The sequence below is a fragment of the Synechocystis sp. PCC 6714 genome (assembly GCF_000478825.2).
In the GTDB taxonomy this organism is placed as follows: Bacteria; Cyanobacteriota; Cyanobacteriia; order Cyanobacteriales; family Microcystaceae; genus Synechocystis.
Genome location: NZ_CP007542.1, coordinates 2,301,476 through 2,532,161 on the forward strand (window position 1 = coordinate 2,301,476; position 230,686 = coordinate 2,532,161).

Sequence of the window (230,686 nt, forward strand, 5' to 3'; positions counted from 1 at the left end):
GGCACATAACCCAAAGCAGGGGCCATGGTTTGACCTTCATTCAGACCAAATTCCACCATTGCTTCCATGCCCTTGGCCTTGTCCGCATCAGCATACTGGGGATAGAGCAACATCCAGGTATAGGTAACAATGGGATAGGATTCCGCCCCAGCCGGGTTAGTGATGAATTCCCGTAGGTTTTCTGGCAGTTCCACTGCGGCCAATGTGGCCGAAGCATTTTCATCGGTGGGCACCACAAACTGTCCATCCTTATTCTGCAAGCTAGCCATAGTCAGGTTATTGTTGGTGGCATAGCCATATTCAACATAGCCAATGGCCCCTTCGTTTTGTTGAATGCCAGCGGTTACCCCTTCGTTGCCTTTACCACCAATGAATTTACCTTTACTGGTAGGCCACTCTACGGTTTTACCTTCGCCGATGGTCTCTTTGAATTCGGGGCTCATGGCGGCCAAGTTCATGGTAAAAACGGCCGTGGTACCACTACCATCGGAACGGTGGACCACAGTGATAGGTTGATTGGGCAGAGTTAAATCGGGATTATCCGCCACTAATTTGGGGTCATTCCAGTTGGTAATATTGCCCAACATGATGCCCGCTAAGGTTTCCTGGGATAACTTCAATCCTTCGACTCCAGGCAGATTGTAGGCCATGACAATGCTACCGGCGGTCATGGGGAGCATGATGACTTCACCATTAATCTTGGCGATTTCTTCGTCATCCATAGCCACGTCACTGGCACCAAAATCAACGGTTTTAGTCATGAATTGCTCTACCCCGGCCCCACTACCCACGGATTGATAGTTGACTTCCAGATTAGGTACAGCTTGGTTCAGGGCCACAAACCATCCTTGATAGAGGGGAGCGGGAAAACTAGCACCGGCACCGGTCAAAGAAACTTTACTGGCAAAAGCATCTGCGGCGGTAGAATCACCACTACCGGTTTGGGCTGTGTCACCACCGCCACCACCACAGGCCGCCAAACTAACGGCTAGGGCTAGGGCAGAAGCCTTGGGCAACAGGCCCTTGGACAACTTTTTAATCTGCTTGAAAGTAGTCATGGATGTGTTCTCGACGCGGATTTTTGTAATCTGGCTAAACAGTTGCTCATGATACATTTATTAAGCCAGACCATGGTAAAGACAAGGTTAAGGTCTATGGAATTCGGATTTCCTTGTTTTGAATCCCTAATACTCTGACCTTAGCGAGGGTTATGGATCTTAATTTTTTGCCCTACTCGAATGAAGCCTGTTTCTTTAGCAATTCCCCAATAGTCAGGTCCATAACGCTTTTCCCTTCGAATACCGTTCCCACTTCTCCTTTGTTGAAGCTGATTTTACCCAAATCGTAGGCTTCCTGGGGGAGGGGAATATAACCAACACTGGTGGCGGTGGTGGAAGCATTGGCGAGATAAAAATCAATAAATTCCCGCAGAGCTGGATTTTCCTGGGCCTTGGTGGCGTTGACGTAAATAAATAAAGGACGGGATAGGGGTTGATACTCAGATTTTTCCACCGTTTCCCGGGAGGGTAGTACTGGGCCTTTACCTTGATCCACAGCAATGGCTTTCAACTCATCGGTGTGAGCTTCGTAGTAGGCAAAGCCAAAATATCCCAGGGAATAAACATCTTGAACTACCCCTTGCACTAAAATGTCATCATCTTCACTTTTTAGGCTATCAAGACGACTGGCCCCAGCTTGCCCAACGATCGCCTCGGTGAAATAGTCAAAGGTGCCAGAATCTTCGCCGGGGGAATAGAGATTAATGGGTTGATCGGGAAATTCAGGACGAACTTGGTTCCAGCGGGTCAAGGTTTTTTCGGCGGCCGGCTCCCAAATGCGTTTCAGTTCTTCGACGGTCAAACTATTGAGCCAGTCATTGTTGGGATTGCTGACTACGGTGATGGCATCAAAGGCAATGGGCAATTCCACGTACCTAACTTGGTTGTTATTGCACAATTTCATCTCCTCCTTATTTATGGGACGGGATGCATTGGTAATATCGGTTTTTCCTTCGCAAAATGCCCTAAAGCCCCCGCCGGTGCCCGAAAAGGCCACATCGATCGCCACTTCTTCTTTGCCCATGGAATAATCTTTCACAATTGCTTCAGTGATGGGATAAACCGTACTAGAACCATCGATGGCGATCGGCTGACTGGTCTGAGATGGTGTGCAAGCGGAAATTCCCAGCAAGAGCAAAGCTACAGGGGCAATGCGCCGGCTCAATTGACGTAAACCAAACATTCTTCCTTCTCCGCCCCTAGGGTGGTCAATTTTGATTAGCCGTTAACGGTAGCTTGGGGCATCCATCAACATTTTCGTATATTAAGGCGGGCCCGCATGGTTGAAGGTTAAGCCCTAGTAAAGGTTTGGTTAAAGGGCTACAGGGGTTGTTTTTGCCTACGTTTCGGCGCTTAAATTTGTTTGAAGAGAAACCAACTAACCAATTTGCAATCTGGTCTTTTAGGCAAAAGTGGTCGCACTCCATGGGCAATGGGTGACTTTCAGCCACAGCATCGGCCCAGGGGACTTTTTGCTCCGATTAACCTAGACTTGAGAAAAAAGCTGATTTCTGTAACTATGGCGACTTTTTCCTCCCTCGAAATTTTCAATCCCCATGTTCCAGCTATGGCCTTGGAGGCAGATTTCCATTGGCAGACCCAGGGAGAGAAAGGCCATCTAGCATTGACTTTAACGCCCCAAGCTGACGGCCAATGGTTGTCACTGTTGGGAGGAAAACTGCGCTTTTGGCTACGGGGCATAGATTTAACGGTCCAAGGGGAGGGAGCCACCATCAACAATGGTCAAAACTTTTTTAATGCGGGGGAGATAATTTTTAAGCCGGAAACCCTTTCGCCTCAAATCGTTAATGTTGATATTACTCTGGCTGAACAGTGGGCCCGTCTACAAGTGGAAGTTAAAGCTGAAGCTCGACAGGTGGCGATCGCCGAAACCCAAAGCCTGTGGCCAGCGGATTTGAGTCCAAACCAATTGGCCATTGCCGATCGCCTCTTAGCAAAATTTTTGGCGGAAGCTTACTTAACGCCGGCCCTTTGTTGGGGTCAATGGCTCCTAAGTAAATCAGCGGACTCTGACCCTCAAATTCCCTGGCAACCTCTGTACGATATCGAAAATCATCAAGCCGTAACCGAAGCAAACACCATTAGCCTTGGCGATCGTCTGCGTTTGGCGATCAATTCCCCTCATTTGGATTGCCTTGCCCTGGGTAAATTAGTTGGTTTAGACCCGCAACGGGATTTGGCCGGCGGCAAATTTGTTGGTGCAGACCTCAATGGCATTGATCTGGGTAACAGCCAACTTATGGACAGCAACTTCCGGGGAGCCATCCTCACGGACAGTGACCTGAGCCACGCCGATCTCCGTTGTGGTAACTTTCGGGGCGCAGACCTGAGTGGCGCCTATCTAGAAGGGGCTAATCTCCACCAGGCTGATTTCCGTAAAAGTAGTTTAGCCCTAGCAACTCTAATCGGTACAGATCTACGGGGAGCAGATTTGCGGGGAGCCACCCTCCAAAACGTTAACTTCAGCGGCGCCAAGGTGGAAAATTTGCAGTTTGGCGACAATCCAGGGCTGACCCCCACTCAAGAAGCCTGGTTGTTGGAAAATGGTGCACAGTTGACTTCCGAATCGGTGCAAGAAATGTTACGCTGATAGCTGGTGAAAATTCTGTTCCCAGAGAGAAAAACAACCAAAAATTGGACACGTAGCTCAGTGGATAGAGCATCAGGTTCCGGTCCTGAGGGTCGGGGGTTCGAATCCCTCCGTGTTCGTCTGATCGGTGATTTCAGTCCTTTAGCCCCTGTCCCCTAAACGGTGTGATAGAATCAGGATTGCTCAATTTTAGACTAAAGAAATAAAGTTAAACCCCGATGGCAAAAAAATCCATGATCGAGCGGGATAGGCGTCGTAGCCGCTTGGTAGCAAAATATGCTGCTAAACGGGAAGCGCTCAAAGAAGAATTCCGTCAAGCTGAAACCCTAGAAGACAAATTAGCTGTCCACCAAAAATTGCAGGATTTACCCCGCAATAGCGCTCCTAACCGTCGCCGCAACCGCTGTCAGGTTACAGGTCGCCCCCGTTCATACTACCGGGACTTTGGCCTTTGCCGTAATGTTTTGCGGGAATGGGCCCACCAAGGTCTTCTGCCCGGTGTAACAAAATCTAGCTGGTAGCATCCACCACTTGGCTGTGGCCAGTGGCAACGTTTTGACCGTCTCTAGTCGCTACCAGTTGCTAAATGTAGAAATAGTCGGAGCATGAGTTGCTCATTAGTGACCGTTATTACAAATTAATTATCTGATTCTACAGAGGGCTGCACAGAAGAAAACTTGCGCCCTCTATTTTTTTCTGAATTTCCTCTATCGGCAGTGACCCCGCTCCAAAGACGACTCCCTGTAATCCCTAAGTCCACATTGACATCCATCCCGTGGCTAAAACCATAGGATTGCTACGAAGCAAACAGATTTAACTGAATAGCTTTTCGGTGGGTTGACACTTCAAAGGATGGCGCTACCGAAGTGTTCCTATGCTTTCCTCCATGTCCGTTTAAAGTCTCCGAATGCTCTCCGGTAACCAGCACATTTTTTGCGGCATTTATATCTTTATCCTGGTTCGCACCACAGAAAAAGCAAGTCCATTCCCTGACAGAGAGTTATTTTTTGCGACCCATTGCACCACAACGGGAACAGCGTTGAGAAGTCGGTTCCCAACGGGAGATTACCCGGAAGTCCCTACCATACGTTTCTGCTTTGGCAGAAAACATTGTTCTAAAACAACGCCAACCCAGGTCAGAGATGGCACGGGAGAGACGACGATTTTTCAACATCCCGGCGGTGTTCAAATCCTCCAGAATCACTGTTTGGTTCTCACGAATTAATCGGGTGGGTGGTTTATGTAAAAAGTCAGCACGGGTATCTTTCACTTTGGCGTGAATTTTGGCAATCCTTAATCGTGTCTTTTCCCGTCGTTTACTCCCATTCTGTTTATGGGCAAGATTACGTTAGCATTTCTTAGGTCGCTTCAACTTTGCCTTTCCTCCATCTGTTCGCATTGAGTCAATCTACCCGCAAGTTCATTGTAGGAAGGAAGTTTATCCAATTCCTTACAAAAAGCTAAGGCGTCATTGAAAACTACCTGCACACAATCGAACAATTGAGCTAAACTTCGTTGCTTTTGGTCTGTGGGATGGAATCAGCACCTATACCTTAACTCTACGTTGTTATTCTACGAGGAAATTAAAGCCGTCCCGAAGGACAGGGTTTAAAACCCTTTTTTTGATAAAAAATTTTTTCAACCTTGCTTCCCCTAGCCCAAGAAAAATCGGGTCACCATTGAACCTTGAGCAAACCCATTGGGTCTAAACCCCCGTAACCGCCAAAGAGGTAGGTTTTGTTGGTTAAGCCCTTAGTCAATCCAGCAATGGGGGAAAACGAGACCAGTATTATCCGGCAAAGTCAGCAGGGTGATGCGGAGGCTTTTCGTCAACTCTATCGCCGGTACCAAGCTAAAGTCCGTTCCACCCTCTATCAACTCTGTGGACAGCATCAATTAGATGATCTAGTTCAGGAGGTGTTTTTGAGGGTTTGGAAGGGATTGCCCAAACTCCGCAATCACAATTTTTTTGCCACCTGGATTTATCGCATTACTTGGAATGTGGCCCAGGATGCCCGCAAACAATTGGGGCGATCGCGCCAACGGATTCACCAACCGAGTATTGCCCCGACCGACAACGAAGGAGAAATTTCCTTACAATTGTCTCGGCCAGAGGACAGCCCCGATTTGTTGCAACTCCATTACCAAGATTTGGTGCAACAGGGTTTAGCTGAGCTCAGTTTTGAGCATCGGACTGTGTTGGTGCTCCATGATCTCGAAGATCTGCCCCAAAAAACCATTGCGGAAATACTTAATTTGCCGGGGGGGACGATCAAATCTCGTTTATTCTATGCCCGGCGAGCCATGCGTGAATTCTTGCAACAACAGGGAGTTCAAGATGTCTTTTAACACCGATCAGGAGACAAAGCTGAAGCATTTTTTGCAAGCCCATTGCCCTGGAGTTCCCGCTGCGTCACCAGCACTAGAAGACCAAATTTTGCAACGGATCAAACAATGTCCCCGCCGCTCCTTGGCCTCTAGTTTATCCTGGCAATGGCTGGGGGGAGGAATGTTACTCCTAGGCCTAGTGGGGGTTGGAATCTTTAGTTGGCGATCGCCGATGCAAACGGCCGAGGAACCGAATATGGCCGAACTGGAAGCCTTTCTCCAGGAAACTTGGTCTGGCTCCATCTACCCCGACAGCGTCAATGGTGTGGAATCTGCCGATGGTGCTAACCAGGATTGGTGGTTACTAAGCGATCCCCCACGGGAATAAGACAGTTTGTACTTTTAAATCACTTTTCAGTTAATTTTCCGAGGAACTTGTTCACAATGAAAAACATTATTATCGCCAGTCTGCTCAGCGGCTTAGTTTGTACTGTCAGCACTATGCCCGCCATGGCCCAAAATCAAAATCTGGATTTACATTGGCAAAGTGGCGATGCCAGCGAGCAGTTGCTAGCCCAATGGGGCTGGGGTAACAAAAAAGGTGGCCAGGGCCAGTGGATGGAATCCCTTGATTTAACCGATAGTCAAAAACAACAACTGGAAGCCATTCGCCAAAAATATCAAGGTCAAATGCAATCCCTGTCGGAGCAAATGCGTACTAGCCAGAATGAGTTACGTACTCTAATGTCTGGCAATGGCAGTGACAGCGAAATTCGAGCTAAACACAATCAGGTGGCCAATTTACGACAACAACTGGGGGAACTGCGCTTCAATAGTATGTTGGAAAGCCGTCAAGTGTTGACCCCGGAACAACGGCAAAAATTTTCCGAGTTAATGCAGGAACGTCGCAATAGTCGTCAAGGCCGCCGGGGCATGGGCAACCAACAATAAGTCAGCCAATAAATCAGCGATTATTTGACCAATTGATAACGGCGTTTAAATTCCCGTTGTTGCTGATTGTGATCCACTACTGGATCTGGATAATTGACCGATCGCCGTGACCCGGGGGTGAGTTTACCGGTTAACAAATCTCCTGTGTCAAACCGGGCCAACTGGGGCAACCAAGTGCGGATATATTCCCCCTCCGGGTCAAACTTCTGGGCTTGGGTATGGGGGTTAAAAATCCGTAGGGGTTTGGGGTCCATACCGCTGGAAGCACTCCACTGCCAGCCCCCATTATTAGCCGCTAAGTCACCGTCGTATAGGGTCTGCATAAAATACAGCTCTCCCCATTGCCAATTGAGAATTAAATCCTTGGTTAAAAAACTAGCCACAATCATGCGGCAACGATTGTGCATCCAGCCAGTCTGGTTTAACTGAGTCATGGCCGCATCGATAATTGGGTAACCGGTTCTGCCTTCACACCAGGCTTGGAAATGGTCTTGGTTTTCTTCCCAGGGAAATTCCTTGAACGGCGATCGATAGGGGCCTTGGGCTAATTCAGGAAAGCTGTAGAGGCAGTGTTGGTAAAATTCCCTCCAGGCCAATTCTTGTTGCCAGGTTTCAATGTTGGCTCGGGCTTCCTCGCTGCGACTTTGCTCCCAAGCTTCTAGGGTGGCTTGCCACAGGGTTCGGGGAGAAATCACTCCAAATTTGAGGGCAGCGCTCAGTTGGGATGTGCCATCCAGGGCTGGAAAATTACGATTTTGCTGATATTCTTCCAACCCGTGGGTCGTAAACCAAGCCAATCTTTGCTGGGCTGCGTCTTCCCCAGGTTCCAAAAGTAGAGGTTTTTCCCACACAAAACCCAGCTCCCTTAATTGGGGCAGATTCTGGAGTCCTAGAGATTTGAGTTTTTCCTTTTCTGTTGGACTCAAACCCTGCAAATCCTTGGGAGTAGGCACAGGGCTAGGTTTGGGTAACTGGCGCCAATTTTTCCAAAAGGGAGTATAAACCGTATAGGCATTGCCCGTTTGGGTTAACACTTGTCCTGGATGATGAAGCAGTTGATCCCATTCCGTGGCGATCGCCAAACCCTGTGCCCTGAGAGCCTGGGCCACTGCCAAATCCCGTTGCTGGGCGTAGGGTTCCGTATCCAAAGTCCAAGTAACGGTATGGACTCCAAGGGTGGTGGCTAATCTAGGTAACAACTGCACCGGATCTGCTTGGAAGATCAATAATTGACTGCCCAGGTGCTGGTAATGATTCTGCAAAGATTCTAGGCAACCGAGCAGGTAAGCTACCCGAGCTGGGGCCATATCCTCCGCTTGAAGAATTTTGTTATCTAAGCAAAAGACCCCGACAATTTTGGCGGTTTTCCGTCGGGCGTTGGCCAAAGCTAAATGATCATGGAGGCGTAAATCCCGACGATGCCACAGCAAAATCAAAGGATGGTCAGACTGGTCAGACATGGGCAACAAAATCGACAGCCTTCCCATTGTGCCCCCTTACCCTCTCCTCCAACTAGGGTTATGTCAGCGGGACGGGCAAAATTAATCGATTTTTCCAGAGAATCAGCGCATCTTCTCCGTCGGGATAGTAACGTTTTCTGCACCCAGCCCGTTGAAACCCAAATTGACGGTAAAGCCCAATGGCAATCTCGTTAGAGGCCCGCACTTCTAGGGTGGCTCGCTCCAATTGCCGGCGACTTGCCTCTGCCAAGAGGGACTGGAGCATCATTTTCCCCAATCCTTTACCCCGATGTTCCTGGGCCACAGCCAGCAGAGTGATATGAGCTTCTTCTAAAATTTGCCAAAAGCACCCCATGGCCACCAGGTATCCCCCGGTCATTGAGCGAATTCCTAGCAAAACACCATTTTCACTGTCCCATTCCCGCTCATAGCCCGCCAGGGTCCACATTTCTCCCAAGCACTGACTATCCAACTGGGCAAACTGGGGCAAATCTTCCCTATGGGGATAAAAAAGGTCATACCCGGAGCAAGGCGCTGTAACCATCAGGTTGCCACCTGTTCTTGCAGTTTTAGTTCCAACTCCTTCAACTGTTGCCGTTGGGTTTCCAATTCGATTTGTCGTTTGGTCAATTCCAAATTTTTAGCAGCCATTTCCTGTCGCCAGGCTTCCACCCTTCTTTTTTCTTGCTTCACCAGAGAAGAGAGAGTTTGGTCGGGGGCTAAGCCATTGGTATTGGGGACAATTTCCAAAATTTCCATTAGCCAATCTAGGCCATCCCGAATCTGCTCCACCCGCTGGTCAGGATCAGTTTGTACCAACACCAATGCCCCTGCTTGCCAACGGCCTATATCCTCCAAAGGCAGAGTAAAACTATCCCTTTGCCAACATTGATGGCTCTGGTAACTGGCCAAAACCAAAAGCTGATGGCAATTTTTCTGCTCGTCAATGGTAATTTGGGCGAGATGTAGCATTATTTTCCCAGGCTGAGGCCCATGGCCCTGTTTTCCACAGTTTAACTAAATTGGCTGGGCAAGCCATGGTCCAGTTTACCGAATTTTTTCCCCTGACCCTGTAACGTTTCACGGGCGCACTAATTCCTTGTTCTTGCCCACAGTGGACAGTGGTTGGTGATGAACAGTATCGGTAATTAAGCGTGCTCCTCGGCCTCTGGTAAAATAATTCCAGCCCCACTGCAACATGACAATTAACTTATTGTCGAATTCAATCAGATAGTAAACGTGGGCCCATACCCAAATCATCCAAGCCACTAGGCCTGTAAATTGGGCAAAACCTAGGTCCACCACAGCTTTGTTCTGGCCAATCACCGCCAAACTACCGTAATCGGTGTAGTAAAAGGGAAGAATTTCCCGTTGTTTTAAACGGGCGGGAATCAGTTCAGCAAGGTAGGCCGCCTGCTGCATGGCAACGGGGGCCACTCCTGGCAAGGGTCGATCGCCTTGGTGGGAATAATTGGCCAAATCCCCTAACACGAAGATATTGTCAAAACTAGCCACGCTCAAATCAGGGTTTACCATCACCCGACCGGCCCGGTCTAGCTCAGCGCCGGTACGATCACCAATGACTTTACCAAGGCTCGAAGCCCTTACCCCAGCAGCCCAGAGTACCGTTTTGCCCACAATGGTTTCCGATTGATCACCGTTATACACTGTCACTTGCTCCGGGGTAATGTCGGTGACCATTCTTTCGGTCAATACTGTCACCCCCAGGTCTTCCAAGTCCCGTTGGGCCCGGGCGGAAAGTTGGGGTTTATAGGGGGGCAAAACCCGGTCCACCCCTTCAATTAACAAAATTTTTGCCTGCCGGGTGTCGATGCGGTGGAAGTTATCCTTGAGGGAACTATGGGCAATTTCGGCGATCGCCCCGGCCAATTCCACCCCCGTGGGGCCAGCTCCGACAATAACGAAGGTTAGCCAAGCCTGTTGTCGCTCTGGATCACTTTCCTTTTCCGCCGCTTCAAAAGCAGCAAAAATCCTTTGGCGCATAGTCAAAGCATCTTCAATGGTTTTTAACCCCGGTGCCAGGGCGGCCCAGTGGTCATTGCCAAAGTAATGATGACTCACCCCGGTGGCCACCACTAACCAGTCGTAGGCGATGGGGGGATGATCCTTGAGCACCACTTTTTGCTTATCGGGGTCAATGTCAACCACTTCATCCATTAACACCTGGACATTTTTTTGCCCCTTTAGTACTCCCCGCAATGGGGAGGCAATGTCCGCTGGGGAAAGGCTCCCTGTGGCTACTTGGTACAATAGAGGTTGGAAAAGATGGAAGTTACGTTTGTCGATTAGGGTGACTTCCACCGGCGATCGGCGTAAATGTTTCGCAGTGTAAAGACCGGCAAAGCCGCCCCCCACAATAACCACATGGGGACGACGGGGGGAGCTGGGGGCATTCATTGGGAATGGCAAAGTTATTACAATTTGTTAATGATAATCAGTTCTCCAAAGATTGCCAGTAATGGTTGCTACCAAAATTTCCCTAGCGCCGTATTTTGCTATATATTTTTAATATTTTCACAAGTTAAAAGTGATAGAGGTGCCAATACTAATATCTGGCGACTAATGCGGTCAATATTGACAATAAATCGAGACTAAAATAGTCGAACCATTATCAAAGGAGAGGCACTCAACGGAACTCCAATCAAGTTGAAAAATAGCAAATATTGACAGAAGAATTTCCCTACTCAGATCAATACTAGGTCAGCCTTGCTCTTAGCCAAGCCAACTTCTTCCCCATGGGCAAATCCTATCAAGTTAACTTTTATCCCTACAATTTTTCTTTACCCAGCCCGGTGGTGACCGCCCACGGTACTTGGCGACAGCGCCAAGGATTGATTGTTCAGTTAGCCGATCGCCAGGGCAGAGTTGGCCGGGGGGAAATTGCTCCCTTACCCTGGTTTGGCACAGAAGATCTGGCCAGTGCCACTAACTTTTGCCGCAATCTCCATGGTCAGATCAGCCCCGAGCAAATTGGAAAAATTGGCGATCGCCTGCCCTGTTGTGGGTTTGCTTTTGGTTCAGGGGAGTGGGAGGTGAATGGAAAAGGTTTGGTCGAACTGCCCTTAAATCCCCTCAGCTATTGTCAACTATTGCCGACGGGAAAAAAGACCTTAGATTACCTAACCTCAGGGCAAAAGCTAACCGCCAGTACTGTTAAATGGAAAATTGCTGTGAATGATTTCCCGACGGAACGGGATTTATATCTACAACTCTTGGACCAATTAGAGCAATGCCCCGGGGAGATAAATTTGCGACTGGATGCCAACGGTGGTTTGGACTTAGCCATTGCCCAACAATGGTTACAACTGCTCGATCGCCAAAGGGAAAATACTTCAGTGAAAGTGCAATACCTGGAGCAACCCCTACCTGCTGGGGAAATTGACGATATTTTTCGACTACAGCGAAATTTTGTCACCCCCATTGCCCTGGATGAAGCGGTGTGTAGCCTGTCCCAGCTCCAAGCACTTTACGATCGCCATTGGCCAGGAATTTACATTCTCAAAGCGGCCATCATGGGTGATCCGAGAACCCTAGCAGATTGGTTGAATAAACATCCCATTCCCGCCATTTTCTCCTCCGTCTTCGAAACGGCGATCGCCAGGCATCAGGTTTTAACCCTAGCCCAACGGTGGAACTTACCAGACCATGCCGTTGGCTTTGCTCCCCCCAGGGAACCGATTATAGAGGCCACCCCAGACTAGGTATGATGGGGATCAGCTCTGTTTAACGCTCTCTATTAAATTGATTGTGAGTGATTCTCCCAAGCCCCAACTCCCCCCAGGCCCCCAAGGTGACCATAGCCTAGTGCCCCGACCGGAACTGCAAGCTGTGACCGAAAAGTGGTTTGAGATTATGGTCCGGGTACAACCCCACCACACTGATTACGGCGGCGTTGTTTGGCACGGCACCTACCTGACCTGGTTAGAAACCGCCCGGGTGGAATGTTTACGATCCGTTGGCGTAGATTTTGCTGACTTGGTCAAGCTAGGTTGCGATTTGCCTGTGGTTCATTTGGGTCTGCGCTACCACCGTCCCATCCGCCTGGGACAAACGGCCGTAGTTAAGGTGCAAATGCAAGAAATTGAGAAAGTGCGGCTGGAATGGCAAAATCAGGTTGTTTGCTTAGAAACAGGAGAACTATGCGTCAGCGGCAAAATTACCCTTGTGGCGATCGACCCGGATAAGGGCAAAATCATGCGTCGTTTACCCCCGGCAGTACAGGAACATTTCTTAAAACTGAGGCAATATTTACAAGGTTTCTAACCATGGCATGGAATGGTTTTGAAATTTCATGACTAAAATACTGTGTTTCCATGGCAAGAAACTGTAGTTTTTCTTTTTCCCAATTCCGACCTGAACATAAGTTTCCCCCTGTTCAGTTTGCCCCAGGGAATGCTTCCCGTTGTCTTTGATAATGATTAATTACTCCGTACTCTTCACCCTAGCTTTACCTCCCATTGCCGGGGGAATTATTGGCTATTTCACCAACGATCTAGCCATCAAAATGCTATTTCGTCCCTACAAACCCCTATTCATCGGGCCATACCAACTGCCCTTTACCCCCGGGTTAATTCCCCGCAACCAAGAACGTTTGGCCAAACGGGTTTCCGACACCATTATGGGGTCTTTGTTAACCCCAGAGGAACTCCAGCGGCTGGCCCGTAAGCTACTGCAACGGGAACGGGTGGAAGGGGCTTTGGGATGGTTATTGCAACTAGCGCTGAAACAAATTCGGGAGGATAAACAACAAAAAACCGGCCAAATTCTGGCTAATATTTTGCGGGATTTATTTAGTGAGTCTTTACCCCGCTTACTCAAAGCCCTAGCCCGGCAGGATAATTTTTTATCGGACCAGATTAACCGTATTTTTGACCAAATTCTGCTGGAATTTAGACTGTCGGAATTGCAATCCCGCCAATTTGCTGATTGGTTATTAGGCACAGTTTTACCGCCGGATACAATTCGCTTAGCGTTGGTGGACTTTTTGAGCGATCGCAATATTCAGGTGATTGACGAAGGTTTTCGGGAAAAAACCAGTGGTACCTATTGGGTGGTGGCCAATTTATTTGGGGTGCGTAATTCCCTCACCCGTCTGCGGGCTTTTTGCTTAGAAGAAAAAGAAACGGCCAATTTGCGATTGAAGGAACTATTGCTCTCCTTGGAAATTCGTAACCGTCTGAAAGACTGGTTGCAACAATTGTCTTTGGAAAATTTGCCAGTTTCCACTGTGCGGCAATTGCGGCGGACTACGGGGGAAGTGGTGCGGACCTACATTCGGGAACGGGGGGAACCTTTCCTCAAGGATTTTGGCGAATCGGTGGATTGGGATAATGTGGCGGTGATTATTGTCAATCGCCTCCAGTCCTCCACTGCGGTCACCGGTTCCTTGGGTTTGGTCAGCGAGGAGTTGGCCTCAATTTTGGAGCGGTATTTAGAGGACGATTTGGAAAAACTGGTCAAGCAAATTATTCCCATTTTGGCCATTGACCAGGTAATTATTAACCGGATCAAGGAAACTTCCGCCGCCGATTTGGAAACCGCTGTCCAGGCCATTGTCCGTAGTGAACTCCAGGCCATTGTCAACTTGGGGGGAGTGCTGGGGTTGATCATTGGCGGTCTACAGACTGGCTTTTTCCTAGTCAGCCGTGGTTTTTGATGGGAGTCTGACCCGATGCGATACCATGGTTGGCAGTGTCAGAGTTTAGATCGTTGTTTAGGTCATTCCCTCTGATCCTTTGGTCGCCCTTTTCACTGTTATTTTCCTTTGCCCAACTCAGCCTGTGTTAACTTCGCCCATGTCTGATGCCGCTGTTGTTGTTGAAGAACAGGCCTCTGTGCTAAAAACTTTGCCGGATTTTCCCCTGTCCAATCAGCGGTGCGCCAGCCAATTGCAACAGCGCCTTGATTTACTGTTACTGGCGATCGAGGCGTTGGATGTGGGGGCAGCCTCCAAAATGCTGGCCAGTGCGGAAAGTTTAGGTTTGCAGTCTATTGTTCCCCATGCCCTGGCCCTGTGGCGATTGCGCTGTACTAACCCCTGGCGACGTTCCTACAATCGCACCCTCCTCACCCTGGATCAAGCCAAGGCCCTAACGGCGATCGCCCATTACCAGGCCAAGCCGTTGAATGTGACCATGCGTCAATTGCTCATTGCGGAACGGCAAATGCGGGTTAAACAACTGCCGGTGGGCACTAATTTTTTATTGTCGGATTACCTAGACCAATTCCGTTCCCATTTTGGTAGTCGGATGAATCACCGCCGGGCTAAAGTATCGGTGCTGTTGGCCTCAGAACCGGCCATGGATGATTTTGCGCTGGGTTTGCTGAACCAATTGTTGTTTTGCACTGGCACCATCGGTTTGGAACGTTTATGGATTAGCTTGTTTGACGGAGAAGTGACTTGAATATTCAACGACCCTATCGCTTGCCCAACTGCACCCTTATTCTGGAGGGTATGGCCACTGGCGCCGACCCCAGTTCCGGTAATCAGGATTTACAAATTATCCTCAATGCCCGTTGTCAATTTCTGGGCACCAATCAGAGTTTGGAAGGGGGGCGGGCTTTCCTGGAAGCATTGGCCAAGGCAGTTAATGACTATGCCCAGGGCTGCTTAAGTGGCATTCCCCACCCAGCGGAAACCAAGGGAGAAAATGGGGAATGGGCCGAGTTGACCCCATTACCGGAGCAGGCCTTACACCGTTTAGTCTGGCATCCCCCGGCCGACGAGTCTTCCGAGGCGATCGCCGTTGACCTGAGCACAGTGGAACTATTTGATCTGGTGGAAGCAGTGGACCAATTCATTGGCGATCAGCACACGTTACCGGATTTTTCCCTCACCCTAGAGCCCCTTTCCCGGCGCCACCGTCAACCGGACGAACCCTTTACCCAACGGGCTATTCCGGCCAGCTTGGGAGCTTTGGGCCTGGCATTCTTTGCCCTAGTTATCTATTGGTTGCCCATCCCTGAGATTCGGGAACCGGAAGTAGATTCCGGCAATACTCCCAATTTAGTCCAGCCAGACAATGGCAATCCAACGGATGGCCCTACTCCCTAGCCATTCATGGCACTCAAGTCTCACTAAACACTCAAGCAAACCACCCACAGTCCACAATCATTGTCGTTTTTGTCCGGGTAAAGACGGATACGGCTGGCGGAACGACAGAGCATAGCGTCCATTTTCCATTATCCTCCCTGCAACACCCGTGGGGAAGAATCTGGCCCCGTTACCCAAGCACTGCCATCCCCCGTTGCCCCCTGGTAGTTTTCGAGCCAGGTATCTCTTCACACCATTGCCACACATTACCGCTCATTGATAAGGAACACAGCCCCAAATCCCCCTGCCCCCAACAGTTTTTCCAAATGGTATTGACCAATCCTTTGGCCTGCCATCGCGGCGCAAATGAAGGGATTTGGGTTCACCATGGGCTAAGGGACTGGGGCTAGTAGGCGATTTCTAGGGTTACCGTGGCCTGCACCGTTTGGTCGCCCCCGATGATGGGGGTCGGAGCTGATTCGGCCATGGCGGATGTGGCCACTCCACTGCGAAAAACAGGTACGGGTTGCCCCGGACTGGGGTTGATAACGATGCGGACAATATTTTTAGGAGTCAAATTGAGACTGGACAGCACCACCCGGGCCTGGGCTTGGGCATCGGCAGCGGCGGCCACTAGTGCTTTTTGTTCCGCAACTTTGAGGATTTCAGGGGTGGCAATGAACCGAATGCCATCTATGCGGCTGGCCCCCATCCGCACCGCCTCATCAAGGATTTTTCCCACCTGGTCGCTGGGGTACTGGAAACTGACGGTGTTGGTGCCAATGTACCCCTCCAACCTTCTTTCATTATTGCTGTAAACATAATTGGGTTGCAGTTGAAGCCCCTGGGTTTGCAATTTATCCACCCGTTGACTGCGTAGATATTCCACCAGGCGATTACTCCGGTCGGCGATCGCCGTTTGGACTTGGCCAGCGGTATCAGCTTGAACTTCCACGGTTAATTGGGCTTCGGTAAGGCTAGTGGGAACAGATTCCGAAGCTTGGCCAGTGACAGTGAGCAGTTGTTGCATATCGTTAGCCCCCAGGGGAGAGAGGGGCATAGCGGTCAAAATGGTGCCGGACAGTAACAGCACAGATGCAGAAAATTTAAGTATGCCCATGGTTGACCTCGTTAGAGAATATTTGGAGTGGCAATGCAGAAGGAGCTTAATTGGCAATATCCGTCAGATTAAACATAAAGGGAACCCCAGAACCTTTGCCTTCCCCTCCCATTACTAAAACCTTGGGCATGGGAGCCCCACCTTCCCGCCAGGCTTCGATCGCTTCTTTTTGCAAAACTAACTCACCCCCTTGGGCTTTTAGAGTTTCCGCCAACAAACGTTGGGCTTCCGCTTTCCCCTTAGCTCGATTAATATCCGCCTGGGCCTGTTGTTCTGCTTCCTGAGCGACATACACGGCCCGCTGGGCTCGCTGTTCAGCAATTTGCTTTTCCTCCACTGCCTTGGCAAACTCAGGGGAAAAAGCCAAATCCACCACGCTCGTATCCAGGACAATGATGCCGTATTTTTCTAACCGGGAATTGAGGGCATTGTCAAAATCCTCCTTCAATTCACTTCGTTTAGTGATCGCTTCTTCCACTGTGCGGCGAGCGGCAGCAATTTTAAAAGATTCCTGGGTTTGGGGGGCAATGATTTTAGCCACAATATTTTGCAAAGTGCCCTGGGTCCGGCGAATGGTAACTACCTCCGTGGGATCAAGGCGGAAGTTAATGGCAAAGCTAGCGGACAGATCCTGTAGATCCTTGGTGGAACTTTGGGCCGGCACTTCGAATTTTTGCACCGTCACATCATAAATATCCACCGACGACACTAGGGGTGGTTTGAAATGAATGCCTTCTAGCAAAGCTCCATCCTGGGCCCGCCCCAGCACACTCAGGACCCCGGCTTGCCCTGGGTTAATGACCACAAAGGAGTTGAAACTCAACAGGACTAACAGGGCGGCGATGAGACCACCGACAATGGATTGCCAGCCTTCAAAGGATGGTTGTTTGTTCATAGTACTTGCCCGCCGTCGGTAAACTGGGAAAAAATCCCTGCCCAAAGTATGGCAGAAAACCCTGCCCTTCCCAATGCCCCCGTTCCAGTTTGCTTTGAGGTAACCCGATCTGAGCTAAAGTGGAGTTCCGAAGCTAATTGTTGTCAACGTTGGTTCAGTCCCTCGGTTTTTGGCTAACCCCTCAGTTTCCCCATCGGTAAAAATTAAGTTTCAGTAAGTTTCAAGCTCAAGTTTTCCCATGGCCTCTCAATTGCGTGTTTATGTGCCAGAGCATCCCTTGATCAAGCATTGGTTGGGAGTAGCTAGGGATGAAAGCACGCCGCCGGTTTTGTTTAAAACTGCCATGGCGGAACTAGGGCGCTGGTTGACCTACGAAGCGGGGCGCTATTGGCTACCCACGGTGGATACAGAGGTGCAAACTCCCCTGGCGATCGCCAAAGCCAGTCTGATAGACCCCCAAACGCCCTTTGTGATTGTGCCCGTTTTAAGGGCGGGATTGGCCCTGTTGGAAGGAGCCCAGGGTTTATTGCCCCTGGCCAAAATTTACCATCTGGGGCTAGTGCGGAATGAGACCACTTTGGAGCCCAGTCTTTACCTCAACAAACTACCAGACCAGTTTGCCCCCGGCACCCGCCTTCTCCTGTTGGATCCCATGTTAGCTACAGGGAATACCATCATGGCCGCCCTAGATTTACTCATGGCCCGGGACATTGATGCTAGCTTAATCCGCTTAGTTTCCGTGGTGGCCGCCCCCAGCGCCCTCCAAAAATTGAGTAATGCCCATCCGAGTTTAACCATCTACACCGCTATGATCGATGAACAACTAAACGACAGAGGTTACATTGTCCCTGGTTTGGGGGATGCAGGCGATCGTTGCTTTGGTACCTAATGGGGCAGTTAAACTGGTGGGACTAGATAATAGTCAAAGAAACAATCAACAACTGCACCCCAAAGATTAAAAACAGGAGTAAGATCATGGCCCAAAAGGATAACTTTGCCGGAGGATTTTTGTTAGGCACAGTCATTGGCGGTGTGGTGGGGGGAATTTTAGGTTCTGTCCTAGCCAATCGAGCGGCCGCCCAAAGTCCAAATTTGCAAACATCAGACATGGAAGGCATTGGCAACCTGGACAGTGAAGAAAATATTGAGTTAGCCCGCCGTCGCCTGGAGGACAAAATTGCCCAACTCAACTTAGTGATTGACGATGTTCGGCACCAGTTAGGCCATGTCAACGAGCTGAACAACACCAAGGAAATGCAAGAAGAACACCACTGAACATTCCAGTAAAAGATTTTTGCGTACAATTCCTCTGGTCTAGTTGAAATTACCGCCGTCGTTACTAGGGAGCCAAAGGAACTGACAGTCCAATGACATTCAAAATCAAATTTTGGGGAGTACGGGGTAGCATTCCCTGTCCTGGGCCGGCAACGGTACGCTATGGGGGCAATACCACCTGTGTGGAAATGATAATTGGGCAAGAGCGGCTCATTTTTGATGCGGGTACGGGCATTAAGATGTTGGGAGACAGTTTGGAGGGTCAAGACCGGGTTTCGGCCCATATTTTCTTCACCCATAGCCATTGGGACCACATCCAAGGATTTCCCTTTTTTGCTCCGGCTTTCCGAGCAGGAAATTTTTTTAGGGTTTACGGGGTGCCCACCCCCAATGGCATGACCATTGAACAGCGATTGCATGAGCAAATGTTACACCCCAATTTTCCTGTGCCTTTGCAAACTATGCAGGGCATTGTCGCTTTTTACGATTTGGAAGTGGGGGAAGACATCACCATTGGAGAAATTAGCCTACAAACCAGGCCACTAAACCACCCAGGGGAAGCCATGGGCTATCGCATTAATTGGCGGGGCATAACGGTGGCCTTTGTCACTGATACAGAACATTTCCCCGATCGCCTAGATGATAATGTGCTGATCTTGGCCAAAAATGCAGACGTATTGATTGTTGATGCCACCTACACCGATGAAGAGTACTATGATCGCCAGGTGAGTAAGGTGGGTTGGGGCCATTCTACTTGGCAGGAAGCGGTGAAAGTGGCCCAGGCCGCTGGAGTAGGGCAACTGGTGCTATTCCACCATGATCCCAGCCATGATGATTCGGTGCTAGACACCATACTGGACCACGCTAAACAGCAATTTTTCGCCACGGCGATCGCCAAGGAAGGCATGGAAATTAGCCTAGCCCCCGGAACAATGGACGACCCATTGCCAACCATTACCATAATGGGGTGAGTCCAGTCTTTCCCGAAGAAAAAGGTAGTTTTCCCTGCTGACAGTTAATGGAACTATCCCGCCGCCAAATTAGCCAAAGGTTTTCAATCCCATCTAATTTTGAATCTTTTAACGTTGCTGGCATCAGCCAATAAATTCCGATTTTCTCAATTCAGTCAATATCGGCTCCATTGGATTGTGGCCTTCATCGCCATTGCCCCCTTAGTTTTTGTTGGTTGCACCACCCGCAGACCCACCACTGTTACCCTTTCCAGTGGCAGTAATATCAGTGCTTATGCTCGCATTGGGGAACAAATTCAAGCATCGGCGGCCACCATAGATCTAGTGGTGGAAGATGAAAAGGACTCCCAGGGCTCCCAACAGAATTTACAACGGCTTTTGGAAGAAAAAGTTGATTTTGCTCTGGTACAATTGGACGTGGCCAGCGAAGCCATGAAGGCTGGGGATGTAGCGGCGGTGGCTATTTTGACTGAAGAGTATGCCCATATTGTTGGCCGTAAAAGTGACAACATCAAAACCCTAGCGGATTTAGAAGGCAAAAAAATTAACATTGGTCCCCCCGCCAGTGGCATTAACTTCACCGCCACCCGTCTATTTGATTCCACCAACTTACAAATTCGGCCATTTACAGATTCAGGGCTAGGCCATAGTCTCCAGGCTTTTACAAACCCCAACAGCGGGCTGGATGGCTTAGTCTATGTTGGCCCCCTCAAAGCCAGCGATGAAGTGCGGGAAAAACTAGCTCTGGTGGGGGACGTCACCTTTGTGCCCCTAAGTGAAAGCTTTATTAACTATCTGACTTTGCAATTTCCCGAATCCTACCGCAAAGCCTATATTCCCCAGGGAACTTATCGGGCTTTTCCCCCTTTTCCTTCTGAGGACATACTCACCATTTCCACTGGAGGAGCTTTGTTAACCAGGCCCAACGTGAGTCGAGAAAAGGTGGCCCTGATGACCTGGGCAATTTTTGCTAATTCACGGCAATTTGCCTCTTTTTACCCGAAGTTAGCGGCGGACAACGGCTCGGTAAATCTTTATGAAGGTTTGCTGTATATCCATCCCGCGGCGATGCGGACCTATCGAGATGGGGACCCCCGCATTGCTTGGCTGCGTTATATCCAGGAAAATAAGCCCCTCCAGGCCGCTTCAATTATGCTCATCAGCACCACCACCATTGGTTTTTTGCTCCAGGGCTGGCGTAAACGGAAAACGGAAAAGTTCTTGGTGGGGCACCGTCAGGCGATCGCCGATCTGCGGCAAGCAGCCGAAGAAAATCCCCAGGAGGCGCTGAAGGAAATTGAAAGCTTGAAACAGAGCTATCGTTTGATGCTGATTGAAGGTAATCTAGCACCGGATTTATATCAGCAAATTGAGGGTATGAACGAAGTTTTTATCGAGCAATGTCGTATGGAAATTAACCGCCAACAGGACAGGGATTTAAACAAAATTATTGGCGGTTTAACCGAAGTACAACAATGGCAGGGTCATAATACACCTTGGATGATGGAACATCTACGGCAATGCCAGGAAATTTACCGGGAAATGCTCCTCAAGGGCCATTTGGATTTTCCCACCTACCTTAACCTCTACCAAATGCAACTATTGTTGGATATTCTCACCAGTCGCCCCCAGCCTGCCACAGAAAGAGCTTGATTTGCCCGATTGGACTTGGGGAGGAGCTAATATTTTGACCCGATTCAGCCCTCAATCAATCTGGATCCATTGGCACTAGCCAAACTCCAGGCTAAGTTGCACAAAGGGTTGATTCGGCTCTGTTTTTCTGGGGAAACCCTGCAATTTTTGCCAGTAATCAGCCATCCATTGTTCTGAACTACCGGGACATTGGCGATCGCCTTGGAGCCAAGCTTGGAAGACCTTTTCTCGGCCATCCTGGGGACAGGTGATTTGATAAATCCGCACCCGTTTTTTCTCTATAGTTTTCGTGCGGGTCAATTGGATGCCAAAGCCCAGCTTTTCTAGGAAGCGACGGACAATGGTGATGGGGCTAGCATTTTTCGCTAAACCAATGCCCACCACTGTTTTAATATCATCCCGGTTAGCCAAGGCCAATTGGCCCAAGGCGATTAAATCTTCATCTAGGGCGCATAACTCCCGTTGGGGATGGCCCAGCAGGATGGGAATGCCGATAATGTCATAGGTGCCGATAATGGCCCCTAACTGGGAACCGTTAAAGTCTGGGAGAAAGAGACTGCCTTGCCCTTGATCCAATAGTAAACGGGCAATTTTGGCATCCCGATCGCCAAGGAATGGTCGGCCTAGAGTGAGAAAATAATGCCAGCGCAGTTTTTGGTACCAATTTTGGTCATCTTTTTGTACCAGATCCGCCGTCACGGGGATACCATAGCGTTGGGCCAGTTCATAGCGTCGCAAACTGTGTCTTTCTTGGCCATTTTTCACCAATCTTTTCTTTAACTGTTGATATTCCGGCTCTGTTAAAGGTTTAGCAGTGGCGATCGCCTGGCAGTCGGCCAGGTAGTTTTGGGCCCGCACTGCTTCAATGGCCTGTTGCAAAGGCTGAGGGGCCACCGTACTAAGGGGGTGGTCTGGATCGCTAGGGAGAACATGCAAGGACGGTAAAGCCGGGGGCGGCCCCAATAACCGATGCCCTTCCTGGTGCAGAAGTCCAAGAATGGATTCTCGGTAATTGACCATGGCCAAGTTAATCCGCACCGCCATTTTGGCCCAGCAGAGCAAAGATTCCGCCTGGAAACCGGTGTCTAAATCGTCCAAATTATCCAGGTCCGATTGTTGCAACAACCGGATGTTGACCTCCGTTAAGCGATGGCCGGCGGTGAGGAATTTGCTGATGGTGGTGGCTCCGTTGCCCACTTGGTTAAAGCCATAGCTAGCGGCCCAGAGGTAACGGGGAATGTTCTGGCGAATGCGGCCAAGGGATTGGCAAACGGAAGTGGCGGTTTGGATGCCCTGGGCAATGCCCCACACGGAGGTGAAATGATTTTGTAGATCAATGCTGATCCCTGTTTCCACTGCGGGACTGCTGAGCACAATGTCATAGTTGGCCAACACCGAGTTGAGATTAGTCAAGCTGCCATGGGCTGGATGATTGGGATCTGACAGCGATTCCGCATCAATACGTAAAATGCGGCGATCGGGAAACTGCTTTTTCAGATAAGCTTCCAGGTTGCGGGTGCCCCAGGCACTGGTGAGTTTTTGGGCGGATAAGCAAACAAAAGGTTTACCCCCTTCCCGGATATGGTGCAATAGTTGTTTGACCAATTGCTTGGGATCATTTTCCCCAAAGTGATAAATGGGCCAAGCTTCCCGTTCCCCCGGTTGCCAATGGTTACGGATCACGTAGGGTTGGATCGGAATGCCGCTCAGGCTAATGAGGTAATCCAGGGAAACATCGGTTAAATCCGCATCGGCCACATAAATTTGCCCTTCTCCCCCTAGGCTATGTTGCAATAGTTGCTTAAGGTTACGGAGAATGGCCACCCGCTGACGACGGCAGGTGTCGGAATTAAGCCCATGCCAGAGCACCTGCTCCACTTCATCAATGATAATTAGGCAATCCTGCCACTGTTCCGGGTCAAACTGGGCTTGGGAATGGCCATGGAGGGAGTCAATACAGAGACCAAAACCCCTTTGGCGAGCTAGGGGAGAAAGGGGGAAATCCCCTAGGTAGGGCAACTGAAAACGGTGACAGAGTTCCTGCACTAAACGGATGCGGTGGCCAATTACCAGTACCGGTCTGTGTTCTGCCTGGGCCTGGCGGACAATGCGGGCCAGAAATTCAGTTTTGCCCGTGCCCTTTGGTGATCGTAGGGCAATTAATTTTTCTTCGGCGGGAATAGTTAAAGTAGGCAAATAGCGGGCATTGACTTCTGTGCCCCGGTTATGGGTCAGCCGATTGAGCCGGTGGGCTTTCCAGATTTCCAGCGGCAGGGCTTTACTAACCAACTGTTGCAAGTAATCACTACCTTGGTGGGCAATTACGTCGTCAATTCCTTTGCCCAGGCGGTGATCCCATTGCAGGACTTTGACTTCACACCCCTGGCGGCTAAACAAATAGCCCAACCGTTGAATGGCCAGATTCACCTGCTGAATGGTTTTAGCCTTGCTGTCTTGGTCAAAGGCAATCAAAATCTGTCTCTGGGGAGTGGCTAATTTGCCCAGGGCCGGAATTAATTGACATTTACCGATGCGTTGCCCTTGATCATCCCTGGGGGTGCGGTAACCATTGTGGATTCCTGGTAAGGCGATCGCCCCGTAACCGGCCGTGAGTAGAGCCCCAGCTTTTTTTGCCCCTTCTGTAATTACCAGGGGAATTTCCGGATGGCCCATCAACCATTGCCAAAAACCTAAATCCGGTTGGTCTGGATCTTGATCCTCCTCTGTAAGCACTACCCCAGCTTTGGCAGCAATCCTTTCCCAGAGATGTAGGGGCACCCGCAGGGCAAAAATTCCCGTAGGGGTTTTCGGAGGATGCTCATATTTAATGGTCTTACTGCTTTCCCCATCCTGCCTCGGGCGATCGGGTTTAAAACAACCCCATAAATCTTTTTCTCCGGACAGTAAATCAATGCCGGAACACCACCAGCCCCCCGCAGCTATGTGGGCATAACGTTTCAGCAAGCCATCACTAACCCGGCCATCATTACGACGCTGGATCGCATCGGCATAAAGCAAATGTTGGGCGGGGGCATCCCCCAGCAGGGGAGTGACATTAAGACGGGTCAGTTGGTCATCTACACAACTTTGCCGCCATTCTTGCAAGTGATTCATTCTGCCATCGGTCTTGCCGGGGCAAGACTCCATATCTAGTGTGCGGGGAGTCTTATTGTAGGGGCAAAACGCTAAATGTGGTAGTAGCTAAAATGTTTAAATTCCGGTAATTTCCGCCTCGACCGGTTCTTGGGCTTCGTTTACCACGGCGGAACTTAATCTTAGTCCAGTTTGCGCTCCGGCGATCGCCGAATTGACTTTGGGCCGAAAAGGAAAACCGTGTACAGTTAAGCAAAAGCTTTGGTACCAGACTATGGCAAACTTTACCGTTGCAAATCTCAATGACTCCGGTGCCGGTTCCCTACGACAGGCAATTTTAGATGCCAACCTCAACCCTGGCGCTGACGTAATTAGTTTCAATGTTACCGGCTCCATTAATCTTCTTTCAGCTCTGCCAGACATCATCGGTGAGTTGGCCATTGACGGCACCACAGCCCCGGGCTTCAACGGTATTCCTTTGGTAGCAATCAATTTCAACAACAATCCTGGTCTTAAATTTACTAGTCTGAACGGCAATGGGTCGGCGGGCTCCCAGCTCCTCGGTCTAAGTATTGTCAACAGTAGTACGAATGGCGTTACCGTTGAAGTTGATAACATTACCATTCAGGGTAACTACATTGGCGTAGATTTAGATGGCCAAACTGTCCGGGGAAATCGGGGAGATGGAATTTTTCTCGGTAGTCAAACGGGCCAGCATCTAATCGGTACTACCAGCAGTGCTAGCGGTCAGTTTCAGCTTTCCAATGTAATTTCCGGCAACCTAGGTAATGGTATCCACTTAGCAGGTTCATCTAACAACCGGATCTCGATGAACTACATCGGGACTGATGTAACAGGACAGATCAAGCTAGGCAATGGCCTGAATGGAATTCTAGTTACCCAAGGTTCCAGTAATAACCTCATTGGTGGTTTTGAAACCGGCGGCAATAACCCTGTGAATGCAGGGCCCTTTGGGGATGGCAGCCCCGTTGTATTTGTCGTCCCCCCCCAGGGAAATTTAATTTCCGGCAACACGGGCAATGGCGTTTTAATTGACCAACAATCGGAATCTAACACCCTAGCGGGTAATTTCATTGGCACTGTTGCAAACGGTAATTCTGCTTTGGGTAATGGGGGAGATGGGGTTGCCATCAACGAGGCCGATAACAATTCACTATTAGGAACAACTTTTGTTCAAAATCCCTTCGTTTTTTATAACGTAATCAGCGGCAATGGCGGTAATGGTCTGCGGGTGACCAATGCCGATAATATTACTATTCATGCCAATTTTTTGGGGGTTGGTGCTAATAATGCCACCATTGTTAGTAATGGCTTAAATGGCTTGGTGGTGGAGGGAAATTCTACCAATACCACCTTGGGGGGAGTGATTCCCTTGGGCAATGTCATTGCAGGTAATACCCTCAACGGGGTGGAAGTTAAAGATGAGGTTACTGGCTTTATTTCCTTCAATACTTTTGGCGGTTTATTTGCTTTCAGCACTGCGGCACCAAACGGTCAAGATGGAATTTTAGTTACTTCCACCGGTGGGAACAACACCATCCGCACTAATGTATTTTCCGGTAATATTGGCAACGGCATTCATCTCACAGGAAACGCCACCGGGGTAACCATCGATCCCAATGTTGTGGGGGCTAGCACTTTCGGTAATAGTCCATTACCCAATGGGGGCCATGGGGTTGTAATCAGTGGTAATGCTAACAATAATTTTATTGGTGGTTTTGAGAATCAAACTCCTTCAGTTATCCCGCGTAATTTATTTTCCGCCAATGGCGGTTACGGTTTAGTTATCGCCGACCAGGCCCATAACAATACGGTGATCAATTCCCAATTGGGAGGAGGATTTGAGACTGACCTTCCCCTCGGTAATGGCTTGGGGGGATTGTTAATTACCGGCCAAGCTTTTAACAATATCATCGGTGGTTTTCCTACCTCCGGAGTCTCTGATGACCCCCAGGCGATCGCCAAAAATAACAATGGCTCTGGTTTCATCCTTAACACCACGGGCACAGGGAATCAATTGATTAGTAATCTGGCGCAAAATAACAGCGGCGCCGGGTTTGCGGCGATCGGCAGTAATGGCAATACATTGGTCGGCAACGAATCCCTAACGAATGACGGCTACGGCTACAGCTTTCTCAATAGTCCTTTGGTAGATAACACATTTAACGACAACCAGGGAATAAATAATAATCTAGGAGAAACCCAAGTTGCCAATGGCTGGATTAATGGTTTAGCTAGTCAAGCGGTGGGAGTCAATAGCTTTTCCTTAACCGAAACCACCGATCTAACCGTGGCCCGCACCGACAGTACCGGAGGCACTTTTACGTTTGGTTTGACCAATGGCATCATTAGCCTTACCTTACTCAACGATGCCCAGGCTAGTAGTACCAATGCTTTGACCGTTGAGAAAGTTTATTCTGATGACACCAGCAACAATTGGATTACTTCCGAAGGGCAAGCTTTTGGCGCTACGGCAGTGCAATCTGTCGACACCGGCACCTGGACGCCCTTTGCCCAGGATAGTGATGGTAATCAATTGGCATTGACCAGTTTGTTAGTGGAGGGAAACAATGCCACAGCCACCTTTGTCGGGGGGGTAACTGCTAGTTTTAGCTTACCTAATACAGGGACTAATACTAACTTTGTCGGGCAATCGGCGCCTCTCACCGTCCGTCGCCTGGCGGGCAACGAAAATGGACTGGCTTTCTACCGCACTGATGATTTAACGGGGGCAGTCAATGGACTTTTACCGGGACAGAGTGGTTATTTAGCGGCTGCTTTTGCCCAGGCGCAAAATGAGAGTTTAGTGTTCTCGGCGGCCCAATTGCCAGCTTTTCAGGGTACTCAGGGCTTTGCCTTAGGATTGGATGCCACCGCCAACTACGGTATTCTACTTTTGCCCCAGGACAATATTAATACTGCTTTTAGTTCCTACTCTGCTGCCAACCCAGGGAGAGTGGCCCAGTTTCAGACCTTTGGCAGTATTGGTGGACGGCTAACCATTGGCATTGAAGATATTGCTGTTAATTCTGGGCTATCAGACCGGGATTATAACGACCTGATTTTAACTTTGGCCGCTGGTAACATCGGAGGAATTTAGTAGCAAGGTCAAAGTTTATCGCTGATCTTTGGGGATCAAAGTTCATGGATCAATGGGATCTGGGACTAACGGCCATCAATTCGGCAATGGTTTGGCAGTGAGCTGGTAGGCCTAGTTGGGCTGGAGCAACGGGGTCGGGATAGGTGAAATGGCGATAATCGAGGCAAAACCTATCCCATTCCGCCATTTGAATGCGAAACAGCTTGATAAAAACATTAGCCAGGGTGAGGGACAGTGGAATTTGAAAATAAATTTTCTGGTGGTGATATTGGCAAACTTGGCGGATGCCCTCCGTGGCGGTGAGGGGAGCATTACCTAACACCACATCAATTCTGGCCCCAGGGGGATGGTCAACGTAATAGGCCACTACCCGAGCTATATCTCTACCGTGGATAAAGTGGAAACTACCATCGGCCCGGAACCAACGAATCAAAGGTAACCAGCGCAGAATTTCCCCCAATCCCCCAGAAAGGTGGGAATAGGGTTTACCGGGTTCGCCGCCAAAAACCAGGGTGGGGTAAACCACGGTGATTTTATTGGCCATGGCCTCAGTGATAGGTGATACCTCCGGCAAGGAACTATGGTGGGATTCCAATGCCTGATGACAGAGATACTTAGTACGGATATAGTCGGTGCCCAAACTACCCGCTTCCGGTAATGGTTGCCCCTGGCGATCAAGGATGCTGGCGGTGGAAAAGTAAATTACCTGTTCGCACCGTTCCGGGTTGAGCAAATTGATCAAAGTTAGGGTTTTGACCACGTTGATGTTGTAGGTCTCCTGGCGATCGCCCCAACTGGTGGCAATGAGAATGGCGCAGTCTATGGTTTGCAGCAGATCTTTGTGGGCTTCAATATTGCCCATATCGCCGGGGATTAAATGGATATTGCTCCGCAACTGGGGGTCAAATTGCAACTTGTCTGGATTTCTCACCAGCAGGAACAGTTCGTGGTCTGTGCCTTGGATTAATTCATCGGCTAAGTAGTGGCCAATGCAACCACTGATCCCGGTGATAAAAATTCGTTTTAAATTAACCATCTCAAGACACTCCCCAGAAATAAATAAATTTTGCTCAGCTTAAAAGCCTGTTGATGTTGACAGAGTTTGTGTTCGCCTGACAAACTGACCCACTAAAACTCTGGCCATACTGGAGAATTTTGATTACATTTCCCCAAATTTGGGATAGGAGTACGTTTTAAATACACTCCTAGGACAACACCCGGATGACACTGGGAATTTCCTTCACCGCCTGTAGTTGGCTAATTTCCCCCAGGGCGGCCCGATAGTTCCCCTCCCGCACATCGTGGGTGACCACCACAATTTCCGCACAGCCGTCGGTAAAGCCAATTTGCACTAGGGATTCCAAGCTAACCCCATGGTTGCCAAATCCCATACCGAGATGGCCAATCACCCCCGGTACATCGGCACAGAGGAAGCGACAATAAAAACGGGTGACGAGGTCTTCAATGGGGGACACCTGGCAGTAATGTTGGTGGGTGCAACTGAGCAGGGGATCAAGGGCAGGATTTTCGTCACTGCTGGTAATGATGCCGACAATGTTAATCACATCGGACACGACGGCACTGGCGGTGGGGCCGGCTCCCGCTCCCCGGCCGTAGAACATCACTTGCCCCAACGGATCTCCGGTTACCAATACGCCGTTGTAGACCCCATTGACGCTGGCTAGGGGATGATCCTTGGCAATCAAAGTGGGATGGACCCGCAGTTGCAACGCTTCCGAGTTTTCGCCGGCATTACCGTTAGCAATGGCCAAAAGTTTAATCACAAAGCCCAATTTATCGGCGTAGGCAATGTCCACTGCACTGACGGATCTAATGCCTTCACAGGCCACATCTTCCCGCTTAACCCTGCCGCCAAAACCAAGGGAAGCAAGGATAGCAATTTTGTCCGCCGCATCTAACCCATCTACGTCGGCACTGGGGTCCGCTTCGGCATAGCCCAACTTTTGAGCGGCTGCTAACACTTCGTCGAAATCCGCCCCCTCGCTGGTCATGCGGGAAAGAATGTAGTTGGTGGTGCCATTGAGAATGCCCACAATGCTTTGAATGCGGTTACCCCCCAGGGATTGCTTTAGGGGTTTAATGATGGGAATGCCCCCCCCCACCGCCGCTTCTAGGAGAACGTAGACACCATGCTGATTGGCCGCTTCATAAATTTCCGCCCCATAGCGGGCAATGACGGCTTTGTTGGCGGTGACAATGTGTTTTTTGTGGGCGATCGCCTGGAGGATCAATGATCGAGCGGGTTCCAGTCCCCCCATCAATTCCACCACAATGGCAATGTCGGGATCGGTGACAATGGCTTCTAGGTCTGTGGTCAATACCTCCGGCGGTAAATTAACCTGGCGGGGTTTATCTAAGGAACGCACCCCCACTGCTTTAACTTCAATGGCTTGGAGCAGGGGACTACGGCCCTGGGGCTCCTGCAAAATTTCCACTGTGCCGGTGCCGACGGTACCTAGACCGAGTAAACCAATTTTAACTGTCACAATTTTCCTCCCGTTGCCTTTCCTTTCTTTAGGTTACTGGCGATCGGCTCCCCATTCTATCTGGACTTGGGCAGGTGGCAGAATAGCGAAACTCTTTTATTGTTCAAAACACTGTTTAAACTGATCTGTGTTCCCCCAGCCCCAAATTTGGTTTTGTCCCACCGATCGCCTCTTGCTTTCCGGTTATCAAATTCTATTAAGCCCGGAAGAAATAGCCCGCAGTGAACGCTACCGACAACCCCAAGATAAACAGCGGTTTTTAACCATGCGGCTGGCGTTAAGGATTATTTTGGCTAGTCAGCTTGAATGTCTGCCCCAGCAATTACAGTTCACCTATGGCCCCCAAGGTAAGCCGGAGTTAGTGAACAGAGAACGGCGATCGCCATGGTTTAACCTCGCCCACAGTGGTAATTATGGCTTGATTGGTTTAAGTACAGAGGGGGAAATTGGGGTTGATTTGCAAATCATGGTCCCTAAAGCCCATGGCTTAAAATTAGCTAGACGATTTTTTTCCCTGCAGGAAACCCAGCAATTGGAAAATTTGCCACCGGGGGAAAGAACTAAACTTTTTTACCAGCTTTGGACGGCCAAGGAGGCATTTTTAAAAGCCACGGGGCAGGGCATCAGCGGCGGTCTGCACCAAGTTATACCGAGCAAAAATTTAGATCAATATCAATGCTTACCAAGTAACTACGAAACGAAGCAGTGGCAATTATCCAGTCAGCGTTTATTTGGGAATCAGGCAGATCAGACTGTGAACGATAATTATTGGACGGCGATCGCCTGGCGCACTAATCCGGTCAACAGGCCCCCATCTTCCCCGTGGCCGACCATTGAACCATTCTCCTGGCCCCGTAACCTTGATTCATTTCTCTAGTTTCGTTAACTTAGGCTGGCGGCCTTAATCGTCTGAAACCATGGAAAATCCTTTGCAAAAAGTAGAAGCGGCCATTAACCATCAAGTTAGTGAAACGGTACGCCAAACCAGCGATAAATTCTATGGCCAGCTAGAAAAAATCGTCCATAAAGAGTTGACCAGCGATCATTTGGAAAGAATCATTGCTGACGCAGTGGCCCAAACGTTACGGAAGTTAGCTTGGCAGTACTGGTATTTGTTACTAGCCGCCGTCTGTGGCCTGTTGGTGATCCAGGCCCTACTACTCAGAATGGTGCTCAAAGATACTAATTCTTGTGTGGAATTTGGGCCGGGATCAACCCCCCCATCCCTAAATACTCCCCAGCGTTAAGAGTTGAGCAGATTTAAAACTGGCGCAGAAAGCGTAAATCACTGTTATAGAGCCGACGAATATCGTCAATTTGGTGTAACACCATGGCAAATCTTTCTACCCCAAAGCCCGCCGCAAAGCCGGTGTAAATTTCTGGATCATAGCCCACTGCTTCCATTACGTTGGGGTCCACCATGCCACAGCCCATCACCTCCAACCATTTCCCTTGCCATTGCACGTCCACTTCCGCCGACGGTTCGGTAAAAGGAAAATAGCTAGCCCGGAAACGGATCGGTAAAGCTTCTCCGAACATTTGTTTGATAAACGCCTGGATGGTTCCTTTCAAATGGGTGAAAGATAAACCTTTATCGATCGCCAGCAGTTCCACTTGATGGAATACCGCAGAGTGGGTCGCATCCACCGTATCCCGACGATAAACTCGACCGGGGGCGACAATGCGGATGGGGGGATCGTGCTTCTCCATATAGCGAATTTGCACCGGAGAAGTGTGGGTGCGGAGCAGGCGGCCATCTTTTAAAAAGAAGGTGTCCTGCATATCCCGGGCGGGGTGGTCAGCGGGGATATTTAATGCTTCAAAGTTGTAATAATCCGTTTCCACCTGGGGCCCCGTGGCGACGGTGTAGCCCAAGCCCACAAAAATATCCAATACCCGGTCAACGGTGCTATTGAGGGGATGGCGACGGCCCTGGGGACGGTAACTGCCCGCCATGGTCACATCTAAGGTTTCCGCCGCGAGTTGGGCCTCGATCGCCGCATTTTGTAGGTTAGTTTTGCGGGATTCCAAATCATGCTGGAGCGCTTCTTTCACTTCATTGGCGATCGCCCCAAATTTAGGTCTTTCCTCCGCCGAAAGTTTGCCCATGCCCTTGAGAATCAGGGACAGTTCCCCTTTTTTGCCCAGATATTGCACCCGTAATTTATCCAACTCATCCAGGTCATCACAACGATTGATCGCCTCCTGGGCAGATTGTTGCAGGGATTTTAAATCAGCTTCCAAAGAAATAGTCATGGAAAAATATGGGTCTCGTAAATTCTGCCCTAGCAAAGGCCTTGGTGATGGGAATGGATCAAATACTGATTAGCGCTGGTCAGGTTGATCAACAGGGGACAATCGGTCTTCCCTTGGCCATGGTCGAGACCAACATCGGCCCCACCTAGGAAAAATTGCCCGTTACCGATTCTACCCCAGCAGAGAGCGGAAATCCTTTGGCATTAAGAGCTAATCCTTGGCACCAGGGGAATTTGCCGTAATTTAACGCCGGGAATGGTGAACTGTTGTTTGATCTGATTCGGATCTAGGGGAATCGTCTCAGTAAACTTGGACTGGCTTGTGGATAACACCCCCAACACACTCAGGGGCACCTGCAAAAATAGGTTAACCATCAGATAGGCGATCGCCCCCAGCAATAAACCTGCCAAACGAATCTGGGGTAAATCCGTCACCCAAGGATAGGCGATCGGGGCAAAATAATACACCAGCCAGAGCAAACCTAAGCTAATCATTCCCCCCAACAAAGTAATCCACCGTTGCTGTCCTCGTTTGAATAAACTAAGAATTCGCAGTTGGTCTTCCCCCAAACTATCCGGGCGTAGAGCAATGATCAACAAACCAAAAATTTCAAAGGGCTTAAACCATTGCATCACCATCACCGGCAACCAGCCCAATACAATTAACAAAATCAGTTCCACACCATAGGCCGAAAAAGGCGTTCCCACGCCTAAGCCCAGCATCATCACCAATAGGGCCAGGGGCACCACTGCGATGCCTGCTAAATGGATCCAGAGAAATGGTTCTGCTCGAAAAGATGCGCCCATGGTTTCAATGCCTAATTGCTGGTCTGACGGTGGTGTTGCACTGTGACCAATAATACCAAATTGCCCTGGTTCCGAACTTTTTTTGTCAAGTCTTATTTTTTCAAAAAATCTCCAAATAATATTAAAAATTTTTAATTTCAATCGGTTGAGTCATTTTCTAGCCCTTCCCCAAATTGAGATAGTAGTATTGTTTGACCTGTCATTGCTCCATGCCACCCCTGGCGAAAGTCTGATATTGTTTCTTGCTTAGTAAAATCTTATGTTGGCCCTGGGATTAGTACGATAATTTCTACTCGACTATTTTTTATTATTCAGTAGCGGACTGTCTAGAGTGATTTGTCCTTGATCATTAATAGTTGCCATTGTTTTAAGTGCTTTCATGTTTTTCTTCCTCATTTTAAAAATTTACTTGATTTTAATGGCTGTGTATTTTTCGGGAGTTTATCCAAGATAAATACTTTATTTAATGCCTGCTTAGGATGTAGTTTATTCTCCAACGTCAGACTCCTTGAAGTTACATATAAAATCTTGTAGTTTGAACATAGTTATCTTATTCAATCTATCTATCATCTGGTTATCCTAGTTTTTAGAACAAGGATCTGAATGATTAGTTAACTATGGGTCTTCGGCTGTCCAACGGACTATTCCCTCAAAGCTCCGTGCGATAATGGGTAACTGACCCATGCCAAAGTAAAAACCATGTCAGTGCCCGTCGAAACCTTGATTAATGCCGAGATCCATAAACCTGCCCGGTATCTAGGCAACGAATTGGGGGCTGTGCATAAGAACTGGGACAGGGCCACAGTGCGTTGGGTGTTGACCTATCCCGAAGTTTACGAACTGGGGGCTTCTAACCTGGGGCATATTTTGCTCTACAACATCATCAACGCTCAACCCCGGCAATTGTGTGATCGTACCTATCTCCCCGCCGCTGATTTAGCCGCCAAGCTAAAGGAAACTAATACTCCTTTATTTGCCCTAGAATCCCGTCGTTACCTGCCAGAATTTGACATTTTAGGCTTTAGTTTGAGCTATGAACTAGGGGCCACTAATATTTTGGAAATGTTGCAATTGGCCCAGATTCCTCTCACTTGGCAAGCAAGAAAAAATGGGGATTATCCGCTAATTTTTGCCGGGGGACAAACTGCGACTTCCAACCCGGAACCCTACGCCGACTTTTTTGATTTTATTGCCCTAGGAGACGGGGAAGAATTATTGCCAGAAATTGGCTTGGTGCTAGAAGAAGGCAAACTAAAAGGATTAACCAAAGAAGATTTATTACTGGATTTGGCACAAGTGCCAGGGGTTTATGTGCCCCGCTTTTACGATATGGCCGATGATGGTTCCGTCCATCCAAATCGAGATGATGTACCAAGTAAAATTCTGCGGCGGGTAGCCACTCCCATTCCGGCCTACTCCATTGGTTTAGTACCCTTAATTGAAACTGTCCACGATCGCCTCACGGTGGAAATTCGTCGGGGTTGCACCAGGGGCTGTCGTTTTTGCCAACCGGGGATGTTAACTCGGCCCGCCAGGGATGTGGAACCGGAAGCGGTGATCGATGCCATTGAAACCGGTATTCGGCAAACGGGCTATAACGAATTTTCTTTGCTTTCCCTCAGTTGTTCCGATTATTTAGCTTTACCGGCGGTGGGACTGGAAATCAGAAATCGTCTCAAAAATGAAAATATTGCCCTCACTTTGCCCAGCCAACGGGTGGATCGGTTTGATGAAAACATTGCCAATATTTTGGGGGGAACTCGTCAAGGTAGTTTGACCTTTGCACCGGAAGCAGGCACCCAAAGGTTGCGGGACGTGATTAACAAAGGTTTAACCAACGAAGAATTACTGCGGGGGATTAAAACGGCCGTGGAACAGGGTTGGGACAAAATCAAACTCTATTTCATGATTGGCCTGCCGGGGGAAACCGATGTCGATGTCCTGGGCATTGTGGAAACAGTGCAATGGTTGCGCCAGGAATGTCGTTTGCCGAAACGTCGAGCTTTGGATTTTAATCTGACTATTTCCAACTTCACCCCCAAACCCCATACCCCTTTCCAATGGCATTCCGTTTCCACCAGTGAGTTTCGCCGTAAGCAGGATTTATTAAAACAAGCTTTCAAAGGCATGCGGGGGGTCAAAGTTAACTACACTGATGTCCGCATTTCCGCCATGGAGGATTTCGTCGGTCGAGGCGATCGCCGTTTGAGTCAAGTGGTACGTCGGGCCTGGGAATTGGGGGCGGGCATGGATGCCTGGTGGGAAAGTTTAGACAAAGCCTATGGAGCCTGGGCCCAGGCGATCGAAGAAGCGGATTTAACCTGGAAATATCGCCTGGTGGAAGACGGAGAATGGAACATTTTCCATGGGGATACTCCGGACGAAAACGTCTATGATGCCCCCCTACCCTGGGATCACCTCGATACAGGCATTGATAAAACCTGGCTCAAAAACGATTTGTTTAAAGCCCTAGAAGCGGCCACCGTCCCCGACTGTTCCTTCGATGGTTGTTCCCATTGCGGCGTTTGTGGGGTGGATTTTGGCCATAACATCATTGCTCCCGTACCCCCTATTCCCGTTTTTGATGGAGACTTTAAACCCAACACTGACCGAGTGCAACGGCTCCGGGTTTGGTTTGGCAAGCAAAATTCCATGGCGTTAGTTAGTCACCTGGATTTGGTACGCCTATTTGATCGGGCCATGCGTCGTACAGGTTTACCTATTGCCTTCACTGGGGGATTCCATCCCGGCCCCAGAATTTCCATTGCCAATGCTTTACCTTTGGGTTCCAGTAGTAGCGGAGAAATTGTCGATTTTGATCTGACAGAAATGCTTGATCCTGAAGAGTTTCAGCAACGATTAACCACCGTTTTGCCGCCAGATTTACCTCTTTATCGGGTGGAAGAAGTGGATCCCAAATCTCCAGCGGTGACGCAATTATTGGCCCAAGCCCGTTATCAAGTGCAGTTAATAACCGAAGAATCGGTGGCATTGACCCAATGGCAAGCTTGGACGGCAGAAATTCTCGCTCGGCAGGAAATATTGTGGGAAAAGACGACTAAACGGGGCAAAAAAGTTACCCTCAATTTACGGGAGCAGTTGCTTGATTTGTCTCTCCTGGCAATGACACCAGAGGGCATCACTGTGGATTACACTGGAACCTGCCGTAATGATGGCACCCAGCTACAACCCCGCAATTTGGCCTATTTGTTTGAGCAGGTAAGTGGAGTTAGTATGCAATTAGGGCACATCCATCGTCAGGGGTTGGTGCTCGACAAACATGAACAAGAAATATGATTTTTTTCAGGATGAGACTCAGAAGACTGCCCTGAGTTTGTAACAAAAATTGTTATTGATATACCAAAATTTTTGCTATACTTCTGTCCTAAAGAGCATCATACGAAAAGTTTTTGCATAGTCCTTAGCTATTCTTACGGAAATGTTTTGCAAGCTCTAGTTCCATAAAATCTTTAAACTATCAGTATGAATTTATTGGCAAGGATCGAGAAGACTTCTGTTGTTTTAAATCACTTTTTTGTGAAAAATTTAGACAAGGAAGATTTATGCTTTCATGAGTATCAGTGTAAATTTTCTCAACCTCCTCAACAAGGAGATGAACAACGAGCTATTTCCAGTATTTGTTACAAGGTAGGTGTTACTGCCGTTAGATTAGGTAGTCGTATTATTACGAAGGAAGAAGTCAGTTGTGAAAAAATGAAGGGTAGTAGTTGGAAATTAGTAAAAATGAGCGATAGAGAACTAAGCTGTGAGGATAATCTTCAAAGAAAAGCTATCGAAATCTTTGAACGCAAAATACTAGAGAAACAATTAAAATATTTTAATAAGACTGCTATTGAAAAAGCAACTGAAGGCGGATTGATTTGGTGGATAAGAGATCAACATGGTGTAGAAAAGTTTGGGAACGGATGGGAAGTACATAGGGGTAGAAAGATAGATGTTGTTATTGATTCAGATAAGAATCTGTACCTAGAGATTGACATACACCATCGATTTTATACCCCATGGACACTTCATCAATGGCTAGAGAATTACCCTGATATTCCCATCAACTATGTCAGGAATACATACAAAGACCAAAATAATAATTACATCAGTTGGCAGTATGAAGAAGTTTCTGAACAATCACCGCAAGAAACCATAGTAGAAGGATTAGGTATTAGCCTGGCAGATTACCACCGCAATAACGGAGCTAGTGAAGAAGAAATAAGTTCTATTGTTGTGTATGTCAGACGAGCAGATAGATGGAATAGTAAAAGCGTGGCGCATTTATCTAAAAGATTGTCGCCAAGTTTAACGATGGAAATGTTAGCAAATATTTCTGAGCAGGGAAAGGATAGTAAAGAAATCAAAGATGTTTTTGGTTTGATTAGAAAAAAATTAGATGATCGCTTGAAGGAATCTAAAGCGACGGCGAAATATATTATAAGTCAGGTTTATGGTATTCCTAGAGAAACTGAGCCTCTAAGGGTTGATGGATACGTTATGCCAAAAGCAAAATTGCTAGCACTCAACGGTCAGGAAGTAGATATAGTTGCAAAGGTCAGATATAAAGGATGCGCTAAAATAGGAGAAACAAAATTTGGCTGTCTTAATCTTTTCAATGAAAAGCATCAATATCCCGAAGAGGTTAGTAAATGCTTATTAGACATAGAAAAAAATAGCCATACAAAGATAAAAATAAATTCTTATCGCGCACAACAAGATTTCCCTGACAGTGAATTAGAGCAACAAATGTTTTGGCAAAAATGGTCTGATGAGGGAATAAAAACAGTTTTAGTGGTCATGGACTGGTCGCCAAATGAACGTAAACAAAAAATCCGAGTACAGGCACTACAGGCAGGAATAGCCACTCAATTTATTGTCCCTAAGCCAAAAGCTGATCCATACAAAGCATTGAATGTTGTATTGGGACTTTTATGTAAAGCTGGGTGGCAACCTGTGCGCCTGGCGCCTTTGCAGTACGATGAAACCGCCGATTTAATTATTGGTTTTGATACTGGAACAAATCGAGAACTCTATTATGGCACTTCTGCTTTTGCAGTTCTTGCAGATGGGCAAAGCTTGGGCTGGGAGTTACCTGATATTCAAAGAGGAGAAAGCTTTTCTGGAAAAGCGATTTGGCAAACAGTATCTAAGCTAGTTCTTAAATTTCACCAAAGTTGTAAGCGTTATCCCAAGAAATTACTTCTAATGCGAGACGGATTAGTTCAAGAAGGCGAATTTCAACAAACTATAGAGGAGCTTGTCAAGAGCAATATAGCAGTGGATGTTGTTGGAGTTCGTAAAAGTGGGACAGCTAGAATGGGGCAGGAAATCATCCAAGACAATGGAGAAGTCGCATATCGTGATGCCAGAGTTGGTACTGTTATTTTTGCCCGAAAAGAAAGGTCATTCACGATAGTAACAAGTCAGCCAGTTACAGCCCAAATCGGTAGCGCAAAACCCTTACGAGTAGTTCATGAATATGGTAACACCTCTTTGGATTTGCTCGCTTTGCAAACTTATCAACTCACTCAACTGCACCCTGCTAGTGGTTTTCGGTCCTGTCGCCTACCTTGGGTGCTACATCTTGCAGACAGAAGTAGTAAGGAGTTTCAACGCCTAGGACAAATTAGTATCTTGCAAAACATCAGCCGTGAAAAACTAATTGCTGTCTAGCAAATATACAAAAAAAGAGGAATTACAAGCCCTAGGATTAAAACTCACATGACGATTAAGGCGATCAAATTACCAATGAAAAAAATTGCTGAGTTTTGTCACAAATGGCAAGTAATAGAACTGGCTTTATTTGGGTCTGTCCTGCGTGATGACTTCCGCCTAGACAGTGACATTGATGTGATGGTGCAATTTGATCCAGATGCCCATCCCACTTTCCGTACCTTAGACCAGATGGAAGCAGAACTTAAAACCATTTTTGATCGAGATATTGACCTGATTACTCGACAGGGCATTGAAGCTAGTCGCAACTACTTACGCCGTCACGAAATTCTTTCCTCAGCCCAGGTGATTTATGCAACGGGATCTTCAATTCCTGCTTGATATGCTCCAGTCCGCAGAGCTAATCCTGACTTACACCGCTCAATGCTCAAAAGATGAGTTTGTTGCAAACGTTCAGCTTCAAGATTCAGTCATTCGGCGACTATTGGTTATTGCTGAAGCGGCAAGACGAGTTTCAGACCCTACTCGGAAGGCCTTACCGAAGGTCTCTTGGCAAGAAATCAACGGAATGCGAAATCGGTTAGTGCATGAATATGATGATGTTAACCTCAACATTGTCTGGGATGTTCTTCAGCGGGAAATACCGTCTTTAATCGAAGAATTGAAATCTCAAATTCCTCCAGAGCCAGAGGTATAGTCAGTGGAGGCGATCGCCAATTTTGGCTTTAATTAAAAGGGGTAATTCTCATGGCCAATAAATTATATGAACAGGACTTGCAAAAATGGATTGAGAAAACTATTGACTCACTGAAAAAACGTGAGTTTGAATCATTGGATATTGAGCATTTGATTGAGGAATTGGTGGACTTGGGTAAATCAGAAAAAAATACACTGAAAAGTAATTTAATGATTTTGTTAGCCCATTTACTCAAGTTACAGGTTCAGTCCAATGCGCCAGAATCTATGAAGGGGAGCTGGTATAATTCAGTATTAGAATATCATCAGCGGGTTTTAAATAATTTAGCTGACACACCTTCCCTTAAAAGTTTCTTACCGGAAGCAATGGAAAAATCCTATAAAGATGCTCGAAAACTAGCTATAAGCAGGGAAAATTGGCTCGGCTTGGGGTCGGAATGCCCAATGAGAAAGAGTATCCCTTGGTTTGTCCTTTTTCCGCTGAGCAGATCCTGAATGAGGATTTTATGGGTGATTAAGCTAAGTTTCCTGCAAGACCAAATTGTCCCGATGGATGACCGTATCTGGCCCCATATAACTCAAAACTTCGGCGATCGCCTCGGAGTGGAGCCCTTTAATCTTCTCTAGCTCGTTGGAGTTGTAGTTAACTAATCCCCGCCCTAATTCTTGGCCTTGGGGATCACAGATTACAACAGCATCGGTGGCACTGAATTCCCCCTCCAAAGCAACAACACCGATCGCCAATAATGATTTGCCCCTAGCTTTAAGAGCTTGCACTGCCCCAGCATCAATGAAAATTTTCCCGGTGGGCACCAAGCCATAGGCAATCCAGCGTTTGCGGGCATTATCGGAGCGGGGTTGGGGTTCAAATTGGGTGCCTAAATCGGCCCCTTCAAGAATGGCTAAAATCTGTTGGGGTTTTTGCCCATGGGTGATAACAGTGCGGACCCCTGAACCAGTGGCAATGCGAGCAGCGGTGATTTTAGTGGCCATGCCACCGGTGCCCCAAGCTGAACCAGTACTATCGGTGCGGACCTGCAATTGGGCCAACTCCGTCGCTCTGACCAGGGCAATGGGATAGGCATCGGGGTCTAAGCGGGGATCGTTGGAATAAAGGCGGTCTACATCAGTGAGTAAAAACAACCAATCCGCTTCCACCAGGCTAGCTACCAAAGCAGAAAGGGTGTCATTGTCACCAAACTTCAATTCATCGATCGCCACCGTGTCGTTTTCATTAACGATGGCAATTACCCCTAATTCAAACAAGGCTTGGAACGTGTTGTAGGCGTTGACGTAGGCAGTACGTTCAATCAATTCCCGTCTGGTCAGCAAAATTTGGGCAATGGGTTGTTGCAAACTACTAAATAGGTCGTCGTAGGTCCGCATTAATCGCCCCTGACCCACCGCGGCGATCGCCTGCTTAAAGGCCATTTTTTTCGGCCTTTCTGTTAGACCCAAACGACTACAACCTACCCCCACAGCTCCAGAGGAAACCAACACCACCCGATGGCCTCGGTTAATTAACTGGCACAAAGTTTCCACCAACGCCGCAATGGTGGACAGGGCTAACTGACCAGATTCAGGCCGGGCCAAGCTAGAAGTACCAATTTTAATCACCAAAGTTTGGGGTTGCATTGCCATTTAATTTAATCGTTGCCAAAGAAAATTGCCATAAAAAAAGTGGGCCAAGCCCACCAAAAAACCATGATATTCCGTGATGGCTAGTCCTCAATTACATGGAAGAACCTAAACCGGCGTAGGCTCCGTAGAAAAATAAACCCAGCACGCCAATGGCACCAATACCAGCCACTACGCCTACCACCCACAAAGGGATTCTGCCTTCTGCAAACATACCATGCCTCCTAAATTACGACTTAAAATTATCAGTTAAAAAACTTAGTTAAAGAAATAGCTGGAGAACAGAATCCCCAATACGGCCACCAATAACAGACCCAGGTACAAAGAAGTACGATTTAACTCCACCGGTTGGCGGTTGGGATTTGAATTTCTTTCCATGGAAAACTCCTAGCGTTGAATGAATTGCATCGCGGCGATCGCCCCGACAAAAAAGACAGAAGGCACAGCCAGGGTGTGAACCGCCAGCCAGCGGACCGTAAAAATAGGATAAGTGACCGGTTGATTAGGATTTTGGGTTGCCATTGTTAATTACCAACTAAAAAAGAACAATTAAATGTTTATTGATTAAATTCTTGAATTTCCTGATTAATGTCGTAGCGTTCCTGGAGAATAGGCAGCTCTTGACGGGTCTGGGTGAAATATTCATCGGGACGGGGGGTGCCAAAGGCATCGTAGGCCAAGCCTGTGCTGACAAACAACCACCCAGCGATGAACAACATCGGAATGGTAATGCTGTGGATCACCCAATAACGGATGCTAGTGACAATATCGGAAAACGGACGCTCACCGGTAGACCCTGACATTTTGTGTTCTCCTTCAATTTTTCAAAACAACGTTGATAAATGTAAAACAGTCAGAGTCTAGTTTACCAAGATTCGTCACAGTGCTCCAACCATAGCCTCATGGCCGATGGGTTTGGTTAAACGGGAAGCGATTACTTATTAGACCCATCCTAGGAAACCATAGCCATTTCAGTGCTGGGGCTGTATTTGAGCAGAACCCCGTCTTGCCCCAACACAAATCCTTTCTCCGGACTGAGGAATACCACCCGATAAAGATTAGCGGGAATATTCTCCACCGCCGTGTCCTTGGCCCAGGTTTGGCCCCCATCTTGGCTCATCAATAGATTCCCGCTGGCCCCCGCTACCCATAACTCTTCTGGGGTACGGAAAGATAGGTCTAGTAACCCCCAACTACCCTTGTCCTGGGGCGCAATTACATCACTCCATTCCTCTGCATCGGGGTCGGTGCTGAACTGGAGTTGTCCCCCCCGGGCCAGCAACCATAGTTGACCGTCCTGGCCATAGCCCATGGTTTGCAAACGTCGAGAGGAATTACGGTTATGGGGAGTCCATTCCGTTTGCCCTGGGGCCCAAGTGGAATAGAAATTACCCCGGGCGGATACCGCCACATAACGGCCATCCGGCGATCGTTGGATGGTACGGGCTACCCCTACGGCTCCTTCCACCAAAGCTTTCCAGTTTTTGCCCCCGTTGGTGGTTTTATAAATTGCGCCCAAATCCGTAATCATTTCCGCTGTCTGGGGCCCCAGAGCAATGATGCTGTAGGGGGCACCGGGAAGTTTTTCACTTAGGGGAATGCGGGCCCAGGTTTGGCCACCATCGGTGGTGTGGAGCAGAATTGACGGCTTACCGGTAATCCAACCTTCATCCCCAGAAAAACTCACTGCGGTGAAACTGGCTTTTTCCTCTCCCAGATCGATCAGCTTTTGTTCCCAAGTATCTCCCCCATCGGTTGTTTCAAAAATGGTTTCCTTTGTACCAACGAGCCAGCCATGGTTCGGGTCTTCAGTAAAAGCAATATCCGCAAAGGTGGAATCCGTCTCTAAAACAATTTCCTGCCAGGGATTAAAACCTAAGTCCGGCACATGGCTACAGCTAACACAAAAAACGGCGATCGCCGCCACTAGGAAAAGTTGCTTCAGTCGCTCAAATTTAAAACTGGGTAATTTAAAAGCCATCGTTAACAGAAGTAGTTGAGGGGGGCAGCAGTGATCAGATTGATTGGGCCAAGGAGAGAGAATAAAACCTTAACCCATGCCGTAAAGACTAAGAAAAAAGAGGAAAATGACGAAAAGGCTACCAAAAATTAAAAGGTTTTTTTTGCCACTGCTCATGCGGTTAAAACCAAAACCATAGTTGAGATTTTCCGCAAAACCAGAAGGAGCATCGGTTTCCCCCGTACTCATGAAATAATTGCGAGGCGCTCCACAGACCGGACATTTCCAATTAAGGGGTAGCGCCTCAAAGGGAGTGCCAGGGGAAATGTTGGTTTTCTGATCCCCTTGGCTGGGGATGTAAACATAGCCGCAAGCCCGGCATTCATGGTTCGGGGAGGCCAACTCCGCTAAGGTCTTTTCGGGGGGACGCTCACTCATGGCAACTAAACCAGGGGACTGGAATAAATCTTTAGCAATCTTTGTTACAAATTATGACATCTTCGCTCCCCTTTTCCCCAGCCTTGCCATTGTCCATTGGCGATCACTCCCCCTCGCGTTTTTTCCGCGCCATGGCTGAGATTTTCCCGATATCCTCCCTTCACTTGATCGGTTAAAGTGTGAGAAGTTTGAAAAAACTTTGACGTTCTAGCCACCGTTTAGTCTCACATCCACCATGCACATTAGCGAACTGACCCACCCCAACCAGTTAAAGGGTTTATCCATCCGTGAATTGGAGGAAGTTTCCCGGCAAATTCGAGAAAAGCATTTGCAAACTGTGGCCACCAGTGGTGGTCATTTGGGGCCAGGACTGGGAGTGGTGGAATTAACGGTGGCCCTATATTCCACCCTGGATTTGGATAAGGACCGGGTGATCTGGGATGTGGGACACCAGGCCTACCCCCATAAAATGTTGACGGGACGCTATCACGATTTCCACACCCTGCGGCAAAAGAATGGGGTCGCCGGCTATCTCAAGCGTTCCGAAAGTCGTTTTGACCATTTTGGGGCGGGGCACGCTTCCACCAGTATTTCCGCTGGGTTGGGTATGGCTTTGGCCCGGGATGCCAAAGGGGAAGATTTTAAGGTGGTTTCCATCATTGGTGACGGAGCCCTGACCGGGGGCATGGCCTTGGAAGCGATTAACCATGCGGGGCATTTACCCCACACCAAGCTGATGGTAGTGCTTAACGATAATGAAATGTCCATTTCCCCCAATGTGGGGGCCATTTCCCGTTATCTGAACAAAGTCCGCCTCAGCAGTCCGATGCAGTTTTTGACGGACAATCTAGAGGAACAGATCAAACATTTGCCCTTTGTCGGGGATTCTCTGACCCCGGAAATGGAGCGGGTTAAGGAAGGGATGAAGCGCTTAGTGGTCCCCAAAGTGGGAGCTGTGATCGAAGAGTTGGGCTTTAAATATTTTGGTCCCATTGACGGCCACAATTTGCAGGAATTGATCGACACCTTTAAACAGGCGGAAAAAGTACCAGGACCGGTATTTGTCCATGTTTCCACCACTAAAGGTAAAGGCTACGATCTAGCAGAAAAGGATCAGGTAGGTTACCACGCCCAAAGTCCCTTTAACCTTTCCACTGGCAAGGCCTATCCTTCCAGTAAGCCGAAACCCCCCAGTTACTCCAAAGTTTTTGCCCACACGTTAACCACCTTGGCCAAGGACAATCCCAACATTGTCGGCATTACTGCAGCTATGGCTACCGGGACAGGGCTAGATAAACTGCAGGCCAAATTACCGAAACAGTATGTGGATGTGGGTATTGCGGAACAACATGCTGTGACCCTAGCGGCGGGGATGGCCTGCGAGGGCATTCGTCCAGTGGTGGCAATTTATTCCACCTTTTTGCAACGGGGTTACGACCAGATTATCCATGACGTTTGCATTCAGAAATTACCCGTATTTTTCTGTCTGGACCGGGCGGGTATTGTGGGGGCAGACGGGCCCACCCACCAGGGCATGTATGACATTGCCTATCTCCGTTGCATTCCCAATCTGGTGCTGATGGCTCCCAAGGATGAAGCGGAGTTACAACAAATGTTGGTTACTGGCGTTAACTATACCGACGGGGCGATCGCCATGCGTTATCCCCGGGGTAATGGCATTGGGGTGCCGCTGATGGAGGAAGGTTGGGAACCGTTGGAAATCGGTAAAGCTGAAATTCTCCGCTCCGGCGATGACGTACTCCTGTTGGGCTACGGCTCCATGGTCTATCCGGCTCTGCAAACGGCGGAATTGCTCCACGAACACGGCATTGAAGCAACGGTGGTTAATGCTCGCTTTGTCAAACCTTTGGATACGGAATTAATCCTGCCCCTGGCCCAGCGCATCGGCAAAGTGGTGACTATGGAAGAGGGTTGCCTAATGGGGGGCTTTGGTTCAGCGGTGGCGGAGACTCTGATGGATAACAACGTGTTGGTACCCTTGAAGCGTTTAGGGGTGCCCGACATACTCGTTGACCATGCCACTCCTGAGCAATCCACAGTCGATCTAGGTTTAACCCCAGCCCAGATGGCGGAGGATATTATGGCTTCGCTGTTCAAAGCTGAATCCGCCGTAACCCCGCGGGTCAGTTAAGGAAAGCTTCAACGAGCTTGCTGAGGGGGATTAAAGTTGTTTCAGTGCCCCCTCTAGGTTTTGATTTGTTCCCTAAATCCCCCAAATATTGGGGGACTTCTAACTTATTTTCTCGAACTTAAACCGTTGCCTAGGCAACCCGGACAGGCTGGGCCACTAAGGCATCCGCTAGACGGCGGACAGCGGCCACCATGGCCACAGGATCATTCAACTGGTTAATGGCGGAACCAACCCCTACTCCACTGGCCCCAGCGGCGATCGCCATGGGAACGGTGACATCGGATAGACCGGAGGCACAGAGGACAGGAACATTAACGACGCGGCTGATGGCATGGGCGGCGGCTAGGGTGGGGGCAGCTTTTTCGATCAGTCCCAAAACTCCGGCATGGTGGGGTTCAGCACTGGTACCCCCTTCGGTTTGGATGATGTCGGCTCCAGCGGCCACTAAAGCTTCGGCCAATTGCACCTGTTCGTCCAGGGCAAGGATATGGGGAACGGTGACGGAAAGGAGGGTGTGGGGTAACAATTGACGGGTGGCTTGGGTGAGGGCCAACACCTCTGGCCCTTCAAAACGACGACCCTGGGCGTAAAAACTGTCGAAGTTACCAATTTCCACCAGGTCCGCCCCGGCGGCCACGGCTTCCACTAATAATTCTGCTTCCACCGCCGATACACAAATGGGCAAATCAATGGCATGGCGCACTTGTTGGATCAATTGGCGATCGGCTGCAATGTCTACAAAAGTGGCGCCTCCGACCTGGGCAGCTTGCACCACGGCCAAAACTTTGGCGCTGTCGAAGTTATTTAAACCACTAATTACCTTCAAGGCGGTACGATTTTCCAGGGCCTGGTGGAGTTGGGAAAGGTTTACGCTCATAGGATTACCAAAATGATTAATGCTGAGTGGCATGGCCCCTGATCCTAACCGCCTAGGCTAGGCCAGGAAGACTTTCTGCCCCACTGATAACAATAGGCTATTGGCATCCATCTTAAGTCCACTCCCCGTTATGGTTAAGCAAATTTTTTCTAAACCCTGGACAGTGCCCCTACTGCTAACTTTTGTCTGGCTTGGTAGCAATGGCCTCGATCGCCTGTGGCTTACCCTAGACAAAACGGTGCCCGCTTGGGATCAGAGTAACCATTTATCCTACGGACTGGAATATTTGCAGACGTTAAGGTCACCGGAGCTTTTGAGTGGGGAATGGTGGCGAAGCTTTTGGATGCTTTCCCCTAAATATCCTCCCCTCACCTACATAGTCAATGCTCCTTTCCAAGCAATAACAGGGGGGGGCAGTGATCAAGCCCTGATCAGTAATTGGCTCTGGAGTGGCATTTTAATTATCTGTGTCTACGCCCTGGGCAAGAAACTTTTCAGCCGGGAAATTGGCCTGTGGGCAGCAACCATTATGGTTTTGACTCCCCGCTTAATCCATAGTCGGTTGATTGTGTTGTTGGATAGTCCTCTCCTGGCCTTTACCCTGTTAAGTTTTACCTGTTTGACCTATTGGAAAGAGTCCAAAGGTCGCCGTGCCCAATGGCTCTGGGCGATCGCCGCTGGGGTGGCCCTGGGACTGGGTTTATTGTCTAAACAAAGCATCATTTTTTACCTCTTTTTCCCTTTGCTGGGGTTGGGGCTGTGGAGCATCTGGACGAAGCAGTGGCAACGGTTAGCCCAATTATTAGTGGGTTTACTAGCAAGCATTCCCCTGTGGTATCCCTGGTATCGCACCAACTGGATTTACCTATTCAGCACTGCCCAAAATTCCAATGCTATTCCCGCTGGCCTAGAGGGGGACCCCCCCATTAATACCCTGGCGGCCTGGACTTACTACTGGCAGGATTTACCCAATGCCCTGTCCTGGGTGTGGTTACTACCGCCCTTGGTGGGGATGATTCTGTCTTTGCTCAATCGTTTTCCTTCCCAATTACAAATCCCCAGTTGGCGATCAGCAAGACCGGGCCTGCTCTGGTTAGGCTACTACTACGGCGGTACTTATCTAATCTGCTCCGCCATTCAAAATAAAGATGACCGTTACATTTTGCCCTATTTGCCCATTGTGGCCATTTTCCTTGCCTTTGGTCTGACCCGTTGGTGTGGTCGTTGGTTGTGGATACGGTGGGGCACGTTGGCGATCGCCATTTTGGTCACCATTGGTAATTTATTTCCTATCCCTGGCAGTGATGGCATTGTCCAAGCCCTGGGTCCGTCGGTATTATTCCGTCCCGATTTTGTTTTGCCAGCTCCCAACACGGAAGTCATTGCCGCCGCCATAGAAACTACCCCAGAGCAACGGATTAATTTGGGGGTGATTCCCAATACCCCGGCCATTAATCCCAATACGTTGAATTATTATGGTGCCGTGGCGGATTTTCGGGCCTATGGTCGGGAATTAAGTCGCAATGGGGAAATTATCCGGCGGGATCAGGAAAATTTTGACTGGTTTCTGACCAAAACCGGAGATAACTACCTAGCAGATCCGGTGCAGACTGAATTGGGGGAAACCATTACCCAGAATGGTGATTTTGCCGCTGTGCAAACTTGGCCTTTGCCCGATAACAGTGATTTAACCCTGTGGCACCGCCGTCAACCCAAGGTAGAGGTTAAATCCAGTCAAATTAACGCCGAATTGCCGCAACTAACCAAAGTTGATTTCCCGGCCAGTGCTCCCCCTGGTCAACCGGTACCCATCACCTACCATTGGCAGGGTAACGGCGATCGCCTGAGTGAGGGCATTGTTTTGCTCACTTGGGAAAATGTCAATGATCCTAATCAAGTTTGGTTCCATGACCATGCCATCGGTTTGGGGGAATTGCTTCCCTCGGTTGTGGATCAAGGCGTTGAAGTTGTTGAGCGTACTGCCATGCTTCCCCCAGCAGATCTACCTCCGGGGAATTATCGGTTAACGGGACAATGGTTAGACCCTGCCACCATGACAGCCCAACCCCTACCTTTGCCGGATATCACCCTAACCTTGGATACTGATGCCCCGGCTTTAGCGGCCCCTCCGTTGGATTTTGTCAGTCAACTGTATTATCTTTCCCAAAATTTACGTCAGGGCATTACCGGATTGGAGCCAGTTTTTGCCCAGGTTGACCGGATTAATCTATACGATCCCCGCCACGATTACCTACGCCAGGGGGATGTCAGTTGGACCTATCGCCTGAGCCAAAATCCCGTCGACCCCCTCAGTTTGACCTATGCCCAGGTGTTGGCCCGGGTGTTACAGGAAAATCCCCCCCAGGCGATCGCCGCCTTGCAATCCCTAGTCAAACTGGATCCGGAAAATCCTTACGCCCATGCCTATTTGGCCTTTGTCCATCTCTATGACTGGCAGGGATACCAAGGGGAACAAGCCCTAAAACCCGCTTTGGCATTAGCCCCCGAAAATCCAGAAATTAACGGTCTCCAGGCGATCGCCCTCTTTATGCAGGGAAAAATTTGGTCTGCCTGGCAAACGGTGCAAAATTCTGGGCTATTGAATTAGTCAACTACAATTTCGCCGACGGACCCCCAGTGCGTTGCCGGGGCAATTATGAGAGAATAATGAAAAGTGAAACAATTATGAAATCACTTTTATGCCCATGGCCATGTCATTTTCTCTCCGTCGAGTGTTGCTAGCGTCTAGTTTGACGCTAGGTTTCTGCTTGACCGGTTGCGGCCCAGGGGAAGTTGTCCCATCCGGCTCCCCCAGCCCGGCGGTGACGGCAACAGTGACCCCACAGAGCCAAACTAAAACTGGAGAGAAAAAAAAGGTTTTAACTACGTTCAGCGTCCTGGCAGACATGGCTCAAAACATTGCCGGGGATAAGTTGGTGGTGGAGTCCATTACCCGCATTGGTGCAGAAATCCATGGTTATGAGCCGACTCCCAGTGACATTGTCAAAGCCCAAGATGCAGACTTACTGCTCTATAACGGTATGAACTTGGAACGTTGGTTTGAGCAGTTCCTGGGCAACGTGGAAAATGTACCGTCGGCAATTCTGACGGAAGGCATTGAACCCATTGCCATCGCTGAAGGGCCCTACACCGATAAACCCAACCCCCACGCCTGGATGTCCCCCCGCAACGCTCTGGTGTATGTGGAAAATATCCGCCAAGCTTTTGTGGAAATAGACCCCGACAATGCGGAATATTACAACGCCAATGCAGCGGCCTACAGTGAGAAGTTGAAGGCGATCGATACCCAACTAGCTTCTGATTTGCAGAATGTACCCCCTAGCCAAAGATTTTTGGTCAGTTGTGAAGGGGCTTTCTCCTATCTAGCCCGGGACTATGGCATGGAAGAGATTTACCTCTGGCCCATTAATGCGGAGCAACAGTTCACTCCTAAACAGGTGCAAAGGGTTATTGAACAGGTGAAAACGAATGATGTACCGACAATTTTTTGTGAAAGCACCGTTAGTGATGAAGGGCAAAAACAAGTGGCCCAGGCCACCGGCGCTCGCTTTGGCGGCAATCTCTATGTGGATTCCCTCTCCACTGAAGAAGGCCCTGTGCCCACCTTTTTGGATCTGCTGGAATACGATGCCCGGACCATTGCCAACGGTCTTCTCGCCGGCGCCAACGCCAAGCCCTGAAAACGTTTCCGATGCTCAGATCCTAAGTAGCTCAGCCCAAATTTTGTAATTCAACTACCCACTCCAATCAAAACCCTTCTCTGGCGATGCACACCACTCTTCCCCGTCTGGATATATCCGTAGATAACGTCAGTGTTACCTACAACAACGCCCGACTAGCCCTTTACAATGCCACTTGCACCGTTGAACCGGGGACGATAACGGCTCTAGTGGGCCCCAACGGCAGTGGCAAATCAACTTTATTCAAATCCATTATGGGTTTTTTACAACCCAGTCAGGGGCGGGTACGCATTGGCGGTCTTTCAGTGCAAAAAGCGCAAAAACAGCAGTTGATGGCCTATGTGCCCCAGGCAGATGAGGTGGATTGGAATTTTCCGGTCAGCGTGTTTGATGTGGTAATGATGGGACGCTATGGCTATATGAATGTTTTGCGTATTCCTAGCCCCAAAGACCGTCGCCTGGTGATGGAAAGTTTAGAACGGGTGGGGATGCTTAAGTACCGCGATCGCCAAATTGGGGAACTGTCCGGCGGTCAAAAAAAACGGGCGTTTCTGGCCCGGGCCCTGGCCCAGGAAGGGAAAGTAATTTTGCTGGATGAACCTTTCACCGGGGTTGATGTGAAAACGGAAAAGGGGATGATCGATTTGCTCATGGAACTGCGGGATGAGGGGCACACGATTTTGATTTCTACCCATGATTTAGCTTCCATTTCTACCTTTTGTGACCGCACTATTTTGCTCAACCGCACCATTTTGGCGGCGGGGAAAACGGAGGAAACCTTCACCAAAGAAAATCTAGAGTTAACCTTTGGCGGCCTACCTATGGTGAGTCTGAATCAGATGTTTGAATCCGCCGAGGTGGACGGGTGAATTCCATCATTGTTAACATTTGGCATTGGCTCGTTGAACCTTTCCAATATGCCTTTTTAATCCGAGCAATTTGGGTCAGTGCCTTTGTCGGCCTGGTCTGTGCGGTGCTCTCCTGTTACATCACCCTCAAAGGTTGGTCCCTGATGGGGGATGCCATTTCCCATGCGGTTGTCCCCGGAGTGGTCTTGGCCTATGCGCTGAATATTCCCTTTGCCATTGGGGCGTTTACCTTTGGCTTTGGGGCAACGGTGGCGATCGGTTACGTCAAGTCCAAAACTCGACTAAAGGAGGATGCGGTCATTGGCATTGTCTTCACCGGCTTTTTCGCCCTGGGTCTAGTGTTGGTGACCAAAATTCCCAGCAATATTGATTTGTTCCACATCCTTTTTGGCAATGTACTGGGGATCTCTCAGCAAGACATTATCCAAACCCTAATTGCTGGATCGATAACGCTGGTGGTGATTTTACTGCGCCGCAAAGATCTGCTCCTCTTTTGTTTTGATCCCAACCATGCCAAGGCGATCGGCCTCCGTACCCAGGTGATGTATTACACACTCTTGTCGATCCTAGCCCTTACCATTGTGGCAGCCCTACAAACGGCGGGCATTATTCTGGTCATTTCCATGCTGGTCACCCCAGGGTCCATTGGTTATCTACTCAGCGACCGCTTTGACCATATGTTGTGGTACTCAGTCACCAGCAGTGTTCTATCCTGTGTACTCGGCACTTATTTGAGTTATCACTTTGACGTGTCAACGGGGGGCATGATTGTGGTTATTCTCACAATTCTGTTTGTCGTTACCATGGTCTGTGCGCCCAAATATGGCATTTTGGCCCAGGAACTGCGGCGGCTTTCAACACCCAATCCTTGAAGACAGGTGCAATTAGTCTATATGCTCGAAGATTTACTAGGGGTCAATGGTGTTTGTTGGATAGTTGACCCGCCTAAAAATTCCGTTAACCAATCCTTCAAGACCCAGGTGGCGCGGCAATCATCTTCGTTGTAGCGCAAAATTAATTCTAAAAATTGGCGATCGCCGGTGGTTAACCAATTGTCATACCAACAGACTGATTGATCCCCGCTGGCCTGGGCATCCCGCCATTGAAAACCTAACCAATTGGCTAGGGATTTGAGGGAATAACTTTCCACCGGGCAGATAACATGGTTGACCACATAATGGTGTAAATCAAAACATTGTTCGAGAATTTCTTCCCTCACTTTTACCGGCGTACCGTAGAGTTTACCCAGCCGCTTAATGGTTTCCCGTTCATACTCAGAAAAGTGATAAATGGGAGCACTGGGATAGGTCTGGATTAACTGGACAAATTCCTGCCAAATTAGACCTTCTTCTTCGGGATCTTTGGCCATAAAACCATAGAATTTCTCCGTTTTCTGCCCATGATCAACCACCACTACCCCCAGTAAATAGTCTAAATTTCGTTCCGGTTCCGCTTCAATGTCGAAATATAATTCCACTGGCGATCGGGGCAGAGGATAAACTTTTTTCTCCTTCACCATGGCCCTTTTTTCCACCAAAGCCAAAGCCTGTTGTTGTAACTGTTCAGCGATGGCTGTGCCCATTAATTCGGCCACTTGATGGGTTTGCATTTGGGCCAGGGAATCAATGGTTAAGACTCCCACTGTTTGCAACGATTCGTAGCGACTGGGGGTAACGCCCGGTACTAGGGAAAGGTGCTGTTGTTCCTGGGCGATCGCATAGCAATGATCGTACCAATGGCAAAGGTTACAGCGTTGGCGGGAAATAAAAATTTCCGGTTCTTCCGGTTGGCTGAGGGTTTGTACACAGTCCGCTAGGGTTTGGTGAAAACGGGGTAACCATTCCAACAAATCTACGGTGTAAGCATTGCCCCGGCGCAAAATTATTTCTACTTTTTGGGGTAATTGACCCTGGTACACCGCCAGTAATTGGGCATAGAAAGCGGCCAAAATTTTATACTCTGGTTTTGGTCTGCGCCCTAATTGAATACTAATAGGTCGATATTGCCAGTTACCCCAGCGGGATCGACCAGGCACTTTGACCAATAAATGGGGATGGCCTAATAATTCCAGGGGTTCTAATTCCTCCCCATCAAAATTAATGGGTAAACTATGGCTGAGGTAGCCTCGATAAATACAGGTTACCCCCTGGGCCATTAAGGTTTTCGTTTCCCGGGCCCTATCTTGCCAAAGAGTGGTGGGGGTTTCCGGCTCTCGATAATCGGTAAATTGGGTGGTAAGTACTTCTTGGATATGTCTCTGGCTTTCCTGGCGCAATTTGAGCAAAAAGTCTCGCTCCGGGCGACGCTCCTCCATTGCCCCGTGGGTGTTGAGATGGGCCCGCCGTTGACAACGCTTATAGTCCAGCAGAAGGGAATCGGTGACTAACATACCGCCCCAACGACCACTAGCTGGCAATCGTTTCGGTTTACTGTTCCCCAATGGTTACTATTCTGTCGGGGAAATTCGCTGAGATCATCCACAAAGTTCACAAATCAAAAAGTTTTTGCCCAAGTTAACCCCCATTATTCTATGAATCTGAAAAAAGTTGTCGAAAACGGTGGGGACTCATACCTGTCCATTGTTTAAAAGCCCGGGTGAAGTGGGCCGCATCTTGATAGCCTAGCTCAAAAGCAATATCAATGATTTTGATTTGACTTTCACCCACTAGTTGCAGGGCTTTTTGGTAACGTAGGCGGGTAACTAATTGGGAATAGGTAAATTGCTCTTCGGCCAGGCGACGTTGTAAAGTACGCACACTCATCTGGGACAGATTGGCCGCTAGTTGCACAGAGGGATAACGTTCTTTGAGCAAAGGGGCGATCGCCTGTTGGAGGGAATCGGTAAAACTGAGGGGAGGGACCGAAGCAAGGAGAAGCTTGTGATCGGAATCGTGATCGGTCTCGTTGAGGGGAGACAGAGGCAAACTTAAAAGTCGGCGTGGAAAGATAATTGCAGAAATACCCTGCTGTGTTTCAATCCGAGCTTGGGAGAGGGAGAAGTTACCAATTTTTCCCAAATATGGAGTTTGTAAATATGCTTCTTGGGGATGCCAATTTTGACCAGCTACTCGGCGAATTAACTTGAGCATGAGGGTCAGTGAAAAATGGGAAGCGTGGTGTGAATCTTCGTTAATTTGTTTAAATTGTTGTCCGAACCATGCCCGATCACCATTTTCTCCTAACCATAAACATTCTTGGGAGTTGAATATTCCCATAAATCTAATGGCAATGGCGATCGCCTCATAAAGGGTTGTTGCTTGGGAAATAAGGCGACCGAAAGCATGTAGTTCTTCGAGCTCAGTGCGTTCACCTACCAACCAGCCCAAATCTTCGATCCCCTCCCGTTGGGCCGCCTCCAACAAAAAGGCAAAAACCTGATGACGGGGTAAAAAAGCATAGGGATCTTCCAAGGCAAAGATGGATAACTGCGATCTCCTTAATAACTTTTCAGTTGGTGTGCCGATTTTGTCAAGGTAGTTAACAAAAGGCTGAAGATTACAAGCCCGGATGAGCGGAATGGCACGCACCATAAATAAAAATTAAGTATTTTCCCCGATGGTAACTTGGCACGAAATGGCAAGCAAGGGCCATTATTGTTCTGTATCCTTACCTAAATCCTTTGTCCACTTAAGTACTTGGCCATAATTCTGCAAATCGAAAATATTAAGTTTTTTAGTAATTTTTATTTTATCTGGATTGATTCGTACAAATAAACTTGCGCTGTTCGTAAATAGTTATGCAATCGCTAAAACATGAAGTCAGAAAAGTGGGCTCCCTCAGCCTCTTTTTCTTTATTGGTTACGGATATATTCTCATTCTAATGAAGCTTTTGCTCAAAGAGTTCTCTGTCGATGTCAATATTTTTGCCAAGGTTGTGATTTATTCAATAATTTCAGCTAAATCGGTGGCCATTATGGACATGACTCCTTGGATGAATCGTTTTTCAGAATATCCCCGTTATCTTCAAGTTCTTTACAAAACTTCCATTTATACCCTTGCTGTTTTTCTCTTGAATTTAATTGAGAATATTTTCCATGCTTATCACCAAACCAAAGCCTTAAATTCTGCGTTTATGCTATTTTTGGAGACCCGTAGCTTTAGCCGCTTTTTGGCTATTCTTCTGTGTGTTTCAATTATATTTTTAATTCATAATATTTTTCAGGAATTTGACCGATATTTAGGGAAGGATAACCTAAGCAAATTTTTCCTTAAGCCACCCCAGTAATTTTCAAATTCTAAATAAGAGAATGGCAATTACTTCTCATATTTTCAAATACTTTAAAATTATGAATCAACCAGAAAAAATTTTATTAAATTTGCTATTTTTTACCATTGCCGCTCCCCTAATCTTTGGCTACAACCATCAAGCTAATGTCGTCAGCGCATTGCCTGAATACCCAACAAAGGAGACTGTTAACATGACTAGCATTGAGGAAACCAATAAAATTTCTACTGTGGCTAAAGCCGCTACCCTTACCCCAGAGGAAGCCCAAAAAATTGCCATTCAAGCCTATACCTATGGTTATTCCCTCGTTACAACTGAAATTACTCGCCTGGCCTTCACAAACACCACTAAGCCTAACCCCGCAACTCTGCAAGCTCCGTTAAATCAAATCGTCAATCAGCCTGCCTATCCCCCCGCAACCTATAAAGGGGTAACAGCTCCAAATGCAGACACCCTGTATTCGGTTGGATTTATAGATGTCAGCCAAGAACCAATGGTGTTCTCCTATCCTGACATGGGAAAACGATTTTTTCTGTTTCCCATCTACGATGCATGGACTAATGTGATTAGTGTGCCAGGCTCTCGAACCACCGGTGGTCAAGCCCAAACCCTCCTTATTACAGGGCCCTCTTGGCGTGGAGAAGTTCCCTTTGGAATGACCCAGGTTAAATCTCCCACTAATAACCTCTTCATCATTGGCAGGGTTTATGCTGACGGGACGGCCTCTGATTTTGCCAAAGTTCATGGATTACAAAAAGAATTTAACTTAGTTCCCCTTAGTCAACACGGAAAATCCTACACTCCACCGACAGGCAAAACCGGGGGACCTTATACGCCTAAAGACATTGTTCGAGATCTAATTCTCAACATGAGCCCTCCTGAATATTTCAACTTAATGGCAAAGCAGATGGCGATCGACCCTCCTACTTTACCCAGGGACCAAGCCGTAGTCGAAAAAATGGCTAAATTGGGCATTGTTCCAGGGCAACCCTTTAGGTTTGATCAACTCGATCCCAAAGTTCAAGAAGCATTAACCGGTGTGGGGGAAACTGTTTTAGAAAGCTTAGAAGCTTGGCAAAAAACCGGCGGAAAAATAATTAATGGTTGGTCAATTCCAGGGGCTGCCGGAAGTTATAGCACTGATTATCTTGCCCGTGCGGCTATCTCTGCCTTTGGGTGGGGGGCTAACCTTCCTCAAGATGCTGTCTATCCCACGGCAAAAGTTGATGGAACGGGTCAATCTTTAGTAGGAAATAATGTTTATAAAATGCATTTTAAAAAGGGAGAAACACCGCCCGTTGACGGATTTTGGTCAATTACTATGTATGATGAGGAGTTTTATTTTTATCCTAACCCCCTTAATAAATTGACCCTCAGTCCACGAGACAACTTACAGTACAATACCGATGGCTCATTGGATCTTTATTTTTCCCATCAGCAACCCCAGGGAGTACCTGAGTCGAATTGGCTACCGGCTCCCCAAGAAAAGTTTATTTTGATGATGCGTCTTTACTGGCCAAAAGAAAACCCTCCCTCTATCCTTCCCCCTAACAATCCATCTTGGAATCCCCCTGGCATTGAACAAATAAAATAGCAAAATTTTTCTCCTAATAATGCCAAAAATTAGGAAAGAATAATTCCTTAATTAATAAATCCAAACTGAGGAAGAGTATTCTTCATGCAGAAAATAAAATCAGCCATAGCTATACAGGTACTAATAACTACCGCGAGTGTGCTTTTGCCTGCAAACTCGATGGCCAGTTCCATTTCTCTTCCTTCCCCGGTGATAGCGGAAAAAGTCACTAATCCATGCGATAAAAGTCTGCCGAATCCCTATCCATTTACATCGGCTGAACACTATTCCAAACGAGAAGAAAGCCAGCTATTATTAACTGCTCCGACTAGTGCCTGTGCCTCCGATCTCGAAATTCCACCTGCAACAACAAATATTTTAATTTCTCAAGCAATTGTCCCTTCTCCTGAATCTATTCCTTTGTCTCCTGAATTAGGCGAATCCTTACAAATTGAAACCCCAGAAGATGTTAATCGCTGGCGGTTTACCTTTCAACCCTATGTCACCATTCCGGTGAGCACCTACGGTAGTGCCACGGTCAAAGGGGAGACCGTTAACTACAGCCTGGGATTAGGTACACTATTGGAATCCCTCAAAGCAACTGCCAGTGGTCGAGTGGAAGCGTGGAATGGGAACTGGGGATTTATTATTGATGGCTATTATGCCAATTTAGGGGCTGTGAATGGCATTGGACGAGTCAATACACGCACGCCAAGCCTATTTAATACAGTGGATTATCTCCTGAGCCGGGGGATTAATACGAATTTAGAACAATTTGCGAATCAACTCAGTCAAGATATTCAGGCACTTAGAGAAGCAAAAGAGCTTAAAAGCGTTGAGATCGAGATAAAATTAGACACCCTAGAGGAAAATGTCCAAGCCCTTAAGGATACCCTAAGGCAGGATCTACAGTCATTGCAAGATGTAGCAGAAAATATTAATAGCTTACGAGAAGAATTAGCTGGCAAAAAACAGAACCTAGAAACTTTGACTGCTAAAATTGATGATTTACAAGGGTTACGGGAGTCAGGCTTTGAGCTAGAACCAGATCAAAAAATAAAAGCGGCAATCGCCATTAATAGTGCCATTGCTAATAATCAGAATAAACTTCAAGATCTACAGGCTAAATTTACTAAATTTAATAGCTTACGTAATCCTCCCGATCTAGCCCCCATCCGTGAAAATCTACAACAAATTAAGCAAACATTACAGGAAACCCAGCAAAAAGTTGAAGAATTACGGAAAATAAAGGATAGCGAACCTTTGCAACAATTACAAGCGGCTATCCAAGAAAAGCAAGCCGAAGTTACCCAGACCTTAGAAAAACTGAAAACGGTTAAAGAATTTGTTGAAAATCGAGACCCGCAACAGATTAGCAACGATATCACGAGCAATCTAGATTTTAGTCAAGGAATCTACGACTTTGCCTTGACCTATAATTTTGGCGATACACCACCTACCAGTTTACCCAAAGAAGCATCGGGTAAACCCTTCCCAAGACTATGGTTTCAGCCAATTCTGGGGACTCGCCTTAATAGCCTCAATTTAGAGCTAGAAAACACCATTAATTACAAAATTTCCAGTAGTTTAATTAACATTGAAGGAACAGCACAAAATACCTATCAAGCCAGTAAATTATGGTTTGAACCCCTGCTGGGGGCAAAGGCAGGAATTCAACTATCAGATCCGATTACCCTTTGGTTGCGGGGGGATTACTCTGGTTTTGGTTTGGCCGGTGACACCAATTACAGTTGGAATTTAATCTTTGGCATGGATTGGTGGGTTCGGGAAAATATTTCTTTACAATTAGGCTATCGTTTTTACGAAATTAATTACCAAAATGGTAGCGGCAGTGATGCCTTTGGTTTTTCAGAATTATTTAATGGCCCCTTTGTTTCCGCCAGTTTCCATTTTTGATTATTCCTCTCTGGCTACCCATATCAACTACCATAAAACTTAAAACAAATTCTAGTCATCTATTGGCAACTAAAATGCTTAAAACTCAGAATTTACGATATCCTATCTCTAAAATAAGCTCTTTTTTATTAGGAATTGGAATTGCTTGTTTGACGATAATACCTGTTAAGGCTGCCGAGGAACTGTTTTTTATCTACAGTCCTGTAAATTTTTCCGTGGAAATTAGCTCATTAGAACTATTTGCCAAGGAAGGAAAAGTTAATAAAAATCTCGAATTTTATCTTCAGTTTGTCACCCCCGAACAAAAAGCGGCTTTCCGAGAAGTCCTGACCAAAAAGATTGATTTACCACCAGTGGTAATATCACGTTTTTTTAACACAAGTATTGGTGAAGATATTCTGACACGGCTGGGTAAAGGAATTACAATTCAAGGGGGAAGTAATGGCAAATATGCCCTCCGGGCCGCCCTTGTGCAAGCGGCATTTGATCCTGAGGGTTTTACTTTGATCAATGTGCTGAAAAAGTTACCAACCAATATGGAGTTTCAGGGGCCACTATTGTTGGGATTTGCCCAAGAGTCTCAAAAATTTATCTTAGCAACCGAAACTCTGATCAAAGAACTTCGCCAGCTTACGCTTGAGGAGGCTACCACCGATCGCCCCGTAGACTATTCTCAGTTAACGGATATGCGTCAAGTCGGCCCCCATAAATTTACTAAAGAGGTTTGGAATTTAACAGATACAAGCCGAAATCGCTCCTTTTATGTGGATGTTTATGTGCCCCAATCTGTTGATGCAGAAATGCCGGTGGTGGTATTCTCCCATGGGTTAGCGTCCCGTCCCGAAGACTATGGCCAAGCTTTAGAGCGTTTAGCCTCCTACGGTTTTTTAGTAGCGGCTCCCCAACATCCTGGTAGTGATAGCATTTGGGCTAAAGAAGTGTTAGAAGGCTATCACCAAGATGCCTTTGACCTCAATGATTTTATTAACCGCCCTAAAGATATTAGCTTTGTTATTGATGAATTAGAACGGCGGAATGCGACTCAATTTCAAAACAGGTTAAATTTACAAAATGTGGGCATGGGCGGCCATTCTTTCGGAGGCTATACGGCCCTGGCGATCGCCGGTGCAGAAATTGATTTCGAGAATCTAAAACAGGAGTGTGAGCGAGCCTATAGCGGTGTTAATGTTGCCCTTCTATTACAATGTCGTGCTGTAGATTTACCTCAGCAAACCTACAATTTTCGAGATAATCGAGTTAAAGCAGTGTTTGCCGCCAATCCTGTCAATCGCGCCATTTTTGGACCCAAGGGACTGGGTAAAATTACCATTCCCATTATGTTCGGTTCGGGAAGTTATGATCCTGCCGCTCCGCCGGCCCTAGAACAAGCCGCATCTTTTACCTGGTTAGGAAGTTCCCAGAAATACTGGGCAATGGTGGAAGGGCAAGCCCATGTTAATTTTTCGGAATTGGATGCAGGTCTGAGTAAAAGTATTGAAACTGTGACTCAATTGACCTTACCCAGTCAAGATTTAATCACTGATTACACGGCGGCTATTGAGATTCCTTTTTTCGAAATTTATATTAACCAAAATGAAAAATTTCGTCCCTATTTACAATCTGCCTATGCGGAATATTTAAGCCAGGGAAAAGAGTTTAAGCTGGATTTGATTAGTCAAGCTTCTGTTCCAAAGTTGATTGATGCCATTGAAAAATTTAAGCGAGAACACCCGTAACTTTAGTGGAAAAAGTAGTTTTGGGTAAATTAATAATACAAAAGGAATCGATACCTCGAATACGTACGGGACGAGTCAAGAAAGTGCTTTAACGACGGTATGCCGGCCCTGGAAGCGGCTAAGCGCATTGAGTTTGACCCCTATGGTGAGTGGCGTGCCCCTGCCGTCTGTATATGAATGTGGAGCGGGCTTAGCGCGAGTTTCGCAATGAACCCGCCGATGAGCCTTGGGATACTCCCGCCACCTTCGACGCTATCTATCAAGTTGCTAAGGCCAAAGGCATTGAAGTTGAATATTAAGAAAATTTTCCGGTAAATCACGAGTTACATAGCAAAAAGCGGGCTTCTTAGGACATTTTCAATTTTAAAACTCCTATTTCGGCAAAGTTTTTAGTGATTATTCATCCTAACTGTCCTAGTCTTTGCTACAACAGCTTACCTATCACTCCAGAGAAGCCGATGATGCCAACCGCGGAAAATCGACATGACCATGGTTTAGCGACGATGCGGACAGGTCCCAGTATTGACGCGGCCCTAGAGAATTTGGCAGTATCTAGCCCAGATTTGGCTCGCTGTCTGGCGGAGTTTCCTTTTGCCGATATTTACCCCCGTTCTGGACTGTTTGCCTTCCCACCAACCACCCCAAATTTTCTATCCGAATCTTGCGCCAAAACGGTTTTCAAGTGCGTAATGTCAACGGGGGAATAATGGCCCATTCTGTTTTCCTCCGAGAGAAAACGGTGGCCGGAATTTTGTATTAATTTTGATTGCTAATCCGTAAATTTCCTAGACTATCTTCTAGGATCAAACTATTTATAGTGGTTTCTAGTAAGACTGAGGCAGTCAAATTCACCAAAAAGCTTGTCAATAAAGACTTAAGTAGTCTCGAAATTATTTGAAATGACTATAAAACTCAAAAACTTATGAAATTGCCAAAACCATTTTTGTTGATGGCTTTAACGATGTCTCTGGCTGGGATGGCAAAAGTGAGCGTTGCCCATAACCACGAACTGCTTTTAATCCAAGATGTCCAGACGATCATTGCCCAAAACACAGCCGTAACGCTTACGGATATTACTAAAAATTCCTATCAAAAGGAAATTGTCCAAGCCCAACAATTAAACGTTGTGCAAGGTTTTCCCGATGGAAGTTTCCGCCCCAACCAACCTGTCACTTGGGAACAAGCCGATTTGGTCAGCTTTTTACGGCGGGCCCCAGAGTGGATTAAAACCAATTTAGGTCAGCCCCCAGTCTTGTCCCCCACCCAGGAGGCGATCGCCTTTACGGACATCTCAGGATTCAATCAACAATTAACGGATCAAATGTCGGCATTTTGCCAAGTTGCTTCCCTCGTAAATGAAAAGGGGACAAAATTTGCACCCAATCAACCAGCCCATCGGGACTATACAGCGGCGCCCATCGTTCGTACCCTCAATTGTTTGGCTGAAGGCGCTAAGTAAGTCCATTTTTCCCTAGCATTAATCGTCGTTACTTATGTTAAAAATTATCTCTACCCTAACAATTTCTTTAGGAATTTTTGGCGCTTTTCCTCTCTTGGCCCAAACCCCTACTCCCCAGACCAAAGAAATCGTCAGAACCACAGATCAATTAATTGATCAAGTTTGTGATTTTATCCAGTCCCAAAAGACCTTTAGTGTGGATATGGCCATTACCTACGATGAATTATTAGAAATAGGTAGTAAGGTGCAATACAGTGCCAATCAAAAACTATTGGTGGAAAAGCCTAACCGCTTACGCTCCGACTATGTGGGGGATGAACGGGTAACTAATTTTTACTATGATGGCAAGAATTTTACCCTCCAAGCTCCCAATTTGGGTTTTTATAATACTAAACCCGCCCCTAACACATTGGATGGTGTGCTGGATCAAATTGAAAGTAAATATGGCATTACTTTACCCATGTCTAATTTATTTGCCAGTAATCCCTGTGGGGACTTAAAAGCCGAAACCGAAAGTAGCTTTTTTGTGGGTAATAATTTAGTGGGCAATGAAGAAACCTATCAAATTTTACTGCAAGGGGAAGATCGAGACTTTCAAATGTGGATCAGCCAGGGCGAGCAACCTGTGTTAAAAAAAGCCATTATTACCTATAAAAATCTGCCTGGAGAACCTCAATATACAGTAGCGTTTTTCAACTGGAACTTTAAGCCAGAAGTACCTAGTAACGCTTTTGTTTTTACCCCAACTAAAGACGACGTAATGGTGGAATTTATCCCCTTAGATCAACTTAGTTTGCCGCCAGAAAATCAATAATTTTAGGACTAAATAGTTCACGTCATTCCATTAACAATTAGGGGCTTTTCTATGAAATCTTTAATTCGTCAAACCACCTGTCTCTTTTCTGTTCTAGTTTTGGGGCTAACTCTTTTACCCATGGATTCTGCCTTGGCCCGAGGTGGTCGAGGGGGCGGCGGCGGAGCTTCTCCTCGCATGAGTTCCGGTGGGGCAAATCGTAGTGGTGGTGGTATGCAAAATCGGGGCAGTTTTGACAGTGGCAGTCGTTCCCAAAACCGCAGTACGGGACAGGCTAATCGTCAAAGTACCCGTCAAACAGGTAGTCAAAGTCGTCAGGATAACCGCCAATCTACTCAACAAAACCGTCAGGATAATCGCCAAACGAGCAGTCAAAGCCGTCAAGATAACCGACAAGGTAACCAACAAAATCGCCAAGGGGAAAGATCTAATCGTACTGATACCCGACAAAGTAATGTCACCGATCGCCAAAATAATCGCCAAAACTTTGTGGATAACAATAATAATTGGTACAACGGCGGTGGCTGGTATGGGGGCGGCTACGGAGTACCACCGGGATGGGGTTTGGTCGGCTTAACCACTGGACTAGTTTTAGGATCGGCGATCGCCACTCCTCCTCCCTATTACGATACCGTCTATGTAGGCTCTTCGTCCTATATGTATTCCGATGGGGTTTATCTCCAACCCAGCGGGGATGAATATGTGATAGTTGCGCCACCAGTGGGAGCGACAGTTAATTATTTACCTGATGGTTGTACTTCTGTGAGCTTAAATGGGGGATATTATTTCGATTGCAGTGGTATTTACTATCAACCATTTTTTGAAAATGGCATAGCAGTTTATCAAGTCGTGCAATTCTAATTAGTAATTAGCCTAGAAATTGTTACAAATTTTGTTCCTGTTATGACTGTCCTGTGTTTAAACAAATATTTCCCATTTTCCAGTGGTTGCCAAATTATCAGCTCAGTTGGCTGAAAGCGGATTTGGTAGCTGGTTTAACTTTGGCCGCCTATGCCATTCCCGTAGCCCTCGCCTATGGATCTTTGGCGGGGTTGCCTTCCGAGGTGGGATTGTATTGCTATATGTTGGGGGCCATTGGCTACGCTTTTTTCGGCACTTCCCGTCAATTAGCGGTGGGACCCACCTCTGCTATTTCCATTCTCGTAGGGGTGAGTTTAGCCCCCTTGGCCAACGGTGATGCTGAACGTTATTTGATTTTGGCATCTTCCACTGCGGTGTTGGTAGCAATAATTTGTTTGCTGGCCTGGTTACTCAAGTTATCCCAGATTGTTAACTTTATTTCCGAACCAATCCTGAACGGTTTTAAGGCGGGAGCGGCACTACAAATTGCCTCCACCCAATTGCCCAAGCTATTCGGTGTACCATCCGGAGGCAGTAACTTTTTTAGTCGTATTTGGGATTTACTCCACCATTGGCAGGAAATTCAGCCTGCAACTCTGCTGGTGGGAAGTTTGGCTCTAGTTTTACTCGTTGTCGGCGATCGCCTTTGGCCATCCCAACCAATTTCTTTGCTGGTGGTGATTTTAGCCATTGTTGCTATGGGAATCACGAATTTACCGGAACAGGGGGTGAAAGTAGTGGGGGAAATTCCCCAGGGTTTACCTAGTTTTGGGATGCCCTATTGGAGTTTTAGTGACCTTGATAGCCTATTGCCCCTCGCCTTGGCTTGTTTTTTACTGTCTTATATCGAAGGTATTTCCACCGCCCGCAGTTTTGCAATTAAACATAACTACCGCATTAATCCAGAGCAGGAATTATTGGCGATTGGGGCGGCTAATCTGGTGGCGGGTTTAGGGCAAGGTTATCCCATAGCTGGGGGTCTTTCCCAATCGGCGGTAAATGAAAAAGCAGGGGCAAAAACACCCTTGGCTATCATTATCACCGCCTGTGTTATTGCCATAGTGTTGCTATTTTTCACTGGTCTTTTTCGCAATTTACCAGAGGCAATTCTCGGGGCAGTGGTTTTGGTGGCAGTGAAAGGATTGATTAACATTGCTGAGCTACGGCATCTAAAAAAAGTTGCCCCTCTGGAATTTAAGGTTTCTCTTATTGCTCTATTCGGAGTACTTTGCTTTGGAGTGCTACAGGGGGTTTTATTGGCGGCGATCGCCTCAATTTTATTCTTGATTTATATCATTTCCCATCCTAGTAATGCGATTTTAGGGAGAATTCCTGGCTCCGATCAATTTAGTGACATTGAACGTCATCCGGAAAACTTAATCATTCCTGGGGTGTTGATTTATCGAGTCAATGGGCCGATGCTATACTTCAACATTAATACCATCGAAAGTGATTTCTTTACCCAACTTTCTCAACAGCAAGAGCCGGTGGAATTGGTAATTTTTGAAATGGGAACTTGCTCCGGCGTTGATACTCCCGCCGCCCGTTGGTTTAAAATTCTATCGCAACGACTTAATCAACAAGGCATGACCTTAAAACTAGTAAATGCTAGTGGTCGGGTGCGGGATCGTTTGCGGGCAGAAGATTTAGAATCTTTGGTAGGTAATTTTCGTCGTTTAGACACCATTAATTCCCTTATTGCTGAATTCAGTTCCCAAAAACATTCAGATTTACCCTAGTTTTTTCTTCAACCATGGAATTCCAGAAATCCCCAAAAAGTTGCAGAAGTCCAGGCCCACCGGGGATGATGTTAAGTTATTGCTCAACCCTTTCTCCCGTCGGTACTGTTAACCATCCATGACCACCCTGACCCCCTTTATTCCCCTCAATTTCCCCATTACGGCGATCGTTGGCCAAGAGGCAATTAAGCTGGCTTTACTCCTAGGGGCGATCGATCCTGGCTTGGGAGGCATTGTTATTGCCGGACGGCGGGGCACAGCTAAATCGGTGATGGCTAGGGCGATTCACACTTTGCTCCCTCCCATTGAAATCATTAAGGGCAACCGCTACCAATGCGATCTTAAAAATCCCGGCAGTTGGGATGATGACACCCTGGAAAAATTTGCCAATGTTCCACTGGAGCAATTAGAAACCCAAGTAATTCCCGCTCCTTTTATTCAAATTCCCCTGGGGGTAACGGAAGATCGTTTGCTGGGATCGGTGGATGTAGAAAAATCCGTCAAACAGGGAGAAGCGGTGTTTCAACCGGGATTACTAGCCCAGGCCCATCGGGGAGTGCTGTATATCGACGAGCTTAATTTGTTGGATGACCAGATCGCCAACCAGTTACTAACGGTTTTAACAGAAGGAAAAAATCAGATTGAGCGCGAAGGCATTAGTTTCCAGCATCCCTGCCAACCTCTGTTAATTGCCACCTATAACCCGGAAGAGGGGCCGTTGCGTCGCCATTTGCTGGATCGGATTGCGATCGCCTTAAGTGCGGACGGTATTTTGGGGCTGGATCAACGGGTGGCTGCAGTGGATCAGGTTTTAGCCTACGCCAATGCTCCGATGAATTTCATTGACCAATATGATGCCGAGTTGGACGACCTGAAAACGACAATTATTCTAGCCAGGGAATGGCTTAAGGAAGTGAGTTTAACCCCGGAACAGGTGGGTTATCTGGTGGAGGAAGCGATCCGGGGCGGTCTCCAGGGCCATCGGGGGGAATTATTTGCTATCCGGGTGGCCAAGGCGATCGCCGCTTTGGATGGCCGTAGTGATGTGCAAGCAGATGATTTACGGCAAGCAGTGGAATTGGTGATTGTGCCCCGCAGTGTGCTGATGGATAATCCCCCACCTCCTGATCAAGCACCGCCGCCGCCCCCTCCCCCGCAAAATCAAAACGAAGGGGAAGATGAGCAAGAGGATCAACAGGATGATAAGGAAGACGACAAAGATAATGAACCGGAAGCGGAGCAAGATCCCCCCAGCATTCCCGAAGAATTTATTTTCGATCCGGAAGGGGTGAGCCTCGATCCGTCGGTGTTATATTTCGCCCAAATGGCCCAAAAACAAGGTAAATCCGGCAGTCGCTCTGTCATTTTTTCCGATGACCGGGGGCGTTACCTCAAACCGATTTTGCCCAAGGGAAAAGTGCGACGCATTGCTGTGGATGCCACGTTGCGGGCCGCTTCCCCCTACCAAAAATCCCGCCGTCTGCGCCATCCCGATCGCCAGGTAATTGTGGAGCAAGGGGATATTCGGGGTAAAAAGTTAGTGCGGAAAGCCGGGGCCTTAATTGTCTTTTTGGTGGATGCGTCGGGGTCTATGGCGTTAAACCGTATGCAGGCCGCTAAAGGGGCAGTGATGCAGTTACTCACGGAAGCCTACGAAAATCGAGATCAGGTTTCCCTCATTCCTTTCCAGGGGGAAAATGCCGAAGTATTGTTACCCCCCACCCGTTCCATTGCCATGGCCAAAAAGCGGCTAGAAACTTTGCCCTGTGGTGGTGGTTCTCCCCTCTCCCACGGCTTAATGCAGGCGGTCAATGTGGGCATCAATGCCAAACACTCCGGGGACATTGGTCAGGTGGTGATCGTGGCCATCACCGATGGTCGGGGCAATATTCCCTTGGCCCGTTCCCTAGGCGATGAAATTCCCGAAGGAGAAAAGCCCGACATTAAAGCCGAACTGTTGGAAATTGCCGCCAAAATTCGGGGTTTAGGGATGCAATTGTTGGTCATTAACACCGAGAAAAAATTTGTTTCCACCGGCTTCGGCAAAGAATTGGCCCAAAAGGCCGGCGGTAAATATTACCAGTTACCTAAAGCCACCGACCAGGGCATTGCTTCCATGGCCCGCCAGGCGATCGCCGATATGGGCTAGGGCGTTAAATGCTCTTCAATGAAATTGGTGTACACATCCCCGGCCAGAAAAGCTGGGGTTTGTAATATACGCTGGTGAAATTCCAATGTGGTAGGTACCCCGGTGATGGCACATTCCCGCAAGGCCCTCTGCATTCTCTTAATGGCCGAGGGGCGATCGCCAGCCCAGACAATTAGCTTGCCGATTAAAGAATCATAGTAGGGAGGGATTTCGTAGTCAGTGTAAACGTGGGAATCAATGCGGACTCCAGGGCCACCGGGGGGCAAATAAGCACTGATTTTGCCGGGGTGGGGACGAAAATTCTGCTTTGGATCCTCGGCGTTAATGCGGCATTCAATGGCGTGGCCTCGAATTTCCACGTCGGACTGACGGAAGCGGAGTTTTTCCCCCATGGCAATGCGGATCTGTTCTGCAATCAAGTCATAGCCGGTGATCATTTCTGTAACCGGATGTTCCACCTGAATCCGGGTGTTCATTTCCATAAAGTAGAAATTACCGTTCCCATCCACCAAAAATTCCACCGTGCCGGCCCCGACGTAGTTAATGGATTTGGCCGCTTTCACCGCCGCTTCCCCCATTTTTTTCCGCAGGTGGGGAGTTAAAAAGGGACTGGGGGCTTCTTCCAGTAACTTTTGGTGCCGCCGTTGGATGGAACAATCCCTTTCCCCTAGGTGCACTATGTTGCCGTGGCTATCGGCCAAAATTTGGAACTCGATATGCCGGGGTTTTTCAATGAATTTTTCCAAGTAAACCCCCGGATTACCAAAGGCCGCCCCCGCTTCCCCCTGGGCCGCATGGAACAGTTTGAGAAAATCCTTTTCCTCCTGCACCAGGCGCATGCCCCTACCACCGCCCCCGGCCGTAGCTTTAATAATCACTGGGTAACCAATTTCCGCCGCGATTTTTAGGGCCGTGGCTTCCGACTCGATCAATCCAGGACTACCAGGTACACAGGGTACACCGGACTTTTGCATAGTTTTCTTGGCAGTGGATTTATCCCCCATGGCAGTGATGGCTTCGGGGCTTGGGCCAATGAAAGCAATTTGATGGTCGGCGCAAATTTCAGCAAAGCGGGCATTTTCCGCTAAAAATCCATAACCAGGGTGAATGGCAGTGGCATTGCGGGTGAGAGCGGCGGCGATAATATTGGGAATGTTGAGATAGCTTTTATTGCTGGGGGGTGGCCCAATGCACACACTCTCGTTGGCTAGTTGCACGTGGAGGGCATGGCGATCAATGGTGGAGTGGACTGCTACGGTGGGAATGCCCAGTTCTTCGCAACTGTGAATGATGCGTAGGGCGATCTCTCCCCGATTGGCAATTAAAATTTTGGCGAATTGCATTGGTCCACCCAGCTCTAGCGTTGGTAAAACGATGTGTTTAGTCTCTTAGTAGAATATCGGGTTTTGTTGACTAGGCGATCGCCGATATACTGACCCCGCGCCCCCATCCCCATTGCCCATGACTTCCCCACCAACTCCAGACCAAGCCACCGATGAGTATTTTGAGTATCATTTTGCCCATCGGGTCACCCCCGACCACCACCAAATTTTTTTGGAGTGCCAGGAACAGTTAAAAATATTAGTAACAAAATATCCTGGTTATATCAGCAGTGAATCCACCGAACTGCGCTCCGAAGGAGATCTTTTTGTGGCGGAAACGGTAATCCGTTTTGATACCTTAGAAAACTTTATCGGCTGGCTGGATAGCTCCGAACGCAGGCAGTTAATTTACCTCGAAGAAAATGCTGGTTATCAGTTTGAAGGCAAAGTCAATGCTGAAGGTTATAGCCGTTGGTTAAAGCGCCAACTGAGCAAAAGAGCCCCTGTATGGAAAATAAACCTGTTGGTGTTGTTAGTGCTTTATCCTACTGTGATGGGATTTAACCTGTTATTCCGTAAACCAGATTTTATCGACTTTCCCACCTGGATGCTATTTGGCAACCTTTGTAGCGTCTCTATCACGGGTTGGTTTGCAGTGCCCTGGGTTAGTGGCATTTATCAACGTTGGCTAGAAGGTCAAGGCACAAAAAAAGAGCAAGTTCTGGCGTTGGTAACCATCATCCTTGCTCTACTTTTACTCCTACAATTCTTTCGGGTAGTTTCCCAACAATTGGTCTAAAAAATAACGCTATAGTTGATTTAATTGAAAGTAAGACACTGACCAGAGCTAAAAGCGTCTTTGGTAAAGACTTTAGTCGTCTCAATCTTACTTTGATTGGCTATATCTGATAAAAGTTATACCAGCCTAATAGCGGGCACCGTCCGGTAACTGACGAAATTCTTCCCAAACCACCTGGGCTTCTTCCTGTAAAATCTGCTCCGGTGCGAGTAGTCTTTCTGGGTAAGGTTTTTCCAAATCTTTACTAATGTTACTGTCATCAAAAAGATCTTCAAAATCGCTCCAACCGGCGGCGTAGTAAATTTTGTCGATCCGGGCCCAGTAGCTGGTGGCGTAGCACATGGGGCAACATTCACAACTGCTATACATCACCGCCCCTTCCAGGTTCCAACTGCCCACCATTTGACAGGCTTGGCGAATGGCATTAACTTCCGCATGGGCAGAGGGATCGTTATCTTTAATCACACTATTACCCGCCGCGCCAATCACTTCCCCATCTTTGACAATCACTACGCCAAAGGGGCCGCCGGTCTTGTTGACCACCCCCGCATCCCTCATAATGGCGATCGCCTGGCGCATGTACTCACGGTCTTGTTCGGTAACCATTGTGGTTATATCCTCAGAAAAGGTAGATTTAGTCGGATGAACTACGACTGTACTTAGTTGCAATTTGCTTAACTATCGGCCCGAATTGTACTTTTAATTAACTGGAAGAATTAATGTAGAGATGCCGTTTCTCACAATTCTTTACATTATTAAGGGTAATTAAGGCCATGGTAATTAAAGGTGTAATGAACTGGCCAGACTTTTTAGATATTTTGTGATGAAAACCGTTTTCTTTGGTACACCAGATTTTGCTGTCCCTACCCTGGAAGCCCTTTTGGGACAAGGAAATATCGATGTGTTGGCGGTGGTGAGCCAGCCCGATCGCCGTCGGGGTAGGGGGAGTAAGTTAATCCCTTCCCCCGTCAAGGAAGTGGCAACAAAAGCGGGCATTCCTGTGTGGCAACCGGAACGGGTCAAACGATGTGAAGAAACTTTAGCTAAATTAAAAAATTGCCAAGCGGATTTCTTTGTGGTGGTGGCCTATGGGCAAATACTTTCCCCAGAAATTTTGGCCATGCCCCGGCTAGGGTGTATCAATGTCCACGGTTCCCTCTTGCCTAAATATCGGGGGGCGGCTCCCCTGCAATGGGCGATCGCCAATGGAGAAACGGAAACTGGGGTAACCACCATGCTGATGGACGAAGGCATGGACACTGGCGCCATGTTGCTGAAAACTACCACCCCCATCGGTCTAGTAGATAACCTAACGGCGATCGGCGATCGGTTAGCCCAGGCAGGAGCAGAATTGTTGCTGCAAACCCTAAAGGACTTAGATGGAGGCCAACTGCAACCCACTCCCCAAACTGAAATGGAAGCGACCTATGCCCCCCTGCTGAAAAAAGAAGATTTTGTCATTGACTGGCAACGGAGTGCCCTAGAAATTCATAACCAAGTCCGGGGTTTTGCCCCAGCGTGTCACACAGCTTGGGGAGAGCAAACGTTAAAAATAATTAGCACTGTTCCCCTGGGGGATGAATTCTTTCCCCTGTTACCACAAAGGTATCAGGGTTTAGCCAAGGCTTATAGCGGTTGTTCCTTCCAGTCCGGTCTACCAGGGCAAATTATCGGCACCATCAAAAATTGGGGCCCCGTTCTGCAAACCGGCAACGGGCACCTATTGTTGGCACAAGTTCAGCCGCCGGGAAAAAAGCCCCAAAGCGGTTGGGATTTCATCAACGGCAACCGGAGCACCATTAGTTTCCTCTGAAGTGGGTTGATTCTGCTGACATGGGGCCGACTAATCTCCCAAAGTTAAGATTTCTACCCCATCTTCGGTTACCGCAATGGTATGTTCAAACTGGGCAGAGAGCTTACCATCTTTAGTGATGGCAGTCCAACCGTCATCGAGTAACACCGCCTCCCAGGTACCTTCATTGATCATCGGTTCAATGGTGAAGACCATACCAGGCCGCAATCTTTTGCCTTTGCCAGCTTTGCCGTAATGGGGAATTTGTGGGGCAGTGTGGAAAATTTTGCTAATGCCATGGCCAACAAAGTCCCTAACGACAGAAAATCCCTGGGCTTCGGCATGGGTTTGAATGGCAGACCCAATGTCCCCAATTCTGCCACCGGGTTTAACGGCTTCAATGCCTAAGCGTAAGCATTCTTCGGTGACTTTAACTAATTTCTCTGCCACGGGGCTGGGGGTACCAACAAAAAAAGTACGGGAACAATCTCCATGGTAGCCATCCAAAATGGGGGTAACATCGACGTTGATGATGTCTCCCTCCTGCAATACCCGTTTTCGGTGGGGAATGCCGTGGCAGATAACTTCGTTGATGCTGGTGCAAATAGATTTGGGAAAGCCATTATAGCCAAGGGGAGCGCTGATGGCCCCGTGGGCTTTGGTCCATTTTTCCGCTTCGTCATTCAACTCTAGGGTGGTTACCCCTGGTTGTACCATTGGCGCTAGGTGATCAAGTAGGGCCGCCGCTAGTTGGCCCGCCTGCCGCATTTTTTCTATTTCTCGGCGGGAGAGGAGGGTAATAGTGTCGCCCATTGATAATGCTTACTTTAATACTGGAAAAGATCGAAAGATGTGGCCGGTTCTGCCTTAAGTTTAACCAAAACCTCCATCTAGTTCAGTCTCCCATGGCAAGGACGTGATCTTCAAGGGGAAAACGGGGAGATTGAAATACTTTCAATAAGATTGGGATAAAGGCACGCCAATTCTGATTATGGGAGGCTTAGAGCCAGGAAAGACTGGGATGGGAGTAATAGCAGTCCAGGGCTCCCAATAGCTGATCAATGTGCCCTTGAGAATGGCTGGCCATGACCGAGAAACGTAGTCGGCTGTGGGGAACAGTGGGGGGCCGAATGGCTGGGGCAAAAATTCCCTCCCCTCGCAGATAGTTGGCCATTTCTAGAGCTTTAGCTGGGTTAGCAGACCCTATCCATAGGATGGGGGAATGGATTGGCGATCGCCGAAAATTGAGTTTTGCTGAATGTTCTAATCCCTGGGCGAGGTAATCTGCGTTGCGCTGGAGTCGGGCAATGCGTTCCGGTTCCCGCTGGATTAGCTCAATGGCGGCCAGGGCGGCGGCGGTATCAGCAGGGGAAAGGCCGGTGGTATAAATCCAAGTGGCAGCACGATTACGGAGAAAATCAATCAAAGAGGTTGTACCGGCCACATAACCGCCTAAACTCCCCAGAGCTTTGCTAAGGGTGCCCCCCTGAATCCAATTCCCCACCGGCAAGTTAAAATGCTCCCGACAGCCCGCACCGGTTTTTCCCATAGTGCCAGTGCCATGGGCATCGTCCACCAGTAACATGCTTGCAAACTGATCGGCGATCGCCACTAGGTCCGGCAGCGGACAAATATCGCCATCCATACTGAACACGCCATCAGTGACAATCAAGCAACGACGGTAACTTTCTCGATGTTTTGTCAACAGGTCGGTTAAAGTTTTGGGGCAACCATGGTCATAGTTAATCACCGTTGCCCCACTTAACTGCGCCCCTCGCTTTAGGCTGGAATGATTATATTCATCGGCCAAAATCAAATCCCGCTTACCCACCAATGCGGTGATGGTACCCAGATTAGCTAAATAGCCAGAACTAAACACCAAAGCGGCTTCCGTGCCTTTCCACTGGGCAATGGCCTGCTCCAAGTCTTGGTGTAGCTGACGGTGGCCACTCAGCAACCGGGACCCTGTACTGCCTGTGCCCCAATGGGCAATCGCCTTAGTGGCGGCGGTTTTTAGCTCGGGATGGTCAGCCAAACCAAGGTAGTCATTACTAGCAAAATTAATTAAGCGTTGCCCACCCAACTCAATTTCTGGCCCTGGTCCTCTGCTGACAATTTCAGGATGGCGATGCCAATTGGCCCGTTGAATGGTTTCCAGGGCGTCATCTAGCCAAGTGTAGGCAGTGGAAGCAGTGGACATAAATTTAAATCCAATACAACAAAACCCCAGACCATTATCTAGTCCGGGGGGGATGTTCTTACTCAATGGCGGGAGGCGGATTTGAACCACCGACCTTCGGGTTATGAGCCCGACGAGCTACCAGACTGCTCTATCCCGCGTCGCTTTAGTCATCATAACTGATAGGGAGAATTTTTGCCAGATTTTATTTTCAGGGCGGGTCTGTTCACCGGAGTTGGTCGACCTTAAATTTAAGACACTAATGATTTATACAGAATTTCTGTTCTTAAATGACAGAGGGGGTGAGCACGGTCAAGTGGGTCAATTCTTCGCTAGCCAAACCACTGACAGTGCCCCCTAAATTTAAAACTTCTGCCAAAAAGGCGATCGCCTCTGGGGTAATGACTTCACCGGGGATTAGGACAGGAATACCGGGAGGATAGGGGCAAAGCAGACCGGCACTAATCTGCCCAATGGCTTGGTCAACGGTTACTAATTGTTGGGGAGCATGGGCGGCTCGGCGGGGAGTCATGGCTAGAATAGTACTAGGTAAGACAGGTAAAGTTAAGTGAAAAGGTTGTTGAAGATTCGTAGGCGCTAACTGGGTTAAAGCTTCCAATAAACGTTCTAAATCCTGGGTCTGATTGCCAATGCTAACGATAAAACTCAACTGCCTTAGGGTGGGCAATTCCGCCGTAATTTGAAACTTTTCCCTTAACAGATCATCTAACTCAAATCCTGACATTCCCCAAGCAGTAACATCAATGGTGATGCGAGTCGGATCGATGGTTAAAGCTCCCGGCAAAGGTCGGCTAATTTCTAATAAAATTAACCCAGGAATTTGACTTAATTGTTGTCGGTAATGGAAAGTAAAATTCAATACTTCTGCTATTTTTTTCCTACCACCATTGGCCATTTGATGTCGTGCACTATCAAGGGAAGCAAGTAAAACATAATTGGGGCTGGTAGATTGAATCAATTGTAAACATTGACTAATTCTTTGGGGATTAATTAAATTGCCTTGGGCATGGACTATGGCGCATTGACTTAAAGCCCCCAGCATTTTATGGGTAGATTGGATGACAATATCCGCTCCTAATTCTAAAGCCGGTCTAGGTAAGGAAGGATGAAAAGGAAAATGGGCACCGTGAGCTTCATCAACAATGACAGGTAGGTTAACTCTATGACTTAATTCAATTAATTTTTGTAAGTCTCCCACAACGCCGTGGTAGGTAGGATGAAGCAAAAATACCGCTTTAGCATCCCCATGTTCTTGTAATGCTTGACTTAAAGTTTCCTCCGTCACCCCCAAAGCTAAATCCCAATCGGGGTTAATTTCCGGTTCCAAAAATATTGGCACTGCCCCAGCATGGATAATTCCGGCGATCGCCGCTTGGTGAACATTCCGAGGCAAAAGGATTTTGTCCCCATCACCGCAGGTGGCCAAAATCGCCGCAATAATGCCCGCGGTGGAACCGTTAACGGAAAACCAAGTCCTTTCCGCCCCCCACAATGCCGCCGCTAACTCCTGAGCTTTGGCGATCGCCCCGGTGGGAGCAAATAGATTATCCAGTTCTGGTAATTCCGGCAGATCAGCTTGGAAGAGAGTCGGCCCCAACCATTGCTTAAAACTAGGGGCAATCCCCTGACCCCGTTTATGGCCCGGCGCATAAAAAGGCGTGTCCCGCTGTTGAGCAAGGTTTTTCAACGCATTTACTAGGGGCAAATCCCGTTGATTGAGTTGATTGAAATGAACCATTAGAGATCCGGAAATACTGTTTTAACCGCTGTCTGCACCAATTTTCCGGCCTGGACATTGACCCCTTTGGCTAACGCTAAATCATCTTGCCAAGCCTTTTCCCCCAGGTTGGCTAATTTCAACACATAGGGTAATGTACTATTATTCAAAGCTTGGGTTGCTGTCCAGGGCGTGGCCCCCGGCATATTGGGAATTCCCACATGGACTACGCCCGCTTCCACATAACTAGGCTTACTGTGGGATGTAACTCGCAAGGTTTCCACACAGCCCCCCTGGTCGATCGCCACATCCATAATTACTGCGCCCGGTAGCATTTCCTCCACTTGGGGCCGGGACACTAAAATAGGGGCTCTTTTTCCCGTGATTAATACTGCTCCAATGAGTAAATCGGTGTGGGGTAATAAATCTTCAATTTGACTGGCATTGCTGTAGCGTAAATCCACCCGGGAACCAAACAATTCCCCTAATTGGTTTAAACGATCCACATTAACGTCCAAAATAGTTACCATGGCCCCTAGGCCGATCGCCATTTTGGCCGCTTCCGTACCGACAACGCCCCCCCCAAGGATAGTCACCTGCCCCGCTTTAACTCCGGGCACTCCCCCCAGCAGAACGCCCCGGCCACCCTGTTGTTTTTCTAGGTAATGGGCCCCCATCTGCACTGCCAATCGCCCCGCAATGCGACTCATGGGAGCTAACAACGGCAATTGACCATCGGCCAGCTCCACCGTTTCGTAGGCGATCGCCGTAATGCCGGATTTAATTAGAGCTTCGGTGAGGGGACGTTCCGCCGCCAAGTGGAGATAGGTGAACAAAAATTTAGGCAGGGTCAAATATTCATACTCGCTGGGGAGAGGTTCTTTAACTTTGACAACTAATTCCCTCTGCCAAGCTTCTTTGGCTGTGGCAACCAATTCAGCCCCCGCTTTTTCGTAGGCCGAATCGGGAAAACCAGAACCAACCCCCGCCCCCTGCTCCACAAACAACCGATGACCCTGGGCCACCAAAGCCCGCCCACTGCTGGGGGTCAGCCCCACCCGAAATTCCTGGTCTTTGATTTCCTTGGGAACGCCGATTTCCATACAAATTTCTGCAAAGGGAATAGATATGCGGACACCCCCATTAAATCAAACATTCCGGCGGATGCCATGGATCGACCAACTATCGGTTTGCCCTGCATTTCCCCTAAAATGATAAGTCCGCTCACATTCACCAAAACATTAAGAGGTCTGCTTTGCTAACACTGGGGGTCAACATCGATCACGTGGCAACCATTCGCCAAGCCCGCCAAACGGTGGAGCCAGACCCGATCGCCGCCGCTGTGTTAGCGGAATTAGCTGGGGCCGATGGCATCACCGCCCATTTACGGGAAGATCGTCGCCACATCCAAGAACGGGACGTGGAAATATTACGCAAAACGGTACGCACCCATTTAAACCTGGAAATGGCCGCCACACCGGAAATGGTGCAAATTGCTCTCCAGCTCAAACCTGATTACGTCACCCTAGTGCCGGAACGACGGGAAGAGGTCACCACGGAAGGGGGCTTAGATGTGGCCGGTAACTTGAACTACTTAGCTGGGGTGGTCCAGCAATTGCAAGGCCAAAACATTCCTGTCAGCCTGTTCATTGACGGCGATCCGCCCCAACTGAAAGCCGCCGCCGCCACCGGGGCCAAATTTATCGAATTGCACACGGGGAAATACGCCAATGCCCCCACCGTCGACTACCAAGCCAGGGAATTGGGCACCCTCGCGATCGCCTGCGACATTGCCTTGGAATTGGGGCTACGGATCAACGCCGGCCATGGGTTGACCTATTGGAATGTGCGCTCTGTGGCGGAATTACCAGGCATGGAGGAACTGAACATTGGCCATAGCATCATGAGCCGAGCCATTCTAGTGGGCATGGAAAGGGCAGTACGGGAAATGAAATTAGCTATGCTGGGCCTGCCGTTTTAGCGCCGGGCCCATGGTAGGTTAGGGAGTTGGGCGTTAACAGTTTTTGCAAACGCTGGCATTAATCAGTATTTTTATTCGTAATAAAATCAACCATATGGCCACCTATTACTACGCTTTAGCCAGTCAGAAATTTCTCCTCGAAGAAGAACCCTTTGAAGAGGTGCTGAAGGAACGGCGGCGTGACTATGCTGAAAAAAATAAGGAGATCGATTTTTGGCAAGTAATTCAGCCAGCCTTTCTTAACGCGCCGGCATTGGCGGAAGCAAAAGCAAAAGCCCCTGAAAAAAATGTGGCAATTATCTCCACCAATAAATCCTTTATTGTTTGGGTCAAACTGCGGCTGGAATATGTGCTCACCGGGGAATTTGAAGCTCCCTCCTCCGCCATTCCCGATCCCCTTGCTTCCCTGGGTTAGGGTTAACAGTGATGGCCAACAACTATGGCCCATGGGCGTGCTCTTCCCCATTGAACAGTGGAGCAAATTCCCCTAATCGTATTCCAGCAAGCTCCAAAACTGTTTACTGCCGGGAAACTGGGCGGCTACGGTTACATTATCAAAGCGAATAATTTCCGAGCCGGTGAAAATGTCCCCGGTACGGTCTAGGGGGATCAGTTCCCGCCGTTCCCGGTCCACTAAAACTACCTTTTCTGCCCCCGGTACTTGGATTTGGAAATAGCTGGCCTGGTTTTGGGGTAAACTCCGCCCCAGGGGGGAAATTAATCGCACTTGCTTGTCGCTAAAGGTGCCGTAGGTGCTGGGAAATGGCTGCCCTGCTCCCTGGGCAGTCACGTCATAGGCGATCGCCTGATAATAGGTTTCCTCCTGGGAATTTTTGCTCAGGATCAATAACTGATAGTCCCCTGGTTGGGGAAAGGCGGCATTGACTGTCACCTGCCCCCGGTGATTTTGGCTAAGGGTATATTGCTTATCTAGGGGCTGGCCGTTGTTATCCATCAATTGGGCCACCGCTTGCACATCATTACCGGTGCGGATAGTCACTTCCAAATCCCCACCAGCTACGATGTTATTTTTTTTGTGACTGACCAACGTTATGCCATCCCGGAAAAATCTGGGGGTGAGGGCCGGCAGGGTATCAAACGTTTGGCGATCGTAGGGTTGGGGGAGTAACTGCCATTGGCTTTCCCTGGGAAAATGACTGACAATTAATTGCTCGGGCGGCGTAGCAAAATAGGTGGGGTTAAATTTAGCCTCGAACTTACCATCGCTGACAATGCCTGCCCCCCAGGTGGTGTCGAGTAAATACCATTTGCCGTCTATTTTCACCCCGTTCCAAGCGTGATTAACGTCCGGGTCATCCCCCACAATTACGTCCCCCCCCTTGGCAAAGCCTTCGATAATTACCACCTCCAGCCCTAGCTCTTTAGCGAGAGCTTGATACAAATTGGAGTAGCCAGAGCAGATGGTTTCCCCCCGAGCAAGCACCGTTGCTGGCCTGAGGTCATCAATGTTGCGGGTTTCCGCCATGGGCACATCATAGGCAATATTTTGGGTAATCCAGCTATAGGCTAAGCGGGCTTTTTCCCATTCATTGTTGGCCAAGGGACGGATTAAAGCGGCCAATTCTTTAACGGAGGTGCCTTGATAGACAATGCCACCGGCCAGATTATCTAACCTTTCCCCTTCATTGACAGAAAAACTTACCGTATTACCAGCAATGGGGTTGTCCACCCGTTGGGTTACCACCAGGGTTTTGGGATTAATGCCCTGGGGTAAATTATCGGCGATCGCCCCTAGGTTAACGGGCGGTAAACTTTTGGAACCACCACTGGGGCTGAAATACCAAATCCCTGCCCCGATCAAACCCACCAGCATCAGGGCGAGGAAAAAGCCGCCGTTAGCTTTCGGTGACTTTTTAGTCATCCTTCGTCGGGTTGACCGAGGTTGGGGACGGTAAGAACTCACAGTAATAAGCGTTGATTAACGCTGAAAAATTGAAGTTGACAAAATCAAGAAAAAACCTAAGCGCCGATAAACTTGAGGGAAACACCGTTCATGCAATAGCGTTTGCCGGTGGGTTGGGGACCATCGTCAAAAACATGGCCTAAATGGCCGCCACAACGGGAGCAATGAACCTCAGTGCGGGTCATGAAAAAGGATTTATCGACGGTGTAAGCCACCGCATTTTCCAAGGGAGCATAGAAACTGGGCCAACCGGTGCCGGAATCAAACTTGGTTTCGGAAGAAAATAAGGGAAGATCACAACCAGCACATTCGTAAGTACCTGGATCATAGTTTTTATCCAGGGGGCTAGTACCAGCTCTTTCCGTGCCATGTTTACGGAGCACTTTATAGGCTTCTGGGCTCAGTTGCTGTTGCCATTCTGCATCAGTTTTGGTAACTTCAAAAACTTCGTTTGTTTTAGCCATGATTTGAGGTTCAAGTTCGGATTTAAGTTGGGGTTGGGATTTGTTGGTTGAGTGCACATATTGAGCTAGCCAGAAGGCCCCCAGGGAGGCGGTGCCCACTTCTAAAAGGTAACGTCTTTTCATGGTTCGAGGTTGGGGGGAAAGGTACGGAAAACAGGAACGTTTAACTGGTGGGATTACGGAGTTGGGCGGTTTGTACAGTTAGGCTTAAACGGCGATCGCCCCTCATCAGGTCGAGTTTGAGGGCTTTATTCAGGCCAGCCTGTTCTACCATGCGTTGCAGACGGGCACCATCCCGAATGGGAGCACCGTCCACGGCCACAATCACATCTCCCCGGCGAATACCGGCCCTTTCAGCGGGGGTTCCGGGCAGGACCCGCATCACCAAAATGCCATCCACTTCCGGAATGATAAAGGGAGAATTGGGATTGCGATTATTCTGCTGGGCTTGATCCACCGTGATATTCATCATTTGCACCCCAATGTAGGGATGAGGCACCGTTCCCCCAGCGGCGAGGGTATTTTGAATCACCTTGGCCTGGTCTATCGGAATGGCAAAACCAATGCCAGTGGCATCAGCCCGGATAGCGGTGTTAATACCAATTACTTCCCCCCGGGCATTGAGCAAAGGACCACCGGAATTACCAGGGTTAATGGCTGCATCGGTTTGGATGAATTCCACCCGTTTATCGGGAATCCCCGCCTGGGCCGCAGATCGCCCGAGAGTGCTGATAATTCCCAGGGTAACTGTGTTATCCAACCCCACCGGATTACCCACGGCGATCGCCCAGTCCCCCACTTGCAGATTACTGGAACTGCCTAAGGGCGCCACCGGCAGAGGAGAACCCTGGGGCTCAATTTTCACCACCGCTAAATCTGTTACTTCATCGGTGCCCCGCACTTGACCATCAAAGGTGCGGCCGTCCCGGAGAGTCACCACTACCTTACTAGCACCGTCCACCACATGGGCATTGGTGAGAATAATGCCACTACCATCGACAATGAAGCCACTACCCTGGCCGGCAATGCGTCTTTCCCGGGGAGGGACAGGAAAGGATCTACCGAAAAACTCTTGAAAAAAAGGATCGTCCAAAATTGGATCGGTGCGACGGGTCACCACCGTTTCCGTGTCGATACGCACCACCGCTGGCCCTGTGCGGGATACCGCCGCCGCCACAAAGCTTTCCGCCGTTAGGGGAACCGATGCCTGGGCTGTGATGACCGGAGCTGGGGCCAAATTGTCTGCCGCCGCCACTGCATGGGGTAAATTCGCTATGCCAAAGGCTGCCCCCACCGCAAAAGTTAATAAGTAACCGCCCATGCGGCGTAACCAAGTCGGATATTTCATCGTCTCCAAATATGCATTAGCAGAGATTGACAGAAATTTTCACTTTTACCATCCTAGCAGGGGAGATCTGGCCTCCGTTTGTCTTCCTCCGGCGGAGAAAATGTGCTAGACGGGAACTCCGGGGCTCCTCTAGGGGAGTTTTTCCTGAGTTTAGCCCCCGTGATAGGCTGATGGAGGGAGGAGTTGGCCAGTCTGGCAACCTGCTGCGATCGCCTCCGACGAACCGCCTTTGTTTTTTCTTCGCATTTGCATTACCGCCATGGCAGAACCCATTTCCCTGTTGTTAGTTGACGATGAACCCGGTGTGCGGGAATCCGTGCAGGCGTTCTTAGAAGATAGTGGCGATTTTAAGGTGGATTTGGCGGCCAATGCTACGGAGGCCTGGGATTATCTCCAGCACCATTTGCCGGCGTTGGTAATTTCCGACATTATGATGCCCCAGGTGGATGGTTATCAGTTTTTGCAAAAACTCCGGGAAGATGCCCGCTTTCAGTCCCTACCAGTGGTTTTCCTCACGGCCCGGGGCATGACCGGCGATCGGATCCAGGGTTATCAAACTGGCTGTGACGCTTTCTTATCCAAACCCTTTGACCCCGATGAGCTAGAGGCGATCGTCCGTAATTTGCTTGCCCGTCAGCAGGCCAGCAGTGATGGCAACAGTGAATCAGCTAAGCTCCAGGAAATTTACCAAGAAATTCGGGCCCTAAAAGAACAAATTGGCCAACCCAGCGGCATTCAAACTACCCCATCGCCGATCAAGCTAGATTTTACTCCCAGGGAACAGAGCGTGTTGGATTTGGTTTCCCAGGGCTTGATGAATAAGGAAATTGCCGCCCAGCTAAAAACCAGTGTCCGCAACGTGGAGAAGTACGTCAGCCGTTTATTTACCAAAACCGGCACCAATAGCCGCACGGAACTAGTGCGTTTTGCCCTGCAACATGGCCTTACGGAATAGGGTTTAGGCCTAATTGGGTGACAAAATAGGCGCCCTGGAGCAAGGTATGGGAAATCAAACTTTGGCTCGGGAGCTTTGACGACGACCGGCGGATTTTTCCAACAAAGATTGGGCAAAGGCCAGGGCTTCCTGGGCGGAATGGCCCCCAGTGAGTTGGGCTAGTTCCCGTTGGCGATCGCCGTCGGATTGGAGGGGGGTAATGCGAATGACGGTGCGTAAATCTTCGTCGAGGCGGGGATTGGCGGGATCGGCCATATTTTCATTAATAACCACCTTATCCACATGGAAATGGCTATCGGCCAGGGCCGCCACCAGGGGTTGGTGGGTCACACAAAGGAGCTGTTGCCTCTGACTCAGTTGGGCCAGCTTGTCGGCGATCGCCTGGGCTACTTTGCCGGACACCCCCACATCAATTTCATCAAAAATTAGGGTTTGGCTGGGGGGGGCTAGCTCACTAAAACAGGCTTTGAGGGCCAGGAGAAAACGGCTCATTTCCCCACCGGAGGCCGTGGCGGCCAGGGGTTGAATTTTTTCGCCGGGGTTGGGACTAAAGTAAAACACCACTTGCTCAGCACCGTAACTGCTGGGGGGCATCGACTCCAACTGGCAAACGAAAATTACTTTTTCCATGGCCAGGGGCTTGAGTTCTTGTACTAATCTTTTTTCTAGTTTTTGGGCCGTTTTTTGTCGAATTAAAGTCAACTGGCCACAGTGCCTAACCAATTCCTGTTCTGCCTTCGCCAAAGCTTCCTCTAGTTGAGCCAAGGATTGCTCCCCGTCCGTTAATTGGTCGTACTCCGCTTGGATTTTTTCCTGATAAGCAATGGCTTCCGATAAACTGGGACCATATTTGCGGCAAATTCTTTTCAACGTCTGTAACCTTGTTTCCACCTCCCCCAATCGTTCCGGGTCAGCTTCCAAACTGTCACCGTAGCGTTGCACTTGCCGCCCCGCTTCAATTACTTGGGTTAACGCTGTTTGTACTAGTTCCAGTAAGGGGGTGAGGCTACCGTCAAACTCCGCCATGGTTTGCAATTGTCCCTCCGCATCCCCCAAAAGATCGGCGATCGCCGGGGTGTCCTGTTCGCTTTGATACAAAAGTTGGGTGGCTTGATAGCTCAATTGCTGTAATTCCACCACATGGGAAAGTCTTTCTTGCTCTTGTATCAGCAAATCCCATTCGTCATCGGTGGTCAATTGAGACTCATTTAATTCCTGGAGTTGGTAGGCTAAAAAATCTAATCTTTGTAGACGATTTTGTTCCGATTGTTGTCGGGCCGTCAAAGCTTGTTTGGCCTGGGTAAATTGCTTATAGGCCACTTCCACCGCCTGACGTTTTTCCAGTAAAATTTGACCGCCAAATAAATCTAGCAATTGCCGCTGTTGCCCCGGATCTAATAACTGTTGAGTTTGCCCCTGGGCTGTAATTTCCACCAATTGGCTCCGTAATTCAGCCAAAATTTGCCGATTTACTAAAACACCATTGAGACGAGAACGGGAATTTAAAGAGCTTCCTTTTTTGCTAAATTCCCTGGTGCAAGTAATGGTACTGTCCTCCAAAGACTCGATGGCTTGGGTTCCCAACCAATGATTAATGGCGGTAGTGGCCGTAAAAATTCCTTCAATGGAGCCGTTGACACAACCTTGGCGTATAACCCTAGTTCCCGCTTTTCCTCCTAGCAATAAATCAATGGCATCGAGCAAAATTGATTTACCAGCGCCGGTTTCCCCCGTTAATACATTTAAGCCTTGCTCAAAATTAATTTCTAAGTAATCAATTAAAGCAAAATTTGTAATCCGCAGGGATAATAACATGGAAAGTCTGCTCAGGGTAGATTGGCAAATCGGCTTGGTAATTGAACTTTACACAAGACTTGGTCTAGAAATTTATAACTGAATTTTCTGCAATCTGGGCAAACATTAGTTGAGCTAGGAACTCCACCAATAGGTCACCCCCAGCAAAACGGCCAAAAAGGCGATCGCCGCAAAGATAAAACCATTGTCTTTGGTATTCATTCTGCGGGTATCTTCAAACCGAATTGGCGGAGGTTCTGGTTTGGAACGACCGGAACGGCGCACCATGCGGGGAGTGGCTGGTTTGCTATTTTCCTGGTTAGTTAAATCCGGAATTGGCGTTAACCATTCCTTGGGGCGGGTCAACTGGGGAGCTTGGAGGATTTCTAGCACCTGTTGCCCTTGTTTACGGCATTCAGGATGGGGATGGCGCACTAGCCTGCGGCAAATTTGTTTGGCAGTGGTCACATCCCCTGCGGCCTGGTGGGCCATAGCTAGCCACAACTGGGCTTCCCCTCCCCGACGAGATGCCCCCGGGGAAAGTTTAACTGCTTCTTCAAAAAGGACAATGCTTTGACGATAGCGTCCCCGGTCAAAAGCGGCCTTCCCTTCTTCAAATTTTTGCTCAAATTGCCCTTGACTATTGGCGACCATGGCAAAGACGATGATGCTATTTCTGTCGTTCAACCTTCACCATTACATACCCATGATTTCATAGCCAGAATCGACGTAGATAATCTGCCCCGTGATGCCGCTGGAGAGGTCACTAGCAAGAAAAGCGGCAGTGTTGCCCACTTCCGTTTGGGTAACCGTTCGCTTCAGAGGAGCCACTTCTTCCACATGGTGAATCATATCTAAAATGCCCCCCACCGCCGAGGAAGCCAAAGTACGAATGGGGCCAGCGGAAATACCGTTAACCCGGATATTTTGCGGTCCTAATTCCGCCGCTAGATATCGCACAGTCATTTCTAGCCCCGCTTTAGCTACCCCCATCAGGTTGTAGTTGGGGATAACCTTTACCCCACCAAAGTAGGTCAAGGTGATAATGCTACCACCGCTGGTCATCAAAGGCTTAGCGCCCCGGGCCAAACGACCAAGGGAATAAGTACTAATTTCCATCGCTTGGCTAAAAGCTTCCTTGGGAATATCAGTGTAGTTCCCTGTCAAACCGGATTTGTCGGCAAAGGCTAAGCAGTGGATCAAAATATCGAGCTTGCCCCATTTTTCCTTGACGCTATCAAACAGGGCATCCACTTGGGCTTCGTCCTGCACATCCCCCGGTAACACTAGGGTGGGATGTAGAGGCTCCGTCAACTCCCGCACTTTTTTTTCAAATCTACCCTTTTCGTCCGGGAGATAACTAACACCAATTTCGGCCCCTGCTTGGTGTAGTTGTTGGGCAATGCCCCAGGCGATCGAACGATTGTTGGCGATGCCGGTGACGAAGGCGTGTTTACCGCTGAGATCTAACATAAAATTTTCTCTAAATTTTTTCTGGGGATTCTAGGTGATAATTACTCAAAAAATCAGTCCGGGGAGTCATTACCCCAACCTCTCAATATAACCGATACTTTTTCGCTAACTATGGACGGGTCAAGAACCAGATTTTTTGGACAAGCGTTCGTAAACCGTAGCTAAACCCCTGACATTGCCCACATTACCTGGAAACAATACCACTGGCAAAAGGGGAAAACGGGGATGATCCTCGGCAGTTCTCACTAGGGAACAACCGGGAATAATTTGCCCCAACAGTCGCACGGAAGTTAACTGCAACCCCACACTCAGTACATCGTTAGAAGTAATACCCCCTTTGCTGATGAGAAAACTAATGTCCTGGGGCAGCTGCTGAACGATTTTCATTAATACTTGGGACAGGGTGACTCCAAAATCAAGTCGTGCTTGTACTGAAGCAAAACTTAATTCTCCGCGACTAGTGTAAACTACTGGTGTTTTTCCCTCGGCTCTAATGGCGTTAACTGCCATCAAGGCATCGTCAATAATTTGAACTTCACTGGCAGGATTGTCCCGCAATTGTTGCACTGGAATTTCAATGCCCTGCACCGTTTCATCCTTGAGCAAGGCCGTCAATTGTTCAGTGGTTTTTTGCACATGGGAACCCACCAAAATTACCCCCGGTTTGTCTGTAGGTTTATAGCTGGCCATGGCCGCTGGTGCCACCGGTTGAGCCCCCAAATTGGCCAAAGAAGTGAGAATACTGGCCGCACTCCGCAGGAGGAAATGTTTGCCCCGGTCACTGGCCGTCAACATATTTTCCGCCAGGCGATCAAAATCTTGTTGGGTTTCTCCGTCCACCACCACGCATTGGTTATCCCTAAAACCCATCAGGCGATCGCCTAAGGAATTGTCAGGGGAGGTACTGATAGTGCTACTAAGCTCCCCTAGGGTAATGCGCTCCACTTGGGCCGCACCGATCTTACCTTGGGTTTTTTCCGCCACATAATCGGGCAAATAACTATGGTGATAGCCAAATACGGAATCCTGGGCAAATTCCGTTTCCGCTACGGGGACTAACTGCCCATCTACAATTAGATAGTGCGTACTATCTTTTGTCACCCTTCCTCCTTCAAAAAAGGCCGGCACCAAAAAATGGGCATCAAAAGGGCCCAACTCCCGATTAATTACGTCGGTTTCCAGGGGGTAATGGCCCCGCAGGGTGGAATCGGAGCGACTCACCACCAAATAATGATCAATGGTTTCTGCGACCAGGGCGGTCTTTAAATTTCGACAAACTTCCGCCACCACCTGTTCTGCTTGGATTGGGGGTAACGCCCTAGTATTACTGAGGATAAAAAAGATGGGACTTTCATCCCGCAGACCTTGGCGCAGAGTTTCCACGTCCCACTGCATCAGCAACAGGCAACTGTGAACTGTTTGGGAGCCGGTGGGGTCATCATCAATGACAATGATTTTAGTGGGGTCAGCCATGGCAGAGAAGAATTGCGGAATTTGTTACAAGTTTGTCCTTAGCCCTCCAGTCTAGGGGAAAATAGCCATGGTCTATAATTTTGGTAAGTTGGTTTCAAAATTTTATGCTGGAAATTGTACCGGCCATTTTCATTGTTTTGTTAGGCTCTGGCATTTGTTCCTGTGCAGAGGCGGCCCTATTTTCCGTACCCCTGGTGAAGGTGCGCCAGTTATCCCAGTCCAATAATCCTTCCGCCCTTGCCCTCCAAGCCATTCGTCATAGGATGAATCGCCCCATTGGCACCATTGTTGTGCTCAACAACATCTTTAATATTGTGGGCAGTATTACCATCGGGGCCCTGGCGACTAAACACCTCCAAGATGCGTGGATGGGAATTTTTTCTGCAGTTTTAACCTTGCTAATTATTGTCTTTGGCGAGATTATTCCTAAAACTTTGGGGGAAAGATATGCCACCAGCATTGCTCTTTTAATTGCTATACCAGTAAGATTTTTAACCTTAGTTTTTACCCCTTTAGTGTGGTTGATTGAACAAATTACCAATCCCTTTACCCACGGCAAAAGAGTGCCCAGCACCAACGAAGCAGAAATTAAATTCCTAGCTACCCTGGGCTATAAAGAGGGCGTGATTGAGGGGGATGAGGAGCAAATGATTCAGCGGGTTTTTCAGCTTAATGATTTGATGGCAGTGGATTTAATGACCCCAAGGGTGATTATCACCTATCTTTTGGGAGAGTTAACTTTAGCGGAATGTCAGCAGGATATTATCCAATCCCAACATACCCGTATTTTAATTGTTGATGAATATATTGATGAGGTGTTGGGCATTGCCCTCAAACAGGATTTGCTAACTGCTTTGATCCAAGGAGAAGGCCATAAAACCATTGCAGAATTAGCTCGACCGGCCCAATTTGTTCCAGAGGGTATGAGGGCTGATAAACTGTTGAAACAATTCCAGGAAAAACGGGAACATTTGATGGTGGTTATTGATGAGTATGGTGGCGTTGCTGGTGTGATAACCCTAGAAGACGTAATTGAAGTTTTAACGGGTGAAATTGTTGATGAAACCGATAAGAATATTGACCTCCAGGAAATTGCTCGCAAGAAAAGATTAGCTCTATTAAAAGAGCGGGGTATTGCGGCGTAGGAATAGTAATTGGGCAAACTATTACAGCCAATTCAAATAAAATTGAGACGACATAAAGTCTTTACCAAAGATGCTTTTAGCTTTAGTCGGTGTCTTACTTTCAATTAAATCAACTATACAATGATATTTCCGATGGTTAACGCAGAAAATTTTCGATCATAATACCTTCTTTGCGCCCATGATCGGTTTGGCGATCGTAGTCCAAATCCCTTTGGCGATACTGGTAGACAATTTGTTGGGCGATGCTTTCCGCCCTAGTTTGTAAACTTTGACAGTTGGGAAATGAACCTAAATTTAGTAGGGCTTTCTCAATGGCCCTAGCGGCATAAAGACCAGAATTTTTGTGATTTTCTTCATGTTTAAAGAGAGCAGCCAGGTAACGCCCAAAAACCCGCCGGGTTTCCGGTTCAGCGGGATGGTTAGGGGGAATGCGGGGCAAAGTGTAGGTGACATTTAGGTTGGTGGTGACATTGGTGATTTTGCAATCCTGGGCAGTGGACCACCATCGATACTGCCAGCGTACGAGCCATTGGGTATAACCCCGGTAACGTTTTCCTTGGAAAATAATCGGGCTACGTTGGTCTAATTCGCGATTTAAATCCCATTTATTTTTGGGGTAAATGGAGTAATACTTATATTCGATTTGAACGGCCGGTTCCGCCGTGGTATTTACCGGCCAAAGCAGTCCCAGAATAATTATTAATGGGCTAAACAATGCTGGTTTAACAAACATTTCTCCCCGGTCGTCGGCGGTTGTTAGTTATTTCTCAGTTTTGTGATTGTTGCACCCTGGATGTCGATGGGTAAACAATGGCTTTCCGCTGTAATGCCAGCATTATGCCAGGTTTCCACTAGGGTGGAGGCCACTTGGGGGGCCCGGACTTCGTCGGCGATCGCCAGGAGGGTAGGCCCCGCACCGCTAATGACTAGGTTGTAGGCACCGGCGTTGAGGGCTGCTTGATGTAGTTGATCGTAGGCAGGAATTAAACCCTGGCGATAGGGCTGATGGATTTGATCCTGGAGGGCGAGGGCTAACCAATCTCCCCGACCTTGACTAAAGGCTTGCACCAACAGTGCTAGGTGGGAAGCATTGAAAATGGCCGCACTGCGGTCATACTGCTGGGGCAGAACCGCCCGGGCCGCTTCGGTGGATAGCTCAAAATCGGGAATGGCCAACACGGGCACAAATTTGCTCGGCCAGTCTAGGGCAATCAATTCCCAAACTTGCCCATTTTTAACCGCCAATTGGCAACCTCCCAACAGGGCTGGGGCCACATTGTCTGGATGGCCCTCCATGGCGATCGCCATCTGCAAAATTTCCATTTTAGTACAGGGATTGCCAGCCACCTGATTGGCGGCCAATAGGCCCCCCACAATGGCCGTTGCGGAACTCCCCAAACCCCGGGCCAGAGGAATTTCCAAGTCAATCTCCAGCTTTAATGGCGGTATGGCCTGACCCGTTTGTTGGTAGAAGTAGGCGATCGCCTGGTAGAGCAAATTATCCTTACCAGCACTAATTTTTTGCCCATCCCTGCCCCTAGCTTCAATTAACAAATCCGTTGTTGGATCCGTAGGGCTAGTTACCGTCACATGGTTATACAATCCCAAGGCCGCCCCCAAACAGTCAAAACCGGGGCCGATGTTGGCGGTGGTGGCAGGCACAGAAACGGTGAAACTAACCATGGCGAATCGCAAGGAAAATGGGGGTTAACGCTCTGGCATTATCGGTCTTGGTTTGGCCCGGAGGCAATAGTGGTGCAAAAGCAATTTTGCCTAACGATCAGATTGATTTTTGCTAATTTTTCTTTCCAGCCCTAGGGATTTTGCATTACAACTTAATGCCCAGCACCTGGGTGTGGGCTCCCCGGGCCTGGGTTACACCAATGGTACGTTCCGCCGCTTCAATCATGGGACGACGGAGGCTAACCACAATAAACTGAGCCTGTTGGGCCTGTTTCCGCACCATTTTGGACAGTTTTTCCACATTGGCCCCATCCAAAAACATATCCACCTCATCAAAGCCATAAAAGGGGGAAGGACGATAGCGTTGCAGAGCAAAAATAAAACTCAGCGCCGTTAATGACTTTTCCCCGCCGGACATGGAACTCAGACGGCGCACTGGTTTACCTTTGGGATGAGCCACTAGGTTTAAGCCACCGTTAAAGGGGTCTTCTGGGTCATCCAATTGTAAATAACCGTCTCCATCGGAAAGCTCTGCAAAAATGATTTGAAAGTTCTTATTAACTGCGTCGAAAGCATCCTGAAAAGAACGGCGACGGAGGGTAGTAAAATTTTCAACCCTGAGCAATAATTCCGTCCTTTCCCCAGCAATGGTTTGTAACTTTTCCGATAGTTCCCCCAGACGAGCCTCAGTTTTTTGATACTCTTCCAAAGCCAGCATATTGACTGGTTCCATGGCTTCTAAACGCTTTTGTCCATTGCGGATGGAACGCTGTAACTCATCCAAAATATTGCCAAAATCCAAACTTCCTTCGTCCCGGTCTTGGAGCAGGGGAATTTCCGGCAGAGGATCGGGTAAATCCTGTTCCAGTTGTCCCAATTGATGTTCCAATTGGCCTAAATTTTCCTGACATTGCCGTTGATTAGTTTGTAACTTTTCCCACTGCCATTGTTGTTCCTGCTGTTGATTGCGGAGTTGGGTAAGTTGTTGTTCCAGCCGGTCCCTGGCTTGCTTGGTGGTGCCAAGTTTTTCCGACAGTTTAGCCAATTGTGCTTCCGTTGTTTGGATGGCACTATCCATTTCTGCCAAAGCTATTTTCAACTGGGCCTGTTCCTGGGCCAAGGTTCGATCCTGGGCTTGATGTTGGGCAATTTTTTCCTGGGCTTGGGCAATTTTTTCCTCCAGTCTTTGACTGCTGTTATGTAAATCTTTGAGGTGATCTTCCCCCTGCCGCAACACCTGTAACTGAGCTTGATGTTCCGCTTCCACGGTACGAATTTGGCTTTGAATAGTTTGCCACTGCTGATGGGTTTGGGACGTTTCCAACGCAGTCAATTGTTGTTGGGCTAAAGTTAGCTGTTGCTCCAATGGTGGCAAAGATTGTTGTAACAGAGCTAAATTTTCTTCTAACTCTTGGAGTTTTTGCTGTTGATTAATTTTTTGTTGGTTAATTTCCGTTTGTTGTTGGCTGAGACGGACAATGTCCCGTTCCGTTTGCTCGCCATGGAGTTGCACTTCCCGCTGTTGTTGCCGCATTTCCATTAACTGTTGGGTCAATTGTTTACTGCGGACACTTCTTTCTAGCAATAGTTCTTCGTTACGGCCTTGTACCTGTTGGATGTCGTGCAGACGTTGGCGTAATTGCTTTACTTCCGTGGTGTCTTCGTTAACCATGGTGCCAAAACGTAACCCTGAGCGTTGATTACGACTACCCCCACTCATGGCCCCGCTGGCTTCCAATAAATCCCCGTCCAGGGTGACCAGGCGATGTTTGCCCAAATGGGCCCTCGCATTGGCCAGGGTATCAAACACTAATGTATTGCCAAAAACAAAGGCAAAAATCTCTGCGTAACGGCGATCGCCGTCGATCAAATTCACTGCCAGGTCAATGTAACCGTTGGCGTAACTGAGGTTGGGATTTTGGGTTTTGGGAGAACGAATTTTATTCAGGGGCAAAAAAGTGGCCCGCCCCGCTTTGGCCTGCTTGAGAATTTCAATGCCCGCCGCCGCCACGCCGTCATCTTCCACCACCAGAAAACCTAAGCGTCCCCCCGCCGCAATTTCCAGCGCCAGTTGATAGCGAGGCTCCACCTGGCCCAATTGGGCCACTAAACCACAAACCCCGGGTAGATCGGACTGCAAAATTACTTTGGTGGCATAGGTCCCCTGCACTTCCTGTTGGGCCTGGCTGGCCGCCTCCAACTTATCCAACTGCCGTTGTTTTTCCTGTTGTTCCTTGAGCAAACGGGTTTGGGTTTCCTGCAATAAACTCCGTTCCTGTTCCAATTGGGCCAAATCGCTAGCTAGGGTTTGAATTTGGGCTGTTAATGTTTCCCCCTGCATTCTGAAATGGTTTTGGCTAATCTGCTTTTCCTGCAATTCGGTAGAAACTTTTGCCAGCAGGGGGGTTAAATCCGCCAGACTTTGGATCAATTGCTGTTGACGTTCTTCTAGCTGGGCCCGTTGACTACGCTGGGGAGTTAGCTCGTCCTGCAATTGGTTCACAGTGCGACTGAGTTTGGTTTGTTCCTGCACCCATGCTTCGGAGGCGGAGGCGATCGCCTGGGACTGGTGACGGAGTTGTTCTAGTTGTTGCTGACTCCCCTGCACTGCGGCTTCCAGCTGGGGCAAAGTTTGGGTGTTATGGAAGGATTGTTCCTGTTGAATTTGCAAAAATTGTTGTTGACTCTGGCTAATTTCCCCTTGGATTTTACCCACCTGCTGTTGATGATCTGTAATTTGGCGATCGCCGTCGTTATAGCGTTGCTGCAATTGCTCCCGTTGGGCCTTTTGGGTGGCTAATTGGGCTGCCACGGCCAACTGTTCTTCTTCCCCCAGGGCTTTTACCTGGGCATTGAGTTTTTCCAACTCCATTTGTTGAGTTTGAATAGCCCGATTGCGTTGCCCCAAGGCCTGATCAATTTGACTGGATTGTTGTTGATTCTGCTCCAATTGTTGGCACAATTTTTGCCGTTGTTGGACTATCGCTTTGTACTGAATGACCTTTTCCCAGCTTTGTTTTTCCTGTACCTGTTGCCGCAGAGCCTGATATTTTTCCGCCTTCTGGCGATCGGCCGCCAAGCGTTCTAAACTCCGCTCCAACTCCGTAGCAATGATTTGACAACGCTCTTCCCGGTCCTGCACTTCCCCCAGGGTTTCCTTGGTTTTGACAATTTTCCGGTCAAATTCTGCCACCCCCGCCAACTCATCAATGATTTCCCGCCGCTCTTTGGAATTCATCGTAATAATGCGGGTCACATCCCCTTGCAAAACGATGTTGTAGCCTTCCGGGTAAATCCGCAATTCGTTCAACTGTTCATGGAGTTCCGCCACGGTGGCCTGTTCTCCATTGATGTAGTAATTGGAGGAATAACTTCCCCCCTTAGTCACCTTCAAGCGACGGGTAACAGTCCATTCCTTCGATATTTTTGCTCTATTACCGTTTTGGCCATTCTCCCCATCCGTTGGGGTCCGTTCTGATTTTTCCAGTTGTTCTAGGCCATCGTTCAATTCAAACGTCACCGAAACGCTAGCTTCGGAGCTACCCCGATTACCCTTAAACGTGTTGTTGACCAAATCCGGCAATCGTTCGGCCCGCATACCCTTGGAGGTGGCCAACCCCAAGCAGAATAGCAATGCATCTAGGATGTTAGATTTGCCTGAACCATTGGGGCCAGACACCACCGTAAACCCCGGCAAAAAAGGAATGGCGGTGGTTCCCCCAAAGGATTTGAAATGGGATAGTTCGATGCGCTTGACATAAACCATGGAGGTCCGGGACGAGGTGATTGAGGCCCGATCTAATCCTGACAGTGGTAAGGCCCAACGGCTCAATATATGCCCAATATACGACGCTGGGCGATCGCCAAATCAAGCCAAATCAGATAAAGTGAAGTGTATCCTGACGGAAAAGTTGCCATTCCCGGGCAATTGAGCCAAACTTTTTCTGGGCCCATTGTGAGCAAACCCTAGACATTGGTCTAGCTTCAACGGGGCTAGGGGGTCGATCTGGAGGGACAGTTCAGGTTATGGTGCGAAGATGTGTTAGCTTTCACACCCACCATGGTCCCCGTTGAAAATTCCCCCCGCCTGCAGATAGAAAACCGCCTCCTCAGCCATCCCCAGAGTTATATCAACCATGGCCAGGATGTTGTAGCAGGTTTACAGCATTCCCCCAAAACCCTGCCGCCCCACTATTTTTACGATGACCGGGGCTCTCTACTGTTTGAGCAAATTTGTCTGTTACCGGAATATTATCCCACCCGCACGGAAGCCGGCATTCTCCAGGCGATCGCCAAGGAATTGGTGGAAATTACGGGCCCCTGTGACCTAATTGAATTGGGCAGTGGCAGTTCGACTAAAACGCGGATTTTGTTGGATGCTTTTGCAGGGGAAAATATTGCCCTGCGTTATATTCCCGTTGATATCAGTGAAGCGATTTTAAAAGAAAATGCGGAGGCTATTCTAGCCACCTATCCCCACTTAACAGTCCAAGGTTTAGTGAGTACCTATCAGTTGGCCTTAGCATCATTGCCCGACCATAATTATCCCCATCGTTTGATGGCCTTTTTAGGCAGTTCCCTCGGTAATTTTTCCCCTGAAGATTGTCAAGCATTCTTTGAGCAAGTGGAGCAAGCTTTAGATCCAGGGGATTACTTTTTGTTGGGGGTGGATTTATGCAAACCTGCTGATATTTTGGAAGCCGCCTATAACGATACCCAGGGGGTAACGGCGGAATTTAATTTAAATATGTTGCGCCATTTAAATTGGCGTTTCCAGGGTAACTTTGCATTAGATAACTTTTCCCACCGGGCTGTATTTAATCAGCAAAAATCCCAAATTGAAATGTATTTACGCAGTGGCACTAAGCAAACGGTACGGCTGGAAAGTCTTGGTTTGACCGTGGATCTGCAAGCTGGGGAAACGATTCTGACGGAAATATCCCGCAAGTTTTCCCTCCAGGCTAACAATCCCAACGCTATTCCCCGTCAATTGGCTGACCACGGTTTGGAGCCACTGCGGGTTTGGACTGATGATCAACAATGGTTTGCCGCGATTTTGAGCCGGGTCAACTAGAGGCAAATACCCCCGCCTGACAATCCCTCAGCCATAAACGAATGCCTTGGGCGATCGCCCCGGTGCTGGCATCCCGTCGGGGAGAGGTGGGCTGATCGGTGGAGCTTCCCCCCAATTGTTGGTACAGTAACGCCAATTGCCAACCCTGCTCCGTTTGCACAAAAAATGCCCAGTAAAAATTCTGACTGGCGATCGCCCGTTGGTCGGTGTAGCTTCTTTCCAAGGTGGTGAAAAAGACCTGCTTAGTGGTGTCCGGTACCGCCGTTTGCCACTGTTGTTGGGCTAGGGCCAGGGGTTCGAAATCCGCATTGCCGGCGATCAAAATGTAGGTTCTCAAAGGAACCCCACCAATTTGGCTCCGTTGCATGACCCGATTGGTGTAACTGGGCAACGCTTCCAGTAGAGGGGGCATCAATTCCGTTAAAGGTTGTTGGCAGTGGCCTCCGTTGGGGGAACGGCTATTTCTTGCCTGGGCGGAGCTTAAACCCAGACTGGCAAACAACATCAAAGCAATGCCAATGGCGGGCAGGTAAAATTGGGCAACCGGGGAGAACCGGAAAAGGGCTAGGGGGCGAGGTCTTGGCATAATCTTTCCCAAGCGGCTTCGGGATTGGGGGCAGCGGTGATGGGTCGGCCAATGACAACATAATTTGCCCCAGCGGCGATCGCCTGGGAGGGAGTCATGACCCGTTTTTGGTCGCCCTGGACAGACCAGAGGGGCCGCACGCCGGGAGTAACCAGCAAAAAGTCCGGGCCACAGGTTTGCCTCAGCTTAGCCACTTCCTGGGGGGAACACACTGCTCCATCAATGCCAGTATTTTGGGCCAACTGGGCCATGGCGTTGACGTAATCCTCCACTGCTAAGGATTGGTGTAACTCTTCCCGTAGCTGGCGATCGCCAATGCTGGTGAGCAGGGTAATGGCCAACAGCTTAGGGGCATGGGGCAACGGAGCCATGGCTTGGGCGGCTAGGGTTAAAGCTTCGCTTCCCGCTGTGGCATGGAGAGTTAGTAGATCTACTTCGTATCGACTGGCGGAAAGGCAGGCTCCTAAAACCGTGTTGGGAATGTCGTGGAATTTCAGATCTAAAAAAATCCTCTTACCCCGGCCTTTTAATTCCGCCAAAATGACCGGCCCCGCCCCCACAAACAATTCCAGTCCCACTTTCCAAAAACCCACCCCCGGCAAACGATCCACCAGGGCGATCGCCTTGGGCAAATCCGGCACATCTAGGGCAACAATTACTTGGTCTGGGGTCATGGCAAAGTGGAGGGATTATGGCAAAGGGAACAGGAAAATTTGACCCTTTATAGATCGTCACTGGGGGGCGGCAGGGTACGTAGCACTTCCACCATGGTCGGGGTGGCAAATAAAGCCCTCGTATCTGCAATTAACTTCTCTCCCCAGAGATTTTTAATCAGGAAATCAATTTCCCCATAGCGACTGTCTATGTTCAGAGCGTCCTGGGCTTTTTGCAAACCTTCCTGGGTTTTACCCTGTTTATACAAAGCAACGGCGATCGCCAATCGAGGTTCCGCTTGCTCCGAGTCAATTTTGACCACTTCCTGCCAACGCTTTAGCGCCGTGTCAATTTTGCCCTGTTCATATTCGATCAAACCAATATTGTTTAGGGCCGGCCAGAACTGTTCTTCCGCTTTCAATGCTTTTTGGTAGGCGGTGACCGCATCGGGATATTTGACCAACTTTAGGTAAGCATTGCCCAAATCAAACAAAGCGGCAGGGGTATCAGGGCGCTGGGCCAAACCTGCCAGCAACACTTCCACCGCTTGGTCATACTGGCCCTGTTGAAAATAGGCATTGCCCAAAGTGAATTTAATGCCCGCTTCCTGGGGAGCCATGGCTTCCGCTTTTTTCAGCACCTCAATGCCTGGCGCCACATCCTCCTTTTGCAGATAAAGGGTGCCCAGGATAAACCAAGTCTGAAACTGCTCCGGTGCCAGTTGGGTTGCCAGTTTAGCCCGAGGAAAGGCCAAATCGTACTGCTGAAAGCGCACCAATTGCACCACGTCTTCTGTAAGCGCAAGGCCCTGATCTTCCAACTGTTGTTGGTCTAAATTGGGGGTGTAGGGCAGGATCGCCTGGGAAAACACCGGGGCCGCCACACCGGCCAAGCCCAATTGTAGTCCCCATAAAAGCAACCAATGACGTTTTGACACAGTAATTTTTTCCATCGATCAATGTTTTGAGCCATCGTAGGGAAACGTTACGGTCTCCCAGCTTATTCAAAGCACAACCTAATCATTTAGGTTAGAAGGGTAGGGCCCAACACCTTGGTGGTGTGCGTTTATTGTATCTAGCCCGACGTTGTTTTGGCCATCCATCTTCATCCTTGGGACTTGGGAGCCGGAGATGATTTTGTTCAATGCCCCCATTCCCCCGTCAGTAAGGCTAATCCCACCGATGAATTTTTCCCCAGCACCTTTTCTTTCTTCCCTTGCCCCTAGGCAGCTTCGGCGGAGATTATTAATGCCGTTGGGCTTAGCTGTCACTTTTTGGTTGCCGTTTTCCCTTCCGGCTAGGGTTGTGGCCCAAACGTTCTCCACAGATCCAGACTTTACTAGTTTGAAGCAACAATTGGAAGCCAAGCAATTTAAAGTTTTGTTGTCTCCCCCTCCCCAGCGGGGAGCCTATGGATTGCTCAATGCCCAGAGCCGCACCATCTGGATTCATCCCCTCACCTTTGAGTTGGGCATTGCTGTGCCAGTGATTGTTCATGAAGCGGTACATGCTGCCCAGGTATGTAAGGGCAAAGGACAACTCGCTCCCCTGGGGGTAACGGCGGAACCATTGGTCTATGCCCGACCTTTTTGGCTGCGATACGGTGATATTCACCGCCAAGACTTGGAGCGGGAAGCTTTCACCATACAAACCCAGCCAAATCGCATGGCATTAGTTTCTGATTACCTTAATCAATTTTGCCCATCTTGATAATTCATTTCCGCCAGGGCCAACGGGTACCCATTTCGGTTTTGGCGGACCAAACTAGGTAAAGCACCAATAGGCCAACGCCTGCAAGAAAGGGTAATAGGTCTTCTTTCATAACTTCCCACGTCGTAATTTTGCTTAGGCTATAACAAAAAAAGGCGATCATCACAACAAATATTCGTACACAAAAACTTATTTAAGGGTCACTTCAATGCTAATGTCAAGAGCTGAGGTCTGATGGCGCACCGTCGTTTAAGGCTTAGGTTTACGTCGGCGATACTTGTGAAATTCCCCTAAAATGAAACCAGCGTTTTTTCGAGGTTCTGTCCCTTGACTTTAGCATCTATCCCTACAAAACAGTACATTGAACAGCGGGAAGAAGAATACTGGATTAAAGGAAGTCGTGTTTCACTAGACTCAGTAGTGTATTCCTTTCTTGAGGGGGAAACGCCGGAAGTCATTGCCCAAAACTTTCCTCTCCTTTCCCTTGAGCAAGTTTATGGTGCGATAACGTTTTATCTTGCCAATCGTGAACTTATAAATACATATTTACGAAATGGAGAAACTGAGTTTAGACAGCTACAGAAAAATTGTCAGCAAAGAAGTCCTCAGTTGCATCAAACACTAATGGCAGCCCAAGCTCAATTATCACAACCGTCATGACAAGGGTTCGGTTTCAGGCTGACGCTGATCTCAAACAGGCGATTGTGACTGGTGTAATCCGTAGATGCCCAAATCTGGATTTTCAGTCGGCGAATGAAGTTGGTCTTGAGGGTGTCCAAGATCAAAGTGTGTTAACCATTGCGGCCCAAGATAAAAGGATTTTAGTTACCCACGACCGCAAAACGATGCCAAAGGAGTTTGGTGAGTTTATCGTTTCTCGGAATAGTTATGGCGTAATTGTTATTGCCCAGCATCTGCCGGTTCGTGAAGCAATTAATGGAATCATCATGATTTGGGAAGTGTCAACGGCGGAAGAATGGCTCAATCAAATTATGACTTTGCCGTTATGAAATCGCTCCCAACAATGACCAGCCATCAGACTACAGCCAAAAAAGGCGATCGCCACAGTCAATGACGACAGACAGGTCCAAACTCAAAATAAAATTTCAATACTAAACAACTTTATTAATCTTTACAGTTTTCCTGAGTTGGTGGAACTATCATTGTTTTACCAAGATCCCAACTTGATTATAGAGTTTATGTTTTTACAGTCCTGGAAAAGCTTAGAGGGAACCCATTTGAAGGACAAGTACTTACTTGAAACCTTGCTTGGGATTGGTGGGTTCGGCGCAGTGTTTCTGTCAAAAACAGTCGGCCACGATGGGGCGATCGCCAAGGTTGCGGTGAAATTAATGATCTGGGATAGCAAAAGGGAAAAAGAACAAACCCAAGAACTGGAGTTGGCAACTACGCTCAAGCACGACAGGCTAATCAATTTTTATGAATCCTTTATAACCGATGTGGAAGGACATTCCTTTTTGGCGTTGGTGATGGAGTTGGCAGATTATTCTCTCCAAAACCGATTGGAGCAGTTATCAGAAGGGGAATTGCTACCCAGACCAGAGCGAGACCAGGTGATTGAGTCGGTGTTAGAGGCCCTTTGTTTTCTCCACGGCGAGGGCATTGTCCACAGGGATATTAAGCCAGATAACTTGCTATGGGTGAATGGGCAATGGAAGGTGGCAGATTTTGGTATTTCTCGCATCTTGGAAGAAGCCACCAGCACTAATACTAACGCCAATAACCTCAGCATTTCTTACCGATATATGCCTCCAGAAGCGGTAGAGGGCTTAATTTCTCCCCATTGGGATATTTGGTCTTTGGGGATTTTAATAACTCTGTTAATAACGGGGGAGCATCCTTTTCCCCACACAAATATAATGGAGCTGTCCTGGAAAATTCGTCACGAGTTACCGGTATTCACAGACGAAATTAATCCCCTTTATAACAAAATAATTTCCAGTTGTTTGGCCAAGGAACGCTATAAACGCTGGAATGCTAAAAAGTTATTTTCTTATTTCACTATTGTTAGAAGTTCAGATAATACGGAGGAGGAGATTGCTCATTTCTTAAATGAACGACTGGAGGAAATTGAAGTTTTAAGGGAACATGACGATTATCGAGGGATTATTGCTCTTTGTAAAATTATTTTGGAATTGAAACCGGATCATTATGAAGCTTGGTACATTAAGGGAGAGGCCTATTCTTGTCTAGATCAGTACCAGGAAGCTCTAGATGCCTATGAGCATTCAATTAGCTGTAACCCTCATTACGCTATTGCAGTTCATGCCAGCAATTACATCAAACAAAAAATTGAAATTAAATCAATTTGAAAATTTTCATATTTTTTTATGGAGTAAAATCAATGACTAGTTATTATCCAACTTTACAAATTAAAAGAGGTGAATATTTTTGTAAAGTTATTGAAATAAAGCCTTATGAGTCCAAATATGAATATTTCGTGGGGCGGCAAAGTGATGACTATACTGCAAAGAATTCAACTGATTTAGTGAGGGTAGAACGTAATCGTATTATATTGTTAAATAAAGAGAAAGTCATTTCACGTAAACACCTGACTCTCACAAGGGAAATAGATGGTTGGTTTGTGATTGATCACAGTCGTAATGGAACTATCCTTGTCAGGTCTTCTGCACAAATAAAAATTGATGAGTTAAAAGATAGAAAATGTCTAGTTACTGATGGAGATCATATTATTATTGAAGATTGGGAATTAATATTTTGCGATCCAGATACGACAGTTAACAAAAAAATATTTTTACCTCCTTCTTATCCTTGGGTATTTAGTCTTAGTCAGCAATCACTTTTTCATATTAAAAAAGGAAAAAGAATAAAGGTTGCGCTTGCCCCTCAACCGACAAAAGCTCTAGCATGTATGGCCCTACGCAACATAAATAACTGTGGCAGACCAGTGGTGTGTACTTATCAAGATTTGATTGAAGCAATTTGGGGAGAAAATAGTTTTGGTATTACGCCTGAGCGCATTCACCCAATTATGCAAAAAATTCGACAAGTATTTGAAGACCAACAAAAATTTGAGTGTGAACCAGATGATCCAAAACAGTTATTAGAAACCAAAAACGGTGAAGGTTACTTACTTAATATCCATTGTGAACATTGAAGTATCATCAATTCTAAGGTAGTGCCAACTGTTTTTTAATAGCAACACTTATTTCCTCTTGAGATGGAGGTTCTCCATTGTTGTTGGCGAAGAGGGAATATAATACATTGATATAAATTTCTCCCAATGTAGTAGTTATCGTTGCCGCAGTAGTAGCGGAAATAGCTCCTCCGGCAATAGAGCCAACCCCAGGTATCATCTTTAAAATATTTGAAACAATAGCTCGACCCACAAATGTTCCGCCGACTCCGGCCGCAAATGCCCCTACAATAGTCACTAAAAAGCTTTGATCTAGGGTGAGTCCAAAGGTAGCTGAAATAACAGCAAGCATTCCAACTTGAATCGGAACAATCGCTACTGCATCTGAAAATGGAATTGGCGAAACTCCTACAGATCCTGCCGCCGCCGCCGCTGCTAATACTATTTTCCTGGATTTCCTTCTTTTAAGTTCTAGATCCACTTTCTGAGCGGCAACAAATGCCCTCTGAGTTCCCTCAGGCACTACTTCCATTGTTAACTTTACTAAATCATGTAATCCTATCGGAGGTAAAATATGACCTTCATCTAGTTCTTCTTGGATGGCCCTAACACGGATAACATTTTTTGCTAATGGTAACTGTGATTGAACTATTTGGTGAAATGATTTTACCTGTCCATCGGAATCATGAACTTTATCTTGCCTTGCCTTAGTTATAACCACAATAACTGACATATAACTGCTAAATAGTTTAACTAACTCTTCCTCTGCTGGTTCAACACGACGCAGGTCTTCCGCAATGCAAATCCAGGCAACATGAATGTGCTCTTTGGAATCTGAGCTATTACTTTTGTTGATGACGAACTGGCGGAGTTCTTCGAGAGTTTCTGAAAAATCTGCCATTTCCAAACCACGAGTATCAAAGATAGAAAGGGGAACGCCTTCTTTCTTTATTTCTCTTGTATGTTGAGTGACAGGACGACCTTGGCCAGTTGTTGCAAAATTTCCTTGAAAAACAGAATTAATTAAAGTACTTTTGCCTACACCAGTTCTTCCTGCAATCAAAATATTGACATGACCTCTCTCTTTTAAAGCTTCCTTAATTGCCTCTGTGACGACTGAATTTAAATCGAAGTTTTCCATGGGATTATTCGTTAGTGTAGGATAGTAATTTTGTTGCGGTAAGACTAGTTGATTTTGCATAAAATATATCTAACCAAATATATTTTTAACGCTTTGTCTTGCTTTTGCTTTGACGGAATCTGTAACGTACATAGAGACCATTCCAATTGCTGCAGCTATTACGCCTAGATCATCAGTGTACCCAGCGACTGGGATAACATCAGGAACAGAGTCAATAGGGCAAATAAAATAAGCTAGGGCACTAAAAATAGCTGTTTTTGCCCATAACGGAGTATCTTTCTCTTGCGCAGCATAGTAAAGCCAAAGAGCTTTTTCGGTAACTTCTCGTCCCGCTTTCAGAGAAAAGTTCTTGATTTTTTGCCAAAATCCTGTGTCCGAGTATTTTTGCTTAACAGTAGAGGCCATTGCTTATTTCTCCATTAATAAATTAGGTTTGGTCAATCACAATTAGTTATTTTCTTGGCAATATTTGTAAGCTTTATACCCTGCGTATACAGCAACTCCTGCCACCGCTGCAATACCAGCGACAGGTAGAGCAACTACTGTAGTTGCAGTGGTTGTAAACCCTAAAAAGCCAGCAATCCCTGGGGCTGCAGTGGTAGTAGTTATGGTGGCAATAGTAATTTGTCCACCTAAAGCTCCTCCTGCACCCAATCCTGTAGCAAGTCCTGCTCCCTTAATTTCATTCAGCATGATTAAATCTCCTAGTTTTAGTAAAAAATTAGGGTATTTTAATTAATCCAAAATCTTTTTCACTCCATAAGCTGCAAGTCCTGTAACAACCCCAGCCCCGATAACAGGTGCAGCTCCCACAGCTATAGCTCCAAAGCCACCAGCCAAACCCATATTGCCCACAAACGCAGCAAGTCCAGCTCCGAGGGCACCACCACCCACAGCAAAGCCGGCTGCTTCTTTAATTTTTTCTTCTTGTTTCTGTTTAAACATAAGCCATTGTCCTGTTAAATTCATAAGAACATCTTTAGCTTATGTTGAACGGCCAGAATTATATACGCAGAAGCTCCTTCTAGATTCTATTAATTTTGCGTCCCTTGAGAGCGGGTTTGGAAAGTAGGTTGAAGTATGAAAACTATAAAACTTTCACCATAATTAATGATAATGTGAGAATCTTACAGCATCGACATAACTAATAACCAGTGGCAATTGGTAGAGTCTCATTTACCCAAAGCAAAAACTGAGGGAAGGAAACGAAGAATCAATAAAACCCCAGCAACGCTGCTAAGCATATAAAAATCTGGTCAGGGAATGGGGTATATAGAGCCAGGATGGTTACCATGGCATTATTCTGACTAACCCACAACAACCCTAATTATGGCGATCGCCTAGAATAGAAAACTGAAAGCGGCAATGGAGCCTAAAAATCCCTGATGGTTTTCCCCTGGGGATTAGTTTGCTTAAAAAAGTCTCATTTAATCATTTATTGTCAAATTATCCCGTTAAACTTTGCTAACTTCATTTTTTTTGCCCCTACGTCGTTTTTCCTCTGTTTTATTGGGGGGATTGATTTTTAGCACGTTGATGCTAAGCAGCTGTGCTCCCCCCGATCCCCTGGAACAGCGTAGTCAACCACCGCCACCCAAGGAAGAAAGTAGCCTCACCCTCAACAATGCCACCCTGGAACAGGCCAACGCTAAGGGACAAACGGTCTGGAAAATCCAGGTGCGGGAAGCCCGCTATAGCCCCGATGGCAGGAATGCAACCCTAGTTGAGGTGAAAGGGGATTTTTACGAAAATGGCAAAGTGGTGCTCCAGGTGAAGGCGGACAAAGGGGAAATCATCGAAGATGGCAAAGCGCTATTCCTGCGGGAGAACATTGTTGCCCTTGACCCCCGTAATAAGGCGGTGTTGCGAGCCCAGGAAGTGGAGTGGCAGACGGAATCCAGCGTTTTAATTGCCCGCCAAAACCTAAAGGGGGAACATCCCGATTTAACTGTTACGGCCAAGGAGGGACGCTATGAAACCAAGGACCAAAGGTTAATCGTTTCCGGTGATGTGGTGGCGGTGACGGAACACAACACCAAGGGCCAGAATCAGCCCAAAGACCCCCGCCGCCTAGAGTTAAAAACCGATAGTGTTACTTGGGAAATTAACAAAGACCGGGTTTTTGGCGATCGCCCATTGACCCTAGTGCGCTTTGTGGATAAAACTGCCACCGACGAAGTAAAAAGCGACCGAGCGGAATTATTGCTCAAGAAACAGTTGGTACACTTAGCGGGCTTAAATCAGTTCAAATCCATCCAACCGCCGCTACAAATCGCCGCCGAACCCATTAGTTGGTCTTACCTAAATCGATTTGTCACCACCGACAATCCCATTAGCATTGTGGACTATGAACAACAAATTACAGTGCGGGGCAACCGCGGTTTTGTCAACTTGGCTGACGGGGTAGCAAAACTAGAACAGGGCACTAACACCACGAGTCAAACGCAACAATCCCAACTCTATGCCGATGAGCTAACCTACAATTTTGGTCCCCAGACATTGGAGGCCAAGGGCAACATCATCTATGAGCAACACAAGGGAGTTAAATTCAACCTCACTGGGGATTTAGCCCAGGGTTCTTTACCGGATAATAATGTGGTGGTAACCAGTACTAGCCCCGAAAGAGTAGTGACGGAAATTTTCCCCAATCAGTAGGGCAAGTTATTGATTAAGGAACTCGCAGGATTTACGACTTTAAAAACCAAAAATATCTAATTGTTTGGCTGTGTCTTCCGCTATTGCAGTATCCGTTTGACCAGCCATCATTTTGCCGCGATTACCCTTGCGTAAACCGACGGCGATTTTACTATGTTTTTCAATCTGGGCCATTACCTGCCGGGCCCTAGTAATAACGGAACTAGGTAATCCTGCTAAACGTCCTGCTTCAATGCCATAGGATTTATCCGCTCCCCCCGGTGTAACTTGGTGTAAAAAGATAATTTCCTCCGGTAATTCTTTGACCGTAACTTGAAAATTAGCCACATTTTCTAGTAGAGAAGCCAATTCGTTCAGTTCGTGATAGTGGGTGGCAAAAATTGTCCGAGCTTGGATTTCCCCCGCTAAATATTCCGCCACCGACCAGGCGATCGCCAAACCATCAAAGGTAGCAGTCCCCCGACCAATTTCATCCAGTAACACCAAAGATTTAGCGGTGGCATGGTTGAGAATATTGGCAGTTTCATTCATTTCTACCATAAAAGTTGACTGCCCCGTAGCTAGATCATCCACTGCCCCTACCCGGGTAAAAATACGGTCACAAATGCTTAAGGTTGCTGATTTTGCAGGAATAAAACTGCCAGTCTGGGCCATTAATTGTATTAATCCAACTTGGCGCAGATAGCAACTTTTGCCGCTGGCGTTGGGCCCTGTCAAAATGACCAAATCGGGATGCCAATGGTCATGGCCCAATTGGGTATTATTAGCGACAAAAAAGCCGGCCCCCAAGGATTGCTCCACCACCGGATGGCGCCCCGCTTCAATGTCAATTAAACCCGGTTCCGTTTGCATGGTGGGACGGCAATAACCTTGGTAAACTGCCACTTCCGCTAAACCGGCTAACACATCGATCGCCGCTACGGCCTTGGCCACTTCCCGGATCGGTTGGGCTTTTTCCGCCACGGTGGCCCGCACTTCAGTAAAAATTTCATACTCCAATTGATTCAATGCGGCCTGGGCAGTGAGAATCCTGGTTTCCCGCTCCTTTAATTCCGGTGTGATATATCTTTCCTCATTAACTAAAGTCTGTTTACGAATGTAATTCTCCGGAGCTTGTTCCGACTTACTGCGGGGCAAACTGAGATAATAACCAAAGGCTTTGTTGTACCCTACTTTTAAATTGGCAATGCCGGTTTTTTCCCGTTCTGTGACTTCTAAATTGGCTAACCATTGGTTATCGTCCTCCGAACTTTGGCGCATTTCATCTAAGGCCTGATTAACCCCACTGCGGATTAAGTTACCTTCACGAATATGTAAAGGGGGATTTTCCACAAGATGGGCCAACACATATTTGCCCAATTCTTCTAATTCCGGTGGTACTTTTTGCAAAGCCTTTAAATAGGGACTATGGCCTTCCTGGGCTAGCTCGGCTAAATCCGTTAATCGCACCAAAGAAGAAGCCAAACCGTACACATCCCTGGCACTGGCGGTGCCAGCCCCCACCCGTCCCGTTAATCGCTCCAAGTCATAAATTTGCCGTAATAGTTGCCGTAAATCCTGACGCAGGGGAGCATTTTCGTACAGTTCTTGGATGGTTTTTTGGCGAGCTTCAATGCCTTTTAGGTCCAACAATGGTTCCAGCAACCAACGGCGTAAAGCTCGACCACCCATGGTGGTGCTGGTGCGGTCCAAAGCCCACAGTAGGGAACCATGGAAACTACCATCCCGCACTGTTTGATTAATTTCTAAGTTGCGGCGGGTTTGGTGATCCAGAATCAAAAAATCCGTTAACGCGTAGGTTTTTAATGGCTGGATGGGTACCACATGGGCTTTTTGGGTATCTTCAATGTATTCCAACAAACCACCGGCAGCCCGGATTGCTAAAGGTAAGTTTTCACAGCCCATCCCTTCCAAAGATTTAACTCGAAAAGTAGTTAGTAGCCGTTGTTTTGCTTCCACCAAAGAAAAGGGAACTTGGGAGCGGAGGGAATAGCAAAAACTAATGGGCAATTGTTTAGGAATATATTCTGATGGTTCCCCCGGCCGCAAAATATTACGGATATCCGGAGCTGAAGTGGGAATGAGGACCTCCGACGGTTGTAATCTGAGTAATTCCACCGCCAAATCGTCCAAGTTGCTGGATTGGCAGGTGAAAAATTCCCCGGTGGAAATATCCGCATGGGCTAGGCCCCATTTATCGTCCACCAAGGCGATCGCCGCCAGGAAATTATTGCGCTTGGCGGGGAGCATACTGTCATCGGTCAAAGTGCCGGGGGTGAGTAACTTAGTTACTTGCCGTTCCACCATCCGCTTTTCCGCCTGGGCTTCGGCGGCATCCTCCACTTGGTCACAGATGGCCACGGCGTAGCCTTTTTCCACCAACTGCCGAGCGTAACGGTCCAGGGCATGGTGGGGCACACCGGTCATGGCTACCCGGCCAATTTCCTTGCCCCCCTCCTTGCTGGTTAAGATCAGTTCTAATTCCCTAGCAATGATCACCGCATCCTGGAAAAAACACTCAAAAAAGTCCCCCACCCGATATAACAAAAGAGCACCCTGATATTGTTCCTTGACCTCGGTGTAATGTTGGAACATCGGCGTCAACTTTTGGCGATCGAGCCCGTGATAGTCCCGTTGGGGTTCTTTAACTGTGCCGAGGAAGGGAGTATCAGTCATGGAGTAAGGATTCTGGGTTGAAATCAGAAAGCCCCCATTGTAAAAGATCTGCCGGGGATACTCGTCAAGCCAGGGGAAATTCGGGCAAACATTTGCCGGAGTCCGGTCTATGCATGAAGTTAGTTTGATGGAACAAACCCTGGCGATCGCCATTGCCCAGGCGCAAGACCATGGGGCCAGTAAAATTCACCGTTTAACCCTGCGGGTGGGGCAACAGTCCGGGGTAGTGGCCGATGCCCTACGATTTGCGTTTGAAGTGGTGCGACAAAACACCATCGCTGACGGAGCAAAATTAGAGATTGAAGAAATCCCCGTTACTTGCCACTGCCAAAACTGCCAACAAAGTTTTCAGCCGGAGGATTGGATCTATCGCTGTCCCCAATGCGACCGGATTAGCCAAACGGTGCTGGATGGTAAACAGTTGGAATTAGCCTCTCTGGAACTGAGTTGAGCGGGAATAAAGTCCTGACCGAGGGAAGAATCCCTATCGCCATGGGCTATGTTAAATTTCTTTAAGCAACCGTAGCTCGGCTTTTCCTAAGCTGAACTGACTACAATCAATCATCACCTCGATTAACACGATGTTTCCTCTACTGGCCCTTGAGATTCCTGAACCGATTAAAATTTATGGCCAATTTGGCCACCCCATTATGATGTGGGCGCTGTTCTTTACTTCTGTGTATGCCATGTGGCTGGGCTTCCAGTCTCGGCAAATTCGTTCGGCGGATGCGGAAAAACGCAAGGAATTAATTAAAAAGGATGTTAAGGGTAAACACTTTATCCTTGGCTCTCTCTTACTTTCTCTGATGGTGTTGGGCACCATTGGCGGCATGGCCGTTACCTATATTAACAATGGCAAACTGTTTGTCGGCCCCCACTTGATCGTTGGTCTAGCCATGGTTGGTTTAATCGCCACAGCGGCGGCTTTGGTCCCCTGGATGCAAAAGGGCAATGAAACGGCCCGCTTAACCCACATCACCCTGAACATCACCTTGATTGGTTTATTTGGCTGGCAAGCTTTCACCGGGGTGGAAATTGTCCAAAGAATTATTAGCAAATTGGGTTCCTAGGTTATTACTGTTTTGCAAACTTTGCCCGTATTAACCAATCCCGTTGATGTTTTAATCCTGTCCAATGGCCCAGGGGAAGTGACCACCTGGGTTCGTCCCGTTGTGCATGCTTTACGTCAATTACCGGCTGGCGATCGCCTGAGAATTTCGGTGATGCTTTCCCCCTGTCCCCATGCCATGGGCAAGGAAGCGGAGGTGGTCCGCAGTTATCCCGAAGTGGATCGGGTGCAGGGCAGTGAACATTTTTGGAATTTCCTGCTCTGGGGGAAAACGGCGGAACAATGGTCTTGGCATTCCCAAGGGGTGGTTCTTTTTCTGGGGGGAGATCAATTCTTCGCCCTGGCGATCGCCAAAAGGTTGGGTTATCGTTCGGTGGTCTATGGGGAGTGGGATGCCCGCTGGCCCCAGTTGATTGATGCGTTTGGGGTGATGAATGAGCAGGTGCGCCAAGCATTACCAAAGCGTTATCAGCCCAAGGCTAGGGTGGTGGGGGATTTAATGGTGGATGTGGATACCACCGATTCCCCCGTCGCTCCATCGCCAAAACCGTTAGTTGGCCTACTGCCCGGTTCCAAAGCCACTAAACTCAGCCAAGGGGTACCCCTGGAAGTGGCGATCGCCGTGGAGTTACAGAAAACCCATCCCCAATGCCAGTTTGTGCTCTTCTTGGCGCCCACAGTGGATTTGCCTCAATTACAGGGTTACGGCCGGGTGGAGTCCAATCCTTTGGTAAGTACCATGGGCAACATTGAAATAGAAGTGGTGGAAAAAGACGGGCAAGAACCCTATCTGTTGACAACAACGGGGTTAAGAATTGACATTTGTCGCCAATTTCCCGCTTTGACAGAGTTGAAAAAACTAACCTTTGCTTTAACCACTGTGGGGGCCAACACCGCTCAGTTGGGAGCCTTGGGCATTCCCATGGTGATTTTATTGCCCACCCAACACACGGAAGCCCTCAAACATTTAGACGGCCTGCCGGGATTAATTGCCCGCATTCCCTGGGTGGGGGCACAATCCATCCGTTTGATTAATTACCTCATTGCCAAGAAAAAACGTCTTTTTGCCTGGCCCAATCTCTGGGCCGGTCGGGAAATTGTGCCGGAATTGTTGGGGGATTTAACTCCCGCCGGAGTAGCCAGCCAATTGACCCCCTGGTTAGACCATCCTGAACAGTTAACCCACATACGTCAACAACTGCAACAGGTGCGGGGCCAGTCCGGAGCGGCGATCGCCATGGCAGAGTTAGTTGCAGAACAAATCATCGTACAGCAGAAACCAGTTAGGATGAGTTTGACAAAATAGCTAGCAACTTAGAGAATAGAAGATCGCTTGTCAACTATCCTGCTCGGATCAGGTTACGACAACCATTACCCAAAAATGCCAAGACTACAGGGTTTTCCATTGGTTTCTGAGAAAATAAACCGGGAGATTCCCCCGAGGCATACCTGTACGGCAATTTACGCAAACAAATTATGAGTTACGCCATTATTGAAATTGGGGGAACCCAGATTCGGGTCGAGCCCGGCCGTTTCTACGAGATCAACCACCTGGACGGCGCACCGGAGGACAGCTACGTTGTCGATAAAGTGCTTTTGGTCAAAGACGGCGACAATGTCACCATCGGCCAGCCCTATGTGGACGGAGCCACCGTGGAAGGGGAAATTCTTTCCCACCGTCGGGGTCGCAAGGTCATTGTTTACAAAATGCAACCCAAAAAGAAAACCCGCAAAAAACGGGGTCACCGCCAAGAACTAACCCGCCTGTTGGTGAAATCCATCTCCGTCAACGGCACGGCGATCGCCAAGGCAGAAGAAATTGATGCCAAAACCCCAGTGGTGGCTGGTTAAAGCAACAACCAATCAAATTTGGCTAGATTGTAAGTCGGGTAAAATCAAAACTGGCTGGCTAGTCTGAAAAGAATTTGTTAACCATTAACAGGAGACATTAACAACCATGGCCCATAAGAAAGGAACGGGGAGTACCCGGAACGGTCGGGATTCTAACGCCCAGCGCTTAGGAGTCAAACGCTACGGTGGTCAAACCGTCACCGCCGGTAGCATCATCATTCGTCAACGGGGCACCCAAGTTCACCCTGGCAATAACGTCGGCCGGGGCAGTGACGACACCCTTTATTCTTTGATTGACGGTGTGGTTAAGTTTGAGTACAAAACCAGAAGCCGCCGCAAAGTGAGCGTTTATCCCGTCGCCGCTGAATAAACTTCCATCAAGTTAAAATGCTGAGAATCCTCCAATTTTTGGGGGATTTGCTGTTTTTACCCCTGCAACTTAGTTTCGATGTCCTTTGCTACTCCGCCCAAACCCTATCTTGCTGTTCCCATCCAAGATTGCGGTGAACCCCTTGCCCCCATCAACCTAGAGGGCGTTAAGTTAATCCATCCCCATCCCTACCAAAAGTTAGGAACTGACTACCAAGGGCGATCGCCATACATGCTACGTACTGGAGTATTAAAAAGATTGGATCAAGCTCGGCTGACATTGGCTGACATTGAACCGACATGGCAAATTTTGGTGTTTGATGCCTATCGACCCATCGCCATTCAACAATTTATGGTGGAGTATACCTTTGCTGAAATTGTGGCTAGGGACGGTTTACAAGGCCAGTCATTAACCCCTGAACAAAGGGAAAATATTTATCAGCAGGTCTACCAAATTTGGGCTATCCCTAGTGATAATCCCCTCACCCCTCCCCCCCACAGCACCGGAGCGGCCTTGGATATAACCTTACTGGATCAATCGGGGGAACCTGTGGATATGGGGGGAGAAATTGACGAACTGTCCCCCCGTTCTCACCCTAATTATTATCAAACAGCACAGCCAGAAAGTGACGTCGAAAAAGAACAGTTTCAACTCTACCAACAACGCCGGGAATTATTAAATATCATTATGGAAAGTGCGGGATTTTTGCGCCATCCGGGGGAATGGTGGCATTTTTCCCAAGGGGATCAACTCTGGGCTTGGCAATATAATCAACAACATCCCGATCGCCAAAAGATTGCCTATTACGGCCGGGTTGAATGATGTTCAAATCCCGTTTACAGATTTTTGTCATAAAAACTTAGCCAAAACTTATCATTCAGTAAACTTTCTAGCTCTCCAGGGAAAGGAGAAACATCTGGAAAAAACGTGTTGGGATAATCTTCTCTCATTGCTGATAGGGCATCCTGGTAAGATTCAGGGAAAATCTCCAACAGAAATGGTTTGAGGCTAGGGGAATTTTTTAATCTTTTTTTAATGTCTTGGCGAAAATTACGAATTTCGATTTCCCAACCCCGAAAAGACCCCGGACAATCGACAAAACAACGTTTTAATAAATGCTCTAGTAAACGGGATAACAAACTATCAACGGCGTGACGTTCATTTCTGCCCAAAGTCTCTATTTCCTCAATTAAGTTATCCCAATCAACTTGAGCAAAATCTTGATGTTTTAATAGCTGGACTGTTTCTTCTGTCCACAGGGTAAAGTCCTGCTCATAAAGCATTTTTTGTTGTATAAATACCATGGTTGTTTAAATCCTCGCATTTTCTGGGTTAACCTTAGTTAAGCAACCATTTTTTACTTCAAAATTAATAGTTTTTTACTGACAATATTAAGTGATAAATGTATTTGCCTATCGATCGCCAACGGCCAGAAACTCCTTCACACCGAAAATTGCTTCCCGGTGACGGTACCATTTGAATTCCAGATAATTATGGAAGGGGTCAGCCAGGAAAAAAGTACGATGCTCCGTCAACTCTCCGACAAAACGCAACTTGGGTGGTAAATGATAGGCAATGCCCTGGGCTTCCACTCGGTCACAGAGGGCAAACCAATCCGCCTCAGCGGTGAATACTAAGCCAAAATGCCGGGGATAGATGCTCTGTGGTTTTACCAACGGTTCCTGGGTAACATGGGCCACCACTTGATGGCCATAGAAATCTAAAATTACTGCTTTATCCGTTTCCCGACCGGCCTTAGCCCCCAGGCGATCGCAGTAAAACTCCTTAGTTTTCGGAATATCATTAACGGGAATGGCGAGATGAAAAATAGTTGAAGCCATCATCCTAGCTTCACTCCAGTCTTACAAGTTAGAGCTAACCTCTCCATTTTAAGCCCCCTATTCCTAGCCCCGAGCTTTTCCGTCACTGAGTGTTAACAAACAGCTTTTGTTTTAGCCCTTTGGAGTTAGGCTAGGAATCCCCCCGTTTGTCGATCGCCCGGTTACCCCGCCATGGCCTACGAACCTCTGCACCATAAATATCGCCCCCAGACCTTTGCGGACTTAGTGGGCCAAACGGCGATCGCCGCTACGTTGAGCAATGCCATCGCCCAGGAACGTATTGTTCCCGCTTATCTGTTCACAGGACCTAGGGGAACGGGGAAAACTTCTTCGGCACGAATTTTGGCCAAGTCCTTAAATTGCATAAGTGGCGATCGGCCCACCGCTAGTCCCTGTGGTCAATGTGCCACCTGTCGCTCCATTACCAATGGTTCGGCGTTGGATGTAATTGAGATTGATGCGGCCAGTAATACAGGGGTTGATAATATTCGGGAGATTATTGAACGGGCCCAATTTGCCCCAGTGCAATGCAGATATAAAGTATATGTGATCGACGAATGTCATATGCTTAGTACGGCCGCATTTAACGCTTTACTAAAAACCCTAGAAGAACCGCCGGAAAGAGTTGTTTTTGTCCTGGCTACCACCGATCCCCAGCGGGTATTGCCTACGATTATTTCCCGTTGCCAAAGGTTTGATTATCGCCGCATTCCGTTGGAAGCCATGGTGGATCATCTGCGATACATTGCCACAGAAGAAAAGATTAATATTGACCAGTCCGCTTTGACCCTAGTGGCTCAAATTTCCAATGGCGGTTTGCGGGATGCGGAAAGTTTACTGGATCAATTAAGTTTATTGCCCGATTTGATCACCCCGGATAAAGTTTGGGATTTGGTGGGGGCAGTGCCGGAACAGGATTTATTAGCTCTCCTAAAGGCGATCGCCAGTGACGATGCAGAAACTCTATTGGGCACCTGTCGGCAAATTTTAAACCGAGGAAGGGAGCCCTTGGTGGTATTGCAAAACTTAGCGAGCTTTTACTTAAACCTACTTATTGCCCAAACGGCCCCCCAAAGGTCAGATTTAGTGGCGGTGACAGCGGAAACGTGGCAGGGGCTATGCCACATCGCTCCCCAGTGGCAGAGGGGAGTAATTTTACAGGGACAACAAAAACTGAAGGAAAGTGAAGTTCAAATCCGCAACACCACCCAACCAAGGCTGTGGTTAGAAGTTACCCTTTTGGGTTTGTTGCCTTCCGCCTGTGTTAGCGAAGTCGCCACCGCCAATAAACCACTGCCCAGCAATATTCCTGTCCCGTCACCGGAATCGGAATCGGCCAAGCCCAACAATGTAGTTGCTTTTCCTGGCTCTAATTATTTAACAGTGGTGGATAAAGCTCCATCTCCAGAACCGAACGAGAAACCAGTGGCACCAACTTTCACTCCGGAGTCTGGTAATGAAAACGATGGCCATAATCAGAAAACCCCTCAGCCCTCGGCATCCAATGTTGACCTCAACCAGGTATGGGCAGAAACTTTAAATAATCTAGGGTCTTTGAGTCAATCCCTTTTTAACGCCTATGGCTCTCTGCTGGATTTAGTGGGTATCAACGCCACCGTCAGTGTCACCACCCAGCAACTGTTAAAAATTGCGGCGGGCAAAAAGGACGAATTGGAAAGGGCCATGGGCCAAGCCTGTGGCCAAGCCATCAAAGTCAATTTAGTGGTGGGCAACCAATCTCCAACGGACAAAGCAGGATCATCAACCCCAGTCCCTCCAGCGGTCCATTCCCGTCCCCCCGCCATTCCCCCGGAACCCAAGTTCGATCGCCAACTGGAGCAAGGAAAGCCAGTAGAGCAAGTGCCCCAAGCCCCCCCGGAGTCAACTAAGCAAACTCCAGTGGTTCCCTCTCCCACTGCTTCCGAGACGATCGCCACTGGCCCGGCTACATCGGAAATTAAGCCTTCCCCCCGGCGAGAATCAAATAATTTTTTTAATTCTTCTCGGCCGAAACCTAAACCAGCTCCAGCCATTGAAGAGCAGCCCCCAACAAATATCGGTGATAGTGCCACCCGCAAGGCGATCGAGCAGTTTGCCAAAAATTTTGATGGGGAGATTGTGGCATCCGATGCTACGACTAACTCGGCGACTGACAACGGCAAAGATCTGCAAGAAGAAACGGAAACCCTCCAGCTTCCAATGGATCAGAATGCTTCGATTCAGCCCCATTCTCCCACCGTACTCAATCGACCGGCGATCGCCCCGGAAGAGGAGGAAGATTTACCTTTTTAGAAACCCGTCGCCAGTTGCCAAGCCATTTGTCCTGGAAAGGCTCAGCTAGGCAAGGGGAAGAGGTTGGGCCGGACAGTCAGGAACATGGTTGGCATTACTGCTTTTCGGCAAAGAAACCCTTAACTTTTTCCACCCCCGTTTGCAGATCCTGCCAAGACAGTTTGAGCAGGGAAAATACCCCCACAAACACTAGGGCGATGCCAATCAAAAAATTGCTATCGGCCAAAAACAAACCCACAATGACGATGAAATAGGGGGAAAGGATAGCGCTGACTTTTTCCACCACCTGGACGGTTTCGGTCTGTTTTGGTTCATTCATAGCCCGTTGTTCCGGAAAAATGAGCAGGTTGATAGACAATACATTCCTTGGAATTATACTGGCCCGCCAGGGGAGATTGAGCACAGACTAGCCCATGGCGATCGCCGAGTGGGGAGTAAAGCCGCGGTGGATGGGTTGGGAAAACGGGGTAAAATCAGCAAGTATTCCTATGCACAATTCTGCCCCAAAGCCACTGTGACTGAAGCCAAAAGTTATAAAGACACCGTTAACTTGCCCCAAACCCGCTTTGATATGCGAGCCAATGCTAGCAAAAGGGAGCCGGAAATTCAGCAATATTGGCAGGAAAAGGGAATTTATGAAGATTTAGCCGCAAATAATCCTAAAGACTTGTTTGTGCTCCACGACGGGCCACCCTATGCCAACGGTGCTCTACACATGGGCCATGCGTTGAATAAAGTTTTAAAGGATATTATTAATAAATATAAACTATTACAGGGGCACAAAGTCCACTATGTCCCCGGTTGGGACTGTCACGGTTTGCCCATTGAGCTAAAAGTTTTGCAAAGCTTGAAAAGCAGTGAACGGGCAGAATTAACTCCCCTCACCCTGCGTCATAAAGCGAGGGATTTCGCTCTCAAAACTCAACAGGAACAGGCGGTGGGATTCCAGCGTTATGGCATTTGGGGTGACTGGGAACACCCTTATTTAACCCTAACCCCCGAGTATGAAGCGGCCCAAATTGGCGTGTTTGGGGCCATGGCGTTGAAAGGTTACATCTACCGGGGTTTAAAACCTGTCCATTGGAGCCCCAGTTCCCGTACGGCATTGGCGGAAGCGGAGTTGGAATACCCAGAAGGTCACACTTCCCAAAGTATCTACGCCACCTTTCCCATTGTTAAATTGGGGGAAAATGCGGGTGTGTTAGAGGCCTATTTACCCAGTTTAGCCGTTGCCATTTGGACTACCACTCCCTGGACCCTGCCGGGGAACCTCGCCGTGGCGGTTAACGGCCATTTAGACTACGCCGTAGTAGAAATTCAATATCCCCAGTTCCCGACCCCAGGGGGCGCTGAATTCATCATTCCCGCTGGCTTAGGGAGCGAAGTTCACAGGCCTACCGCAGAAACCGAGAGGGAAGACAAACCCCAATTTTTCATCGTTGCGAAGGACTTAGTGGACAATTTAAGCAAAACCTTGGATTTGGTCCTAGACATTAAGACGGTCATTAAGGGGGAAGCTTTAGAATATTGCTTCTATCAACATCCCTTATTTGATCGCCAAAGCCCCGTGGTGCTCGGTGGAGATTATATTACAACGGAATCCGGTACAGGATTAGTTCACACCGCCCCTGGCCATGGTTTGGAAGACTATATCACTGGGCAAAAATATCATTTACCTATTCTCTCTCCAGTGGATGATCAAGGCAATTTAACCGAAGAAGCCGGGGAGTTTCAGGGCTTAAACGTTTTAAAGGACGCTAATCAGGCCATTATTAATCGATTAATCGCCCAGGGAAGTTTATTAAAAGAAGAGGCCTACGCGCATAAATATCCCTACGATTGGCGCACCAAAAAGCCGACTATTTTCCGAGCCACGGAACAATGGTTTGCATCGGTGGAGGGTTTTCGAGACCAAGCTTTAAAAGCCATTAAAGAAGTGCGCTGGATCCCTGCCCAGGGGGAAAATCGCATTACTCCCATGGTGGGCGATCGCAGTGATTGGTGTATTTCCCGGCAACGGGCTTGGGGGGTACCAATTCCAGTGTTTTACGATGAAGAAACCAATGAGCCTTTGTTAACGGAAGAAACCATTAACCATGTGCAACAAATCATTGCCGAAAAAGGTTCCGATGCTTGGTGGGAGCTAACCGTGGAGGAGTTATTACCGGAAAGCTACCGTAACAACGGGCGTACTTACCGTAAAGGGGAAGACACCATGGACGTATGGTTTGATTCTGGCTCTTCCTGGGCGGCGGTCGCAAAAGCAAAAAATCGACCATTAAAATACCCTGTGGATATGTATTTAGAAGGTTCCGACCAGCATCGGGGTTGGTTCCAATCTAGTTTACTCACCAGTGTGGCGGTGAATGGCATTGCCCCCTATAAAACGGTGTTGACCCATGGTTTTGTCCTGGATGAGAAGGGCCATAAAATGAGTAAGTCCCTGGGCAATGTGGTGGACCCTTACCAGATTATTAATGGCGGTAAAAATCAAAAACAGGAACCCGCCTATGGAGCTGATGTGTTGCGCCTTTGGGTCGCTTCGGTGGATTACGCCAACGATGTGCCTATTAGTCAAGGTATTCTCAAACAGTTGGTCGATGTACGCAATAAAATTCGCAATACCGCTCGATTTTTACTCGGTAATTTGCATGATTTTAATCGTGAAACCGATGCGGTGGCCTATGAAGATTTGCCAGAATTAGACCGCTATATGCTGCACCGAATGACGGAAGTATTTACGGAAGTGACGGAGGCTTATGAAAGTTTCCAATTCTTCAAGTTTTTCCAAACGGTGCAAAACTTTTGTGTAGTCGATCTATCTAACTTTTATTTGGACATTGCTAAAGACCGTCTATATATTTCTGCTGCCAATGCTCCCCGCCGCCGTAGTTGCCAAACTATTCTCCAGTTAGCGTTGGAAAATTTGGTCAAGGCGATCGCCCCGGTACTGTGCCATTTAGCGGAGGACATTTGGCAATTTTTACCCTACGAAAACCCAACGGAATCAGTGTTCCAAGCTGGTTGGGTGAAATTAGAGCCCCATTGGCGTCAGCCGGAACTAGCCGAAACCTGGGTTAAACTACGTCAACTCCGCACAGAAGTCAACAAAGTAATGGAATCAGCCCGTACAGCCAAGGCGATCGGTGCTTCTTTGGAGGCCAAAGTCTTAATCCATACAGGGGATGACCATTGGTATCGATTACTCCAAAAGTACAATGGGGCAGAGTCCAACCAGGTGGATACCCTGCGTTATTTGTTGTTAGCCTCCCAAGTAGAATTACTGGAGGAAGATGGGGTCATTAAAGCCCTGCAATTTAAGGCTGAAACAGATAGTTTAACCCTAGGTATTACCAATGCAGATGGCCATAAATGCGAGCGTTGTTGGAATTATTCCACCCAGGTGGGTAGTTTTAGCGATGACCCCACAATTTGTGAACGTTGCGTTGGTGCGTTACAAAGTAAGTTTTAAATTTATAAACTTATTTAATATAGTTCTAGCTTATTTAATATAGTTCTAGCTTAGGTGTGCCTTATGTCATATTACGGGTCATCACTCATTTCTTCCGAAGAAGAAATACTACAAGAAGTGGAAAATGAATATGAAGAAACATTTGAAAATGATGATTTTTTTCAACTTCCACCAGATGATGTAATTGCTTTCAATGAGCTTAGATCTTGTGCTGATATTTATCGTTTATTTACCAAAAAACAACTAAAAATAGAACCTGAATTTCAACGACAAATTATCTGGCCTGACTCTGCAAAAACTCGCTTTATTGATAGTTTAATGAAACAACTACCAATACCTAGTATGTGTATTAGTCTAGATTATAAGACTGATCAACGTCTAGTGGTCGATGGTTTACAACGCATTTTTACGATAGTTCAGTTTTTAGGACAAGGACAAAATATCTTAGACTCTAAGTTTGAAAATTGGCGCTTATCTTCTTTGGCAGACATTGATCAACGAATCAAAGGAAAAACTGTCAACGAAATAAAAAATGAAAATCCACTTTTATTTGAAAGAGTTGAAAACTTAACTCTCCCTATTACAGTAATCCGTTTTGATTCTAGTAAAGAGTCCCATATGAATTATTTGTACACTATTTTTCATCGTTTAAATACAGGAGGAACTAAGTTAAGCAATCAAGAAATCAGGAACTGTATTTACCAAGGATTGCTAAATAATTTACTCAAAGAATGTGTTAATTATCAAAATTGGATGAAGTTAAAACTTTTTAAAGAAAAAAATATTAAGCGTCTTGAAGATCAAGAATTTATTTTGAGATTCTTTGCATTTTTGGATGATCGAGATAGTTATGGGGGAACATTATCTCGCTTTTTAAATAATTATATGGAAAATCATAGGAATCTTACTTCAGATTTATACTCTGATAAATATAAAACATTTCAAAGGGCAGTTGATATCTTATGCAAAATTCTTGAACAAGATAAACCTTTCGATATTAGTAAGGTTGTCATAGAAGGTTTACTAATTGGTATTGCTGTTAACTTACCTCTCCTTGAAAAACTAGAAATAAATAAGCTACGCAGTGCCTATGAGAAGCTTAGACAATCAGAGGTTTATTTAGCCAAAAATTTACAAGGTGGTTTGCTTAAAACTAATAAAGTTAAAGAACGTTTTGAGAAATCTATCCAAATTTTTGGTGGTTTATCAGTTAACTAGAATGATAGATACTAGCAATATACAGATAACCTTAAATAATCTTGAGGAATTATACGAAGAGGCAAACGAAAAACGGGAACTTCGTAAACTTCAATTTTTTTCGAAATTAGCTATCATTGAAGTCTGTACCTGGATTGAAGAAATACAAGATACTATGCTTATGCAATTAATGCAAAATGAAATAAACGATGCAAATAGAAAATATATTGAAAAAATAATTAAAAGGAATTATGGATTTAGATACGATGAAAATTTTAGAAAACTTTTATTAAATATTATTGGAATTATTGAATTAGAAAAAATAGAGAGGAAACTAGAAGATGATAAAGGCGCTTTACAGAGATTAAGAACTGAACTTGGAAATTTCAAAAAAAAGCGAGATCAAGCTGCTCATACTCATATAAAAGAAGTGACGGAACAATATGATGCTGTATCACTAACAAAAAGTCGTTTTGACAACCTTGTGTTTTTATTGAATTTGTTAAGTCGAGAGTTAATTTTATGGAAAGAAAATACACACATTCGTTACCCCATGCTTAAATAAAGCTAAGACTTGTCTTTTAAGCCTTTTAGATTTAGATTTAAAGACGATATGCCATCGCTGTTGGAGTTATTTTCTTCAAGTTGGAACCTTTAGCGATGACCCCACCATTTGTGAGGGGTGCAATGATGCCCTACAAGGAAGGTTTTAGGGCGGCGTTGGGAATCGGCTGATGTTGGTGCAGCGGGGGTCTTTTCCCTTGTGGTGGAGGTAGGAACCTCTTCAGGACCATTGTGTTAGCATTGGTCAGGAAAAATTGCTGATGCAATTAATTGTTGTTGAGGAAAGACATTAATGGTTGCCATGCCCCTATCCACTCCATCCCTGGCCCAAGCCAGCTCCAGCCAATTCCCAACTGAGACCAGACCCTGGGGTTCCTTTACAACTCTGGAGGAGGGTAACGGCTACAAAATCAAACGCATTGAAGTCAATCCTGGCCACCGTCTGAGCCTACAAATGCACCATCATCGCAGTGAGCATTGGATTGTGGTCTCTGGTACGGCCCGAATTGTTTGTGGAGAAAAAGAAGAACTTTTGGAGCCCAACCAATCTACCTATGTGCCCCAATGTACTGCCCACCGCTTGGAAAATCCTGGGGTAATCAAATTAGTTCTGATAGAGGTACAAAATGGAGAATACCTAGGGGAAGACGATATTATTCGTTTTCAGGATGATTATGCCCGTGGCTGACTGAGCAACAATTGAACAAAGGATCAATTTTTAATCGCATATAACTGCGATGATTTTTCCCGCCTCACCCTTGATTTTATGCTTTATCGACGTTTTGGCCGTAGTGAGTTGTCCATGCCTGTTTTTTCCTGTGGAGGCATGCGTTATCAATTCCAATGGCAAGATGCCCCCTTTGCTAATATTCCTAGGGATAACCAGGACAACTTGCAGGCCACCATTGAGCGTTCCCTGGAGCTGGGTATTAACCACATTGAAACTGCTAGGGGTTACGGTACTTCGGAGATGCAATTGGGGAAAATCTTGCCCCGGTTGCCGAGAGAAAAGTTAATTGTGCAGACGAAGGTTAGTCCTAAGGATGATCCGAAAGTCTTTCGTAGTGAATTCGACAAATCTTTGGCTTATTTAAACTTGGATTACGTTGATTTGCTAGGCATCCATGGCATTAATAATCAGGAAACCCTAGAACAAAGTTTAGGACCCGGTGGTTGTTTGACAGTTTGTCGCCAGTTACAGAGGGAAGGTCGGGTGAGATTTGTTGGTTTTTCCACCCATGGTCCCACCTCTATCATTACCGAAGCGATTGAATCGGGGGAATTTGATTACGTCAATCTGCACTGGTACTACATTTTCCAAGACAATTGGCCGGCGATCGCCGCCGCGACGGCCCAGGATATGGGGGTATTTATCATTAGCCCGTCAGATAAGGGGGGACAACTTTATAATCCCCCGCAGAAATTGGTGGATTTATGTCAACCCCTCAGCCCCATGGTATTTAATAATCTTTTCTGTTTATCCCATCCCCAGGTTCATACCCTGAGTATCGGGGCATCCCGGCCAACGGATTTTGATGAACATTTAAAGACCTTGTCCTATTTGCAGTCAGAAGAAATTACGCAGAGGTTTTTGCAACCAATTTTAGCTAATCTTCATAGGGCCATGGTGGAAGCATTGGGAGAGAATTGGGTAAATAATTGGCGCATTGGTTTGCCTAGCCCAGAAAATACGCCGGGGGAAATTAATATTCCTAAAATTCTCTGGCTATACAATCTTTGCCGAAGCTTTGATTTGGTGGAATACAGCAAAATGCGCTACAACCTACTGGGTAATGGCGGCCATTGGTTTCCCGGTCAACCCGCCAGTGATTTTGATCGAGCCCAACTTAGGCAATGCTTGGCCCACAGTCCCCAGCGGGAAAAGGTATTAGATATTCTGCGGGAAACGGATCACATGCTCAAAGGGGAAACGGTGCAGAGGTTATCTCGCCAGGAGACGGCCGAAATCACTTAATTTATCGTAACTTCTCGGGCAAAAATATCAGTTTCCATAGTTTTTGAACTGATTAAAATGACGGCGATCGCCATTTTTTTCTAACTTTGAGTTAATTCCTGTCTTGAGAAAAATCCCCTATGATCCCCCTTTCCCGTGAGTCATCCCAACGTTTGCCTAGTTGGCTAAAGCGTCCCATCGGCCGAGCTAGTGAATTGTCCAGTGTCCAGCAAATTATTAAACAGCGGCAAATTCACACCATTTGTGAAGAGGGTCGGTGTCCCAATCGGGGGGAATGCTATGGCAACCAAACGGCAACATTTTTGCTAATGGGTCAAATTTGTACTAGAGCCTGCGGTTTTTGCCAAGTGGAGAAAGGTCATGCCCCCAGGCAGTTAGACCAAGATGAACCGAGCAAAGTGGCGGAAGCGGTGCAATTGTTGGGGCTTAAATATGTGGTGCTAACTTCCGTTGCTAGGGACGATTTAGCCGACGGGGGAGCGGGCTGGTTTGTACAGGTGATGGAACGTATTCGTCAGGAAAATCCTTCCACCCAAATAGAAGTTTTAACACCGGATTTTTGGGGCGGCATTGGTCGAGAAATTAGCCAAAAAGAACGGGTCTTAACAGTGGCCAACGCTCAACCGATTTGCTATAACCATAACTTGGAAACGGTGGCACGTTTACAGGGTAAGGTACGACGGGGGGCAAAATATCAACGTTCCCTCAATGTGTTGCACTGGGTGAAGCAAACCCATCCAGAGATTTTCACCAAATCTGGATTAATGTTGGGCCACGGGGAAACAAAAACAGAAATTGTCGAAACCCTGAAGGATTTACGTTCCATCGGTTGCGATCGCCTGACGTTGGGTCAATATATGCAACCATCCCTAGCCCACTTGCCGGTGCAAAAATATTGGACTCCGGAGGAATTTGAGCAGTTGGGGGAAATTGCTAAGGAATTGGGGTTTAGCCATGTGCGTTCCGGCCCCTTGGTGCGGAGTTCGTACCATGCCGGGGAAGATTAACCACGTTGAAGAAGAGTTATTCTCCTAGAAAAATGGCCAAGGAACCGAGAGGATATGAAGGGTGAAAATTGATGTGGATTATGCCATTGCCCAGTATGCCCAGGGCCTATTTCTAATGGCCGATGGGCGCCATGGTTTGGGCTGGTATTCCAGCGATCGCCATGCCCTAATTCCCTTGGATGATCAATTTCGTTATCCCAAATCTTTGCAACGGATCCTCAATCAAAATCGTTTTCAAGTCAAAATCAACCAAGCCTTCACCGCTGTTTGCCAAGGATGTGCCGATCGTCCTGAAACTTGGATTTCTGAGGAATTAATCGAGGTTTACCATTGCTTCCACGCCGCCGGTTGGGCCCACAGCTTTGAAACTTGGCACGGCGATCGCCTAGCGGGGGGAATTTTAGGCATTGCCATCCGGGGAGCATTTATTGGGGAGTCAATGTTTTACGCCATTCCTGAAGGGTCCAAAGTGGCCATGGTTAAATTGGTGCAACATCTCCGGCAACGGGGCTATCAGTTATTCGATGCCCAGTTACAAAATCCCCACCTCAAGCGTTTCGGAGCCTACGAGATCGAAGAAAAAGCGTATAAAAAGCAACTGGAGAAGGCCCTGCATTACCCCTGCCGGTTTTGTTAACAAAATTTCCTGGGAAGGCCATGCCCTAATTTCACGCCTTAACTTGGTGGTTAAGCAGTGGTATGAGTGTTTAAGACTGGGTTTGGAATTCCGCCACACAACCTCCCCCCTCTGCCATGGTCGAGCCAGGCCAATATCCTGTAGCGGGATATCCAATCAAGTTCTCCTACACAAAAGTTAACAAAGCCCCTGTAGCGTTCCGAAACGTTCTACCCTAGATGCTGATTCACTTTTTTATGATGAACCTTTAAATAAGCCTTGGCCGGGCGGCTTTTCCCCTCGTTTTAAGGCGATCGCAATTTTGTTAATGGGAGATAATGAAATCCAATGAGTGTTAAGGCAAGTGGTGGCAGCTCACTAGCGCGACCCCAACTCTACCAAACCGTTCCCGTCTCCGCTATCAGCCAAGCAGAGCAACAGGATCGCTTCCTAGAGGGGTCAGAACTAAACGAGTTAACAGCGTATTTTCAATCCGGTTCTCTGCGCCTAGAAATTGCAGAGACCCTAACCCAAAATGCCGACTTGATCGTCTCTAGGGCCGCCAATCGAATTTTCACCGGCGGCTCTCCCCTCTCCTACCTCGAAAAGCCCGTTGAACGCCAACCCGCTTTGGTGGGTGCTTCTAGCGACAGTCGCAACGGTAGTGTTACCTACGCCGAAAGTAATGGTGGCGGTGGCCTGTTTGGCGGTCTCCGCTCCGTTTTTAGTAGTACTGGCCCCATTCCTCCGGGTTTCCGTCCCATTAACATCGCCCGGTATGGCCCGAGCAATATGCAAAAATCCCTCCGGGATATGTCCTGGTTTTTGCGCTACACCACCTATGCCATCGTCGCCGGGGACCCCAACATCATTGTGGTCAACACCCGGGGTCTCAAGGAAGTAATTGAAAATGCTTGTTCCATCGATGCCACCATTGTGGCCATCCAGGAAATGCGGGCTGCTTCCGCTGACTATTTCCGAGCCAATGCCCAAGCTAAAGAGATTGTCCTGCAATACTTCGACATTCTCCTGAGCGAATTTAAAGCCCCTACCCCGGCCAACAAAGTACGCCAAGGGCCCTCCAATGATATTCAGGGTTTAGAACTGCCCCAGAGCTACTTTAATGCCTCCGCTAAACGGCAAAAATATGCCATGAAGCCCGGTTTGTCCGCCCTGGAAAAAAATGCCGTCATCAAGGCAGCGTACCGACAAATTTTTGAGCGGGACATCACCAAAGCCTACAGCCAATCCATTTCCTATCTGGAATCCCAGGTACGCAATGGAGACATTTCCATGAAGGAATTTGTCCGTCGTTTGGCTAAATCCCCCCTCTACCGCAAGCAATTCTTTGAACCCTTCATCAACAGCCGGGCGCTGGAATTAGCCTTCCGCCATATTCTGGGTCGGGGGCCCAGTTCCCGGGAAGAGGTGCAAAAATACTTTGCCATCGTTTCCAATGGTGGTCTACCCGCCCTAGTAGATGCGTTGGTGGATTCCCAGGAATACTCCGATTACTTTGGGGAAGAAACAGTGCCCTACCTGCGGGGTCTAGGGGTTGAAGCCCAGGAATGCCGCAACTGGGGCATGCAACAGGATCTGTTTAGCTACAGTGCCCCCTTCCGCAAAGTTCCCCAATTCATTACCACCTTTGCCCAATACGATCGCCCGTTACCCGATCAACACGTATACGGTTCCGGCAATGATCCCCTAGAAATTCAATTTGGCGCTATTTTCCCCAAAGAAACCCGCAACCCGAGCAAACGCCCTGCTCCCTTTAATAAGGACACCAAACGGATTCTGATTCACCGGGGCCCAGCGGTTAACAACCAAGTGGGTAACCCCAGTGCAGTGGGAGAATTTCCCGGTAGTTTGGGGGCGAAAGTGTTCCGTCTCAATGGTGGTTTACCCGGCGCTAAAGTGGGCAAAAACACTGGCACCAGCGTTAAATTCGGCGAAAGCTCCACCCAAGCTTTGATCCGGGCCGCCTACCGTCAAGTGTTCGGTCGGGATCTCTACGAAGGGCAACGGCTCTCTGTGGCGGAAATCCAACTGGAAAATGGCGACATCAGCGTGCGGGAATTTATCAAACGCCTGGCTAAGTCGGAACTGTTCCTCAAGCTTTACTGGGCTCCCCACTATGTCTGTAAGGCGATCGAATATATGCACCGTCGCCTGCTGGGTCGTCCCACCTACGGCCGCCAAGAAATGAACCAATATTTCGACATTGCCTCCAAACAGGGCTTCTATGCTGTAGTGGAAGCAATGATTGATAGTAAAGAATACAGTGATGCTTTCGGGGAAGACACCGTTCCCTACGAGCGTTACCTCACCCCCGGTGGCTTACAAATGCGCTCTGCTCGGGTCGGTTCCATTCGGGAAGACATTGGCCAACGGGTGGACAAAGAGGTTACCCCCCGCTTTGTGGAATTGGGTCAGGTTTCTAACCTTCGCACCGAACCGGAAATTGCTTACCGGAGTAATCAAGGGGTTACCCGCCAGCGGCAACAAACGAAAGTCTTTAAATTGACTTCCAACTACGACAAAGTGGCCGTTAAAAATGCTATCCGGGCCGCCTACCGTCAGGTGTTTGAGCGGGATTTGGAACCCTACATCATCAATTCCGAGTTCACTGCCCTGGAAAGTAAGCTCAGCAATGGTGAAATTAACGTTAAGGAATTCATTGAAGGTTTAGGCACTTCCGAACTCTATATGAAGGAGTTCTATGCCCCCTATCCCAACACTAAGGTGATTGAAATGGGCACTAAGCACTTCCTGGGTCGGGCTCCCCTGAATCAAAAGGAAATCCAGCAGTATAACCAAATTTTGGCCAGCCAAGGGCTGAAAGCCTTTATCGGGGCCATGGTTAACGGCATGGAGTATCTGCAAACCTTTGGTGAAGATACGGTGCCCTACCGTCGTTTTCCAACCCTGCCCGCTGCTAATTTCCCCAATACGGAACGGCTTTATAACAAGCTCACCAAACAGGATAAGGAGTTGGTGGTCCCCAGCTTTACCCCAGTGGTGAAAGTGGGCGGCTAGGTTGTGATTGTTTAAGCTTAGCTATTCCTGATTGGTTGATTGATTGTTCTGAACCTAGCTGGTATTCAACGCTGGCTGGGTTTTTTGTTGCGGAGGGGATAATGCTCGCCAAATTTGCTAGGCCTTTGACTCCAGTGGAAGATGAGGCAAGTGGACAAAGCCTGACAAAAATTCCCAGAAGTTAATTTTTAGGGCAATCCCATTGGCTATGCTGAGAGGGACGGCAATGCCCATCGATCGCCGGCCTGATTTTTCCCCATTGCCTTATTTTCTATGGCCCACCCGTTGTATGTCGCTTTTCTTTGGCATCAACATCAGCCTTGCTATCAGTCCTATGGCATGGTGGGCACCGGCCATGGACATTATCAACTGCCCTGGGTGCGGTTACATGGCACAAGGGATTACGGAGGGCTGATCAAATTATGGGCCCGTTATCCCTCCCTGCATCAGACCGTTAGCTTGACTCCCTGTTTACTAGCTCAATTGGAGGATTATGCCCAGGGTCTGGCCATTGATCGCCATTTAGCCCTCACTGTGAGCCCGGTGGAAAAGTTGAGCCTTGGGCAAAAGGCGGAAATTCTTAATACCTTTTTTGAGGCTAATCCCTATACCCAAATTTTTCCTCAGCATCGTTACCAACAGTTGTATGAACAGCGCCAGAGGCAAGGGATAGACTGGTGTGTGGCCCATTGGCAACCCCAAGACTTTAGTGACCTGCTGGCTTGGCATAATCTGATTTGGTTTGATCCCCTCACTGTGGCCGAAGATAAGGAGGTGTGGAATTGGTATTTTCGGCAAAAATCCTTCACCCTCGGCGATCGCCAAAGAATTATTAGTAAGCAACGGCAAATTATCCAAGGCATTATTCCCCTCCATCACCAGCTACAGGAATCTGGGCAACTGGAAATTATCACTAGTCCCTACGGCCACCCAATTTTGCCCCTTCTAGCGGACACCAACATTGCCCGCACTGTCCAGGCCGCCCTCGCCCTACCAGACCCTCGTTTTTGTTGGTCAGAGGATGGAATAAGGCAATTACAACGGGGCAAACAATACTATCGAGAGATTTTTGGCCGGGAATCCCGAGGTCTATGGCCACCAGGGCTGGCGATTAGTCCTGCCATGTTACAAACGGTGGCCCAACTCCGCTTTGAATGGTTATGTGCCGATGAATCCGTCCTGGCCAAGAGTTTGAGCACCGGCGCTGAACGGTCTGCCTGGTTGAATTCGGTCTATCGAGTGCCTACGGAAGATGGGGAGTTGGCCATGGTGTTTCGGGACCAACAACTGTCGGATTTGATCAGTTTTCATTATGGGCGCTATTCCCCAGCCCAGGCGGCCCAGGATTTAATTGAAAGACTTTTGGCCCGCCGCCCCCACCCAGACAATGGCCAACCTAGATTGGTAACTATTGCTTTGGAGGGAGATGGAACCTGGAATGGTTATGAAAATAGTGGCTTTGACTTTCTGCAACAATTTTATCAACAGTGTGAACAATTGGGTCGCCAAAGGTTACTGCAATTGGTGACAGTGTCAGAGTTTATGGACCAATTTCCCCCCACCCAAGTGTTGACCCAACATAATGGCATTCCCAGTCCCCTAGTGGGCTCCTGGAATCGCGGCAATTTCAGTCAATGGATTGGTCAACCCAGCCAAAATCAAGCTTGGGATTACTTAATTGATGCCCGGCAAACTTTAGCTAGTCATCCTGAAGCGACGGAGGAAAATAATCCCGAGGCTTGGCAGGCTCTCTATGGGGCGGAAAGCTCAGACTGGTTTGAAGCTTTTGGCCAGGGCAATTCCGCCCAAACCCTTACTTCTGAAGCCCTATTCCGCCAACATTTGATCCGGCTCTACCATGCCCTCAACGAAATTCCGCCTGGTTACTTGCACCATCCTTTAATGGATCAAAATGGCGATCGCCATTTAGAGGGCCATCTCTATCCCCACTGGGACAATTTAACTAACTTAATTCCCTGGCAGGTGGCCCACCCCGTACCCGTTCATACGGGACAGGCATTTGTCTCGCAGATTTACTATGGCCACGATCGCCAGCGACTGATCCTCCGGTTTGATTTCCATCGCCTTTTGCCGGAATTGATACCAGATGAACTCCATCTAGCCTGGTATTATCCCTACGTTGCCCATGGCCATGCCCCTTTGGCGATCGCCTCTTTGCCGGATCAAGGGCCGTTAAATTACTATTTCCATCACCACTGCCGCATTAATCTGCATCATCTCCAAAGTCACCACGAAATTGCAGTGGGCCCCAACCGTTGGCAACCCCATCCCCAAAGGCCCCAATTAGTCCATCAAGGACAAACCCTAGTGGTGGTAATTCCCCTGACCGCTTTGCCCGAAACTAGGCCGGATAGCCTACACTTGTTACTTTTGCTGGGCCAACAGGGGGAATTTTGGGCCAATTTATCTGGCGACAATCTAGTGCAATGGCGTTTGCATTAGCTGACCTTTGTTGACCGCCATCACCTCTAAACCACCGTATTCCTTTTCCTGGCTTCTTTATAGGAAGTGCCAATGCTCCTCAGCCCTGTCCTGACCAATTGTTGTTCCAAAAGAGCAAAAAAGCGACGGCGATCGCCGCCCCGTACCACGGCTTGATTATGGGCTTCCGCAAGGGCCACCGGGTAACCAAAACCCTTTTCTATCTGACTGAGCACAATGGCCAAGGATTGATTGAGCAAGTCAGAATCCTCTGCTAGCCAAACGGGAAATTCCACCCTCGCCACCTCCGAGCTTCCCTGGACATAGCAAAAACAAACCCGCTGCTCTGGGGCATAGGCTTCCAAAATGCGGGCATTGCTACGCCAAATCGGCCCCCGTTGTCCCGGAGTGAGAAACTCTTGCCACAAACTGCTATCCCGTAGAGGATCAAAAATTTGACAAGGGGTTTTCCGTTCCTCCGCCTGACAACCTTCGCAATGGCTGACACAATTGGGGCTTTCGTGGGGGCAAGCCTGAAGCCGCAATAGATTGATGGACTCCACACTCCTCGGGGCACTGATGTAACTCATTAGGGGAATGCGGGCCTGACGTAAAGTTTCCCAGGCGGCCAAAATCGGCTCCAGAATTTGGTTCCGTGCTTCCTGGGGTAAATTTTCCAAGAACCAATAAATTAGCGAACCATCCACCATGGCTAAATTGGGGTCGCTGTGGGGCCCTGGGGGGCTGACCCAACGGCAGGCCAGGGCAGCTAACCGTTCCGCTTCCAACACGGTGCGGCGATGACCTAACCATTCTTCGGTGCGAATGCCCCAACGGCGGGAAGCATACAAATCCTCGGGACGGTAATAAACCTCCGGCACACTGTCCAATAGAGGATGTAAATTTTGCCCATAGTGAAGCATTACCCGGCCAATGTTGAGCAGGTAACAGTAGGCAATTTCATGGTGAGAGGGGGCAATTTGGGAACCATCCGTGGCAAACACACTATGGTTAATAGGAGCTTCCCCAATGGTCACCCTTGTATCCAATGGCTCCAGAGGTGTGGCCACCGCAAAAAAGAGGCGATCGCCCCACTCTGTCAAGGTTTTGAGTAAATGGGTTTGGTGCTGTTGAGCTTGAAAAAATAATTCCTTAGCCCGTTCCAGGCGTTGATGGCCAGCGGTGGCTTCCTGACGAAAATGCTGCCCCAGGGCCGGCATTTGACCAGCTAACTTGGTGAGATCAAGCATAGGGAAGGCAAAATTGGGATCTATGGAATCTAGACCTAGTAGAAGAAAATTGCCCCAGTGGGTTGCAAATTAATGGAGCGGTGGCCGTAAAAACGTTCTTCTATATTGACATCACCTTTGGTTACAGTGATCACTGCCACATTATCAGCCCCGACCATTTGGGTCCGGGCATCGACGGGAACAGTAAATTTAAGCACAAAGGACTGTTCTGGAGTGCTGGGGGTGGCATTGTCGGGATAGACCATGATGTAGGCATTATTACCAAAGTTCTCGATCATGGCCGATTCCCCGGGGGCCACTACGTCCGGGGGCATGGACTCTAGGTTAGTAATATCAAAGTCTAGGGCCAGATCAGTATTGTTCACTAGCTTGACTTTGACCGGTTTTTTCGGATCAAATCTGCCAATGGGTTGCCAAAAGCCTGGCTGATAGGTGCTGGCAGGGGGATCCTGAGCCTCAACTCTGGGGACATAAACAGCGGGAGTCAGGCCAACAATCGCCACGGCCAGTAAAGAAAGGGACGCAGTCAGGGGGCGAATATTAGGCATAGATAAATTCCTCGATCAAGTTCGGTGAAGTTTTTTGATCAAATCACCAAAATTGGTTCCAGCACAATTATCGGGGTCAGTTTTAACCCCGGTCTAGAAAATTGGCGATAATCTGCACTGGGCCGGTTTTTGGCCAGGGAAAGAAGAGAAACACGGCCTGTGCTAGTATCTAAGGCATGAATTTTCGTGAAGTCAATTATAACAGTCAGTATTTTGCGGCTGACTAGGTGTTTAGGAGTAGCAACAGCATCATGACGAGCCATCAGCTCAACGGGCAACGGAGTTACCTTCAGCCGATCCGCATCGGGGTGATTGGGGTGGGCAATATGGGACAGCACCATACCCGGGTCCTGAGCCTGATGAAGGATGTGGAGTTTGTGGGCATTGCCGATGTCAATGTAGAACGGGGCCTAGACACCGCCAGCAAGTATCGGGTGCATTTTTTTGAAGATTACCAGGAGATGTTGCCCCATGTGGATGCGGTTTGTGTAGCTGTTCCCACCCGCCTGCACCATGACGTGGGTATGAATTGTTTGCAAAATAATATCCACACCCTAATCGAAAAACCCATTGCCGCTAGCATTGCCGAAGCCGAATCCCTAGTCAATGCCGCCGCCGATGCCAATTGTATTCTCCAAGTTGGACACATTGAACGCTTTAACCCTGCTTTTTTGGAATTAACTAAAATTCTCAAAACGGAAGAGTTATTGGCGATCGAAGCCCATCGTATGAGTCCCTATTCCCAGCGGGCCAATGATGTTTCCGTGGTGCTGGATTTGATGATCCACGACATTGACTTGTTGTTGGAACTGGTGGGTTCCGAGGTGATCAAACTTTCCGCCAGCGGTAGTCGGGCTTCTGGGTCAGGCTATTTGGATTACGTCACCGCTACGTTGGGCTTTTCCTCCGGCATTGTGGCCACCCTCACCGCCAGTAAGGTAACCCACCGAAAAATTCGCTCCATCGCCGCCCATTGTAAAAATTCCCTCACCGAAGCGGATTTCCTCAATAACGAAATTCTTATTCATCGCCAAACCACCGCTGATTGGAGTGCCGACTATGGCCAGGTGCTATATCGCCAGGATGGCCTAATCGAAAAGGTTTACACCAGTAACATTGAACCCCTTCATGCCGAACTAGAACATTTCATCCATTGTGTGCGGGGGGGAGATCAGCCTTCCGTGGGGGGGGAACAGGCCCTCAAAGCTTTGAAACTGGCGAGTTTGATTGAGGAAATGGCGTTGGACTCCGCCGGCTGGAATGCCCTAGAAGCAGCTTCGGAATATCAAAATGTGACCCTGGCCCTGGGCGCAAGTATATAAATCAAATGTTTAAATTCCCTGTAAATCATTTCCGTCGGGGAGGGAAGGGTCATTCTGTCTAAAGAATCACTTTCTACTCCGAAAAGTGTTGGTCCCAGTCGAAATACATCTCTTCTTGAGCTAACCCTCTACGGAGTGAGGAGGAGTAGACTGCTTTCTTGTCATTGTTTGGAGTCGGCGGATTTATAGATTCCATAACGTCTATTTAATTATTCAATTTTGTTGTTTTCTCTAGTTTATTGATAGGGGAGATGGTGGATTTGGATTGACCTAATCCCTTGGCATTATCGGGGCAAGCCCGTATTCAGGTAAGATGGGGCGGTGTTTTTACGGGTTGATCCATTTGGCTCTGACCCCATCTCCTCGACTGACGGCTATAGTTTTTTCCGCTGCTGTTAATCATTTTGTTTGGAGGAGGGACTGCCCCCAGCGTCAGCCCGCCACCATTGTTTTGCACTCCAATTGCCATGGGCATCGAACTCCGTAGTTACGTTTACTTGGATAGTCTCCAGTCTCAGCATGCCGCCTATATTGGGACGGTGGCCTCTGGCTTTTTGCCCCTACCGGGGGATTGCTCCCTGTGGGTGGAAGTGTCCCCTGGTATTGAAATTAACCGTATTACGGATATTGCCCTCAAAGCGGCGGTGGTGCGACCAGGAGTACTATTTGTGGAGCGGCTCTATGGCTTACTGGAGATCCATGCCAGTAATCAGGGAGAGGTGCGGGCGGCGGGGCAGGCAATTTTGGAATATATCGGTGCCAAGGCCAGTGACTGCATCAAGCCCAAAGTGGTGTCTAGTCAAATCATTCGCAACATCGATGCCTACCAAACCCAGTTGATTAACCGCAACCGTCGCGGCCATATGCTGTTGGCCGGACAAACCCTATTTGTGTTGGAAGTGCAACCGGCGGCCTATGCGTCCCTAGCAGCTAACGAAGCGGAAAAGTATGCCTCGATCAATATTCTCCAGGTGAGTTCCATTGGTAGTTTTGGTCGACTTTATCTGGGGGGAGAAGAACAGGACATTAAGGCGGGAGCCCGGGCGGCCATCGCGGCGATCGAAAATTCTCCCGGTAAGGTGCCCAGCCTTGGGGGCAAAAATGAATAATTAGGCTTGATTTGTGCCTATTTAAAGACTATTTGGCCCTATGTTTATCCTTTTCCCCCACCGATCGCCGGAGAAAGTCCATCAACTTAACCCGGAGCATTTTCCTCGTGAGATGGAAGCGTAACCACGTACAATGGGCTTTTGGGGCTGGCGATCGCCGAAAATCTTAGCCGGCAAGATCGGTCCATATTTTCTCGGCCTGTTAATTTTTTTACTGCAGTATTAAGTTTATTCTTGCCATGACTGAGTCTCTACCCGTTGTTTATCTTTCCTTTTTGTTGATTATTTTGGGGGGATTAGGCGTATTTGTCTTCAGTCAAGTGTTAAAAGCCCGTCGCCTAGAAAATACCTTTGGTAAGCTACAAAAAAAACTACAAAATGGCAAAGGAACTGCCCAGGAATATTATCAGTTAGGAAGTATTTACCTGGACAAAAAACTATATTCCCAATCGATTAACTTGTTTCAAAAAGCCCTCAAAATGGCGGAGGAAGTGGAACCGGAAAACCAAGCGCTAATTTACAATGCCATGGGTTACGCTTGTTTTGCCCAGGAGCAATTTGATCTGGCTATTCGTCACTATAAAGATGCGTTGAAACTATATCCGGATTATGTTATTGCGTTGAATAATTTGGCCAATGTTTATGAGAAAAAGCAAATGGTTAGCAAAGCCCTGGAAACCTACGAGCAAACCTTGGCAATAGAGCCCAATAATAAAGTAGCTCAACGGCGGGCCAATTCCTTGAAAAAACGGCTTGTGGAGACGTAAAATGAATTGGGTGCAGCCAGAAAAAGTTAGCTCAAAGTCCCACATTTAGCATAGTTTTATGAGCAGAACGGTTGGGGAAGTGATGACCCCGAATCCCATCACAGTCAAACCCGATACTCCCCTGCAGGATGCCATTCGTCTGTTGGCGGAAAATCGCATCAGCGGCTTGCCGGTGCTAGATGACCAGGAAAAACTGGTGGGGGTGATTTCCGATACGGATTTGATGTGGCAGGAATCTGGGGTAGATACCCCCCCCTACGTTATGTTGCTAGACAGCATTATTTACCTACAGAATCCCGCCCGCCACGAAAGGGAATTGCATAAAGCCCTGGGGCAAACGGTGGGAGAAGTGATGAACGATGTGCCCATCAGTATTTTGCCTACCCAAACCCTGCGGGAAGCGGCCCATTTGATGAATGAGAAAAAAATTCGCCGTCTACCGGTATTGAATGTGGAAAGTCGGCAGTTGATCGGTATTTTGACCCAAGGAGATATTATTCGGGCCATGGCCCGGGGTGAAGCTTAGGTTTTTCGATTTTTACTGTTCCCCGAAGACGAATTTTAGGGCCAAATGCCATTGCTGGGGTTGTCTTTCTATCTCGATTTTTTGAATAAACTCCCGAAAGTAAAAACGACGCTCTGTTTCCGACAGGTCTCGCCAAAATTGCGGCAGGGAAACGGCGGGAATAATTCGTTGCAATTCATCCGGGGGCAGTTGGTCTAAATGTTGTTGTAGCTCCGCTATGTCTTGTTTCAGTTGATAACGGCGTAGTTGATGGGTGTGGTTGTCCAATACGCCCTGCTCTTGCCACAGGGGCAATTGCCCAAGCAAAGTTTGTTTTTCGGCGATCGCCTTTTGTAGATGTTGATACTTTTCCCCCAAAAAAGAAGGAGATAGTTTGGCCACGGCCAAGGGCAATTGCTGACAAATTTGCTCAATTACTTGCTCTAGGCATTGCCCATAGGTGATCGCCTTACATTTGGGGCTTGCGGGGCAATGGCGGGGCCGTAGGTAAAGATAGGCATTAGTTTGACGACGGGAAGTGACATGGGCCACCAGCCAAGGAGTCTGGCAACGGATGCAGGAAATTAAACCGGCCAAGGAACGGGGGGCGCTGGCCGTGCGGGGTGGTAAGGGGGCATTGCGCCGCAGTAGGCGATCAATCTGGGCCGCTTCGGTGCGGCTCAACAAAGGAGCATGGGTGTTGGCAATGACGGTCTGATTTTGGTAGAGCAAATCCCCCCGATACACGGGATGGGTTAACCAACGGCGCCCGGTGGCCACCGCAATTTTTTTGCCATAGTTCTGTTCCAAATAGCGGACGGAACTCCGCAGGCAACCGGAGAGAAGAAATCTTTCAAAAAAAGCTTTTACCACCGGGGCAGTGGCCCGATCAATCACATACTGGCTGGCACTGCGGCGATAACCATAGGGTGCTTTACCAGGGGGTGGTGTAAGGGCTAAACGGTTACGGGCGTGACCGCGGCGGAGATGATCTTGTCTTTGTTCCCTTTCCAGAGTCATCCACAGTTGCGACCATTGTTCCCTGGCGATCGCCATTTCTTTTTTGCCATGGCTATGGTAATCCTGCTCCAAGGCAATGACCGTAATACCCGAATTTTCTAATTGTCCTAGGGTTCGTTCCACAGCGGAAGCGGATGAACCTAATTCCTTAAGATTTCTGACCAGACAATAATCGATGCCCTGACTTTGGCAATCCTCCATCAGTTGTCCTAGGGCCCACCTTTGCCCTAGGTCTACATAAACTTGATCTACCTCCACTCCCCAAATTTGAAGATCCGGTGGTGCATCCAACAGGCGATCGGAGTAAACGTAAGCAACAATACGCATAGCACCAGGTGATAAAAACCCTATAAAAACCGGTCTAGGGCCTGTTTTAGTTCCGCCAACTCCTGCTCAATATTGCCCTCCGCCGCCGCTCTGGTGATGCATTCATTCATATGATCATCCAAAATCAATCTAGCCACCCGGTCTAATGCTCCCCGAATGGCCGCCACCTGGATTAGTACCTCTGGGCAAGGACGATTTTCCTGCACCATGGTTTTAACTCCCCGAATATGCCCCTCAATGCGGGAGAGGCGATTGACTAATTTTTGCAAGGATTCTTCGCTGTGGACGTGGGGATGGGAGTGGCTGTGGCGGGCGGAAGGATGGGGAACAGGTTGGGAAGTCATACGTTCAATCTTTGTCGATATTTGCCGATAAAACTATTGCCGGATTAGACAATTTTTCTTGATGTTAGCGGGGTTGGGAATTTTGCGCCGCCGATGGCTTAGTTTTAGGAAGACACCGTCAGCCCAATAGCTCATCGTAGTCTTCGTGTGTACCAATCCAAAACCACACATAGCCGTCATCAGTTTCCACCGACAATGCTCGATAATCCAAGGTGACTCGAACAGACCATAATTCTCCCACTTTCTTGAAGTGAAGTGAAGGATGGCGAGGATTTTGAATTAATAATTGATAGGCTTTATCTGCCCGTCTCTGAATTTCCTCTGGCAAATGCCTGTAACAAAACCAGAAGTCAGAGTTAGTGTGATGCTTCAAAGTGTTTTTGTCCGGCCAGCATGATGATCTGCCAATGCCTTTTCTGCTAAAGCTTTAAGCTTACCGGACTTAGAGTCTTGCTCAATTTGACGATCCCAGTTCTGCCAATCGTACTCATGGAACCATTCTCGAAATTTGGCGAAATCCGAGGGACTTAGCTGTTTAATTTGCGTTTCAATTTGCTCCAAGTTTCCCATTAACTTTGTTAATTCCCTATATAGTTGGCGTTAGAAGATTATTCTGCTCAGATGTCAACTTTAGCAAAAAAATTCAAGGCGATCGCCTCTGCTACCTTAATGCCGTCAATGCCAGCGGATAAAATGCCTCCAGCGTAACCAGCCCCTTCCCCCGCAGGGTAAAGACCAAGGGTATTGATACTTTGGAAATCATCCCCCCGTTTAATACGAATGGGAGAAGAGGTTCTGGTTTCCACCCCGGTTAAAACGGCATCCTCCATGGCAAAACCCCGGATTTTCTTGTCAAAGGCCGGAATGGCCTCCCGCAAAGCGGCGATCGCATAATCGGGCAAACTTTCCCCCAGGTTGACTAATTTTACCCCCGGTTTATAGGAAGGCAGAACAGAACCAAACCTAGTGGAAGATTGATTGGCCAGAAAGTCCCCCACCAATTGCCCCGGTGCTTGATAATTTTCTCCCCCCAACTGGAAAGCCCGTTCTTCCCAAAATCTTTGCAAAGCAATGCCCGCTAAGGGACTCGCTGGGTAATCCACTTCCGGAGTGATGCCCACCACAATGGCGCTGTTGGCGTTGGCTTCATCCCGGGCGTATTCGCTCATGCCATTGGTCACTAATCGACCTGGTTCCGAGGCGGCCGCCACAACTTTCCCCCCAGGGCACATACAAAAGCTGTAAACCGATCGCCCATTTTGACAATGGTGGACGAGTTTGTAATCAGCGGAACCAAGGCGGGCATGGCCGGCCTGGGCACCATAGCGACATTGATCAATTAAAGATTGGGGATGCTCAATGCGAAAACCAAGGGAAAAGGGTTTGGCTTCGATGTAAACCCCCCGTTCAAATAACATTTGAAAAGTGTCTCTGGCGCTGTGCCCCACCGCCAACACCACATGGTTAGTGGCAATATAATCACCATTTTCTAGGGTTACTCCCTGCACTTGATTATCTTGGATATTAATATCACTAACATGGCTTTGAAAATGAATTTCCCCCCCCAACTCTTCTATGGTAGAGCGCAAATTTTGGACAATTTTCACTAGGCGATAGGTGCCAATGTGGGGGCGGTTAATGTAAAGAATTTCTGGATCGGCTCCGGCCTTAACAAATTCTTCCAACACCTTACGGCCGTAATGGTTGGGATCCCGCACCTGGCTATAGAGTTTGCCATCGGAAAAAGTCCCCGCTCCCCCTTCACCAAATTGCACATTAGATTCAACATTTAGCTTCCCCTTGACCCAGAAGCGGAATGTATCCACACTGCGGTCCCGTACTGATTTGCCCCGCTCCAAAATAATTGGTTTGAGTCCCATCTGGGCTAACAGTAAACCGGCAAACATGCCACAGGGCCCTGTGCCAATCACAACGGGCCGTTTTCCTTCAACTTTGTGACCCGGCTTAACCTGGGTAACAAGTTTATAGGTTGTATCAGGACTGGGGATTATTTGGCGATCGCCGGCAAATTTATTTAGTAACTTTTGCTCTAGGGGCGTTGCCACATCAACAATATAGACCAGCAGAATATGGCCCCGTTTGCGGGCATCATAACTGCGTTTAAAAATGGTGTAACTAGTTAATTCTTCTCCGCTAATACCTAATTTTTTCAGAATGGCATGTTCCAAAGCTGTGTCGTTATGGTCGAGGGGAAGTTTGATTTCACTAATGCGTAACATTGAAACAACTTACTAAATAATAAATCTTTGCCCAACTGCCGTTATTTACTCAGGCACCACTGCATCATCAACCGCATATTTTTTGATTAACTCTTGGACGCAACCACTCTTTTTTAGTTCACTAACAAAAGACTGGAGATAACTTAACCCTTGAGGGCGGTCTTTTCCTGTTGCCATAGCCTGGTGAATAATCATGAAGGGGGTTGATAAAATCCTTAATCCACCATAGCGTTTCATGTCTGCCTCCAACTGGTTCCGAATTCCTGCCCCCACCGGAAAGTTGTGGGCCAGCATAAAACCCGTCACTTCAGGAGATGTGGGAGCTTGGACGAGATGGGCATTGTGGATATTCCGGTCCAGGAAAAGGTTATAAACACTGTTTTTGCCAACCACTATCTCAATGCCGGGGCGGTCCACATCACTCAGGGTTTGGATCAGAGAGTTTTCCCTGACAATATAAGCCCCTTCAATTTGGACGTAGGGGCTAGTGTAATCTACACTTTTAGCCCGCCAAGGATCGATACCAAAGAAGCCAATATCAGATAAATTCTTACTTACCCGTTCAAAGGAAACTGCCGCAGCCTGGACTACGGTAAATTCACTGGCAACACCTAACTCTTTGGCCAGTAAATGGGCAATATCCACTGAGATACCAAAAGGGCCAAAGTCATCAGCTTCGGTGGCAAGGACATAATTTCCGGTGTTGATGGCAAACCGGATCGCCCCTGTGGGAGCCAGTTCTCGAATGGCAGCGGTGGACGGCGGAGGAAAATTGGCGGCTTGGCAGGTCGTGGGAGAAAGGGGAGGAACATTATCAGCGTAGGCAACGTTTTCCCCTAAACCATGGCAAAACGGACCAGCCAGGCCAAGAATTAGTAGATACTTCCGGAACAAGTTCATGGGCGATCGCCGAGGAATAAGTCGTGAATAGCGATGGATGTTTAAGGGATACGTTCAAACAGGATGATCTGATCAACGCCTTGCTGTCCCCCCCAGATCCTATCCCCAGTCCCATTCATCTGTAGAGTCTGTACATTCTGTTTATTGCCAGGAAAAACCGTAAATGACATCGTCTCTGGATTAAATTGATGGATCGAATTCGTGCCAAAATCAGAACTCCAGACCCGATCTTGGTTATCTACATAGGTTGAATATCCCCGGGGCCCCAACCCTGGTAGCTTATAAGAGTCCCAAATTTTAGTCTCTGGGTTAAAGCGCATCAAAGCCCCATTGCCCCAAGTTGTAATCCAAACATTGCCCTTAGAATCAGACCAAATGCGGCGGGAGCCATTGGCCTTATCATCCGGAATCGGGAACACCTCTGGGAGATAGGTTTTGGTGTTAATCCGAGCTATGTAATTCCCCGCCAAGCTAGTATACCAAACCTCCCCGTCAGGGGTTGCAGTCATGCCATAGGGGCCAAATCCCTGGGGAGCAGGGAAAATTTTGATATCTCCAGTACTCGGGTCTAAGCGCCCGTAATAGCCATTTTGAGCCGTAAACCAGAGAATTCCCTCACCATCAAATACGGGAGTATTTAAGTTGCCATAGCCCATACTGCCGGAGAACGGAGGAAGTTGAAAGGTCTTAACTTCGTGGGTTTCACGGTCAAACCGACGAATGGCATTGGACTCATCACAGATCCAAAGTCCCCCATCTGGGCCTAAAACCACACCATGGGGATGGGAACCGGTCCCTAATGGATAAAGCTTGACTTCGCCGGTTTTAGGATTGAGATGCCCAATTACACCAGACCATTGCCCATTAAACCAAACCGACCCATCAGGATCCGGAGCCACATCACGGGTGCCAATGCCTGGAACAGTGGGATAAATTGTAACTTTATAGCGGCTGGCATCATTGCCGATCGCCTCCGGTGCTGGAATCCCGGATGTTTTGTAGGTTGAGGCCGGCACAGGGGCCGCTAGGGCAGCCTCAAAACTGGCAGGCAAACAAAGAACGAGGGCAATTAGTAGGGATTTAGCTGGAAAGGGAATCATGGCAGTTATTTCAGTTACTGTAATGGTTGTTATGGAAGATTTGCGGGAAATAATGGATAGACTAACCGCAGCCAATGGCTTCTAGGTCATAGGTAAACCCTTTGGACTGGGGATAAAGGCGATAATTTTCCAGAATCTTGACATTAAACACATCCAGAACTTTCCCAGACTGATTAACTTGCAACGGCCCCCAGACAATTGGATTGGTGGAATCTGGAACAAAAATTGGAGCACCGGATTCAAAAATGGTGTCGTCTGAATATCGAGCAATTAACTGGGTTGGATAACTGGCGCCATCGGTCGTCACAGGGGTGAGTTTGATCGTAACGGTAGATATTGGGCGAGTAATCAGAAAATAGGTGTTGCCATGGGAGCCAAAACCAAGCTCAGGGCCAATGGTCACTCGAACGGTGTTGCCATCGGTGGAAGATACCTGGGGGGGCAGTGGTGCACAGGTTTCAGCGGTGGCTGTGCCAGCAAATAACACAGCGCAGATCATAAAAATTAGATTAATTTTCATTGAAGGAGATAATGTACCTTGAATTGACGTGAGTTCTGGATCAGGAATCGCTGAAGGCCTTGTTTTTAGTCAAGGTTTTCCTGTTGGGGTAACCAAAATAGGGCCAGCAAATTCCAACATTGTCAATTTTATTCGTACACGCTCTCACCATGGGTTCAAGGTGAACCAAATAGGTGCACAGATCAAATGAAATCTCTTATTTACCGCAGCCTTTCTAGCTTTTAGCACTACCCAAAACCCAGGTTAACGAGGTTTTTGCTCGGAACGGTAAAAGGGCTTTTTAACAACTTTTATTCCATAGGCTTTGCCCCGGACTTCTACTTCTAATTCCTGACCCACTTTTGCCAGCTCCATTGGGACATAACCCAAGGCGATCGCCTTTTGCAGGGTAGGGGCAAGGGTACCACTGGTAACAATACCGACGTTTTGACCGTTGTGGAGAATAGGGTAATCATGGCGGGCAATCTGTTTACTCAGCATTGCCAAACCCACTAACCTTTTTTTGACTCCGTCGGCTTTCTGTTTTTCCAACACTGCACGGCCAATAAAATCCCCTTTACTATCAAGATGTACCAACCAACCTAAACCTGCTTCCAGGGGCGTGGTGTGGTCATCCATATCCTGGCCGTACAAACCCATGGCCGCTTCCAGCCGTAAAGTATCCCTCGCTCCCAAACCGCAGGGGGTCACACCTTGAGCTAAAAACGTTTGCCAAAGTTGTTTTCCCGTTTCCGGGGAAACCATAATCTCAAAACCATCTTCCCCGGTGTAACCTGTCCGGGCAATGAACCCTTTTTCCCCTAATAATTCCGCTTCTAAGTGACCAAAAGCCGGCAGATTTTCTAAATCTCTATTGAATAAAGGTTCCAAAATGGCGATCGCCTCTGGGCCTTGGAGGGCGATTAAAACCTTTTCCCTCGACAAATCTTGAAAATTAATTTCCGTAGGTAAATGGGCCAATAGCCACTGTTTATCTTTGTCTGTCGTGGCGGCATTGACAATTAAAGTTACCTGCTCTTGTCCATCTGGGTTTTTACCCTGGTTATAAACAATAATGTCGTCGATGATTCCCCCTTGGGCATTCAACAATACAGTGTACTGGGCCTTACCGGGGGTTAAACGGTCTAAATCTGAAGGAACCAACCCTTGTAACGCTGTTAAAATCCCCGCCCCGGTCATCACAAACTTACCCATGTGGGAAATATCAAACATGCCCACTTTGTCTCGCACCGCTTGGTGTTCCTGTTTTAGCCCAACAAATTGCACCGGCATTTCCCAACCCCCAAAGGTTGTCAGCTTGGCAGTTTGTTCCGTAATGAGATCGTAAAGGGGAGTACGCAGGACAGGGGAAGAATTGGCCACAATGGTAAAAAATCGGTGAAGTCTCCCTTAAATGATAGATTTTTCCCCAACAAATCACAAAAAATCCCCCTGGTTAAAGGAGGATTGTGGAATCTGATTTCCCCAGAATTGGGGCTAGGGGGCTTTCAATACAAGTTTTAAAGCCAGACCTATTTCTCTGGCTCAGAGAATTCTGCATCGATGACATCATCGCCACTGCCACTGCTGGCACCGGGTTCAGGGCCACCAGTTCCGGGAGCACCGACCCCAGCATCCGCCCCAGCCTGTTGGTACATATTAGAACCAATGCTGTAGAGAACCTGTTGTAGTTCCGGCATCACCGTTTGGATTTTGGCATCATCTTCCTGGGCCACAGCCTCTTTCAGGTCTTTGATTAAACCTTCAGCCTTGGTTTTGTCAGCGGCGGGCACTTTATCGCCCAACTCGGTGATCTGTTTTTCCGCTTGGTAAACGAGGGAATCCGCTTGGTTTTTGCGGTCAATTTTTTCCCGGCGTTCCTTGTCAGCGGCGGCGTTGGATTCAGCTTCTTTGACCATCCGTTCCACCTCCGTATCGGGTAGGGTGGACGCCCCGGTGATGCTGATGGATTGCTCTTTGCCCGTACCCCGATCCTTAGCGGTGACATTCAAAATACCGTTGGCATCAATGTCGAAGGTAACCTCAATTTGGGGCACACCCCGGGGAGCAGGGGGGATACCGTCGAGGCGGAAAGTTCCCAAGCTCTTATTGTCGTTGGACATTTCCCTTTCCCCTTGGAGCACATGGATTTCCACGTTGCTTTGACCGTCCACCGCCGTGGAGAAGGTTTCGGATTTTTTGGTGGGGATGGTGGTATTGCGGGGAATAATTTTGGTCATTACGCCGCCTAGGGTTTCCACACCCAGGGAGAGGGGACAAACATCCAGTAGGAGAATATCTTTGACTTCTCCGGAGAGAACCCCCCCTTGGATAGCGGCTCCCACGGCCACCACTTCATCGGGGTTAACCCCTTGGTTAGGTTCTTTGCCGAGGATCTTTTTCACCACCTCCTGCACAGCGGGAATCCGGGTAGAACCACCGACGAGAACAACTTCATCCAAGGCAGATTTGTCGATTTTGGCATCCCGAATGGCATTTTCCACGGGAATACCGCAACGGTCGATGAGGTCAGAGCAAATCTCTTCAAACTTAGCCCGGGACAAGGTGGTGTCTAGGTGTTTGGGCCCATCCTGGGTGGCAGTGATGAAGGGCAGGTTAATTTCCGTTTGGCTCACGCCGGAAAGTTCAATTTTGGCTTTTTCCGCCGCTTCCGTTAACCGTTGCAGGGCTTGCTTATCTTTACGAAGATCAATGCCTTCGGCTTTTTGAAATTCTCCAGCCAGGAAATCAACGATTTTTTTGTCAAAGTCGTCCCCCCCTAGGTGGGTATCCCCGGAGGTGGCTAAGACTTCAAATACCCCTTCCCCCACTTCGAGGATGGATACGTCAAAGGTACCGCCACCCAAGTCAAACACAAGAATGGTTTCGTTATCTTTTTTATCTAAGCCGTAGGCTAAGGAAGCGGCGGTGGGTTCGTTGATAATCCGCAACACTTCAATGCCGGCAATTTTACCTGCGTCTTTGGTGGCCTGCCGTTGGGAATCGTTGAAATAGGCAGGAACGGTGATTACCGCTTGGGTAACGGTTTCCCCTAAATATTTACTGGCATCGTCCACCAGTTTCCGCAATACCTGGGCGGAAATTTCTTCCGGCGCAAACTGCTTGCCCTGGGCAGGACAATCTAATTTAACGTTGCCGTTGCCATCTTTGATCACGCTGTAGGCAACTTCTGTGGCTTCATTGGTGATTTCATCGTATTTACGACCAATGAACCGTTTGACGGAATAAAAAGTATTGCCTGGATTCATTACCGCTTGACGCTTGGCAATTTGCCCCACTAGGCGATCGCCATTTTTGGCATAACCAACCACCGAGGGGGTAGTGCGAAAACCTTCAGCATTGGCAATAACAGTGGGTTTACCCCCTTCCATTACGGCCACACAGGAATTGGTAGTACCTAGGTCAATCCCAACAACTTTTCCCATAATTTTAATTAACTCCCGTTAACAAGTAAGAATATAAGACACAACGATGGGCCGAAAAGCCATGGTTCCAATCCATTGCCTGGGGGCCGACACGTTCACATTCTTATAGTGACGGTAGGGGCTTAGTTCTCGGAAGTGCAGGTTTCCGTACCTATGGGGGCATTAGCCGTATGGGGTGTCCTTGTAGTCTGCTAAAACTAACTTAACTATGGTTGGTCACCACTTGAATTTGGGTAATTTTCCAAATGCCCTGGTGCCGTACTAATTGATAGCGCACAGTTAAATCATCCCTGGTAGCGGAGCCATTGGCCTGTTGATTACTGAGGGAAAAAGGTTGACTTATTTCTTCCACCCTGGCAGTGACGGTGGCCTGATTAGGATTTTTAGGATCAACTTGATAGGATAAAATTTCCAGCTTATGTTCGTACTGGCGATACCGTTGTTGGGCTTTGTCCTGTTGGGCTCGAACCCGTTGCTGGGCTAATAGATTGGGGGCCAAAACGCCGTCCAAGGCGGCGAAATCATGATCCGGGCCAAAGGCTAGTTTTTTACCGTCGAGCCAATTTTGCACCACCAGTTGTCCCACCTGTTGACTGAAGATGGGTTGGCTGAGAATTAGGGTCCGGCCAGTGGCGTCATCGGGAATAAATTCCGAAGCTTGGTTTAGGGATACGTCCAGGGGATCTTCAGCTAACGTGGCCAGGGGAGAGCCGGTACGGCTAATGACTAACGCAGCAGTTCCCCCCACAATGGCTGCTAGGCAAAGGAGGAAAATGCCAAAGCGTACAGGTTTAATGGTGACCCGTTTTTTGCGGCGGCGTTGGGGTTTATGTTCTGGGACGGCTGACCCCAAGCTAGAATTAACGGTGAAACCATTGCTGGGCCTTTCTCCCCCCATACCATTGCTACTGAGGGAGTCACTGTCATAGGCGATCGCCGGGGCCAGGGTGGTGGTGGAAAAGCCAGGGGAGTTATCGCTATCGGAGGAAATGGTTTCTCGGGAACGTCTGGAACTGCGGCTCCGTCGTGGGGGAGCGGTGGGGGCCAAGGGGCGATCGGGGAAAGCGGCAGAACTGTGTACCATGGGAGTTTGCGATTCCGTTGCAGTGCTAGGGAGGGTGTCGGGGGCAAAAGAATGGTCAGTGGTGAGGGAGTCTGGCTCTAGTTGTTCTAGATATTCCTGAACGGAAGGATTGTTGAAATAGGCTTTAAGGGAAAGAACCGCCGGAGAAAGATCACTAAAGTAGGGAGTAATTTCTTCCTCTAGCCACTGCTCTGTAAAAGTATAAAAAGCAGTCAGGGGATCTTCCCCCGCCGCCAACTTCGATTCGAGGCTAGTCGCTATTTTCGGCTCTCCCTGATCGATCGCCGCCAGAACTGTTTCCGTTTGACCCAATAATAATTCACAAATCGCCTTTTCTAGGGCTAAATCTTGACAATTTTCCAACTGTGCAATTAAAGATTTTGCTTCGACAATGGCAATGGGTTGTTGCTCTTTGACCCCTTCGGCCATCAGACTGTGGACCACTAGATAGCTGGCCACCAAAGACGGCCGTTGACTTTCGGGCAAAAATAGGGCGTTTTGCTCTGCCACCGTGAGATAACACCGCAGTTGGTGGATGAATTTTAGAAAGTCATCATTCCCCAACCCGGAATAATCTTCCCCTTTCCCTTCAATGCCCCCCCGGTCTTCGATCATTGCCTGCAATAACGCCAATCCCTGCTGGCGCTGGGCCTCCCCCTGTCCTTGCCGGGCCAAAAGTTCTAGGATGCGATAGGGTCTAAGGCGATAGAGCTCTTGGCGGATTTCTTCTTCCAACTCAGGAAAAGAATTGTCCTGTTGTAGACGGGCCAGGGCTTTGAGACTGGCGGTGGCCGCAAACTCGTACTGTTGCTGTTGCCAGCGTTCCCGGCTCAGTTCCCAATGGGCCAAAATCACCGAGAGCAGGTAATCCTGGGCTGTGCCCCCCCCCGGTGGTACGGGCTCGTGCAGGGTCGGCTCGCCATACTTTAGCACTAACTCATACTCCCCCAAGTCCAGCAGGATTAATAGGGCACCGATTTTTTGTTCTGGGCTGCATTCTAGCTGGGGCGTTGCCAGGGGTAGGGCTTCCCCCAGGGCCATATCTTCCACTCCCCACCATTCCCGGTCGTATGCCAAGCGTTTCTCTGGATCCCTTAGGGTCTCATAGGCGATCGCCAGTAGTTGATTACGGACATTTACTGCGGCATCACTAAATTCCCGCCGGGGCAATTGTAGGAGGCGATCTTGGTGGGCCTGCTCAATGGTTTCCTCACCGCTCTGGGGGGGAATGCCTAAAATACGATAGAAGTCGAGGGGGATAAACACCGGAAAAAGCCTTGGCAGGACAGGGTCAGTTTAAAAGCTAAAAGCTTATGGGAAGGGGCCGGCGATGGCGCTGGCGGTCTCCAGGCACTTAGAAGACATGTTAAAGGCTAATACCATACTATACGACAGCTTTTTTGTGACTAATAATTCGAAAAAAAGCGAAAAACCCGCTCTCTCAGCCCAATTTAGCCGCAAAAAATCATCCTTGATCCCCATGTTCCCTTGGTTCTTGCCAGGTGGCCACTGAAAGGAGGCTAGGGGGAATAGCTTGATCAGAGGGAAATTCCAGCAGGGTTTCCGACGTCATTAGGTAACCAGAATTGAGGAAAAACAGTAACAGTCTCCCGAGGGCAACCCATACCGCCTCGTCAAATTCCCAATCTCTGCCCCGTCCACTATGGCAGGCGATCGCCTGTAAAGCCCAAAAGTAGTTATTGCGGACAATGGAACCGCCTTTTTTGTAAGCTGGTAAATCCCCAGCGGCAATGACCAGTAAATCCGCCGCCGCTAACCAACATTTCATCAACACCTCAACCAAGGAAACAGTGTAACTACGCAAGATCAGGGACAAAGCGCAAGGAATAAAGGAAATAAGTTTAAAAGTTCTCTAAGATTAACGGGGAAAACTAGAAATCCACCACCGCCTCCACCTCCATGGTGCTGTCAATGGTGGCCTGGCAAACCACCTGAGCTGGGGTGGCCCGACAGTTACCGGTGGCCTCCGTTAAAGTTTCATCTACAATGCCATCTTCCGCAGTCCAGAGAAAAGTACCGATGACATTGTACTGATTGTTGTTGATTTTGCCATTGAGCAGTATGGGAGCGTCATTGTATTCCAGCACGAAGGAAAAACCCATGACATCGCCATTGTCATAGTGGAAATTAATGGTGCCGTCCCCCTCCGTGATGGAAAGCTGGTTACAGTCCATGGCCATTTCTTCACTGGGATCGGTCAGTTTGACAGAGCATTGCTGGGCCACAAAAGTGGTTTGGCTTTGGACACTTTCCTGAAAAATTGTCTCTTGGCTACGGACGATGGGGGCAAACAGTATCCCCCCCAGGGCGGCCATGGCCGTTATCAATGGCCATGGAGAGCTAAGGTCACGGATTTTGGTGAACATAATCAATAATGGCCCCGGTTAGGCCTTCTAGGGTGTACTCCGTTGCTTCAATGTCCACCCGCCCCAATTCCTTGAAACAACGTTCGGAAGTTTGGGGGCCAATGGAAGCGATTTGGCAATGGTCAATCAAGGGACGCCAATCCTGATAACCGTTAGCTTGGCTAGTCTGGGCTAATAGTTGTCGAAAATGGCTGACGGTTTTGGAACTGGCAAAGGTGATCACATTCACCGTTTGATTAACGATACTTTGCCATACTGCTGTGGGCATTTGGGCCGGACAGGCCGACTGATAGGCGGGCACTTCCGTCACCAATGCGTCTTTTTGCCTTAAGTCCTGGACTAATTGGGGGCGACCACCACTTTCCACCCGGGGAAAGAGGATGTTTAACCCGGCGGGGGATTGGGGAAAATGCTCCACCAGGGCATCGGCAATGAAATCCGGGGGAATGAAATCGGGCCTGATGCCAAATTTTTCTAAGCTTTGGGCCGTTTTTTTCCCTACCACGGCCAACTTTAACTTTGCCAAAGCCCGACTGTCCAAACCATGGTGTTGCAGTCTTTGAAAAAAGAACTCTACCCCATTGGCGGAAGTGAGGATTAACCAGTCAAAACTCCCCAACTTGGCGATCGCCTGGTCGAGGGGTTGCCAATGGCTAGGGGCAATGATTTCCAGGGCGGCCATGGCCAACACATTAGCCCCTTGCTGTTGTAAAAGTTCAGTGAACTGGCTAGCTTGGTCAGCGGCCCGGGTAACCAAAATAGTTTTGTGGGCCAAGGGCAGGGGAGTCAAAACGGGGGCAATCCTTTGATTAACAACATCGCCAATGACAATCACCGCCGGGGCCAGGGGCTGTCCTTGGGTTTTTTCCACAATATCAGTTAGGGTTCCCCCCCAGGTTTTCTGCCCAATGCGCCCGGCATTTTTAACTACCGCCACGGCGGTGTCCGCAGCCTTCCCAGCTTGGAGCAACTCCTGTACCAACAGGGGGAGATTTTTTGTGCCCATGAGAATAACCAAAGTGGGTAACTGGGCCAACAAAGGCCAGGACCATTGCTGGGGATCATGGCCGTCCATGACAAAAAAACCCGCCCCGCTATCCTTGGCTGTCAAAGGAATTCCCTCTAGTCCCGCACTGGCGATCGCCGAAGAAATACCCGGTATTATTTCGTAGGCACAATGGTAGGCCACCAGAATTTCTAGTTCCGGCACAATGCGGCCAAAAATCCAGGGATCGCCGCTTTTGAGCCGTACCACCCGTTTGCCCCGGCGGTAATGGTCCACCAATAACTGATTAATCTTGTCCTGGGGAGTGCTGGGCTGTCCCCCCCGTTTACCGACGAAAATCCGTTCACAATCCGAGGGGAGTAAATCAAATACATCCGGTGCCACCAGAGCGTCATAAATTAATACCTCTGCCCCAGCTAAAACGGCGATCGCCCGTTGGGTTAGGTAGGCCACCGGTCCCAACCCCGCCCCCACTAGATAAACCTTGGCCGGGGGAGACAACGGCAGTGAACACTTATCCATAGCTAGTCACAAAAAGCTAAATCACATTGGGATTAGGGCGATCGGCCGTGGCCACCAAAGCATTATGGGTGAGGTAATCCTTCAACCATTGTCGACCCTGGTCTAATAACTGGGGTAAAGTTTTCAGTGGCCAAAGACGGGCTGTACCATCGGCAGAAGCGGTCAACACCCAATTGCCATCGGGACTAAATTCCGCCGAGCGGACCCAGTTGCCGTGGCCCTCCAGGGTCATTAATTCCCGCCCAGAACGATCCCACAGCCTAGCGGTGCCATCATTGGAAGCGGTGACCACCATTTGACCATCGGGACTCCAGTTAACGGTGCTGACCAAACTTTGATGACCATATAGCACCGCCACCGTTTTACCGTTACGATCCCAGAGCCTGGCGGTATGATCGGCCGAGGCAGTGGCAATCAAATCCCCATCGGGACTAAATTGAGCTTGGTAAACAATGCTTTGGTGTCCTGCCAACGTCACCAGAGGACGGCCAAGGAAATCCCAAATCCTGGCGGTATTGTCCACCGAAGCGGTCAGGACATAGCGGCTATCCGGGCTAAATTGGGCAAAATAGACTGGACCTTCATGGCCCCGGCACAGACCCACTTCCCGGCCAACAATTTCCCAAATGCCCGCTGTATTATCATCTGCCGCTGTGACAATAAACTGGCCATCCGCGCTGAACTCCGCGGCAAAAATATTTTTTTCGTAGTGCCTCAACACAGCTAATTCTCGCCCAGTATTGTTCCAAACCCGGGCAGTGCCGTCCTTGCTAGCGGTGACAATGTATTGGCTATCGGGACTAAAGCGCACATTCAACACTGCATCCTGGTGCCCCCGCAGGGTGGTCAACTTTTTGCCAAAGACATTCCATAGTTGAGCCGTCTTATCCGCTGAGCCCGTTACCACCCATTGCCCATCGGGACTAAATTGCCCTTCCCGCACCCAGCCTTGGTGATCCGCCAATATTGCCAAGCATTCCCCGTCCATGGTCCACAAACGGGCTGTCTTATCCCGGGAAACCGTCAACAGGCGATCGCCTTTGGAACTGAAATGGGCATTGCGGACCCAATGGCGGTGGCCGGAGAGGACAATGATATTTTTCGGGGCAATATCCCACTGCCGGGCCGTTTGATCGGCGGACACAGTGAAAATATAGCGACCATCGGCACTGAAATCAGCGTCATAAATATCCTTTTGGTGACCCCGGAGAATGGTGATTACACTGCCCCCATGGGTCCAAAGTCGGGCGGTGCCATCGGTGGAACAGGTGATTACCCTTTCGCCGTCGGAGCTGAAGCGAGCGGAGTGGATGCTATGGTCATGGCCTCGCAAAATAGCCAAACATTTACCCTGGGCGCTCCAAATCCTAGCAGTACCATCATTGGAAGCAGTGATAATATGCTGGCCGTCAGGACTCCAGAGGGCATTGGTGACCCAGTTTTGGTGTCCCCTCAAAACAGCAACACATTGGGCCCCCAGATCCCAAATTCTGGCAGTGCCGTCGGCGGAGCCGGTGAGGATCCATTGTCCATCGGGACTGAATTGGGCATTGCGGACCCAACTGGTATGACCTTGACAAAGGCCAATTTCCCGACCTTCCAAATCCCACAACCGGGCAGTGCCATCCCTGGAAGCGGATAGCAAAATTTGGCCGTGGCAGTTAAATTCTGCATTACGGACCCAATTGGTGTGGCCCTGACAGAGGGTAAGTTGTTCCCCAGCAAAGTTCCAGAGCCTAACGGTGTTATCCCGACTGCCGGTGATTAAAAATTGATGATGGGGACTAAAATGGACGCTCCTTACCCCATCTTCGTGGCCCTGGAGAGTGGCAATTTCTTGGCCGTGGCGTTGCCAAAGTTTAACGGTGCGGTCAACGGACGCAGTGGCAAAATACTGGCCATCGGCACTCCAATCCACAGCGGTAATAGCTCCCTGGTGGCCCCGCAAAACGGCAATCAATTCCCCATGGAAAGACCAAAGATAGGCCAGCCCGTTGTTGGTGGCGGTGAGCAATAGGGGGGGGGCATTGGCAATGGGAGGACTAATACGCAAGCCGGTGACGGGGGCTTCATGTTGGCAGCGATTATGTTCGTTGATCTGGCCAAGGATACTGTGGAGACAAAGCCAGGGGGCTAAACTAGGATATTCCACGAGGGAGGTTTCCGGTGTGATCAACTTTTGCAATTCCTGGCCAGTTTTAACCGCTGCTAATAGGGCTTCTAGGGGGTAACTAACAAATTGTTTGAAAATAAACTGGCATTTTTTCTCCAAGTTGATACCGGCCACTAGTTTTTGGTACTGCAACTGGGCCGCCTTGAGCTTTTGGGCTGTCACCTGTTCCTCCGCACTGGGGCCAGCTTCCAATGCCGCCACTAGGTCTTCATTTTCCTGTTGGCGATCGCCAGGGGAGGGGGGAAGGGCATTGGGGTTGGATTTACTACCCCGGCAGCCGGCACTAAGGAGCGCAGAGGAGGGAAGCACGATTGCTTTTCCCCGGAGGGCGTGGGCTAAATGGGGGGTACTGAGGCGGTAATAGGCCACGGTGCCTTGGTAAATTACACTGACCAACCGACCACGGCAGAGCAGTACCAGCAGCAGTTGCAGTTCTTGGATGTCTCCCTGGGCGAATTGGGGGCTGGTTTCCCCTTCCGAACTATCTGGGACATAGAGGGCAATCAATAGTTGGTCGACGGTCTTAAGGCAGAGAGTTTGCTCGCCATCGGCCAAATTTTTTAGCAATTGCAGAGCCTTTTTGAGTAAATTGGGCGGCAGAAAGGCTAGATATGTTTGGATGGCTAGGGTGAGCCATTCGTCGGTTTTTTTACCCTGGTAATCCGCCGATTTAGTAATTTGTTGCTGTTCTAATACGGTTCCCAACAGTTGTAAATCAATGGGGTGGAGCCAGGGTTCCTGCTCCCAGCCGGCATCTATGGCTAGGTCCCCCAAAAACTGAGACTGTAGGCTGGGGGGCCAAGGATGGCGGGATTGGGCCATGGCCTGGGCTAACCAGGCTTCCGCCTGCCCCAAAGTGAGAGGGGGGATGGTTTGATATTGCAGGGGCGGCAAAGATTGTTCTTCCCCCAATTGTCCCTTTAACTCCGTATAAAGATCGGCGATCGCCGTGGGGGGTAGAGAGATCAATAAACGTACTCCCTGGGATGGAGCCATCGTCAACAGCCATTGCCAGAGTGCCCGGGCCAGTTCCTGCCGACGGAGGGACAGATTTTGTTGCCAGGGCAGGGTACCGTTATCCCCATCCAAAATTAGGAGCAGATCCAGCGGGGGTAAGGCTTCTAGGGTAGAGAGCAATGCTGGAGCTGTGACTTGGCCCAGGGAAGGGAGACTGAAACGCTCCCCCAGATGAGCCCACAATTTTTCTGCCCAACTGGGGCTAAACTCCAGTCTTATTACCCGTTCCGGAGACATTTGTTGCATCACTTCTCCAGCCAGCCAAGAGGTTTTGCCCCCCCCCGGTTCCCCCGTCAGCACCAAGACGGGCATTGGCTTCTGGGTCCAGACTTGTTGTAATCCATGCCAGGTAGAGGAAATATTTGTTTTTATTTCCGGAGCTTTAGGAGTGGGCACCGTTCCACCAAGGATTTTTTCCGGGGCGAGGGGATGGCGGCAAAGGCGTTGTTCTGGCCAACAGGGCAGAGGGGTGGGGCCAATAAACACCCGTTCTCCCAAACGATATTCCCGGCCTTGATATTCCTGGTCAATGGCCAATGCCCCCAGCCAGTCCTGCAACTGTAGATAGCATTCCCGCAATTCCACCAGAATAGCTAGGGAAAGACGGGGGTCATCGTCAAAGGACACCAGGGTTTGGGCCTGGCGCAGGGTGATGAGAGCTTCTTTGATTTGGTCATTGGCCAATTGCACCCGACCACTGAGATAGTGCAAATTTGCTAAACAGGGGCGATAATCCTGGGTTTCGGCTTGTTTAGGGCGGGTTTCAAAGGCTCGCTTTAGGGCTTCCTTGGCTTCGTCAAATTTCCATTGTTCCACCAGCGCCTCACAGAGATAACCATAGGCCAGGGAAATTAACCCCTGTAATTCCAGCTCTGTCCAGGGTTTATCCTCATTCCGTTCTGGGGTGGTGTCCGTGGCGGCAAAGGGGGACAGTTGATAGAAAAAAATTAGACAGTTTTCTGCCATCTGCCGCATTTGTTCCCAATCTTCCAATCCCCGCAGCACTTCCCCTGCCACCTTTAAAATTTCCCCATTGGCAAAGCGCCATTGTTGATTTTCCAGAACGGCGATCGCCGTGGCGACATAGTGACGAGTTTGTTGCCAAAGTTGGTGACCACGGCTTTTTTCCCCATAGGCTTGGAGTAGGTAAAGGTAAGCTAACCGCAGGCTCAGCCAAATAATTGGTTCCCCATCTCCCAGAAGTTGCCACACATCTAAACTTTCTTGGTAGTGGCATCGGGCTTGTTTTCTACCCACTTCCCCTTGGCTTTCCCGGGCAAAACCCTGCAACAGGGATAATTTGGCCTGGAGAATGCTGATGGGTTCTAGCTCCAGATTCTTTTTTTGGTCAACAATTTCCGCTAACCAAGGAGATAGATTCGCTCGCATTTGCTGACGTTGTTCCGGTGCAAAGGGGGAAGGTTCTCGCCAAATCCATTGCCACAGTTCATCGGTGCATTGTTCCAAATCCCCGGCCCCCAACCGTAGATCCAGCCAATGGCTTTTGCCGTCCAAAAAAGTTTGCAGACCTCGAAAAGCTTCTTCAATGGCGGGGGGCACCAGCACCACCCAATGGAAATGTTTTTCCCCACAGCGTTGTTGTTTCACCGAGGCAAGCTGGGCCAAAAATGCCTGGGGATCCGGTTCCTCCGTCAGGCCAGTAATTAAAATCACTTGCCCCGTAAACTGTTCCCATTGCTGCAACACCCTTGATAGTTGTTGCTTTTCCCCCGCATCCAAAATGAGGATTTCCCCGGCGATCGCCGTCGAGTACCAATCTTCCACCCAGGTGAACTGCCCCGCTAGGCAAAAATAAAGATCGTCCTGGGTCGCCCGTTGCCCAACCCGGTCAGCGAGGGACCGCAAAAGTTCTTGTTGCTGGGTGAGGCAGGATAACATGGCAGTCATCGGTATGAGTGTGGTGGTTGATGGGGAAGTTTGCCACTCAGCGCTAGCTGGTTAGGAATATTTTTTTGTCTAATGGGAAAATGGCACAGCAGAGATAGCCCGATCTAGCGGCTTACGTTCCGCTTGAGCCGATCCAGTTCCGTTTCCACTTCCCATTTTTTAAACTCCGCTTCCAGGGGGTCTAGCTCTCGATGGTAGGTTTCCCCTGTATTGCCCTGGTTCCAGCCCATGGTATCCGCCGCTCTCCTTTGGGCTTCAGAAGCTTTTTGCTGGGCGGCCACTTGCTTAGCTTTTTGCGCCACTTCCTTTTGCCGTTGCTGGATTTCCTTGAGCAAATTTTGGGCTTGGCTAATGCGTTGTTCGGTTCCGGCCCGTTGCCCCCAGACCTGATTGCCCTGGCGCAGTAATGTTGCTTCCCTTTCCTGGGCTTTCTGGGCTAGATCTTCCCTCCCCGCAACCTGGGCCTGTTGAATGCGGCTGTGCCAGGCTTGAATATCTTGGGCGAGGTTCAAAATTTGATTTTCCTGATCCTGTTTTTTGCGCTCCAAGTCCACCAATAGGCGGCGGGCATCGGCTTCCTGTTCCTTCAACTGCTCCAACAGGGCCTCCAATTCTAGATGGGGGTTGTTGTGTAAAAACTCTTCTAGACGGTCTTCCAAAAAACGGCCGACATCATCAAACACGCCCATCGCTACAATCTTCCCAAAAAAATCAATGTAGGTGCGCCTAAAGGCTTTGCCCTACTTCAAGATACCCTGTTTTTCCTTCTCCTATCACTGCTCAGCAACCAAGATCTTGACTACTTTGAGGCGATCGCCAAACTTCACAAAAATTTATGTACCAAGGGTTTTTTTCTCTAAAATCTGCTTTACCCTAATGGACAAACTAGCTTAAATCTGAGCTTTCCGGCGTTGGAACAGGTACAAGATGAATATTGAAGCAAAGCTAAGTCAAGCCCGTTCCTGGTTGGATGAGTTGGGCAATGCCATTTCTGATCTGGTGGGGGTTGCGCCAGAAGTGTTTGAGGATGAAAAGCTTAAGCAGGATTTGGCAGATTTTCGCAGGGCCTACGATCAGGCGGTGCATGATTTGGCTAATCCCAGTTTACGGATTGCGATGATCGGCACAACGTCTTCGGGCAAGTCAACGATTGTTAACGCCTTGATTGGCCGACGAATTGCGCCCATTGAGGCGGGGGAGATGAGCGGCGGAGTTTTACGTATTAAGCATGGTCAGGGTAGTCATTTAAAGATTGAGGAGACTGAAGGAGCGGCCTGGGAAACGGGGGAATGGTCTGGTTTGAGCGATGAGGAAATTTATGACCGCATTCAACGCACAATGCATACTTACCATGAGGTGAGGAGAAAAGCAGACTATATTGCGCCCCAAATTGAAGTAAGGCTACCGATTTTGCCTGCTTGTGATCGGGAATTATCAGGACTACCGGAAGGGTTAGCGATTGAGTTTGTGGATTTACCGGGTTTAAAGTCTATCCAAGATCGGGGAAATCTTCAGGTGATTCAATCCCTTGTCGGTAAGGCTTTTTGTCTAGTTGCACTGGATTATGGACAGGTTGATGAAGTGCATCGTCAGAAATTGTTGGGAGAATTAAAACAGATTATTGATTATTTTGACGGCAAAACAGACTCAATGATTTTTATTTTAAATCGGGTTGATAATCGTAAATCAGATGATATTCCCTTAGAAAGTCGAATTACTAAGCTAAGCCAAGAAATCAAAGAAAATCTAAAACTTTCAGAATATCCTGACATCATTCCCTTTAGTGCGAACATCTTGTATCAAGCTCAATGTGCTTGGGGGATTAATAACCTTAAAGGGTCATCTTTGGTTGCTCAGACTGAACGATTAAAACGATTAAGAGCAATGTTTTCTGATTGTTCTAGTTTGATAACAAAAGAAATTGAGAAAAGTAAAAAACCTTCAACACCTTTACCAGTAAAGGGCACTTTTAAAAAAATTCTCTTGCAAAATCAGGATTTAAAATCGTGGTTTCGTTACATTGAAGATCGGGTTAGGGAAGAAAAAAAGATTACTGACGAAATGATGCAGACATTGGTGAAGTATGCTTTACTTTGGAGTGGCGGGAATAGTTTATGGAGTTGTATTCGGTCAAGAATTAATAATTCTTTTGAGGAATTGGTAGTCAATCCGATATTAATGGATGTTTATGTCAGTAGTGATGCTGTGATTGAGAGATTAAATTTAAAGCTTGAAGCTACTAAAGGAAGCAATGAAGAAATTGAACTAAAAATTCAGCAAATAAAAGAAAAGCGTCCTACATTGAAAGAACAATTGCAAGAAAAAAAGATTTTTTTTATCAATGAAATTAATGATTTTATTGAAGATTTAATTAAGATTGGGCTTTCATATAGTAATCCAGCTCTTGCATCTATCAACAATGACGATGACCTTAGTATATTTACTACTCTTAGAAATGAAAGTTCAAATGGCAAACTTTTAATGGAAATGAATGTCGCAATTAAATATATTCAGTCAGAGCTAAATAAAGAATTGATAACGAAATTATTGGATGCTTTTGAATCTAACAAACCATCCTATGATTTAGAAGATGAGCTTAATAATTTTCTTAGCCCACCTCTCGCCAAAAGCCTTGCTCGCTCTTACGATACTGTGAGCAGACTAATTGGTGATTATAAGCTAGAAGATGATTTAATGATAAAATCTATCCCCATAACTGATCAGCAAGCCATAGAAAAGTTAAGAGAAGATGAACATACAATCTTGATGTTATATGAAAATATGGATCAAGCCATTAGGGAAAAAACAGAATTTTTAATTCAGGCTCAGGAACCCAAACTACTAGGTTTTGTTGAGAAGCTTTTTGATAACTACATCCAGGAACTATGTTCAATTTTTAATGAAATCGAACTTCCTATTAAACAGAGTATCTTAGCAGACTGGAAAAATAAAACTAAAAATAGTAGCCAATTTTCTTCATTGCCTGAAGATATATTTAATATTTCAGAACCAATATTTGTAGAATCTAAAGACAAGAAAAAAGAATTTGCTGGCACTGAATCATATTATGTTGATGTGCAGAAAACTCGCTATGAGCAATATACAGAGACCTACAAGAAAAAATTCCTATTCTTTTTTAAGAAAGACGCTACCCGCACCAGCACTCGTCCAGTTAAATATACTGAAAAGGAAGAGAAAGAGCGTAAAATTTTTAAAGATGTAGAATACCGTAAATTTGCCTTCCCTAAACCTATTGTGATGGCCAGGCAATGGTCAGATGCTGTTGAGTCAGACAAAATGGCATTATTAGACGTTTTAAAAATTTGGATGTCTCAATATGCCGATCAATCTATTGAACAATTTGAAATCATTAGCAATGAAGTTTTAGATTTTGCTGAAATAAGCTTAGACGAAACACAAAATTCACTTAATTTGAATTTAGAACAACAACAAAAATTATTAGAAATTATTCAACCTAAATTTCATCAGTTACTTGAATTAAGAAAGGAGATTTTACGATAATGAAAATCACGCTTTTTGGATATGAAATAATATCAATAGAAAATCAACCAAAATCTGACAATAAAAATTACGAATCCACCGATGACGACCAAGAAAAAATATTTAAAAACAGAAGAACTGATAATTTATTTAGAGAAAGTCAAGACAGTGAAATTCAAATTTCCTCTGTATCACAGCCACAAAAAATAGTAAATCCCAAAACATTAATTCTCGCAATTTATCCAGACAAAAATCTAAATTTATTTCAGCAACTAACTGTTCCATTAGCTAGATCTGTATGTGAAAAACTCTATGAATCTACTCAATATCTCCGTATAGACAATAATTTGTTTTTCAAATCTAAGTCAAATAAAATTCAAGATTTTAAAGTTCAAAAAGGAGAAGAGTGTGATGACGATATTCACTTAATCAGGATATACCTCAACGACAATGATGAACGATTTAATCAACGAGTTAATCAGGTTGATCGAATTAGAGCTTTTCGTGAATTACCTAATTTAGTTGACGATATTCAGGTATCTCCTCGTCTAAGGATAGAAGCTGGAAATTTATTTAATCTTTACCATCGCTAAGAAAGTATTATGATTATCAACACTGATTTATTACTTAATAATCCAGAGATCATTAAAGGTTTAGTATCTGGAGAAATGACTCGCTATGGTAGTGTAATTCGCTGGACTAAAGGCGTTGGCCCTCACGCTGGTAATATTGTTAAACATTTGGCAGAATCACCGTCTTTGACGAATAAAATGATGTTAGTCGGAGTTGATCCTGCTTTAGGTAGTGGAGCGATTGCTGCCGATATTGTTGGGCATGGAATGAATTATCATAAATTGCTGGGAATTGACAAAAAAATTACGGGTATTAGTGACAATTTAGTCAAAGTAATGGGATTAAGTCAGCTTTCAGCAGGAGCTAGCATTTTAAATTTAGGAGTAAGTGCAATCGGTTTTGCTTACATGGGCTATAAATTACACCAAATGCAAAAGTCTATCAATGTTTTACAATCTACAATGACCGATGGATTTAATCGTGTTGAAGCTAATCTAAACAGTTTGAAGTATAAAATTGATTCTGGCTTTAGCATTATGATTCAAGGACTAAAGCATCTTGATAATCGTCTCGATAACATTTCTGGCCAATTAGCTTACCTCTACTTAATCACCCAGGACAATCGTAAAAAGCAAGAGAAGTTAGCTGCCGCAGTTGCTCATCTTCACCAAACAAATTTAATTCGAGAGATTTCATTATTACAAGCAGAGCTAAATGATAGAAGTCGCTTTCCTGATGAATCTCCAAGGCAAGCAATCAAAACCGCTTCCCACGTTAGATTATTTCTGAGCAGTGAAGCCCAAAAAATAACGCCAGAAGTAGAAGCAGAATTGCTTTTAAATAGTGATGTTGCCATTCAAGGTTGGGTTGTAGCCACAGCGACAGAAGCCAATTTATTGATGGAGATTGGGCAATTTCAGGAAGCAAAATCTCTTCTAAGTGATGAAGTTTCAAAATTCCGACAGATTGCCGAGCGTTGGGCATTCGCTTTGTTAAATAATGAAAGCCCAAAAATCAATACCATTTATCGGTTTGACTCACCGTTATTTAGCGATTATGTGTCACAAGAAAGAGTACAAAGAGTTTTGTCAATTTACCCATCTGAGCAATTTTTAGATCCTGCCAAGGTTCAATGGTTAAAAAGTAGTGTTAATGCAGAATATAAAACTTCCTATGCTTCCGAACGCTACAATCAAGCTTGGCAATATAAACAACTGGCGATCGCCGAATATTTGGATACCCTCAGCGAATTATTAGCTCGATTAGATACCTTGCAAGACTTTGCCCAACTGTGCCAAGACCGGGGCGTAAAAAGTAGTAAAGAGTTGCTTCCCGATAGAGATGCGGAACTAGGACTTTATCTATTACCAGGATAGTAAGGGATTATCATATCTATTCCCAAGATCATTTCCTTGCCAACAAAATTAGAAAAGTGATGGTATCAAAGTTGTTTACTGGAAGCCTAAAATATGTAAGATTTTGAAGAATTGCTTCAATTTTGTAATGGCAATCACTAACAACTGCGTCGGCATTAATTTTTGATCTCGGTTTTTACGCATAGCTAACCCGCCTTAAACAACACCAAGCGGATTAGGATTCCAAGAATTAGGAGTAAGTAGGCCAGAAAAAATGTAATAAAAAAGAAGTTTTTTATCTGTAAATTAGCTGTCCATACACCACTGAGTCCACCTAAAATACCACTGACAATGGAGCCAAAGGGAACTAAAACTATCAGCGTTGGCAAAACAAAAACTCCGGCATAGGCACCCCCATTTACCAGCTCTGGTATGGAAAAAAGAGGTATAAAGGCAATGATTAATGTGCCTAAAAATGAGCCTAAAATGGCTGGCAGTAGTATGAATTTTATTCTTTTTTTAATAATCCCAATTATTAAACCTATGGCGCCTCCCACAATCAAACTGATGCTGAGGGACCAGATAGAGACCGACAACACTTCCAACAAAAGCTGTTCGCCAATGTCCATAATACAAATCAGCTCACAAAAGAGACTTGGGATTTGGGGCTAAGGATAAAAGACGATCGCCGTGATCAATACCGGGCTGTGGTGGGTAATTTGCTAGAATGAACTCGGCAACTGCCTTTGAGCACAGTTTTTACTCTCAGCTTCTCAAGCATTATGGGATATCTAGCTTCCTTTGTTCTGTTGGTGATTTATGTGGGCGGAGTCTGGCGTTTTCTTTCTGGCTATCGCCACACCAACTTCAACCGTAGCTTGACAACCCGCATCTCCCTTGCTCTGCTGTGGCCCGGTTTGTTGTTGGTCAATCCTGCCTACCGTAAAAATTTCCAAAAGGCCCTCAAAGGTCGTTAAAAGGTCGTTTGCCAAGCCCCCTTTCCAAGCTTGGGGAAGTTTACTAGAAATCCCCCAATTGTTGCCATGCCCATCTATTTTTATTGGGGCGAAGACCAATTTACCCTACAGCAGGCCGTTAAACAATTACAGAAACGCTGTTTAGATGCCCAGTGGGAAGCATTCAATTTTGAAAAAATTTCTGGGGAACAGGCCGATGCAACCCAACAGGCCCTGGAACAAGCCCTTACTCCCCCCTTCGGTGGTGGAGATCGCCTGGTGTGGGTGGTGGATTCCACCTTGGGACAAAGTTGTGACGATGGTTTGCTGGCTAGGCTGCAGAAAAGTATTCCCGCTATTCCCCCCGACTGTCATTTACTATTCACTTCCAGCAAAAAACTTGATCGCCGGCTGAAATCAACTAAATATTTAGAAAATAACGCCACCATTAGGGAATTTGCCCTCATTTCTCCCTGGAACACCGAAGCTTTAATTCACCAAATCCAGTCGATCGCCCAGGATCTGCAATTACCCTTAACGCCGGAAACGGAAGGTTTTTTGGCAGAAGCGTTGGGTAATGATACGAGATTAATTTGGAATGAGTTGCGTAAGCTAAAACTCTACAGTCAGAGCCAATCCGGCCCTCTAACGGTGCCCCAGGCCGAAGAGTTGGTCAACACCAGCACCCAAAATAGTTTGCAGTTGGCCCAGGCCATCCGGGACGGGGAAACAGCCCAGGCGTTGCAGTTGGTGGCGGATTTATTACTGACCCATAACGAACCAGCCTTAAAAATTTTGGCTACCCTCACTGGCCAGTTCCGCACTTGGACTTTGATTAAACTTGCCTTGGAAGCTGGGGAAAAAGATGATAAGGCGATCGCCGCCCAGGCGGATCTGAGTAATCCCAAACGTTTATATTTTCTGCGGAAGGAACTACGGGGCATCACCGGGGGGCAATTGCTCAAAACTCTGCCCCTGTTGCTGGAATTGGAATATCAACTCAAACGGGGCGCAGATCCCTGTTCCAGCCTACAAACTAAGGTGATTGAATTATCCTCATTGTTCCAACCTGTCCACCGTCGTCGTTAATATCCCAGCGTTGACAAATGGCCCTATGCTTAAAAATTGTCATTTCTCACACCTTGCCCAATGAAGTCTTCGGCCAAATCTCCTTTGCCCCCCTGGTTGACCATTGTCGGTCGAGTTCCTTTCCTTGCCTGCTTGGCGATCGTGGGATTATTGATCGCCCTAGGCCACAATTTTAGGGAAGTAAGCGACCTGAAGGAAATTGCCTTTGACATTGCCTTTTTAGACTGGCTTCGTCAAGTGATTCCCGAAAAGATGGCCCCTTTTTGGATCAAGGTCTACAAAGGTACTGGGGTGGAACTAACCGCCACCATGATCGCCATCACCCTGGGCTTTCTGGCCTGGAAACGCTATTGGTCGGAGATTAAATATTTAGTGTTTGCCACCCTGGGCATCCTTTTGGTAATTGACCAAGTGTTAAAACCTTTTTTTAACCGTACCCGTCCTTTGCCCCGTCTGGTGGATGTGGATGGTCGGAGTTTCCCCAGTGGCCATGCGGCGGGAGGAGTAGTTTTTTACTTTTACCTTGCCTTTTTGTTAGCTTCCCACTTTCCCCAATATCGTTGGCAAATTTACCTTGGTGCTACCCTTTGGGTGGGTTTCATTGGCATTGCCAGTATGTATTGTCGAGTTCATTGGTTAACGGACATTCTGGCCGGCTATGGAGTGGGCTTCATTTGGTTAACCATCAGTCTATTTTTGCTCAAGCGGGAAAAACCCGACGTCTATCTTTGAAGGTTTAAGGCTTAGTTAAGGATTGAGGACAATTTTAAGAATTCTCACAAAGGGGTTTGACTGGTTCAATTTGCTTCTACAAATAAGGCAGAACCATATCAGCATCAGCAAGGACAAGCATGGGGGAAATTAAACGCATTGGCATTTTGACCAGTGGAGGAGACTGCGCCGGACTAAACGCTGTAATTCGCTCTGTGGTACACCATGCCATTGGCACCTACGGTTGGGAAGTGATCGGCATTCAGGAAGCTACCCAGGGGTTAATGGAAAATCCCCCCAAGGCGATCGCCCTGCACCGGGATAACATTGACCATTTATTAATGATGGGGGGCACTTTTTTGGGCACCACCAATAAGGGCAATCCCTTTGCTTTTCCCATGGCCGACGGCACTGTACGGGACCGCACCGAAGATATTATTGCCGGTTATCGACAATTGAAACTAGATGCATTGATTGGCATTGGCGGGGATGGTAGTTTAGCCATTTTGCGCCGCATTGCCCAACAGGGGGGCATTAACTTGGTGGGTATTCCCAAAACCATTGACAACGATGTGGGGGCAACGGAAATTTCCATTGGTTTCGACACCGCCACCAACATTGCCACCGAAGCCCTCGATCGCCTCCATTTCACCGCCGCTAGCCATAATCGAGTCATGGTACTAGAAGTTATGGGACGGGATGCAGGGCACATTGCCCTGGCGGCTGGCATTGGGGGAGGAGCGGATATTATTCTTATTCCCGAAATTCCCTATCGCATCGAAAGTGTGTGCAATAAAATTCGCCAACGTCAGGCCCAGGGGAAAAACTTTTGCCTCGTGATGGTGTCGGAAGCAGTGCGGACGGAATTGGGCGATCAGGTCAAACAAATTCAACAGTTTGGCGAAGATCGCTATGGGGGCATCGGTAAATACATTGCGGAACAGATTGCCCAGCGTACTGGGGCAGAAACTAGGGTCACTGTGCTGGGACATATCCAACGAGGTGGCATTCCTTCCCCCTTCGATCGCCTATTGGGCAGTGTGTTTGGGGTGGCGGCGGTGGATTTGATTGCGGAAGGTAAATTCGACCACATGGTGGCTTGGCGCAATCGTCAGACTATCAGTGTGCCCATTGAGGACGCCATCCAAACCTATCAAACGGTGGAGTTGGACGGCACCTTGGTAAAAACTGCCCGGGGATTGGGCATTTGCCTCGGCAACGATTAAGTTCCCATCAGTTTTTAGCTGACCCTCTGGGGGCTGTTCCCCCAGTAAACTAGGCCAATTGTAAAGAAATATGGCGGATGTTAAAGCTTAGTTGCAAAAACCGCCGTTTTCCCTCCTTCTTCGCCAGGGGGATGATACCTTGTAAGACGAAAATTTTTTGATAACTTTAGCAAATTTAACCAATAACTAAGGGGTGGGGGTTAAAAATTATGTTTGATCGTCCCAACAAAGATTTAGTCAGCGCAGGTTTGGTTTCCGCCCTGGGGGCAGGCATTGTCACGTCCTTTGCCGTTAATCAGGGGCAAGACCCCTTTGTTGCTTTGATGATCACGGCGATCGCCAGTGTTTGTGGTATGGTGTGTCACCAGTTTGATCTAATTTGATTTTAACTTTGTGCAGTTTGACGTTCTGACCCTGTTCCCCGACTTTTTCACTTCTCCCCTGCAATCTGGTCTCCTCGGTAAAGCCCTAGAAAAGGCGATCGCTAGTGTTAATTTGATTAACCCCAGGGATTTTACCACCGACAAACATCGCCGGGTGGATGACGAACCCTACGGAGGGGGCGTGGGCATGGTCATTAAGCCAGAGCCAATTTTTGCAGCGGTGGAGTCCTTACCAGTACTGCCCAAGCGGGAAGTGATTTTAATGACTCCCCAGGGACGGCCCATGGACCAGGCATTGTTCCGGGAATTAACGGACTACGATCAATTGGTTTTGATTTGTGGCCATTACGAAGGGGTAGACGAACGGGTTTGCCAACTGGTGACGAGGGAAATTTCCCTGGGGGATTTTGTGCTCACCTGTGGTGAAATTCCCGCTTTAACTTTAATTAATGGTGTCACCCGTTTACTCCCTGGCACCGTGGGCAAAGAAGCATCCTTAGTGGCAGAAAGTTTCAGCACCGACCTGTTGGATTATCCCCATTACACCCGCCCCCCAGTGTTTCGGGATTTGGCCGTGCCTCCAGTGTTATTATCCGGCAATCACCAGGCGATCGCCGAGTGGAGACTGGCTCAACAGGAGGAACGAACCCAACAGAGACGACCAGATTTGTGGCAAAAATGGCAAAGTCAACAGTCGGGGACCAATGGTTGATATGCTCCTTTCCGTAAAGGAAAGGGATTCCTAAACCCCACGATTTAGGTCCCTGCTTCGTAGCAATTGCCCCTACTCTCAATTAGTTTTATGGTCTTACGTTTGCGACCCAGATTATCCCCCTAAGCCCTAGGGTTGTTGAGTGTCGATTTTCAACAGAAACACTGTTATAGTCATTTCAAATAATTTCGAGACTGCTTAAGTCTTTACTGACAAGCTTTTCGGTGAATTTGAATGTCTCAGTCTTACTAGAAACGACCATATGGGTTGGTCCAAGGGCGGGACTGCCCATTGCCCTATCCTCTTTTCCCGGTCTGCCGATTTGTCTGAGCCGCTAGTTGTACTGGACTTCGCCCGTTAGGCTGTCTGAATCCATCGTCTCGGGGGGGGTTAGTCACCACCTCCACTCCATCTTGTTAGGCCGTCCTAAAGCACAAGCTTTTAGACCCATTCTTTTGATAAATTTGCTCAAACTCTCCACAATTAAGGCGATCGCCACTTTCAAGCACAGTAATTGGTAGTTGTGGGGCAAACTTTGCTCCTAACCATAATTAAGTTTGAGGATCATTGTTAATTTGACTAAACATGGGGGAAAGATAAGCCACCAACGCCCCCAGGCTAAAGCCCATTAAATTACGGAACAGGGGCAAAAAATCACTGGTGCGGGTAACAACGGGGCCAATGCCAAAGGCGATGACTAGAATTCCCCACAGGGGCGACATAATCAACACCCACTGCCACGCAAAGGTCTGGTTCGGCGATCGGGGAATGGCGGCGAAGCCAAAAATTAATCCCCCCACAATGGAGGTTACTAGGGTTAGAATCCATTGCTCCCTGGGTAATCCGGGCACTACGTTACAGCCGCCTTTGAGCAAACAACCTTTAACTGTTTCGAGAGCCTCAGTGATGGCTAAATTCTCACCATTATCCCGAATATAGTACATATTGCCGAAGCGAGCCTGCATCTCAATCCAAAAGGTACGGGGCATCAACTCATATACCGCATCCCCAATGCTAAAGGCTAGTAAATTGCCCCCCCTAGCATCGGCCACCAATAAAATACTTTTATCGTCTAGGCCCCAAAAAGGAATCACTGCTCGCCCAGGACTACGGTCATATTGGGTTAACACCCGCAATTTCCAACCCGTCTCTACCTCAAAGCTATTCAAATCATCAATTAACTGGGCTTCTTGAATTTCCGGCAAAAAGTTGGCCAAGTCCACCACTGGGGTTTTTTCCGAGGGTAATAATTCAGGATTGTTCACCGCCTGGGCCGGTGCCAGCGGAACCCACCACAGCATTAGGGATAGACTAACCGCAAAAAACCAGACAAAATTTTTGCTGAGACGAGTGGCGGGGGACGGCAAAGGAACGGCCATATAGTTTTTCTTTAAGTTTCTTCACAGTTGTTTACCTTATTTTAAGGTATCGCCCCGGTTAAATTTTCATGCTAGCCGATCTTTTCTGGGCAAAAAAAAGCCCCCTAACAATGAGGCGAGGGGACAGTGAGGAGTTTTAAGCTTGAGACAGATGGATTACCCCAGAAGAGCTTTGGCTTTGGTCAGCACATTATCAACACTGAAGCCAAATTTCTCTAGGCAAACTCCACCGGGCGCCGAAGCACCAAATGTTTCAATACTAACTGTATCTCCTTCCGTGCCGACATACTTATGCCAACCGAAATTGGTGGCGGCTTCTACGGAAAGGCGTTTGGTGACAGCTTTAGGCAACACCGATTCTTTGTAGGCGGCGTCCTGGGCATCAAACAGTTCCCAAGAGGGCATAGAAACTACCCGGACTTTTTCGCCATCGGCGGCCAACTTTTCAGCGGCGGCTACACAAAGTTGCAATTCGGAACCTGTCCCTATCAAGATTAACTCAGGAGCGCCTTCGGAATCAACAATGGTGTAGGCACCTTTGGCCACAGCATCGATGGAAGTTCCAGGTAAATTGGGTACTGCCTGCCGGGTCAGGGACAACAGGGTGGGGGCATGGTCCTTGGCTTTGGCGATCGCCACTTTGTAGGCACCAGAAGTTTCATTGCCATCGGCAGGACGAATAACCGTCAAGTTGGGAATAGCCCGCAGGGAGGCCAACACCTCAATGGGTTGGTGGGTGGGTCCATCTTCCCCTTGGCCAATGGAATCGTGGGTCATGACCCAAATTACCCCTGCCTCAGAAAGGGCAGAAAGGCGGATGGCGGCCCGCATGTAATCGGTGAAGATTAGAAATGTAGCACCGAAGGGCAGTAACCCGGAACCGTGGAGGGCCATACCGTTACAGATGGCTCCCATGGCATGTTCCCGTACCCCAAAGTGGACGTTTCGGTTTTGGTACTGGCCTTTTTGGAAATCCCCGGAGCAGTGAAGTTCGGTCAAGTTGGAGTGGGTCAAATCCGCTGAACCGCCAATTAATTCAGGCAATACGGGGGCCAACGCATTGAGACATTCCTCGGAATATTTTCGCGTGGCTAAACCTTTCTGGTCAGGGGTAAAGCTAGCCAGATTTTTGTCCCAACCTTCCGGTAAGGCCCCGCTCAGTTGCCGTTCAAAGGCCGCTGCTTCAGCAGGATATTTGGTTTTATATTGGGCAAAGGCTTGGTTCCATTCCGCTTCGTAGCTGGCTCCCCGGTCAATGGCTTTGCGGGTATAATCCAACACTTCCTGGGGTACTTCAAAGGGCTCGTAGTCCCAACCCAGGTTTTTGCGGGTGGCGGCCACTTCGTCGGTGCCCAACGCGGCCCCGTGGATGCCGGCGGTATCAGATTTATTGGGCGCACCATAACCAATGATTGTGGTGACTTTGATCATGGAAGGTTTATCGGTTACGGCCTTGGCTTCCTCAATGGCCTTGGCGATCGCTGCCAAATCTGTGTTGCCATCCTTAACATGAAGCACATGCCAACCGTAAGCTTCAAAGCGTTTGCTCACATCTTCGGTGAAGGCCACATCAGTGGAACCATCAATGGAAATATGGTTATCGTCATAAAGGGCGATTAACTTACCCAAACCCCAATGACCAGCAATGGAAGCGGCTTCCCCAGAAATACCTTCCATATTGCAACCATCTCCCAGAATCACATAGGTGTAATGGTCCACAATCGTGGCATCAGGTTTGTTGTAGGTGGCGGCCAAATGAGCTTCTGCTAACGCCAAACCAACACCATTGGCAATGCCTTGACCCAGAGGTCCAGTGGTCACCTCTACCCCAGCGGTGAGGAAATTTTCCGGGTGTCCAGGGGTAGAAGATTCCCATTGACGGAACTGTTTAATGTCTTCGATGGTCACACTGTCATAGCCCATTAAGTAGAGCAGGGCATACTGCAACATGGAGCCATGGCCAGCGGAAAGCACAAAGCGGTCCCGGTTGAACCACTTGGGGTTCTTTGGGTTAAACTTCATGAACTTGTTCCAGAGGGTAAAGGCCATGGGCGCCGCACCCATTGGTAAGCCAGGGTGGCCAGACTTGGCCTTTTCGATGGCATCGATGGCTAAAAAGCGAATGGCATTAATAGAAAGTTCGTCTAAGGACTGGGTAGCAACGACCATAATGTTTGGAAAAATAAACTAACAATAATTGGGTCAATATCCACCGAGGGGCGGCAATGGTAGGGGCCAAGGCAGGCCAAATTGCTACCATCTTCCCACGGTTCGGGAAATTTTTCGGTGGGCTACTGATATTTTTTAAAGGCTAAGGTGACGTTATGGCCACCAAAACCAAAGGAGTTGGATAGGGCCACATCCACCGTTAAAGCTCGACTTCGGCCCGGCACATAATCCAAATCACACTCAGGGTCGGGGTTCTCCAAATTGATGGTGGGGGGAACTTTATCCTCGGCGATCGCCATCACCGTAGCTACTGCTTCAATGCCTCCAGAGCCGCCCAGCAGGTGACCAGTCATGGATTTGGTGGAGCTAACAGCAATGTTATAGGCATGGTTCCCCAACGCTTGTTTAATAGCCCTGGTCTCCGTCACATCGTTAGCAGGAGTACTGGTGCCATGGGCGTTGATATAACTGACCATTTCCGGCCTTAAATCCCCGTCTTTTAAAGCCCAGGCGATCGCCCTAGTGGCCCCCCGACCGTCCGGCACTGGGGCAGTAATGTGATAGGCATCACAGGTCATGGCATAGCCCACCATTTCCCCATAAATCCTTGCCCCCCGAGCTAGGGCAGATTCCAATTCTTCTAGGATCAGAATGCCAGACCCTTCCCCCATCACAAAACCATCCCGGTCCCTATCGAAGGGACGACTGGCATGGAGGGGATCATCATTGCGGAAAGATAAAGCTCGGGCTGAAGCAAAACCCGCATAGCTCAGCGGGGTAATGGCAGCTTCAGTCCCCCCACAGATCATCGCTTTGGCGTAGCCATTTTGCACCAAACGAAACGCATCGCCGATGGCATTAGAGCCCGCCGCACAGGCCGTCACCGTACAGTTATTGGGCCCCTTAGCTCCCAAATTAATGGCCGTTAACCCCGAAGCCATATTGGCGATCATCATCGGAATCATAAACGGACTGCAACGACTAGGACCCTTATCTAAGAGGATAGTCTGCTGGTCTTCCAGCACTTTCAAGCCACCGATGCCGGTGCCAATTAATACCCCCACCTCATCAGCGTTGAGTTCGTTAATCACCAATTTGGCATCATTAATAGCCTGTTGACTGGCACAAACGGCAAAATGGCAAAATCTGTCCATGCGCTTAGCTTCTTTACGGTCAAGAAACTGGGTGGCGTCAAAATCTTTTACTTCCCCTCCAAAACGGCAGGCTTGGTCACTGGCATCGAAACGGGTAATGGGGCCAATGCCATTGCGACCCTCCATTAATCCCTGCCAATAATCTTGGAGAGTATTACCAATGGGGGTGATGGCTCCCAATCCCGTTACAACAACACGTTTCTTTTCCAAATTTGCCATGGTACTTAATAGATAAAATCGGGGAGGGGACTCCCCTGGAGTTCTCCGCAAAGTGACAATGAGGGGCCCAGAGCCATGCCTGTAGGGGCAACCTTGTTGGCTTCAACCCAAAATTAGGGCTAGGCCAAACAGTGGGATAAACCATCTGGGGTTGTGACCCCAAAGGCTTCTTCGGGGGAGTCAGGGCTATGGCCGAAATCTATTTACTTTCGATGTGCTCAACAGCTTTACCCACGGTGTCAATGGTTTCCGCCACTTCATCGGGAATTTCAATATCAAATTCTTCTTCCAGGGCCATGACCAATTCCACTGTATCGAGGGAATCGGCCCCTAGGTCTTCGGCGAAGGTGGCATCGGGGGTTACTTTATCAGGATCCACTTCCAACTGTTCAACGACAATTTTTTTTACTTTTTCAAAAATTTCTTGATTCATTACAATACCTTTAACTATAAGAAGGGAAGAGTTTTGGGGCTGGGCCAAGGGCTAATCGCCAGCAAGACGGGGGACAGCCTAGAGCTGTCGCATAGCCGCTTGATCAGCAATGCGCTCAATTGTTCAGCGTTAACCATCTTAACGGAAAGGTATCCCTTGCACTAGATGCTTCCCTTGTCCATTGGCTAGAAATGTTTCCCAATCAGGGGTCTCTATTCTCCCCAATGGGGCACAATTTTTTCTATGTAACTCAATCGAGCAAGGGCAAAAAGAATGGGGCGCCAATTTGGTTGGTGGGTTTCCCCCAAGCACAGTAATTGTCCTTTGACGCAAACGATACGACCAGGGCTAGGGGAGATTTGTAACGAAGGGTCGATCGCCAAAACTGCGCTTTTCTTCTGGGGAGGAATACAAAATTCATAGCTTTGGGAGCGTTTGCCATCCTCTGGCCCCACCATTCCGTTGACGTCGATGGCCCCCAGGGGAAATTGAATTTTATCCAAGGTATTGGCCACTTTTGCCATCGGTTCTGGGAAGTCAGCGGCGATCGCCAAATCCATGGAGCCATAACTGCCACTAAGGGCATAAGTCCAAAAAGTCAAAACGGCTGGATAAAAATACTTTATTAGCATTAAGTTGAGCTTAATTTTGCCTTTGTTCTCAGTTTTTCACGTATAGCCCTCTGTTTTTTCATTTTCGGGCGTAATTACTTCCAAATACTGACTTTCCAAAAGGAAAATTCCCCGGTCAAATTTCACCCCCCAATAGCCGGCTGGTCTTCGATCCACCACCATTCCCTCAGCGGCGATCGCCAATAAATCCGGGGGACGGAGCATAGGCATAGGATCAGCGGTTTTCAGGTAGGGGGGGCGAGCAATTAAACGAACTAGGGCACCAACAAAGAGATCAGCCATAATTGATTCGGTCTGGGGTCAGGGTCAAGTGGTGGAATAAGCCTGCAGGGAAGGGTATTTTCCCCCGGGAAAAACCAAAGTAATTTAATCAATATTATTTTGCCATTTAGGTAAATCCCCGGTCACCGGACCATGGATGGGTAACAATGGAAAAAATATCAACACAACCACAATTCCCCATTAGAGGACAAGAGTATGGAAGGCAACCTAGAAGTTAGACAACATCTCAATCAAGCCCTGAAACTGCAACTCACCGCCATTAATCAATATTTTCTCCATGCCCGCATGTGCAAGAATTGGGGGCTAAATGACCTTAATCAGTATGAGTACAAGGTGTCTATCAAGGCCATGAAACAGGCCGATAGCCTAATCGAGAGGGTGTTGTTTTTAGAAGGTTTACCCAACTTGCAAAACTTGGAAAAATTGCTCATTGGTGAAACCGTGCCGGAAATTTTGGCCAATGACCTGACCCTTAACCAGGGCATTAGGGGGGATTTAGTCAATAGCATTGCTTTCTTCGAAGCCGAACGGGACTATGTTAGCCGGGATGTGCTGTCGGAAATTCTTGAGGAAACAGAGGAACAAATTGACTGGCTAGAATCCCAGCAATGGCTAATTGCTAATTCTGGACTGGAAAACTATCTCCAATCGATGATGGGAGAATAGGCTCACATTGATCAAAAGACAAGTACAGGCACCGAGAAAGTGAACAAATCAAATCCAGCCTCAGTGCCTGTTTTTTAGTAAAAATATTTGGGGAAAGATTATTTTTTGCCGGCGAAAAATGCCAAATGGTACAGATTGCGGCGCCAGGGATGACACTGAATTTCCTGTACTACGGCTTCCCCTTCCCAGGCAAGATGGGGAATTTTAACTTCGATGGGGGTCTCCTTAACGGTGACACTCCGCAACATGGTGACGGCGGTTTTATGGTCCACCACGAGGGAAATGGATTCTGCACCATTATGGCCGTAGAGAGTAGCGGGGATTAAACCATCCCGACGCAAAGCTCTGGGGTTAACATTTTCGGGGCGTTGTTGACATTCAATGGAAAGGGCCATGGTAATACTCGCAAAAATAATAATCAGGGTTAACAAGGGGAAAGCAATTCTAGGCCACATCAAGCCACTGGATCACCGTTGGCATGCAGTAAGGCCCGCTTTGGCCCGTGGATAGGATCTTCAACAATGATGGTCTGATCCCGACTGGCCCCCAGGGAAACAATGGCGATCGGGACCTCCATCAATTCCGCTAGGAACTTTAGATAGTCCAATGCCTGGGGGGGCAGATCTTCTAGGGTGCGGCATTCTTCCGTGGAACATTGCCAACCGGGAAGGGTTTTATAAATGGGCTGACAGCGGGCAAATTCCGCCGCATTACCAGGGAAATGGTCACAGGTTTTACCGTCTAGCTCGTAGGCGACGCAAACTTTGATTTCCGCTAGTTGGTCTAACACATCTAATTTGGTGATGGCTAAACAGTCCAGCCCATTGATCCGCACGGCATAGCGGCCAATGACCCCATCAAACCAGCCACAGCGTCGACGCCGGCCAGTGGTGGTGCCAAATTCTGCTCCCCGGTCACAGAGATGTTGATTTAATTCCCCATCTAGTTCAGTCGGGAAAGGACCTTCCCCAACCCGGGTAGTATAGGCTTTAGCAACGCCAATGACTCGGTCAATCATGGTGGGGCCAATGCCTGCCCCCACACAGGCTCCCCCTGCAATGGGATTGGAGGAGGTGACGTAGGGATAGGTGCCATGATCTAAATCTAGTAAAGTCCCCTGGGCTCCTTCAAAGAGAATATTTTTCCGTTGATGTATGGCGTCGTAAATTTTTAAGGAACTGTCCACCACGTGGGGCCGCAGACGATCGGCGTAGGTGGTATATTCGGCGATGACCGTTTCCGGGTCTAGGGGGGGCAGGTCGTAGAGTTTATCTAAAACAACGTTTTTATATTCAACGGTCCAAAGCAGTTTTTTGCGGAGAATTTCAGGATTCATCAAATCCACCACCCGAATTCCCATGCGCTCCGACTTATCGGCGTAGGTGGGGCCAATTCCCCGGCCGGTGGTACCAATTTTATGCTCTCCTCTTTTTTCTTCCGATGCTTGGTCTAGCAAACGGTGGAAAGGCATGGTGACATGGGCCGTTTGGGAGATATATAGACGATCAAGGGAAACATCCAGAGCTTCCAATTGGTCGAATTCCTGTAACAGAACTTTGGGGTCAATAACAGTCCCCGAGCCGATAATACATTCTGTGTCCGGATAAAGAATGCCCGAAGGAATCAGGTGGAGCTTAAAAGTCTGATCGTTAACTACAATTGTATGGCCTGCGTTTACTCCCCCCTGGGGCCGCACTACCACATCCGCTGATCGACTCAATAAGTCGGTGATTTTACCTTTTCCCTCGTCGCCCCACTGGGCGCCGATAACAATAACGTTAGCCAAGAGCTTTTATTATAAGAAAGTTCACACAAACTATCACTATTGCACTTTTCGGTTATGGTGTCAACAATGACCAGGCACCTTGTTGCCAAATTGTGATTTTCTCTCCCAAGACGACCCAAAACTGGGCACAAATTCACAAAGTATTGTCTTTCTGGCGATCGCCGAATTCGCTGCCATTGAGCTTCGAGGAACTGCCATTTCTTGGTCAACTCCAATAGTCCAGAAGACGATCCAACTCAGATGTGGTGATGAGGCCGTACCGCCAAAAAATAACTGGCAAATAGGATGGCATTGCTTCAGTTTGTTTCAGTCCCCAGGTGATTTGCTCCGATGACAGTGAAAATTCTCTTTTCAGTAGTCGAATAAGATTTTCGAGCTCCATCATAGATTTCTCCCAGGGAAAGAATTAGTTTCTTCGCCGATAACTCTAGTGACGATGGTCGGTGGATTCAACTTTAATGGCGATCGCCTCGTAGGCGGAGTCGGACTGGAATTGTTGAAACAAGACAAAACTCAACACCAGCAAAGCGCAAACAGCAATCAACATAGGAGTCACTTTGTAAACTTATGTTAATAATCTTACCGACTCTTCTCATAATCTGCAATGGGGAATTTACCGACGTAGCATCATCTTTGTCCAGATAAAAAACCAGACCTGTGGAGGGCCTGGCTTAAAAAGATCTTCAGAAGTCATTTAGTCCGGTTTAATTCATTCAATAGCCGATGCCAACTGAAATTTAACGACAAAGAGCAACTGGTTTTTTATTTCTTTTTCTTGTCCCCGGCATTTTTTTCTTTCATGCCATACTTACGCATAAAGCGGTCAACACGGCCTTCCGTGTCAATAATTTTCTGGGTACCGGTGTAGAAGGGATGGTTGCCAGACCAGATTTCCACATTGATTTCCGGTTTAGTGGAACCAACGGTCATAATCACTTCCCCGTTGCAGGTGATTTTGGCATCGGGGTACCAGGTGGGATGGATGTCAGCTTTGGGCATGGTCAGTCTTAGATAATTCTAAATAAGGTGGTAAATTCCAATCCAATTAACGTTTGGAGTACTGGGGCGCTTTACGGGCTTTGTGAAGACCGTATTTCTTCCGTTCTTTTGCTCGGGGATCCCGGGTCAGATAGCCTTCCGCTTTTAGGGGCTGACGATTTTCGGGAGAAAGTTGACACAGGGCGCGGGCCACACCGAGTTTAACGGCATCGGCTTGGCCGGTTAGGCCACCACCGTGGGCATTGACCAAGATGTTATATTCCCCTTCTAAACCCAAGGTTTCCAAGGGAGCCTTAAGACTTTGAATATAGTTGGCAATGCGGTTGAAATAAATTTCTCCAGGCTTACCGTTTACCACTACTTCTCCCTGGCCGGGCACGAGGCGCACCCTGGCGATCGCCGCTTTACGACGGCCGGTGCCCCAATAGACGACTTTATTGCTGGAATCGTTGGCTTGCATTAGTTAGCTCCTGCGGGAATGGTGTTGATAACAAGGGTTTCCGGTTGTTGGGCCGCGTGGGGATGGCTTGGTCCGGCATAGACTTTCAGCTTAGTGAACAGCTTGCGACCGAGGCTATTTTTGGGTAACATTCCCCGGATAGCACTTTCCACAATCCGCTCAGGTAAACGGCCCTGCAGTTTTTCAAAGGTTTCCTCCTTCATGCCACCGGGACGACCAGAATGGCGGCGGTACAATTTTTGTTCCCGCTTTCTGCCCGTTACTTCCACCTTTTCGGCATTGATAATAACAACGAAATCGCCCGTGTCCATGTGGGGGGTAAAGGTGGGTTTATTTTTCCCCCGGAGGATGGTGGCAACCTCCGTGGCCAGACGGCCCAGCCGTTGGCCCTCCGCGTCAATCACATACCACTTATGGTCGAGGTTATCGATGGTTGGTAATACAGTTTTGTTCATAGTGTTCAAAAATACCGTCGCTTAATAACGAGGAATAATTATTTACCTTAGTGATTCAATTTAATTGGTCTTTGAATTGCCACAGGGGCTGGCCATCAAACCAGAGGGAATCAGGTAAGGGAAAATTTTCATAACCGACCCGGAGCAGGCACAGACCCTTGGCGGGAGCGGCATATTTGACTAGGTCGCGGCGCTGATTAACCCAAATATCATTGAAGTTAGTCAAACTCCGTTGCCCAGAGCCTACTTCCACCAGCATGCCCACCAGCAGACGCACCATGCCATACAGAAAGCCATTGGCTTGGATTTCCAGATAAACCATGGGCCCCTGGCGATAGCACTCCACCTCCTGCACTTCCACCCAGGAATGCTTCCGGGCAGAACCCGCTCGGTGAAAAGCCGCTAGGTGATGCTTCCCTAACAAAGGTTCCATCGCCTTTTTGATGACTTCTTCCCGAAGGGGAAAATGGTAGTAGTGCCAACTGAAGGCATCAGCAAAGAGGTTGGGCCATTGGCCAGTGTAGATGCTATAGCGGTACCGTCGCCAAAGAGCAGAAAAGCGAGCATGCCATTGATTATCCACCGCCACTGAACCTCTGATCAGAATATCCCGGGGCAGATGGCAGTTTAGAACCTTACTCCAACGGGAGGCGGGAATTTGCCCCACAGGGTCATCAAAATGGGCTACCTGGGCCGCTGCATGGACCCCGGTATCAGTTCTACCGGCACCGTGGAGGTTGACAGACTGGCCCACCACCTTGGCGATCGCCAACTCAATCTCCCCTTGGATAGAGGCAAAATTAGGCTGACGCTGCCATCCATGAAAACGAGTGCCCAGATATTGAATCACCAGGGCAACCCTTCGTTTGGCAGTAGATGAAGGAGAAAGCATCAAGACAAACCGTCCAGCTACACCAATTCGATCACAGCCATCTCTGCGTTGTCCCCCCGGCGGCGCAGGGTTCTGATGATGCGGGTATAGCCACCGTCACGGTCTTTATAGCGGGTGGGAGCATCAGCAAACAGAGCATGGACTGTGGGTTTATCGTACATATAGCCCAAAGCCCGGCGACGGGCCGCTAGAGAGCCATCTTTAGCCAAGGTGATCATCCGGTCAACCTCAGACCGCACCGCCTTAGCCCTAGCCTTAGTGGTCTTAATTTGTCCATGGCGGATCAACTCAGTGGTTAAAGCCCTTAGTAGAGCTTTTCTCTGGTCAGCGGGCTTCCCCAACTGAGGCACTCGACATCTGTGTCGCATGGTGACTAAACTCCTAAAAAATAAACAACAGGGGTTATTCTAGGGCGAAAAACAGGAGCCAAACCCGTTAAGCCTTAGCCTTTTCGTGGGGTAGGGTAATACCCAAACGTTTTTGCAGTGCCTCAATGACCTCTTCCGCGGATTTCAGACCAAAATTCTTAATTTCCAGTAGATCCTCCTGGCTATACTCCAGCAGATCCGCCACAGAGTTGATCTGGGCCCGCTTCAAGCAGTTGTAGGCACGAACGGAAAGTTGTAACTCCTCAATGGGAATTTGGCTTTCCGGATTGACCTCATCCTGGTAGTCACTGTGGGCGGTTTCCAGTTCGTTGAGGTCCTTGAGGGGGATAAAAAGATTGGCAATGATATCAGAAGCTTCCGACAGAGCTTCCCTAGGCTGGATGCTGCCATTGGTCCAAATGTCCAAAATTAGACGATCCTTTGGACTCATGCCATCGGCCCGAATATCTTCAACCGTGTAGTTAACCTTGGTCACCGGCATAAACACAGAGTCAATCTGGAGAAAATCCAGGGATGAGTTTTCGTCCTTGCCCCGCTCAATAATGCGGTAGCCAACGCCGCGTTCCACCCGGAACTCCATTTCCAGCTTTGCTCCTTCGGCTAAAGTGGCAATGTATTGATTGGGATCAATAATTTCTATTTCCGAAGGTACTTCAAACTGTCCCGCCGTCACAGTCCCCGGCCCAACCGCCGTTAGGCGTCCAATCTGGGGCTGGTCGGTATAGCTTTTCAGCACAAGTTCCTTCATGTTCAGCATAATTTCCAGTACATCCTCTCGAACCCCTGGAATCGTGGCGAACTCATGGTTAACTCCAGCGATGCGGATAGCCGTTACAGCGGCCCCGGGCAGATTAGATAATAAAACCCGCCGCAAGGCATTCCCCACCGTTGTTCCCTGGCCCCGGTCTAAGGGTTCAAGGGAAAACTTACTGTACTGCTGTTGATTTTTTTTTGTGCTGGATTCCACGCACTCAATTTGAAACTGCGCCACTGACGCGACCTCCCTTATATCTCCGTGTAAATAGCTTGACCGACGCTATCTCAGTCAGAGGAAATTATGATTTGCTCAAAAAAACTGTTAGCAAAAAACCTAACTGTCCTAGACCCGACGGCGTTTGGGGGGACGACAACCATTGTGGGGGATAGGAGTAACATCCCTGATCAAGGTAATTTCCAAACCAGCCCCCTGGAGAGCTCTGATGGCAGTTTCCCGACCAGCGCCGGGGCCGCTCACCATTACTTCCAGTTGTCTCATACCCTGTTCCATCGCCCGACGGGCGGCGGAGTCAGCGGCGGTTTGGGCTGCATAGGGAGTGCCTTTTTTAGCTCCCTTGAAACCGCTCGAACCAGCGGAAGCCCAGGAAATTACGTCACCGCGGATATCGGAAATGGTGACAATGGTGTTGTTGAAAGTGGATTGAATGTGGGCCACACCGCTAGGGACATTCTTTTTGGCCTTTTTGGGCCCAGTTTTTCTGGTAGGACGCGCCATAGTGATTGCTTGAAAGCTTCAATAAACAGGACAGGGATAGGGAGAAGATTATTTCTTCGCGGGGGTCTTCTTCTTACCGGCAACGGTTAAACGACGACCCCGACGGGTACGGGCATTAGTTCTAGTCCGTTGTCCCCGCACAGGCAAGCCCTGACGATGACGACGCCCACGATAGGTGCCGATATCCCCAAGGCGTTTAATATTCATGGCCTCCCAGCGACGGAGATCCCCTTCGATCTCATAATTTTCGTCGATGTAGGTTCTTAATTTGAGCGCATCTTCATCACTGAGATCCTTAACTCTGACATCGGGATTAACCCCGGTGGCGTCCAGAATTTCATGGGAGCGCGACAGACCAATACCATACAGATAAGTGAGGGCGATTTCCACACGCTTATCCCGAGGCAGGTCAACACCAGCTATGCGTGCCACGTTGATTTTCCTCTAAATAAGTTCAATAAATTTATGGAGTAGGGTTTAAGACAAACCGGGATGGTAACCACTGGGAGAACTGCTAACCTTGACGCTGTTTATGCTTGGGGTTAGCGGAACAGATGACCATCACACGACCGCGCCGACGAATAACGCGGCACTTATCACACATTTTCTTAACGGAAGCTCTAACTTTCATGCCTGATTTTCTTTGGCAACACTGCAAGCTCTTAATTATAACAAGTTATCGCGGCGATGTCATGGCAAACCTGAGATTAACTTTTCCCAAATCAAGAATTGTTAACCCTGGGTCAGCGCCACCGTCAAATTAATGATTACTTTTTATTTTTAAGGCGATAGGTAATGCGGCCTTTGGTGAGATCGTAGGGAGTTAATTCCACCTTGACCCGATCGCCGGGGAGAATTTTGATGTAATTGCGGCGAATTTTGCCGGAGATGTGGGCTAGAACATTAAATCCATTGTCGAGATCTACCCTAAACATGGCATTGGGCAATGATTCCATCACCGTGCCCTCCATCTCAATTAAATCTTGTTTAGACAAGCGGTTAATAACCTCCTAAAAATAAAACAGAACAGACAGGAAAAAAGTGCCGTTTTTCATCATAACAAATCTAGGTTGATCCATTGTCCAACCTATGCTTATCTTGACATTTTTGCTCAGGGCTTGACTAGTTTTTGCAGAGTTGCGCTGATAACTTCCACCGCTTGGTCTCCATCGAGAGAATAGAGTTTGCCCTGTTCTTGGAAGTAGGCGATTAATGGGGTAGTTTGTTCGGTGTATACCAAAAGCCGGTGGCGGATAGTGGCCTCATTGTCATCGGCCCGCCCCCGGGCCAATAGCCGCTCAACAATTACTTCATCGGGCACTTTTAAATTAATCACCCAATGGGTGCGGTGCCCAATATTTACCAATAATTCGTCCAAAAAAATCGCCTGGTTGACGTTGCGGGGAAAGCCGTCCAAAATCCAACCATTTTTCGTATCGCTGTAACCTAACCGTTCTTCAATTAGGCCCAGGATTAGTTGATCGGGCACCAATTCTCCCCTGTCCATATAGCCCTTGGCCTGATTCCCTAACTCCGTACCATCGGCGATCGCCTGACGGAGCATATCCCCGGTGGAAATGTGGGGAATGGCCAGAGTCTCCGCCAAACCCACCGCCTGGGTACCTTTACCAGAGCCGGGGGCCCCCAGAAAAATTAAACCTTTAGCCATAGCCATAATCCGTAAAAACTCCAAAAATTAATCAAAAAAAGACGGTCAAGGAAACAGCTTTGTAAGCTTTCCCTAACCGCAGTGTTTAATAAGACTGATTGATGCAACTCTGCCCGTAAAAAATAGGGGCCATTAGGGTTGTTTAATCATTCCTTCATAGCGTTGGGAAATAACATAGGTTTGGATCTGCTTTGCCGTGTCAATGGCTACCCCCACCAAAATCAGCAGGGATGTGGCCCCCAAACCTTGGAAAGTGGTCACCCCGGTGGCCTGTTCCACAAAGATAGGCAGAGTGGCCACAAAGCTGAGGAAAATTGCCCCCAGAAAAGTGAGACGATTGAGCACCCCTTCCAGATATTGCTCTGTTTTTTTGCCGGGACGAATGCCAGGAATACTAGAGCCCATCTTTTTCAAGTTTTTCGATACGTCCTCCGGATTAACAATCAGGCTGGCGTAGAAATAACTAAAAAAGAAGATCATCAGGGAATAAACCACTGTGTAGATCCAAGTGCCAGGACGCAGGGCATTGGAAATTTGGATTAAGATTTCCCCAAATCCCCCCAATCCCTCATTGCCCGTGGCAAATCCTGCCAAGGAAGAGGGCAAAATCAGCACTGCGGAGGCAAAAATGATCGGCATTACCCCCCCTTGGTTCAAGCGCAGGGGTAGATAACTGGTGCGTTCCCGATAGAGCTTTTTCCCCACCTGACGACGGGCGGAAATAATCGGAATCCGACGGGTACCTTCCTGAACAAAAACAATCCCCACAATCATGACGAGGAAAACTAGCATCAACAGCACCACCGCTGTGATGGACTGTCTGCCCCCCGATTGGGCATATTCTATGGTTTGGCCGAGGGTTTGGGGCAGAGTGGCCACAATGTTGACGAAAATCAACAGGGAAGCGCCGTTGCCAATACCTCGTTCTGTGATCAACTCGGAAATCCACATTACAAACATGGAGCCGGCGGTGATGGCCAAAACCGTTTGAAAAATAAATAGGGGACCATAATCATTGGCGTAGGGCCGCAGTAAACCAACAGTTAGACCCAAGCCCTGGATAATGCACCAACCAAAGGCGATGTAACGGCTGTATTGGGAAATTTTCCGCCGTCCTGCCTCCCCTTCATTTTTTTGTAAATCTTCCAGCGCCGGAATTGCCGCCGTCAGCAACTGCATGATGATGGAAGCATTGATGTAGGGCAGAATCCCCAGGGCGAAAATACCCACGGTGGATAGACCACCCCCAGTAAAAATATTTAAAAAGCCAATAACAGAGTTATCGTTGATGGCCTGACTAAAAGCCTGGCGATCAATGTCCGGAACCGGGATAAAAATTCCCACTCGGACTAGAATTAGTAGCCCAATAGTAATAAGCAGCCGACCACGAAGGCCAGCCGCTTGGGCCATCTGCAGGAAGGTTTCCTGGGCAGAGGGGGCTTTATCTCGACTTACGACCATTTATTTATACCTGAGTAAAAGTGCGAGGGATGAAGCAAAACGATGAATTAACCTATTATCTCCTTCTCCCAGGCCATGGGGAAGGATTTTGGTTGCCATTGTTAAGCCTGAGCCACCACACTGCCGCCGGCCGCTTCAATTTTGGCTTGGGCTGCCTTGGTACAGGGGGCATGGACGGTCAGGGCGACGGCTAATTCTCCGTTGCCCAAAACTTTCAAGGGGCCGTCATTGCTGGTGACAATGCCCGCTTCCATTAGGCTTTCCAGGGTGACCACTGTGTTGGGAGCTAAGCCGGCTAGCTTACCAACGTTGACCACCGTAAAATGCTTCGGATTATAGAGGGGAAAATGCTTTAACTTAGGCAGACGACGGTAGAGGGGCATTTGCCCCCCTTCAAAGCCTGCTTTAGTGCCGGTGCCGGAACGGGATTTTTGTCCCCGCATACCAAAACCACAGCTAGCGCCTTGCCCTGCCGCAATACCCCGACCAACACGGCGACGGCGTTTCTTCGCACCGTCTTTGGGAGAGAGTTCGCTCAAATTCATGGCTAATGTCTAAAAAATTAAGTTCACAGGATGAAATGGGAGCCCAAAAACTTAGGGCTTGGGAGTTTTAAGTGTAAAGATGCTCGACGGAAACTCCCCGTTCTTCCGCTACTTCCGAAAAAGTACGCAAAGTTTCCAGGGCATTGATGGCGGCCCGGGCATTGTTGAGGGGGTTATTGGAGCCAAGTTGTTTGGCCAAAATATTCTTAACCCCGGCTAGTTCAAGCACTGTACGGACAGCACCACCGGCAATTACCCCAGTACCGGGAGCGGCGGGACGAACCACCACTTTGGCTCCTCCGGATACCCCATTGGTGATGTGGGTAATGGAGTTGGATTTAGTTAAGGGCACTTCAATCAGTTGTTTTTTGCCATCGGCCACCCCTTTACGGACGGCACCGATTACGTCTCCAGCTTTACCTACCCCCACGCCGACCTGACCGGTTTCGTTACCGACTACCACGATCGCCCGGAAGCTAAGTTTCTTACCGCCTTTGACCACTTTACTGACCCGACGGATTTGAATAACCCGTTCTTGCCAGTTGGTGTCTTCTTTTTTTTCTCGGCTGGTTTTACGACGCTTTGCCATAGTAATTTCCTTGGATGTTAATGGGTTTGGTTAACGTTGTTAGAAATTGAGACCGGCTTCCCTGGCCGCCTCCGCCAGAGCTTTTACCCGTCCGTGATACAACTTACCACCCCGGTCAAAAACTACCTGGTTAATGCCCTTGGCGATCGCCCGTTGGGCCACCAGTTTACCCACTTCCGCCGAGGCTTCCTGGGTGGCGGTGGAGCTGAGGGACTTTTTCAGATCTGGATCGAGGGTGGAGGCCGCTGCTAGGGTGTGCTGGGCCACATCATCGATGACCTGGGCATAGATATGGTCATTGGACCGAAAAACCGCCAAACGTGGCCGTTCGCTGGTACCGGATAAATGGCGACGCAGACGACGGTGACGACGTTGGGTAGCAGATTTACGAGTGCTTTTCATAGTTTATTTCTTCCCTGTCTTACCAGCTTTACGACGGACATATTCACCTTGGTAGCGGATACCCTTACCTTTGTAGGGTTCTGGAGGCCGCACAGCCCGGATTTTGGCCGCTGTATCACCCAAGAGTTCCTTGTCAATACCAGAGACAATCACCTGGGTGTTATTTTCAACTTTGACTTCAATGCCCTGGGGCATAGTCATTTCCACCGGCTTACTGTAGCCGACGTTGAGGGTTAATTTATTGCCCTGGGCTTGGGCCCGATAGCCCACTCCTTGGATTTCCAGACGACGTTCAAAACCCTGGGCTACCCCATCCACCATATTGGCGACGAGGGTGCGGACCAGGCCGTGGCGTTCCCGGGCTGTGCGGGACTCATCCTGGCGGGTGACTGTGATGGTTTCCCCTTCCTGGGCCACAATTACCTTTTCTGGTAACTGTCTTTCCAAAGACCCCTTAGGGCCTTTAACACTCAGGTGGCTGCCTTGGATATCTACGCTAACCTTCGCAGGGAGGGAAATGGGGCGTTTTCCGATACGGGACATAGGATTAATTCTGTAAAGTTAAGTTTAATTTAGTAATTCAACAGTAGTCTTCGACCAGGACTACCAAATGTAACAAAGGATTTCGCCGCCAATACCCTGACGACGGGCTTCCCGGTCGGTCATAATGCCGTGGGAAGTGGAAACGATGGCAATGCCGATGCCCCCCAATACCCGGGGAATTTTTTTGGAGGGGGAGTAAACCCGCAAACCAGGCTTACTGACCCGTTGGAGGGTGTTAATCAAAGGCTGACGGGTTTTGCCTTTGTACTTGAGGGTGAGCACTAACATTTTGTTAATGCCTTCGCCGGTTTCAGCGTAGTCCTCAATGAACCCTTCACTCTTGAGCACTTTGGCAATGCTCAGGGTCATTTTGGTGGTGGGCACCTGGGTAGTGCTATGTCTCACCGCACAGGCATTGCGGATGCGGGTGAGCATGTCGGAAATTGTGTCTGTTGAAGCCATTATTCCTGCTGGTAGATTCTCCTAAAGGATGATGATTCAGGTGGATTGATGGAGACTTAGCCCTGACCAATCACCCTGAGCCGCGACTAAATTAACTTCTAAAGGGCATGCCCAAGGCTTTGAGCAATGCACGACCTTCTTCGTCGGTTTGGGCGCTGGTGATGATGGAAACGTCCATACCCCGGATTTGATCGATGGTGTCGTAGTCAATTTCGGGGAAAATTAATTGTTCGCGAATACCCAAGCTATAGTTACCCCGGCCATCAAAGCTGTTGGGACTAATGCCTCGGAAGTCCCGAATGCGGGGTAGAGCCAAGTTAATTAAACGATCCAAAAAGGCATACATGCGCTCGGAGCGGAGGGTAACCATTACCCCGACTGGCATACCTTCCCGGATTTTAAAACCGGCGATCGCCTTGCGGGCCCTTGTCACCACCGGTTTTTGCCCCGTAATGGTGGCCAATTCGGCCAAGGAAGACTCCAAAGCCTTGGCATTTTGGGAAGCTTCCCCCAGTCCTCGGTTAACCGTTACCTTAATTAACTTGGGTACTTGGTGAATATTTTTATAACCAAACTCCTCCTGTAACTTAGGAAGAATAGTTTGTTGGTAAAGGGTCTTGAGTCGTTGAGTCATGGTATTTACAAGGTCTCTGGGCTTGGTCAGAGAGTAGATAGAAGAAGGGAACTCGAGCACATCGGGTTAAGGACTAAGATTGCCTGGGTTACAGAGGTGCGAGTCGTTAGTCGATGATTTCGCCTGTTTTTTTCAGCATCCGCACTTTACGGCCATCGTCGGTGACGGTGTAGCAAATGCGACTGGCAATTTTTTCCTTGGTGGAATAGAGCATTACTTTAGAGCTATGGATGGGAGCTTCATAACTACTAATTTGCCCAGATTCCCCTTCCTGGCGAGGTTTAACATGTTTGGTGCGGATATTTACCCCTTTGACCACCACCTGACTTTGGCTAGGAATGGTACGCAGGACTTCTCCCACTTTGCCCTTATCCTTGCCGGAAATTACTTGGATGGTGTCACCTTTTTTGACGTGCATCTTCACCCGGCGGGGAGCTTGTTTGGTTTTAGTCATCTAGAGTACCTCCGGAGCCAAAGAAACAATTTTGGTAAAGTTTTTGTCCCGTAGTTCCCGGGCCACGGGGCCAAACACCCTGGTACCCCGGGGATTACCCTCGGCGTTGATAATCACAGCGGCATTGTCATCAAAGCGGATACTCATACCACTAGCCCGGCGTAGGGGCTGTTTGGTTCTGACAATCACTGCTCGCACCACGTCGGACTTTTTAATGGGCATATTGGGAAGAGCATCTTTCACCACGGCAATAATTTGGTCGCCAATGCCACCATAGGTGCAGTTGCCCGTGCCCAGAACCCGCAGACACATGAGCTTACGAGCCCCACTGTTGTCCGCGACGTTGAGATAGGTTTGTTGTTGAATCACGGCGTTTTCCTAAAAAAATCGGACTAGGATGAATGGCTCATAATGTTGATTACTTGCCAGCGTTTGGTTTTACTCAGAGGGCGGGTTTCTTGGATACGAACCTTGTCCCCTTCTTGACACTGGTTTTCTTCGTCGTGAGCTTTGAACTTCTTGGTTTTGACGACAATCTTGCCGTACTTGGGGTGGGGAGAACGGCTTTCCACAGCAACAACCACGGTTTTATCCATTTTGTTACTGACCACAATGCCCACACGTTCTTTGATCGCCATGGTGTTTCTATGCCTCCTCAGAAGGACTATTCTCAATTTGTCGTTCCCTTTCCACCGTCAATAGTTGGGCTAAGCGGTGGCGGGCATGTTTAAATTCATGGGGATTTTCGGGACGACGGGTGGCCTGTTGGAACCGAAGTTGGAATAATCTTTGCTTGGTAGCCAGAATTTCAGTGGCCAATTCTTCGTCGCCGAGTTTCCTTGCGTCCGCAATGTTGGGAAGAGCCATGGTTAAATGTAATCCTCCTGACGGGTAATAAATTTAGTCTTAATGGGCAATTTCTGGGCGGCGAGGCGCATGGCTTCCCGAGCCACTTCCTCTGATACTCCAGCCAGTTCAAACATGACGCGGCCGGGCTTAACCACCGCTACCCAATATTCTGGGGAGCCCTTACCAGAACCCATCCGGGTTTCAGCGGGTCGCATGGTGACAGGTTTGTCGGGAAAAATACGAATCCAGATTTTCCCACCCCGCCGGATATAACGGGTCATGGCTCGACGGGCGGCTTCGATTTGCCGGGAGGTAATCCAACAGGGCTCGGTGGCCTGGAGGGCGAAATCACCGAAGTTGAGGGTGCTGCCCCGCTCCGCTAGACCCCGCATCCTACCCCGTTGCTGTTTACGGAATTTTGTTCTTCTAGGACTTAACATAGTGCGTTAACGAATAGGCGTTAATGAATGGCGATCGCCAAAGGGATGGCGCTTAACCGTCCTGGGAACGGTCATCGAACTGTTGTCGACGGGATTTACGACGGGGTTGGCTGGGGGGAGCAACGATGGTGGCTTCCTGTCCAGGGATAACTTCCCCTTTAAAAATCCAGACTTTAATACCTAAAATGCCGTAGGTGGTCAGAGCAGTGCGGTAGGCGTAATCAATATCCGCCCGCAGAGTGTGGAGAGGCACCCGGCCTTCCCGTACCCATTCCGTCCGGGCAATTTCTGCCCCGTTGAGACGACCGCTAACCTGAATTTTGATGCCTTTAACTTCGGCCCGTTCCGCCCGTTGTAGGGCTTGGCGCACGACGCGCCGGAAGGAAACCCGACGTTCTAACTGTTGACCGATGTACTCGGCCATTAGAGCAGCATCAGCATCGGCATTGGGTACTTCGATAACATTGACTCGAATCTGGCGGGCTGAACCCAGCAGTTTCTGTAAACCTTCCCGTAGTTGTTCGATACCAGAGCCTCCCCGACCCACCACAACCCCAGGGCGAGCGGTGTGGATGCCCAACTCAATCTGTTCAGCTTTACGCTCAATGCGGATATCGGAAATACCGGCATTGTTGAGGGTCTTCTCAATATATTGGCGAATTTTATGGTCTTCCTGTAAAAGCTCCGGGTAGCGCTTGGGATCGGCATACCAACAGGATTTGTGGTCTTTGGTAATACCGAGGCGGAAGCCAACTGGATGTATTTTTTGTCCCATGTTTTGTATGCGTGACGTGAACAGCGGTGTTAGTTATCTGCCAAGGCCGGGGCAACGGCGACAGTAATATGGCAAGTGGGCTTGCGAATTTGGTAGGCACGGCCCTGGGCCCTGGGGCGAAAACGCCGCAAACTGGGGCCTCCATCGGCAAAGGCCTGGCTAACAACTAGATCCGCGGGTTCCAAACCTTCGTTATGCTCAGCGTTGGCCACAGCGGAACGCAGTACTTTGAGCACTGGTTCGCAGGCTTTATAGGGCATAAATTCCAGAATTATCAGAGCTTCCCGATAGGAGCGCCCCCGGATTTGATCCAGCACCCGGCGCACTTTTAGGGGAGACATCCGCACGTAACGGGCGATCGCCTTGACCTCGGCCGTCGTATCAAGTTTTCTCATACTGCTTACCTCTGGTTACTTACGCGCTTTTTTGTCGCTTTTAGAATGACTGCGGAAGGTGCGAGTCGGCGCAAATTCCCCCAACTTGTGGCCGACCATTTGCTCGGAAACAAATACAGGCACATGTTGACGACCGTTATGGACGGCGATGGTATGACCCACCATTTGGGGAAGAATAGTCGAAGCCCGGGACCAGGTTTTAACCACCTGCTTATCTCCCTTGTCATTGAGTTTGTCAATTTTGCGGAGCAGGGAAGCAGCCACAAAAGGACCTTTTTTCAGTGAACGACCCATAGTTCAGTTCCAACGAATAAAAATAAAAATAGTTATTTGGTACGACGGCGGACAATCAGAGCGCTACTGCGTTTCTTTTTGTTGCGAGTCTTAGCACCCAAAGCCGGTTTACCCCAGGGAGACACAGGACCGGAACGACCGATGGGAGCCCGGCCCTCACCACCACCATGGGGGTGATCACAGGGGTTCATCACACTACCCCGGACATGGGGACGGCGACCTAAGTGACGCTTACGACCGGCCTTTCCTAGTTTGAGGTTACGAAATTCGGCGTTGCTAACTCGACCCAGGGTAGCTACACACTCTTTACGAACCATACGTACTTCCTTGGAAGGCAGTTTAATGGTCACGTAGTCTCCTTCTTTGGCCACCACCTGGGCGAAAGCTCCGGCAGAACGCACCATTTGGCCGCCCCGACCTGCTACTAATTCCACGTTGTGTACTTCACTACCAAGGGGAATACGGCTCAGGGGTAAGGTGTTGCCAATTTCAAAGGGGGCTTCTTCCCCAGCGATGACGGTCATGCCCACCTGTAGTCCAGCGGGGGCAAGAATATAACGCTTTTCCCCATCGGTGTAGAACAACAGGGCGATGCGGGCGTTGCGGTTGGGATCGTATTCAATCGCCGCCACCCGGGCCGGAATGTTTTGCTTGTTGCGTTTGAAGTCGATAATCCGGTAAAGACGCTTGTGGCCTCCCCCCCGGTGACGACTGGTGATCACCCCCCGGTTGTTACGACCTTTTTGGTCATGGCGGTTAGTGGTTAATGACTTCTCCGGCTTACTCTTGGTAATTTCAGTGAAATCGGAGACACTTGCCTGCCGAGTTCCTGGGGTCATTGGCCGATAATTACGAATACCCATGGGTTTAGATAACAGTTAATTCAGTATTCAGTGGTGGTCTAAACGTGGCTTACACGTCAGGGAAGAGTTGGATGCTGTCCCCTTCCTTGAGGGTGACAACGGCCCGTTTTACCTGGGCTTTAAAACCCATGAAACGACCAACCCGTTTTTGTTTACGGGGCATGCGGGCAGTGTTTACCCCCGTTACTTTGACGTCAAACAGCAGTTCGATCGCCGCCTTGATTTCCGGTTTGGTGGCTTCGGGGCGCACGTCAAAGACATATTTGTTGTCTTCGAGTTGTAATGTGGCCTTTTCCGTCACAATCGGTTTAATAATTAAGTCCGCCAAACGACGCTGATCAATTACCTTACTCACCGTAAACCTCCTGGATTTTCTCGAGGGCAGTGGCGGTGGCCACAATGGTGTCTGCAACGAGAACGTCGTAGATATTGAGGTTATCTGCCCGTAAAATTTTCAAATAGGGAATGTTGCGCCCAGAGAGAAAGACATTTTCTGGAATTTCGTCAAGGACCAGCAACACCCGTTTTTCCGGTTTTGCACCCCAGCGAGTCAATGCCGTGGCCAACTCTTTGGTTTTGGGTTGGCTGAACTGATCGCCAAATGCTTCCACTACCACCATATGTTCTGCTCGGGAGGAGATCGCCGTCCTCAGAGCCAAACGACGTTCCTTGCGGTTCATTTTTTGGCTGTAATCCCGGGGTTTGGGTCCAAAGATCACACCACCACCCCGCCAGAGAGGAGAACGGATCGAACCAGCTCGGGCCCGACCAGTACCTTTTTGTTTCCAGGGTTTGCGGCCGCCCCCCCGCACTTCAGCTCGGGTTTTAGCGGAGGCGTTACCTTGGCGAGCATTATTTTGTTGCCGCACCAGGGCCCGGTGGACAATGTGGGCCGCATTTTCTTCCTTAGCAACCTTGAGAGTCAGAGAGGCATTGCCCACTTCTTCCCCCTGCCAGTTTTTTACAATACAATCAACCATAATTTTGTTCCTTCAGCAGTGACGGATAGAAAAGGCAACCTAGCCCCGACCAACGGTTTTCGCAGGAGTGATGTTCAACAAAGTACCGGGCTTACCGGGTAAGGCTCCTTTAATGATCAGCAGGTTCCGCTCCGCATCTACCCGCACCACTGTCAAACGGCGTACCGTAACCTGGGATGCCCCATACTGTCCCGCCATCCTTTTACCGGGGTAAACTCGACCGGGGGTAGTGCCTGCTCCTGTGGAACCGGGCAAACGGTGGTTTTTGGAACCGTGGGTCATGTTACCCCGTCGGAAGTTGTGGCGCTTTTGGTAACCAGCAAAACCCCGACCCATACTCTGGCCAGCTACGTCCACTAGATCTCCAGCTTGGAAAATATCCGCTGTGACCGCATCCCCCGGCTGTAGGCTGGGAGCTTCCGTCAAACGGTACTCCTTCAGATGGCGCACGGGGTCAGTGTCAGATTTCTTCAAATGTCCCAGCTCAGGCTTGGACAACGCCTTTTCTTTAACAGACAAGAAACCGACTTGAATGGCGTTATAGCCGTCGGTGTCTTGGGTTTTCACCTGGGTGACCGGACAGGGACCCGCTTGGACCACTGTCACAGGAATGGAAATGCCGCTTTCTTGATCAAATATCTGGGTCATGCCCAGCTTTGTTCCTAAAATACCGATAGACACGGTAACCCTCTACCTAAATAAAAGTGTGAATATACAAGCAGAAAGGCTCCCCGGACATAAAGCGACGACCAGCGTTGAAAAACCCCTGGTCAGCGGCTTCACAGCCAGTGAATAACTAATTCAGTTACGTCGATGGAGCGTTTCAATCAAGCTTTGCTTGAGAGACCACCTTCGGCCCTAGCGGTAGGGAGAGTTAGTCCTACATAGGTGCAAAAGGAGGATGACCATGGTTCCTGATCGGACTTAAAAACCGAAGCATTCAGTATCCGCAGGGGGTCTTAAAGAATAGCAGCTGAACGTTTTGATATTATTTCGATCTAATATCCAGTTTTGACCGCGATTAACCATCATAGCTCCAAAGGATCCTCGCGTCAAATCCATAATTTAATTCGGCGATCGCCGTCAGGGGAAAGAAAACGGCAAAGGTTTAAATTAATATCTCCATACTTTACTTGAGGCGGGGAGAACTTTTTCTGAGTCTTGGTTAAAATGGGGCTGTTGAAACAATAGAGATTTTTGACTATGACATCGATTAATATCGGCATTCCTGAGGCAGACCGCACCAAAATTGCCGAGTCCCTCAAAAAACTATTGGCGGACACCTACACCCTTTATCTGCAAACCCATAATTTCCATTGGAATGTTACTGGCCCCCAGTTTCGGGAACTGCATCTCATGTTTGAGGAGCAATACACTGAGCTAGCCACTGCTGTTGACGACATTGCCGAGCGGATCCGTAGTTTGGATGTAATTGCCCCCGGCACCTACAAAGAATTTGGCCAACTCAGCTCTGTCAAGGAAGTGGATGGTATTCCCCCGAGTAAGGAGATGGTGGATATTTTGACCAAAGGCCACGAAACCATTGTTCAATCCTGCCGCAACGTACTGAAGTGCTCCCAGCCTGCTGACGATGAATCTACCACAGCCCTAGCCTCGGACCGGATGCGGGTTCACGAGAAAACGGCCTGGATGCTACGGGCCATGAACAAATAAGTTAGTTCTAGTCTGCCCCTAAAATCGTGGTTTGGGCAATTTACCCAGGTAGCGGGACAGATAGGGGGAAAAAACCTCATAAATTAGGGTAAGGGGTTTCCGGTCATGCCAAAAAAGGTAATGGCGACCCCAAAAAGGCCCTTCTTGCTGGAAGGCTTTGCCCAGCGCGTTGCTATGGCCACAATAAATTCCCTGGATGTCCCGGTACAGTTCCGTGTGCAAACGAGATAGGCTATCCCAGATGGGTAAATTGCGGTTTTGCAGATATTCGTCCACATGGCTGGCATCCCACCAGGAAACGGCATAGGCTAATCTTTGCCCCGATTGGGTTCTCAGCCATACCTGGCGCCTTAAATGGGGACTGGGCACGGTGTTAATTTGGGGGGGCGCCCCTTCTTGCCTGGGTTCCACCAAAGACATGTCCACCACGTCCACTTCTGTCTTTTCCCCAGTGAGCAGTTGTAAATGGCGGGTGGGGGAACCATCCCCAAGGATAAGAATTTGCCAGGGAGGGGGGAGAATGCTGTGGGGCAAACCACGCCTAACGTCATGTTGATCCCCTTGCCATAATAAATCCAGTGAATGCCAAGCAAGGGAAGGGGAAACGGCTGGAGAAAGGTTCAAGGGGAGTTGCCTATGCGTTACAAAACTTTACATTTACCCGACTTTTTTGATGATAACAAACTCAAGCCACGGCGGTGGGCTTTGTTGTCCCTGGCGATCGCCGTTTTTGTTTGGGTAGTCATCGGTTCCGGGTTAACTTCTCCCAATGGTTTACCGCAAAGGGCCCAAGCATCGGCGGGGCAGAGGGATCTGCGGATTGTGGTGATCAGTGACCTCAACAGCGCCTATGGTTCCACTAGCTACGAGCCAGAAGTACACCAAGCATTGCAACTCATTCCCAGTTTGCAACCGGATCTTGTTCTCTGTAGTGGGGACATGGTGGCGGGCCAGAGTCCCAAGTTGACCAATGCCCAAATCCAAGCTATGTGGAATGCCTTTGACCAGGTGGTGGCTCAGCCCCTGCGACGGGCCCAGATTCCCTTTGGTTTCACCTTGGGGAACCATGATGCTTCCGGTGCTTTGGATCAAAACCGTCGTTTTCGCTTTCAAAATGAACGGGATTTAGCGGCTAGTTATTGGCGCAATCCAGCCCATAATCCGGGCATAACTTTCCTGGATAAAAGTGATTTCCCTTTTTATTACACTTTCACTCAGAATGATGTTTTTTTCATAGTTTGGGATGGCTCCACCCACCAGATTCCCCCGGAGAAATTAGCTTGGGTGGAACGGGCCTTAGCCAGTACTCCTTCCCAAAATGCTAAGTTACGGCTGGCGATCGGTCATTTACCCCTCTATGGTGTGGCGGAAGGTCGCAACAAACCGGGGGAAGTGATGGCCAATGGGGAAAATTTGCGGGCTTTGTTGGAAAAATACCAAGTCCATACCTATGTCAGCGGCCATCAACACGCCTATTATCCTGGCCGTCGAGGAAGTTTAGAATTGCTGCACACTGGCATTTTGGGAGCTGGCCCCAGAGCTCTAATTGGCCAAGAACGGCGATCGCCCAAGACATTGACCATATTGGATTTTACCTTTGACCAGCCGGATAAGGTGAAATATACTACCTATGATATGAAGGATTTGAATCCTGTGGAAACAGCATCCCTGCCCCGTTTTCTTTTGGGCCAGAATGGCCGGGTGATGCGTCGGGATCTCAGGGAAACGGATTTAACCCCGGGGGAACAGCAACTCTGTATGAATAGTTTAGGGGCGTCCCTTTGCAAGGCAAACTGAAAAAGTATCCTCCGTCAGATTTTTGGCTTGATTGTTGGACTGGGACTTAATCAGGGTCAGTGTCTATTATTGGTGGCGGTGAGTGGGGCAGAAGCCATGGGAGAAAGATTAAAATTTTGTTAAAATCTAGATTCCTCAATCTTTTCTGACTACGGTGCCACGGCGATCGCCAGGGATTTTTCTCGGGTAGATCTGGTATCTGTGTTTTGATTACTCCGCTTTTTTTAATATATGATCTGCTCCTTGCACCATGAAACCCCCCAATTACAACGCGCTGCTACTAGTAGATGGCTACAACATCATTGGCCAATGGCATTACCTTAAGCAGACCCGCGAACGCTTTGGCTTAGAGATGGCCCGCCAAACCCTAATTGACGAACTAATCAGTTACAGTAGTCACCAAGGGTACCAAACCCAAGTGGTTTTCGATGCTCAGTATCAACAGAGCCCTGCTAGTCAGGAGCACCCCAGCCCCCACCTTTCCATTCACTACACCGCTTGGCTCCAGACCGCCGACACATTTATTGAAAAGCGTTGCGCCCATTATTGTCGCCACAGTTACGAATATCCAGGGCGAGTGATCGTGGCCACCTCCGACCGGGCCCAGCAATTGACCGTGGTGGGTTACGGTGCCGAATGGATGTCAGCCCATCTCCTCGCCCAAGAGGTGGACCAGAGTCGGTCCCAAATGCGTCAACAGGCCAAACATCACGGCAAAAAGAGCCAACGGCGATCGCCAAAGGGCAAACCGTTGGGGGAAAAACAGCGGGGTTGGGTCAGCAAATTAGACCCATCGGTGCGGGAAAAACTCAGTCAATGGCGTCACGGTTCGGATTAGGTTTTTGATCTCATCTGTGGCCCCGTTCCATCAAGGATGGGGAACTTCGCAACATCTTGGTTAAAATAACTGATAATCTTCTCCACTCCTTATCCCCCCCGAAGCACCTTGGTTAACTTGACTCCTCCCCGTAAGGCCAGCCACTGGCGCCTGTGGCAAAGACAACTCCGCTATTTGTACGTCAAGTTACTACGGCTACAAAGTACTCCCCATGCCTTGGCCCGGGGCCTAGCGGTGGGCTCCTTTGCGGGGATGTTTCCCTTTTTTGGTTTGCAAACGGCGATCGCCTTGGTGTTGGCTATTCCCCTGCGGGGCAATAAAATTGTGGCGGCCGGTGCCACTTGGATTAGCAATCCTTTTACCTATGTGCCCATCTATTGGTTTAACTACCGCCTAGGGCTTTTACTGTTGCAACGGGAAGGTATTCCCTTTAGTGAGTTGGACTGGCAGTCGGCGGAATTATTGAAATATGGTGGGGATGCGGCGATCGCCCTGTTGCTGGGTTCTCTGGTAGCCGGGGTTGTGGTGGGATTAGGCGCCTATATTTTTGGTGTAAGAAGTTTCACCTGGTTATCATTGAGGAAACAGAAATCGAGAATTCCCAGAAGATAGTGACTTGTTTGGCATCAAACTCCATCAGTGCGGTACACCAACTTTTGCCAGGCTAGGCGAGCCGCACCGATCATGCCAGCTCGATTGCCCAACTGGGCCACTAGAAGTTTAAGACCGCGCCGGGAAGGGAACAGTACCCTTTCTTCAATCTCCGAAGTCATAGAGGGGAAAAAGTAGTTAGCACTGGCGCTTAACCCTCCCCCGATGATCACCGCCTCTGGGGTTAGTACATAGATCAAGTTAGCAATGCCCATGCCCAACCGCTGGCCAAACCTCTCCCAATAGGCGATCGCCTCCGCATCTCCTTTTTCCGCCAGTTCGGCTAGTTCCAATCCGGTCAGATTCAGTTCCCGCCGCAGAGTTTGGGCCGAAGCGTGTTGTTCCAGAGAACCCCGGTTACCACTGTTACAGGGGTAGCCCTCCGTTTCGATGGAAATTAAGCCCAATTCCCCTCCAGCGCCGTGGGGCCCAGTGAATAATTTACCGTTTAAAAACACTGCCCCCCCCACACCAGTGCCAAGGGTAAGCAAAATAAAATTACGGTAATCCCGCCCTGCCCCCAGCCAAGCTTCACCTAGGCCAGCACAATTAGCATCATTCTCCAACACCGTCGGTAACTGTCCATGGTCTTCCAGCCAATCTGCCAGGGGAATATCATGCCATTGGGGCAAATTGATGGCCAACTGGGCAATTCTACCCGTTGCATCTGCTGGCCCTGGCATCCCCACTCCGATCGCCACACAGGCAGGATTTTTTAACAGGTCAATGCCGTGGGCTAGTTGGGCATACACTGCTTTGGGCAAAGCCGGTTGAGGTGTGGGTAAAACCAAAGATTCGATGCAATCTCCATTAGCCAAAAAACGGCCAAACTTAATAGAGGAGCCGCCAACGTCAATGCCGATGACTTCACGGTGGGTGGGGGAAGGGGAACTCATGCCATTAATGAAAAATTTGGAAAAGCTTACTGACGAAGAAGACAATCTGTTTCACTGCATCCAAGTCCGACTGCAGAATTGGGACTATCTCCTCAACAATTTCTCAACCCAAGCCAATCCCATTGGGTCAGTGTTGATGGACCAAATTAAAGTTAATCCATAACAGGAGCAGGTATGCAATTAACGACTTTGGGACCCGTGCTTGGCACGTACATCATTGTGCCATCCCGCTGGGAAATTTACTGTGTTCCTGGCAAAGGGCCAAAAAAGCTGTTGCCACAAAGTTAGACTAAGTTTAATACCCATAGGTTGTAAATCATTGAATTGATTCATTGTTTGGGGCAATATGTCTTCCAAATAGGTGCCATGGAGTTTATCCCAAAGTTTTAAGTTAGCACCAAAATTTCTCCCCCCAGCTTGTTGATGATGTAGGTTATGATCCTGGGGTAAAACTAGCCAGCTACTGAGGCAAAGGTGTAACCAACAATTTCTATTAATGGTTAAAGAGCTATGGCGCCACAAATCTAGTAAATAGGTGCAACTAAGGGCAAAAATGTAGCCTCTAGGATCCTCTAAAAAATAAATTATTAGGCTATTTAGCCAAACATAAGGCAAAAACAAACTAGACCAAAGGGTGTTCCGGGCACAGCTGACCAAATCCATCTGACTAATGGTGTGATGGACTTGATGAATAGGAAATAAAAATTCGCTATGTAGTGCTCGATGAACCCAATAGTAAATATAATCAACCACAATAAACCCGAATAAAAATCCTCCCCCATTGGATAAGCTCCAGCCGTGATGCCAGTGGGGAAAAATAAGAGAGTAAAAATTAATCACCAATAAGAATTGCAGAAGGGGAATTATGGCACCTTGCATAGCTAAACCTGCACCGTCTAACAACCAATCTTGCCAAGGCTTACTAGCCAAAAACATTCTTTGTTTAGATTGCAGTAAACTGAAGGCAAAAAATAACCAAAAACTGATTAGTGACGCCATTGGCTAAACTCGGATTTTATATCGCTTCAATAACTATATTAATTTTGTTTATAGTCAATTCAAATAAGATTGAGACGACTAAGGTCTTTACCAAAGACGCTTTTAGCTTTAGTAGGTGTCTTACTTTCAATTAAATCAACTATATAATGGATTTGGACTTAAGAACCTAGTTTGAAAGCTTCCAGAAATAGACTGTAGGAAACTCCCATTTTAAAAATATTTAATATATCAGCCCGTAATTCCCCCATTTTGCCTCCCCGGCGATAAAACCAGCGGTTTATAAATTCACAAAAAAGCAGAACAAAGGCGGCACAAACGACGTCCCATTGGGCATTTTGACCAGCGGTAGTGGCCACGGCTGTCCCAACAAAAAAGCCGAATAAAAAGGCTAATAAACTGAGGGAAATGCGCCGCCAGGGATTACTAAAAAATTGGGAAAGTTGCTGGCCGCGGACTTCAACAATGGTATTTAATCGGGTGCGCTGCATAGGAAATTACCTGGGGGAAAGACAGGGCAGAAACAGCAATGGCCAATTCTAGGCCGTCTTTGACCATGGGGATGTGGCAAAATGTATTGTTTATTAACTGTCATCTTTAACTATTTTGGCGATCGCCGTTTCACCATTTCGCCTTTGGCCCCAGTGTATTTTTCCATGGTTTTTGCCCTCTGCCCTGCGTTAAGTCTATTAAATTCTTTAGTTTTGTTAGATATTTCCTCCCCTTGGCCCTGGTTGACCCCCAGCCATGGCATTATCGCTGGCTATCTTCTGCTATTCGCTGTGGTGCATAGTGGATTAGCGGCCCTGCGGCCCTGGGGGGAAGGGAAAATTGGCGCTAGGGGTTATCGGGTTATGTTTGCCTTGGTGAGTATTCCTTTGGCAACGGGGTTAATTATTTATTTTTTCAACCATCGCTACGACGGACTACAACTATGGCAGGTGCAAGGGGTGGCCGGAGTTAAACCCCTGGTGTGGACTCTATCGGCCCTATCCTTTTTTTTCCTTTTTCCCGCCACCTTTAACCTGCTAGAAATTGCCGCCATCCAAAAACCGGAAATTCATCTTTATGAAACGGGTATTATCCGTATTTGTCGCCATCCCCAAATGGTCGGTCAAATAATTTGGTGCATTGCCCACACCCTCTGGTTAGGTACCACCTTTACTATGGTTACTAGCTTAGGATTAATTGCCCACCATTGCTTTGCAGTCTGGCATGGCGATCGCCGTTGGCAAAACAAGTATGGCGACGCTTTTTTAGCAGTGAAACAAAGGACTTCCATCGTTCCCTTTCTGGCCATCTGGGAGGGAAGACAGACCCTGGTGTGGCAAGAATTCATCAAACCAGCCTATGTGGGGATAATCGGCTTCATTGCTCTACTGTGGTGGGGCCATCCCTGGTTAATGGTGATGACCTCCAGAGTTAATTGGTAGGGCTTGTGGCTTGGTTTAACCGCACGGGGAAGATATTCTGAGGATGCACTGCAATCTGCAATAATCCCCTAATTTTTAGGTTTAATTCAATTCTATGGACGATACTAACAACACATTACTGCTCAAGCGTCCCGTGGCCCTGAAGGTGATTGTCACTCCCCGTTGGAAAGAGGAGATGCAACAACAACTCCAAGCCCAGGTGGGCCAGATGGATAACCAAGTGCAACAGCTTGATGCCCAAAGTCAACGGGCGATCGCCGAAATTAAAAAACAAAGCCTGGTACCCCTACCCCCCAGTGTCAGCCAGCAAATTGAAAACATTCAAATGCAGGTCAACCAACAAAAGAGCGAAATTCTGGAGCAGAAAAACCAAGCCCTACAACAAATGCAACAGGTGCAGTTATTGGAACTAAACCAGGAAGTCATCCAAGGGCAGATGGAAAGCTTTTTCCGTATCCAAAAGGGGGACAACCTCGTCAGGAAAATGGGAGTGGAATTGGTGCTACGGGATGGGGTGGTGGAGGAAATCCGGGGCGAACTGTAGTCTTTGCCTAGGAGTCTTTCCTGGAAGACCCAATGGATAGTGGGGATGGTCAAGTATCGACTTTTCTAAAGACTTGTAACAACTTATTTCCCAAAACTCCCCCCATATTGCAAAGTGTTGTTAATGTTTCTCACGATCTATTTTTATCTAGGAGTTAACTATCCATGGCATTATCCGACACCCAAGTTTTGGCGGCCCTAGTGGTTGCTCTTCTGCCTGCTTTCTTGGCTTTCCGTCTTTCCACGGAACTTTATAAGTAAACCAACGTCGGCCGTGTAATCCGATCCTTAGGGCGTGATCCGTTGCGCCCTATTGATTTTTAGGGAGAATGCTGGCATCTTTAGAGTCCGGTGCGAGTTGTCAGACCTCTTGCTATCTCCGGCCCAAAAAATTACCCGCCATGACTGCCCAAACCTTCAAACCCAATAATGCCCGTCGTCCCCGTTCCAGAAGTCGCAAGCGCCCGGAACAAAATTTTCAGCCTGAGCATAAGTGGCTAGTGTGGGAAATTCTTTTCAAGCTGGGCCTCAATGGTATTTTTGTAATTGTTTCTATTCTGGCGATCGCCAGGCTTTTGCCCCACCAGCAAACCCAACAGGCTAAGTTAAACGAAATTCAAATGCAGGTACAGGAAACAGAGGCTCGGGTGAAGCAACTCCGCACTGATTTTCACCGTAGTTTTGACCCTAGCCAGAGCCGCAAAATTATGGAAGAACTGAGCCCACGCCATGATCCTCAACAGCGCAAAATCATTCTGACGGAACCAAAAGCGCCCTAGAAGTTATGTAAAAAGTCTGTATCTTCCCCCTACTGTAATAAATCCCCTCACTAAAGTGATCACCATACCAGGGGAATTTTTCTTAGTTCCCTCCTAAACTTGGGGGCCAGGGGAGATCCTCAAACGTCCCCTCAAAAACTGGGGAAGTCCTTACCGAAACTAGTACATTTTATCGAAAGAATAGGTCTAAAGGCCCGTGCTTTAGGACGGCTTGACGAGATAGAGTGGTCGCTGACTCCTCCGAGACGATGGATTCAGACAGCCCGACGAGCGAAGTCCGGTAAAATTGGCGGCGCAGACAAATCAGTAGACTGGGAAAAGAAGATAGGGCAATGGGCAGTCCCCCCCATTGGATCAACGGATCAACCAATAACAGTCTTTCCGTTGAAAATCGATACTTAAAAACCCCAGGGCTTGCGGGGATAGTCTGGGTTGCAAACGTAAGACCATAAAACACCTGGAGAGTAGAAGCAGATGGTATGAAGCGGAAACCTAAATCCTGGGGCTTAGGAATCCTTCTGCTTTAGCAAGGGGAGAATGTCAACGGTCATCCAGAATATCCTTGCCAAAATGTTCTTGGCCATAGGTTTCGGCAATCTTTTGGGCTAATTGGGTATGGAGTTTATGACTAGCCTTGTAGGCAACAAAATGGGCTTGGGGAATTTTTCCCAAGAGACTTAAATCCCCCAGCAAATCCAACAACTTATGACGCACCGGCTCATCGGGGAAACGCAGGGGTGGATTGAGCCATTTTTCCTTGTCACACACCAAGGCATTGTCCAAACTGCCCCCTTTAATCAGTCCTGCCTGTCGCAACTTTTCAATCTGATCCGCAAAGCCGAAAGTCCGGGCTGGGGCGATCGCCGAGGCAAAATTTTCTTCGTCCGGTTCCCAGGTGTACCACTGCTTACCAATGGGCAGATAGGGATAGTCTACGCCGTAGCTGAAGCGGATGTTTTCACAGGGGAAGGCGGCCACAAAGGCATCCTCTAGTTGGCAGGTCAAAGGAGCCTTAATCACCATAGGTTGGTCTTGCTGTTTCTTGGACCGCTGTTTAGTCCCCACCTTGGCGATCGCCGTTAACCAAGTGAGGGCAGAACCGTCCAGCAGAGGCACTTCCGGGCCATTAATCTCAATGCGTAAATCGTCGATTTGCAAAGCTACAAGGGTTGCCAACAGATGTTCTACTGTTCTGACTGTAGCCCCCGTTTCCCCCAACTCAGTGGAGAGCATGGCTTCCCGCACCCAGGTCAAATCCGCCGGAATGATTGGTTTTCCCGGCAAGTCCACCCGCTGGAAATAGCGACCCTTCCCCGCCGCCACTGGACAAAGGGTAACGGTAGTTTCCACACCGGAATGTAGTCCAACTCCCTGGACCGTCAAGGGGGCTTTGAGGGTATGTCCCATGGCATTTATTAAGATGGTTGATGGGCTTAACTATAGCTTATAGCTAGATTTAAATAACTTTAGTAAGTGGGAATTCTAAAGGGAAAAAACGCCTAAAAAGTTTGGGAACGCCAGGATAAGGACAAAGACCACACCAGAATGGTCCTGCTCCGGAGCGGGCCATTGGGGCCAAGGGTTTGGCAACAAACTAAGCGGGTAGGGGGAATCGAACCCCCAACTAAAGCATGGGAGGCTTTCGTTTTACCACTAAACTATACCCGCGCAAAGCTTCCACCATCGTAAAACATTAGGGGAACTTCGCCTAGATGAGAGGGGAAAATTCCAAAATTAAATCGTTGTAATCCAGGTCACTGCCCCCCACTATGTTTTCAAAGCAGAAGAGAGGTTACTGCCCAGGCCGGACATTTGGCTAGTGCAACCGGGGTTAGCAGCCCTAAAGGCAAATAGAGCCACAGGGCCAAGGGTGGGATCGCTACCAGGATTTTGGGTCAGTACATCTTCAATGGAGGCATTGGGGATATATTATAGCCAGACCATAAATGGTATTTCCCCATTAGGTTAATCGTTTCTTTTTTGAGCCCAAGTTAATGCTTGGAGTACATAGCCCACATCCCCTGGGTTGAGATTGATCCGGCGATCACTCTTGCTGTCAACACCGCCGGTTAGACTATCCACTTTAATATAGTACGATCAAGTTTTCATAGGCCCGCACCCGACTAATGGAGACATTGGTCACTACGGAGCGATCACCAATTCCAGGAATAACTAACAGGAATAACTAAAAGGAAGAAAGACAGACCATGTAGCATTTCATTCAATATAGTAAAAAGTGGGCTGTTTAGGATATTTTTAATTTTAAAACCCTTATTTAAAAAGGGTTTCAGTGACTGTTAGTCCTAACTGTCCTAATGTTTGCTATAAAAGATTGATTTTTCTATCTTAAGTGAGGGCACTAAAGTCACATCTTAAGTCATTGAAAGCGCACAAATAAGTTCTTAAAAATGATACTTTGAATTTTGCTAGCTCTAGCATCGCTCTAGATTTAGAACTAAAATGCTCCTATTTTTCTGTGATCTTTATGACTAATCTGTCTTTTTAATAATTTTTTATGGCGATTTCCATCAATTATTTTATCGAGATTTTTAGACAACCTTTTTGACAAAGTTAGCCAAAATTTTCAACCCCAGGGTGGAGGATTTTTCTGGGTGGAACTGTACCGCCATCACATTATCCTTGGCGATCGCCGCTGCAACGGTTTGACTGCCGTGGGTAACACTGGCCGCAACTACTTGAGGGTCAATGGGAGCCATATAGTAGGAATGAACGAAATATACTTGGGGGCGGGGTGGTAGATCTCGCCAGAGGCACAAATTCGGTTGATTCAACTCCAATCCATTCCAACCCATATGGGGAATGGTTAGCTCCGGCTCAGAAAGGAAGTGTTTCACCAACCCGGGGATGATACTTAGCCCCTTTTCCTCCCCTTCTTCGGAACTGTCGAACAACAATTGGGAACCTAAACAAATCCCTAAGAACGGTTTCCCCATGGCGATCGCCTTTTTCAGTACTTCATCCAAACCCCTTGCCCGCAAATGTTGCATTGCCGGATCAAAGGAGCCCACTCCGGGTAAAACAATGGCAGTGGCGGCCTCAATAACATTGGCCCGATCACTCACCTGGGGATTGCCCCCCACCTTCTCCAAACCTTTACACACAGAATGGAGATTGCCCATATCATAGTCAACGACGGCAATATAACCCATGGGAAAGAAAACTCCAAAGTAGGACAAAGTCAGGTTATTGTTGCCAATGCCTGACCCCCGCTTGGCCATTGTAAGCAAAGTTGACCAGCCCCCAGGGAAGTTCCGCCATTTATTTGGACTAGATGGAGTATCAAGACAAAAAATTTCTGCTTAAACCTGGGATCAAGTTCGCCATTGGGCAATTTTGATATTAGAATTCAGCCAACACACCAATTTCACCAATCCATTGGCATTATTTGAGATTTGAGAACCATGGGGCATGAAAAAACTAGAGTCGGTATCATTGGCGCGTCGGGCTATGGCGGCATTCAGTTAGTACGATTATTGTTGGAACATCCCCAGGTGGAATTGACCTACCTAGCGGGGCATAGCAGTGCAGGTAAACCCTACAGTGATCTTTATCCCCATTTAACCCACCGGGTAAATCTGACCATAGAACCCATTGACCTAGAGGCGATCGCCAACCGTTGTGATGCGGTGTTCCTTGGTTTACCCAATGGTTTAGCCTGTGACATGGCCCCAGAATTACTGGCTAAAGGTTGCAAAGTTTTAGACCTGTCGGCGGACTATCGTTTCCGTAACCTCAACACCTACACGGAATGGTACAAAAAAGGACGTCAAGACCAAGCTACAAATAGCCAAGCTGTTTACGGCCTGCCAGAATTGTACCGGGATGCCATTAAGGATGCTCAACTAATTGGTTGCCCCGGATGTTACCCCACCGCCAGTTTATTAGCCCTTTCCCCCTTGCTTAAACAGGGTTTAATTGTGCCCGAAACCGCCATTATTGATGCTAAGTCCGGTACCTCCGGCGGGGGTAGAGAGGCAAAGGTGAATATGCTCCTAGCAGAAGCAGAAGGATCTTTGGGAGCCTATGGAGTTGCCAAACACCGCCATACTCCTGAGATTGAACAGGTTGCCAGTGATTTGGCCGGTACGGAGTTACAAGTACAGTTCACTCCCCATTTAATTCCCATGGTGCGGGGCATTTTGGCCACCGTTTATGCAACCCTGCGGGATCCAGGTTTAGTGCGAGACGATTTAATCACCATTTACAGTGCTTTTTACCGGGCTTCTCCCTTTGTGAAGATTTTGCCCCATGGGGTTTATCCCCAAACAAAATGGGCTTGGGGCACTAACCTTTGTTACATCGGCATTGAAGTGGATCCCCGCACCGGTCGAGTTATTGTCCTTTCCGCCATCGATAATTTGGTCAAAGGCCAAGCAGGGCAAGCGGTGCAATGTTTGAACCTCATGATGGGCTGGGAAGAATCCCTTGGTTTGCCCCAACTGGCTTTTTATCCCTAGCCATGGGTTGCACAAGGATGAACCAATCTGGGTTGATTATAGTCATTTCAAATAATTTCGAGACTGCTTAAGTCTTTATTGACAAGCTTTTCGGTGAATTTGACTGCCTCAGTCTTACTAGAAACGACTATATCTAAAAAAGTAAAACTCCCCCGGTAGATAGATCCTGGAGGAGTTATTTTTTCCGATTCATTAACCCGGATTTATTTTTTCAAACAGCCTATCTGGCTATTGTTTATTGTTGGCGATCGCTATAAGCAGGACGACGGCCACCACTGGAGCGGCGGGGTTTGCCCGGTTTACCTTGGTAGCCACCCCCACTTTTGTTCTGGCCACCGCCACCACCAGCATTGCGGCCACGACGAAGAACGGGCTTGTTGAAATCAACTTCCGGCACTTCCCAATCGGTTTTCATCCATTGGGGGCAACTTTGGTCATAGATCATTTGCAGGGCAGCAGCGGCGATCGCCTGGGCATCGTATTCATCACTCAATTCCCGTACCAAGGGCAAAAAGGAAGCCATTCGCTCACCGGTTAATGCCTCTTTGAGCTGTTCCTGCAGTTTTTCAATCCGCTTAGCTTCCACCTGGGAACGGTTAGGGATAGCACAAACCTCAATTTGCTGTTTGAGACGGTTTTCAATGGAGCGCAGTAAACGACGGTCAATGGGTTCCACCAGGGCGATCGCCTTACCGGTTTTACCAGCCCGTCCCGTGCGGCCAATGCGGTGAATATAGGTTTCAGCGTTATCGGGCAAATCGAAATTGACCACATGGCTGAGGTTATTAACATCTAAACCCCGGGCGGCAATGTCCGTAGCCACCACCAGCTTGATTTTGCCATCGCGAAAACGCTGCACCAAACGCTCCCGTTGGGATTGGCTCAGGTTGCCATGGTACTCGTCCACGCTATGGCCCGCTTCCTGTAAACGGCTGGTGAGGTCGGCGGCGGTTTGCTTGGTACGAACAAAGATAATGGCGGATTCGGGATCTTCCATTTCCAAAATTGGTTGCAATGCCTTAGCCTTAGACCAACCCCGGGGCACGTGGTAAAGCTGCTGCTCAATGCGGGTGGGGGTAGATTGGGTCTGTTTAACGGTCACCAGGGCGGGATCATTTAAAAATTGGTTGACCAACTCTTTGATTTCCCGGGGCATGGTGGCGGAGAAACAAGCAGTCTGCCTGGTGGGGGGAGTTTTACGCAGAATGGTTTTCACATCGTCAATGAAGCCCATGCTCAGCATTTCGTCCGCTTCATCCAGCACCACCCATTGGATGGTTTCCAGTTTGAGTTTTTTGCGGTCAATTAGGTCAATCACCCGTCCAGGAGTCCCTACTACAATTTGTACCCCCCGCTCCAGGCTGCGAATTTGTCGCTCGATGGACTGGCCACCGTAAACATTCAAAATAAACAGACGGCGCTCATGGGAAAAGTCCTTCATTGCCTCCGCCACCTGCTGGGCTAATTCCCGGGTGGGGGTCAAAATTAAGGCTTGCAAATCCCCCTCGGGATCAATACGGTCCATCAAAGGTAGGGCAAAGGCGGCGGTTTTACCCGTGCCGGTTTGGGATTGGGCGAGCATGTCCCGGCCGCTCAGAAGCAGGGGAATGGCTTCAGTTTGAATTTGGGTGGGGGACTCAAAGCCAATGTCGGCCAAGAGTTGACAACGTTTTTCAGAAAGACCAAGGTCGGCGAAAGTACTAGTCAAAGTATTAGTCATGGAAAAGTTCAATAATTTCGGATAACAAAAGACGGTTTAGTGGGCAAATAATTAATAATTAAAAAGTTTGCGGGAATGGCTGGGAACCAACCGTCAATAACACAGCCAGTCCATTCCCCTAGTTGAATAGCTAAAAAACCCTAGCCTCCTCGGCGGTCATACCGTACAGGTCATAATCGTCGGTGGCAGTGACTACGACCGGGACGATTTCATTCAAATTGGCATTGCCCTTGACGTAAACCAATCCGTCCACCTCTGGAGCAAAGCGGGTGGCCCGGCCGATGAATTCCCCAGTGCTGGGATTTTCCTGTTCAATCAGTACGTCTAGGGTCTGCCCTAAACAGGCGGCATTTTTCTGGGCTGAAATGGGTTGCTGTAGGGCCATCAACCGATCCCGGCGATCGCCCATTACCTCTTCCGGCACGGGGTTAGCCAGATCAAAGGCGGCGGTACCCTCCTCTGGAGAAAAGGTGAATACCCCCACATGGTCAAACCGATGGCGCTGGACAAAGCCCAGCAAATGCTCAAAATTTTCCTCCGTTTCCCCAGGAAAGCCCACAATAAAAGTAGTACGCAAGACGGCATCGGGGAGGGCTGCTTTTAACCTTTCGATGATGTTGTCGTTAACCTGACCCTGCCAGGGACGATTCATGGCCCTGAGAATATCAGGATGGGAATGTTGCAGGGGTAAATCCAAATAGGGGAGGACGTTGGGCGTAGTGGCGATCGCCTCAATGACTTTGGGGGTCAACCCAGTGGGGTAGGCGTAGTGAATACGAATCCAGGGAATATCAACTTTGCCTAAGGCTCGGAGCAACTCCGCTAACCTCGGCTCCCCATACAAATCCAACCCATAATTGGTAGTGATTTGGGAGATGAGAATCAATTCCTTTACCCCTTGGCTGGCCAGTTGTTCGGCCTCAGCCACAATGGACTCAATGGGGCGAGACCGCTGTTTGCCCCGCAGTTGGGGAATAATGCAAAAAGCACAGCGGTAATCACATCCCTCCGCCACCCGTAGATAGGCGATCGCCTCATTGGTGGTGCGATAGCGGGGTAAATTTTCGTCAGCAATAAAGCTGGGATTGGGGGAAATGGCTTTAACTCGCTGCCCCTGTTCCGTGCGTCGGATAATATCAACAATATTTTGGTAATCTCCGGTGCCCACCACGGCCACCGCTTCGGGAATCTCCTCTAAAAGTTGCTCCTGGAAATGCTGGGCCAGACAACCGGAAATAACGATTTTCTTTTTTGCTTCCGCTAGTTCTACTAACGTTCTGACTGATTCCTGGCGAGCATCTTGAATAAAACTACAGGTATTGACGATGACGTAATCTGCTAATTCTTCGTTGGCATCGACTTGGTAACCCGCTTCCACTAGCAGCCCTAGCATGTGTTCAGAATCAATGCGGTTTTTTTCGCAACCCAAATGGTTGATGGCGATCGTTGGCGTTTGGCCCATAAATTATTTACTGGATATTGACTGAGTTTAAGTCCAAGGAATGTAGGGTAGGGACTAAACCAAGCAATGATCAGCAAATTCTGTAGACACAGCCTGCGGATGGGGAACGGTGGTCAGACCCTTTTTTGTTTGTAAAGACATTGTAACAGACTTAGACCAGAAAGCCCGTTGGCAGTTGGTGTAATGTTATACATTTCCTGACATTAATCCCAGTATTCTCCTGTTTGAGGTTTAAACTCTCAGCGGAAAAAGTCACCTTAATCAACCAAAAGATAGAAATATGACTAAAAATCACCCCATTAGCACCACTTAGCAGATGGAGGAAATTTTGAGCAAAAAAGCTTAGACAACAATTTTTTTCTAGCCGAAACGGTAACCAAAACCCCGCACTGTGACCAAATATTCCGGTTGGCTAGGATCCTTTTCCAGCTTTTCCCGTAGCCAGCGGATATGTACATCCACTGTTTTACTGTCCCCCATGAAATCAATGCCCCAAATATGTTCAATTAACTGTTCCCTAGACCAGACTCGACGGGGATAGCTCATGAATAATTCCAACAGACGGAATTCTTTGGGGGCTAAATTAACCTCTTCCCCCCGCATTAACACCCGACATTCCTGGGGGTAGAGCACCAAATCCCGAAATTTGCGAAAAGGAGCAGTGCTATTACCGGCAAGGCCCTGGCGACGGATCATAGCCCGACAGCGGGCCACTAACTCTTTCATACTAAAGGGCTTGGTGATGTAATCATCAGCTCCCACTTCCAAACCGGTCACTTTGTCCATTTCTCCCCCCTTTGCACTGACGATTAAAATCGGCGTGTTGTCACCACCAAAGCGCAAACTGCGGCAAACATCTAAACCATTTACCTGGGGAAGCATCACATCTAAAACAATGAGGTCAACGGACGCTTGTCCTGTATCTTCGCTAAATTCCTGTAATAGGGCTAGGGCATCCCGGCCATCGGCTACGGAATGAACTTCATAGCCTTCCTCTTGTAGGGACAACACGATGGTTTCACGGATGGAAACCTCATCTTCAACAACCAAAATACGATGGCTGGGGGGAATTTCCTGGTATTCAAGACAATGGGGCAGTACTTCTAGCGTTGCCATTGGGAAACCTTATGGATGGTAGCTAACCAACATATAACATACGGCATTGATGTTAGCAGTAAACTTTTTGGCAAAATAATGACACTAGAGCCGGGAAAACTTTCCCTATTCCCGAGATTACCTTTGTCTTTTTTTCACGGAAATTGTCCTCAAAACAAGGGTTTGATGATTTTGATCAGAGTTTGGGCGGTCTGTTGATACTCTTCCTGGTCAAACATTCGGCCGGCTTGGGCATTGAGCTTCATTTCCACTTCGTTGGGTCGCCTACGACTGAGGATGAGTTGCTCCACCAGATCATCAAGGGCATAGCTACGAACCAGTCCCCAGTCCGGGCTATGCTCGTCCCAACTTTGGAAAAGCACTGAAAAGAGCAAGATTTTAGCTCGTAGAGGATTTGTGTACTGCATTATCTCGGAGCGAATATCGAAGAGATTATATTCCTTCGTATCGGTTTGGGATTGGATAGAAGTCCCGGGGGGGGTGGGCACCACTGCACCCAATACAGTGACAAGGGGATCGGTTTGGCGATGCCGGGGAGGGGGCGCTGGAATTGGCAGGGCATTGAAATCAATGATGGATGTTTGCTGGGAAAACGCCCCTGGGTGCTGGGGCGAAACCATCAAATTTGTTTGGGGTCCATCGGGCAGGGATGATGCAGAGGGGGAATCCAGTTCGTGGGGCCCACTACCACCATATAGGGATTGCATTTGTTCCAGAATTAGTTTGGCGATCGCCAGATAAAAGGTTGCCTTGTTGATATTGTTGACAATTTGGTTGAAGCCCTCCTGTAACTGCCCTGGGCTGGGATAACGTTGCCGTAGTTCCAGCAATAAACTAGCCAAACCTACCTGTTCGATTGCCTGGAGATTATTCTCCCAATAACCCCGGGCCACTGCGAAAATTAACTTTTGAATGCGGGCCTGTTCTCGATGCTGGATGAGAATGTGTGCTATCTGGCCAGCTAGATATTGGGGGTCTGCCACAACATTTGGCTGTGCCAAGGGCTCAGGCGGGGAGGGCATGGCCAACTCACCTTCTCCCACGGCGATCGCCCCTTCATGGGTCACAACTCCTTTGGGAACAGAAGTTTCTGCATAGGCAGTGTAAATAGGCCCCAATTGGTCCAAAATAGTCTTGGCTACCGCTGCATAAACCTTGGGACGGTTGAGGGTTTTGACCAGTTTGTAAAGAGAAAAAGTAAATTGTTCAATGGTAGGCTTCTGGACCACCAACTCCAACAGCAAAGTATCCAGGCTATTGCTATCGAGTACGTTAGGATCATTTTCCCAGTACTTTTTCGACAAGCAAAATAGTAGTTTTTTAATTCTTTGCCCCTCATCCTGTTCTTCAAGATAGTGGGCCACATCAACTAGAGCACCAGGGGGGATAGACATGGGAGCCAAAAAAATGACCAAAAAACAAACTTAGCTAATTGTGACAATAACGTACACCTATTCCAGCTTAACGGAATATGGCCAGAAAAAAAGTAGCCGTCCTACAACGAAGACAGCTACGAAAAGAGGCTTGGGAACGCACCGAAAATCCTAATCGTTTTGCAGAAAAAGAGGGAAACAGTTTAGTGTACGACTAACTTAACATTGGCGTTTTGTAAGCCCCGTTGTTTCACCTCGGCCAAGGTTTGATTAACGGCGTATTTTTGGTTAATGGAGTTGATCAACTCGGTTTGATTGTGTTTCTTGGCCACACCCCAAAGATCGGCGATCAAGTCGAAGGAACCATCACCGTTGCGGGACCAGCCTAAATCGTAATCGCCATCCAACACAGCCACAATGTCGGCCCGGATGCGTTGGCCATTGTAGCCCCGCACATCAGCTTCGGTCTTGGTGGTAATGCCGAGGTCATTGAGGGAAGAGGTTAAAACTTCAGCGTTCGTGATCTTAGTACGGAGAGTGCTGAAATGAGACATGGTGGATTTCCTCCAGAGAAAAAAGTCAACAACAACAATTGAGAAGTGGGAAATGCCGCCATTAAAACGGCTTATCTTAAATTACTAACCCAACGGTTAGTCTTTGCTCCTGCGGGAACAGGAGAAAGCTTGTTAGAACTCCAGTCGCTGATATTCAGCCACGGAAGCGGAGGCAGGCCGAGCCCTTTGTCGGGCCCAGTCTCGAAGCGCGGTGACCTGCTCTACCATAGTGCGCGACAGGGGCAACGTCGATTTGATCGCTGCGATGATGTCGAGCTGGTTAAATTCTCTTTCTTGGGCAAAGGCCTCGTACATGGCTGCTACGATCGCCTGCTCAATTTCGGCTCCGGAAAAACCGTCGGAGGTACCGGCCAATTCCCCCAGATCAAAACGGGAGGTGTCTTTGCGCCGTTTATGGAGGTGGATACGGAAAATGGCTTCCCGCTCTTCGGAAGAAGGCAGGTCAACGAAAAAGATTTCGTCAAACCGTCCCTTGCGGAGAAATTCCCCCGGTAGGCGATCGACCCGGTTGGCCGTAGCCATGACGAATACAGGGGAAGTTTTTTCCTGCATCCAAGTGAGGAAACTGCCAAAGATGCGGCTGGAAGTGCCCCCGTCGGAGTCTCCGGAACCGGCTCCCCCAGCAAAGGCTTTGTCCAATTCATCAATGAACAAAATGGCCGGGGAAATGGACTCAGCGGTTTTCAAGGCGTTGCGGAGATTCGCCTCCGATCGCCCCACCATGGAACCGTCATAGACTCGCCCCATATCCAGACGCAATAGGGGCAAACCCCAGAGCCGGGAAGTGGTTTTGGCAATCAAAGACTTACCACAACCGGGCACCCCTAGGATCAACATGCCTTTGGGTTGGGGCAGACCGTACTCCCGGGCCCGTTCCGTAAAAGCGTCAGAACGTTGGGTCAACCATTTCTTCAGTTCTTCCAATCCCCCCACGGCCCGGATAGTTTCATCCTCCTCGATGTAGTCAAGGATACCGTTGCGGCGGATCAACTGCTTTTTCTCGGAGAGTACAATTTCCACCTCCTCTTCCGTTAACTGTCCAGCTTTGACGTAGGCTTTGCGGTAAACCTTTTCCGCTTCGTCCTTAGTCAAGCCCAGGGCTGCCTTAAGCAGTTTTTCCCGGGAATCCTGGCCCAAGGTAGGGCGGGCTTTACCCAATTGCTGGCTGAGCACCCCATCCAGGGTGGCCAAATCCGGCAAGGCAAAATCTAAGACCACCACATCCTTTTCCAGTTCAATGGGGGTTTCCTGGTAGGGGGACATAAGCACGATCGCCTTTTCTGTGCCCTTAAAGCTGGCGATCGCCTCCCGTAACCACCGGGTCACCGCCGGGGAAGCAATGAAAGGATGGAGGTCTTTGAAAATGAAAATGCCCGGTTCCTGGCGCACCACCCATTCAATGGCCGCCTCGGGGGAGATGGTATTGTGATGGGTTTTCTGTTGGGTGACGCCGTATTCCCGAAAGCCATGGGTAACGGTCCAAACAAACAGACGTTGGTGCTGGGTAACCTCCTGAACGATGCGATACACCGCTTGCTCGGCCCGTTCCTCCTCGGAAGTAACGAGATAAATCAGGGGATATTGAGCTTTCAGGAGTACACTCAGCTCTTCTTGCATGGGTTCGACCAGAAATTGAGGAAAAGAAGTGACAGAAAGGTTGTGCCGTTGTTTCTGTTTTGGACTGTCTGAAAAACAGAGAGCCTAGCAGGGAATCAACATCTTTTCTGCATCGACATCGGCGGTTACCGGAGCATCATCCACTAGGGGTAGGGAAGACTCGTCGTTATCGTTCAGGACACTGGGCTGATCCTTCAGGGACATCATCTGGCCGTCTCGCATCACCATGGCGGCGTCGCATTCCGGACAGATGTGCACTTGATGGGTTTTGCCATAGGTTGACTTTTCTTCGGCTTCGACCTTGTCCGGGTGCTTGAGGTAAAAATCAATGGCCCGTTCCACGATCGCCGACATAGATTCAGCATCAATGGCTGAGCGAATTCGGAGTTGCCGATGGATGCCCGGCGGCATATAAAGTGTGACCTTTTGCTTGTCCTGCATATCACTAATGATTAGGTTACCCATCGGGTATAGTACCCCAATTTAATCACCCACCACTATCCTGTCAAGCCACTAAGCCACTATGCCTGCATTTTTGTAATATTTCGTTACAAAACTATTTTTCTAGCCAAATTGTTGCCTCAATTACAGCCCCCAGTCCCGTTTCCTAGCACCTTAGGGCCAGGGGTTAGGGTAAAGAGACAGGCAAGGCAGCTACGGGCGCCTTTCCCAGTTGGCGACAACCTGCGCCACTATGGCCCAAGCCCACACCAACCATTGAGGGGGAACCATGCAACTTCAAAGCTACGATCCAGGCAATTTCTACGACGAACTTTTTTCTGCCCCAGGGCAACCCCGACCCCAGGCGGCCCCCCTAATTGATTGGATGGGACAGTTATCCCCCGAAACCCTCAGGCAGCACCATGAAACGGCCCAAATTGCCCTTTTTAACCTAGGAGTAACTTTTCGGGTCTATAACGACGACCAGGGGGTAGAGCGCATTTTCCCCGTAGATATTATTCCCCGCATCATTGCCGAGGCCGAATGGCGATCGCTAGAGAAAGGATTAAAACAGCGCATCAAAGCCTTGAACTGCTTTTTAACCGACGTCTACGGCCCCCAGAAAATTATTAAAGACGGCATTATTCCCCTCGACATTGTCGAATCCGCCAGTGGATTCCTAAAACCCTGCATTGGCATTAAGCCCCCCGCTGGAGTCTGGTGTCACATCACCGGCACCGACTTGGTTAGGGACGGCCAAGGCAAATGGTTTGTGCTGGAAGATAATCTGCGGGTGCCCTCCGGCATCTCCTATGTACTGGAAAATCGGCGGGTGATGAAAAGTACTTTTCCCGATATGTTCCAAACTATCCCCATTCAACCAGTGGACAGTTACCCCAGCCAATTACTGGAAACTTTGCTTAACCTTGCCTCGCCCCATCTGGCCGCCCCAGTGGTGGTGGTTTTAACCCCAGGCATTAATAATTCTGCTTACTTTGAGCATTCTTTCCTGGCCCAACAAATGGGAGTAGAACTGGTGGAAGGTCGGGATTTAGTGGTGGCTGATGGCTATCTACAAATGCGTACCACCAAGGGTTTGCAACGGGTGGATGTGGTGTACCGTCGCTTGGACGATGATTTTATCGACCCAGAGGTATTCCGACCCGATTCTCTTTTAGGGGTAGCAGGGTTAATGGAAGTGTATCGCCAAGGTCGGGTTGCCCTAGCAAATGCCCCGGGGACAGGGGTGGCGGACGATAAAGTTATCTATGCCTATGTGCCGGAGATGATTGACTACTATCTCAAGGAAGAACCTCTCTTGGCCAATGTGCCCACCTATCTCTGTTGGCGGGAAGAGGATAGAAACTATGTGCTGGATCACCTGGCGGAACTAGTCGTTAAATCCGCCAATGAAGCTGGGGGATACGGTATGTTGATGGGTCCCAGTGCCAGCCCCCAGGAAAGGTCCCAATTTGCCGAACGGATTCGCCACAATCCCCGCAACTACATTGCCCAGCCGGTGCTAAATCTTTCCCGGGTGCCCACTTTGATTGGTGATCAAGTGGAAGGTCGCCATGTGGATCTCCGTCCCTATATCCTCAACCGGGGTGATGAAATTTATGTTCATCCCGGTGGTTTAACCAGGGTAGCTTTGCGTAGGGGATCTTTAGTCGTTAATTCTTCCCAGGGGGGCGGCAGTAAGGATACCTGGGTGTTGCAGGGATCCGGAGAATAGTGGATTTTCTGGCCAAACAACTCTGGCTTTCAGCCCTGCCATGGCCAAAGCACGGTCAACGATCTTGGTAGAATGGCAAATGTGTCTTGGATTACCGTTGCGATCGCCACTGTCCCCGAACAAATATGTCTCTATTTGATTGGTTTGCCAACCGTGAAAAAGCTGAGCCCCCCATGCTCCAGCCCCAATCTCCCCAGGAAAGGGAAGTGGCAGATGGGCTATGGACTAAGTGCCCGGCCTGTGGCGTGCTGACCTACACCAAGGATCTGCAAAGTAATTGGTTAGTCTGTGCCGAGTGTGGACACCATCTAAGGGTGGACAGTGACGAACGGATTCGTCAACTAATTGACGCCAAGACCTGGCAACCTATCAACGAACATTTACAACCGACGGATCCCCTCAAATTCAAGGACCGCAAATCCTATAAGGATCGGATCCGGGACACCCAAAAAGCGACGGAGTTGACCGATGCGGTGCAGACGGGCCATGGCCGCCTAGATGGTCTACCGATCGCCTTGGGGGTAATGGATTTCCGTTTTATGGGGGGCAGTATGGGGTCCGTGGTGGGGGAAAAACTCTGCCGCTTGATTGAGTATGCCACTCTGGAAAGATTGCCCGTGGTTATTATTTGCGCTTCCGGTGGAGCCAGGATGCAGGAAGGGATGTTGAGCCTGATGCAAATGGCCAAAATTTCTGGGGCCTTGCAGAAACATCGGGAGCAAAAGCTATTGTATATTCCCGTTTTAACCCATCCCACCACCGGCGGTGTAACGGCTAGCTTTGCCATGTTGGGGGATCTAATTTTGGCCGAACCCAAAGCCACCATTGGTTTTGCCGGCCGGCGAGTGATTGAACAAACGTTACGGGAAAAGTTGCCCGAAGATTTTCAGACTTCTGAATATTTACTGCACCACGGCTTTGTGGATGCCATTGTGCCCCGGCCCCAACTGAAAAGAACTTTGGCGCAACTGATTAGTCTGCACCAGCCCTTTTATCCGATTTTGCCCCCCCTCAATGCCGATGCTAAGCAGGTCAACCCAGAGTTAGTGCTGAGCCACACCACTTTGGCAGTGGATAATCAGGTTTCCGTCAATCAAGATAGTTAAAAAATGCTTGCCGACGGTGATTCAGCTTAGCGAAAAGACTAGAATTCAATGGGTTTACTTAGTTACCCTTGATGGCAATTGCTATCAAAACTGCTGGAAAAAATACTGTTCCGCACTAGGCAACTGCTAGGATATGGAAATAATTACTTTGGCGATCGGTGGGGCAATTGGTTTTGGCATTGGGGCAATCGAACGGTTTCGGCTGAATAATAAAATCAAAAATTTGCTAACGGGACTGCCGGATACCCAAGAAGTTTCCCATTCCCTTTCCCTCGTTTCCCTGGTACGGCGAGAAATTAGCTATTTCAAAAGTCTTTCTGCAGAATATTTAGAGACCATTGACCACTGGCGGGGAGTGATGTCCCTTTCTCCCCTGGGTTATTTGCTCATTGATCAGGAAAATAATTTGGAGTGGTGCAATCCTGCGGCCCAAACTTTACTCCATATTCGCTATTGGCAACCGGGGGAAAGGCGACTTTTTTTAGAGTTTATTCGTTCTTATGAACTGGATCGTTTAATCGAGCGCACCCGCCAAACTCAAGCTAGCCAGACTAGGGAATGGTCTTTTTTCCCGCCCCTCACCGCCGCCATGGAAAGTCGGGAAAATGGCCGTCAGTTTCAATTAACGCCGGAATCAATTTTGCTCAGGGGGTCAGGATTTCCTCTGAGGGATGGCAAAGTGGCCGTATTTGTGGAAAATCGCCAAACTTTAGCGGCCCTGCGCCAAGGTCGAGATCAGGCTTTTTCCGATCTTGCCCACGAGTTAAGAACCCCTTTAACAGCGGTGGCTTTAATTGCGGAACGTTTACAGGCCCGACTACCTGCCGAAGATGGAGACTGGGCTGAGCGGTTGCTGAAGGAGATTTCCCGTTTGCAAAATTTGGTGGAAAGTTGGCTTAATTTAACCCAAATAACCGCTAATCCCAATCTTTACCTGGAACCAGAACCGATTAATTTACGCCATTTGCTTGCCATTACCTGGGAACGATTAACCCCGATCGCCGCGGTGAAAAATATCAGCCTAGACTACCAAGGGCCAGCGGAGTTGAATTTAGAAGGGGACGGCGATCGCCTGATGCAAGTATTGATGAACATTTTGGACAACACGCTGAAATATAGCCCACCGGAAGGAACCATTTTTGTGGAAGGTTATCAGAGCAAACAAGGGATAACCATGGGGATTAGGGATCAAGGCCTAGGATTTCAACCGAGGGATTTACCCTACATTTTTGAGCGACTTTATCGAGGCGATAGTTCCCGTGCTCGTCTACATCCCGATAGTCAGCGCCATGGCAGTGGCCTGGGTTTGGCGATCGCCAAGGAAATTGTCCTGGCCCACGGAGGAAATTTAACGGCGGTTAATCATGAAACTGGCGGAGCAATGTTCACCATTGAATTGCCCCATCAGCCGAAGACTGAAAACGTCTAGAACTTTAGTTTTGTTTAATCATGTTCAGCGGTCCTTAAAAAACTTCAAAATCAGGAGAGTGCGGAAGTTTACACGAATTCTTGGCACCCCCATGACAAGGTAGTGCCCGTGGAGAAACACCATCCAAACTGACTTCAACACACGAATAACACCACACCACCCTAATGATTTCGCCACTACCAAGTGTCGTGGTTGGCCACCGTTGCCTGTAATTTTTCCAACACTCCAGTTACAGGAATTTCTCCCAATTCCCCCGAAGCCCTGGTGCGAATATTGAGGGCATTGGCCTCCACCTCTTTGGCACCAATAACCGCCATCACGGGTATTTTTTGTTTTTCCGCATTGCGAATCATTTTCCCTAGGCGATCGCCACTGGTATCCACTTCCGCCCTTAGACCAAGGGCTTGCATTTGTTTAACAACGGATTGGGCAAAGGGTAAAAACTCATCACTCACCGCCAGCAGACGCACCTGAATGGGAGCTAACCAGAGGGGAAAATCCCCCGCATATTCTTCGATGAGAATGCCAATTAACCGTTCCAAGGAACCAAAAGGAGCCCGGTGAATCATAACGGGGCGTTGGCGGGAACCATCGGCGGCAATATATTCCAAATCAAAGCGTTCCGGCAGATTGTAATCCACCTGCACCGTGCCCAATTGCCATTCCCGTTCCAGGGCATCTTGGAAAATGAAATCCAGTTTTGGCCCATAAAAAGCCGCTTCCCCTGGGGCTTCAAAATAATCCATCTCCAATTCCTGGACCGCTCGACGGATGGCCCCCTGAGCCTTTTCCCAGGCTTCGTCGGAGCCAATGTACTTATCGGACTCTGGATCCCGAAAAGAGAGCCGGGCTTTAAAGTTTTTTAATTGCAAACTTTTGAACACGGTCAGAATTAAATCCACCACACTCAAAAATTCGGCATCCAATTGCTCTGGAGCGACAAACAGGTGGGAATCATCCACCGTAAAGCCCCGCACCCTGGTTAGCCCCCCCAGTTCCCCCGATTGTTCGTAGCGGTAAACAGTGCCAAATTCCGCTAGGCGCAGGGGCAAATCCCGATAGGAGCGCAGTTCACTTTTATAAATTTGAATGTGGAAGGGGCAGTTCATCGGCCTGAGTACAAAGCCCATTTCCTGGGCCGCTTCCTCCGGGGATTCCGCCATCATGGGGAACATGTCTTCGTGGTATTTTTGCCAGTGTCCCGATTGTTTAAATAAGTCCACCCGGGCAATGTGGGGAGTAACCACGGGTAAATAACCCCGTTTAATTTGTTCCTGTTTGAGGAAATCCTCTAGGATGGTGCGAATAATCGTTCCTTTGGGGGTCCAGAGGGGTAAGCCGGGGCCCACCGGGTCAGCAAAAATAAATAGCCCCAATTCTTTGCCTAGTTTGCGGTGATCCCTTTTTAAGGCTTCTTCCTTGCGCCGTTGATATTCCGCCAGTTGTTCCGGGGTTTCCCAGGCAGTGCCGTAAATCCGTTGTAGCTGAGCTTTGTTGGCATCCCCCCGCCAGTAGGCTCCGGCCACACTTTCTAAGGCGATCGCCTTGGGATTAATGTCCGCTGTGGATTCCAAATGGGGCCCAGCACAGAGGTCCCACCACTGATCCCCCAGATGGTAAATGGTAATGGGTTCGTGGATGCCATCGAGGATTTCTAATTTGTAGGGTTCTTGGATTGATTCAATTCTTTGCCTGGCTTCTTCCCGGCTAATTTCTTCCCGAATCACCGGCAGTTTTTTATTAATTATTTTCACCATCTCTTTTTTAATGGCCTTTAAATCTGCCTCTGTAAAGGGTTCTTCCACGTCAAAATCATAGTAAAAACCCGTTTCCGTCCAGGGACCAATGGTCACTTGGGCTTTGGGAAAGATTTTTTGTACTGCCATGGCCATGACATGGGAAGTGGTGTGGCGAATTTTTTTAAGTTGCTCCGACTCACTGGTACGGGGAAGGGCAATGGTATCGGGGGAAACTACGGTTTTGGCCATGGATTATGTTTACAAAAAGTTTTCAGACGAAGGAATTCAGCCCCCTCCCATGATACTTGATCTGCTCCCGGCCCCACTGCCTTGAACATTCAGCTATAGGGTTAATCCCAATCTGGGCCATGGTAAAAGGTTATAATCCAGGGGTTTTCTCTCTTGTCTGCTTTTGCCGTGTCCTACGCCATTGATTTTGGTACTACCAACACAGTCATTGCCCGCTGGAATGAAGCAACCCGCCAAGGAGAGCTAATTGATTTAACTTCCTTAAGCCGCCCTCTGGGGGATAGTGGTCCGCTGATTCCCAGTTTGATTTATGTGGAAAATGCAGCCCTCGGGCAGGTGGCGATCGCCAGACAGGTGCTGGACCGGGGCCGGGATATTCCCACCGATGTAAGGTTTTTTAAGAATTTTAAGCGGGGCATTGGGGCAGTAGTACAAGGCTTTTTGCCCCAACTAGATGGACAGACCCTGACCTTTGAAAAGTTAGGGCAATGGTATTTGGAAAAAATAGTTCAAACACTGACGGAACAGGAAGGGAAAGAACCCGATTGTTTGGCTTTGACGGTGCCAGTGGATAGTTTCGAGTCCTATCGTCATTGGTTGAGTGAAACCTGCCACAGTTGGGGAATAGAAGAAATTCGCCTTTTGGATGAACCGACGGCGGCGGCTTTAGGTTACGGGGTGGAGGATGCCAGCCAAATTTTGGTGTTAGATTTTGGTGGGGGAACGGTGGACTTTTCCTGGGTGCAATTGGGGGACGGAGGAGAAAAGAGCCGTTCGGGATTTCTGCTCAAATGGAGCGGCATTATTACGGGATCTCAGGCAGGGGAAAAATCAGCCTTGGCCAAAGTGGTGGCCAAAGCGGGGGCCAATTTGGGGGGCAGTGACATTGATTATTGGATCAGTGAATATTTTACCGAGGCCCAGGGTTTACAGGTTTCCCCCTGGATTAAACGTTTGGCTGAGCGGTTGAAAATTGCCCTAGGGGAAACGGAAGAAGCTACAGAGGTTTACTTTGATGATCAGGCCTTCGAATCCTATGAGTTTCAGCTACGGCGATCGGATCTAACAGAAATTTTGCAGCAACGACAATTTTTTGCGCGGTTAACAGCATTGTGGGAGCAGGTTCAGCGAACGGCCCAGCGCCGGGGTTTAACTCCCAATCATCTTGATGCAGTGCTAGTGGTGGGGGGCACCAGTCGTTTACCCATGGTGCAGGATTGGATTAACGCCCAATTCCCCGCCAGTAAAATTCGCAATCAACACCCCTTTGGGGCGATCGCCTTGGGGGCATTGCAGATCTATCAGGGGCGACAAGTACAGGATTATCTTTATCACAGCTATGGGGTACGGTACTGGAATCGACGCAAAAATAGCCACAATTGGCATCCCATCATTAAAAGTGGCCAGGGTTACCCCATGGCCGAACCCATTGAACTAACCCTAGGAGCGTCCCTGAATAATCAGCCCAGCATTGAACTGATTGTGGGGGAACTAGGTTCCAGCATTGGGGCCACGGAGGTTTACTTTGACGGCAATCAATTAATTACCAGGGTTTTAGAAAATCAAGAATTCACTGTCCAACCCCTCAACGACCGCAATGGAGCTCGGCAAATTGCCCAACTTTCTCCCCCTGGGGTGCCCGGTGGCGATCGCGTTAAGGTCAAATTTTGGGTGGACGACCAGCGCTATCTACGCCTAACCGTAGAGGATTTGTTACAGCAAAAATTATTGCTGGAAAATCAGGCGGTAGCCCAGTTACGTTAACCGTGGGTCAATTTCTCATCCAAAAATAATATTTGCCTGGAAGTATTCATCGACCTCGATCGCCGGAGGGCCGTGGGGCACTGTCCCCCCCATACTTTGCCAAGGGAAAAATCCATTCCAAGCGATGGCCAAGGTCAGGGTAAAATGTTCTACCCGGAGTCGAGGCCAATTTTTATGATCACCACCGATATCGTCATTATTGGGGCGGGGCACAATGGCTTAGTCTGTGCCGCCTATTTGCTCCAACGGGGCTTGGGGGTGACGTTATTGGAAAAGCGGGATGTACCCGGGGGGGCGGCCACCACGGAAGCATTAATGCCCGAGCTATCGCCGGAGTTTCGGTTTAATCGCTGTGCCATTGACCACGAATTTATTTTTCTGGGGCCAGTGTTGCAGGAGCTAAATTTAGCCCAGTACGGTTTGGAATATCTATTCTGTGACCCCAGTGTTTTTTGTCCGGGGCTAGATGGCCAAGCCTTTATGGCCCACCGTTCCCTCAGCAAAACCTGTGCCCACATTGCGGAGTATAGCCCCAGAGATGCCGAAAAATATCAGCAATTCGTTAATTATTGGACTGATTTGCTCAAAGCTGTCCAGCCTGCTTTTAATGCCCCTCCCCAGGCATTACTGGACCTAGCCCTAAACTATGGTTGGGACAATTTAAAATCCGTGCTGGCGATCGCCGGGTCGAAAACCAAAGCTTTGGATTTTATCCGTACCATGATCGGCTCCCCGGAAGATGTGCTCCATGAATGGTTCGACAGTGAAAGGGTGAAGGCTCCCTTGGCCAGATTATGTTCGGAAATTGGCGCCCCTCCATCCCAAAAGGGCAGTAGCTCCGGCATGATGATGGTGGCCATGCGGCATTTGGAGGGCATTGCCAGACCTAAAGGGGGAACAGGAGCTTTGACCAATGCGTTGGTAAAGTTAGTGCAGGCAAAGGGGGGAAAAATTCTCACCGACCAAATAGTCAAACGGGTATTGGTGGAAAATAACCAGGCGATCGGGGTGGAGGTAGCTAGCGGAGAACAGTACCGGGCGAAAAAAGGAGTAATTTCTAACATCGATGCCCGGCGTTTATTTTTGCAATTGGTGGAACCAGGGGCCCTAGCCAAGGTGGACCAAAACCTAGGGGAACGGCTGAAACGACGCACTGTGAACAATAACGAAGCTATTTTAAAAATCGATTGCGCCCTCTCCGGTTTGCCCCACTTCACCGCCATGGCCGGGCCCGAGGATCTAACAGGAACCATTTTGATTGCGGACTCGGTACGCCATGTGGAAGAAGCCCATGCCCTTATTGCTCTGGGACAAATTCCCGATGCCAATCCGTCTTTATATTTGGATATTCCCACTGTGTTGGATCCCACCATGGCTCCCCCAGGTAAACACACCCTATGGATCGAATTTTTTGCCCCCTACCGCATTGCCGGATTGGAAGGGAAAGGGTTGATGGGCACTGGTTGGACTGATGAATTAAAGGAAAAAGTGGCGGATCGGGTGATTGATAAATTAACGGACTATGCCCCTAATTTGAAATCCTTAATTATTGGTCGCCGAGTGGAAAGTCCCGCCGAACTGGCCCAACGGCTGGGGAGCTATAACGGCAATGTCTATCATCTGGATATGACCCTGGATCAGATGATGTTCCTTAGACCTCTACCGGAAATTGCCAATTACCAAACCCCCATCAAAAATCTTTACCTAACGGGGGCGGGCACCCATCCCGGTGGCTCCATCTCCGGCATGCCGGGGAGAAATTGCGCTCGGGTCTTTTTAAAACAACAACGACGTTTTTGGTAAATGGGTTTCCCTCACTCCGCAGCTGTCTTTACCAACGTTGACGGACAACTACTAGCTTTGGGCTTTTGTAAACAGACTCAGGGACGATAGAGCCAGAGGGGTTGACCGCTAGTGGAAAGCTCAAATTCGCACCATTTTAAGGTTTCCGTCAAACCAAGATTATTAGCCAGGGTTTGCAGTTGACTGTCGCCGCCGGTGATTCGTCTAACGAACGGTTTAGGATCCTCAATGGTGTCCAATTCGGCTTTTTCTGCATCCAAACCTGCCAGGGTGGCCGCCCATTGCCGAGCTTCTTCTTCTGTCCCTAGGCGATCGACCAGACCCAAAGCCAGAGCCTGTTGTCCGGTAAAGATCCGCCCGTCGGCAAATTCTTTAACTTTTTCCACCGGTAAATTACGCCCCGCCGCCACGGTGGAAACGAATTGTCCGTAACTATCGTCGATCAGTTCTTGCAAAATGGTTTGTTCTTCCGGCAATAGTTCCCGGTCAAAGGACAAAATATCTTTGTAGGGCCCGGATTTAATCACTTTAAAAGAAACCCCCACCTTCTCCAGTAATCTTTCCAGATTATTACCCCGTAAAATTACTCCAATACTGCCGGTGATAGTGCCAGCGTTGGCCATGATGTGGGGACAGCCCATGGCAATGTACACACCTCCCGAAGCAGAAATGTTACCAAAACTAGCGACAATTTTGATTTTTTCACTCAATTGCTTCAGTTTAGTATAAATTTCCTGGGAATCCACCACTGTTCCCCCAGGGGAGTCGATGCGAAGCAGTAGAGCTGGATATTTTTTCTCTTCCACCGTTTTCAGGGCCTTCAACACTGCTTTGCGGGTTCCGCCGGCGATCGCCCCGGTCACTTCAATGCGGGCAATCTTTTTACGGGTGCTGGTTTTGAAGGGCCAAATCATAGAATTTAGAAGGGGGAAGTGAAAATAATCCGAATCCCCAATATAAACCCCATTGCTCCCGAGCCCAGGTAGGAAGACCCGAACAGAATAAAAAGCTTAAATTCAGGGAGATTTCAGATCACAACATTAGTCCCGAGGGAAAGATTAGAGGGAAGAACGCCTACGAGTGTGGTCAGGGTGATGTAGTTGGATCCATTGGTCAGACCATCAGCATCAATTCGAACCTGAGCACTAAATCCTAATCGGTTGAAGCGGAGATAACCATCAACAATGGGGTTTGTGCCGTTGTAACCAAGACCCGTAAATAACTCAGTTAAAACCAACTGGTCTCGACTGCGATTGAAATCAAGGATTACATCTCCTGCCTCATCTAAGGCACTATAGACAAATTTGTCATCGCCAAATCCACCACTCAACTTATCTATTCCCAATCCTCCTATCAGCACATCGTTACCATAACCTTCGAGAAGAATATCACCGTTTTCTCCGCCATGGAGGATATCATCACCAATGCCTCCATCCAGGTAGTCATAACCCAGACCCCCATACAGTGTGTCATTGCCACCATTGCTGAAGAGGATATCATTACCGCCAAAACCTCGAATTAGGTCATTGTTTCGAGTTCCAAAAAGAAAGTTAGCGAAGTTATTGCCATCAATTTCGTTGATATTTGTGAGAGTGAAAGAGAAGTTAACTGAATCTTCAAAAATGGAACCCAGTGCTGGATCATCCACTTCCACAGTGACATCAAAACTACTTTGGGTTTCAAAGTCCAGATTTGTGCCTGCTTTAATAAATAGTCCAGTGCCGATAATTTCAAACAGTGTGGCATCATTTCCTGACAGGCTGAGGTTGTTGGTGCCTAAAGCATTATCGATGATGATAATATCTACTACTTTCACCAGATTAGTGGTGTCAGTGTTTTCCTCCAAGGTATTGACTTGGTAATCAAGGGCAATGGTACCTTGTTCACATTGGTCACTGTGGCCGTGACAGCCTGGATGCCGGTTAAATTGCCATCGCTGGCGATCGCCCTGGACAAAAAGTAGTCTGTTAACTGTTTCTGTGGAGGCAATCGGTCAAGACTAAGGTTCATCACTACAATAGTATGATCTAGAGCCCAGAACCTAGAGCGAGGTCGTAACTCATCGCAGAAGCGCACCTAAGCCTTAAACAAAAACGCTAGCTGGAGAAATATTTCCTAATGCCGGCATAATTCCGGTATAACCAATGAGATTGATTACTAAGTCGTTTGTCGCATCAAACCCACTGACATCATTATTAATAATGAGGTAAGTTCCGATAATGTTTTGCGTTGTTACCTGCACTAAGACGGCACTATTAGTTGCGAGGGGCTGAGCTCCAAGGGCGGCTCCATTGGCATCGAGGAAAACGCTGTTTACTACATCGGCTATTGTAGTCGCAATACTATTGGTAGCCCGGCTGAAATTAGTAGGAACTCCTGATAAGGAATTGATGTTGATTTTATCGATGCCAAAAGTAAAGTCGGTAATGAAATCTAGTTCATTAAGGGACGATTCTCCAAACCGGAAGCAAAAAACATCTACTCCTAGTCCCCCAATTAGGACGTCACCATCTAGTCCTCCGTTGAGGATATCATTACCTAGTCCACCGTAGAGCCAATCATTTCCTTCATTTCCGTTCAGTAAATCATTTCCTGAGTCTCCCAAAAGTTTGTCATCATCTAGTCCTCCGTTGAGGATATCATTACCTAGTCCGCCATAAAGCCAATCATTTCCTTCATCTCCATTCAGTAGATCATTTCCAAAATTTCCAAAGAGTTTGTCACTACCTAACCCTCCATAAAAAGTATCTTTGCCTAGTCCGCCATACAACCAATCATTGCCTGCTAAAGCATAAATTGGATTAGCTGCCCCACTTCCGAAATAAATATCATTACCATTGGTTAATTCAAATAGGTTGATGATACCTAGAGTGACTGTTTTTTCCGACGCATTATTGGCGGCATCGGTGGCAATGACGGTGAAGCTATAGCTTGATTTAGCTTCAAAATTTGGATTGCTTGTAAGTGTTACTTGTCCTGATGTGCCATCAATGGTGAAGGAAGAAAAGTCTCCGATATTTTTCAGGCTATAGGTGGTTGAACCTGTGGCAATATCCCCTGTGTCGGTGGACGTGACTGTGTAGACTATTTGATTCGCACCACTGTTTTCGTTAATCGCTGTTGCTGTATTACTAGAGGTAATCGTCGGGGCTACTTCATCTAGGTTGTTGATACCTAGAGTGACTATTTTTTCCGACGCATTATTGGCGGCATCGGTGGCAATAACGGTGAAGCTATAGCTTGATTTAGCTTCAAAATTTGGATTGCTTGTAAGTGTTACTTGTCCTGATGTGCCATCAATGGTGAAGGAAGAAAAGTCTCCGACATTTTTCAGGCTATAGGTGGTTGAACCTGTGGCAATATCCCCTGTGTCGGTGGAAGTAACTGTGTAGACTACTTGATTGACTCCACTGTTTTCATTAATCGCTGTTGCTGTATTACTAGAGGTAATCGTCGGGGCTACTTCATCTAGGTTGATAATGGTTAATATGAAATTAGTTGTCACATCAGGATTATTCCCGACCGTAGGATCGTTTACATTTACTGTCACGTCGTAACTAAACTTACTTTCAAAATCCAATACCGTATTGGCTTTAAGGAAAAGAGTCAATCCATCTACTTCAAACGAGTCAGCATCGTTGCCAGTGAGGGAAATGGTTTCCGTTCCCAGGGCATCGTCAGTGATAACAATATCCGCTACCTTGATACGATTTAGCGTACTAGTATTTTCAGGAAGACTGGTGGTAGTATTTTGCAGATTAACCCCTGTGGGGGCTTCGTTGACATCGGTAACGCTGATGACGACATTTTGGCTGCCGGTTAAATCGGCATCACTAGCAATCACTGTAAGGTTGTAGATATTATCTCCGCCTACATCATTCGGAGTCTCAAAGTCAGGAGCAGCTTTAAAGCTAATTTCTCCATTTGCGGAAATATCAAATAGGTGTTTATCTGCCCCATCAAGACGATAGATAAGGGTTGGATTGCGGAGAGGATCTCCCACCGCCGCAACAGTGTAAACATTGCCATTGGTATTTTCTGCAAAGGGCACTTGACCAAGTTTTTCAATCTTGAAATTATCAAAGCCGGCAATACCAGAAGTGCCGAGATTGATGTAGTTATCGCTGTAGCCACCATTGCCCTTGGTATAGGTATAGATTAAGTTACTCCCAGCAAAAACCTGGACTGTTGTTTGCCCAACGCCATCAAAGGGATTGCCATCGGTGGGATCAGTTAGCTCCAGACTGAAGGGTTTAAGTATGCCATCATTTCCTGTACCTCCCCAGCCGCTATTTGCACCACTGATAAGACTGCCACTATCAAAGGCTTGAATAAGTCCGTTACCGCGGAATAGAATGCCAAAGTGGGGAACGTTATTGTTAATGAAAGCGCTTTTATTTGCTTCCGAAAGGCCAAGATTTATACCTCCCCACCAGGAACCATCTGTATTTGTCGCATTCGGGGCTAGGTCAAAGCTGATTTTTAAGCCGCCTTGGGCATTAACCCCATTGAAGTTGCGGTCAAGGGCGGCCCTTCCATTATTGCCAAAAAGTAAATAATTACCCTGGTCGATATTAGCTGTCGGATTACCTACTTGGGCGTTATCTGTTGGTAGCCAACGAGTTGTTGCAAAGAGTCCGCCCTGTCGTCCCAAAAGATTGTAGTCAAGGTTAAAGGTATTGGGGTTATAGAAAGCGGTGAAGTTATCGGTTAGGAGAGCAAAAGTTGGTGTTTGAATAACAGCAACATTCGAAAATTCGGAGGTATTGCCCGATGAAATATTTGTGGCGGTGGCAGTGATATTAGTCGCAGAATTAGGGTTAAAACTAAAGCTGGCATTGCCGTTGCTATCTGTTGTGAAAGAGATAGAATTCAGAAAAGTTTGCCCTTCACCGTAGCCACTGGGGTCAACATTAGTATTACTAAAAAACTCGATGCGGAAATTGGTATTCGCAGTGCTGTTCAATTGCCCCTGAACAATTCCATTAGGAGCTAGACTCAGACGTGGTGCATTTTGCAATCCATTTGGCCCTGGGTCACCGTCTCCTAGCTCATTGGCCGTGATACCATCAGCCCCCAAGTCAATGCCTAGGGCTGTGTTGCCAAAAAGAGAATTGCCTTGGATTTTATTGCCTGTGGTTGTATCACTAGCGATAGAAATACCAACGCTATTGCTAGAAATAACATTGCCTTCAGCCAGATCATTGACGTTATTACCATCCGTACCAATTAAGTTATTCGCAGTGCCACTTTCTAATCGAATACCGGCGTTGCTATTGCCTATTGCCCCTGTGCCGCTGGCATTCGTGCCAATGTAGTTACCTTGAATTATATTGCCCGTAGCAGTTGCTGAGGCAATTAAAATACCGTAACCATTATTACCGGAGATAATATTACGATCACCTGCTGTATTTCCACCGATGGTATTGTTGGCTGAGTTGTTGATTTCAATGCCAGTCGCACCATTACCCAGGTCTGCTGTCCCATTTAAATCAGTGCCGATGTAGTTGCCACTAATGCGATGGTTACCAGCATTATTAATGTTCCAAATACCGTAACCATTATTACCAGAAATAATATTGCGTTCTACACGGGTATTTTCGGCTCCATTGGCGATATAAATCCCATGCTGATTGGCAATGGCAGAAGTTCCGGCCGCATTGGTCCCAATTAAATTACCAGCGATAACATTCCCTGTCGTTCCCGTTCCTTCTGTAATTACCCCAATATCGGCATTGCCAGAAATTAGGTTACCTTCCGTAGCGTCGTTTGCTCCATCACCATCGGTACCAACAATATTATTTTTGCTTCCCCCTTGAATTTGTATGCCGTGGAAGCCATTACCGATGGCTGCGGTTCCCGCTAGATTTGTACCAATGTAATTGCCTTGGACTTTATTCCCAATAGCATTGACTCCATTAATCAAAACGCCTTGTTGGCCATTGCCTGAGAGCAGATTACGACTTGCGGTAGTGGCCCCTCCAATAACATTATTCGAGCCGCCGTTGATATAAATACCCCGCAAGTTAGCCTGGGCGCTGGTGCCATCGGCGCTAGTCCCAATGAAGTTATCGGCAATGGTGTTGTTATTGCTTTGAACAAGAATGGCATTACCACTACTAAAACGATTAATGATTAAGCCTTTGATAACACTCCCGTCAGAGCCTGCCCCCAGGGTCAAACCATTGGTACCGCTTCCGCCAGAAGTTCCATTTAGCTCTATTAAAAGCGTTCCTGCAAAACCTGTCTGACTGGTGCCATCAATGGTGACCTGCTGACTAATGGCTGGTAGAGCGGAGAGTAAGTTAATGGTTTGAACACCGCTACCCTGAATCGCAAAGGTAATCGTATTGGCCCCACCAATAGCATTGGCATTCAGAATGGCCTGGCGCAGACTTCCTTCGCCACTATCGTTGGTATTGGTAACGACAAAGTCATTTTGATTGATGGTTACCGTGTCGCTGATATTAGTTCCTAGAGTGTAATCAACACTATCACTTAGGGTTAGAATGATGGTCTCATTTGCCTCGACTTGAATATCATCAATGGGGCTAACCGTAATGTCGATAAAGGCTTGATCAGAAGGAATTGTAACCGTTCCAGAAAGGCTAGTGTAATCACTGCCATTAGTTGCTGTACCTGCAATGATATAACTGACAGTTAAAGGGGCTATTGGTGCACCAGTGCGACTAATCCGAAACGTCCCTGGATCGCCACCGGCTTCATTAGCCGTTGCATTAATGGCACTAATCGTGACCACTGGAACAATTGCAGGACTCGAAAATTCCGAGGTATTTCCCTGGGGGTCTGTTGCAGTAGCTGTTACATTGAGCGATCCCCCTGGGGGCGTGAAGGTAAAATTAGCATTTCCATCGGCTCCTGTAACGACATTTTGAAAACCTAGATAAGTCTGACCTTCACCATTGCCACTAGGGTCTGCATTGGTATTACTAAAAAATTCAATGCGAAAAGTAGTGTCAGGATTACTATTTAAACGTCCGTTGAAGATACCATTATTATTACGGATTAGTAAGGGATAATTTTGCAGATTATTAACACCAGTATCTGAATCCAATAAATCATTTGGTGTTACGCCTGCTTCACTACCACCTTGACCAGTGGCAAGATCGAGCCCTAAACCAGTATTGTTGAAAATACTATTACCAGAGATGTTATTCCCTGCATTATTTAGACTTGCATTCGCATCAAATGCATCCACCACGGACACACCATTACCGGAATTATAGGCAATGATGTTACCTTCACCAGCACCCGTCCCACCAATGGTATTGTTTGCCCCAGTAATACGAATTCCACCACCACTACCATTACCTAAAGGCTGAGTGCCTGTGACATCCGTACCGATATAATTTCCTTTAATAACATTATTTTGAGCGTTCGTTGCTGAGCCGTCAAAAATTGCAATCCCACTGAAATTATTGCCAGAGATGATATTACGAGCTGTGGCTGTTGATCCACCAACGGTATGGTTAGAAGAACCAATATAAATACCATGAATTCCGTTCCCTATAGCTGATGTACCACTGACATTAGTGCCAATATAGTTGCCTCTCACAAGAACATTACTAGCAAATGAAATAACACCCACATTTCCATTGCCAGAAATTATATTTCTCTCATTAGCATCATTCGTACCATCTTCATCGCTACCAATAATATTGTTATTACCTGAATTAATAAAAACACCAAATGAGTTACCGGCCCCAGAAATTCCATTGGCATCAGTGCCAATATAGTTTCCCTGTATTTTATTTCCCGTGCTATTGATGAGGATGCCAATATTGGTAAAACGATTAATAATTAGGCCTTTTATAATACTTCCGCTAGAGCCTCCCGCTAGGGTTAAACCATTTACACTACTTCCCGCTAAAGCTCCATTGAGTTCTATTAAAGGCGTTGCTGCAAAACTTGTGCCATCAATGGTGACTTGTTCTGTAATAGCTGGTAAAGCCGAGGCTAAATTAATGGTTTTAACTCCACCACCAGGAATATCAAAAGTAATTGTATTGGCTCCGGCGATCGCATTAGCATTCAGAATGGCCTGGCGCAGACTTCCTTCGCCACTATCATTGGTATTAGTAACAACAAAGTCATTTTGGCTAATTGTTATCGTGCCGTTAGTATTGGTTCCTAAGTTATAATTTAATCCGCCATTATTAAGCGTTAAAGTAACTGTCTCATCGGCCTCGGCCTGGATATCATCAACAGGGGTTACAGTGAGATTAACGGTGTTAGAGCCAGTATTGAAGGTGACGGTAACTGTATTTCCACTAACATTAACTGCTCCTCCCGAAGCCGAGAAATTATAATCACTGATGTTAGTAGCGGTTCCGCTTAAACTCAGTTGAACGGGTAGAGCATCACTCAGGGCCCCGGTAGGAAGCTCGCGAGTTAATCGGAAATTGCCTGTATTACTCGCTGATTCAGTGGCCGTGTTATCTGTCGCTGTTAGGCTTACCGTCGGGGGGACATATTCAAAGGCCCCAATGTCATCATTAGTTCCTTGGGGCCGACTAATGCCCCGTTGATCCGTGGTAAGAGTTGTATTACCGGCTCCAATGGCAGGGCTACCCGGCAAAAGTGCATGGGTCGGGGTCGGGCCGACGTTATTCTGCAACGGGCCGAGTAAGGGATTGGTGTTGGGTTTAT

At 48.2% G+C, this 230,686-nt stretch carries 222 protein-coding genes and 3 tRNA genes (2 of these 225 cut by a window edge); 95 read left to right on the forward strand and 130 right to left on the reverse strand.

Annotated features, from left to right (window positions below; translation table 11 throughout):
- A protein-coding gene (gene pstS / locus D082_RS10520) for a phosphate ABC transporter substrate-binding protein PstS (RefSeq protein ID WP_028947713.1) crosses the window boundary here: on the reverse strand, positions 1-1,058 show its 5' portion. Its footprint begins 79 nt before the window's first position; only the first 1,058 of its 1,137 coding nucleotides appear in the window; its start codon is at positions 1,056-1,058; its stop codon lies beyond the left edge, outside the window.
- A 172-nt stretch (positions 1,059-1,230) separates the two neighbouring features.
- Complete coding sequence (locus D082_RS10525) at positions 1,231-2,241, reverse strand: PstS family phosphate ABC transporter substrate-binding protein (RefSeq protein ID WP_028947712.1); 1,011 nt, start codon at positions 2,239-2,241, stop codon at positions 1,231-1,233.
- A 336-nt stretch (positions 2,242-2,577) separates the two neighbouring features.
- Here D082_RS10525 and D082_RS10530 point away from each other — a divergent pair, with 336 nt between their 5' ends.
- The 3 genes from D082_RS10530 to rpsN all read left to right on the forward strand — a co-directional run bounded on the left by D082_RS10530 (position 2,578) and on the right by rpsN (position 4,190).
- Positions 2,578-3,669 carry a pentapeptide repeat-containing protein gene (locus D082_RS10530; protein WP_238546697.1) on the forward strand — a complete coding sequence of 364 codons (1,092 nt, stop codon included), beginning with the start codon at positions 2,578-2,580 and terminating at the stop codon, positions 3,667-3,669.
- 46 nt (positions 3,670-3,715) lie between these two features.
- Positions 3,716-3,788 (forward strand) — tRNA-Arg (locus tag D082_RS10535).
- A gap of 99 nt (positions 3,789-3,887) precedes the next feature.
- Complete coding sequence (gene rpsN / locus D082_RS10540; RefSeq protein ID WP_028947710.1) at positions 3,888-4,190, forward strand: 30S ribosomal protein S14; 303 nt, start codon at positions 3,888-3,890, stop codon at positions 4,188-4,190.
- A 479-nt stretch (positions 4,191-4,669) separates the two neighbouring features.
- On the opposite strand, the gene D082_RS19050 is transcribed toward rpsN, so the two are convergent.
- Positions 4,670-4,960: a transposase gene (locus D082_RS19050; protein ID WP_304413398.1), complete on the reverse strand. Its 291-nt coding sequence runs from the start codon at positions 4,958-4,960 to the stop codon at positions 4,670-4,672.
- Positions 4,961-5,037: 77 nt separating this feature from the next.
- A complete protein-coding gene (locus D082_RS19055; protein WP_238546698.1) occupies positions 5,038-5,169 on the reverse strand; it encodes a hypothetical protein in 132 nt (43 codons plus the stop codon).
- Positions 5,170-5,457: 288 nt separating this feature from the next.
- Between D082_RS19055 and D082_RS10550 the strand changes: the two genes are divergently transcribed.
- Genes D082_RS10550 through D082_RS10560 form a run of 3 tightly spaced genes read left to right on the forward strand, consistent with a single transcriptional unit; the run spans position 5,458 to position 6,948 of the window.
- Positions 5,458-6,018, forward strand: a complete 561-nt coding sequence (locus tag D082_RS10550) for a sigma-70 family RNA polymerase sigma factor (RefSeq protein ID WP_028947708.1) — start codon at positions 5,458-5,460, stop codon at positions 6,016-6,018.
- Positions 6,008-6,385: a hypothetical protein gene (locus D082_RS10555; RefSeq protein WP_238546699.1), complete on the forward strand. Its 378-nt coding sequence runs from the start codon at positions 6,008-6,010 to the stop codon at positions 6,383-6,385. Before D082_RS10550 ends, D082_RS10555 begins: the two co-directional genes overlap by 11 nt.
- Positions 6,386-6,441: 56 nt before the next feature.
- Complete coding sequence (locus tag D082_RS10560; RefSeq protein WP_238546700.1) at positions 6,442-6,948, forward strand: Spy/CpxP family protein refolding chaperone; 507 nt, start codon at positions 6,442-6,444, stop codon at positions 6,946-6,948.
- Positions 6,949-6,968: 20 nt separating this feature from the next.
- Here D082_RS10560 and D082_RS10565 read toward each other — a convergent pair whose 3' ends face one another.
- The 4 genes from D082_RS10565 to D082_RS10580 form a co-directional block, all read right to left on the reverse strand.
- Positions 6,969-8,435 carry an FAD-binding domain-containing protein gene (locus D082_RS10565; RefSeq protein WP_193386660.1) on the reverse strand — a complete coding sequence of 489 codons (1,467 nt, stop codon included), beginning with the start codon at positions 8,433-8,435 and terminating at the stop codon, positions 6,969-6,971.
- Positions 8,436-8,466: 31 nt separating this feature from the next.
- Complete coding sequence (rimI, locus tag D082_RS10570) at positions 8,467-8,952, reverse strand: ribosomal protein S18-alanine N-acetyltransferase (RefSeq protein ID WP_028947704.1); 486 nt, start codon at positions 8,950-8,952, stop codon at positions 8,467-8,469.
- On the reverse strand, positions 8,952-9,380 hold the full coding sequence (locus D082_RS10575; protein ID WP_028947703.1) for a hypothetical protein: 429 nt from the start codon (positions 9,378-9,380) through the stop codon (positions 8,952-8,954). The genes rimI and D082_RS10575 overlap by 1 nt, the downstream gene beginning before the upstream one ends.
- 108 nt (positions 9,381-9,488) lie before the next feature.
- Entirely contained in the window at positions 9,489-10,826 is a 1,338-nt protein-coding gene (locus tag D082_RS10580) for an NAD(P)/FAD-dependent oxidoreductase (RefSeq protein ID WP_028947702.1), read from the reverse strand.
- Between the two features lie 338 nt (positions 10,827-11,164).
- Between D082_RS10580 and D082_RS10585 the strand changes: the two genes are divergently transcribed.
- From D082_RS10585 to D082_RS10605, 5 genes are all read left to right on the forward strand, one after another.
- On the forward strand, positions 11,165-12,130 hold the full coding sequence (locus D082_RS10585; RefSeq protein WP_028947701.1) for an o-succinylbenzoate synthase: 966 nt from the start codon (positions 11,165-11,167) through the stop codon (positions 12,128-12,130).
- 46 nt (positions 12,131-12,176) lie between these two features.
- Positions 12,177-12,692, forward strand: a complete 516-nt coding sequence (locus tag D082_RS10590) for a thioesterase family protein (RefSeq protein WP_028947700.1) — start codon at positions 12,177-12,179, stop codon at positions 12,690-12,692.
- A 151-nt stretch (positions 12,693-12,843) separates the two neighbouring features.
- Entirely contained in the window at positions 12,844-14,085 is a 1,242-nt protein-coding gene (locus D082_RS10595) for a DUF445 domain-containing protein (protein ID WP_038530744.1), read from the forward strand.
- 139 nt (positions 14,086-14,224) lie between these two features.
- Positions 14,225-14,833 carry a DUF3038 domain-containing protein gene (locus D082_RS10600; RefSeq protein WP_028947698.1) on the forward strand — a complete coding sequence of 203 codons (609 nt, stop codon included), beginning with the start codon at positions 14,225-14,227 and terminating at the stop codon, positions 14,831-14,833.
- A gap of 20 nt (positions 14,834-14,853) precedes the next feature.
- Complete coding sequence (locus D082_RS10605; protein ID WP_255356951.1) at positions 14,854-15,483, forward strand: DUF4335 domain-containing protein; 630 nt, start codon at positions 14,854-14,856, stop codon at positions 15,481-15,483.
- Between the two features lie 385 nt (positions 15,484-15,868).
- Here D082_RS10605 and D082_RS10610 read toward each other — a convergent pair whose 3' ends face one another.
- Both D082_RS10610 and D082_RS10615 read right to left on the reverse strand, forming a co-directional pair.
- Positions 15,869-16,582: an SIMPL domain-containing protein gene (locus D082_RS10610; RefSeq protein ID WP_028947696.1), complete on the reverse strand. Its 714-nt coding sequence runs from the start codon at positions 16,580-16,582 to the stop codon at positions 15,869-15,871.
- Between the two features lie 46 nt (positions 16,583-16,628).
- A complete protein-coding gene (locus D082_RS10615) occupies positions 16,629-17,477 on the reverse strand; it encodes a prohibitin family protein (RefSeq protein WP_028947695.1) in 849 nt (282 codons plus the stop codon).
- A gap of 238 nt (positions 17,478-17,715) precedes the next feature.
- On the opposite strand from D082_RS10615, the gene upp reads away from it, so the two are divergent.
- The 4 genes from upp (at position 17,716) to D082_RS10635 (ending at position 21,376) form a co-directional block, all read left to right on the forward strand.
- Positions 17,716-18,366, forward strand: coding sequence for a uracil phosphoribosyltransferase (gene upp / locus D082_RS10620; protein ID WP_028947694.1), 651 nt, complete (start codon positions 17,716-17,718; stop codon positions 18,364-18,366).
- 86 nt (positions 18,367-18,452) lie between these two features.
- On the forward strand, positions 18,453-18,752 hold the full coding sequence (locus D082_RS10625; RefSeq protein WP_028947693.1) for a hypothetical protein: 300 nt from the start codon (positions 18,453-18,455) through the stop codon (positions 18,750-18,752).
- Positions 18,753-18,844: 92 nt separating this feature from the next.
- Positions 18,845-19,723, forward strand: a complete 879-nt coding sequence (locus tag D082_RS10630) for an MBL fold metallo-hydrolase (RefSeq protein ID WP_028947692.1) — start codon at positions 18,845-18,847, stop codon at positions 19,721-19,723.
- A 99-nt stretch (positions 19,724-19,822) separates the two neighbouring features.
- Entirely contained in the window at positions 19,823-21,376 is a 1,554-nt protein-coding gene (locus tag D082_RS10635) for a TAXI family TRAP transporter solute-binding subunit (protein ID WP_238546701.1), read from the forward strand.
- Between the two features lie 75 nt (positions 21,377-21,451).
- On the opposite strand, the gene D082_RS10640 is transcribed toward D082_RS10635, so the two are convergent.
- Positions 21,452-24,523 carry a plasmid replication protein, CyRepA1 family gene (locus D082_RS10640; RefSeq protein WP_081857643.1) on the reverse strand — a complete coding sequence of 1,024 codons (3,072 nt, stop codon included), beginning with the start codon at positions 24,521-24,523 and terminating at the stop codon, positions 21,452-21,454.
- Between the two features lie 63 nt (positions 24,524-24,586).
- Positions 24,587-24,772, reverse strand: coding sequence for a hypothetical protein (locus D082_RS18340; protein ID WP_144428738.1), 186 nt, complete (start codon positions 24,770-24,772; stop codon positions 24,587-24,589).
- Between D082_RS18340 and D082_RS10645 the strand changes: the two genes are divergently transcribed.
- Positions 24,744-27,590 (forward strand): right-handed parallel beta-helix repeat-containing protein, encoded by a 2,847-nt coding sequence (locus D082_RS10645; RefSeq protein WP_051738813.1) that lies wholly within the window; start codon positions 24,744-24,746, stop codon positions 27,588-27,590. The two genes, D082_RS18340 and D082_RS10645, sit on opposite strands and share 29 nt — an antisense overlap.
- Before the next feature lie 49 nt (positions 27,591-27,639).
- Here D082_RS10645 and D082_RS10650 read toward each other — a convergent pair whose 3' ends face one another.
- Both D082_RS10650 and D082_RS10655 read right to left on the reverse strand, forming a co-directional pair.
- Positions 27,640-28,626: an NAD(P)-dependent oxidoreductase gene (locus tag D082_RS10650; protein WP_028947689.1), complete on the reverse strand. Its 987-nt coding sequence runs from the start codon at positions 28,624-28,626 to the stop codon at positions 27,640-27,642.
- A gap of 169 nt (positions 28,627-28,795) precedes the next feature.
- Positions 28,796-30,097 carry a homoserine dehydrogenase gene (locus tag D082_RS10655; protein ID WP_028947688.1) on the reverse strand — a complete coding sequence of 434 codons (1,302 nt, stop codon included), beginning with the start codon at positions 30,095-30,097 and terminating at the stop codon, positions 28,796-28,798.
- Between the two features lie 127 nt (positions 30,098-30,224).
- Between D082_RS10655 and D082_RS10660 the strand changes: the two genes are divergently transcribed.
- Both D082_RS10660 and D082_RS10665 read left to right on the forward strand, forming a co-directional pair.
- Positions 30,225-30,974 carry a 4'-phosphopantetheinyl transferase superfamily protein gene (locus D082_RS10660; RefSeq protein WP_028947687.1) on the forward strand — a complete coding sequence of 250 codons (750 nt, stop codon included), beginning with the start codon at positions 30,225-30,227 and terminating at the stop codon, positions 30,972-30,974.
- A 40-nt stretch (positions 30,975-31,014) separates the two neighbouring features.
- Complete coding sequence (locus D082_RS10665; RefSeq protein WP_028947686.1) at positions 31,015-31,344, forward strand: hypothetical protein; 330 nt, start codon at positions 31,015-31,017, stop codon at positions 31,342-31,344.
- Positions 31,345-31,357: 13 nt separating this feature from the next.
- On the opposite strand, the gene pheS is transcribed toward D082_RS10665, so the two are convergent.
- Positions 31,358-32,353, reverse strand: a complete 996-nt coding sequence (pheS, locus tag D082_RS10670; RefSeq protein WP_028947685.1) for a phenylalanine--tRNA ligase subunit alpha — start codon at positions 32,351-32,353, stop codon at positions 31,358-31,360.
- An 8-nt stretch (positions 32,354-32,361) separates the two neighbouring features.
- Here pheS and D082_RS18590 point away from each other — a divergent pair, with 8 nt between their 5' ends.
- Positions 32,362-32,502: a hypothetical protein gene (locus D082_RS18590; protein WP_158506510.1), complete on the forward strand. Its 141-nt coding sequence runs from the start codon at positions 32,362-32,364 to the stop codon at positions 32,500-32,502.
- A gap of 54 nt (positions 32,503-32,556) precedes the next feature.
- On the opposite strand, the gene D082_RS10675 is transcribed toward D082_RS18590, so the two are convergent.
- Entirely contained in the window at positions 32,557-33,159 is a 603-nt protein-coding gene (locus D082_RS10675) for a low-complexity tail membrane protein (RefSeq protein ID WP_028947684.1), read from the reverse strand.
- A gap of 699 nt (positions 33,160-33,858) precedes the next feature.
- Between D082_RS10675 and D082_RS10685 the strand changes: the two genes are divergently transcribed.
- From D082_RS10685 to D082_RS10705, 5 genes are all read left to right on the forward strand, one after another.
- Positions 33,859-36,456, forward strand: coding sequence for a TIGR03960 family B12-binding radical SAM protein (locus tag D082_RS10685; RefSeq protein ID WP_028947683.1), 2,598 nt, complete (start codon positions 33,859-33,861; stop codon positions 36,454-36,456).
- A 186-nt stretch (positions 36,457-36,642) separates the two neighbouring features.
- Positions 36,643-38,838, forward strand: a complete 2,196-nt coding sequence (locus D082_RS10690) for an argonaute PAZ domain-containing protein (protein ID WP_028947682.1) — start codon at positions 36,643-36,645, stop codon at positions 38,836-38,838.
- 48 nt (positions 38,839-38,886) lie between these two features.
- Positions 38,887-39,219 (forward strand): nucleotidyltransferase family protein, encoded by a 333-nt coding sequence (locus D082_RS10695; protein ID WP_028947681.1) that lies wholly within the window; start codon positions 38,887-38,889, stop codon positions 39,217-39,219.
- Entirely contained in the window at positions 39,191-39,535 is a 345-nt protein-coding gene (locus D082_RS10700; protein WP_028947680.1) for a DUF86 domain-containing protein, read from the forward strand. Before D082_RS10695 ends, D082_RS10700 begins: the two co-directional genes overlap by 29 nt.
- Positions 39,536-39,585: 50 nt before the next feature.
- Entirely contained in the window at positions 39,586-40,029 is a 444-nt protein-coding gene (locus D082_RS10705) for a DUF29 domain-containing protein (protein ID WP_202963075.1), read from the forward strand.
- A gap of 24 nt (positions 40,030-40,053) precedes the next feature.
- On the opposite strand, the gene proB is transcribed toward D082_RS10705, so the two are convergent.
- The 7 genes from proB to D082_RS10740 form a co-directional block, all read right to left on the reverse strand.
- Positions 40,054-41,175 (reverse strand): glutamate 5-kinase, encoded by a 1,122-nt coding sequence (proB, locus tag D082_RS10710; RefSeq protein WP_028947679.1) that lies wholly within the window; start codon positions 41,173-41,175, stop codon positions 40,054-40,056.
- A gap of 91 nt (positions 41,176-41,266) precedes the next feature.
- The gene (locus tag D082_RS10715; protein WP_010871724.1) at positions 41,267-41,386 is read right to left on the reverse strand and encodes a photosystem II reaction center protein J; all 120 of its coding nucleotides are present in this window, start codon (positions 41,384-41,386) and stop codon (positions 41,267-41,269) included.
- A 44-nt stretch (positions 41,387-41,430) separates the two neighbouring features.
- Positions 41,431-41,550 carry a photosystem II reaction center protein L gene (locus D082_RS10720; protein WP_028947678.1) on the reverse strand — a complete coding sequence of 40 codons (120 nt, stop codon included), beginning with the start codon at positions 41,548-41,550 and terminating at the stop codon, positions 41,431-41,433.
- A gap of 9 nt (positions 41,551-41,559) precedes the next feature.
- On the reverse strand, positions 41,560-41,694 hold the full coding sequence (psbF, locus tag D082_RS10725; protein WP_010871722.1) for a cytochrome b559 subunit beta: 135 nt from the start codon (positions 41,692-41,694) through the stop codon (positions 41,560-41,562).
- Positions 41,695-41,729: 35 nt separating this feature from the next.
- Complete coding sequence (psbE, locus tag D082_RS10730) at positions 41,730-41,975, reverse strand: cytochrome b559 subunit alpha (protein ID WP_028947677.1); 246 nt, start codon at positions 41,973-41,975, stop codon at positions 41,730-41,732.
- A 149-nt stretch (positions 41,976-42,124) separates the two neighbouring features.
- Positions 42,125-43,153 (reverse strand): photosynthesis system II assembly factor Ycf48, encoded by a 1,029-nt coding sequence (locus tag D082_RS10735; RefSeq protein ID WP_028947676.1) that lies wholly within the window; start codon positions 43,151-43,153, stop codon positions 42,125-42,127.
- Positions 43,154-43,222: 69 nt separating this feature from the next.
- Positions 43,223-43,570 carry a rubredoxin gene (locus tag D082_RS10740; protein ID WP_028947675.1) on the reverse strand — a complete coding sequence of 116 codons (348 nt, stop codon included), beginning with the start codon at positions 43,568-43,570 and terminating at the stop codon, positions 43,223-43,225.
- A gap of 235 nt (positions 43,571-43,805) precedes the next feature.
- Between D082_RS10740 and dxs the strand changes: the two genes are divergently transcribed.
- Positions 43,806-45,722, forward strand: coding sequence for a 1-deoxy-D-xylulose-5-phosphate synthase (dxs, locus tag D082_RS10745; protein ID WP_028947674.1), 1,917 nt, complete (start codon positions 43,806-43,808; stop codon positions 45,720-45,722).
- A gap of 130 nt (positions 45,723-45,852) precedes the next feature.
- Here the strand turns inward: dxs and D082_RS10750 are convergent, their stop codons facing one another.
- Positions 45,853-46,599 (reverse strand): DUF561 domain-containing protein, encoded by a 747-nt coding sequence (locus D082_RS10750; RefSeq protein WP_028947673.1) that lies wholly within the window; start codon positions 46,597-46,599, stop codon positions 45,853-45,855.
- 130 nt (positions 46,600-46,729) lie between these two features.
- Here D082_RS10750 and D082_RS10755 point away from each other — a divergent pair, with 130 nt between their 5' ends.
- The 4 genes from D082_RS10755 (at position 46,730) to D082_RS10770 (ending at position 52,041) form a co-directional block, all read left to right on the forward strand.
- Entirely contained in the window at positions 46,730-49,207 is a 2,478-nt protein-coding gene (locus tag D082_RS10755; protein WP_028947672.1) for a phospholipid carrier-dependent glycosyltransferase, read from the forward strand.
- A gap of 97 nt (positions 49,208-49,304) precedes the next feature.
- Positions 49,305-50,300, forward strand: coding sequence for a metal ABC transporter substrate-binding protein (locus tag D082_RS10760; RefSeq protein WP_028947671.1), 996 nt, complete (start codon positions 49,305-49,307; stop codon positions 50,298-50,300).
- Between the two features lie 86 nt (positions 50,301-50,386).
- Positions 50,387-51,169 (forward strand): metal ABC transporter ATP-binding protein, encoded by a 783-nt coding sequence (locus tag D082_RS10765; RefSeq protein ID WP_028947670.1) that lies wholly within the window; start codon positions 50,387-50,389, stop codon positions 51,167-51,169.
- Complete coding sequence (locus D082_RS10770; protein ID WP_028947669.1) at positions 51,166-52,041, forward strand: metal ABC transporter permease; 876 nt, start codon at positions 51,166-51,168, stop codon at positions 52,039-52,041. The genes D082_RS10765 and D082_RS10770 overlap by 4 nt, the downstream gene beginning before the upstream one ends.
- A 17-nt stretch (positions 52,042-52,058) precedes the next feature.
- Here the strand turns inward: D082_RS10770 and D082_RS10775 are convergent, their stop codons facing one another.
- Both D082_RS10775 and D082_RS10780 read right to left on the reverse strand, forming a co-directional pair.
- Positions 52,059-53,609 (reverse strand): TM0106 family RecB-like putative nuclease, encoded by a 1,551-nt coding sequence (locus D082_RS10775; RefSeq protein ID WP_238546702.1) that lies wholly within the window; start codon positions 53,607-53,609, stop codon positions 52,059-52,061.
- A gap of 88 nt (positions 53,610-53,697) precedes the next feature.
- Complete coding sequence (locus tag D082_RS10780) at positions 53,698-54,699, reverse strand: AraC family transcriptional regulator (protein WP_051738818.1); 1,002 nt, start codon at positions 54,697-54,699, stop codon at positions 53,698-53,700.
- Between the two features lie 206 nt (positions 54,700-54,905).
- Here D082_RS10780 and D082_RS10785 point away from each other — a divergent pair, with 206 nt between their 5' ends.
- The 9 genes from D082_RS10785 to bchD all read left to right on the forward strand — a co-directional run bounded on the left by D082_RS10785 (position 54,906) and on the right by bchD (position 67,642).
- Positions 54,906-55,394: a hypothetical protein gene (locus D082_RS10785; protein ID WP_028947667.1), complete on the forward strand. Its 489-nt coding sequence runs from the start codon at positions 54,906-54,908 to the stop codon at positions 55,392-55,394.
- 61 nt (positions 55,395-55,455) lie between these two features.
- Entirely contained in the window at positions 55,456-56,988 is a 1,533-nt protein-coding gene (locus tag D082_RS10790; protein ID WP_051738820.1) for a DUF1254 domain-containing protein, read from the forward strand.
- Between the two features lie 399 nt (positions 56,989-57,387).
- Positions 57,388-58,884 (forward strand): hypothetical protein, encoded by a 1,497-nt coding sequence (locus tag D082_RS10795; protein ID WP_158506512.1) that lies wholly within the window; start codon positions 57,388-57,390, stop codon positions 58,882-58,884.
- Between the two features lie 74 nt (positions 58,885-58,958).
- Positions 58,959-60,620 carry an alpha/beta hydrolase gene (locus D082_RS10800; protein WP_028947664.1) on the forward strand — a complete coding sequence of 554 codons (1,662 nt, stop codon included), beginning with the start codon at positions 58,959-58,961 and terminating at the stop codon, positions 60,618-60,620.
- Positions 60,621-61,542: 922 nt separating this feature from the next.
- Positions 61,543-62,079, forward strand: a complete 537-nt coding sequence (locus tag D082_RS10805) for an S-layer homology domain-containing protein (RefSeq protein ID WP_038530759.1) — start codon at positions 61,543-61,545, stop codon at positions 62,077-62,079.
- 34 nt (positions 62,080-62,113) lie between these two features.
- The gene (locus D082_RS10810) at positions 62,114-62,893 is read left to right on the forward strand and encodes a DUF2092 domain-containing protein (protein ID WP_028947663.1); all 780 of its coding nucleotides are present in this window, start codon (positions 62,114-62,116) and stop codon (positions 62,891-62,893) included.
- A 51-nt stretch (positions 62,894-62,944) separates the two neighbouring features.
- Positions 62,945-63,754, forward strand: coding sequence for a DUF6515 family protein (locus D082_RS10815; protein ID WP_028947662.1), 810 nt, complete (start codon positions 62,945-62,947; stop codon positions 63,752-63,754).
- A 53-nt stretch (positions 63,755-63,807) separates the two neighbouring features.
- Complete coding sequence (locus D082_RS10820) at positions 63,808-65,493, forward strand: SulP family inorganic anion transporter (RefSeq protein WP_028947661.1); 1,686 nt, start codon at positions 63,808-63,810, stop codon at positions 65,491-65,493.
- Positions 65,494-65,611: 118 nt separating this feature from the next.
- Positions 65,612-67,642, forward strand: a complete 2,031-nt coding sequence (gene bchD, locus D082_RS10825; protein WP_028947660.1) for a magnesium chelatase ATPase subunit D — start codon at positions 65,612-65,614, stop codon at positions 67,640-67,642.
- Here bchD and accC read toward each other — a convergent pair.
- The gene (accC, locus tag D082_RS10830) at positions 67,639-68,985 is read right to left on the reverse strand and encodes an acetyl-CoA carboxylase biotin carboxylase subunit (protein ID WP_028947659.1); all 1,347 of its coding nucleotides are present in this window, start codon (positions 68,983-68,985) and stop codon (positions 67,639-67,641) included. The genes bchD and accC overlap by 4 nt on opposite strands.
- 118 nt (positions 68,986-69,103) lie before the next feature.
- Between accC and D082_RS10835 the strand changes: the two genes are divergently transcribed.
- Positions 69,104-69,763, forward strand: a complete 660-nt coding sequence (locus tag D082_RS10835; RefSeq protein WP_028947658.1) for a hypothetical protein — start codon at positions 69,104-69,106, stop codon at positions 69,761-69,763.
- A 126-nt stretch (positions 69,764-69,889) separates the two neighbouring features.
- Here the strand turns inward: D082_RS10835 and D082_RS10840 are convergent, their stop codons facing one another.
- Positions 69,890-70,369: a nucleoside deaminase gene (locus D082_RS10840; RefSeq protein ID WP_028947657.1), complete on the reverse strand. Its 480-nt coding sequence runs from the start codon at positions 70,367-70,369 to the stop codon at positions 69,890-69,892.
- 214 nt (positions 70,370-70,583) lie between these two features.
- On the opposite strand from D082_RS10840, the gene fmt reads away from it, so the two are divergent.
- Positions 70,584-71,576, forward strand: a complete 993-nt coding sequence (gene fmt, locus D082_RS10845) for a methionyl-tRNA formyltransferase (RefSeq protein WP_081857645.1) — start codon at positions 70,584-70,586, stop codon at positions 71,574-71,576.
- Positions 71,577-71,606: 30 nt separating this feature from the next.
- Here the strand turns inward: fmt and map are convergent, their stop codons facing one another.
- From map to ald, 5 genes are all read right to left on the reverse strand, one after another.
- On the reverse strand, positions 71,607-72,368 hold the full coding sequence (map, locus tag D082_RS10850; RefSeq protein ID WP_028947655.1) for a type I methionyl aminopeptidase: 762 nt from the start codon (positions 72,366-72,368) through the stop codon (positions 71,607-71,609).
- A gap of 187 nt (positions 72,369-72,555) precedes the next feature.
- The gene (gene bioF, locus D082_RS10855; RefSeq protein ID WP_028947654.1) at positions 72,556-73,755 is read right to left on the reverse strand and encodes an 8-amino-7-oxononanoate synthase; all 1,200 of its coding nucleotides are present in this window, start codon (positions 73,753-73,755) and stop codon (positions 72,556-72,558) included.
- Positions 73,756-73,821: 66 nt separating this feature from the next.
- Positions 73,822-73,895, reverse strand: a tRNA-Met gene (locus D082_RS10860).
- A 125-nt stretch (positions 73,896-74,020) separates the two neighbouring features.
- Positions 74,021-75,493 carry an aminotransferase class I/II-fold pyridoxal phosphate-dependent enzyme gene (locus D082_RS10865; protein WP_028947653.1) on the reverse strand — a complete coding sequence of 491 codons (1,473 nt, stop codon included), beginning with the start codon at positions 75,491-75,493 and terminating at the stop codon, positions 74,021-74,023.
- On the reverse strand, positions 75,493-76,575 hold the full coding sequence (gene ald / locus D082_RS10870) for an alanine dehydrogenase (RefSeq protein ID WP_028947652.1): 1,083 nt from the start codon (positions 76,573-76,575) through the stop codon (positions 75,493-75,495). Before ald ends, D082_RS10865 begins: the two co-directional genes overlap by 1 nt.
- A gap of 152 nt (positions 76,576-76,727) precedes the next feature.
- Between ald and D082_RS10875 the strand changes: the two genes are divergently transcribed.
- Both D082_RS10875 and D082_RS10880 read left to right on the forward strand, forming a co-directional pair.
- Entirely contained in the window at positions 76,728-77,453 is a 726-nt protein-coding gene (locus tag D082_RS10875; RefSeq protein ID WP_028947651.1) for a pyridoxine 5'-phosphate synthase, read from the forward strand.
- A gap of 94 nt (positions 77,454-77,547) precedes the next feature.
- Positions 77,548-77,868 (forward strand): MgPME-cyclase complex family protein, encoded by a 321-nt coding sequence (locus D082_RS10880; RefSeq protein WP_028947650.1) that lies wholly within the window; start codon positions 77,548-77,550, stop codon positions 77,866-77,868.
- 72 nt (positions 77,869-77,940) lie between these two features.
- On the opposite strand, the gene D082_RS10885 is transcribed toward D082_RS10880, so the two are convergent.
- The 3 genes from D082_RS10885 to D082_RS10895 form a co-directional block, all read right to left on the reverse strand.
- Positions 77,941-79,335, reverse strand: a complete 1,395-nt coding sequence (locus D082_RS10885; RefSeq protein ID WP_238546704.1) for a transglutaminase domain-containing protein — start codon at positions 79,333-79,335, stop codon at positions 77,941-77,943.
- Between the two features lie 98 nt (positions 79,336-79,433).
- Positions 79,434-79,964, reverse strand: a complete 531-nt coding sequence (gene msrB / locus D082_RS10890) for a peptide-methionine (R)-S-oxide reductase MsrB (RefSeq protein WP_028947649.1) — start codon at positions 79,962-79,964, stop codon at positions 79,434-79,436.
- A 40-nt stretch (positions 79,965-80,004) separates the two neighbouring features.
- Positions 80,005-81,189: an HhoA/HhoB/HtrA family serine endopeptidase gene (locus tag D082_RS10895; protein ID WP_028947648.1), complete on the reverse strand. Its 1,185-nt coding sequence runs from the start codon at positions 81,187-81,189 to the stop codon at positions 80,005-80,007.
- Positions 81,190-81,448: 259 nt separating this feature from the next.
- Between D082_RS10895 and rre1 the strand changes: the two genes are divergently transcribed.
- Positions 81,449-82,144: a two-component system response regulator Rre1 gene (gene rre1, locus D082_RS10900; protein ID WP_028947647.1), complete on the forward strand. Its 696-nt coding sequence runs from the start codon at positions 81,449-81,451 to the stop codon at positions 82,142-82,144.
- Positions 82,145-82,198: 54 nt separating this feature from the next.
- On the opposite strand, the gene recN is transcribed toward rre1, so the two are convergent.
- The 4 genes from recN to D082_RS10920 form a co-directional block, all read right to left on the reverse strand.
- The gene (recN, locus tag D082_RS10905; RefSeq protein ID WP_028947646.1) at positions 82,199-83,959 is read right to left on the reverse strand and encodes a DNA repair protein RecN; all 1,761 of its coding nucleotides are present in this window, start codon (positions 83,957-83,959) and stop codon (positions 82,199-82,201) included.
- A 114-nt stretch (positions 83,960-84,073) separates the two neighbouring features.
- Positions 84,074-84,592 carry a tetratricopeptide repeat protein gene (locus D082_RS10910; protein ID WP_028947645.1) on the reverse strand — a complete coding sequence of 173 codons (519 nt, stop codon included), beginning with the start codon at positions 84,590-84,592 and terminating at the stop codon, positions 84,074-84,076.
- A 42-nt stretch (positions 84,593-84,634) separates the two neighbouring features.
- On the reverse strand, positions 84,635-85,411 hold the full coding sequence (fabI, locus tag D082_RS10915) for an enoyl-ACP reductase FabI (RefSeq protein WP_028947644.1): 777 nt from the start codon (positions 85,409-85,411) through the stop codon (positions 84,635-84,637).
- Between the two features lie 120 nt (positions 85,412-85,531).
- Entirely contained in the window at positions 85,532-86,884 is a 1,353-nt protein-coding gene (locus D082_RS10920) for a four-carbon acid sugar kinase family protein (RefSeq protein ID WP_028947643.1), read from the reverse strand.
- Positions 86,885-86,988: 104 nt separating this feature from the next.
- Between D082_RS10920 and D082_RS10925 the strand changes: the two genes are divergently transcribed.
- On the forward strand, positions 86,989-88,029 hold the full coding sequence (locus tag D082_RS10925; RefSeq protein WP_028947642.1) for a hemolysin family protein: 1,041 nt from the start codon (positions 86,989-86,991) through the stop codon (positions 88,027-88,029).
- 136 nt (positions 88,030-88,165) lie between these two features.
- Here the strand turns inward: D082_RS10925 and D082_RS10930 are convergent, their stop codons facing one another.
- The 3 genes from D082_RS10930 to smc form a co-directional block, all read right to left on the reverse strand.
- On the reverse strand, positions 88,166-88,762 hold the full coding sequence (locus D082_RS10930; protein ID WP_028947641.1) for a DUF922 domain-containing Zn-dependent protease: 597 nt from the start codon (positions 88,760-88,762) through the stop codon (positions 88,166-88,168).
- A 23-nt stretch (positions 88,763-88,785) separates the two neighbouring features.
- Complete coding sequence (gene thrB, locus D082_RS10935; RefSeq protein ID WP_028947640.1) at positions 88,786-89,712, reverse strand: homoserine kinase; 927 nt, start codon at positions 89,710-89,712, stop codon at positions 88,786-88,788.
- 145 nt (positions 89,713-89,857) lie between these two features.
- Positions 89,858-93,478: a chromosome segregation protein SMC gene (smc, locus tag D082_RS10940; RefSeq protein ID WP_028947639.1), complete on the reverse strand. Its 3,621-nt coding sequence runs from the start codon at positions 93,476-93,478 to the stop codon at positions 89,858-89,860.
- A 294-nt stretch (positions 93,479-93,772) separates the two neighbouring features.
- On the opposite strand from smc, the gene egtD reads away from it, so the two are divergent.
- Complete coding sequence (egtD, locus tag D082_RS10945) at positions 93,773-94,786, forward strand: L-histidine N(alpha)-methyltransferase (protein ID WP_028947638.1); 1,014 nt, start codon at positions 93,773-93,775, stop codon at positions 94,784-94,786.
- Here egtD and D082_RS10950 read toward each other — a convergent pair.
- From D082_RS10950 to D082_RS10960, 3 genes are read right to left on the reverse strand one after another with little or no spacing between them, the layout of a single operon-like run.
- Entirely contained in the window at positions 94,779-95,372 is a 594-nt protein-coding gene (locus D082_RS10950) for a hypothetical protein (RefSeq protein WP_028947637.1), read from the reverse strand. The two genes, egtD and D082_RS10950, sit on opposite strands and share 8 nt — an antisense overlap.
- On the reverse strand, positions 95,351-96,046 hold the full coding sequence (gene pyrF, locus D082_RS10955) for an orotidine-5'-phosphate decarboxylase (RefSeq protein ID WP_028947636.1): 696 nt from the start codon (positions 96,044-96,046) through the stop codon (positions 95,351-95,353). Before pyrF ends, D082_RS10950 begins: the two co-directional genes overlap by 22 nt.
- Positions 96,047-96,093: 47 nt before the next feature.
- Positions 96,094-96,963 carry a lipopolysaccharide assembly protein LapB gene (locus D082_RS10960; RefSeq protein ID WP_238546705.1) on the reverse strand — a complete coding sequence of 290 codons (870 nt, stop codon included), beginning with the start codon at positions 96,961-96,963 and terminating at the stop codon, positions 96,094-96,096.
- Positions 96,964-97,207: 244 nt separating this feature from the next.
- Between D082_RS10960 and D082_RS10965 the strand changes: the two genes are divergently transcribed.
- The 5 genes from D082_RS10965 (at position 97,208) to D082_RS10990 (ending at position 100,874) form a co-directional block, all read left to right on the forward strand.
- Positions 97,208-97,735 carry a hypothetical protein gene (locus D082_RS10965; RefSeq protein ID WP_238546706.1) on the forward strand — a complete coding sequence of 176 codons (528 nt, stop codon included), beginning with the start codon at positions 97,208-97,210 and terminating at the stop codon, positions 97,733-97,735.
- Between the two features lie 327 nt (positions 97,736-98,062).
- Complete coding sequence (locus D082_RS10970) at positions 98,063-98,395, forward strand: DUF433 domain-containing protein (RefSeq protein ID WP_028947634.1); 333 nt, start codon at positions 98,063-98,065, stop codon at positions 98,393-98,395.
- Positions 98,392-98,745 (forward strand): DUF5615 family PIN-like protein, encoded by a 354-nt coding sequence (locus D082_RS10975; protein ID WP_028947633.1) that lies wholly within the window; start codon positions 98,392-98,394, stop codon positions 98,743-98,745. The genes D082_RS10970 and D082_RS10975 overlap by 4 nt, the downstream gene beginning before the upstream one ends.
- A gap of 189 nt (positions 98,746-98,934) precedes the next feature.
- Complete coding sequence (locus D082_RS18345) at positions 98,935-100,068, forward strand: protein kinase (RefSeq protein ID WP_144428740.1); 1,134 nt, start codon at positions 98,935-98,937, stop codon at positions 100,066-100,068.
- Between the two features lie 32 nt (positions 100,069-100,100).
- Positions 100,101-100,874 carry an FHA domain-containing protein gene (locus D082_RS10990; RefSeq protein ID WP_028947632.1) on the forward strand — a complete coding sequence of 258 codons (774 nt, stop codon included), beginning with the start codon at positions 100,101-100,103 and terminating at the stop codon, positions 100,872-100,874.
- A gap of 13 nt (positions 100,875-100,887) precedes the next feature.
- Here the strand turns inward: D082_RS10990 and D082_RS10995 are convergent, their stop codons facing one another.
- From D082_RS10995 to D082_RS11010, 4 genes are all read right to left on the reverse strand, one after another.
- Positions 100,888-101,994, reverse strand: coding sequence for a YcjF family protein (locus tag D082_RS10995; RefSeq protein WP_028947631.1), 1,107 nt, complete (start codon positions 101,992-101,994; stop codon positions 100,888-100,890).
- A 69-nt stretch (positions 101,995-102,063) separates the two neighbouring features.
- Complete coding sequence (locus tag D082_RS11000) at positions 102,064-102,399, reverse strand: YkvA family protein (protein ID WP_028947630.1); 336 nt, start codon at positions 102,397-102,399, stop codon at positions 102,064-102,066.
- A 42-nt stretch (positions 102,400-102,441) separates the two neighbouring features.
- Positions 102,442-102,687 (reverse strand): hypothetical protein, encoded by a 246-nt coding sequence (locus D082_RS11005; RefSeq protein ID WP_051738822.1) that lies wholly within the window; start codon positions 102,685-102,687, stop codon positions 102,442-102,444.
- A 42-nt stretch (positions 102,688-102,729) separates the two neighbouring features.
- Positions 102,730-102,963, reverse strand: a complete 234-nt coding sequence (locus D082_RS11010) for a hypothetical protein (RefSeq protein WP_158506514.1) — start codon at positions 102,961-102,963, stop codon at positions 102,730-102,732.
- A gap of 492 nt (positions 102,964-103,455) precedes the next feature.
- On the opposite strand from D082_RS11010, the gene lptC reads away from it, so the two are divergent.
- Positions 103,456-104,649, forward strand: coding sequence for an LPS export ABC transporter periplasmic protein LptC (gene lptC / locus D082_RS11015; RefSeq protein WP_071880793.1), 1,194 nt, complete (start codon positions 103,456-103,458; stop codon positions 104,647-104,649).
- A gap of 39 nt (positions 104,650-104,688) precedes the next feature.
- Here the strand turns inward: lptC and mutS are convergent, their stop codons facing one another.
- Complete coding sequence (gene mutS, locus D082_RS11020) at positions 104,689-107,325, reverse strand: DNA mismatch repair protein MutS (protein WP_028947627.1); 2,637 nt, start codon at positions 107,323-107,325, stop codon at positions 104,689-104,691.
- 109 nt (positions 107,326-107,434) lie between these two features.
- Here mutS and hypA point away from each other — a divergent pair, with 109 nt between their 5' ends.
- The 6 genes from hypA (at position 107,435) to D082_RS11050 (ending at position 111,437) form a co-directional block, all read left to right on the forward strand.
- Positions 107,435-107,776 (forward strand): hydrogenase maturation nickel metallochaperone HypA, encoded by a 342-nt coding sequence (gene hypA, locus D082_RS11025; protein WP_028947626.1) that lies wholly within the window; start codon positions 107,435-107,437, stop codon positions 107,774-107,776.
- 130 nt (positions 107,777-107,906) lie between these two features.
- The gene (locus D082_RS11030) at positions 107,907-108,395 is read left to right on the forward strand and encodes a DUF4079 domain-containing protein (protein ID WP_081857646.1); all 489 of its coding nucleotides are present in this window, start codon (positions 107,907-107,909) and stop codon (positions 108,393-108,395) included.
- A 12-nt stretch (positions 108,396-108,407) separates the two neighbouring features.
- A complete protein-coding gene (locus D082_RS11035) occupies positions 108,408-109,700 on the forward strand; it encodes a lipid-A-disaccharide synthase (protein WP_238546707.1) in 1,293 nt (430 codons plus the stop codon).
- A gap of 170 nt (positions 109,701-109,870) precedes the next feature.
- Entirely contained in the window at positions 109,871-110,245 is a 375-nt protein-coding gene (gene rplU, locus D082_RS11040) for a 50S ribosomal protein L21 (protein ID WP_028947623.1), read from the forward strand.
- A gap of 106 nt (positions 110,246-110,351) precedes the next feature.
- On the forward strand, positions 110,352-110,615 hold the full coding sequence (gene rpmA, locus D082_RS11045) for a 50S ribosomal protein L27 (RefSeq protein WP_028947622.1): 264 nt from the start codon (positions 110,352-110,354) through the stop codon (positions 110,613-110,615).
- Positions 110,616-110,693: 78 nt separating this feature from the next.
- Positions 110,694-111,437 carry a M15 family metallopeptidase gene (locus D082_RS11050; protein ID WP_028947621.1) on the forward strand — a complete coding sequence of 248 codons (744 nt, stop codon included), beginning with the start codon at positions 110,694-110,696 and terminating at the stop codon, positions 111,435-111,437.
- Positions 111,438-111,451: 14 nt separating this feature from the next.
- On the opposite strand, the gene D082_RS11055 is transcribed toward D082_RS11050, so the two are convergent.
- Together D082_RS11055 and D082_RS11060 are read right to left on the reverse strand one after the other, a co-directional pair.
- A complete protein-coding gene (locus tag D082_RS11055; RefSeq protein ID WP_028947620.1) occupies positions 111,452-111,919 on the reverse strand; it encodes a DUF29 domain-containing protein in 468 nt (155 codons plus the stop codon).
- A gap of 108 nt (positions 111,920-112,027) precedes the next feature.
- Positions 112,028-112,459, reverse strand: a complete 432-nt coding sequence (locus tag D082_RS11060; RefSeq protein WP_028947619.1) for a VOC family protein — start codon at positions 112,457-112,459, stop codon at positions 112,028-112,030.
- 168 nt (positions 112,460-112,627) lie between these two features.
- On the opposite strand from D082_RS11060, the gene D082_RS11065 reads away from it, so the two are divergent.
- Positions 112,628-114,748, forward strand: a complete 2,121-nt coding sequence (locus D082_RS11065) for a DNA polymerase III subunit gamma/tau (protein WP_028947618.1) — start codon at positions 112,628-112,630, stop codon at positions 114,746-114,748.
- Between the two features lie 94 nt (positions 114,749-114,842).
- Here the strand turns inward: D082_RS11065 and D082_RS11070 are convergent, their stop codons facing one another.
- The gene (locus tag D082_RS11070; protein ID WP_028947617.1) at positions 114,843-115,067 is read right to left on the reverse strand and encodes a hypothetical protein; all 225 of its coding nucleotides are present in this window, start codon (positions 115,065-115,067) and stop codon (positions 114,843-114,845) included.
- Between the two features lie 195 nt (positions 115,068-115,262).
- On the opposite strand from D082_RS11070, the gene ileS reads away from it, so the two are divergent.
- From ileS to D082_RS11115, 9 genes are all read left to right on the forward strand, one after another.
- On the forward strand, positions 115,263-118,220 hold the full coding sequence (gene ileS, locus D082_RS11075) for an isoleucine--tRNA ligase (RefSeq protein WP_028947616.1): 2,958 nt from the start codon (positions 115,263-115,265) through the stop codon (positions 118,218-118,220).
- A gap of 63 nt (positions 118,221-118,283) precedes the next feature.
- Positions 118,284-119,438 (forward strand): DUF262 domain-containing protein, encoded by a 1,155-nt coding sequence (locus D082_RS11080; protein ID WP_038530775.1) that lies wholly within the window; start codon positions 118,284-118,286, stop codon positions 119,436-119,438.
- On the forward strand, positions 119,419-119,982 hold the full coding sequence (locus D082_RS11085; RefSeq protein ID WP_202963078.1) for a hypothetical protein: 564 nt from the start codon (positions 119,419-119,421) through the stop codon (positions 119,980-119,982). Before D082_RS11080 ends, D082_RS11085 begins: the two co-directional genes overlap by 20 nt.
- Positions 119,983-120,282: 300 nt before the next feature.
- A complete protein-coding gene (locus D082_RS11090) occupies positions 120,283-120,669 on the forward strand; it encodes a phosphomannose isomerase type II C-terminal cupin domain (protein WP_369796146.1) in 387 nt (128 codons plus the stop codon).
- Positions 120,670-120,747: 78 nt separating this feature from the next.
- A complete protein-coding gene (locus tag D082_RS11095; RefSeq protein ID WP_028947612.1) occupies positions 120,748-121,956 on the forward strand; it encodes an aldo/keto reductase in 1,209 nt (402 codons plus the stop codon).
- A gap of 119 nt (positions 121,957-122,075) precedes the next feature.
- Entirely contained in the window at positions 122,076-122,963 is an 888-nt protein-coding gene (lipA, locus tag D082_RS11100; RefSeq protein WP_038530779.1) for a lipoyl synthase, read from the forward strand.
- A gap of 61 nt (positions 122,964-123,024) precedes the next feature.
- Complete coding sequence (aat, locus tag D082_RS11105) at positions 123,025-123,600, forward strand: leucyl/phenylalanyl-tRNA--protein transferase (protein WP_028947610.1); 576 nt, start codon at positions 123,025-123,027, stop codon at positions 123,598-123,600.
- A 327-nt stretch (positions 123,601-123,927) separates the two neighbouring features.
- Positions 123,928-126,618 carry a phycobilisome rod-core linker polypeptide gene (locus D082_RS11110; protein WP_028947609.1) on the forward strand — a complete coding sequence of 897 codons (2,691 nt, stop codon included), beginning with the start codon at positions 123,928-123,930 and terminating at the stop codon, positions 126,616-126,618.
- A 273-nt stretch (positions 126,619-126,891) separates the two neighbouring features.
- Positions 126,892-129,081, forward strand: a complete 2,190-nt coding sequence (locus D082_RS11115; RefSeq protein ID WP_028947608.1) for a hypothetical protein — start codon at positions 126,892-126,894, stop codon at positions 129,079-129,081.
- Between the two features lie 26 nt (positions 129,082-129,107).
- Here the strand turns inward: D082_RS11115 and D082_RS11120 are convergent, their stop codons facing one another.
- Both D082_RS11120 and D082_RS11125 read right to left on the reverse strand, forming a co-directional pair.
- Entirely contained in the window at positions 129,108-130,310 is a 1,203-nt protein-coding gene (locus D082_RS11120; protein ID WP_028947607.1) for a DNA double-strand break repair nuclease NurA, read from the reverse strand.
- Positions 130,311-130,345: 35 nt separating this feature from the next.
- The gene (locus D082_RS11125; protein WP_028947606.1) at positions 130,346-130,858 is read right to left on the reverse strand and encodes a hypothetical protein; all 513 of its coding nucleotides are present in this window, start codon (positions 130,856-130,858) and stop codon (positions 130,346-130,348) included.
- A 251-nt stretch (positions 130,859-131,109) separates the two neighbouring features.
- Here D082_RS11125 and D082_RS11130 point away from each other — a divergent pair, with 251 nt between their 5' ends.
- The 4 genes from D082_RS11130 (at position 131,110) to D082_RS11145 (ending at position 134,582) form a co-directional block, all read left to right on the forward strand.
- The gene (locus tag D082_RS11130) at positions 131,110-132,180 is read left to right on the forward strand and encodes a Gfo/Idh/MocA family protein (RefSeq protein ID WP_038530786.1); all 1,071 of its coding nucleotides are present in this window, start codon (positions 131,110-131,112) and stop codon (positions 132,178-132,180) included.
- Positions 132,181-132,647: 467 nt separating this feature from the next.
- Positions 132,648-133,289, forward strand: a complete 642-nt coding sequence (locus D082_RS11135) for a hypothetical protein (RefSeq protein WP_028947604.1) — start codon at positions 132,648-132,650, stop codon at positions 133,287-133,289.
- 239 nt (positions 133,290-133,528) lie between these two features.
- On the forward strand, positions 133,529-134,056 hold the full coding sequence (locus tag D082_RS11140; RefSeq protein WP_028947603.1) for a tetratricopeptide repeat protein: 528 nt from the start codon (positions 133,529-133,531) through the stop codon (positions 134,054-134,056).
- A 58-nt stretch (positions 134,057-134,114) separates the two neighbouring features.
- On the forward strand, positions 134,115-134,582 hold the full coding sequence (locus tag D082_RS11145) for a CBS domain-containing protein (protein ID WP_028947602.1): 468 nt from the start codon (positions 134,115-134,117) through the stop codon (positions 134,580-134,582).
- Between the two features lie 12 nt (positions 134,583-134,594).
- On the opposite strand, the gene D082_RS11150 is transcribed toward D082_RS11145, so the two are convergent.
- The 16 genes from D082_RS11150 to D082_RS11220 all read right to left on the reverse strand — a co-directional run bounded on the left by D082_RS11150 (position 134,595) and on the right by D082_RS11220 (position 155,223).
- The gene (locus D082_RS11150) at positions 134,595-135,908 is read right to left on the reverse strand and encodes a recombinase family protein (RefSeq protein ID WP_028947601.1); all 1,314 of its coding nucleotides are present in this window, start codon (positions 135,906-135,908) and stop codon (positions 134,595-134,597) included.
- Positions 135,909-135,928: 20 nt separating this feature from the next.
- On the reverse strand, positions 135,929-136,252 hold the full coding sequence (locus D082_RS11155) for a metal-sensing transcriptional repressor (RefSeq protein ID WP_028947600.1): 324 nt from the start codon (positions 136,250-136,252) through the stop codon (positions 135,929-135,931).
- A gap of 118 nt (positions 136,253-136,370) precedes the next feature.
- Complete coding sequence (locus D082_RS17765; protein ID WP_238546708.1) at positions 136,371-136,580, reverse strand: hypothetical protein; 210 nt, start codon at positions 136,578-136,580, stop codon at positions 136,371-136,373.
- A gap of 41 nt (positions 136,581-136,621) precedes the next feature.
- Positions 136,622-136,822 (reverse strand): hypothetical protein, encoded by a 201-nt coding sequence (locus D082_RS11160; RefSeq protein WP_028947599.1) that lies wholly within the window; start codon positions 136,820-136,822, stop codon positions 136,622-136,624.
- Positions 136,823-136,869: 47 nt separating this feature from the next.
- Positions 136,870-138,492 carry an NAD(P)/FAD-dependent oxidoreductase gene (locus D082_RS11165; protein ID WP_028947598.1) on the reverse strand — a complete coding sequence of 541 codons (1,623 nt, stop codon included), beginning with the start codon at positions 138,490-138,492 and terminating at the stop codon, positions 136,870-136,872.
- A 45-nt stretch (positions 138,493-138,537) separates the two neighbouring features.
- Positions 138,538-139,392, reverse strand: a complete 855-nt coding sequence (locus D082_RS11170) for an ABC transporter substrate-binding protein (protein ID WP_028947597.1) — start codon at positions 139,390-139,392, stop codon at positions 138,538-138,540.
- A 41-nt stretch (positions 139,393-139,433) separates the two neighbouring features.
- Positions 139,434-140,492: a hydrolase gene (locus tag D082_RS11175; protein WP_028947596.1), complete on the reverse strand. Its 1,059-nt coding sequence runs from the start codon at positions 140,490-140,492 to the stop codon at positions 139,434-139,436.
- Positions 140,493-140,553: 61 nt separating this feature from the next.
- On the reverse strand, positions 140,554-141,012 hold the full coding sequence (locus tag D082_RS11180) for a hypothetical protein (protein WP_028947595.1): 459 nt from the start codon (positions 141,010-141,012) through the stop codon (positions 140,554-140,556).
- 243 nt (positions 141,013-141,255) lie between these two features.
- Positions 141,256-142,374 (reverse strand): glycine cleavage system aminomethyltransferase GcvT, encoded by a 1,119-nt coding sequence (gene gcvT / locus D082_RS11185; RefSeq protein WP_028947594.1) that lies wholly within the window; start codon positions 142,372-142,374, stop codon positions 141,256-141,258.
- A 149-nt stretch (positions 142,375-142,523) separates the two neighbouring features.
- On the reverse strand, positions 142,524-144,437 hold the full coding sequence (gene dnaK / locus D082_RS11190; protein WP_028947593.1) for a molecular chaperone DnaK: 1,914 nt from the start codon (positions 144,435-144,437) through the stop codon (positions 142,524-142,526).
- 202 nt (positions 144,438-144,639) lie between these two features.
- Positions 144,640-146,787, reverse strand: a complete 2,148-nt coding sequence (locus tag D082_RS11195; RefSeq protein ID WP_028947592.1) for an IMS domain-containing protein — start codon at positions 146,785-146,787, stop codon at positions 144,640-144,642.
- Between the two features lie 199 nt (positions 146,788-146,986).
- Positions 146,987-147,316: a hypothetical protein gene (locus D082_RS11200; protein ID WP_081857702.1), complete on the reverse strand. Its 330-nt coding sequence runs from the start codon at positions 147,314-147,316 to the stop codon at positions 146,987-146,989.
- A 97-nt stretch (positions 147,317-147,413) separates the two neighbouring features.
- Entirely contained in the window at positions 147,414-147,908 is a 495-nt protein-coding gene (locus tag D082_RS11205; RefSeq protein ID WP_028947590.1) for a hypothetical protein, read from the reverse strand.
- Positions 147,889-149,436, reverse strand: coding sequence for a uroporphyrinogen-III C-methyltransferase (gene cobA, locus D082_RS11210; protein ID WP_051738826.1), 1,548 nt, complete (start codon positions 149,434-149,436; stop codon positions 147,889-147,891). Before cobA ends, D082_RS11205 begins: the two co-directional genes overlap by 20 nt.
- Before the next feature lie 16 nt (positions 149,437-149,452).
- The gene (locus tag D082_RS11215) at positions 149,453-154,534 is read right to left on the reverse strand and encodes a WD40 repeat domain-containing protein (protein WP_028947588.1); all 5,082 of its coding nucleotides are present in this window, start codon (positions 154,532-154,534) and stop codon (positions 149,453-149,455) included.
- Positions 154,535-154,638: 104 nt separating this feature from the next.
- On the reverse strand, positions 154,639-155,223 hold the full coding sequence (locus D082_RS11220) for a TIGR04376 family protein (RefSeq protein WP_028947587.1): 585 nt from the start codon (positions 155,221-155,223) through the stop codon (positions 154,639-154,641).
- A 238-nt stretch (positions 155,224-155,461) separates the two neighbouring features.
- Here D082_RS11220 and D082_RS18105 point away from each other — a divergent pair, with 238 nt between their 5' ends.
- Genes D082_RS18105 through D082_RS11235 form a run of 3 tightly spaced genes read left to right on the forward strand, consistent with a single transcriptional unit; the run spans position 155,462 to position 159,984 of the window.
- Entirely contained in the window at positions 155,462-158,056 is a 2,595-nt protein-coding gene (locus D082_RS18105; protein WP_081857647.1) for a dynamin family protein, read from the forward strand.
- Complete coding sequence (locus tag D082_RS11230; protein WP_028947586.1) at positions 158,056-158,628, forward strand: hypothetical protein; 573 nt, start codon at positions 158,056-158,058, stop codon at positions 158,626-158,628. The genes D082_RS18105 and D082_RS11230 overlap by 1 nt, the downstream gene beginning before the upstream one ends.
- Positions 158,629-158,637: 9 nt before the next feature.
- Positions 158,638-159,984 (forward strand): hypothetical protein, encoded by a 1,347-nt coding sequence (locus D082_RS11235; RefSeq protein ID WP_028947585.1) that lies wholly within the window; start codon positions 158,638-158,640, stop codon positions 159,982-159,984.
- A gap of 185 nt (positions 159,985-160,169) precedes the next feature.
- Here D082_RS11235 and D082_RS11240 read toward each other — a convergent pair whose 3' ends face one another.
- The gene (locus D082_RS11240; protein ID WP_028947584.1) at positions 160,170-160,592 is read right to left on the reverse strand and encodes a hypothetical protein; all 423 of its coding nucleotides are present in this window, start codon (positions 160,590-160,592) and stop codon (positions 160,170-160,172) included.
- Positions 160,593-160,745: 153 nt separating this feature from the next.
- Here D082_RS11240 and D082_RS11245 point away from each other — a divergent pair, with 153 nt between their 5' ends.
- The 6 genes from D082_RS11245 (at position 160,746) to trmD (ending at position 165,040) form a co-directional block, all read left to right on the forward strand.
- On the forward strand, positions 160,746-160,940 hold the full coding sequence (locus D082_RS11245) for a hypothetical protein (protein WP_028947583.1): 195 nt from the start codon (positions 160,746-160,748) through the stop codon (positions 160,938-160,940).
- A 66-nt stretch (positions 160,941-161,006) separates the two neighbouring features.
- Positions 161,007-162,008, forward strand: coding sequence for a DNA polymerase III subunit delta (gene holA / locus D082_RS11250; protein WP_028947582.1), 1,002 nt, complete (start codon positions 161,007-161,009; stop codon positions 162,006-162,008).
- Between the two features lie 60 nt (positions 162,009-162,068).
- On the forward strand, positions 162,069-162,740 hold the full coding sequence (locus tag D082_RS11255; protein ID WP_028947581.1) for a phosphatase PAP2 family protein: 672 nt from the start codon (positions 162,069-162,071) through the stop codon (positions 162,738-162,740).
- Positions 162,741-162,859: 119 nt separating this feature from the next.
- Positions 162,860-163,945, forward strand: a complete 1,086-nt coding sequence (locus D082_RS11260) for an ATP-dependent 6-phosphofructokinase (RefSeq protein ID WP_028947580.1) — start codon at positions 162,860-162,862, stop codon at positions 163,943-163,945.
- A gap of 209 nt (positions 163,946-164,154) precedes the next feature.
- Positions 164,155-164,328 (forward strand): hypothetical protein, encoded by a 174-nt coding sequence (locus D082_RS18755; protein WP_193386661.1) that lies wholly within the window; start codon positions 164,155-164,157, stop codon positions 164,326-164,328.
- A gap of 10 nt (positions 164,329-164,338) precedes the next feature.
- Positions 164,339-165,040 (forward strand): tRNA (guanosine(37)-N1)-methyltransferase TrmD, encoded by a 702-nt coding sequence (trmD, locus tag D082_RS11265; RefSeq protein ID WP_028947579.1) that lies wholly within the window; start codon positions 164,339-164,341, stop codon positions 165,038-165,040.
- Positions 165,041-165,591: 551 nt separating this feature from the next.
- On the opposite strand, the gene D082_RS11270 is transcribed toward trmD, so the two are convergent.
- The 6 genes from D082_RS11270 to sipA form a co-directional block, all read right to left on the reverse strand.
- Complete coding sequence (locus D082_RS11270; protein ID WP_028947578.1) at positions 165,592-166,419, reverse strand: hypothetical protein; 828 nt, start codon at positions 166,417-166,419, stop codon at positions 165,592-165,594.
- A gap of 156 nt (positions 166,420-166,575) precedes the next feature.
- Positions 166,576-168,588 (reverse strand): transketolase, encoded by a 2,013-nt coding sequence (tkt, locus tag D082_RS11275; protein ID WP_028947577.1) that lies wholly within the window; start codon positions 168,586-168,588, stop codon positions 166,576-166,578.
- 122 nt (positions 168,589-168,710) lie between these two features.
- Positions 168,711-169,961 (reverse strand): beta-ketoacyl-ACP synthase II, encoded by a 1,251-nt coding sequence (gene fabF / locus D082_RS11280; RefSeq protein ID WP_028947576.1) that lies wholly within the window; start codon positions 169,959-169,961, stop codon positions 168,711-168,713.
- A gap of 199 nt (positions 169,962-170,160) precedes the next feature.
- Positions 170,161-170,394: an acyl carrier protein gene (gene acpP / locus D082_RS11285; RefSeq protein WP_010871942.1), complete on the reverse strand. Its 234-nt coding sequence runs from the start codon at positions 170,392-170,394 to the stop codon at positions 170,161-170,163.
- Between the two features lie 212 nt (positions 170,395-170,606).
- Positions 170,607-170,996 carry a hypothetical protein gene (locus tag D082_RS11290; RefSeq protein WP_238546709.1) on the reverse strand — a complete coding sequence of 130 codons (390 nt, stop codon included), beginning with the start codon at positions 170,994-170,996 and terminating at the stop codon, positions 170,607-170,609.
- A gap of 66 nt (positions 170,997-171,062) precedes the next feature.
- On the reverse strand, positions 171,063-171,308 hold the full coding sequence (gene sipA / locus D082_RS11295) for a regulatory protein SipA (RefSeq protein ID WP_028947574.1): 246 nt from the start codon (positions 171,306-171,308) through the stop codon (positions 171,063-171,065).
- A gap of 195 nt (positions 171,309-171,503) precedes the next feature.
- Between sipA and bfr the strand changes: the two genes are divergently transcribed.
- Entirely contained in the window at positions 171,504-171,974 is a 471-nt protein-coding gene (gene bfr, locus D082_RS11300; protein ID WP_028947573.1) for a bacterioferritin, read from the forward strand.
- Positions 171,975-172,072: 98 nt separating this feature from the next.
- Here the strand turns inward: bfr and rplY are convergent, their stop codons facing one another.
- The 33 genes from rplY to rplC all read right to left on the reverse strand — a co-directional run bounded on the left by rplY (position 172,073) and on the right by rplC (position 190,483).
- Positions 172,073-172,369, reverse strand: coding sequence for a 50S ribosomal protein L25 (rplY, locus tag D082_RS11305; protein ID WP_028947572.1), 297 nt, complete (start codon positions 172,367-172,369; stop codon positions 172,073-172,075).
- Between the two features lie 59 nt (positions 172,370-172,428).
- On the reverse strand, positions 172,429-173,760 hold the full coding sequence (locus D082_RS11310) for an adenylosuccinate synthase (protein ID WP_028947571.1): 1,332 nt from the start codon (positions 173,758-173,760) through the stop codon (positions 172,429-172,431).
- Positions 173,761-173,965: 205 nt separating this feature from the next.
- The gene (locus tag D082_RS17770; protein ID WP_071880802.1) at positions 173,966-174,145 is read right to left on the reverse strand and encodes a DUF2949 domain-containing protein; all 180 of its coding nucleotides are present in this window, start codon (positions 174,143-174,145) and stop codon (positions 173,966-173,968) included.
- Between the two features lie 377 nt (positions 174,146-174,522).
- Positions 174,523-174,759 (reverse strand): 50S ribosomal protein L31, encoded by a 237-nt coding sequence (rpmE, locus tag D082_RS11315; protein ID WP_028947570.1) that lies wholly within the window; start codon positions 174,757-174,759, stop codon positions 174,523-174,525.
- A gap of 46 nt (positions 174,760-174,805) precedes the next feature.
- Entirely contained in the window at positions 174,806-175,219 is a 414-nt protein-coding gene (gene rpsI, locus D082_RS11320; protein WP_028947569.1) for a 30S ribosomal protein S9, read from the reverse strand.
- On the reverse strand, positions 175,219-175,674 hold the full coding sequence (gene rplM, locus D082_RS11325; RefSeq protein WP_028947568.1) for a 50S ribosomal protein L13: 456 nt from the start codon (positions 175,672-175,674) through the stop codon (positions 175,219-175,221). The genes rpsI and rplM overlap by 1 nt, the downstream gene beginning before the upstream one ends.
- 55 nt (positions 175,675-175,729) lie before the next feature.
- Complete coding sequence (truA, locus tag D082_RS11330; RefSeq protein ID WP_028947567.1) at positions 175,730-176,566, reverse strand: tRNA pseudouridine(38-40) synthase TruA; 837 nt, start codon at positions 176,564-176,566, stop codon at positions 175,730-175,732.
- 17 nt (positions 176,567-176,583) lie between these two features.
- On the reverse strand, positions 176,584-176,934 hold the full coding sequence (gene rplQ / locus D082_RS11335) for a 50S ribosomal protein L17 (RefSeq protein WP_028947566.1): 351 nt from the start codon (positions 176,932-176,934) through the stop codon (positions 176,584-176,586).
- A gap of 67 nt (positions 176,935-177,001) precedes the next feature.
- Positions 177,002-177,946: a DNA-directed RNA polymerase subunit alpha gene (locus D082_RS11340; protein WP_028947565.1), complete on the reverse strand. Its 945-nt coding sequence runs from the start codon at positions 177,944-177,946 to the stop codon at positions 177,002-177,004.
- 108 nt (positions 177,947-178,054) lie between these two features.
- Positions 178,055-178,447 (reverse strand): 30S ribosomal protein S11, encoded by a 393-nt coding sequence (rpsK, locus tag D082_RS11345; protein ID WP_010871956.1) that lies wholly within the window; start codon positions 178,445-178,447, stop codon positions 178,055-178,057.
- A 48-nt stretch (positions 178,448-178,495) separates the two neighbouring features.
- Positions 178,496-178,879, reverse strand: coding sequence for a 30S ribosomal protein S13 (gene rpsM / locus D082_RS11350; RefSeq protein WP_028947564.1), 384 nt, complete (start codon positions 178,877-178,879; stop codon positions 178,496-178,498).
- Positions 178,880-178,961: 82 nt separating this feature from the next.
- Positions 178,962-179,078: a 50S ribosomal protein L36 gene (rpmJ, locus tag D082_RS17775; RefSeq protein ID WP_010871958.1), complete on the reverse strand. Its 117-nt coding sequence runs from the start codon at positions 179,076-179,078 to the stop codon at positions 178,962-178,964.
- Positions 179,079-179,214: 136 nt separating this feature from the next.
- Positions 179,215-179,442, reverse strand: a complete 228-nt coding sequence (gene infA / locus D082_RS11355; RefSeq protein ID WP_010871959.1) for a translation initiation factor IF-1 — start codon at positions 179,440-179,442, stop codon at positions 179,215-179,217.
- Positions 179,443-179,558: 116 nt separating this feature from the next.
- Entirely contained in the window at positions 179,559-180,122 is a 564-nt protein-coding gene (locus D082_RS11360) for an adenylate kinase (RefSeq protein ID WP_028947563.1), read from the reverse strand.
- Positions 180,123-180,248: 126 nt separating this feature from the next.
- A complete protein-coding gene (gene secY, locus D082_RS11365) occupies positions 180,249-181,577 on the reverse strand; it encodes a preprotein translocase subunit SecY (RefSeq protein WP_028947562.1) in 1,329 nt (442 codons plus the stop codon).
- Positions 181,578-181,678: 101 nt separating this feature from the next.
- A complete protein-coding gene (gene rplO, locus D082_RS11370; protein ID WP_028947561.1) occupies positions 181,679-182,122 on the reverse strand; it encodes a 50S ribosomal protein L15 in 444 nt (147 codons plus the stop codon).
- Positions 182,123-182,189: 67 nt separating this feature from the next.
- Positions 182,190-182,711, reverse strand: coding sequence for a 30S ribosomal protein S5 (gene rpsE / locus D082_RS11375; protein ID WP_010871963.1), 522 nt, complete (start codon positions 182,709-182,711; stop codon positions 182,190-182,192).
- A 39-nt stretch (positions 182,712-182,750) separates the two neighbouring features.
- Positions 182,751-183,113, reverse strand: coding sequence for a 50S ribosomal protein L18 (gene rplR, locus D082_RS11380; protein ID WP_010871964.1), 363 nt, complete (start codon positions 183,111-183,113; stop codon positions 182,751-182,753).
- Positions 183,114-183,116: 3 nt separating this feature from the next.
- The gene (rplF, locus tag D082_RS11385; protein WP_028947560.1) at positions 183,117-183,656 is read right to left on the reverse strand and encodes a 50S ribosomal protein L6; all 540 of its coding nucleotides are present in this window, start codon (positions 183,654-183,656) and stop codon (positions 183,117-183,119) included.
- Positions 183,657-183,716: 60 nt separating this feature from the next.
- Positions 183,717-184,118 carry a 30S ribosomal protein S8 gene (rpsH, locus tag D082_RS11390; protein WP_028947559.1) on the reverse strand — a complete coding sequence of 134 codons (402 nt, stop codon included), beginning with the start codon at positions 184,116-184,118 and terminating at the stop codon, positions 183,717-183,719.
- Between the two features lie 91 nt (positions 184,119-184,209).
- On the reverse strand, positions 184,210-184,752 hold the full coding sequence (gene rplE, locus D082_RS11395) for a 50S ribosomal protein L5 (RefSeq protein ID WP_028947558.1): 543 nt from the start codon (positions 184,750-184,752) through the stop codon (positions 184,210-184,212).
- 106 nt (positions 184,753-184,858) lie between these two features.
- A complete protein-coding gene (gene rplX, locus D082_RS11400) occupies positions 184,859-185,206 on the reverse strand; it encodes a 50S ribosomal protein L24 (RefSeq protein ID WP_028947557.1) in 348 nt (115 codons plus the stop codon).
- Positions 185,207-185,575, reverse strand: a complete 369-nt coding sequence (rplN, locus tag D082_RS11405) for a 50S ribosomal protein L14 (protein WP_010871969.1) — start codon at positions 185,573-185,575, stop codon at positions 185,207-185,209.
- A gap of 23 nt (positions 185,576-185,598) precedes the next feature.
- Positions 185,599-185,844, reverse strand: a complete 246-nt coding sequence (rpsQ, locus tag D082_RS11410) for a 30S ribosomal protein S17 (protein WP_010871970.1) — start codon at positions 185,842-185,844, stop codon at positions 185,599-185,601.
- Positions 185,845-185,851: 7 nt separating this feature from the next.
- The gene (gene rpmC / locus D082_RS11415) at positions 185,852-186,073 is read right to left on the reverse strand and encodes a 50S ribosomal protein L29 (RefSeq protein ID WP_028947556.1); all 222 of its coding nucleotides are present in this window, start codon (positions 186,071-186,073) and stop codon (positions 185,852-185,854) included.
- Positions 186,074-186,075: 2 nt separating this feature from the next.
- Complete coding sequence (rplP, locus tag D082_RS11420; RefSeq protein WP_028947555.1) at positions 186,076-186,495, reverse strand: 50S ribosomal protein L16; 420 nt, start codon at positions 186,493-186,495, stop codon at positions 186,076-186,078.
- A gap of 52 nt (positions 186,496-186,547) precedes the next feature.
- A complete protein-coding gene (gene rpsC / locus D082_RS11425; protein WP_028947554.1) occupies positions 186,548-187,270 on the reverse strand; it encodes a 30S ribosomal protein S3 in 723 nt (240 codons plus the stop codon).
- Positions 187,271-187,299: 29 nt separating this feature from the next.
- Positions 187,300-187,665, reverse strand: a complete 366-nt coding sequence (rplV, locus tag D082_RS11430; RefSeq protein WP_028947553.1) for a 50S ribosomal protein L22 — start codon at positions 187,663-187,665, stop codon at positions 187,300-187,302.
- A gap of 15 nt (positions 187,666-187,680) precedes the next feature.
- On the reverse strand, positions 187,681-187,959 hold the full coding sequence (gene rpsS, locus D082_RS11435) for a 30S ribosomal protein S19 (RefSeq protein WP_010871975.1): 279 nt from the start codon (positions 187,957-187,959) through the stop codon (positions 187,681-187,683).
- Between the two features lie 32 nt (positions 187,960-187,991).
- A complete protein-coding gene (rplB, locus tag D082_RS11440; protein WP_028947552.1) occupies positions 187,992-188,822 on the reverse strand; it encodes a 50S ribosomal protein L2 in 831 nt (276 codons plus the stop codon).
- Positions 188,823-188,871: 49 nt separating this feature from the next.
- Positions 188,872-189,177 (reverse strand): 50S ribosomal protein L23, encoded by a 306-nt coding sequence (locus tag D082_RS11445; protein ID WP_028947551.1) that lies wholly within the window; start codon positions 189,175-189,177, stop codon positions 188,872-188,874.
- Complete coding sequence (gene rplD, locus D082_RS11450) at positions 189,170-189,802, reverse strand: 50S ribosomal protein L4 (protein ID WP_028947550.1); 633 nt, start codon at positions 189,800-189,802, stop codon at positions 189,170-189,172. The genes D082_RS11445 and rplD overlap by 8 nt, the downstream gene beginning before the upstream one ends.
- A gap of 39 nt (positions 189,803-189,841) precedes the next feature.
- The gene (gene rplC / locus D082_RS11455) at positions 189,842-190,483 is read right to left on the reverse strand and encodes a 50S ribosomal protein L3 (RefSeq protein ID WP_028947549.1); all 642 of its coding nucleotides are present in this window, start codon (positions 190,481-190,483) and stop codon (positions 189,842-189,844) included.
- A gap of 522 nt (positions 190,484-191,005) precedes the next feature.
- Between rplC and D082_RS11460 the strand changes: the two genes are divergently transcribed.
- Complete coding sequence (locus D082_RS11460; RefSeq protein ID WP_028947548.1) at positions 191,006-191,476, forward strand: Dps family protein; 471 nt, start codon at positions 191,006-191,008, stop codon at positions 191,474-191,476.
- Between the two features lie 18 nt (positions 191,477-191,494).
- Here the strand turns inward: D082_RS11460 and D082_RS11465 are convergent, their stop codons facing one another.
- Positions 191,495-192,100, reverse strand: a complete 606-nt coding sequence (locus D082_RS11465) for a chorismate lyase (protein ID WP_028947547.1) — start codon at positions 192,098-192,100, stop codon at positions 191,495-191,497.
- Between the two features lie 12 nt (positions 192,101-192,112).
- Here D082_RS11465 and D082_RS11470 point away from each other — a divergent pair, with 12 nt between their 5' ends.
- The 3 genes from D082_RS11470 to D082_RS11480 all read left to right on the forward strand — a co-directional run bounded on the left by D082_RS11470 (position 192,113) and on the right by D082_RS11480 (position 194,723).
- Positions 192,113-193,273 carry a metallophosphoesterase gene (locus tag D082_RS11470; RefSeq protein WP_238546710.1) on the forward strand — a complete coding sequence of 387 codons (1,161 nt, stop codon included), beginning with the start codon at positions 192,113-192,115 and terminating at the stop codon, positions 193,271-193,273.
- 250 nt (positions 193,274-193,523) lie between these two features.
- Positions 193,524-194,111, forward strand: a complete 588-nt coding sequence (locus D082_RS11475) for an NYN domain-containing protein (protein WP_028947545.1) — start codon at positions 193,524-193,526, stop codon at positions 194,109-194,111.
- A gap of 108 nt (positions 194,112-194,219) precedes the next feature.
- Complete coding sequence (locus D082_RS11480; RefSeq protein ID WP_238546711.1) at positions 194,220-194,723, forward strand: DUF2062 domain-containing protein; 504 nt, start codon at positions 194,220-194,222, stop codon at positions 194,721-194,723.
- 14 nt (positions 194,724-194,737) lie between these two features.
- Here the strand turns inward: D082_RS11480 and D082_RS11485 are convergent, their stop codons facing one another.
- From D082_RS11485 to D082_RS11495, 3 genes are all read right to left on the reverse strand, one after another.
- On the reverse strand, positions 194,738-195,658 hold the full coding sequence (locus tag D082_RS11485) for an ROK family protein (protein ID WP_028947544.1): 921 nt from the start codon (positions 195,656-195,658) through the stop codon (positions 194,738-194,740).
- A 180-nt stretch (positions 195,659-195,838) separates the two neighbouring features.
- Positions 195,839-196,657, reverse strand: a complete 819-nt coding sequence (locus D082_RS11490) for a sterol desaturase family protein (RefSeq protein WP_081857648.1) — start codon at positions 196,655-196,657, stop codon at positions 195,839-195,841.
- Positions 196,658-196,815: 158 nt separating this feature from the next.
- On the reverse strand, positions 196,816-197,145 hold the full coding sequence (locus D082_RS11495; RefSeq protein ID WP_028947543.1) for a DUF565 domain-containing protein: 330 nt from the start codon (positions 197,143-197,145) through the stop codon (positions 196,816-196,818).
- Positions 197,146-197,226: 81 nt separating this feature from the next.
- On the opposite strand from D082_RS11495, the gene D082_RS11500 reads away from it, so the two are divergent.
- From D082_RS11500 to D082_RS11515, 4 genes are all read left to right on the forward strand, one after another.
- A complete protein-coding gene (locus tag D082_RS11500) occupies positions 197,227-198,087 on the forward strand; it encodes an NnrU family protein (RefSeq protein ID WP_369796113.1) in 861 nt (286 codons plus the stop codon).
- Between the two features lie 94 nt (positions 198,088-198,181).
- Complete coding sequence (locus D082_RS11505; RefSeq protein WP_028947541.1) at positions 198,182-198,631, forward strand: YlqD family protein; 450 nt, start codon at positions 198,182-198,184, stop codon at positions 198,629-198,631.
- A 164-nt stretch (positions 198,632-198,795) separates the two neighbouring features.
- Positions 198,796-198,891 (forward strand): photosystem I reaction center subunit XII, encoded by a 96-nt coding sequence (gene psaM, locus D082_RS11510; protein ID WP_028947540.1) that lies wholly within the window; start codon positions 198,796-198,798, stop codon positions 198,889-198,891.
- Between the two features lie 68 nt (positions 198,892-198,959).
- Entirely contained in the window at positions 198,960-199,409 is a 450-nt protein-coding gene (locus tag D082_RS11515; protein WP_238546712.1) for a hypothetical protein, read from the forward strand.
- Between the two features lie 540 nt (positions 199,410-199,949).
- Here D082_RS11515 and lpxC read toward each other — a convergent pair.
- From lpxC to hisH, 3 genes are all read right to left on the reverse strand, one after another.
- Positions 199,950-200,816 (reverse strand): UDP-3-O-acyl-N-acetylglucosamine deacetylase, encoded by an 867-nt coding sequence (lpxC, locus tag D082_RS11525; RefSeq protein ID WP_038530817.1) that lies wholly within the window; start codon positions 200,814-200,816, stop codon positions 199,950-199,952.
- A gap of 190 nt (positions 200,817-201,006) precedes the next feature.
- Positions 201,007-201,077 (reverse strand) — tRNA-Gly (locus tag D082_RS11530).
- Between the two features lie 881 nt (positions 201,078-201,958).
- Positions 201,959-202,579, reverse strand: coding sequence for an imidazole glycerol phosphate synthase subunit HisH (hisH, locus tag D082_RS11535; protein ID WP_028947537.1), 621 nt, complete (start codon positions 202,577-202,579; stop codon positions 201,959-201,961).
- Positions 202,580-202,831: 252 nt separating this feature from the next.
- Here hisH and argC point away from each other — a divergent pair, with 252 nt between their 5' ends.
- Positions 202,832-203,887, forward strand: a complete 1,056-nt coding sequence (gene argC, locus D082_RS11540) for an N-acetyl-gamma-glutamyl-phosphate reductase (RefSeq protein ID WP_028947536.1) — start codon at positions 202,832-202,834, stop codon at positions 203,885-203,887.
- 235 nt (positions 203,888-204,122) lie between these two features.
- Here the strand turns inward: argC and D082_RS11545 are convergent, their stop codons facing one another.
- From D082_RS11545 to D082_RS11575, 7 genes are all read right to left on the reverse strand, one after another.
- Positions 204,123-205,607: a DEAD/DEAH box helicase gene (locus D082_RS11545; RefSeq protein ID WP_028947535.1), complete on the reverse strand. Its 1,485-nt coding sequence runs from the start codon at positions 205,605-205,607 to the stop codon at positions 204,123-204,125.
- A 130-nt stretch (positions 205,608-205,737) separates the two neighbouring features.
- Positions 205,738-207,069: a 30S ribosomal protein S12 methylthiotransferase RimO gene (gene rimO / locus D082_RS11550; protein WP_028947534.1), complete on the reverse strand. Its 1,332-nt coding sequence runs from the start codon at positions 207,067-207,069 to the stop codon at positions 205,738-205,740.
- Between the two features lie 360 nt (positions 207,070-207,429).
- Positions 207,430-208,185, reverse strand: a complete 756-nt coding sequence (locus tag D082_RS11555) for a response regulator transcription factor (protein WP_028947533.1) — start codon at positions 208,183-208,185, stop codon at positions 207,430-207,432.
- Positions 208,186-208,334: 149 nt separating this feature from the next.
- Positions 208,335-209,579 carry a hypothetical protein gene (locus D082_RS11560; protein WP_028947532.1) on the reverse strand — a complete coding sequence of 415 codons (1,245 nt, stop codon included), beginning with the start codon at positions 209,577-209,579 and terminating at the stop codon, positions 208,335-208,337.
- A 182-nt stretch (positions 209,580-209,761) separates the two neighbouring features.
- Positions 209,762-210,112, reverse strand: coding sequence for a DUF1257 domain-containing protein (locus D082_RS11565; protein ID WP_028947531.1), 351 nt, complete (start codon positions 210,110-210,112; stop codon positions 209,762-209,764).
- A gap of 132 nt (positions 210,113-210,244) precedes the next feature.
- Positions 210,245-211,750: an AAA family ATPase gene (locus D082_RS11570; RefSeq protein ID WP_028947530.1), complete on the reverse strand. Its 1,506-nt coding sequence runs from the start codon at positions 211,748-211,750 to the stop codon at positions 210,245-210,247.
- A gap of 84 nt (positions 211,751-211,834) precedes the next feature.
- On the reverse strand, positions 211,835-212,215 hold the full coding sequence (locus D082_RS11575) for a hypothetical protein (RefSeq protein ID WP_028947529.1): 381 nt from the start codon (positions 212,213-212,215) through the stop codon (positions 211,835-211,837).
- 265 nt (positions 212,216-212,480) lie between these two features.
- On the opposite strand from D082_RS11575, the gene D082_RS11580 reads away from it, so the two are divergent.
- The 3 genes from D082_RS11580 to D082_RS11590 all read left to right on the forward strand — a co-directional run bounded on the left by D082_RS11580 (position 212,481) and on the right by D082_RS11590 (position 216,461).
- Positions 212,481-213,926, forward strand: coding sequence for a circularly permuted type 2 ATP-grasp protein (locus tag D082_RS11580; protein WP_028947528.1), 1,446 nt, complete (start codon positions 212,481-212,483; stop codon positions 213,924-213,926).
- A 125-nt stretch (positions 213,927-214,051) separates the two neighbouring features.
- Positions 214,052-215,032 carry an acetyl-CoA carboxylase, carboxyltransferase subunit beta gene (gene accD, locus D082_RS11585; protein ID WP_028947527.1) on the forward strand — a complete coding sequence of 327 codons (981 nt, stop codon included), beginning with the start codon at positions 214,052-214,054 and terminating at the stop codon, positions 215,030-215,032.
- 133 nt (positions 215,033-215,165) lie between these two features.
- Positions 215,166-216,461: a cell wall metabolism sensor histidine kinase WalK gene (locus D082_RS11590; protein ID WP_028947526.1), complete on the forward strand. Its 1,296-nt coding sequence runs from the start codon at positions 215,166-215,168 to the stop codon at positions 216,459-216,461.
- Positions 216,462-216,637: 176 nt separating this feature from the next.
- Here the strand turns inward: D082_RS11590 and thrS are convergent, their stop codons facing one another.
- Positions 216,638-218,449, reverse strand: a complete 1,812-nt coding sequence (gene thrS / locus D082_RS11595) for a threonine--tRNA ligase (protein WP_028947525.1) — start codon at positions 218,447-218,449, stop codon at positions 216,638-216,640.
- 168 nt (positions 218,450-218,617) lie between these two features.
- On the opposite strand from thrS, the gene D082_RS11600 reads away from it, so the two are divergent.
- Positions 218,618-220,213, forward strand: a complete 1,596-nt coding sequence (locus D082_RS11600; RefSeq protein WP_028947524.1) for an Hsp70 family protein — start codon at positions 218,618-218,620, stop codon at positions 220,211-220,213.
- Positions 220,214-220,387: 174 nt separating this feature from the next.
- A complete protein-coding gene (locus tag D082_RS11605) occupies positions 220,388-222,016 on the forward strand; it encodes an NAD(P)/FAD-dependent oxidoreductase (protein ID WP_028947523.1) in 1,629 nt (542 codons plus the stop codon).
- 77 nt (positions 222,017-222,093) lie between these two features.
- Here D082_RS11605 and sppA read toward each other — a convergent pair whose 3' ends face one another.
- From sppA to D082_RS17410, 3 genes are all read right to left on the reverse strand, one after another.
- Positions 222,094-222,930 (reverse strand): signal peptide peptidase SppA, encoded by an 837-nt coding sequence (gene sppA / locus D082_RS11610; protein WP_028947522.1) that lies wholly within the window; start codon positions 222,928-222,930, stop codon positions 222,094-222,096.
- Between the two features lie 113 nt (positions 222,931-223,043).
- Positions 223,044-223,862, reverse strand: coding sequence for a calcium-binding protein (locus tag D082_RS17405; protein ID WP_051738828.1), 819 nt, complete (start codon positions 223,860-223,862; stop codon positions 223,044-223,046).
- 237 nt (positions 223,863-224,099) lie between these two features.
- Positions 224,100-230,686, reverse strand: the 3' portion of a protein-coding gene (locus D082_RS17410; protein WP_051738831.1) for an S-layer family protein. 1,339 nt of this gene lie beyond the right edge of the window; only the last 6,587 of its 7,926 coding nucleotides appear in the window; the start codon falls outside the window, past its right edge — the gene reads right to left on this strand; the stop codon is at positions 224,100-224,102.

Coding starts and splice junctions, on each gene's coding strand:
- D082_RS10525 (WP_028947712.1), bottom strand. CDS start 2,241: ATGTTTGGTTTACGTCAATTGAGCCGGCGCATTGCCCCTGTAGCTTTG.
- D082_RS10530 (WP_238546697.1), top strand. CDS start 2,578: ATGGCGACTTTTTCCTCCCTCGAAATTTTCAATCCCCATGTTCCAGCT.
- rpsN (WP_028947710.1), top strand. CDS start 3,888: ATGGCAAAAAAATCCATGATCGAGCGGGATAGGCGTCGTAGCCGCTTG.
- D082_RS10555 (WP_238546699.1), top strand. CDS start 6,008: ATGTCTTTTAACACCGATCAGGAGACAAAGCTGAAGCATTTTTTGCAA.
- D082_RS10560 (WP_238546700.1), top strand. CDS start 6,442: ATGAAAAACATTATTATCGCCAGTCTGCTCAGCGGCTTAGTTTGTACT.
- D082_RS10565 (WP_193386660.1), bottom strand. CDS start 8,435: ATGGGAAGGCTGTCGATTTTGTTGCCCATGTCTGACCAGTCTGACCAT.
- rimI (WP_028947704.1), bottom strand. CDS start 8,952: ATGGTTACAGCGCCTTGCTCCGGGTATGACCTTTTTTATCCCCATAGG.
- D082_RS10575 (WP_028947703.1), bottom strand. CDS start 9,380: ATGCTACATCTCGCCCAAATTACCATTGACGAGCAGAAAAATTGCCAT.
- D082_RS10580 (WP_028947702.1), bottom strand. CDS start 10,826: ATGAATGCCCCCAGCTCCCCCCGTCGTCCCCATGTGGTTATTGTGGGG.
- D082_RS10585 (WP_028947701.1), top strand. CDS start 11,165: ATGGGCAAATCCTATCAAGTTAACTTTTATCCCTACAATTTTTCTTTA.
- D082_RS10595 (WP_038530744.1), top strand. CDS start 12,844: ATGATTAATTACTCCGTACTCTTCACCCTAGCTTTACCTCCCATTGCC.
- D082_RS10600 (WP_028947698.1), top strand. CDS start 14,225: ATGTCTGATGCCGCTGTTGTTGTTGAAGAACAGGCCTCTGTGCTAAAA.
- D082_RS10610 (WP_028947696.1), bottom strand. CDS start 16,582: ATGGGCATACTTAAATTTTCTGCATCTGTGCTGTTACTGTCCGGCACC.
- D082_RS10615 (WP_028947695.1), bottom strand. CDS start 17,477: ATGAACAAACAACCATCCTTTGAAGGCTGGCAATCCATTGTCGGTGGT.
- upp (WP_028947694.1), top strand. CDS start 17,716: ATGGCCTCTCAATTGCGTGTTTATGTGCCAGAGCATCCCTTGATCAAG.
- D082_RS10625 (WP_028947693.1), top strand. CDS start 18,453: ATGGCCCAAAAGGATAACTTTGCCGGAGGATTTTTGTTAGGCACAGTC.
- D082_RS10630 (WP_028947692.1), top strand. CDS start 18,845: ATGACATTCAAAATCAAATTTTGGGGAGTACGGGGTAGCATTCCCTGT.
- D082_RS10640 (WP_081857643.1), bottom strand. CDS start 24,523: ATGGAGTCTTGCCCCGGCAAGACCGATGGCAGAATGAATCACTTGCAA.
- D082_RS10645 (WP_051738813.1), top strand. CDS start 24,744: ATGGCAAACTTTACCGTTGCAAATCTCAATGACTCCGGTGCCGGTTCC.
- D082_RS10650 (WP_028947689.1), bottom strand. CDS start 28,626: ATGGTTAATTTAAAACGAATTTTTATCACCGGGATCAGTGGTTGCATT.
- D082_RS10665 (WP_028947686.1), top strand. CDS start 31,015: ATGGAAAATCCTTTGCAAAAAGTAGAAGCGGCCATTAACCATCAAGTT.
- pheS (WP_028947685.1), bottom strand. CDS start 32,353: ATGACTATTTCTTTGGAAGCTGATTTAAAATCCCTGCAACAATCTGCC.
- D082_RS18590 (WP_158506510.1), top strand. CDS start 32,362: ATGGGTCTCGTAAATTCTGCCCTAGCAAAGGCCTTGGTGATGGGAATG.
- D082_RS10675 (WP_028947684.1), bottom strand. CDS start 33,159: ATGGGCGCATCTTTTCGAGCAGAACCATTTCTCTGGATCCATTTAGCA.
- D082_RS10685 (WP_028947683.1), top strand. CDS start 33,859: ATGTCAGTGCCCGTCGAAACCTTGATTAATGCCGAGATCCATAAACCT.
- D082_RS10690 (WP_028947682.1), top strand. CDS start 36,643: ATGAATTTATTGGCAAGGATCGAGAAGACTTCTGTTGTTTTAAATCAC.
- D082_RS10695 (WP_028947681.1), top strand. CDS start 38,887: ATGACGATTAAGGCGATCAAATTACCAATGAAAAAAATTGCTGAGTTT.
- D082_RS10700 (WP_028947680.1), top strand. CDS start 39,191: ATGCAACGGGATCTTCAATTCCTGCTTGATATGCTCCAGTCCGCAGAG.
- D082_RS10705 (WP_202963075.1), top strand. CDS start 39,586: ATGGCCAATAAATTATATGAACAGGACTTGCAAAAATGGATTGAGAAA.
- proB (WP_028947679.1), bottom strand. CDS start 41,175: ATGGCAATGCAACCCCAAACTTTGGTGATTAAAATTGGTACTTCTAGC.
- D082_RS10715 (WP_010871724.1), bottom strand. CDS start 41,386: ATGTTTGCAGAAGGCAGAATCCCTTTGTGGGTGGTAGGCGTAGTGGCT.
- D082_RS10720 (WP_028947678.1), bottom strand. CDS start 41,550: ATGGAAAGAAATTCAAATCCCAACCGCCAACCGGTGGAGTTAAATCGT.
- psbF (WP_010871722.1), bottom strand. CDS start 41,694: ATGGCAACCCAAAATCCTAATCAACCGGTCACTTATCCTATTTTTACG.
- psbE (WP_028947677.1), bottom strand. CDS start 41,975: ATGTCAGGGTCTACCGGTGAGCGTCCGTTTTCCGATATTGTCACTAGC.
- D082_RS10735 (WP_028947676.1), bottom strand. CDS start 43,153: ATGGCTTTTAAATTACCCAGTTTTAAATTTGAGCGACTGAAGCAACTT.
- D082_RS10740 (WP_028947675.1), bottom strand. CDS start 43,570: ATGAGTGAGCGTCCCCCCGAAAAGACCTTAGCGGAGTTGGCCTCCCCG.
- dxs (WP_028947674.1), top strand. CDS start 43,806: ATGCACATTAGCGAACTGACCCACCCCAACCAGTTAAAGGGTTTATCC.
- D082_RS10750 (WP_028947673.1), bottom strand. CDS start 46,599: ATGAGCGTAAACCTTTCCCAACTCCACCAGGCCCTGGAAAATCGTACC.
- D082_RS10755 (WP_028947672.1), top strand. CDS start 46,730: ATGGTTAAGCAAATTTTTTCTAAACCCTGGACAGTGCCCCTACTGCTA.
- D082_RS10760 (WP_028947671.1), top strand. CDS start 49,305: ATGGCCATGTCATTTTCTCTCCGTCGAGTGTTGCTAGCGTCTAGTTTG.
- D082_RS10765 (WP_028947670.1), top strand. CDS start 50,387: ATGCACACCACTCTTCCCCGTCTGGATATATCCGTAGATAACGTCAGT.
- D082_RS10780 (WP_051738818.1), bottom strand. CDS start 54,699: ATGGTGCGTGCCATTCCGCTCATCCGGGCTTGTAATCTTCAGCCTTTT.
- D082_RS10785 (WP_028947667.1), top strand. CDS start 54,906: ATGCAATCGCTAAAACATGAAGTCAGAAAAGTGGGCTCCCTCAGCCTC.
- D082_RS10790 (WP_051738820.1), top strand. CDS start 55,456: ATGAATCAACCAGAAAAAATTTTATTAAATTTGCTATTTTTTACCATT.
- D082_RS10800 (WP_028947664.1), top strand. CDS start 58,959: ATGCTTAAAACTCAGAATTTACGATATCCTATCTCTAAAATAAGCTCT.
- D082_RS10805 (WP_038530759.1), top strand. CDS start 61,543: ATGAAATTGCCAAAACCATTTTTGTTGATGGCTTTAACGATGTCTCTG.
- D082_RS10810 (WP_028947663.1), top strand. CDS start 62,114: ATGTTAAAAATTATCTCTACCCTAACAATTTCTTTAGGAATTTTTGGC.
- D082_RS10815 (WP_028947662.1), top strand. CDS start 62,945: ATGAAATCTTTAATTCGTCAAACCACCTGTCTCTTTTCTGTTCTAGTT.
- bchD (WP_028947660.1), top strand. CDS start 65,612: ATGACCACCCTGACCCCCTTTATTCCCCTCAATTTCCCCATTACGGCG.
- accC (WP_028947659.1), bottom strand. CDS start 68,985: ATGCAATTCGCCAAAATTTTAATTGCCAATCGGGGAGAGATCGCCCTA.
- D082_RS10835 (WP_028947658.1), top strand. CDS start 69,104: ATGACTTCCCCACCAACTCCAGACCAAGCCACCGATGAGTATTTTGAG.
- D082_RS10840 (WP_028947657.1), bottom strand. CDS start 70,369: ATGGTTACCGAACAAGACCGTGAGTACATGCGCCAGGCGATCGCCATT.
- map (WP_028947655.1), bottom strand. CDS start 72,368: ATGGGCGACACTATTACCCTCCTCTCCCGCCGAGAAATAGAAAAAATG.
- bioF (WP_028947654.1), bottom strand. CDS start 73,755: ATGTCCACTGCTTCCACTGCCTACACTTGGCTAGATGACGCCCTGGAA.
- D082_RS10865 (WP_028947653.1), bottom strand. CDS start 75,493: ATGGTTCATTTCAATCAACTCAATCAACGGGATTTGCCCCTAGTAAAT.
- ald (WP_028947652.1), bottom strand. CDS start 76,575: ATGGAAATCGGCGTTCCCAAGGAAATCAAAGACCAGGAATTTCGGGTG.
- D082_RS10880 (WP_028947650.1), top strand. CDS start 77,548: ATGGCCACCTATTACTACGCTTTAGCCAGTCAGAAATTTCTCCTCGAA.
- D082_RS10885 (WP_238546704.1), bottom strand. CDS start 79,335: ATGACTAAAAAGTCACCGAAAGCTAACGGCGGCTTTTTCCTCGCCCTG.
- msrB (WP_028947649.1), bottom strand. CDS start 79,964: ATGAAAAGACGTTACCTTTTAGAAGTGGGCACCGCCTCCCTGGGGGCC.
- D082_RS10895 (WP_028947648.1), bottom strand. CDS start 81,189: ATGAAATATCCGACTTGGTTACGCCGCATGGGCGGTTACTTATTAACT.
- rre1 (WP_028947647.1), top strand. CDS start 81,449: ATGGCAGAACCCATTTCCCTGTTGTTAGTTGACGATGAACCCGGTGTG.
- recN (WP_028947646.1), bottom strand. CDS start 83,959: ATGTTATTATCCCTGCGGATTACAAATTTTGCTTTAATTGATTACTTA.
- D082_RS10910 (WP_028947645.1), bottom strand. CDS start 84,592: ATGGTCGCCAATAGTCAAGGGCAATTTGAGCAAAAATTTGAAGAAGGG.
- fabI (WP_028947644.1), bottom strand. CDS start 85,411: ATGTTAGATCTCAGCGGTAAACACGCCTTCGTCACCGGCATCGCCAAC.
- D082_RS10920 (WP_028947643.1), bottom strand. CDS start 86,884: ATGGCTGACCCCACTAAAATCATTGTCATTGATGATGACCCCACCGGC.
- D082_RS10925 (WP_028947642.1), top strand. CDS start 86,989: ATGCTGGAAATTGTACCGGCCATTTTCATTGTTTTGTTAGGCTCTGGC.
- D082_RS10930 (WP_028947641.1), bottom strand. CDS start 88,762: ATGTTTGTTAAACCAGCATTGTTTAGCCCATTAATAATTATTCTGGGA.
- thrB (WP_028947640.1), bottom strand. CDS start 89,712: ATGGTTAGTTTCACCGTTTCTGTGCCTGCCACCACCGCCAACATCGGC.
- smc (WP_028947639.1), bottom strand. CDS start 93,478: ATGGTTTATGTCAAGCGCATCGAACTATCCCATTTCAAATCCTTTGGG.
- egtD (WP_028947638.1), top strand. CDS start 93,773: ATGGTCCCCGTTGAAAATTCCCCCCGCCTGCAGATAGAAAACCGCCTC.
- D082_RS10950 (WP_028947637.1), bottom strand. CDS start 95,372: ATGCCAAGACCTCGCCCCCTAGCCCTTTTCCGGTTCTCCCCGGTTGCC.
- pyrF (WP_028947636.1), bottom strand. CDS start 96,046: ATGACCCCAGACCAAGTAATTGTTGCCCTAGATGTGCCGGATTTGCCC.
- D082_RS10965 (WP_238546706.1), top strand. CDS start 97,208: ATGAATTTTTCCCCAGCACCTTTTCTTTCTTCCCTTGCCCCTAGGCAG.
- D082_RS10975 (WP_028947633.1), top strand. CDS start 98,392: ATGACAAGGGTTCGGTTTCAGGCTGACGCTGATCTCAAACAGGCGATT.
- D082_RS18345 (WP_144428740.1), top strand. CDS start 98,935: ATGTTTTTACAGTCCTGGAAAAGCTTAGAGGGAACCCATTTGAAGGAC.
- D082_RS10990 (WP_028947632.1), top strand. CDS start 100,101: ATGACTAGTTATTATCCAACTTTACAAATTAAAAGAGGTGAATATTTT.
- D082_RS10995 (WP_028947631.1), bottom strand. CDS start 101,994: ATGGAAAACTTCGATTTAAATTCAGTCGTCACAGAGGCAATTAAGGAA.
- D082_RS11000 (WP_028947630.1), bottom strand. CDS start 102,399: ATGGCCTCTACTGTTAAGCAAAAATACTCGGACACAGGATTTTGGCAA.
- D082_RS11005 (WP_051738822.1), bottom strand. CDS start 102,687: ATGCTGAATGAAATTAAGGGAGCAGGACTTGCTACAGGATTGGGTGCA.
- D082_RS11010 (WP_158506514.1), bottom strand. CDS start 102,963: ATGAATTTAACAGGACAATGGCTTATGTTTAAACAGAAACAAGAAGAA.
- mutS (WP_028947627.1), bottom strand. CDS start 107,325: ATGACTGATACTCCCTTCCTCGGCACAGTTAAAGAACCCCAACGGGAC.
- hypA (WP_028947626.1), top strand. CDS start 107,435: ATGCATGAAGTTAGTTTGATGGAACAAACCCTGGCGATCGCCATTGCC.
- D082_RS11030 (WP_081857646.1), top strand. CDS start 107,907: ATGTTTCCTCTACTGGCCCTTGAGATTCCTGAACCGATTAAAATTTAT.
- rplU (WP_028947623.1), top strand. CDS start 109,871: ATGAGTTACGCCATTATTGAAATTGGGGGAACCCAGATTCGGGTCGAG.
- rpmA (WP_028947622.1), top strand. CDS start 110,352: ATGGCCCATAAGAAAGGAACGGGGAGTACCCGGAACGGTCGGGATTCT.
- D082_RS11050 (WP_028947621.1), top strand. CDS start 110,694: ATGTCCTTTGCTACTCCGCCCAAACCCTATCTTGCTGTTCCCATCCAA.
- D082_RS11055 (WP_028947620.1), bottom strand. CDS start 111,919: ATGGTATTTATACAACAAAAAATGCTTTATGAGCAGGACTTTACCCTG.
- D082_RS11060 (WP_028947619.1), bottom strand. CDS start 112,459: ATGATGGCTTCAACTATTTTTCATCTCGCCATTCCCGTTAATGATATT.
- D082_RS11065 (WP_028947618.1), top strand. CDS start 112,628: ATGGCCTACGAACCTCTGCACCATAAATATCGCCCCCAGACCTTTGCG.
- D082_RS11070 (WP_028947617.1), bottom strand. CDS start 115,067: ATGAATGAACCAAAACAGACCGAAACCGTCCAGGTGGTGGAAAAAGTC.
- D082_RS11080 (WP_038530775.1), top strand. CDS start 118,284: ATGTCATATTACGGGTCATCACTCATTTCTTCCGAAGAAGAAATACTA.
- D082_RS11090 (WP_369796146.1), top strand. CDS start 120,283: ATGCCCCTATCCACTCCATCCCTGGCCCAAGCCAGCTCCAGCCAATTC.
- D082_RS11095 (WP_028947612.1), top strand. CDS start 120,748: ATGCTTTATCGACGTTTTGGCCGTAGTGAGTTGTCCATGCCTGTTTTT.
- lipA (WP_038530779.1), top strand. CDS start 122,076: ATGATCCCCCTTTCCCGTGAGTCATCCCAACGTTTGCCTAGTTGGCTA.
- D082_RS11110 (WP_028947609.1), top strand. CDS start 123,928: ATGAGTGTTAAGGCAAGTGGTGGCAGCTCACTAGCGCGACCCCAACTC.
- D082_RS11115 (WP_028947608.1), top strand. CDS start 126,892: ATGGCCCACCCGTTGTATGTCGCTTTTCTTTGGCATCAACATCAGCCT.
- D082_RS11120 (WP_028947607.1), bottom strand. CDS start 130,310: ATGCTTGATCTCACCAAGTTAGCTGGTCAAATGCCGGCCCTGGGGCAG.
- D082_RS11125 (WP_028947606.1), bottom strand. CDS start 130,858: ATGCCTAATATTCGCCCCCTGACTGCGTCCCTTTCTTTACTGGCCGTG.
- D082_RS11130 (WP_038530786.1), top strand. CDS start 131,110: ATGACGAGCCATCAGCTCAACGGGCAACGGAGTTACCTTCAGCCGATC.
- D082_RS11135 (WP_028947604.1), top strand. CDS start 132,648: ATGGGCATCGAACTCCGTAGTTACGTTTACTTGGATAGTCTCCAGTCT.
- D082_RS11140 (WP_028947603.1), top strand. CDS start 133,529: ATGACTGAGTCTCTACCCGTTGTTTATCTTTCCTTTTTGTTGATTATT.
- D082_RS11145 (WP_028947602.1), top strand. CDS start 134,115: ATGAGCAGAACGGTTGGGGAAGTGATGACCCCGAATCCCATCACAGTC.
- D082_RS11150 (WP_028947601.1), bottom strand. CDS start 135,908: ATGCGTATTGTTGCTTACGTTTACTCCGATCGCCTGTTGGATGCACCA.
- D082_RS11155 (WP_028947600.1), bottom strand. CDS start 136,252: ATGACTTCCCAACCTGTTCCCCATCCTTCCGCCCGCCACAGCCACTCC.
- D082_RS11160 (WP_028947599.1), bottom strand. CDS start 136,822: ATGGGAAACTTGGAGCAAATTGAAACGCAAATTAAACAGCTAAGTCCC.
- D082_RS11165 (WP_028947598.1), bottom strand. CDS start 138,492: ATGTTACGCATTAGTGAAATCAAACTTCCCCTCGACCATAACGACACA.
- D082_RS11170 (WP_028947597.1), bottom strand. CDS start 139,392: ATGAACTTGTTCCGGAAGTATCTACTAATTCTTGGCCTGGCTGGTCCG.
- D082_RS11175 (WP_028947596.1), bottom strand. CDS start 140,492: ATGATTCCCTTTCCAGCTAAATCCCTACTAATTGCCCTCGTTCTTTGT.
- D082_RS11180 (WP_028947595.1), bottom strand. CDS start 141,012: ATGAAAATTAATCTAATTTTTATGATCTGCGCTGTGTTATTTGCTGGC.
- dnaK (WP_028947593.1), bottom strand. CDS start 144,437: ATGGGAAAAGTTGTTGGGATTGACCTAGGTACTACCAATTCCTGTGTG.
- D082_RS11205 (WP_028947590.1), bottom strand. CDS start 147,908: ATGTTCACCAAAATCCGTGACCTTAGCTCTCCATGGCCATTGATAACG.
- cobA (WP_051738826.1), bottom strand. CDS start 149,436: ATGGATAAGTGTTCACTGCCGTTGTCTCCCCCGGCCAAGGTTTATCTA.
- D082_RS11215 (WP_028947588.1), bottom strand. CDS start 154,534: ATGACTGCCATGTTATCCTGCCTCACCCAGCAACAAGAACTTTTGCGG.
- D082_RS11220 (WP_028947587.1), bottom strand. CDS start 155,223: ATGGGCGTGTTTGATGATGTCGGCCGTTTTTTGGAAGACCGTCTAGAA.
- D082_RS18105 (WP_081857647.1), top strand. CDS start 155,462: ATGAATATTGAAGCAAAGCTAAGTCAAGCCCGTTCCTGGTTGGATGAG.
- D082_RS11230 (WP_028947586.1), top strand. CDS start 158,056: ATGAAAATCACGCTTTTTGGATATGAAATAATATCAATAGAAAATCAA.
- D082_RS11235 (WP_028947585.1), top strand. CDS start 158,638: ATGATTATCAACACTGATTTATTACTTAATAATCCAGAGATCATTAAA.
- D082_RS11240 (WP_028947584.1), bottom strand. CDS start 160,592: ATGGACATTGGCGAACAGCTTTTGTTGGAAGTGTTGTCGGTCTCTATC.
- D082_RS11245 (WP_028947583.1), top strand. CDS start 160,746: ATGGGATATCTAGCTTCCTTTGTTCTGTTGGTGATTTATGTGGGCGGA.
- holA (WP_028947582.1), top strand. CDS start 161,007: ATGCCCATCTATTTTTATTGGGGCGAAGACCAATTTACCCTACAGCAG.
- D082_RS11255 (WP_028947581.1), top strand. CDS start 162,069: ATGAAGTCTTCGGCCAAATCTCCTTTGCCCCCCTGGTTGACCATTGTC.
- D082_RS11260 (WP_028947580.1), top strand. CDS start 162,860: ATGGGGGAAATTAAACGCATTGGCATTTTGACCAGTGGAGGAGACTGC.
- D082_RS18755 (WP_193386661.1), top strand. CDS start 164,155: ATGTTTGATCGTCCCAACAAAGATTTAGTCAGCGCAGGTTTGGTTTCC.
- D082_RS11270 (WP_028947578.1), bottom strand. CDS start 166,419: ATGGCCGTTCCTTTGCCGTCCCCCGCCACTCGTCTCAGCAAAAATTTT.
- tkt (WP_028947577.1), bottom strand. CDS start 168,588: ATGGTCGTTGCTACCCAGTCCTTAGACGAACTTTCTATTAATGCCATT.
- fabF (WP_028947576.1), bottom strand. CDS start 169,961: ATGGCAAATTTGGAAAAGAAACGTGTTGTTGTAACGGGATTGGGAGCC.
- acpP (WP_010871942.1), bottom strand. CDS start 170,394: ATGAATCAAGAAATTTTTGAAAAAGTAAAAAAAATTGTCGTTGAACAG.
- sipA (WP_028947574.1), bottom strand. CDS start 171,308: ATGGCTGATCTCTTTGTTGGTGCCCTAGTTCGTTTAATTGCTCGCCCC.
- bfr (WP_028947573.1), top strand. CDS start 171,504: ATGGAAGGCAACCTAGAAGTTAGACAACATCTCAATCAAGCCCTGAAA.
- rplY (WP_028947572.1), bottom strand. CDS start 172,369: ATGGCCCTTTCCATTGAATGTCAACAACGCCCCGAAAATGTTAACCCC.
- D082_RS17770 (WP_071880802.1), bottom strand. CDS start 174,145: ATGATGGAGCTCGAAAATCTTATTCGACTACTGAAAAGAGAATTTTCA.
- rpmE (WP_028947570.1), bottom strand. CDS start 174,759: ATGCCCAAAGCTGACATCCATCCCACCTGGTACCCCGATGCCAAAATC.
- rpsI (WP_028947569.1), bottom strand. CDS start 175,219: ATGCAAGCCAACGATTCCAGCAATAAAGTCGTCTATTGGGGCACCGGC.
- rplM (WP_028947568.1), bottom strand. CDS start 175,674: ATGAACAAAACTGTATTACCAACCATCGATAACCTCGACCATAAGTGG.
- truA (WP_028947567.1), bottom strand. CDS start 176,566: ATGCTTTCTCCTTCATCTACTGCCAAACGAAGGGTTGCCCTGGTGATT.
- rplQ (WP_028947566.1), bottom strand. CDS start 176,934: ATGCGACACAGATGTCGAGTGCCTCAGTTGGGGAAGCCCGCTGACCAG.
- rpsK (WP_010871956.1), bottom strand. CDS start 178,447: ATGGCGCGTCCTACCAGAAAAACTGGGCCCAAAAAGGCCAAAAAGAAT.
- rpmJ (WP_010871958.1), bottom strand. CDS start 179,078: ATGAAAGTTAGAGCTTCCGTTAAGAAAATGTGTGATAAGTGCCGCGTT.
- D082_RS11360 (WP_028947563.1), bottom strand. CDS start 180,122: ATGGCTATGGCTAAAGGTTTAATTTTTCTGGGGGCCCCCGGCTCTGGT.
- secY (WP_028947562.1), bottom strand. CDS start 181,577: ATGGTCGTAAGTCGAGATAAAGCCCCCTCTGCCCAGGAAACCTTCCTG.
- rplO (WP_028947561.1), bottom strand. CDS start 182,122: ATGAATTTGAGCGAACTCTCTCCCAAAGACGGTGCGAAGAAACGCCGT.
- rpsE (WP_010871963.1), bottom strand. CDS start 182,711: ATGGCAAAGCGTCGTAAAACCAGCCGAGAAAAAAAAGAAGACACCAAC.
- rplR (WP_010871964.1), bottom strand. CDS start 183,113: ATGAAAAGCACTCGTAAATCTGCTACCCAACGTCGTCACCGTCGTCTG.
- rplF (WP_028947560.1), bottom strand. CDS start 183,656: ATGTCCCGTATCGGAAAACGCCCCATTTCCCTCCCTGCGAAGGTTAGC.
- rpsH (WP_028947559.1), bottom strand. CDS start 184,118: ATGGCTTCAACAGACACAATTTCCGACATGCTCACCCGCATCCGCAAT.
- rplE (WP_028947558.1), bottom strand. CDS start 184,752: ATGACTCAACGACTCAAGACCCTTTACCAACAAACTATTCTTCCTAAG.
- rplX (WP_028947557.1), bottom strand. CDS start 185,206: ATGACTAAAACCAAACAAGCTCCCCGCCGGGTGAAGATGCACGTCAAA.
- rpsQ (WP_010871970.1), bottom strand. CDS start 185,844: ATGGCGATCAAAGAACGTGTGGGCATTGTGGTCAGTAACAAAATGGAT.
- rpmC (WP_028947556.1), bottom strand. CDS start 186,073: ATGGCTCTTCCCAACATTGCGGACGCAAGGAAACTCGGCGACGAAGAA.
- rplP (WP_028947555.1), bottom strand. CDS start 186,495: ATGTTAAGTCCTAGAAGAACAAAATTCCGTAAACAGCAACGGGGTAGG.
- rpsC (WP_028947554.1), bottom strand. CDS start 187,270: ATGGGACAAAAAATACATCCAGTTGGCTTCCGCCTCGGTATTACCAAA.
- rplV (WP_028947553.1), bottom strand. CDS start 187,665: ATGAGAAAACTTGATACGACGGCCGAGGTCAAGGCGATCGCCCGTTAC.
- rpsS (WP_010871975.1), bottom strand. CDS start 187,959: ATGGGTCGTTCACTGAAAAAAGGTCCTTTTGTGGCTGCTTCCCTGCTC.
- rplB (WP_028947552.1), bottom strand. CDS start 188,822: ATGGGTATTCGTAATTATCGGCCAATGACCCCAGGAACTCGGCAGGCA.
- rplD (WP_028947550.1), bottom strand. CDS start 189,802: ATGGTTGATTGTATTGTAAAAAACTGGCAGGGGGAAGAAGTGGGCAAT.
- D082_RS11460 (WP_028947548.1), top strand. CDS start 191,006: ATGACATCGATTAATATCGGCATTCCTGAGGCAGACCGCACCAAAATT.
- D082_RS11470 (WP_238546710.1), top strand. CDS start 192,113: ATGCGTTACAAAACTTTACATTTACCCGACTTTTTTGATGATAACAAA.
- D082_RS11475 (WP_028947545.1), top strand. CDS start 193,524: ATGAAACCCCCCAATTACAACGCGCTGCTACTAGTAGATGGCTACAAC.
- D082_RS11485 (WP_028947544.1), bottom strand. CDS start 195,658: ATGAGTTCCCCTTCCCCCACCCACCGTGAAGTCATCGGCATTGACGTT.
- D082_RS11490 (WP_081857648.1), bottom strand. CDS start 196,657: ATGGCGTCACTAATCAGTTTTTGGTTATTTTTTGCCTTCAGTTTACTG.
- D082_RS11495 (WP_028947543.1), bottom strand. CDS start 197,145: ATGCAGCGCACCCGATTAAATACCATTGTTGAAGTCCGCGGCCAGCAA.
- D082_RS11500 (WP_369796113.1), top strand. CDS start 197,227: ATGTATTGTTTATTAACTGTCATCTTTAACTATTTTGGCGATCGCCGT.
- D082_RS11505 (WP_028947541.1), top strand. CDS start 198,182: ATGGACGATACTAACAACACATTACTGCTCAAGCGTCCCGTGGCCCTG.
- psaM (WP_028947540.1), top strand. CDS start 198,796: ATGGCATTATCCGACACCCAAGTTTTGGCGGCCCTAGTGGTTGCTCTT.
- D082_RS11515 (WP_238546712.1), top strand. CDS start 198,960: ATGCTGGCATCTTTAGAGTCCGGTGCGAGTTGTCAGACCTCTTGCTAT.
- lpxC (WP_038530817.1), bottom strand. CDS start 200,816: ATGGGACATACCCTCAAAGCCCCCTTGACGGTCCAGGGAGTTGGACTA.
- hisH (WP_028947537.1), bottom strand. CDS start 202,579: ATGGGTTATATTGCCGTCGTTGACTATGATATGGGCAATCTCCATTCT.
- argC (WP_028947536.1), top strand. CDS start 202,832: ATGGGGCATGAAAAAACTAGAGTCGGTATCATTGGCGCGTCGGGCTAT.
- D082_RS11545 (WP_028947535.1), bottom strand. CDS start 205,607: ATGACTAATACTTTGACTAGTACTTTCGCCGACCTTGGTCTTTCTGAA.
- rimO (WP_028947534.1), bottom strand. CDS start 207,069: ATGGGCCAAACGCCAACGATCGCCATCAACCATTTGGGTTGCGAAAAA.
- D082_RS11555 (WP_028947533.1), bottom strand. CDS start 208,185: ATGGCAACGCTAGAAGTACTGCCCCATTGTCTTGAATACCAGGAAATT.
- D082_RS11560 (WP_028947532.1), bottom strand. CDS start 209,579: ATGTCTATCCCCCCTGGTGCTCTAGTTGATGTGGCCCACTATCTTGAA.
- D082_RS11565 (WP_028947531.1), bottom strand. CDS start 210,112: ATGTCTCATTTCAGCACTCTCCGTACTAAGATCACGAACGCTGAAGTT.
- D082_RS11570 (WP_028947530.1), bottom strand. CDS start 211,750: ATGCAAGAAGAGCTGAGTGTACTCCTGAAAGCTCAATATCCCCTGATT.
- D082_RS11575 (WP_028947529.1), bottom strand. CDS start 212,215: ATGGGTAACCTAATCATTAGTGATATGCAGGACAAGCAAAAGGTCACA.
- D082_RS11580 (WP_028947528.1), top strand. CDS start 212,481: ATGCAACTTCAAAGCTACGATCCAGGCAATTTCTACGACGAACTTTTT.
- accD (WP_028947527.1), top strand. CDS start 214,052: ATGTCTCTATTTGATTGGTTTGCCAACCGTGAAAAAGCTGAGCCCCCC.
- D082_RS11590 (WP_028947526.1), top strand. CDS start 215,166: ATGGAAATAATTACTTTGGCGATCGGTGGGGCAATTGGTTTTGGCATT.
- thrS (WP_028947525.1), bottom strand. CDS start 218,449: ATGGCCAAAACCGTAGTTTCCCCCGATACCATTGCCCTTCCCCGTACC.
- D082_RS11605 (WP_028947523.1), top strand. CDS start 220,388: ATGATCACCACCGATATCGTCATTATTGGGGCGGGGCACAATGGCTTA.
- sppA (WP_028947522.1), bottom strand. CDS start 222,930: ATGATTTGGCCCTTCAAAACCAGCACCCGTAAAAAGATTGCCCGCATT.